The following is a 225,475-nucleotide window of genomic DNA, read 5'->3' on the forward strand; positions in this document are numbered from 1 at the left end:
CCCAGCCATGTTTGCCTTGTCCTGAGCCGCGATGAAATCACCGTGATGCGCAAGCATCTGTTGGACTGGAACATCCCTGTCGATGCCGAGTTCGACTGGCCCAACGGAGCCCGGTCGCTCTATGTACGAGACCCTGCAGGCAATTCGGTCGAATTCTCGGAAGGAAAGCTTTGGGAGTGATCGATCAGCGAAGCGGCTGCTTCTCGCCCCCGATCACACGGTAGATTTCGCTAGAGACAACGCCGACCTCGCCAAGCGCCGCCTGAAAAGCAGCCATATGAGGGGTCGCGAAATGGGCCTCAAGCGCGGCCTGATCCTGCCATTCCTCATAGACCCGAAAGCGGGTCGCCTGACCCAGGATTTGACTGAATTCATAGATCAGGCATCCGGGTTCTTTCAGGGTTTCCGCAACCATCACCTGCGCAGCGGCAATGGCTTTCTCGACCCCTGCATCTGAAACTTCGACCACTCCTGTCACGATCAGCATCATGCTCTCCTTAGATCGCCCCGCAAGTCAGAGGCTCAACTTATCCCGCATGAAGGCCAGCGCAACACTCAAGCCATCCGGAGCAATCCCGTGGCCGGTGCCCTTCATTATATGGGCATAAACCTCTTTGAACCCGGCCGCCTGAAGTGCCTCAGCTGCTTCTGGCAACGATTGCGGCGGTACAACGTCATCGGCATCGCCATGCACCAGCAGGATCGGCATGCGACTTACGGTTTCGTCTGGCAGCAAATCAGGTTCCAGCAAACGGCCCGAGAACGCTACGATCCCGGCCACTGGGTCCTCGCGGCGCGGGGCTACATGTAAGCTCATCATCGTGCCCTGGCTGAAACCGAACAGCACTACCTGCTCTGGCAGGACATCCTCATCCACCATCAGCGCATCAAGGAACGCGTTGAAATCCTCAACCGCCATTTCCATACCCCGTCGGGCTTCCTCCTCGGATGAGCCATCAATCCACGGGATCGGGAACCACTGGAAACCGTTGGGCATACCGATGATCTGTTCAGGCGCGTCCGGAGCTACAAACAACGTATCCGGGAGATGCTCGCCCAACGGATCAGCCAGCCCCAAAAGATCGGCCCCGTTTGCACCATAACCATGCACAAACACCACGACCGAGCGTGTGTCGCCTGAAACCGGCTCTTTCCTGAGCGCGTTCAAAACCCGTGTCATCTGATCCCTTCTCTGTCTTTTGCGACCCGGTAATAGGCCCACAGCACCCGCGCCGCAACCGATCGCCACGGCGACCATGCTTCAGCCATCTGGCGTAACTCTTTGTCTTTTGGTCGTTCTGGCAATTCATAGAGGATGCGTGCAGCTTCCTGTAAGGCCAGATCGCCCGGTGCAATCACATCGGCGCGACCCAGCGAAAACATCGCATAAATCTCGGCAGTCCAGACACCGATTCCCGGTACCTCGGTCAGAATTGCGACCACTTCGTCATCTGGCGCATCACGCAACGCTTTGTAATCGATCCGCGCCTCAGCCAAGGCGCGGGCATAGCGAATTTTCTGACGGCTGAGACCCACAGCGCGCAGATCATCATCAGTGGCCCACATAATCTTGCGCGGACCGGTCAGTTTTGCGTCCTGCAGCCTCTTCCAGATTGCGTTTGCCGAGGCCACGCTGACCTGCTGACTGACAATCGCGCTGAGCAATTGGGCGAACCCGTCAGGCTTGCGCCTGAGTGGCAGGGGTCCGGTTTGCTCCATCGCATAAGCCATCCGGGGGCAGGCCTCAGCCAACCACTCGGCCCCTTCGGTAACGCAGTCCGGTGTTTCGATGATGCGTCCGACGGACATGCGCTCTCCGATAAGTGATCCTTGTCCGCACGTTAGGCGGATGTGCCGCATATGCAACCCGCTTGTGCCAAGTCTCAATCGTAGATAACCATTCGCCCATGACAATGATCGCTGCCACCCCTGACGACAGTCAGGCCAAACGCAACGTCGCCGTTTTGGTGGCAGCACAGGCAATCCTGGGTGCACAGATGCCCATGATGTTCATCGTCGGCGGGCTGGCAGGCCAATCGCTGGCCAGCAACGCTTGCCTTGCGACGCTGCCGATTTCACTGATCGTTCTGGGTTCAATGCTGGCGGCCACGCCGATTTCAGCCATCATGCAACGCTGGGGACGCCGTGCCGGGTTTCTTGTGGGATCAACCGCAGGTGCCGCAGGGGGCGTTATCGGGGCTTACGGCCTTTATCTCGGCTCGTTCCCGATCTTCCTGATCGGCAGCTTCCTGACCGGCATATACATGAGCGCACATGGCTTTTATCGCTTTGCAGCAGCAGACACCGCCTCTGATGCATTTCGGCCCAAGGCGATCTCATACGTCATGGCCGGAGGGCTTGCGGCGGCGATCATCGGCCCTCAGATCGTCAAGCTGACCTCGCAGGCGTATGTGGTCCCGTTTTTGGGCACTTATCTGGCGGTGATCGCGATCAACGTAATCGGCTCAGCCCTGTTCTTCTTTCTCGACATCCCTACTCCGCCGAAACCGACCGAAGATGAACCCAAAGGTCGCACACGGCTGGAGTTGCTGAAAACCCCACGCATCGCAGTAGCGATCATCTGCGCAATGGTTTCCTATGCGCTGATGAACCTTGTAATGACGTCTACACCTTTGGCCGTCGTCGGGTGCGGATATACCGAAGGTGATGCCGCGGATATCGTCACCAGCCACGTACTGGCGATGTACATTCCCAGCTTCTTCACCGGCCACCTGATCGCGCGGTTTGGGGTCGAAAAGATCGTAGCTCTCGGTTTGGCAATCCTTGGCGGCGCAGGCATTGTCGCCTTGCAAGGTGTTGATCTAGGTAACTTTTTCGTCGCCCTGATCCTGCTTGGCATCGGATGGAACTTTGGCTTCATTGGAGCCACCAGCATGTTGGCAGACTCGCATGAAGTGCACGAACGCGGGCGAATGCAGGGCCTGAATGACTTGCTGGTGTTTGGCGGCGTGACCTTTGCTTCGCTTGCCTCTGGCGGATTGATGAACTGCTCGGGCGGTTCAGCGGTCGAGGGTTGGACGGCCGTAAACCTCGCCATGATCCCGCTGCTGACCCTTGCAGGTGGCGCGCTGCTGTGGCTGGTTCTGAGGCCTTCGGACCCACAAACCGTCTGACGTTACCAGCGCCCGGTCGCTGCGGTTTTCATCAGGGTAAACCGACGTCGGATTTCACCCTGAGCCAACGCACCTGCGGCCACCCGGTCCGGTCTGGCCAATGCAGTCCGCAACACCCATTCCGTCTGCCACCCCGCATAGAGCGCAGGCCGTGCTTGTGCCGAGACCTCGTTGCGGGCGGACCGCGCCCGCGCCAATCGGTCCAAAGCCTTCTGCGCCAGCGCCCGAACCCCGTCATGGGTTCCGTCCAGCAAAGGAATGCGCCCACGTGCCTCAAGCTCGGGAATTGCGCGCAGCCAATTCGCGACCCCCGCTGCATATCCGAAATCACGCAGAACAGTTTCATCCGCCGAACCCAGAGCCTGCGCCGACACCACCATTAATGTTCCAGCGCTATGGGAAATATAGGCGTCAAAATGCGCCTCATCCTCGAACGGATCAAGATAGATATCCCAACGCCTTACGGCCACATATTCATCCAGCAGCGCTGCCAGATGCGGAGAAATCACGCGCGACAATGGCGTAACAACCTCGTGCCGACGAACAGATGGACCTTCGGCAATCTCTTGCAAGGCATCGCGCCACCATTGCAGCCGCATCTCGGCGATCATGCTCTCTTGCGTCACCCATGGGGCACGGGCCACCTCGACGTTCAGCGCATAAATCGGGAACAAAACTGCCCGTGCCTCAACTGGTGCGGCCATGGCAGCCATAAAGCGATCGGGATCGGCCCGATGAACCAGCGCAGCACAAGCCTTGATGTCGTCGTCGAACTCCACCTTATTCGGCGGCCGCTGACTGCGGGGCGCAATCGCTCACCAGTTTCCACTGAATCGCATCCAGTAGCGCTTCGAACGAGGCATCAATTATGTTCGCACTCACCCCAACCGTAGACCAGCGCCGCCCTTGCCCGTCTTCGCTGTCAATGATCACGCGCGTGACCGCCTCAGTCCCGCCTTGCGTGATACGCACCTTGAAATCGACCAGCCGCATATCAGACAGTATCTGCGAATACTGCCCCAAATCCTTGGCCAGAGCTTTGGCGAGCGCGTTCACCGGACCGCGATCGCTACCGCTTTCATCCAGCGACTCACTTACCGACAGCTTCTTCTCGCCATCCACTTTCACAACAACAACCGCTTCGGACAAGCTGACCATCTTGTTGTATTTGTTTTTCCGGCGTTCAACGGTCACCTTATAGCGCTTGACCTCAAAGAATTCGGGCAATTGCCCCAACTCATCCCGCGCCAGCAGCTCAAAACTAGCCTGCGCGGTGTCGTAGGAATACCCCTCGGCCTCGCGCAGTTTTATCCGCTCAAGGATACGTCCCAACGCCGGATCGCCCGCTTCTACGGCCAATCCCGCATCGGTCAGACGTTTGCGCAGGTTCGATTGCCCAGCCTGGTTCGACATCGGAATGATGCGCGCATTTCCAACACTTGCCGGATTGATATGCTCATAGGTTGTCGGGTCCTTGAGGATCGCGCTGGCATGCAGCCCGGCCTTATGCGCAAATGCCGACGCGCCCACATAGGCGCTCTGCTTGCTGGGCACTCGGTTCAGGATATCATCCAGCATCCGGCTGATGCGCGTCAGCCCGGCCAGCGCCTCGGGCATCACTCCGATCTCATAGCACGAGGCATAGGGTTCTTTCAGCATCAGCGTTGGGATCAAAGCGGTCAGGTTGGCATTGCCACAGCGCTCTCCCAACCCATTCAACGTACCTTGAATCTGCCGCGCCCCCGCATCGACTGCAGCCAGCGAGCACGCCACTGCGTTCTCGGTGTCGTTATGCGTATGAATGCCCAGCCGATCCCCCGGCAGACCGGCCGCAATCACCTCGGATACGATCCGCCCGACCTCTGCCGGCAATGCTCCGCCATTGGTGTCACACAGAACCACCCACCTTGCCCCTGCATCGAGCGCAGCGCGGCAGACTTCAACCGCATATTCCGGGTTGTCCTTGTAGCCATCAAAGAAATGCTCGGCATCAAACAGAGCCTCCCGCCCCTGCGCCACGATATGCGCGACCGAGGCGCGAACGTTCTCGGTGTTTTCCTCCAGCGTGATACCAAGTGCGTGGGTCACGTGGTAATCGTGCGATTTCCCAACCAGACAAACGGCTGGTGTTCCCGCGTTCATTACAGCCGCCAGAACGTCATCATTCTCAGCCGACCTGCCCGAGCGTTTGGTCATTCCAAACGCCGTCATACAGGCCGACGTCTCAGGCGCGCTCTCAAAAAACGCACTGTCGGTCGGGTTCGCTCCGGGCCAACCCCCTTCGATGTAATCAATCCCCAGCGAATCCAACGCCTGCGCGATCTGCACCTTCTCGGCTGTCGAGAACTGCACACCCTGAGTTTGCTGCCCGTCGCGCAACGTGGTGTCGTAGAGGTAAAGGCGTTCCTTGGTCATTCGACCCCCTCCAGCTTGGCGGCGTCGAATCCGGCGCCGGGCACCAATTCCACACCATCCTTGCTCATCCGAACCTCAAGCCCGGCGGCGATATATGCCGCCTTTAGACGATCAACCTCAGAGAAATCCTTGCTCTGCATCGCAAACGCGCGCGCAGCGGCCAGCTTTTCTGCATGAGACGACAGATTAGCCGAAGCGGTCTCGGCCCAAGCGCCCATATCGTCCCCCAACAGTCCAACCAGCTGCGCACTTGCCAGCAAAGCCGAAGCATCACCATCTGCAGCCAAACGATGCAGTTCCGCGATGGCACCTGCCGTGTTCAGATCATCCGCAAGCGCATCGATGACCGCAGGTGCCGCGGTGGCGGCGGGCTCGATGCCCGCTGTCAACGCCCGCCACTTGCGCAATGTTGCCTCGGCTTCGCGCGCCTTCTTCTCGGTCCAGTCCATCGGCTTGCGATAATGGGTCTGCAGGAACACAAACCGGATCACTTCACCCGGCACACCCTGCTCAAGCAGATCATGAACGGTGAAGAAATTGCCCAGCGATTTGGACATTTTCTTGCCCTCGACCTGCAGCATCTCATTATGCATCCAGACACGCGCGAATTCGCCATGCGGGTGGGCACATTTGCTCTGAGCAATCTCGTTCTCGTGGTGCGGGAACATCAGATCGTTGCCGCCACCGTGAATATCAAAGCTCTCGCCCAGCAATTCATAGCTCATGGCCGAGCATTCGATATGCCACCCCGGACGCCCCCGGCCCCATGGGCTGTCCCAGCCGGGCAACTCATCGGTCGACGGCTTCCACAGCACAAAATCCATCGGGTTCTTCTTGTAAGGCGCGACCTCGACCCGCGCCCCGGCGATCATGTCATCAACCGACCGCCCCGACAGCGCACCATAGTGTTCCTTCCAGCTGTCCACCGCGAACAACACGTGACCCTCGGCAGCATAAGCGTGCCCCTTGGCCATCAGGTCTTCGATCATCGCAATCATCTGCGCGATATACTCTGTGGCGCGCGGCATCGCGTTGGGTTCCAACGCCCCCAGCGCGCCCATGTCGTGCAGATACCAGCCGATGGTTTCGTCCGAACGTTCCTGCACCAACTGTTCCAAAGACCCGTCAGCCCCAGCCTTCTTGCGCGACAATGCGGTGGCGTTGATCTTGTCATCCACGTCGGTGAAATTGCGCACATAGGTCACGTGATCAGCACCGTATACATGCCGCAACAAACGATAGAGCACGTCGAACACAACCACAGGCCGTGCGTTCCCCAGATGCGCCCGATCATAGACCGTCGGACCACAGACATACATCCGCACATTATCGGGATCGATCGGCGCGAAATCCTCTTTCGTCCGTGTCCTTGTGTTGTGCAGTTTGATCGTCGTCATCGGGTCGTGCTCCTGAAACAGCATATACGTCACGCGTTGGCGCGGGCTTAGCAACTTGTCTCAGAGATGAAAACGAAAGAAACCGGCCCGCTTGAGAAATCAGCAGGTAATGCAGCAGATAATGATGCAAGTTTTCCGGTTCATGTGCTTTGCCTAGCACGGGATTGATGCTGAGCCAAGCCTTGAGTTTCAACCTCCACAGAGGCAGTCTGCCCACCATGACCCGTGATTACGTCAATTCCCTATGCGCAGACCTGCCCGGTGCCGAACTTTCGGACCCTTGGGGTGGCGGCCACGACGCATGGAAAGTTGGCGGCAAGATGTTCGCCTGCGTCGGTTCGGTCGGGGATGGTGTATCGGTCAAGACACCCGACATTGAGACCGCGCAGATGTTGATCGACGCAGGGATTGGCACCAAGGCCCCGTATTTTCACCGCAGCTGGGTTCGCCTGCCGTGGGAAACCGCCGCCGACGAGATGCAACATCGCCTGATCACCTCATACGATATCGTCCGTGCATCGCTGACCAAGAAGATACAGGCGAGTTTGCCACCGCGAAGCTGATTGACAAAATTGCTGTGCTTTGCCCCATTCGGCGTCATAGCCGGTCGGGAGAATCCCTTGAAACTATCGCATCGCATTACGCATCTGACCGAGGGTGGATCAGACGGCTGGGAGGTGTTCATCCGCGCGCGTCGGATGATTGCCGAAGGCCATGCCGTTACCGAGTTGACGATCGGCGAGCATGACATTCGGACCGATCAGTCAGTATTGTCGGCCATGGAAAGTTCGGCCCGCAGCGGGCACACAGGATACGCGATGGTTCCGGGCACTGATCTGCTGCGTGATACTGTGGCCGCCCGTGTCCAAATGCGAACAGGTGTAGCGACCACACGCAACAACGTTATCATCACCCCTGGCGGTCAGGCCGCGTTGTTTGCGGCGCACACCGCGCTTTGCGATCCGGGCGATATCGCGCTCTACCTGGATCCGTATTATGCCACCTACCCCGGCACGATCCGTGGCGTTGGAGCGGTAGCCAAACGCATAGAAACACGCGCCGAAGATTTGTTCCAACCTCGCGCTTCCGATATCGATGGCGCGGCAGGCGGGGCGGTGTCGCTGCTGATAAACTCCCCAAACAATCCAACTGGTGTGGTCTATTCCGCCGAAACACTTTCTGCCATCGCCGAGGTTTGTCAGCGCCGCGATCTATGGCTGATTTCCGATGAAGTCTACGATACTCAGGTTTGGGAGGGTGAACACCTGTCACCGCGCGCCCTACCCGGCATGGCTGAGCGCACTCTGGTCGTGGGTTCAATGTCGAAATCTCATGCCATGACTGGCTCGCGTTGTGGGTGGATCGTTGCTCCGGAAGGCGTGATCGACCACCTGATCAACTTGGCAACACACACAACCTATGGTGTGCCCGGCTTTATACAGGATGCGGCCAACTATGCGCTGAGCGTGGGACAACCTCTCGAAGACAAAATTGCCGCGCCGTTTCGCCGCCGCCGCGCTCTGGCGATTGAAGTGCTGGCTGCGCAGCAGGTCGTCACCTTAATACCGGCGCAAGGCGCGATGTATCTGATGCTGGATATCCGGGCTACGGGTCTTAGCGGTGATGTGTTCGCAAATGCGCTGCTGGACACGCATGCCATCGCTGTGATGCCCGGTGAAAGCTTTGGTTCTGCCGCCGCAGGTCACATCCGCGTGGCCATGACAATCGATGACGAGAAATTCGTCACATCGCTACAGACCCTATGCGAATTTGCCGCTCAATTGGCAGAGGGATGACAATCGACCACCGAGTTTCAGAAGCGGAATGTGGTGCGCAAGTTGAACACATTTGCGTCGAGGCTTCGACCAGACTCCGGTATATCATCGAAGTTCTGCCGCAGCGCTTCGCCACTGATTACAAACCGTTCGCCAAGCGGATAGGCAACACCGATCCCGTAGACGGCTGCCGTATCACTGTCACCCGACGTACTGGCCCGCGCGGTTCCCAAGACAACATAGCCAAGGGCTGATCCAAAGTCGTAGCCGCCGCGCAACTTCAATCGCGACATACTATCAAGGCTTCCTTCGGATTGTCCCAGATCAAGATTCAGGCGGTTATATTCCAACTCACCGCCAAGTACGAAATTTCCAAAATCATAGTCGTATCCGATCAGCGGGCCAAAACTGCCCCCGCTTCCGCCTGCCCCTCCGGACCCATCAACATCTGCATAACCAAAGCTGAAACCAGCGTACGCGCCTGTCCAGTCTTCTGCCACAACCTGCCCAGCACCTGTTATCAGTGCTGCGGCGAGTGCGGCCAGTAATGACTTCATGCAGACCTCCAAACATCCGTTGCCGGTTTGGGCGCATCCCCGAGGCAGCGATCTGCTGATCAGCCAACCCCAGTATTTACTTAAACCTAAGATACAAATCCAAATAACTACGTGCAGATTAACAGATTCTTACCGCAATTGGAAAAAAACATTTAGTCACGAGGATTTGCGCCCAGTTCATTTTGACTGATGGCCCAATAAAATTAGTCCAAAGTCGCAAACAGAACAGATTGTCCAGAAGTGCATTGAAACAATGGGCGCATCAGACTGAGGAAGTTGATGCATAACGAAGCTTGGAAAATTCGACTGGTTAGCCGCACCATTGGTGCGGATCGCGGTCGTGCGGCACGAGGACGGCCAGCACTGGTCTAGGTACACTCACCCACAACGTACTTTTTTGACCGGACACACACATGAACGAACAAACCCGAAACTCATCCCGCAGCGGTGGCCGCGCCGCGCGTCGTGCCGCCCGTGCGTCAGCTCTTCCGGAACATCTTCGCCCGATTCGGCCTGGTATGGAGGGCGGAACCCTGAAGGTTCTGACCCAAGCACAGATCGAACGCATCCACGAGGCCGCTCTGACCGCACTGGAAACCATCGGCCTTGCTGATGCGCCACAAAGTGGGATCGACTATCTCGTGGCTGCGGGATGCACCTTGGGCGACGATGGCCGCATCCGCTTTCCGCGCGCATTGGTCGAGGACACAATCGCCAAGGCCAATCGCTCGATCACTCTGCACAGCCGGGACGGCAAATCGGATCTGGAGCTGTCGGGAACGCGTGTCCATTATGGCACCGCAGGCGCAGCGGTCAGCATGGTCGACGTGCATGGGCAGGAATATCGCGACTCGACCCTGCAGGACCTGCATGACGCGACTCGCATCTGTGAACAGCTTGAAAACATTCACTTTGTTCAACGCCCCATGGTGTGCCGAGATATCGCCGACAACCTTGAGATGGATCTGAACACGGTCTACGCCACCACCTCAGGCACGTTCAAACACATCGGTACGTCGTTCACAGAGCCCAGCCATGTGGCCCCCGCCATCGAAATGCTGCACATGATCGCGGGCGGAGAGGACAAGTGGCGCGAGCGGCCCTTCATGTCCAATTCCAACTGCTTCGTTGTGCCTCCGATGAAATTCGCCACCGAAAGCTGCGAGGTGATGGAAGAATGCATCAAGGCCGGAATGCCGGTTTTGTTGCTTTCTGCGGGCATGGCAGGAGCTACCGCACCCTCGACCGTTGCCGGAGCGATCACACAAGCCACCGCCGAATGTCTGGCGGGTTTGGTTTATGTAAACGCCGTAAAGCCCGGTGCACCCGCGATTTTTGGCACTTGGCCTTTTGGTCTGGACCTGCGCACCGGTGCCATGTCCATCGGATCGGGTGAACAAGCTCTGCTAACCGCGGGCTGCGCGCAAATGCACCAGTTCTACGATCTGCCCGGTGGTGCCGCAGCTGGTGCATCGGACGCGAAATTGCCCGACATGCAGGCCGGTTGGGAACAAATGTGTTCGAACGTCATGGCTGGGCTGTCAGGCCTGAACATGGTGTATGAAGCCGCAGGCATGCATGCCTCGTTGCTGGGGTTCTGCCACGAGAGCCTGATCCTGAGCGATGACCTGATCGGACAGGCACAGCGCTGTGTGCGCGGAATTGAGGTCACGGACGAGACGCTGGCACTGGACCAGATGGCCGAAGTCTGCATGGGTGGTCCTGGGCATTATCTTGGCACCGATGCGACGCTAGGCCGTATGCAGGCAGATTACGTCTATCCTACCTTTGGTGACCGATCATCTCCGAAGGAATGGGTTGAGCTTGGCAAACCGGACCTGATCGAAAAGGCAGTGAAGCGGAAGGAAGAAATCCTCGCCGTGCCATCCCCGGCCAGATTCGACCCGCTTCTGGACGCGGAAATTCGCGGCAAGTTCAACATTTACTTATCCGCGTAAGGCACTGAAAAATAAGCGGCCCGGAGCTTCCGGGCCGCCCGTATTCCTGCTTGATCAGCCGTTGGACGGCGGCAGCAGGCCCGCTTGTTCAGCGATGGTGATCTCATCCTGATCTAGCGCACCGTCGCCGTTTGCGTCCATCTGCGCAAAGCCTTCGGCATCAACGTCAGGCACGACGGCCTGAACTTCATCGATCGTCAGTACTCCGTCGCCGTTGGTATCGGCGGCGCTTTGGCCAACGGCCAATGTCGGCAGGCCAAGTGCGAAGGTTGAGATAAGGGCCATTATTTGCGGTTTCATGTTATGCCTCCTGATTGCGTTTTCTTGAGTGTTTGCGTCCGGACAAGCGCCAAAAAAAGGCCGTCTTGAAAGCGTGTCACCCGCTCAGATTGATATGACCGCATTCGAGCCAATCTCTGCGTGTTTGACTGAGTCGCATTTGCGGAGGCTTGCCGGGCGAAATGGCCAGGACAGGTTTCGGCAACTCTTGCCCGATCCAAACAGGATGATCCGGCAATGCCCTGCTCAAATCCACGACTCGGGGTTGAAAAAAGAGAGGGGGCCGAAGCCCCCTGTCAGTTTCGCCTTCCAGGCTCATTTCGTTGACCGCCCGGTGTTTTTTTGCCTGCGGCCTGGACTGCGCATGGGACGAGCGCACCCGTCCCGTGAGAGAGTGGGAGGGAGCAAATATTCCGCCCCACCCTGTTCCCGGCCGACACGGGCATGTCGGCCGAGTGAAACAAGGCATCGATGGTAAGTCTCAGCGCCTTGCTTCGTATTCGTCGGGGTCGGTACCTGTGGCAGCTATCCGACCCCTGCACCCCGGGTTGCCGGGGCGCTAAACTCAGCTACACCCGCTGGTCGCGCCGCAGGTGTTGCATTTCATGCAGGTGCCGTTGCGCACCAGCGTGTAGTTTCCGCATTCGCCGCATGGATCGCCCTCGTACCCTTGCATCTTGGCTTTGGTACGTGCGTCCATGCTGGTTGCGACGGCTGTTTCAGCCGGTGCTTCGAACGTAGCTGCGGTTTCCGCCATGCCCGTCACGTCGGCTTGACCACCATTGAAGACCATCAGATCCTGCGGTAGCCGCTTGCGCAGATACCCAGTCGAGCTGATTTGTTTCAGCACTTCCAGAGATTTGGTTGCCGCGCTTTCACTGATTTCCGATACGTTGGACAGACCATCCTCTTCGCCGCGACCCAGATCGTCGAAGGTTGCGCCTTCGGGTTTGACATGGGCCAGATCGGTGCGATCCAGATAGGACACAGCCAGTTCACGGAAGATGTAATCAAGGATCGACGTCGCGTTCTTGATCGAGTCGTTGCCCTGAACCATCCCCGCCGGTTCGAACTTGGTGAAGGTAAAGGCGTCGACGAATTCTTCCAGCGGCACCCCATATTGCAGGCCGACCGAGACTGCGATGGCAAAATTATTCATCATCGCCCGGAAGCCAGCGCCTTCCTTGTGCATATCGATGAAAATCTCGCCCAACTTACCGTCTTCGAACTCACCGGTGCGCAGATAGACCTTGTGGCCACCGACGATTGCCTTTTGGGTATAGCCCTTCCGGCGATGCGGCAGTTTCTCGCGATGGCTGCGGATCATTTCTTTGACCACAACCTTCTCGATTACCTTCTCGGCCAGAACGACAGCTTTCTCATGCGTCGAACCGCTTTCCAGCACTTCCGCCGCCTCGTCGTCATCCTCGACCAGCGCTGCTGCCAAAGGCTGCGACAATTTCGAGCCGTCACGGTACAGGGCATTGGCCTTCACACCCAGCGACCAGCTGAGTTCATAGGCCTTCTGGCAATCCTCGATGGTCGCGTCATTGGGCATGTTGATCGTTTTACTGATCGCGCCCGAGATAAAGCTCTGCGCTGCCGCCATCATAGTGATGTGGCTATCAACCCCAAGGAAACGCTTGCCTTTCTTGCCGCACGGGTTGGCGCAGTCGAAGATCGAATAGTGCTCTTCCTTCAGATGCGGCGCACCTTCCAGCGTCATGGTCCCGCAGACGTGGTCGTTTGCCGCGTCGATATCCGCCTTGGTAAAGCCCAGATGGCGCAGCAGATCGAAGGTCGGGTCATTCAGCTTGGTCGCCGGGATGCCCAGAACACCGGTGCAGAAGTCCTCGCCCAGCGTCCACTGGTTGAAGACGAACCGGATGTCGAACGCGCTTTCCAGTGCGGCATCTACTTTTGCCAACTCGTTCGGGCCAAAACCATGACCAGTCAGCGAGGTGTGATTGATCCCCGGCGCATTGCCGATGGTGCCGTGACCAACCGCATAACCCACAATCTCTTCGATCTGAGCCGAGGAATAGCCCAGTTTCTCAAGCGCCGAAGGCACCGAGCGGTTGATGATCTTGAAGTAACCGCCTCCCGCAAGCTTCTTGAACTTAACCAGCGCAAAATCCGGTTCGATCCCGGTCGTGTCGCAATCCATCACCAGACCGATGGTGCCGGTTGGTGCGATAACTGTGGCCTGCGCGTTGCGATAACCGTTCTTTTCGCCGAGGCTCAGCGCTTCATCCCAAGCTGACATGGCCAGATCGATCAGACGTTTGTCCGGGCAATTGTCGTGATCCAGAGGCACCGGCTTAACAGCCAGTTTTTCATAACCATCGGTCACTCCTTGCGACGCACGACGGTGGTTGCGGATGACGCGCAGCATGTGGTCTGCGTTGCGCTCATATCCTTTGAACGGGCCAAGCTCGCCTGCAATCTCTGCCGAGGTCGCATAAGCCACACCGGTCATGATCGCGGTCAGCGCGCCACAGATCGAACGCCCCTCATCCGAGTCGTAGCTGTAACCCATGTTCATCAACAGGCCGCCGATGTTGGCGTATCCCAGCCCCAAGGTGCGGAAGTCGTAAGAGAGTTTCGCAATTTCCTTAGACGGGAACTGCGCCATGGTCACCGAGATTTCCAGCGTCAGCGTCCACAGACGCGAGGCATGCATATAGTCTGCCGCCTGGAACTCACCATCCTTAAGGAAAGTCAGCAAGTTCATCGACGCCAGGTTACAGGCCGTATCATCGAGGAACATGTATTCCGAGCACGGGTTCGATCCGCGAATCTCGCCGTCTTCCGGGCATGTATGCCATTCGTTGACGGTGTCGTGGAACTGAATGCCCGGATCGGCACAGGCCCATGCGGCGTGGCCCACCTTTTCCCATAGATCACGCGCCTTGACGGTGCGGGCGACCTTGCCATCGGTCCGGTTGATAAGTTCCCAATCGGCATCCTTCTCAACAGCGGTCAGGAACGCGTTGGTCACACGGATCGAGTTGTTCGAGTTTTGACCCGAGACCGAGCTGTAGGCTTCCGAATCCCAGTCAGTATCGTAGGTTGGGAACTCGATGCTGTCGTGCCCCTGCCGCGCATAATCGAGAACGCGCTTGATGTAAGTCTCCGGGATGGCGACCTTTTTCGCCTCACGAACGGCCTTTTTCAGGCTGTCGTTCTTGTTCGGATCATAGGCGTCATCAGCAGCGCCGTCCCATGAGCGAATGGCCTCGAAAATGCCGTTCAGCATCTTCTCGTGCATCTTCGATCCGGCAACGATCGAGGCCACTTTCTGCTCTTCGATCACCTTCCATTCGATGAATTGCTCGATATCGGGGTGATCTGCATCGACGATTACCATCTTTGCTGCCCGACGGGTTGTCCCGCCTGATTTGATCGCGCCAGCGGCGCGGTCGCCGATCTTGAGAAAGCCCATCAGGCCCGAGGATTTGCCGCCACCCGACAGCGCCTCACCTTCTGCGCGCAAGTGGCTAAAGTTGGTCCCGGTACCCGAGCCGTATTTGAACAGGCGCGCCTCGCGCACCCACAGATCCATGATGCCGCCTTCGTTCACCAGATCATCATCGACGGACTGGATGAAACATGCATGCGGCTGCGGATGCTCATAGGCGGATTTCGATTTGGTCAGCTTGCCGGTTTTGTAGTCAACATAGTGGTGCCCCTGCGCCGGGCCATCGATCCCATATGCCCAGTGCAGACCGGTGTTGAACCACTGCGGCGAGTTCGGAGCTGCGCGCTGGGTCGCGAGCATATAGCGCATCTCGTCAAAATAGGCGCTCGCGTCCTCTTCAGTCGAGAAATAGCCGCCCTTCCAGCCCCAATAAGCCCACGCGCCGGCCAGACGATCAAAAACCTGTTTCGATGAGGTTTCGCCATCAAATTCAGCATCTTCCGCAGGAACCGATCGCCACAGGAATTCGGGAACGTCCTTTTCCTTAACCTTCTTCAGTTTGGAAGGAACACCGGCCTTGCGGAAGTACTTCTGTGCGATGACATCGCTAGCCACTTGGCTCCATTTTGCAGGCACTTCGATCTCGTCCAGACGGAACACGATTGTGCCATCCGGATTGCGAATCTCGGATGTTGCGGACACAAAATCCAGATCGCCATATGCATCCTGTCCCGGTTTGGTGAATTTTCTTTCAATCTTCATGTCCGCTGCCCCAGCTTCGATCTGTCCAAATTTCAAGTCCCGGCACTAAATCTTGATGCTGCGGGGTGCCGCCCGCACTACCGACGAATTTGAGACGCAAGGGACCGGACGCTGTCTAGAACAGCGCAGAACCGCGAATACGGTCTACGTCATAGTGGTATGCTTTCCGTCCCTCGCCCGATGCCTTTTCCGGTCATTGCCTACCAGATTTAGTGGCTCGTCTTTCGGCCCATACAATCTGACGTATATTCCCATAGTTGGTCAACGGGCTTTTTCGGTCATTTTTGGAATCTTTTAGCTTGACCTGTTTTGCTGAACCGGCGGAATTTCGCCGCATCGCGATTCCTCCACAGACATGTCCCGGACGACCAGCCCATTCCGCCTTGATGTGTCAGAGTGATTTCTCGTGTTTTCCGCCACAGTTAGAGGTCATTGATCAACCGATCCCGCGTTAAGGACATGTTCAGAGAATCATCGTCACGACATCGCAGCGCGTGCCATACTTAAAATCACACGACATTTCTGGATGGGAAATCTACTCTACATGCGTTTGATTTCATTGTTAACTATTGTGGTGCTAATCGTGTCCTGCACATCACAGGAAGCACCACCTGCATCTCGCAGCGCGCAATTCGACGGTTATCCGCAGAACCTTTTCAATTCCTTCAGGACCGACTGCGCGGGGCCGGGCGACAAGTATATCAAGACCACCGCAAGCATCTTTGAATGCCGCGAGACCTTGCCGCCCGAGGCAACGGCGTATTTGATTCTCAGCTTCAACGGTTATCCGCAGAACTTGCCGCAGATCGTAACGCGACTGAGCTCGACCAAGAATCAGGCCGGGTATCGCGTGGACGCAGAGTTGTACTTTCTGGTTCCGCAGAAAGATGGTTCAACTCTTAGAATACCTATTGAAAGCAAAGATTTGGACAGGGATTTTTCCAAACTCTACACCGACTATGGCGGAACGCCAGTGTAGAGGAAAAATGGTCGGGGCGGCAGGATTCGAACCTACGACCCCCTGTACCCAAAACAGGTGCGCTACCAGACTGCGCCACGCCCCGGACCGTGCGCCTTCCTAAACGTGCCGATCTGATTTGAAAAGCCCTAACAGGGCCAAATTGCAGGACCTTGCGAAAAAACTTCGTGGCGCATCTGCGATCCAGGCCGAATGGCGTAACGCTCGGCTAGGCCAGCGTTGATTTCCAAGACTGCATAAACCGAATCGCCGCCTTCGATTGGGCTCAGATCCCCCGGAATTGCACCTTCGTGCACACGCGTCACAGTGCCCGCGCGATCAACAAAGATCATATCAAGCGGAATCAGGGTATTCTTCATCCAGAACGCAACAGGTTGAGGGGGATCAAAAACAAACAACATACCAGATCTGTTGGGCATGCTTTCGCGAAACATCAATCCGCGCGATCGCTCTTTCGGTGTGATGGCCAGTTCAACGTCGAAGCGAACCTCTGCCAGATCATTTCGAAGCTCGACACGATCCGGACGGCATTCAGCCCGCGCGATCCCGCCAATCAAAAAACTCAGGAGCGCCAGTACGAAAGCCGTTCTCATCATTCAGAACCTAGTCGTTCAGGGCCGCTTCCCAGGCCAGAACCTGCGCGGCCATTCTTCCGCGCTTGCCATCAATGACCCGCATGGCCAGCGCTTCGCCCGGTTGCAGATCTGCCAACCCAGAACGACGTAGCACCTCGATATGCAGGAATACGTCTTCACTGCTGCCGAAAACATTGGCAAAGCCAAACCCTTTGCCCTTGTCGAACCATTTGACGCGCGCAGCCTCAAGCGGAGCGCTGCCGATCACGGTTGGATCAAGCTCGGCAAAATCGGCCAACATCATAGTTTCCGCGCGAACAGGCGGGTCAACACTGATCACTTCGACCGCTTGAACACCGCGATCAGTTTTGTGGGTCATGATCTCGATGCCGGCGCCATCCGCGACCGAGCTTTGCCCGAAGTTTCGCAGCACGTTGACGTGCAACAGAATGTCCGGGCCGCCTTCGTCAGACACAACAAATCCGTATCCCTTGGCGGGATCGAACCATTTTACGTGTCCACGGACGCGGTACATGCTGTTCAGATCTTCTGGCACTGTTTTCCCATTACGATAGGCAAGTCGTTAAGGGTTTCTTGTTTATGTTTTGGCTCGCAAATTCAAGCTGAAAAAAGCTATTGTCTGCAAACAGTTGCATTTCACGCAACGCGAACGTCATGGATTTAACCTCAGCACTTGCCAGTCGGAATCGACATTTTGTCGCTTCCACTGAAACCTGTCATGCAACCGGAAGGCACCATCGGCCCAGAACTCGACTTCGACAGGTGTTACACGGTATCCCCCCCAAAATTCAGGGCGAGGCGGGTTGGTACCCAACTTTGCGGTCACTTTAGCCACTTCGGCCATCAGGGATGCACGACTTTCCAGCGGTTGCGACTGGTGTGACGCCCAAGCACCCAAGCGGCTTTTGAGCGAGCGCGAGGCGTAGTATGCGTCCGCCTGCGGCCCATCTTCCTTGGTGATTGTACCACGAACACGGATTTGTCGCCGCAAAGATTTCCAATGCATCACAAAAGCCGCTTTGTGGGCGCTATCCAACTCCTGAGCCTTGGCGCTGTGATAGTTCGTATAGAAAACAAACGCGTCCTTCTCGATTTCCTTCAGCAGAACCATACGGGCATTCGGCAAACCTTCCGGGTCCACGGTTGCCAAAGCAATCGCATTAGGATCATTCGGTTCGGTCTTTTCTGCCTCGGCCAGCCACCGATCCGCGATTTCAAACGGATCAGCCCCGGCGAAGATGCCATTATGCTCGTTCATTTCCATCCCCAGGAAACAATTAACATGACCCTAAGGCGAGAACCCGCTGCGGGCAAGAGCGCATGGCCTTGAAGCAGGACAATCAATGGCATAAACCAACCGAACACAATGCGACGACAGGCGGAGAACCGAAGATGTCAAATCAGTTGATGGCCGGAAAACGCGGCCTCATCATGGGACTGGCCAATGACAAATCAATCGCATGGGGTATCGCCCGCGCCTTGTCCGACGCCGGGGCCGAGCTGGCCTTTTCCTATCAGGGGGACGCCCTGAAAAAACGCGTCGATCCATTGGCGGCGCAGTTGGGCAGCGAGATCGTTTTGCCCTGTGACGTCAGCGACGAAGAATCAATTAATGAACTCTTCAGCGCGCTGGAAAAGAAATGGGGTAAACTGGATTTCGTCGTCCACGCTATTGGCTTTTCTGACAAGAACGAATTGCGCGGGCGCTACGTCGACACATCGCGCGCGAACTTTAACCTGACGATGGATGTTTCGGTCTACTCTTTCACCGCCGTTATGCAGCGCGCGGAGAAAATGATGAACGAAGGCGGCAGTGCGATCACCCTCACCTATTACGGCGCTGAACAGGTCATGCCACACTACAATGTAATGGGTGTTGCAAAAGCCGCCCTTGAGGCATCCGTAAAGTATCTGGCCGAGGATTTGGGCAAAGACGGCATTCGCGTGAATTCGATCTCGGCAGGCCCGATCAAAACGCTCGCGGCCAGCGGCATCGGCGATTTCCGTTACATCATGAAGTGGAACGAGTATAACTCGCCCCTGCGCCGGAATGTGACCATCGATGATGTTGGTAAATCGGCCCTGTATCTGCTGTCTGATCTCAGCAGCGGAGTGACAGGTGAGAATCTGCACGTGGATTCAGGCTATCACATCGTCGGAATGAAGGCCGTCGACGCGCCGGACGTTGAAAAAGGATAACAGACCATGAGCGCCAAGGACCGCCTGCCACACGAAAAAGGCTTCCACATCAGCTGGGATCAGATTCATCGCGACTCGCGCGCTCTTGCGTGGCGTCTGGATGGGCAAGGACCAGATGACGGCGCTTGGCGTGCAGTCGTAGCAATTACACGTGGCGGCATGGCCCCCGCGATGATCGTCAGCCGCGAACTGGATATCCGTACGGTCGATACTGTCAGCGTGAAATCCTATCATCATCAAGCGCAGGGCGAAGCAGAAATTCTCAAAGCGCCCAATGCTGATCTGATGGGTGATGGCACCGGTATTCTGATCATCGACGATCTGGTCGATAGCGGCAAAACGCTGGAACTGGTGCGCGAGATGTTCCCCAAAGCGCATTTCGCGACCGTATACGCCAAGCCCAAGGGCCGTCCGATGGTAGACACCTTCATTACCGAGGTCAGTCAGGACACATGGATTTTCTTCCCATGGGACATGGCGCTGCAATATGTCGAACCCTATCGGGGCACCGATTAATCAAGCGTTTCAACTAAGCGCTGAAATCACGGACTCACCATGACAATGACCCGCACTGCCGCCACCTTTGCCCCTCCGGTGATGGAGGCACGCCGTTGGCTGGACGGGGTCGAGTTCGCAGTTGACCGTCCGTTGATCAATGTCAGTCAGGCGGCTCCGGTCGATCCGCCCCCGTTAGCGCTGCGGCAAGCAATGGCCGAATTCGCGGTCGAGCAGGACAGCGCGCATCTATACGGCCCGGTTCTGGGCAACGATGACCTGCGGTCCGAACTCGCGGCTCAGATCAGCGCACATTATGCGGCTGAGGTATCGGCGAATCAGATCGCAATCACCTCGGGTTGCAATCAGGCCTTTTCAGCCGTGATTTCGGCAATTACCGATCAGGGGGATGAGGTGATCCTTCCGACCCCTTGGTATTTCAATCACAAGATGTGGCTGGATATGGCTGGGGTAAAAACCGTTGATTTGCCCACAGACGATGATTTGCTTCCCGATCCGGAACGGGCCCGCGCCCTTATCACCGAAAAGACACGGGCGATTTCGTTGGTGACGCCGAATAATCCCGGTGGTGTCGAATATCCTGCGGACTTGGTGCGCCGCTTCTATGATCTTGCGAGGGAAACGGGGCTTCGTCTTTTGGTTGACGAAACCTATCGCGATTTCGACAGTCGATCAGGCGCGCCTCATGACCTGTTCCAGCAATCGGGTTGGGACGATACGTTTGTCCATCTCTACTCGTTCTCAAAAGCCTATCGCCTGACCGGTCACCGTGTCGGCGCGATTTCAACCAGCCCCGCCCTGTTGTCGGAGATCGAAAAATTTCTGGACACGGTCGCAATCTGCCCCGGCCAGATCGGCCAGTTTGCCGCGCTTTGGGGCATGCGGAACTTGACCCAATGGGTTGCGGGTGAACGAGATGAAATTCTCGACCGAAGAGCGGCCATCGCGGAAGGAATGCCACGCCTTGAAGACAAAGGCTGGCGTCTTTTGGGACTTGGCGCTTACTTTGCCTACCTCGAACATCCCTTTGGCATCGCTTCCGACGAATTGGCCCGACGGCTGGTACCCGAGGCAGGTATACTGCTTTTGCCGGGTACCATGTTCATGCCAGAGGGCGATTCCGCGGGAAAGCGGCAGGTTCGCGTAGCATTTGCCAACCTTGACCGCGCCGGTATCGCGCAATTGTTCGACCGATTGCACGGCTTGTCCTTCTAAGCTTGCCCCCCGGCTGCACGCATCGTATTCAGGGCCGCAACCGACTGGGCAGACATTTGCCGACAAAACCAAGAGGGCACCATGGCCGCAGGCATGAAAAACCTATCCAAAACCTTTGTCTGGATTCTCATGGGTCTTTTGATGCTGGGCCTTGCGGGCTTTGGCGCCACCAGCCTGACCGGAACCGTTCGTACGGTTGCGCAGGTCGGTGATGAAAGCGTTTCGGTCGACGCGTATTTTCGTGAGCTTCAGCGCGAGATCCGGGCCGTCGAAGCGCAAACCGGACAGGCAATGCAGATTTCGCAGGCACATGATCTTGGCCTTGATCAACTTGCCCTTTCGCGCCTGATCGCACTGGCCGCAATCGATAACGAGGTCGGACAGCTTGGCATTTCGATCGGTGACGAGAACCTGCAGGACGAGATTGTACAGATACCGGCGTTCCAAGGTGTAAACGGTACATTCGACCGCGAAGCCTATCGCTTTCAGCTGGAACAGGTCGGAATGACCGATTCCGAATTCGAATCGGATCTGCGCAAAGAATCTTCACGCACCATCGTTCAGGGCGCGGTCATGAGCGGTGTTGAAATGCCCCGTACGCTGACCGAGGCTTTGTCGAACTATGTGCTGGCCCGCCGCAGCTTTACCGTGGCGACGCTGTCTGCCGACCTTCTCGAAACGCCCGTGGCCCAACCCACAGACGCGCAGATTCAGACATATTACGATGAGAATACCGATCAGTTCACCCTGCCCCGCACCAAGCAACTGACCTACGCCATTCTGTCGCCCGACATGCTGCTCGATACGATCGAAGTGGACGAAGATTCTCTGCGCCGTCTATACGACCAACGCGCTGACGAATTTTTCCAACCCGAGCGCCGCTTGGTCGAGCGTCTGCCCTATCCCAGCGAAGAATCCGCAACCGAGGCGCTGGCACAACTTGAAGTTGGCGGGGCCGATTTCGAACAGTTGGTCCGCGAACGTCAGCTTGAGCTGAGCGATGTTGATCTGGGCGATGTCACCCGTGAAGATCTGGGCGATGCAGCCGACGCCGTGTTTGCCGCCGAGATCGATGATGTGGTCGGCCCGCTTCCCACGGTGTTCGGCCCTGCCCTGTTCCGGATCAATGGATCGCTGGCCGAGAACAATGTCAGTTTCGAAGACGCCGAACCCGAACTTCGTGCAGAACTCGCCGCCGACCGAGCGCGCCGTCAGATCGAAGCACAGGCCGAAGACATCAACGACCTGCTTGCAGGCGGCGCAACACTGGAAGAACTGGCCGGTGAGACCGAGATGGAACTGGGTCAGATCGACTGGACCCAGCAAAGCGACGATGGCGTTGCCGCGTATGACGGCTTCCGCTCAGTCGCTGAGGCTGTGCAAGAAGGTGATTTCCCAGAGGTCGCGTTCCTTGAAGATGGTTCGATCTTTGCGCTGCGCTTGAATGAAGTGCTGGAACCGCGCCCGGAACCTCTGGAAAGCGCCCGTGACCGTGTCGCCGAGGCATGGCTGCAGGTAGAAACTGCGAAAGCGCTGCAAAATCAGGGCAACACGGTTCTGACCCAGCTGGCAACAGATGGCGACTTTACCGCCACTGGCCTGCCCTTCCGCGTCGAAAATGCGCTGACACGTACCGCATTCCTCGAAGATGTTCCCGTGGACTTCATGACTCAGGTGTTTGAAATGGACCCTGGTGAGCTGCGTGTCATTCCCGGAAACGGTAACGCCCTGATCGTGCGTCTGGATGAAGAGCTACCTCCGGCGGAAACCGATGAGCAACGCCAGATGCAGGATGCACTGGCTGCGCAATTGAGCCAGGCGCTGGCGCAGAACATCTTTGACATCTATGTGCGCAATGCCCAGACACGCGCACGCCCTGTGCTGGATCAGCAAGCGCTGAACGCGGTACGGGCCAGTTACTAAAAGAGACAGAACATGGCCCTGACCCCGGATTTCGAGAGTTTCGCGCGCGCTTATGATGCGGGCGAAAATCAGGTCGTCTATACCCGCCTCGCCGCTGATCTCGATACGCCGGTTTCACTGATGCTGAAACTGACAGGCGCTCAGAAAGACGCCTTCATGCTCGAGTCGGTAACCGGGGGTGAAGTGCGTGGGCGCTATTCGATCATCGGAATGAAGCCCGATCTGATTTGGCGCTGTCAGGGCGAGACATCGGCCTTGAACCGATCAGCCCGCTTCGATGCCGAGGCGTTCGAGCCACAGGATGGCAACCCGATGGACAACTTGCGCGCCTTGTTGGCTGAAAGCCGCATCGCGCTTCCCGATGACCTGCCGCAGGCCGCCGCTGGCCTGTTTGGCTATCTGGGCTACGACATGGTCCGGTTGGTGGAATACCTGCCGAATGTGAACCCTGACCCGTTGGGCCTGCCCGATGCGATCATGCTGCGCCCCTCGGTCATTGCTGTGTTGGACGGCGTCAAAGGCGAGGTTACCGTGGTGTCGCCCGCATGGGCCAGCGAGGGCCAAAGCGCCAAAGCCGCCTATGCGCAGGCCGCCGAGCGTGTGATGGATGCCGTGCGTGATCTTGAGCGTGCCATGCCGGCCGAGACGCGCGATCTGGGTGACGCAATTGAAGTTGGGGCTCCTGTCTCTAACTTCACCAAATCGGGCTATATGGAAGCCGTTGAAAAGGCAAAGGAATATATCCGTGCGGGTGATATCTTTCAGGTCGTCCCGGCCCAACGCTGGACACAGGATTTTCCACAACCGCCATTTGCCCTCTACCGCTCGCTGCGGCGTACCAACCCATCGCCATTCATGTTCTATTTCAACTTCGGCGGCTTTCAGGTCGTAGGCGCAAGCCCAGAAATTCTGGTGCGTGTCTTCGGCAATGAGGTCACGATCCGCCCAATCGCGGGTACCCGCCCGCGTGGCGCGACGCCCGAAGAAGACAAGGCCAACGAAATCGACCTGCTGGCCGACAAGAAAGAACTGGCCGAGCACCTCATGTTGCTGGACCTGGGCCGCAATGACACCGGGCGTGTTTCTAAGATTGGAACCGTGCGTCCTACCGAAGAGTTCATCATCGAGCGCTACAGCCACGTGATGCACATCGTATCAAACGTGGTCGGTGAACTGGCCGAAGACAAGGACGCATTGGACGCGTTCTTTGCCGGGATGCCTGCAGGCACGGTATCAGGCGCGCCCAAAGTGCGCGCGATGGAGATCATCGACGAGTTGGAGCCTGAAAAGCGCGGCATCTACGGTGGCGGTGTCGGGTATTTCAGCGCAGGCGGCGACATGGATATGTGCATCGCGCTGCGGACGGCCATTGTGAAAGACCACAAACTGTATATCCAAGCTGGAGGCGGCGTTGTCTATGACAGCGACCCAGAAGCGGAATATATGGAGACCGTCCATAAATCGAACGCCATTCGCGGCGCGGCTGCGGATGCGGCGCGGTTTACAGGCAGCGGAAACAGCTAGTGGGGTGGCGGATGGTCGCTTCCGTCACCCGTCCGTCAGCGATCCGGCAACGCCCTGCTGGACTTCTTTCATCATCACGGCAGAAATTGGGGCCATCGCCACGCGGCTGCCGCGATCCTCAAGCCCCCACAGCAACAGAGCCGAGATCGTCTCGGGACGCAGACGACCCAGCATCACCACGGCACCTTCCTGTCCGGCGCGGAAGGCTGCCTGATCCAGAAAACGCCGCATGATCTTGGGGTCCTGTTTGGCACCATCGAAATCGCGGAACACTACGCTGGATGGAATGCCATTGCGCGCTGCAAGCTTTTGCGCAGTGTTTAGACCATTGTCCTGCGTCACCAGCCCGCGCCCGGTATCTCCGGCAATCGCCGCAACCTGATCAGCCAGCTTTCGGTTGCCCTGAATGCCGCTTCCGACACCTTCCAGAATGCCAACGGTTTGAGGCAATTGATCCAACCACACCGACAACGACACCTCAGCGTCCTGAGCACTGGCGGCTTCGTGCATGTCAACCAAGGCCAATACTTCAAATCCAGCCTCGCGATGACGGGCCATTTTTTCCGCTGCATTCGGGTCAGACGGGCTGACGGCAAAACTTAGCGGGTATGGGAAATCCTTCAACGCCTCGGCCCCAAAAGCCCCTTCATCATCGATCAGAATGATCGACATCAATGGCTTGGATTCTGGGTTTTCGAAGGTGGCAGCATGTGCTTCGATGGGCTTGGCCACCACTTCTGGAGTAATCACGGCTTGTTCGACGGGCGGGTCATCCCTCTCGGTTAGGGGCACGACACGCTTGCCGATCAACGAACCGGAACCTGTAACCCCCTCTCCGCCAATTTGCGGCAGGGTCAATACGCGCGGCTGACGTACAGGGCGGGTATCTTCTTCACCCTCAACCGCGATTGGATTTTCATCAGGTACGGGTTCCGCTTCCTCAGCCTCTGGCGCGGCATCCGGCACTTCGACGGTCTCAGGCTGCAGGGCTGCGACCTGAGGGACCTCCTTGGGCGTTTCTTCCGCAACCTGCGGTTCCGGGGCTTCCTCGGGCGCAGGCGCTGCTGGAGCGTCCGCGAGCGCTGCCGGTTCGGCTTCCTGTTGTGGCGAGGTCGGTTCGGCAAGTGGATTTGGCGGTGCCGCGGGCGCTTCGGTTTGAACGGTCACGTCAGAAGATGAGATCGCTGCAGGTGCCTCGGCTACGGTCGGTGCTCCACCCGCCTCAGGACGGGCACCGGGCTCAAGCTCGATACCTGCCAAGCCATCCAGCGAATCTGATGATAGATCCGGGGTTTCAGGGCCGGATGGTGGCAACTGAACCAGATCGGCATCGGCATTGCTTTCTTCAACTTTCGCAGCCTCCAGGGGCTGCGGAGTATCAGCCACTTCGGGCGCGGTTGCCGTCACATCTGGTTTACGTGACAAAGGAGTTGTCAGCGAAAGAACCGCGCCCAGTGCCAATACCGAGACCGCCCCGGCGATCACTCCACCGTAAAATCCGCTCATCGAAATCTCGCCTCTCGCGTTGTTTCGTGCCTCATCCACCCAGACGCCATCTTCCGCGGCGCTCACCCGCACGGTGTCAAGTTGGGTATGTCCTCTTGACGCTGCCGCACAAGCCTGAGCATGTATGTCCCGACATTATACCGCGCTCAGGGACTGCATCGCCAGCCCGAAATGCCCATAGGAAGATAAGTGCCCAAATGCTGCTGCTGATCGACAACTATGACTCGTTTACCTACAACCTCGTTCATTATCTGGGTGAGCTCGGGGCCGAGATGGTCGTGCGCCGGAATGACGCGCTGGATGTACAGGAAGCAATGGCGATGAACCCGGCTGGTATTCTGCTCAGCCCCGGCCCTTGTGATCCCGATCAGGCGGGCATCTGTCTGGCCCTGACCGAAGCCGCGGCCGAGACGCAAACACCGCTGATGGGGGTCTGTCTGGGGCATCAAACCATCGGTCAGGCATTTGGCGGCAAGGTTGTGCGCTGTCATGAGATCGTGCACGGGAAAATGGGCACGATGAAACACACCGGCAAAGGTGTATTCGCTGGCCTGCCCTCGCCCTTCGAGGCCACCCGGTATCATTCGCTTGTCGTAGAACGCGAAAGCCTGCCCGATTGCCTTGAGATCACGGCCGAGCTTGAGGATGGCACGATTATGGGTCTGCAGCACAAAGAACTGCCGATCCACGGCGTCCAGTTTCACCCGGAATCCATCGCGTCCGAGCATGGTCACGCCCTGCTCAAGAACTTCCTGAACGAAATGAAAGTCCCCGCATGAGCGACGCTCTGAAACCTCTGATCGGTGCTGCGGCCGATCGACCTTTGACCCGTGCCGAGGCTGAACAGGCCTTTGGCATCCTCTTTGATGGGGCCGCCACGCCCAGCCAGATCGGCGGGTTGCTGATGGCAATGCGCACGCGCGGCGAGACGGTCGAGGAATACGCCGCCGCCGCTGCCGTAATGCGCGCGAAATGCAATGCAGTGAAAGCTCCCGCTGGCGCGATGGACATCGTTGGCACGGGGGGCGACGGCAAAGGAACACTCAATATCTCGACAGCCACGGCTTTTGTGACGGCTGGCGCCGGTGTCACCGTTGCAAAACACGGTAATCGGAATCTGAGCTCGAAATCCGGCGCAGCAGATGCTCTTGGGCAGCTTGGTATTAACGTTATGGTTGGCCCGGAAGTTGTTGAAAAAGCGCTGAAAGAAGTCGGTATCGGTTTCATGATGGCCCCGATGCACCACCCGGCGATCGCCCATGTCATGCCCTCGCGGCAAGAACTGGGTACGCGCACGATTTTCAACATTCTGGGGCCCCTGACCAACCCCGCCGGAGTGAAGCGCCAACTGACCGGTGCGTTCAGCCGCGACCTGATCCGCCCGATGGCCGAAACTCTGGGTCTGCTTGGGGCTGAACATGCCTGGCTAGTCCACGGCTCAGACGGTACGGATGAGCTTACGATCACCGGGGTCAGCTGGGTCGCATCAGTTGAGGACGGCGTTGTCAAAGAGGTCGAGCTTCACCCCGAAGATGCAGGCCTTCCGGTGCATCCGTTCGAAGATATCATCGGCGGCACGCCCGAAGAGAACGCGGTCGCCTTCCGCGCCCTGCTGGATGGGGCACCTTCAGCCTACCGCGACGCGGTGTTGCTAAACTCGGCAGCGGCGCTGGTCGTTGCAGATGCGGCAAGCGATCTGCGCGAGGGCGTTGCGATGGCCACAGAAAGCATTGACAGCGGCAAGGCCCGTGAAAAGATCACCGCGCTGGCGCGCATTACACAGGAAGCCGCATGACCGAGACCGTTCTGGACAAAATCAAAGCGTACAAGCTGGAAGAGATCGCTGCGGATAAGGCGCATAAGCCTCTGGAAACACTAGAATCTGAGGCACGGAACGCACCCGAGGTACGCGGTTTTGCCGAAGCCCTGCATTCGGCTATGCGCAAGGGGTACGGATTGATCGCCGAGGTCAAAAAGGCCAGCCCGTCCAAAGGTCTGATCCGCGCTGATTTCGATCCGCCCGCGCTTGCCAAAGCTTATGAAGAGGGCGGCGCGGCTTGCCTGTCGGTTCTGACGGACACGCCTAGCTTTCAGGGCGACAAATCCTTTCTGACCGAAGCGCGCGCGGCCTGTTCGTTGCCAGCATTGCGGAAGGACTTCATGTACGACCCCTATCAGGTGGTCGAAGCGCGTGCATTGGGTGCGGATTGCATCCTGATCATCATGGCATCGGTCAGCGATGCACAGGCCGCCGAGCTTGAGCAAACCGCGTTTGACTGGGGCATGGATGTTCTGATCGAAGTGCACGACGCCGATGAACTTGCACGCGCATCGCAGTTGAAAAGCCCGCTTATCGGGATAAACAACCGCAATCTCAAGACGTTCGAGACGACCCTCGATACCACCCGCCACCTTTCAAAGCTGGTTCCAGCGGATCGCACGATCGTCTGCGAGAGCGGCCTGAGCACTCCGGCGGACCTCGCCGATATCGCCCGCTACGGTGCGCGCTGTTTCCTTATTGGTGAAAGCCTGATGCGTCAGGATGATGTAGCTTCGGCAACTCGAGCACTGCTCGCCAACCCGCTCATTCCCGGAGTGATGTGATGCCGCTGACCCATTTTGATGCCAAAGGTGAGGCCCATATGGTGGACGTGTCCGACAAGGCTGTCACCGACCGGGTTGCGGTTGCATCTGGATACATCAAGATGGCGAAGGAAACCTTTGATATCATTTCAGAAGGACGCGCTAAGAAAGGCGATGTTCTTGGTGTTGCCAGACTTGCGGGCATAATGGGCGCCAAGAAAACGCCTGACCTGATACCTCTGTGTCATCCGCTGCCCGTGACCAAAGTCGCCATTGAACTGAGCTTAGACCCGGACCTTCCCGGCGTTCAGATTGAAGCGACTGTAAAGACTTCCGGCCAGACCGGCGTAGAGATGGAAGCGCTGACAGCAGTCTCGACAGCCGCACTGACGGTTTATGATATGGCGAAGGCCGTGGACAAATCGATGGAGATCGGCGGCATTCGTGTTCTACTGAAAGACGGCGGAAAATCAGGGCGTTACGAGGCATCATGATCTCGGTTGAAGAAGCGCGGGCTCTGCTGTTCGATCTGGTCTCACCGCTGCCCGCAGAAACGGTTGCCCTTGCCGAGGCTGCCGGTCGTATCCTGGCAGAAAACGTTGCAGCAACGCGTGATCAGCCGCCCTTTGCTGCGTCATCGATGGATGGGTACGCCGTCAGGGCGGCCGAAGTCGAACTGCATGCAATGTTCAAAGTGGTTGGCGAAGCAGCGGCCGGACGTCGCTTTGCTGGAAGCGTCGGACCCGGCCAAGCTGTGCGGATATTCACTGGTGCGCCTATGCCGGATGGTGCAGATTTCGTCGTCATACAGGAAGATGTCGACCGACGCGGTGATCTGATCACCATAATCGACGCCCCCGGTGAAAAGACCAATATCCGCCCTGCGGGGATCGATTTCAGCATCGGTACGCAGATCACGGCCCCGCGCCAGCTCAGACCCGAAGATGTCGCATTAATGGCAGCGATGAACATCGCTTCGGTCCCTGTGACCCGCAAACCCGTGGTTGCACTAATCTCAACCGGTGACGAACTGGTGATGCCCGGAGAAACACCCGGCCCCGATCAGATCATCGCCTCAAATACCTTTGGTCTTAAGGCGTTACTGGAAGATGCTGGCGCACAAGTTCGTGTACTTCCTATCGCACAAGATACCTTAGCGTCATTAGAAACAGCTTTTGGCTTGGCACAGGGCGCTGACCTCGTGGTGACCATCGGAGGGGCGTCGGTTGGCGAGTACGACCTGGTTGCGGATGTCTCGGAAGGTCTTGGGCTGAAGCAATCGTTCTACAAGATTCGCATGCGACCGGGTAAACCACTGATGGCCGGGCGGCTTGGGGATGCTGCGATGGTCGGTCTACCCGGAAACCCGGTCAGTGCCATGGTGTGCGGTTACCTGTTCCTCATCCCAATGGTGCGCCGCATGTTGGGGATTGAACAGGCCCTACAGCCATTCCAACGCGCCCGCCTTTCTGCCCCGCTCGGAAAAAATGGCCCGCGTGAGCATTATATGCGGGCGGTGTTGGACAACGGCGGCATCCGCGCCTGTGATGATCAGGACAGCTCGCTGCTAAGTGTTTTGGCGCAAGCCAATGCACTATTGGTACGCCAACCCCACGATCCCGCGCGCGAGGCCGGGGATGAGGTCCTTTACCTGCCGATCCAGCAAATCCGTTGACACAAAACGTGAACATGCGTAGAACAAAAGAAAACGCATGAGCGACGAGGTATGAGCAATGCTGACCAAGAAGCAATTGGATTTGCTGGAATTCATCCACAAACGCGTGCAAGCGGACGGTGTTCCGCCCAGTTTTGATGAGATGAAGGCCGCGTTGGATCTACGGTCAAAATCCGGGATTCATCGACTGATCACCGCGCTTGAAGAACGTGGCTTTATCCGCCGCCTTGCCCATCGGGCTCGTGCCATCGAAATTGTCAAGCTGCCAGAAAGCCTTGGGGGAGAGCCCACGGCAGGTTTCAAACCGCGTGTGATTGAAGGCGATCGCCCTGAAGGTCCACGCCCCGCGAACTTTGAACCCGTCACAGTTGATGCGATGGAATTGCCTGTTATGGGCCGGATTGCTGCCGGTGTACCGATCGAAGCGATCAGCCATGTTTCGCACCGCGTTGCGGTACCGGGCTCGATGGTTTCGGGCCGTGGTGAACATTATGCGCTTGAGGTTCGTGGCGACTCGATGATCGACGCCGGTATCAACGATGGCGATGTCGTGGTGATCCGCGAAACAACGGCCGCTGACAACGGTGACATCGTGGTGGCATTGGTGGAAGATCAGGAAGCCACGCTGAAACGGTTTTTCCGCCGAGGTCAGGCCATTGCGCTGGAAGCGGCAAATCCGGCCTATGAGACCCGCGTGCTGCCAGAGGACAAGGTGAAAGTTCAGGGCCGCCTGGTAGGCTTGATCCGAAGCTACTGAGGCAGCTTGGGGGACCATAGGCGGCGGCCTGAGATACCAGAACTCGCGAACAAACGCCCCTTGGATAACGCAAGACTGCCTGTCTTCCGCAGAAATTCCGTATCGTAAACGCTGCATTCACCGGTCAAAGTCAACGACACCGGGGCGACAATGATCTGATCTTTCCTGCATTCCTGAAAGGCGCTCGCAGCCCGCTTGCCAGTCAAGTGGACAAGCTCTTTGTCTCCCAGAAGAAAACGTTGAATTCCCGCTGATGCCTCTGGCCATCGCAAAGCGGCCTTTGGTTGATCTGCCCCGTCCCCGTCATTTTCCAGCCACACCGACGCGACAAATCCGCTACCTTTCGGTTTGCTCAGCGCGCGCCCGTGTTCAGTCATCACTCCGACCAGCCCGCCGGTATCGGCGATCAGCACGTCTGGGCGGCTTCCCTGACCCCACAGCGCTATCGCTAATGCTGCCGGAGCGATGCCGAGCCACCGTGCGCGCCCTTGCCACAGCATTAGCCACAGAAGAGACAGAGCCAGAGCAGGCAATACGAAATAGTCTGGGCTTACTACGTACCCGCGCGCGCCCTCCAGTCCCGCGACCCAATTGGCAACGGTAAGGATCCATCTCAGCCCAAGACCCATTACGTGCAATGCAATCGCTTCAAGCCCAAAAGGTGCAAGAAGGGCGGCGACCACCGCACTTGGAACGACCAGCGTTCCCATGACGGGCACGGAGACGAGATTTGCCAACAACCCATAGTGCGAAATAGCGTTAAAATGCGCCGCCCCGATCGGAGCTGTCGCGATCCCCGCGATCGCCGAGGATGTCAACAAGGCCAGCACAGGCCGCAGCCACTTTGGGCCTGGCATTGGGCCATAGTCCCGCAATGCGCCGAACCCTGCGACCAAGGCGGTTGTAGCAGCAAAAGACATCTGAAATCCGGGGCTCAATAGAGTTTCCGGGCGCAAGGTAAGAACAATCAGCGCAGCCATGGCCACCGCCCGCAATGAAATCGCGCGCCGGTCCAGCAATACGGCCCCCAGCATAACGCAGACCATCACAAAGGCGCGCTCAGTCGCGACGTTCCCACCAGACAGAAGCAGGTAGATTGTCGACGCGAATAACGCACAGAGCGCGGCCACCTTGCGTACGGGCATGCGAAGCGCGAGGACAGGTACCATTGAGAACCCCATGCGGCACGCCACAAAAACGAAACCGGTCAGCAAACCCATGTGCAGGCCCGAAATCGCCAGAAGATGAGCCAGGTTGGACGCGCGCAACGCCTCTAACGAGGCCTGCCCCATCCCGCTGCGATCACCGGTAGTTACGGCGGCGGCAAAGCCCCCGACTTCGCCCGGCAGGATCGTGCGCACCCGATCCGAGATCTCCATGCGCCAGGCCGTGATACGCACTCCGTCCAAACCATCTTGCGCCGCAGCCGACGTCAGGACCGGAACCCGAGTGTATCCGACAGCGCCGAGTTGCTGGAACCAGGCGTGGCGGCGAAAATCAAAACCTCCGGGTTCAACTGGCCCTTGCGGCGGCGAAAGATGTGCTGTGGTCATAATCCGCTGACCCGGGGACAACGCAACTGACTCCCCGTGAATAGACAGCCGGATGCGCCGGGGTCTTTGATCAGCAGGAACGTCCCCGATCCGCACCTGATCCAATGTCACCCTCAGCGCATCCGACGCAGAGCGGTCCAGCGCTACGACCCTCCCCTCGACCGGGCCATAGTAACGCCATTGCAGGACCGGCTCCGCAACCATATGTGCCCGCGCCCCGGCCAGAGCGAACCCCATCGCGATCAGGGCTAAGCCAGTGGCCAGCGGTGACCACGCGGCCCCCATCCAACGGGTGGAGGCAAGCGCCAGCAAGGCAAGCGCCAGAACGCCGGCATAGAGCTCAACCTCGGGTTCGAACCTGAGGCTGAAATACCAACCAATCCCGACCGCCAGGCAGATTGGGGACCACGGAAACAAGTGTCCCCGCTGGGTCAGCAATGCGGTCTCGACCCGTGTCAGAACACGCATGGTTGCCCCCGTCCTTCGGGCTGGGTAGATAGTCGCCAAACTATGCCCGCTAAGGTTACCAAAAGGTTAATCCACACCATGTCCGATCAGGTCGTCACCCGTTTTGCCCCCTCTCCCACCGGATTTCTGCATATCGGTGGCGCCCGCACTGCTCTGTTCAACTGGCTTTATGCGCGGGGTCGCGGCGGCAAGTTCCTGTTGCGGATCGAGGATACCGATCGGGAACGTTCCACGCCGGAAGCAACAGCGGCCATACTGCAAGGCATGGACTGGCTAGGGCTTGATCATGACGGTGAGGTCGTCAGCCAATTCGAGGGTGCCCCTCGACATGCAGAGGTCGCGCATCAATTGCTGTCCGACGGCAAGGCATACAAGTGCTTTTCGACGCAGGAAGAAATCGCTGCATTCCGTGAACAGGCGCGGGCCGAGGGGCAGTCGACCCTGTTTCGCAGCCCATGGCGCGAGGCCGACCCGGCCACCCATCCGGACGCACCTTACGTGATCCGCATCAAGGCTCCGCAAGACGGTGCCACTGTGATCCGCGATCAGGTGCAGGGCGATGTCACCATTCGCAACGATCAGTTGGATGACATGATCCTGCTGCGTTCGGATGGGACTCCGGTCTATATGCTGGCCGTTGTGGTTGACGATCATGATATGGGCGTGACTCATGTGATCCGGGGCGACGATCACCTCAACAACGCCGCCCGTCAGATGATGATCTACGAGGCGATGGGTTGGGATGTACCAGTCTGGGCGCATATCCCTTTGATCCATGGACCCGATGGTAAAAAGCTCAGCAAACGTCACGGTGCGTTGGGGGCGCAAGAATATCAGGCCATGGGATATCCGGCATCCGGAATGCGCAACTATCTGGCTCGGCTGGGCTGGAGCCATGGGGATGATGAGTTCTTTACCGATGCCCAAGCTAAAGAGTGGTTCGATCTGGATGGCATCGGCAAAAGCCCGGCGCGATTTGATGTGAAGAAGCTTGAAAACCTTTGTGGACAACATATTGCCGTCGGGGAAGATGCCGCGCTGCAGCATGAAATTCAGGGATATCTGAAGTCAGCTGGTTTGCCGCCGCTTTCCGAAACACAATCAAGTGATTTGGTCCGTGCGATGTATTGCCTCAAGGACCGCGCACGCACGTTCCCGGAACTCATTGAAAAAGCTCATTTTGTGCTTACGTCGCGACCTATCCAGCCAGATGAAAAGGCCACAAAGGCGCTGGCATCTGTATCCGACGGTATACTGAAAGAATTGACGCCGCAGCTGCAAAATGCTAGCTGGTCCCGGAACGAACTGGAGGAGACCCTGAATTCGTTCGCAGAGGCGAATGGGGTTAAGTTCGGCAAATTGGCTGGTCCGCTGCGGGCGGCACTAGCGGGCCGGGCAGTTACACCTTCGGTATTTGACATGATGCTTGTGCTTGGGCGCGATGAAACCCTGGCGCGGCTTTCTGATGCAGCGAACCCGGCCTGATTTCACATAAGGGTAACGCTGCTCCGCTAAGAACGGACTGCGCGACGGATCGCAGTCGTTGCCTGCTTTGTCGGACAGCGATCCGGCATGCGCACGAATGAAGAAGGGACAAACATGACCGAGAGCAAAAAATCAGCCAAACTGACTGTCCACGGCGAAAGCTATGATCTGCCGGTGTTTTCTCCGACCGCTGGGCCCGATGTGATCGATATTCGCAAGCTCTATGGTCAGGCTGGCGTCTTTACTTATGATCCGGGTTTCACGTCCACCGCAAGCTGTGACAGCACCATTACATTCATCGACGGTGACAAGGGTGAGTTGCTGCATCGCGGTTATCCGATCGAACAGATCGCCTCGAAGTCGCATTTCCTCGAACTCAGCTATCTGCTGCTGTATGGCGAGCTGCCTTCGGCGAAGGATCTGGAGAACTTCGAGACCACAATCACCCGGCACACGATGCTGCACGAGCAGATGCAGTATTTCTATCGCGGCTTCCGCCGGGATGCGCATCCGATGGCCATCATGGTGGGTGTGGTTGGTGCCATGTCCGCGTTCTATCACGATTCGACCGACATCGCGGACCCGCGTCAGCGTGAAGTAGCTTCGCACCGTTTGATCGCAAAAATGCCGACCATCGCGGCCTGGGCCTACAAATACCATATCGGTCAGCCCTTCGTGTATCCGCGCAACGACCTGGACTATGCGTCAAACTTCTTGCGCATGTGTTTTGCCGTTCCTGCCGAAGATTACGAGGTGAACCCGATTCTGGCACGCGCCATGGATCGTATCTTCATGCTGCAGGCGGATCACGAACAGAACGCCTCGACTTCGACGGTGCGTCTGGCATCTTCTTCGGGTGCAAACCCGTTCGCCTGTATCGCGGCCGGTATCGCCTGTCTCTGGGGTCCGGCCCATGGTGGTGCGAACCAGGCTTGCCTTGAAATGCTGGAAGAGATCGGCAGCGTGGACCGCATCCCCGAGTTTATCGAGCGCGCCAAAGACAAAGATGACCCGTTCCGTCTGATGGGCTTTGGCCACCGCGTCTACAAGAACTTCGATCCACGCGCGAAAGTGATGAAGCAATCGGCAGACGAAGTACTTGACCTGCTGGGCGTGGAAAACAATCCCAAACTACAGGTCGCGAAGGCGCTGGAAAAACAGGCTCTGGAAGATCCGTATTTCATCGAGAAGAAACTGTTCCCGAATGTCGACTTCTATTCGGGCATCGTGATGGAAGCGATGGGCTTCCCGACCTCGATGTTCACGCCAATCTTCGCGTTGTCACGTACCGTTGGCTGGGTTAGCCAGTGGAAAGAAATGATTGCCGATCCACAGAATAAGATCGGACGCCCACGTCAGCTTTATCTGGGCGCGACCAACCGCGATTACGTGGACATCGAAAACCGCTGATCCACACACAATATCGATGTTAAGACCCCGGTTATCCGGGGTCTTTTTTTCCGTAGCGTTACCAAAATGAGACCGTTCGAAACCAATCGTAAATGACTGTTTCGATGCATCTTTCCGCACTGCCTCAGTCCGCCTAATGTTGCCGCGTCCGGCGAATAGTGTTTGGTTCTCATGCGTTTAATCCTATTGTTCATTATGTTGCTACTTGCGCAATCGGCATCCGCTCAAAGCGTGCTGGAACGTGCTTTTGAGAAGCAGCAGCAGGAAAACGCCGCCGGGTCGTTGGCAATCTTAGGGCTAGCAGGCATCCCGGACGATTCTGCCAGCGCAATCTCGCTGCAGTCAAATACAGACAATCGCGATTACGATTTCAAATCCGCCCAGCTGGGCGGCGGGTTTCGCCTTGCTGAGGGCGTGCCGATCTATCTTGAGGGGTATATAGGCTACGCGCGCTATGACCCCGTTCTGACCTTCAGCGGCACCGGAGATACCACGCGTATTCCGCTGAAATGGACCAGCCTCGCCCTGACCGGCGGTGTCGGCTATCAGTTCGACATCGGCGAGTATTGGAAAATGACCCCGATGGCCCATATCTCGGTCGGACGTACGCAATCCGACGCATCTGTCGGTGCGCAAGCCATCGCCAACCGCCTGGGGCTTGATCGAGACTTTCTCGAAAGCGGCGGCATCTGGGCTGGTGGCGCAGGCGGATCGATGACGGTCTCGTACGAGAAAGCTCTGTCCAACGACCGGGAACTCGAGGCAAGCCTGCGCTATACCCATATCGAATACTGGCCTATCGGAGACAACGAGGACTTGTTGGTTGAATCAACTGCCGCAAATGCAGTTCTGTGGTCACGCTACCGCTTTCCAACTGGAAAACGCATGTTCGGTCGCCCGGTCCGCTGGGTGGGCGATCTGTCCCTGTCCTATCTGATCGGGGATCAGTCACTTGTATTGGGCACCGACTGGCTGGCCCGCGTAGGTGGCGGGATCGAGGTTGATCTGTCCGACACATGGGTGCCTTGGGTATCAACGACCCGGTTTATGGTCCGTTATTACGGCAGCGATACGGTTAACGGATTCTCCGCCGGGATTGGCATCAGTTTCTGAACAAAGGTTTCAGAACAAAGCCAGCTGATCACCGGGCTGAGGTGGCGGCGCAAAAGCCGCACAGTTTAGTGGCGGCATATCAGTCGACAGCCCAAGACGTTTGACTGTGGCCTTGAACCGTTGCGCAATCATCTCGGCATAGGTCCCTTCGCCCCGCATGCGGTGGCCCCATCGGGGATCATACTCCCTACCCCCATGCATTTCGCGCAGCCGTGCCATCACCTTCTCAGCCCTGCCCGGCTGATGTTCGATCAGCCACTCGCGCCAGAGCGCGGATACTTCACGGGGAAGCCGCAGCATGATCCAGCTTGCAGCATCGGCGCCAGCCTGCTTTCCGGCCTCCAGCAGATTTTCCAGCTCATGATCGGTTAATCCGGGCACGATTGGAGACGTCATAACGCGCACAGGCACGCCAGCCTCGGTCAGGTTACGGATCATTCCGAGCCTGCGCTGTGGTGAAGGCGCCCGGGGTTCCATCCGTCGGGAAAGATCGCGGTCCAATGTGGTCAGCGAGATGCCAACCCGGACAAGGCCATTGCGGGCCATCGGTGCCAGAATATCAAGATCACGCTCGATCAGAGCCCCCTTGGTCACAATACCGACCGGATGCTGAAAATCTCTCAGCACCTTTAGACAGCTTCTTGTTATCTTGCGGTTTTTTTCGATCGGTTGATAAGGATCGGTGTTGGTGCCCAGTGCAATCGTGGCCACCTTGTAAGAACGTGCTGAGAGTTCGCGACGCAATAGCTCAGCCGCATTGGGTCGCGCAACAAGGCGGGTTTCGAAATCCAAACCCGGAGACAGCCCCAGATACGCATGCGTTGGCCGAGCAAAGCAATACACGCATCCATGCTCGCAGCCCCGATATGGGTTTATGGATCGGTTAAAAGGTAGGTCCGGCGACTTGTTATAGGTGATCAGATTGCGCGCCATTTCTTCCCGAACTTCGGTCCGCAACGGGGGCAGTTCCTCTGGCAAATCCCAGCCATCTTCGGTCAACTCGGTTGTAAACCTCTCGAATCGACCTGCTTCGTTTGAGGTTGCTCCGCGCCCAGGGCTTTTGATGGCAGCAGTCATTTGTTCGCCTTTTGTTCCTATCACTAGATGTAATTAAAACCAGTTTCACTGGCAAGATTCATGTTTCGATTCCCAAAAATCATCAGATGCTCGAAACCGACGACGCATTAGACTGCAGGTGAATTTACCGTGGCTAATGAAACCAATGCAGGATGATCTTGCAAAATTCGATGTCGCTGAGTGCGAATATTCGGCCTATAGGTCGGTCTCAGAACGACCTAGGTCGCAATCGTCACAGTAGACCTGCGACGAAATGGCCAAAACGGTGAAAATGCCACCACGGGCCGCAGGCCCGCACAGCTCAGGGAAATACCCATGTCTGATGAAGAAGACATCGTCCTGTCCGAACTGAATGACGACGAACTCGTCGAACAGATGTTCGATGACCTTTATGACGGCCTGAAGGAAGAGATCGAAGAAGGTGTGAACATCCTGCTCGAGCGCGGATGGCAACCCTATGACATCCTAACCAAAGCGCTGGTTGGCGGCATGACAATTGTCGGCCATGACTTCCGCGACGGCATCCTGTTCGTGCCTGAGGTGCTGCTGGCGGCCAACGCCATGAAAGGCGGTATGGCGATCCTGAAGCCTCTGCTGGCTGAAACTGGTGCTCCGCGCGTTGGCAAGATGGTGATCGGCACCGTAAAGGGCGACATCCATGACATCGGCAAGAACCTTGTTGCGATGATGATGGAAGGCGCCGGGTTCGAAGTTGTCGATATCGGCATCAACAACCCGGTCGAGAACTACCTCGAAGCGCTGGAAAACGAACAACCCGACATTCTGGGCATGTCCGCTCTGCTGACGACGACGATGCCTTATATGAAGGTCGTAATCGACACGTTGGTCGAACAAGGCCTGCGTGATGAGTACACCGTTCTGGTTGGCGGTGCTCCGCTGAACGAAGAGTTCGGCAAGGCGATCGGCGCTGACGGCTATTGCCGCGACGCAGCCGTGGCGGTGGAAATGGCAAAGGACTTTATGTCGCGCAAGCACAACCAACTAGCCGGCTAAGGCGCGAGATCATATCGTGAGACAGGCCGTCCTTTTTGGGGCGGCCTTTTTTGTCCGAACCTCGGGCACATATATTGCTAAAGACCAGCCAGAGAGATCAGATGACCGGCTCAAAGATCCCAGACGATGACAGCCTGACCCGTCAGGGCTATGTCGCACCGCACAGCACCGAGTCAATTCTTCTGATCGCATGCGGCGCACTGGCGCGCGAGATTTTGGACCTGAAAGAACGGAACGGCTGGGATCACATGGCGCTGACTTGCCTGCCCGCCATTTTGCATGTGCACCCGGAAAAGATTACACAGGCGGTCGAGGATGCGGTTGCCAAGCATCGGGGCTCATACGACCACATCTACGTTGTCTATGCCGATTGCGGAACCGGTGGCTTGTTACAGGCAGCGTGCAAGCGACTGGGGGTCGAGATGATCCAAGGGCCCCATTGCTATTCCTTCTTCGAGGGCAATCTGGCCTTTGCAGCGCATGGCGACGATGAAACCACCGCTTTTTATCTGACAGATTTCCTTGCGCGGCAGTTTGATGCGTTTGTCTGGAAACCGCTGGGTCTGGACCGTCATCCTGAATTGCGAGAGATGTATTTCGGCAATTACACCAAGCTCGTTTATCAGGCGCAAACCGATGATCCCGACTTGACCCGTCGCGCGCAGGAGTGCGCTGATCGGATGGGGCTGGAATTCGAACGTCGGCAAACCGGCTATGGCGATTTGGAAACCACGCTTACAGATTGGGCAGCGCGCAAATCCACCTAAAAGTCAGGCGCTGGCCAATGCCACTTCGCGAATACGTTCTATCATTGCGCGCAACCCGTTCGAACGTTGGGCAGACAAATGATCCTGCAACCCCAGTCGCGCGAGTTCTCCACCGGCATCAACACTGGGCACCTCGGCCACCGGCAAGCCGTTATACAGGCTACGCAGAACCGCAATCAGGCCCCGAACAATCAGGGCATCGCTGTCACCGTCAAAGCGGAATTGACCGCCCTCAATGGTTGGATGCAGCCAGACCTGACTGGCGCAACCATTCACCTTGGTCGCAGGGACTTTGAATGCATCATCCAAAGGCTCCATCGCTTTGCCCTGCTCGATCACATGGCGATAGCGGTCTTCCCAGTCCTCCAGGAACTCGAAATCCTCGACTATCTCTTCGAAGGCTGGCGTTGCCATATCGGGTCCGTCCTTGCGTTACGCATTCACAATTGTGAACTATGCTCAGCGCTACCGACTGTCCAGTCCCCAGCGTGGCTTTTCAAACGATCGAATTTGCGTTAACCCGATGCAGGTAAAGTTGCACAAAGTACTGGGTCCATGCACAAAACTCTGCCTGTTCTGATGATCTCCACAATGGCTCTGTCCGCTTGTGGCAACTGGAGCAACTCAAGCGCGAATCCATCGAACTGGTTTGGCAGCAGCACACCCAGCCCATCCGAAGTATCAGCCGATGACGCCAATGCATTGGTTCCCGAAAATGCCGACAAAAAAGGCCTGTTCGAGCGTCCGGACGCCGAGGATAACAGCGTTCCAATCGCCGTGATCAACGAATTGCGGATCGACCCAACCTCGACGGGCGCAATCATCTATGCGGCTGGCACAGCCATTCGACAGGGTGCGTTCAACGCACAGCTCGCGCGCGTAAGATCCGAAGAACTCAGCAAAAATGGCGTTATGGAGTTCACCTTCCGCGTGGATTACCCGGACTACGCCACTGCGCAGGGCACCGAACGGTCGCGGATGGTTTCAGAGGCCGTCAATGTAAGCCGAAAAGAACTGGAAGGTATTCGTTTAGTTCGGGTCAAAGGCCAGCAGAACGCGTTGGAATCCCGTCGCCGTTAAAGCGAGACAACCTGCACGGCCTGTCCCTTGGCGGCCAAAGCAATCTTGCCTTCGCAAAGCTTCAGCGCGTCCTCGCCAAAAACCTCGAACCGCCAACCAGACATGGCGGGAACTTCTCGTTCGCCTGCAGCGATCTGATCCAATTCCGCGCTGGAGGCGATCAATTTTGCGGCAACGCCTGCGCTTTCGGTCTTTGATTTCAAAAGAACGCGCAGCAAATCTGCAAGTGCAGGGTTGACCTTCAGCTTGTCGCGGCTGTTGTCAATTTTCGGCAATCGGTCTTGCGGGCAACCTACGCCCCGTTTTACCGCCTCCAGAATGCCTTCTGCGATCGCCCCTTTGCGCGCTTCGCGCAGCAACAAGCGCGATCCGCCCAGATCAGAGGGCGTCTTGGGCTTGGTCGAGGCCATCTCGATCAACGCATCGTCTTTGAACACACGGCTTCGTGGCACATTGTTCTCTTGCGCATAGGCCTCGCGGAACTGCGCCAGCTCTCGAACCACGGCCAGAAACTTGGCAGAGTTGGTCCGCGTTTTGACCCGCCGCCACGCCTCTTCCGGGCGAATGTCATATGTCTCGGGTCGGGTCAGTATGCGAAGCTCTTCTGCAACCCAGTGATCCCGACGTGACTTCTTAAGTTCTGCAGCCAGATGCTCATAGATTTTACGAAGATGGGTTACATCTGCCAATGCGTATGTTTTCTGCGCTTCCGTCAGAGGGCGCCGTGACCAGTCGGTGAAGCGAGAAGTTTTATCGACCCCTTCCTTGCAAATCTTCCGGACCAGAGTCTCATAGCCAACCTGTTCACCAAAACCGCAGACCATCGCAGCGACCTGAGTATCAAACAACGGAGTCGGAAAGACGCCCGCGTCGACCCAAAAAATTTCAAGATCCTGCCGCGCGGCGTGGAAAACCTTGACCACGCTTTCGTCGCTGAACAGCTGGTACAAAGGCTCCAGCGACATGCCGTCAGCCAATGGATCAACCAGAACGGCGCTGTCTTCATCTTCCGATGGCACTGCAAGCTGCACCAGACAGAGTTTCGAATAATAGGTCCGTTCGCGCAGAAATTCGGTATCTACAGTGACATAAGGATATTGTGCAGCAGCCGAGCAGAATGCGGCCAGCTCTTGCGTCGTCGTCAGGGTTTTCATGCGCGGTGCTGTTCTTGCTTTTGGTTATTGTGACTGCCCGTGCCGTCCTCGTCCCGAGCGATATGCGACCATAAGACGAATAACCTTTGCGTGTAAATCACCCCGCCGCGTTAGGGCAGAAGAACTGGGTCTTTGTTGCCCATACAATAACGGCGAAGCACGGCAGGGTAGAGTTTGTGCTCCCAGGTCAACACGCGGGCGGCGAGCTCCTCAGGCGTGTCCCCTACCCGTACACCCACGCGCGCCTGACCCAGAATCGGTCCGTCATCCAACGCGGCAGTAACTTCGTGAACGGTGCAGCCATGTTCGGCGTCGCCTGCTTCAATTGCGCGTGCATGGGTGTTCAAACCCTTGTACTTAGGCAAAAGCGATGGGTGGATGTTCAGCATCCGGCCCTGGAAACGCGATACAAATTCACCCGTCAATACACGCATGAAACCGGCCAGACAGACAACATCCGGCTGGGCTGCCATAAGCGGCTTAAGCAGTTCTGCTTCAAACGCAGCGCGATCTTTGCCAAAGGGCTTGTGGTCGACGGCTGCGGTCGGAATTCCGCGCTGTGCAGCTTTCTTCAGCCCTCCGGCATTTGCGTCGTTAGACAATACCATACATGGTCGGCCTGGATGATCGCCATTCATGCTGTCGACCAGCGACAGCATGTTCGATCCGCCCCCGGAGATCAGGATCGCGACGCGCTTGTGGCTCACAGCAGTTTGCCTGAATAGGCCACACCCGGCGCTGCGGTGACCGTTCCGATGCGCGCAACGGATTCGCCTGCCTCTGCAAGCAGTGTTGTAAGATCATCCGCCTGATCTGCAGCGCAGACAACAATCATGCCGATGCCGCAGTTGAAGGTCTTCAACATCTCGGACTCGGCGATGCCACCGGTCTCGGCCATCCATTTGAACACAGGCGGCAAGTCCCAAGCACTCAAATCAATCTCGGCCCCGAGCCCTTCGGGCAATACGCGCGGCAGATTTTCGGTGAGGCCGCCGCCGGTTATATGGGCAAGCGCGCGAACGCCGCCAGCCCGGATCGCCTGCAGCGCTGGTTTCACATACAGCCGCGTGGGGGTCAGCAAAGCCTCACCCAATGTTCCGCCACCGAAAGGCGACTCTTCCTCCCAGCCCAGCCCGGACATTTCAACCAGTTTGCGCACCAGCGAATAGCCGTTGGAATGCACCCCGTTCGAAGCCAGCCCCAGCAGGACATCACCCTGTTCAACGCCCTCGGGCAATGCGGCCCCGCGTTCCATGGCACCAACCGAGAAACCGGCCAGATCGAAATCGCCGTCAGGGTACATACCCGGCATTTCGGCGGTTTCACCACCAATCAGGGCGCAGCCAGATTGGACACACCCCTCGGCAATTCCTTCGATAATCCGCGCGGCAGTATCGGTGTCCAGCTTACCGGTGGCAAAATAATCCAGGAAAAACAGCGGCTCAGCACCTTGGCAGATCAGATCGTTGACGCACATCGCCACCAGATCGATTCCCACGCCATCGACAACGCCGGTATCAATTGCGATCCGCAGCTTGGTGCCCACACCATCGGTTGCGCCCACCAGAACCGGGTCTTGATAGCCAGCCGCTTTCAGGTCGAACAGAGCGCCAAATCCGCCTAGCCCGCTCATCACGCCCGAACGGTTGGTGCGCTTGGCCGCAGGCTTGATCCGATCGACCAGAGCGTTGCCTGCATCGATATCTACACCTGCGTCGGCATAGGTGATTCCGTTCTTGCCCGCTGTCATGGCCAATCCCTCATGAGTGCTTTGCGCGCGGGTTATTCGATTGTGGGCCATGTTGCAACGGTCAGGCTTGACGCGGGCTGCCATCGTGATAGGCAAAGCCCTCAGGCGGGCCTGTAGCTCAATTGGTTAGAGCAGAGCGCTCATAACGCTTTGGTTGGGGGTTCGAGTCCCTCCGGGCCTACCAAATCACCGTCCAATCACGATATCCGCGCTTAATCCGCCCAGCCTTTCGCTGCTGCCCAGTCGCAGAATACCACCATGTACGCGGGCGATATCGGCAACAATCGCAAGGCCCAAACCCACGCCGGTGCCCTGATTCTGGTTTCGCGCCGGATCAAGTCGCGTGAAGGGTTTGACGGCCTCGGTGCGTTGTTCGATCGGGATACCGGGGCCGTCATCTTCAACCCGAATGCGTAGTGACTTTGGCGTCATCGAAAGGCTGACCTCGGCGCGTGAACCATAGCGATTCGCGTTTCCAATCAGATTCTCTACTGCCCTGCGCATGGCCGATGGGCGCAGCATTGCCGTTCCACGCCCCTCGACCGAGATTAGTTCAACGTGCTGGCCCGCGCGCTGTGCATCGTCAACGATTTGGCTCAGCCAGTTTTCGGGTTCAATCTCTTCGGGTGCGCTCTCTGCAGCGCCACGCGAGAAGTCCAAGAATGCATCCAGCAGCGATTGCATCTCGTCCACGTCTTGCAACAACGGTGCGGCCTCGTCCTCGGGCAACATAGCTAATCCAAGTTTCAGACGCGTCAGAGGTGTGCGCAGATCGTGGCTGACCCCCGACAACATGAGCGTGCGCTGCTCAATCTGCCGCTCGATTCGGGCGCGCATGTCAACGAAGGCATTGCCCGCAGCGCGTACCTCGATTGCGCCACCGGGTGAATAAGGCACGACCCGCCCGCGACCAAAGGCCTGCGCCGCGTCCGCAAGGCGCGTGATCGGGCGCAACTGATTGCGCATGTAGAGAAACGAGATCGTTGTCATCAGAGCCGCAAAGAACACCATCGTCACAATCAGCTGATGCGGTGCAGTCGGCGACAGGCGTCGGCGATCAAACTCTAGCTCAAGCATGCCCAGATTGGTTGCCAGAAAAAGACTCACTTCCTGTCCATTTGGCAGAGCCACATACTGGGTTTCAGGCAACAAGCTGCGCATTTCCGCATCCACCTGCGGGGCAATGAAATCGTACCATCGACGCGGACTGTTTTTCGGCTCTTCATTCGGCGGCAGAAAACGGGCGGTCATGTTCAAGACCGACAAGTCCTGCCGCGCAGCTGCCAATGCCTGCTGCTGGGTTTCCGCACCCTCCATCACGTCCAGCACCAGTGTCACCTCGCGCGCCGCCGTGCGGGTCATCTGGGCGGTCACTTCTTCAAGATGTTTTTGCAAAAAGGCAATCGCCACCACCAAAAGCACGACAATGACCGGCAGTACCAGAATGAGTGCGGCACGCGCATATAGGCTGCGCGGCATATAGGGTTTGAGCCATTGGGTCGACATGCGCTAAACCTAGCGGGCTGCCCGGGCAAGAGGAAGAGGTCAGAATGCAAGCCCCCGACGATTTCAACCCTCCCCCAGGACAGGTTGTTGAGCTCACCCCGGTACTTAGGCGCATTCTTGCGCCCAATCCCTCGCCAATGACTTATCGTGGTACGAATACCTACCTTCTGGGCGATAAGGACATTGCTGTCATCGACCCTGGGCCATTGAGTGATGCGCATTTGCAAGCCATCGTTGATGCGCTGGAACCCGGGCAGCGGATCAGCCACATATTTGTTACGCACACCCATCTGGATCACTCGCCTTTGGCCGCCCCGCTCGCATCCCGCACCGGCGCTCCGATTCTGGCTTTTGGTGGTCCGCAAGCTGGACGCAGCGAAATCATGACCGAACTGGCCCAGAACGGGCTTGCCGGAGGTGGTGAGGGAATCGATGCCGATTTCCGCCCTGATATCGAGCTTGAAAACGGTGAACGCGTCGCGGCGGAAAGCTGGCGACTCGAAGTGATCCACACACCCGGCCATCTGGGTAACCATATCGCGCTGGCCTGGGGGGATGTCTGCTTTACGGCTGATCACGTCATGGGTTGGGCCAGTTCTCTGGTCTCGCCCCCGGACGGAGACCTGACGGATTTCATGGCAGCCTGTCGCCGCCTGCGTGCGCGCGAGTGGTCGGTTTTTCATCCGGGCCATGGTGCCCCTATCACGAATCCTGCCAAGCGCCTGGATTGGCTGATAGACCACCGATTGCAGCGGGAATCACAGATACTCGACGCCCTGGAAAATGGCCCAGAAACGGCCCAACAGCTTGCCCAGCGAATCTATATCGAAACCCCCGCCGCGCTGCTTCCCGCGGCCGAGCGTAATGTCTTCGCCCATCTGGTTGATCTGACCGGCAGATCCCGTGTAGCGCCCTTGGGGGATCTGTCAGTTGCGTCTCGTTTCAAGCGCATCGCGTGAATCGGAAAAAATTGACGGCCCGTGCGCTTCCCCTCTGGACGCCGAAAATACGGGTTGTTATACGCCCCTCAGTTCCGGCGTAGCTCAGCGGTAGAGCAGTTGACTGTTAATCAATTGGTCGTAGGTTCGATCCCTACCGCCGGAGCCAATTTTCCCCATTTAGATCATAGACTTAATGGAAAGCCTCGCATTTAGGGGAAGGAATGTAGGGCCGTGTTGCCAGTTTGTTGCCAAGAATCAGGTGGCAATGAAGTGACAACAGCTCCCAGCAAAACCACCATTCAGCCAGCAACCACCTGTTATTGCTTGATTTTCAGGCAGAGCAAATCGGTAGGTCAATTGATTCGAGATCAATCGATCATAGGATACCTCAAAGCTGATGTTTGCGGCACCTTTCGCGAACATCTGGAAACGAGGAAGCCGGTCGTTTACTTTCGCCCGAGCGGAGGGCTACTTTGCCGACAAAGCTGCTGTCAAAGTTTTCCGGCGGAACGTCCGCTTTGTGCACTTTGCGACCGAGGCAACAAATACGGCGGACGGAAAGCTGTTATTCCCTGGAGACGCCAAAGGTAATTGGCACGGGAGTGAAAGCGGACGTTTACGGGAAGATGACACTATGAAATGAAGGCGCCTGGCTGCCAAGGTCAAACCGGAATTTCGCCGCGACCTCGCCGATTGCTCTAGCCATTTTCCTACCGTTGACCTTATATTGGTCTGCCGTTGCCTTAGTGTTCATCCCGCCAATAGTGAGGAGTGACGACGGTTTTCCACAAAGCTCGACGTACTTGACAAAGCAGAAAGACTCTCCTTGAGACCTTATTTCTTAAAATGCAGCAGTGCCGCTTAGAGGTAAATCATTTGGGACAGGTCGCTCTTCCCCAATCGAGTTGGCAATCCATCAAAGGATCGATTGCCCAGTCGAATTCCAATCATTGAGAAACTTCTCGATGCCGATATCGGTCAATGGATGCATGATCAGTTTGCGAATAACGGACGGCGGGATCGTGGCGATGTCGGAACCGGCCAGTGCCACCTCTGTAATATGATTGGGGCTTCTGACGGATGCCGCAATGATTTCAGTTTCAATACTATAGTTGTCGTAAATGCTACGGATGTCACGGATCAGATTGACTCCGTCCAGATTGATGTCATCCAATCTGCCAATGAACGGAGATATATAGGTAGCGCCAGCCTTTGCTGCCAAGAGAGCCTGATTGGGTGAAAAGCACAGTGTGACGTTTGTTCTGATACCTTCACTTTTGAAATGAGCACAGGCCCTGAGGCCATCCAATGTCAGCGGCAGTTTGACAACGACGTTGTCTGCGATCGCCGCGAGGTGCACTCCCTCTGCGATCATTCCCGCAGCATCCAACGCTGCAACCTCTGCCGATACTGGCGTATCCGTCAGAGTGCAAATTTCTGCAATGACCTCTTTGAAATCGCGACCGGACTTGGCGATCAAGCTTGGATTGGTGGTCACGCCATCCAATAATCCGAAGCCCATCAGGTCTTTGATGTCGTTTACTTCTGCGGTGTCCACGAAGAATTTCATGAGGTTTCCTCATTGCGTAAGGGGTGACTTGGGTTGCACCTGAGGCTGCCTAGAGGCACTGCATCAAGGGTTGGCTGAAGCCAGTGCGCAGATTCAGAATGCGTTGCGCATCCCGAATTCAGTGTAGTTCTGGCTCAGTATAAGATCGGCTTTCCGGCTATCACGGATGACACGTTCAGCGTTTGGCAGATCGTTCGCTATTGCGCGTTGCAGCGCGGTTTGCGGGTCAAAGCCATGGCTGATCCAGCGGTTTTGCAGCCTGTTTTCAAGCTCTTCCAAAGTTGGGCTGATAAAAACCGTTGCGGCATAGACATCCGTCAGGTTTCTCCACGGGTCGCTGTCCATCAGAAGATAGTTACCCTCAACGACGACGACCGGAGTTGCCGGGTGAACCGCAATGGCGTTGGCAATAGCGAGGTCCATTGTGCGGTCGAATTTGGGATGAAAGGACTCGTGGCGCGTAAATTGAAGCTCTCTGATTGCAGCGCAAAACCCGACCCCGTCGAAAGTCTCTGGCGCGCCTTTTCTCGCCAGCAATCCACGCGTTTCCAGCACGCAGTTGTCCAAATGGTAACCATCCATTGGTACAAGTGTGGCTGACGGAACCGCCGAGCTCTGTTGCGTGTTCAGCGATTGCACAACGCCTTCCGCTAAGGTCGACTTTCCGGATGCAGGGGGGCCGGCGATTGCGATAATCGTCCGGACTCCAACTTGCCGCCGGGAGGAGATCAGGTCGCAAACGCGCTTTACGTCCTGCTCGATCACGCTGCGTCCTCTTTTGGGGGTTCCTTGGCACCGGTCATGAAGGCGACTGCATCGGACATCGTGTAATCCTTGGGATCAATTGTGCAGAGCCTTTTGCCCAACCGATGCACATGAATGCGGTCGGCAACCTCAAAAACATGAGGCATGTTGTGGCTGATCAGGATGATCGGAATACCACGCGCCCGCACGTCCTGGATCAGCTCAAGCACCTTGCGGCTTTCCTTAACCCCCAAAGCAGCGGTCGGTTCATCCATGATGATAAACTTGGTTGCAAAGGCAGCGGCACGAGCAACGGCAACACCTTGGCGTTGGCCACCAGAAAGAGTCTCAACCGCCTGATTGATCGACTGTACAGTCATCAGCCCAAGCTCGGTCAGTTTTTCTCGGGCAAACTTCTCCATCGCTGGACGGTCAAGCTTACGCATGTATTTGCCCATGAACCCCTGCTTGCGGATTTCGCGCCCCATGAACATGTTGTCCGCAATCGAAAGGGCAGGAGACATGGCGAGCTGCTGATAGACAATCTCAATCCCCATATTCCGCGCATCGATCGGAGAGGTGAAGTTAACCTTTTTGCCCTCGATCAGAATCTCGCCTTCATCCGGGATTGTGGCGCCGCAGATCGCCTTCACGATGGATGATTTGCCCGCGCCGTTATCTCCGATCACTGCCAGGATTTCCCCCTGGCGCAGTTCAAAGTCGGAATGGTCGATGGCGGTAACGTGGCCATAACGCTTTACGATCCCGCGGCCTTGGACGACTGGAGTTGAGTCTGACATTAGCCCGATACCTTTCTAATCCACTGGTCGACGGCAACCGCAGCGATAATGAGAAGTCCGATAAGTAAGAAGGTCCATTGTGCGTCTGCGCCCAGAAGCCTAAGCCCCAAAGTGAACACGCCAACAATCAGCGCACCAAACAGCGATCCCAGGATGGATCCCCGCCCGCCGAACAAAGAGATGCCCCCGATCACAACCGCGGTGATGCTTTCGATATTGGCCAATTGACCGGATGTAGGTGAAACCGACCCGATGCGTCCGATCAAAGCCCAGCCCGCAAAGGCACAGATCAAACCGGATAACATATAAACGGACATCAGCGTTCTGTGCACGTTCACACCGGATAGTTCAGCCGCCTCAGGGTCATCCCCCACTGCATAGACATGCCGGCCCCAGGCCGTGTGTTTGAGCGCGTAAGCCAACACGAAAATCAGAACGAGCATGAATATCACGCCGACCGTAAAGGTCGCGCCACCGATGCTGAATTTGGTACCAAAAAATTGCAGGAACGGGGCGTTGGCCTCGATATCCTGACTGCGAATTGTTTCGTTTGCGGAATACAGGAAGTTTGTCGCCAAAACGATCTGCCACATGCCGAGCGTGACAATAAAGGGCGGCAGCTTTACGCGACTGACCAGCCAGCCATTGAGAGCCCCGATCAGCGTACCCATTGCCAGCCCGCACATCACAGCAATGGGCACGGGGATACCGTAGCGGAAGGTGAACTGACCCATGATGACGGATGAAAACACCATGATCGCACCGACGCTCAAGTCGATGCCGGCGGTCAGAATGACAAGGCTTTGCGCTGCGGCCACGATGCCCACGATCTGAACTTGCTGCAAGATCAGCGTCATCGCAAAGGGGGAGAAGAACTTGGACCCCAGCAGCAGACCGAAAATTACGATGGCGCCGACCAGAACGATCAACGGCACAAAGGAAGGGTTGACATGGAGAAGATGCTGCAACTTCCCCAGAACACCACGCCGGTGATCTTCAAATTCCGCTACGGTTTCTGACGCGTTGGCGGCGGTTTCGAATTCCTGGGCGTTTTGGTTTGCTTCAGACATCTCTCCCCCTTTTCGTGGCTGGCATCGCGTCCACGAAATCAGTTTACAGGAAGTTTAGGTTTGCTGGTGAAAGGATTGATGAGGCGCTGCGGCGCGCCTCACCTTGTAGGGCTGCCTTTAGCCCCAGCAGAGATCCAAGCCTTCTGCGACAGACAGCGACTCGACCCCATCAACCGGCTGGTCGGTGATGAGCGCCACGCCCGTGTCATAGAAGTCTTTGCCGGGTGTGTTTTCCGGCTTCACGCCCTCTTCGGCCCATTTTTTCACGGCCTCAACCCCAAGCGAGGCCATCAACAGCGGGTATTGTTGGCTTGTCGCCCCGATCACACCGGCTTCGACGTTTTGAACGCCGGGGCACCCCCCGTCAACCGAAACGATCAGTACGTCGTTTTCACGCCCGATGGATTTCAGCGCCTCATATGCGCCCGCAGCAGCCGGTTCGTTGATCGTGTGAACAACGTTGATGGATGAATCCTTAGCCAGAAGATTTTCCATCGCGCGGCGCCCGCCTTCTTCATTACCGTCGGTCACGTCACTGCCAACCAGCCGCGCATCGGTTTCGTCTCCGATGACATTTGGGTCCGCCAAGTCCACGCCGAACCCGTCGAGGAAACCCTGATTGCGCAGAACGTCCACTGTCGGCTGACTGACGTTCAGATCCAGCGTCGCGATCTTGGCATCGGCCGCGGCGTCGCCCATTTTGGCCTTAGCCCATTGACCGATCAGCAGACCGGCCTTGTAGTTGTCCGTCGCGAATGTCGCATCCGCCGAGTCAATCGGGCTAAGCGGCGTATCCAGCGCAATGACCAGAACGCCTGCATCTCGCGCCTGTTTAACCGCAGGAACGATCGAGCTAGTGTCGGATGCCGTCAGCAGAATGCCTTTTGCGCCATCGAGAATACATGTCTCGATAGCCTGAACCTGAGTTTCATGGTCGCCATCGACCTTGCCGGCAAACGCCTTGAGCGTCATGCCCAGCTCTTCTGCCTTGGCGGTCGCACCTTCCTTCATCTTAACGAAAAAGGGGTTGGTGTCGGTCTTGGTAATCAGGCAGACGGTTTCACCAGCCGCTTGCGCGGATGCAGCGGCCAAAGTCAGCGCAGTCGCGGATGCGGCGAGCTTGAGTAGATTTCTCATGTTGTCCTCCCAGAAAATTGTTGTGGCCCCGCGCGGAATAGCGACAAGGCGGGCCTCCATCCTCCAATGAAGGTCCCGTTCAAGAAACCGTGATTCTAGCCTCTGTGTCAATAAATAAATAAAGTTTATTTATTAATTTGCCCACATATCTTTTCATAAGAAAACAAGGTGTTTATGTTTAAGGTTATGGAAAGAGAGGCGTTGAAAATACTAACCGGCGGGGTAAGCCAAAGCGGTGTTCGTGATCATAACGAACGCCTCATTCTGACGGTTTTACAACGGCATGGACCTGCTGCCGGGGCGGACGTCGCGCGGCTGACGGGCCTGTCACCCCAGACCGTGTCGATCATTCTGCGTAAGCTCGAAAAGGACGAGATTCTCAAACGTGGGACGCCGTTGAAGGGCAAAGTTGGGAAACCTTCGATCCCCATGGAGCTCAATCCCGAAGGCATTCTGTCGGTGGGAATGAAGATCGGTCGCCGCAGCGCCGATCTTCTTTTGATCGACTTCACCGGTAAGCCACGCCAACAGCTCTCGACGACTTATGACTACCCGCTACCCGAAGCAGTGTTCGGGTTTCTGGAGGTAGGATTGGAAGAGCTTCTGGCCAATGAACCCCAGAAACTTCGGGACCGTGTATGCGGGATTGGAATCGGAACACCGTTCGAGCTGTGGAAGTGGCACGACCTTTCTGGGCTTGCGGCTCGGAGATTCAGGTCCTGGAGAAACGTGAACTTCTTTTCCGAGGTGGCCAAGTTCAGCGAACTGCCGGTCTTTGTGGTCAATGATGCTACTGCCGCGTGTCACGCGGAGCACCTCTATGGCCGCGGGGCTGAGTATCGAGACTATTTTTATTTCTTCATAGGCTCAATGATTGGCGGAGGCGTTGCATTGAATGGCACCGTATTTGAGGGCAACCAAGGCAATGCCGGTGCCTTGGGTGCCATGCGAACGACGGGTCCTTTGGGTGAAAGCCAACAACTGATTGACACTGCATCGCTGTTCCTGCTCGAGGACAGGTTGATAGAAGCGGGTGTTGATCCGGGAATTTTGTGGAAAAAGCCGCAGGACTGGAGCAGCATTTCGCGCTATGTCGAACCATGGATCGGTACCACCGCGCAGGAACTGGCCAAAGCTGCGCTGTCTATTTGCGCGGTCATCGACTTTGAGGCAATTTTTATCGACGGCGCATTCCCATCTGAAATACGGGAGGAGTTGGTCTCACGGGTTCGTCGTTACCTAGTCAACCAAGATAAACGCGGTTTGATTCCTCCGGTTGTAGAAGCTGCGGCTGTTGGGGAAAACGCACGCGGGATTGGGGCGGCAAGCAGCCCGATTTTCCGCCAGTTTCTATTGAACACTAATGCTGGGCTTTCTGGGATGTAGTCGAAATTCATAGGGGGGCAGTCTTAATCAAGTAAGAACCGCTCCTACTCAATTTGGGGGCCTTAGAACGGCCGCTCTGACTCAACTGCAGGTAGCCATCCAATTGGGTAACAGTGCACTGCTTTAGGCCGCCTCGAAAGCGGCCGACGTCGGCTTTCTGCGCATTGATGTCATTGGAGCATCGCGCAGCATTGGTCGAAGCGGGCTCAAATAGGCCGTTGGCTACGCTATTAGGGAAGGTCCACACTGAGTCGCCTCCGAATTAGATGAGAGGCCGTGCACTTCACCCACAAAAAAACGTTTTTGCATCTGGACCTCCACTTTACCTGTTGATACACGCCCCTCAGTTCCGGCGTAGCTCAGCGGTAGAGCAGTTGACTGTTAATCAATTGGTCGTAGGTTCGATCCCTACCGCCGGAGCCATTCTTCCCAGACTGGCACTTATCCCATCAGCGCATCACTGAAATCCGAGCGCAACGTGCGCTTCAGGACCTTTCCAGTCGCATTCAGGGGCAAGGCGTCGACGAACACGACCTTGTCGGGCACCTGCCATTTGGCGATTTTGCCGTCGAAGAATGCCAACAAATCTTGCTCGGTCGGTTCTTCGCCCTCGGCCTTCACTGCTACTAAAAGCGGGCGTTCGTCCCATTTCGGATGCGGCACGCCCACAACGGCAGCCGTCGCTAGTTGAGGGTGTGCGACCGCGATATTCTCCAACTCGACAGAGCTGATCCATTCACCCCCCGATTTGATGATGTCCTTCGATCGGTCGCGGATGGTCATGTACCCATCCGGGTCCAGTGTGGCAACGTCGCCAGTCGTGAACCAGCCATCCTGCAACAAGGCCTCATCCTGCATGTGGAAGTAGCTGTCTAGCACCCAATGGCCGCGCACCATCAGATCGCCCTGCGTTTCACCGTCATGGGGAAGATCTCTGCCATCATCATCGACGATTTTTAGTTCAACCCCAAAGGGCGGGCGGCCTTGGTTTTCGCGCAGCTTGTGCTGTGCTTCCATGGGCATGTCCAGATGTTTGGCCATCGGATAATTCGTCGTGCCCAGCGGGCTCATTTCGCTCATGCCCCAGGCGTGGACGGTATCGACGCCATAAGTTTCGCGGAACGTTTCAATCATTGAGGGCGGGCATGCCGCACCACCGATTACAGTACGATTGAGGCTTTTCAACTTAGTCCCGCATGTCGCGGCATGGGCCAGCAGACCTTGCCAAATGGTCGGTACGCCCATCGCCAGCGTGACGCCATATGTGTCGATCAGATTGACCAATGCCTCGCCATGCAATCCCGGCCCCGGCATCACCATTCGCGAACCAGACATAGCGCTGGCATAGGGCGAGCCCCAAGCGTTGACGTGGAACATTGGCACCACCGGCATCACCACATCCATGGCGGAATAGCCGATTACGTCGCGCGTGTTCGACGCGAAGCTGTGCAGAACTGTAGAGCGGTGGGAATAGAGAACGCCTTTGGGGTTCCCAGTGGTACCCGAAGTATAACAGAGGCTGGAGGCAGTGTTTTCATCAAAGCTGGGCCACGCATAGTCTGTATCACCGGTTTCAATGAGCTCGTCATAAAAAACCAACCCCGGCACCTGAGACAGCGCATCCTCGTCCCGCGCACCCATCAGCACATAGTACTGCACCTCGGTCAGATGCTCTTGCAGCGCGGCGACTAATGGCAGGAAAGTCGCATCGAAGAACAGGACCCGGTCCTGCGCGTGGTTGATGATATAAGTTAGTTGTTCGGGAAACAGACGCGGGTTGATCGTGTGGCAGACAAAGCCCGCGCCGGACACTGCATAGTAGATCTCAAGGTGGCGGCGGTTATTCCAGGCCAGCGTGCCCACGCGATCCTGCGGTTGCAGCCCCAGTTTCTCTAACGCCGAAGCCATCCGTCGGGCGTTCTGCGCGATCCCGGACCAGTTGGTCTCGGTCACGGTTCCGTCGGTTTCGACCGAGATGATCTCGGTCTGCCCGTGATAACGTTCAGCATGTTCAATCAGCGACGAAATCAGCAAAGGCTGCGTCATCATCTGTCCCAGCATGGACATTCCTCCCATCGTCAGCGCTTGGCCGCGCCGTTATGTCTTGGCAACAACCCTGCCAAGAATTCAATTGTCTGACAATAAGAGAGTGCGGCAGGGTGCCGCGTCAACCGCGATGTCGCAATGCGTATCCAACCAGCGCCGAGGTCGAGCCATCTTTGCCATCGGCGCTGACCTCACCGTCCACGATCGGTCCCAGAGACGTTGCCAGTTCCTTGCCCAGCTCAACACCCCACTGATCGAACGAGTTGATTCCAAGCAGCACGCCTTCGACAAACACACGGTGTTCATAAAGCGCAATGATTTGACCCAGCACAAACGGAGTAAGCTGCGGATAGATCAGCGTGGTTGACGGGCGGTCGCCCGAAAACACACGATGGCGTGCCTGACGCTCCAACTCGTCGCCTGTAAGGCCCTTTTCGGCCATGCGTGCGCGTGCAACATCCAGCGACCGACCCCGCATTAGTGCTTCGGACTGGGCCAAGCAATTGGCCAATAGAAGGCGATGATGATGGGCCAGTTCCGGCTCATGCCCGTTTGCCGCCACCATGAATTCGCAGGGGATCACATCGGTGCCCTGATGGATCAACTGATAAAATGCATGCTGCCCATTTGTGCCGGGTTCGCCCCAGACAACCGGACCTGAAGGCATGGTCAGCGCGCTGCCATCCATCGCGACAGATTTACCGTTCGATTCCATCTCAAGCTGTTGGAAATAGGCAGGCAGGCGCAGCAGACGCTGATCATATGGCAGAACTGCGCGGCTGGCATGCCCAAGCACCTGACGATGCCAGACCCCCACAAGCGCCAGCATAACTGGCAGATTTTCTGCCCATTCGGCGGATTGAAAGTGCAGATCCATCGCCTGACCACCCCGTAGAAACGCGTCAAACGCGTTCGAGCCAACGGCGATCATTACCGGCAGTCCGACCGGCCCCCAGACCGAGTACCGCCCGCCGACCCAATCCGCGAAGCCAAACACCCGCGACTCGGGAATCCCGAAGGCCTGAGTCTTGTCAACAGCGCTGGAGACCGCTGCGAATTGCCGCGCCGGATCACCACCACCATCGACCATCCAAGCCCGCGCCGTGCGTGCATTGGTCATCGTCTCGATGGTCGTAAAGGTCTTCGAAGCGACAATCACCAGAGTCCGTGTCGGATCAAGCGGGCGCAGCGTATCCGCAATATGCGCACCATCCACGTTTGAGACATAATGCAGCCTTGGCCCGTCGTGATAAGGTGCCAAGGCATGCGTCGCCATCACCGGCCCAAGGTCCGAGCCGCCGATGCCAATGTTGACCACATCCGTAAAGCTGCCCCCTGCCCCTTTGATCGCCCCGCCACGCACTTCTTCGGCAAAGACGCGCATTCGCTGCAAAGTGCCCAGTACGTCCGGCATTACATCCTGACCATCGACCTCGACCGGGCCTCCGTCGAGATTGCGTAGCGCGGTATGCAATACAGCCCGGCCTTCGGTTTCGTTGATCTTTTCACCGGAGAACATCGCGGCCCGACGCTCTGCCAATTCGACTTGATCGCAAAGCTGGATCAGTGCCGCGCGGATATCTTCGTCGATTTGTGTCTTCGAATAGTCAAACAGCAGATCTCCGGTCGAAGCAGAGAAACCCTGCGCCCGGTTTGGATCGGCGTCAAACAGATCGAGTATCCGACGGCCCGTCTGTGTGGCTGCGAGTGAGTTCAATTGATCCAGCTGCATCGTGATTACTCCGCCCAATGTACGGTCATGCCGCTGAGCACGGCCGCGATCGGAGCTTCCTCGGGTGGCAGTGACATGGCACGATCCAGGGCATTCCGTTTAGTTTCTCCGAATATGACGAGATGCTTGGACAAAGCGCCGTCCAGAACCGGACCCGTCAGCGTGATACGCGCTTCGGGCTGCACATCGGTCCGCGCTACCGCCAGTGTCGGGGCGTTGTTGTTCAGAGCAGCAGACAAGCCCTGCATCCCCGGAAAGAGCGAGGCGGTGTGCATGTCCTCACCCATACCTAGCACCAGAACCGATAGCGGCAGATGCGGGTTAATCAGGCTTTCGATCTCGGGCAAAACCGCCTCAGGCTCATGTTCCGCAACATAGAGCGGCATGTATTGTGCAATGGATGCGCGACTGGTCAGCAACCGTTCCCGGATCAACCTCTCGTTCGAACGCTCGTGATCACCCGGCACGCATCTTTCATCGGTCGGCAGTATGTGCACACGATCCCATTCCAGATCAGCAGCGCACAATCCATCAAAGATCGGCCCCGGTGTGGTTCCGCCCGGAACGGCCAACGAGACAGTATCATGATGTAGCAATGCGGCCTCAAGATCTCCGGCCAATGCATTCGCGACATCAATCGCCAGCATGTCGCGATCGGCGTATTCTTTGATATTCATGGATTTATTCCTTGCCAGCGGCGGTGGTCTCGTTTCATCAGCAACTCGGCGTCGCCCGGGCCGGTGCTGCCGTTTTCATAGGGTTTGGGAACATCACCGCGCGCCTCCCAGCCCGCGATAATCGGATCGGTCCAGGCCCATGCGGCTTCTACTTCATCGCCGCGCATGAACAGGGTTTGGTTGCCGCGAATGACATCCATCACCAGCCGCTCATAAGCGTCGGGTGGGTCCTGGTTTTCAGGCCCTAGCGCTTCGGCAAAGCTCATGTCCAGCGGAACGTCAACCAGACGCATGCCTCCCTGCCCCGGCTCTTTGATTGTCACTTTCAAAGTGATGCCTTCATTGGGCTGCAACCGGATCGACAGAGCATTCGCATGACGCCCGGCCTCTTCGCCAAAAATCGAATGCGGAGCATCCTTGAACATCACATTGATGACCGAGGACCGCGCCACCAGCTCTTTGCCCGTGCGCAGATAGAACGGTGTGCCCGCCCAACGCCAATTGCTGATATGCGCGCGCAATGCGATGTAGCTTTCCGTCGTTGACCTTTGATTGCCGACAACTTCACGATACCCCCGGCCATCGGCACCGCCTGCAAACTGACCTCGTACGATATGGTGCGGCTCAACCGAATCCAACGCGCGTATGACCTTGAGTTTCTCATCGCGCACCGCGTCCGGATCAAATTTCGCGGGTGGTTCCATCGCGATCAGACACAAAAGCTGCATCAGATGGTTCTGCATCATGTCGCGCATGGCGCCGGCGCGCTCGTAATATTCTTCACGACCGTCAATGCCGACGGTCTCGGCCACAGTGATCTGAATGTGATCGACATACTGGCTGTTCCAAAGCGGTTCGAATAGCATGTTGCCGAACCGAACGGCCATCAGATTCTGAACGGTTTCCTTACCCAGATAATGATCGATCCGATAGATTTGCCCTTCGTCAAAATGCGCCGCCAGTGTCGCATTCAACGCGCGTGCACTTTCCAGATCGTGCCCAAAAGGCTTTTCGACGACGATACGGGTTTGCGGGGTGGCCAGATTGTGCGCCCTGATCTGTTCGGCCAGCGGGCCAAACAAACGGGGGCCTACCGAGAAATAGAAGGCCCTGATACGATCCGCATTCAGCATTTCGGCCAACTGGGCCCAACCATCTTCGGACAATGCGTCAAGCGGGACATACTCCACGCGCTGCAGAAAACCGTTCACAGCCTCCTGATCATTTGCCCGCTTCGGTGCGTGCTGGCGCAACGATTCGGCCACCATCTCGCGAAAGCCATCAACGGTCAGAGCGCCCCGCGCTGCGCCGATGATCCGGGTGGCCTCGGGCCACTGCCCGGCGCAGTAACGCCGAAACAGGGCCGGAACGATCTTGCGCTGTGCCAGATCGCCGGTTCCGCCGAATATGACCAGATCAAATGGGTCAACAGGTATGACACGAGAAACCATGGCTTTTCCTTACCTTGCCGCTTGGGGCATGTCCAATGTTAGCGCAACCAATCAGCAACTTTCTTCCCACATCAAAACTCTGTCAGCGAGGGGTAGATACTCTTAACTAAACCGGCACAAACGGTTAAGTCGGTTTGGCACAAGCACAGAACCGGATGCCGGAATGAAAGACAACGCCCTACAGGCTGCGAATATCGGGAAGTTTCAGAACAGTTTAGTGACCGCAGACGGGCAAACGCGCGCGTCCGTCGCGCTGACTCGTCCCGAAACCCTTTGGTTCAACACCGGAACGCTGTGCAACATCGAGTGCGTAAACTGCTATATCGCCAGCAGCCCAACCAACGATGCTCTGGTTTACATCACCGCCGACGAAGTCCGCGACTATCTGGATCAGATCGAACAGCGCCAATGGCCGATCCGCGAGATAGGCTTTACAGGTGGTGAGCCCTTCATGAACCCCGAGATGATCGAGATGACGCGCGTTGCGCTAGAGCGCGGGTACGAAGTTTTGATCCTGACCAATGCAATGCGGCCGATGATGCGCCGCAAAATGCGCGAGGGTTTACTGGAATTACAGCGCGACTACGCAGAAAAACTGACGCTGCGTGTCTCCGTCGACCACTACCGCCCCGATCTGCATGACGAAGAACGCGGCAAAGGCAGTTTTGCCAAAACTCTGACGGGGATGGAGTGGTTGCGGGATAACGGCTTTAGGATGGCAATTGCCGGGCGCACAGTCTGGGGGGATAGCGACGCTGAAAGCCGCGCGGGGTATGCAGCATTCTTTGCCAAGCACGGCTTTGACATTGATGCGCAAAATCCGGGCCAAACAGTTTTGTTTCCCGAGATGGACGAAACAGTTGAAGTTCCTGAAATTACAACCGCTTGCTGGGGCATCCTGGACAAATCCCCCGATGCGGTGATGTGCGCCAGCTCGCGTATGGTTGTCAAACGCAAAGGCGCCGAGCGCCCGGTAGTGCTGGCCTGTACGCTGCTGCCTTATTCACCGGAGTTTGAATTGGGCGAAACCCTTGAAGAGGCCGAGGCCGACGTGCATCTGAACCACCCGCACTGCGCCAAATTCTGTGTATTGGGCGGCGCGAGCTGCTCGGCCTGAGGGCTAATTTACCCGAAACTCACCCACCATGTTGCGCCATTCCCCAGGCGCGATCATTTTACGGTGCGTGAACCTGACCGAGTGCAGCGGACCTTCAATCTCTTTCTGCCAGAATTCTACGAATTCGAACAGCTTCGGATGGTCCGGAGCAAGGTCGTAATCCTGCCAAATAAACGTGTTCAGTACGTGAATATAGTCGGGCATGTGGTAGAAAAATTCCGCCGTGGTCAGCCCGTACCCCTTAAGCATGAGTTCAGTTTCACTTTGCGCCATGCAGACCTCCAATCTTGTTACAAGGTCTACTCAGAGTAACACGGAACTGTCCTAATACTTAGATAACAATATGTTACTCAGGTGTTACCGACCTAATTTGGCCGGGGAACGGTTGCTTGCTTGCACCTTATATGCCGGGTCTGATAAAGTGTATCCACAAGATATAGATCAAGAACAAGACACGGGCAGCCTACGTGAGCGATACGCCAGAAATCCCTGAAAACATGGACGAAACCCCGCCCGAGCGCCCCGTTTATGACGGCCCGACGGTATCCATCGAATCCGAAATGCGCACGTCCTATCTGGACTATGCGATGTCGGTCATTGTCAGCCGTGCGATCCCCGATCTGCGCGATGGGCTGAAACCGGTGCATCGGCGTATTCTCTACGCGATGCATGAGACCGGGAACACTCATGACAAGTCCTATCGCAAGTCGGCCCGTCCGGTTGGTGACGTGATGGGTAAGTACCACCCGCATGGTGATAGTGCGATCTATGACGCGCTGGTGCGGATGGCGCAGGATTTCTCGATGTCGCTGCCGCTGTTGGACGGTCAGGGCAACTTTGGCTCAATGGACGGCGATAACCCGGCGGCGATGCGTTACACCGAAGTACGGATGGACAAACCCGCCGCCGCGCTGCTGGCAGATATCGAAAAAGAGACGGTTGATTTTCAGGACAACTACGACGGCAAGGACAAGGAACCGACCGTCCTGCCCGCCCGTTTCCCAAACATGCTGGTCAATGGTGCTGGCGGTATCGCCGTGGGTATGGCCACGAACATCCCGCCGCATAATCTGGGTGAAGTGGTCGACGCCACGCTTGCGCTGATCGACGATCCGGATTTGACGTCCGAGCAACTGATCGAATACGTCCCCGGCCCCGATTTCCCGACCGGTGGCGTCATGCTGGGCCGGTCCGGTGCGCGCAAAGCCTATCTGGAGGGCCGTGGCAGCGTCATCATCCGGGCCAAGACCCGCGTAGAAGAGCTGCGCAAGGATCGGTACGCCATCGTTGTCGACGAGATCCCCTATCAGGTGAACAAAGCCTCGATGATCGAAAAGATCGCCGAAGCCGTGCGTGAAAAACGCATCGAAGGCGTCAGCCACGTACAGGACGAATCCGACCGCAATGGTGTGCGTGTCGTGGTCGAACTGAAACGCGATGCAACGCCCGAAGTGGTTCTGAATCAGCTCTACCGCTTCTCGCCGATGCAGACCTCATTTGGTTGCAACATGCTGGCGTTGAACGGTGGTCGACCCGAACAGCTGACCCTGCGCCGCTTCCTGACCTCGTTCATCGACTTCCGCGAAGATGTTGTTGCCCGCCGCACAGCCTATGACTTGCGCAAGGCGCGTGAGCGTAGTCACATCCTGTGTGGTCTGGCCGTGGCCGTTTCGAATGTTGACGAAGTGGTTGCCACGATCCGCTCGTCAGCAGACGCCGCTGAAGCGCGCGAGAAACTGATGACGCGCCGCTGGCCTGCATCCGAGATCGAAGGCTATCTACGCCTGATCGACGATCCGCTGTCCAAGATGAATGACGACGGCACCTATAACCTGACCGAGGTACAGGCCCGCGCCATTCTCGAACTGCGGCTGCAGCGTCTGACCCAACTGGGTGTCAAGGAAGTCACGGACGAACTGGAAGAACTGGCCGACAAGATCAAGGAATACTTGGATATTCTGTCTTCGCGTGAGCGCATCATGGGCATCATCGCCGATGAGCTACGCAGCGTGCGCGAGCAGTTCGCCGTCGACCGCCGCACCGAGATCGTTGACTGGTCCGGTGATATGGAAGACGAAGACTTGATCGAACGCGAAGATATGGTCGTGACTGTCACCTCAGGCGGCTACATCAAACGGACCCCGCTGGCCGATTTCCGGGCGCAAAAGCGTGGCGGCAAAGGCCTGTCGGGTATGCAGACCAAGGAAGAGGATGTTGTCACCAATCTCTTCGTGGCGAACACGCATACGCAACTGCTGTTCTTCACCACCGAAGGCATGGTCTACAAGCTCAAGACCTGGCGTCTGCCGCAATCCAGCCGGACCGGTAAGGGCAAGGCGATCATCAACATCCTGCCGATCCCGACCGGTGTCTCGATCGCGGCGATCATGCCCGTGGATGTGCCGGATGAAGAGTGGGAGAACCTGCAAATCGTCTTCGCCACCAGTGCAGGTGATGTCCGCCGCAATCGTCTGTCAGATTTCACGAACGTTCGCCGCAATGGCAAGATCGCAATGAAACTGCCCGAGGATGTGGAACTGGTAAACGCCCGCATCTGTTCAGAAGATGAAGACGTGATGCTGGTCACCAATTCGGGCCGTGCGATCCGCTTCCGGACCACTGATGTACGTGTCTTCAACTCACGCGAATCTACCGGTGTGCGCGGCATCAGGCTGAGCAATGGCGACCGTGTCGTCTCGATGTCCGTAGTTCGCCATTTCGAGGCCGACCCGGACGAGCGCGCCGCCTACCTCAAGATGCGCCGCGCAGTCGCGGGCATTGCGGATGACGGCGAAACGGACGAGGACGAAGCCGCGCCTGGCAGTATCACGCAGGAACGCTATGCCGAGATGTCGGCAGCCGAGAACCTGATCTTGACCATCACGTCGGGCGGCGCGGGCAAGCTGAGCTCCAGTCACGACTACCCTGTCCGCGGTCGCGGTGGCATGGGCGTTGCAGCCATGGACAAAGCCATGCGCGGCGGCGAACTGGTTGCCTCCTTCCCCGTAGAAATCGACGATCAGATCATGCTGGCTACCTCGAAGGGCCAATCGATCCGGGTGCCGGTCGAGGGCATCTCGTTCCGCTCCCGCAGCGCGGGTGGTGTGCGTGTATTCAACACCGGTAAAGGCGAAGAAGTCGTCAGTGTGGCCTGGATCGCCGACCAGGGTGACGAAGAAGCCGAGGAATAACAAAGCACTACAGAAGTGTAACAAAACGCCCGTATTGCGGGCGTTTTTGTTACTCAGGGTCACGTTCCTGCCAACGGCACGAGGGTGGGCTTGCCCCAGCAGACCCGGCACGCCTAGCATTTCGATATGTGGTCATTCGCCCATATCCGACCTGCCTACAGCCGTGCTGAGCGAATAAGTGACGGTGTTGTTCATGTGCTGGGTGTTTCTTCGGCGGTGATCGCAGCGCCTATGCTGATCATCATGACAGTCTTCTATCGGTCAGACCCGGCGGCGGTTTTGGGCGCCTCGATCTATGGAATAACTCTGGTTTTGATGCTGACGTTCTCGGCGCTCTACAACATGATAGAGCATGATGAGTGGGCAGAGTTTCTGCGCCGCCTTGATCACTCGGGTATCTACGTGAAGATCGCAGGAACTTATACGCCGTTCCTGCTGCTCTCGGCTTCGCAACCTCCGGGGCTTTTGCTGGGGCTGTGGTCTTCTGCGACGCTGGGCTCTGTTCTGAAGATGATCGACCCGAACCGCTTCCGCTGGTTTGGGCTGGCGCTGTATCTTCTGATGGGATGGGCCGCGGTTTGGGCCGGACAATCCATGTTGGCCGAACTCTCACCCCTTACCCTTACTTTGATGATCGCCGGAGGCCTCATCTATACCGCAGGCGTGGTATTCTACCTTCTGGACTGGCTGCCCTACCACAACACCATCTGGCACGTGTTTGTATTGGCAGGAAGCGGCCTTTTCTTCGCCGCTGTTGCCTTGCGTATCGAAATGCTACCGTCAGGGCCAATGTAACGCCGGAGCGCCACGAGCACGCCTCAAAGCCCGTACAACGCCCCGAACTTCTGCTCCAGATAAGCCAACAGCGGCTCCGGCCCTGGTTTCACCCCACTGGCGCGCTGAATGATTTCGCGGGGCGCGTACAGTCCTCCATGCTGCTGCACATGCTCTCGAAGCCAACCGGTCGCCCCGGAAGTATCGCCAGCTGCCAACTGCCCCTCAAGTCCGGGAATTGCCGCGCGCAGTGTTTGATACAGGCATCCCGCATAGACATTACCCAGCGAATAGGTCGGGAAATAGCCAAACAGGCCAACCGACCAGTGTACGTCCTGCAAGCATCCATTCGAGGGCTTGTCGACCGCATAACCAAAATCTGCTTTGAAGCGGTTGTTCCAGGCGGCTTCAAGGTCGCCGACCTGCAAGTCACCGGCCATCAGTGCGCGTTCCAAATCAAACCGCAGCATGATGTGCAGATTGTACTGCACCTCATCCGCCTCGGTCCGGATATAGCCGTTGTGGACGCGGTTGACGGTGGCATAGAACGCATCTGCATCGGCGATGCCAAAATCACCGAACGCCTCTTTCATCTGGTCAAACAGCCATCCGGTAAAGGCGCGCGAGCGGCCCAGCTGGTTTTCGTAAATCCGGCTTTGGCTTTCATGCACACCCATCGACACACCACGTCCCAGCGGGGTCAGCAGGTAATCGCGGTCGATGCCCTGCTCATAGGCGGCGTGTCCAACCTCGTGAATGGTCGAGTAAAAGCAGTTGAACGGATCGGTCTCGCTGGTGCGGGTGGTGATCCGAACGTCCAGCCCACTGCCCGAGCTGAACGGATGCACCGCTTTGTCGACGCGGCCATTGTTGAGGTCATAGCCGAATGTCGTGGCCAGTTTCTGCGTCAGGCGCATCTGGGTCAGTTCGTCAAAGCTGCCGGTCAGCGCGACAGGTTCCGGGCGATCCAGAACGGCGGCGCGAAGAGCCACCAGACGTGGGCGCATTTCGTCAAAGATCGCGGCGATCTGAGCGCCGGTTGTGTAGGGCTCGTAATCCTCGACCATCGCGTCATAAACGTCGCCACCCTGTGCCAGCGCTTCACCTTCTTGCCGTTTCAGCGAGACAACTTCTTCCAGCACCGGCAGGAAGGCTGAGACATCTTCGTCCGCTCGCGCCTGGGCCCATGTGCCCTGCGCGGCGGATGTCACGCGGGCAATCGCCGTCGCCAGATCGGCGGGCACCTTCACCGCGCGGTCATAGGCGCGGCGTATCTCACGCAGTTGTGCCTTGCCGACCTCATCTTGCGGTGCGGCCTGCTCCAACCATTCGGCAACGCGAGGGTCAGAGCGGCGAGCATGCAATACAGCCTCGATCGCTGCCATTTCCTCGGCCCGTTGCGGCGCGGCACCGCGCGGCATCACCGTTTCCTGGTCCCAGCCGAGCCTACCGGCAATCTGGCCCAGGGCCGAGGTTTCGCGCTGAAAGGCCATCAGGTCATTGTATGCTGTCATGGGATCATGCTCCGCGCACAGATGTTGCGATAGGGTAAGCTGTCAGGAAGCGGGCGCGCAGGATCAGTGTCCAGACGACCACGGCCATGAACTGGTGGAAAATGGCAATCTGCCAAGGTGCCGCATAGACGACTGTGATGATGCCCACGACCACTTGCAGTGACAAAGCCGCGAACATGGCGTTGAAGGCAAAGCGGGTCTGTGGGTGCGCGCTGCTGCCACCGCGCCGCCAGACTATGATGGCGAAAATAAACAGCAGATAGCCGACGCAACGGTGGATAAACTGCACCAGACCGGGACTTTCAAAGAAGTTACGCCACATCGGTTCCAGCATGGCCGCATCGGGCGGCAGCAACTGACCGCCAATCAGGGGCCAGTCAGTGTAGGACCTCCCCGCGTCGATCCCGGCCACCAGCGCACCGATGAGGATTTGCAGGAAGGTGAAGTGCAGCAGTCCGGTCGATATCGAGAAAAGCTTAGCCTCTTTCGCGCGGCGGGCCTGCATCAGGTCGCGTTCGTCACGGCCAAGTTCAAAGATGTACCAGGCAAGAAAGCCGAGGATCACGAAGGCCAAGCCAAGATGCGTTGCCAGACGATAGCTGGCAACGGCGGTCATGCCTTCACCCTGTGTGACGCCCGAGGCGACCATCCACCAGCCTACAGCACCCTGAACACCGCCAAGCAGGCCGGGGATCAGCAGCTTACTAGCCCATCCTGTCGGAATTTTGCGAGCCACAAGGAAACCGATAAATCCAACGGCCCAAACCAATCCAATCACGCGGCCCAACTGGCGATGGCCCCATTCCCACCAATAGATGGTTTTGAAATCATCCAGCTCCATCCATTGGTTCTGAATGCGCCACTGGTCAATCTGCTTGTATTTGTCGAATTCGGCTTGCCAGTCGGCGGCGTTCATCGGTGGGATCGCACCCGTAATAGGTCGCCATTCGGTGATCGATAGTCCACTGTCGGTCAGCCGCGTGAGCCCGCCCACGGCAATCATGATCACGACCAGCGCGAACAGGATCATCAGCCAAACCCGGATCGCGGCCCGCGCACCGCCACGCCCCCGGTCGATCATACCGGGTTGGACGGCCTGTTGTTTTTCGCTGTCCGAGACCTCTTCGAAGATGCTGCGCTTACCGCTCATGCTGTCCTCATGTCCTGATTTCGTCGCAAGCTATGGTTTGGCGGAAGATAGGTCCAGCCTCAGCTTTTGTCTTTCCAGCGGACCATCTGCCGCATGATCCCGTGAAGCATCTGTACATCGGCCCGTGTCATCCGCATCCGCGACCACAGATTGCGCAGGTTCACCTTCATTCCTTCGGCTTTTTCCGGCGGATAAAAGAACCCGGCCTGTTCCAGACGGTCCTCATAATGCTCGACCAACTTTTCAACCTCGATCCCGGTCGCCCAATCGCCCTTGCCCAGATCAGTTGCCTCATGCACGACATCCCCGGTCTGGCGCATCCATTCATAGGCGGTCAGCAGAACGCACTGCCCGAGGTTCAACGACGCATATTCCGGATTCACTGGCACCGAGATAATCGCATTGGCCTTGGCAATATCTTCGTTTTCAAGCCCTGCCCGTTCCGGGCCAAATAGAACAGCGACCTTTTCGCCCGCCGCCACTTTCTGCGATGCAAGCTGCATTGCGCGCTCCGGGCTATAGACAGGCTTGGTCAACCCACGTTGCCGCGCTGTGGTGGCGAAGACAAAGGTGGTGTCCTCCAGCGCGCCCGCCAGATCGTCAAATAACTGCGCCTCATCCAAAAGCCGCCCGGCCCCGCTGGACATCGCCACCGCCTTGGGGTTGGGCCAGCCGTCGCGCGGTGCCACGATCCGCATCCGATCCAGCCCAAAGTTCCACATCGCCCGCGCGGCAGCACCGATGTTCTCACCCATCTGAGGGCGCACCAGAACAAAAGACGGCTGTGATGTATCGCTGGGCATGGCTAACTCCGAAAAACTCCGCTTGCTCTAATGGCCGCATGGGTCGAGGGCAAGTCGGCCCGGCGTCTTCTGTTCGCAAAAGGGTACGTAGCCGGCATAAAAGTTTGCTTCCCCCGCGCAATCCGCTAAACCGCGCGAAAGATGACAAACCCGAAGGACGCGCCATGGACACCCCCGAGCAGCCGCAGATTTACCTGATCACGCCTCCGACCATCGCGCTGAGTACATTCCCTGATCAATTGGGCCACGTATTGGACGGGTCTGAAATTGCATGTATCCGCCTCGCCTTGGCTGGAAGCGACGAAGATACCATCGCGCGCGCCGCCGATGCTTGCCGCGAAGTTGCGCATGCGCGCGATGTGGCCATCGTGATTTCCAACCATGTATTGCTGGCGCAGCGGTTGGGTCTGGACGGGGTGCATCTGGATGACGGCGCGCGGTCTGTCAGGGCAGCCCGTAAGGAGCTGGGCGCGGATGCGATTGTCGGCAGTTTTTGCGGGTCTTCCAGCCATGACGGGATGACTGCTGGTGAAAGTGGCGCGGATTACGTGGCCTTTGGCCCGGTTGGTTCCGCCACGCTGGGCGATGGTACTCAGGCCGAAAAGGACCTGTTCCAATGGTGGTCCGAAATGATCGAGGTTCCCGTCGTGGCCGAGGGCGGCCTGACGTCCGATCTGATCCGAGACCTCACCCCCTGCACCGATTTCTTCGGCATCGGAGAGGAAATCTGGTCGCAAGATAACCCGTTGGAGGCGCTGAACTCTCTGATTGCCGCAATGCGCTGAGGGATACGAGCGTTAACCCTTGCACCCGCGTCGGGGCTGCGGCATGACACAAGGCATGAACAAGAAAAGCGAAATTTTGTGCATCGGCTCGGTCCTTTGGGACGTGATCGGACGCTCGGCCAGCGCCATGCGACAGGGCTCGGATGTACCCGGCCGCATTACTCGCCTGCCGGGTGGCGTCGCCATGAACATCGCCATGACGCTGGTGCGGTTCGGAATGACCCCGACTTTGCTGACCGCAATTGGCCGCGACGCTGAAGGGGATGAACTGGTCCGGTCCTGCGCGCGTTTAGGGATGGTCACCGATCACATCTATCGCTCGCAAGACCTGCCCACCGACCGTTACATGGCGGTCGAAGGGGCCAACGGGCTGATCGCCGCCATTGCCGATGCGCATTCGCTTGAAGCTGCCGGAGCCAAAATCCTGCGTCCCTTGATGCATGGTCCGCTGGGTTATGAAAATACACCATTCGAAGGGCCCATCGCGCTGGACGGTAACCTCACGCTGACCTTGCTTGAAGAGATCGCCCAAAGCCCCGCCTTTGCCAAAGCCGACCTGCGCGTCGCCCCGGCCTCGCCCGGCAAGGCAGAACGGCTGCTGCCCTTCCTCAAACACGCCCGTGCAACGCTCTATGTGAATCTCGAAGAGGCCGGACTGCTTTGCCAACGCGAGTTCACCGATTCCGAGAGCGCCGCCAAAGGCCTGCTGGACCGTGGCGCGTTGCGGGTTCTTGTGACCGATGGCGGCAACTCGGCCACCGTCGGGGATGCTGATGCTGTCTTGACCCAAACACCCCCGTCCGTTCTGGTCACCCGCGTGACCGGCGCGGGCGACACTTTCATGGCCGCCCATATCGCCGCCGAGGCGAATGGTGCCGACAGCGACGCGGCACTCAGCCGCGCGCTGCGCGCCGCTGCAACCTATGTTTCCGGAGAAACCCCACTGTGATCACCATTCACTATTCCGCAGAGGTCCGCGCCGCCAAGGATGCGGGCCAACCAATCGTGGCATTGGAAAGCACCATCATCACCCATGGCATGCCCTACCCCCAGAACATCGAGGTCGCGGCACAGGTTGAACAAGACATCCGCGATGCGGGCGCCGTTCCAGCAACGATTGCCGTTATTGACGGAGTTTTGCACGTCGGCCTCGAAGCCGACCAGCTGAGCGCACTGGGTCAAGCGCAAGGCGTCGCCAAACTGTCACGCGCTGACATGGCCGCCTGCCTCGCCACAGGCGGCACCGGGGCCACCACCGTCGCCGCAACAATGATCGCCGCACATTATGCAGGCATTGAGGTCTTCGCCACCGGAGGCATCGGTGGGGTGCATCAGGGGGCCGAAACCTCCTTCGACATCTCCGCTGACCTGCACGAGCTCGCGCAGACCCCGGTGACTGTGGTCGCGGCCGGGGCCAAAGCCATCCTCGACCTCGCCAAAACGCTTGAAGTTCTGGAAACGCTCGGCGTCCCCGTCATCGCCCACGGACAGGACGAGTTCCCGGCCTTCTGGTCCGCAAAATCACCCTTGGCAGCCCCGCTGCGCATGGATGATGCCGCTGACATAGCAAAAGCCCACGCTACACGGCGTGCGTTGGGGCTGCCGGGTGGTCAGTTGGTCGCTAACCCGATCCCGCAAGCCGACCAGATCCCGTCCGAGGAACTGGCCCCGATCATCGCGTCCGCACAGGCCGATGCAGAAACTCACCGGATCACTGGCAAAGGCGTCACACCTTATCTGCTACAGCGTATCTATGAACAGACCGAAGGCCGTTCGCTTACCGCCAACATCGCATTGGTACGCAACAACGCCCGACTGGCAGCGGTCATCGCGCGTGCGCTGACGGAATCAGCCCACTGACCCCAGCTATTGCACCAAGCGCCCGGACTGCTTACCTAATTCCGCAAACCACTCAGGACCGCAATGAACACTCCGTTTGACGAAGAACCCCACCGACGCCCCGGCCTGTTCTCCCGGCTACGCGCGTCCTTTCTGACTGGTATCGTCGTCATTGCTCCGGTGTGGCTGACCATCTGGTTAATCTGGTCTGTGGTTGGCTGGATCGACAGCGCCGTCCTGCCCCTGATCCCGCAACGGTTCCAACCCTCGGAATATGTCGGCATCAACCTGCGCGGCGTTGGCGTGGTCATATTCCTGCTGTTCACGATTATCGTCGGCTGGATCGCAAAGGGCATCCTGGGCCGTTCTCTGATCCATTTCGCCGAGAGTGTCGTCGACCGCATGCCCGTGGTCCGTTCGGTTTATTCCGGGATCAAGCAAATCTCGGAAACTGTGTTCGCCCAGACCGAGCGGTCTTTCGAAAAAGCCTGCCTGATCCAGTATCCGCGCCGGGGCATCTGGGCAATCGGCTTCGTCTCGACAACAGCGCGCGGTGAAGTGAGCGATCGCGCCGAAACCGGGGGCGAGTTGCTAAGCGTGTTTGTCCCGACAACCCCAAACCCCACATCCGGGTTCCTGTTGTTTTTCCCCGCAGAGGATGTGATCCTGCTGGATATGTCCATCGAGGATGCAGCCAAGCTGGTGATCTCAGCGGGTCTGGTTTACCCGAATGACAAAGACCCAACCCAGCCGCCTGAATAATCAACCAAACATTGCGGGCAAATCGACCGTGCTCCGCTGACCCAGATCGTCCTTATGCACGCTCAGAAACTGATCCGCCGCATCGCGCCCGGACTGTTTCAGCCGGTTCAGCACAACCGGGTTTGGCACGATCTTGGTGGCCGCTGAAAGGTCGTTCATCAAGGCGTCATCAGCGATCATATGCACCAGCACCCGGCTCATCTCACCAGCCTTCAGCTTGCCTTCGGCCAGAAGCCGTTGAACGAAATTGATCGCACGCAGCTCGCGAAACAACGATGAGTTAAAGCTGATCTCATTGATCCGGTTCTGAATCTGCTGCGGCGTTTTAGGCACCTCATCGCGTTCCAGCGGGTTGATGTTCACAATCACCACATCATCTGGCAAATCCCCACCGAACAACGGATAAAGCGCCGGGTTTCCGGTATAGCCGCCATCCCAATACGCTTCGGTCCGCTCGGATTTCGGGTCATAGATTTCAACCGCCTGAAACAGGTTCGGCAAGCAGGCCGAGGCCAGAATCGCATCGGTCGAAATCTCCTCGCCTGTGAACACGCGAATCTTGCCGCTGCGCACACAGGTGGCGCAGACAAACAGCGCGGGCCCTTCGTCTGCACAAATCTCATCAAAGTTGAACCGATCCACAACCGGGGTGAGCGGATTGCGATAAAACGGCCCATAGGCGTAAGGCGATACCAGCCGCGACCATGCTTCGGCCATCGAGAACGGAACGGAGTACTCCAACGCTTGTGCAACATGAGCAGGCTCAATGCCCCGCATCCAATGGGCAATTCGCATATCGCCGACGGCACCCATGCGTTTCCAAAGCCCATCCAGACACGCCCGCGCCCCTTCGCGCCCTGCATGCACCATCCCTGATTTGAACGCTGCCCCGTTCAAAGCGCCGGCCGAAGTCCCAGTGATCGCGGCAACCTCGATATCCTCTTCATCCAGCAATCGATCCAGTACACCCCAGGTAAACGCGCCATGCGCCCCACCGCCCTGCAATGCCAGATTGATCCGTTTCATGGTTCCGCCTCTTCATCTGGCCAGAAATACCTCGGGGGTATGGGGGCAGAGCCCCCATGGTCCCTCACAATGCCGTCCATCCCCCATCCACAGATATCGTCGTTCCTGTGATCTGTGCCGCTGCATCCGAGCACAAGAAGATCGTAGTTCCGCCCAGCTGCTCGACCGTGGCAAACTCCTTCGACGGCTGCCGCTCCAGCAGGATGTTCTTCACCACATCCTCGCGGCTCATATTGTACTCTTTCATCGTGTTGGGAATTTGCGCCTCAACCAATGGAGTCAGTACGTATCCCGGACAAATAGCATTGCAGGTAATCGGCTCCTGCGCAGTCTCCAGCGCCACGGTCTTGCTCATGCCGACGACACCATGCTTTGCCGCGATGTAAGCCGCCTTGTAGGGCGAGGCCGTCAGACCGTGAGCCGAGGCAATATTCACGATCCGCCCCCAGCCCGCCGCGCGCATCATCGGAAGCGCTGCCGCCATCGTATGAAAGACCGAATTCATGTTGATCGCGATGATCGCATCCCATTTGTCCGACGGAAACTGATCGATCGGAGCCACATGCTGAATGCCGGCGTTGTTCACCAGAATGTCACAAGCACCTGCCTGTTCGATCAGTGCACGGCATTCATCGCCCTTGGACATATCTGCCTTGATATAGCGCGCGTTGGTTCCCGTCTCTTTGCCAATCTCGGTGGCCAGCGCATGATCTTCATCACGGTCGGTGAACGAATTCAGCACCACATCCGCCCCGGCCTTCGCCAGCTCACGCGCGATGCCCAGCCCAATCCCCGAATTCGACCCCGTGACGACGGCTGTTTTGCCCGACAGACTCATGGCACTCTCCTTATGAGTTTTTGTTTCTCAAACACAGTGCCATGCTGCACCTGCAAAGAAAACGGGGAATGACCTGATCCGCGCACCCGCACGAGTTTTGCCAAAAAAAACGCCCGCACGAAGCGGGCGTTAAGTTATTGAGGCAGGTTTCATACAGGCAAGAAACCTATCGAGCAGTAGAACCTTTATAAGCAATTCCACGCCCTCGTCCAAGCTAAAAGTTTGATAATAAGAAAAATCATGGCTACGGTGAATCCCAAACAAAATAAGGCCAGAGCAGGATTGTTTCCAAAATGAGCCCCGATTATCTCCGCCCCCTTCGTCCCGCGATTGTGGGAATCACCTGTATTTTCGCCGCCTCAATGGCGTCAGCAGAATCGGCCCATGGCATAGCTATGTATGGTGACCCGGCCCTACCACCGGATTTTGTGTCGCTACCCTACGCAAATCCTGACGCGCCCAAGGGCGGCAAGGTCGTATTTGGCAATACCGGCGGCTATAACAGTCTGAACCCGTTTGTGCAAAAAGGCACCGCGCCGTGGCAGTTGCGATTTTGGACTCATGAAAGCCTGATGGGCCGCTCCTGGGACGAACCTTTCACTCTTTACGGGTTGTTAGCCGAATCAGTAGAGACGGATTCGGACCGAACCTGGGTCGAATTCACGCTGCGCGAAAATGCTGAATTCTCGGATGGATCGCCGGTCACTGTCGATGACGTGATCTGGTCGTATGAGACACTGGGCACCGAAGGCCACCTGCGATATCGCGGGCTGTGGGGCAAGATTGATAGCATTGAACAGACTGGACCGCGCAGCGTTCGGATCACCTTTAACGAACCGGATCGCGAACTGGCCCTGATCGCCGGAATGCGCCCGATCCTGCAAAAAGCGCAGTGGGAGGGAAAGTCGTTCGCTGACGCTCAACTACACGATATACCCATCGGTTCCGGACCATACGTAATCGATGACTATGAGGCTGGCCGCTATGTGAACCTGCGTCGCAATCCTGACTATTGGGGTGCCGACATCCCCTACCGCAAGGGCACGATGAATCTGGATGACATGCGGATTGAATTCTACGGAGACGGCACAGTCGCGTTTGAAGCGTTCAAAGCTGGCGAGCTTTCGGCCGTTCGTGAATTCAACGCGGATAAATGGAATACGCAGTACAACTTCCCAGCGGTTCAGCGCGGTGATGTTGTGAAGACGGAAATTCCCCATCAAAAACCATCAGGCATGACCGGCTTTGTCATGAACACACGCAAGGCCCCATTCGATGACTGGCGCGTACGCGAGGCACTAACGCTGGCCTTCAACTTCGAGTTCATCAACGACACCATTACAGGCGGGGCGCAGCCCAGGATCACCTCCTATTTCTCGGGTTCGGAATTGGGGATGCAACCCGGACCGGCCACTGGTCGTGTCGAGGAATTGCTTCAACCTTATGCCGCCGAGTTGGCACCGGGCACGCTGGATGGATATGAATTGCCTCAAAGCGATGGAACCGAACGCAACCGCCGAAATATCCGCAATGCGCTTAAACTGCTGGAAGAGGCCGGATGGACCATTCAGGACGGCCAGCTTCGCAACGCCAGCGGTGAGCCGTTTGTGATTGATCTGGTCATCAGCCAGGGCAGCCTGAATGTGGTGCAGGATGTCGGCGTGATCGCGGAAATCTACGCCCGCGCCCTCGAACGCCTGGGTATCCAGTTGACAGTCGAGAAAGTAGATGACGCGCAATATACTTCACGCATCGATGCGCAAGATTTTGACATGACCCCGTTCCGTCGTGCGCTGTCGCTCTCGCCAGGCAACGAACAACGCCTGTATTGGGGCAGCGAAAACGCCAACGCTCCTGGGACGCGGAATGTCATGGGTCTGACCTCGCCCGCCGTGGACGGGCTGATCGACGCGATGCTGGCCTCGGAAAGCCACGAGGATTTTGTTGCGGCAACGCGCGCGCTGGATCGTGTTCTGACAGCGGGTCGCTATGTTATTCCTATCTGGAGCTTTGATGTCGGCCGTATCGCCCATGTCAAAGAGCTGAAACAACCCGACACTCTGCCAATTTATGGCGATGGGCCAGAATATATGCCACAGGTCTGGTGGTTTCAGGATTGACGAGTCCCTTCTATTTCCATATTTCATGAATTATGGAAATAGAGATTCATGACAGGCTGAACGCACTCGCACATCCCAAGCGGCTGGATCTGTTCCGGCTGTTAATGCGTCGCTATCCAGATACCGTTGCTGCGGGTCAGATTGCCGAGGCTTTAGCGCTGAAACCCAATACTGCGTCAACCTACCTGAATGCATTGAAATCCGCCGGGCTGATCCAGCAGTCGCGCAGCGGGACATCATTGCAATATTCCGCCAACTTACCAGCGGTGCGCGGGCTGTTTGATGAGTTGCTGGGCGGTTGCTGTCAAAATCGTCCTGATCTGTGCATGCAACCCTCGGATGACCCCGTTATGGCGTCCCCTGGCCGCGTTATGAATGCGCTTTTCCTCTGCACCGGAAACTCGGCCCGTTCGATCATGGCTGAAGCCATCCTGAACAATGAAGGTAACGGCTTGTTTCGTGCTTATTCGGCAGGAACGGCACCATCGGACGGACCAAATTCAATCGTTTTGGAACTCTTGAAGCAAAAAGACTACGACACGACCTCACTCCGCTCAAAATCACTGGAAGAATTTGCCGCTGCTGATGCCCCAAAGATGGATTTTGTCTTTACCGTCTGCGACCACGCAGCGAACGAGGCCTGCCCCGCTTGGCCAGGACAACCGATAAGCGCGCATTGGGGTCTGCCCGATCCGGTCAAAGTTGAAGGAACCGACGCGCAAAAGCAGCTGGCATTCCAGCAGGCCTACGGATTGCTGCGCAACCGTATCACCGCCTTTGCCAGCCTCCCGTTCGAAACGCTCGACCGCATCTCACTACAACACAAGGTGGATGACATCGGTCGAATGGCCGAATAGTCCTCGATCAATCCAAGGATACCCCCATGAACATACTGGTTCTATGCACCGGCAACTCGGCTCGGTCGATTCTGCTAGAGTCGCTCTTCAATCACACCGGCGAAGGGCGTGTACGCGCCTATTCAGCAGGCTCCAACCCGACCGGGAAGGTGCATCCGCAATCCTTGACGCTGCTTGGTGCCGAAGGCCATGACGTCCGCGATGCCCGCTCTAAAAGCTGGGATGAGTTTGCAGCAGAAAATGCTCCGGAAATGGACATAGTGATCACGGTTTGCGGCTCAGCCGCCGAAGAGACATGTCCCGTCTGGCCCGGCGCCCCCGTACGCGCGCATTGGGGTGTCGAGGACCCGGCTGCCGCGTCTCAGTCAGACTGGGAAACCGCCTTTAGGACCGCATATGACATTCTTGGGCGCCGCGCCGAAGCACTTCTGGAGCTGCCCATTGAAACCATGGACAGCGTTGAACTCTCGGCACATCTCAAACGTATTGGAGCCCTGCTGTGAGCGCCCGCCAGTACTTTGCCGAATTCCTCGGAACCGCCTTCCTGCTGATCGGCGTCGTCGGATCAGGCATCATGGCGCAAACCTTGTCCGACGGGAACATCGCGCTGGCGTTGCTGGCCAATGCAATTGCGACCGGCTGCATCCTTTACGCTATCATCACTACGCTCGGCCCTGTCTCGGGCGCTCACTTCAACCCTGCAGTGACATTGGCCTTTGCGCTGCGCGGTGAACATCCCTGGCGTGCGGTCACCCCTTACATGCTTGTTCAGATTGCCGGAGGTATCGCGGGGGTCTGGGCCAGCCATTACATGTTTGACCTGCCGATTCTGCAAACTTCGGAAACGATGCATCGTACCGGGGCTCATCAGTGGTTTTCGGAAATTATCGCCACTTTGGGTTTGCTGTTTGTGATTTTCGGCGGAATTCGGCACAAGCCGGACACGGTACCAGCCCTTGTGGGCCTCTATATTACCGGCGCCTACTGGTATACGTCTTCCACAAGTTTTGCTAATCCGGCCGTTACAATCGCAAGGGGCTTTACGGATACCTTTGCGGGGATATACCCTGCGCACATTCCGATGTTCATAATTATGCAGTTAATTGCTGTATTTATCGGACACAAAATACTGAACTGGTTATTCGAACCAGCAGAATAACGGACCGGCCGCCACTCACTTTACAGCAGGTCCGTGGGCCCGTTGCGGTATCTCCGCAGCGGGTTTTTTGCATCTTATCTCCCGACTCCGGCTGCGACATTTTGTCATGTCTGCAGCAACGCACGGCGCTCCGTAGGCTGTCTTGGGGGAGAGCAATCCTGAAACACCAACTAAGGAAGGCTCGCAGATGCTAAACTGGGCTGATCTGACGCAAGACTGGGACGCGTCATATGCGCGTGCAAAACGTAGGTTTCCGAACCTGCGCGATAGGGATATGGCGCGCGTTGGCGAAGATCGCAAACAGTTCGAAGCTTACCTGGCCGAGCGTCACCACCTGACCGTAAACGAGGCGCGCGAAGAGCTTGAGGATTTCCTGTTCACCGAAGCATTGAACCGCGAAGCGGCTCAAGCCCTAAGCAAGTGACGTCACCCACAGGATCGTCGCATCCTCATCACTGACCGAAATGACGTTATGCCCCATGCTGCCGTCGTAATAAGCGCTGTCGCCGCGGCGCATTTCGACCGGCTCATAGAACTCGGTAAACAACCGCACCACTCCGGTCAGAACATACAGAAATTCCTCACCATCGTGACGCACCCAGCCGTCAAATTCTTCCATCGAGCGTGCACGTACACGGGCGCGATAGGGCAGCATCTGCTTTTTGGTCAGCGTTTCTGCCAGCAACTCATGTTCGTAGGTGGTGGTCGCATGGGCCGCACCCCCGCCCATCTTGGTCACTGCCATTCGACCGATCACCTGATCGCGTTGTGGCGGCGTAAAAAGCTGAGGCACCGAAATCTCCAATCCGGTCGCCAGCTTTTTCAAAGCATCATAGGTCGGAGACATCTGACCATTTTCGATCTTGCTGAGTGTCGACCGGGCCAGACCCGCCTGACTCGCCGCCTGTTCCAGCGTCCAGTTGCGGGCTTTACGCAGTTCGCGCACGCGCGCGCCCAGATCGACCGGCTCCAACTCGGTGTTGACACCATTGTCGCGGGCAATTCTGACGATAGATTTATGATCATTGGTGGCCATGGGTCTTTCTATAGGGCGAGCATGCCCTGCTTGCAACGCGCCTCGCACGGGGATAGCCAGTTCTCATGTTGTCGATCTTTGATCAGGGGCCGCCTACGCCCTGCCCGCGCCCATTCAATCTTGCCGCGCATGTGCTGCGCCATGCGAAAAGTTCAGCTGAGAAGACCGCACTTTCGGTGCTGGGATCGGATGGTGCAACAGACTGGACCTATGGCGATCTGCATTCGGCGATAATGGGCACCGGTTCAGGATTGCTGCAGAGCGGCCTTCGCGCCCAAGACATTGTTCTCATGCGATTGGGCAATACCGTCGATTTTCCGATCGCCTATCTGGGCGCAATCGCCGTGGGGCTGGTCCCCGTGCCCACCTCATCACAACTGACCGAGCAAGAGACCGCAAAGATCATCGACGATCTGAAACCCGCCGCCATTTTGCGAGATCCTCAGGTCGCCTGCGCGCCGCGCCCGGATCAGATCATGCTGCCTGAACTGGCCCGGATGCGATCACTTCCGCCTGCAAGTTTTGCCATGGGAGATCCCGAGCGGCTGGCCTACGTGGTCTACACTTCGGGCACTTCAGGCAAACCCCGTGCGGTTGCGCATGCACACCGCGCCATCTGGGCTCGGCAGATGATGGTCGACGGCTGGTATGGCCTGAAATCCTCGGACCGGCTGTGCCATGCGGGGGCATTCAATTGGACCTACACGCTGGGCACCGGCTTGATGGACCCTTGGGCCATTGGTGCAACGGCTCTGATCCCTGAACCCGGGACAGACATACGCGATCTGCCTGCCCTGTTGAAACAACATCGTGCCACCATCTTTGCAGCCGCACCGGGGGTCTTTCGGAAGATGATGCAAAGTGACACGCAGCCCGGCCTTCCCGATCTGCGCCACGGCCTTTGCGCCGGGGAAAAGCTGTCGCGACACCTGTATGAACAATGGGTCCAGTCCACCGGCACCGAGCTTTATGAGGCTTACGGCATGTCCGAATGCTCGACCTTCATCTCATCCAGCCCAAGCCACCCGGCACGCGGCACAGCGTTGGGGCAGCCGCAGCCCGGGCGTCGGATTGCCATCCTTGGGCCGGATGGCCCTGTGCCACAAGGTCAGGAAGGAACAATAGCCGTACATCGCGAAGATCCGGGCCTGATGCTAACCTATCTGAATGCCCCGGACGAGGCCGCTGCTCGGATGCAGGGGGATTGGTTCCTGACCGGTGATCAAGGCGCGATGGCCGTTGATGGGCAAATCACCTATCTGGGTCGAGATGACGACATGATGAATGCGGGCGGATATCGCGTTTCCCCGGTCGAAGTCGAAGCGGCCTTATCCACCCATCCCGAGATCACCCAGGTCGGGGCGGCTACGGTCGAGGTAAAACAGGACAGTTCGATCATCGTTGCCTTCTACACTGGCCCCGAAGAACTGGACGCGGCGGACCTGCACGCCTATGTGTCTGACAAGTTGGCGCGCTACAAACAGCCGCGTGCCTTTGTCCATCTGCCCGCCTTGCCCACCGGAGGCAACGGCAAACTTCTGCGCCGCGCCCTGCCGGCCTATTTCAAGGCGACGTCCGAATGACACACACTGTAAAGCTCGACATCATGTCCGATCCGATTTGCCCCTGGTGCTATATCGGCAAGACCCATCTGGACAAAGCGCTCGCCGAAGTGCCAGACCACCCCTTTATGATCGAGTGGCACCCCTTTCAGCTGAACCCCGATATGCCCGACGAGGGCATGGATCGGCGCGAATACCTTGAACGGAAGTTCGGCGGTAAGGACGGAGCAGTTCGCGCATACGCTCCCGTTGTCGAACATGCCGAAAACGCAGGTTTGAATATCGATTTCGAAGGCATGAAACGTACGCCCAACACGCTGGATGCCCACCGCCTGATCCACTGGGCGGGGATTGAGGGCAGGCAGGATGCCGTGGTCGATGCACTCTTTAATGCTTACTTCGTCGAGGCGCGTGATATTGGTGATCATGAGGTGTTGGCTGATGTCGCCGACAGCGTCGGCATGGACGCAGCGGTCGTACTGAAACTGCTGCAGTCAGACGCCGACCGAGAAGATATCCGTAACCGCGACAGCCATTCACGCGAAATGGGCGTAAATTCGGTTCCCACATATATCGTTGCAAACCAGCACGCCGTTCCGGGCGCGCAACCTCCTGAATTGTGGGCAAAAGTGATCGCTGAGATCATGTCTCAGATTGAGGCTTCCCCTGCAGAATAGCACATACCCCTGTGCATTTCTGATCTAGTCCAACCCGAAACGCCGTGATAGCGCATTCGGGAAGGAGTTCCCCATGGCCGACCGCATGTCCCGGGGCGAATTCATTGCGTTGATCGCGATGATGTTCGCCACGATAGCCTTTTCGATCGATTCAATGCTGCCAGCCCTGCCCGAGATCGGCGCAGAGCTCAGCCCCTACGATCTGAACAAAGCACAGTTGATCTTGACCTCTTTTGTGCTGGGCATGGGGATCGGCACATTCTTTACTGGGCCAATTTCCGATGCGGTCGGGCGCAAGCCGGTGATTTATGGCGGTGCTGCTCTCTATATACTGGCCTGCGCCGTTGCGTGGTCCAGCTCATCGCTTGAACTGGTGCTGGCTGCGCGCATCGCGCAGGGCCTCGGGGCGGCCGGGCCGCGCGTTGTGGCCATGGCAATCATTCGCGACTTGTTTTCAGGGCGCGAGATGGCGCGCATCATCTCGATCGCGATGATGATCTTTACTCTGGTCCCCGCCGTGGCACCGCTGCTAGGCGCAGGCGTTATTGCACTGGTCGGCTGGCGCGGCATCTTTGTGTCCTTCATCATATTCGCCACGATCATCGTGATCTGGATGGCCACGCGCCTGCCTGAATCTCTGGCGCCCGAAAACCGACGCCCCTTCCGCCTGCCCCTGATGATTGCGGCAGTGCATGAGATGTTCGCACACCCCACCGTACGCCTCTCGATCCTGGTGCAGACCCTTTGCATGGGGTTGCTGTTCACCATGCTAACGATGGTTCAGCCGGTTTTTGACGTCATCCATGATCGGGCAGACAGCTTTCCCTTCTGGTTCGCCTTCGTGGCGCTGATCTCGGGTTCGGCCAGCCTTTTGAACGCCGCCGTGGTCGTACGCGTCGGGATGCGCCGTATGGTGACCTGGGCCTTGGGCGCGCAGATTCTGATCACAAGCGCCGTCATCATCCTGAACATGACACCACTTTCACCGGGCGCATCCTTTGCTGTTTTTGTGGCGTGGCAGACCTCGATCTTCTTTATGGCCGGTGTAACCATGGGCAACCTCAACGCCATTGCCATGGAACCTATGGGTCACATCGCGGGAATGGCTGCCTCGGTCATTGGCTCGATCGCCACAATTCTGGCGGCTGCCATCGCGGCCCCTATTGGGCTGTTATTTGACGGGTCGATCACACCGCTGACGACCGGCGTGCTAACGATGTGCATCCTTGGCTTCGGCCTGATGCTACATATGGGCCGGATTGAAAACAGACTGCCCGCCTGATCTGTGCAGAGCCGCTGAAACACGTTAACCTTCCCGCAAATCGTGGGGGGGGGGGCGCCATGAGCGACTATTATGATCTGGGCACGTATTCCTGTGCCGTCACCACAGCATCACCCGAAGCACAGCTTTGGTTCGATCGCGGATTGGTCTGGACGTATGGCTATAACCACGACGAAGCGGTCACGTGCTTTCAGAAAGCTGCCAAGATTGACCCGGATTGCGCCATGGCCCATTGGGGCGTCGCCTATGCGGCAGGCCCAAACTATAACCTGCCTTGGGAATTGCGGGACGATCAGGGCCGGGCCAAATCACTGGCCATCGCCTATGATGCAACACTGAAGGCACTGTCGCTGCTCGACGGGTGCACAGCGGTTGAGCAAGCGTTGATCCGCGCCCTACCCGCCCGATACCCTCAGCGCGACCCCACCGAAAACATGCACCAATGGGACTATGACTATGCGGACGCCATGCGCGCCGCATTTGCCGAACAGCCTGATGATCTGGACCTGCGCACGATCCATGTTGAGGCGCTGATGAACCTCACCCCGTGGCAGATGTGGGACCTGAAAACGGGCCAACCGGCCGAGGGTGCCGCGACCCTTGAAGCGCAAGACGCTTTGGAGAGCGCTATGGTCAATGACCCGGCGTCGATGTCTCATCCCGGTCTACTTCACCTATATGTGCACCTGATGGAGATGTCGCCGACGCCAGAAAAGGCGCTGCAGGCCGGAGACATCCTGCGTACACTCGTACCCGATGCCGGTCACCTGGTGCATATGCCGACCCATATCGACGTGCTGTGCGGCCACTATCACAACGTTGCCTACTGGAACGAAAAGGCCACCGAGGCCGATCTGAAATATTATGAGCGTGAAGGCGCGTTCAACATTTATACCGGCTATCGTCAGCACAACTATCACTTCACCATCTATGGCGCTCTGTTTCTCGGTCAGATGGAACCAGCCCTGCGTGCCAATCAGGGCCTGTGGGATACCACCCCCGAAGATATGCTTCGGATCGAAAGCCCGCCGATGGCGGATTATTTTGAAAGCTACATGTCCATGGGCCCGCATATCCTGATCCGCTTTGGCCGCTGGGAAGAGGCCAAGGCACTGAATTTGCCAGACGACCCTGACCTCTATCGCACTTTGACAGCAACAACACATTATGCTCGCGCCATCGCCCATGCAGCCACTGATGAGGTGGCGCAGGCCGAGGCCGAAGAGCAGTTGTTCCTTGCCGCAAAAACCTGCGTGCCCGAGACCCGCCGCCTGCACAACAATCGGGTCATCGACCTTCTGGAGATCGCAGCGGAAATGCTGCGCGGAGAAATCGAGTATCGCAAAGGCAACTACGAGATTGCCTATGCACATCTACGCCGCTCGGTCGAATTGGATGACACGCTGCCCTATGACGAGCCATGGGGTTGGATGCAACCAACACGCCATGCGCTTGGTGCGTTGTTGTTCGAACAAGGGCATGTGAACGAGGCTGAGGCAGTCTATCGTGAAGATCTAGGCTTGGGTGGCACGCTCAGCCGCGCCTCGATCCACCCTGACAATGTCTGGAGTTTGAAGGGTTTGCATGATTGCCTGAAAGCACGCGGCGAGACAGTAGAAATCCGCCAAATCAAGCAACGCCTTGATCTTGCCTTGGCGCGCGCGGACCGCACCGTCGGCGCGTCGTGCTTCTGTGCCCAAGCCGCCATGAGGGCTGCGGAATGAAGCTATTCCTTTTGGTGGCAGGCCTGCTGCTTGCCAGTCCAGCGCTGGCACAGCGCCAGACCTTTCCACCTATCGACGAGGCAGGTCAAAATCCATCACTGGTCGCATTCCGAGCTGACTTGCTGGCGAAAATCGAGGCACGCGATACCGATGCAGTTGTCGCCGCCGCTTGTCCCGACATCTATCTCAGTCACGGCACAGCAGGTGGACCGGAAGAGTTTCGCACCAACTTGACTGTGCCTCCGGAAACGCTTGGTGAAGAATTTAAGGACGAGGCTGCGGAGCTACGTGATTTTTACTGGTCGCAATTGCAGCAAACGGTTTCCCAACCGGGATATTTTGACGATCAGGGTGAATTCTGGATGCCGCACTATTGGCGGATCATTCTTCCCGCTACAGTAGACCCTTTCACCGCCTTCTATGTTTCGGGTGAAAGCATCACACTACGTCAGGCACCGTCTCGTGGCGCGCCCATCCTTGCGCTGATCAGTCATGAAATCGTGATCGTCCCTGACTATCAACCTGATGAGGAATACCAGAAAATCAGACTGACCGATGGGACATCGGGCTACTTACTCAGCGATTTTCTGGCATCAATGGTCGGTTACCGCGCTGCGCTTGTAAGATCCGAAGCGGGTGACTGGCAGCTCTGCACTTTTGTGACAGGGGACTAGGCTTTCGCCTTTTTCTTCACAGCCACGACCTTTTCGGCCAGATCACGGGCGATGGCAAACGCACCTTTGATCTTGTCGCTGTCCTTCTTCCAGTCGCGCCGCACAACGATCTTGTTGTCCTTGACCTTGGCCAGCCCGCGTTGGTTCTGAATGAACTCGACCAACCCCTCGGGAGAGGCGAACTTATCATTGTGGAACTGTATCGTTGCGCCCTTTGGCCCGCCGTCCAGCTTGGCGATCCCGGCGCGTTTGCACATCGCCTTGATGCGCACGACCAGCATCAGGGTATTCACCTCTTTCGGCAGGCTGCCGAAGCGGTCGATCAACTCGGCAGCGAATCCTTCCAGTTCCACTTTCGTCGACAGTGACGACAGGCGGCGGTAGAGGCCCAGACGCACGTCCAGATCGGGCACATAATCCTCGGGGATCAGAACCGGGACACCCAGATTGATCTGCGGCGCCCATTGGTCATCGGCATCCGATAGCCCCTCCATCTCGCCGGCTTTGATCTTGGCAATCGCCTCTTCCAGCATCGATTGGTAGAGTTCGTAGCCCACATCACGCATCTGGCCGGACTGTTCCTCACCCAGCAGGTTGCCCGCACCACGAATGTCGAGGTCTTGCGATGCCAGTGTGAACCCGGCCCCGAGCGTATCCAGCGAGCCCAGAACCCGCAGCCGTTTCTCAGCCGTCGCCGTCAGGCGCTGGCGCGGTTTGGTGGTCAGATAGGCATAGGCGCGGGTTTTTGAGCGCCCCACCCGCCCCCGGATCTGATAGAGCTGCGCTAGGCCAAACATATCCGCCCGATGCACGACCATCGTGTTGGCAGTCGGGATATCCAACCCGCTTTCTACGATCGTCGTGGCCAGCAGAACGTCGTATTTACCGTCGTAGAACGCGTTCATCCGGTCATCAAGCTCACCCGCAGCCATCTGCCCGTGTGCGACCACGTAGGATAGTTCAGGCAACTGCTCTTTCAGGAATTCCTCGATCTCAGGCAGGTCAGAGATGCGCGGCACCACATAGAAGCTCTGCCCGCCACGATAATGCTCGCGCAGCAGCGCCTCACGGATCGTTACCGCGTCGAATTCGCTAACATAGGTGCGGATCGCAAGCCGGTCGATGGGGGGCGTGCCTATGATCGACAGATCACGCACGCCTGTCAGGGACAGCTGCAGAGTTCGTGGGATCGGTGTCGCTGTCAGGGTCAGGACGTGCACGTCCGAGCGCAGCTGTTTCAGCCGTTCCTTGTGGCCCACGCCGAAATGCTGTTCCTCGTCGATGATCAGCAGGCCTAGATTATTGAACCGTATCCCTTTCGCCAGCAACGCATGGGTGCCGATCACGATATCCACCGTGCCCCGCGCCAGCCCGTCTCGGGTTTGCTGCGCCTCTTTGGCCGAGACAAAGCGCGATAATTGCCGGACCTCCAGCGGGAAACCCCGGAAGCGTTCCTTGAAGGACGCCGCGTGTTGCCGTGCGAGCAACGTGGTCGGTGCCACAATGGCAACCTGTACGCCCGACATCGCGGCGACAAAGGCTGCGCGCATGGCGACCTCGGTCTTGCCAAAGCCTACATCGCCACAGATCAGACGATCCATCGGCGCGCCGGAATGCATGTCTTCCATCACCTCGGAAATCGCGCGCAACTGATCGTCGGTCTCCTGATATGGGAAACGCGCGCTGAACTCTTCCCATGCATGTGGCGGTGGGTCCATGACAGGAGCTTTCCGCAGGGCTCGTTCGGCGGCGATGCGGATCAGCTTGTCCGCCATTTCGCGGATGCGCTCTTTCAGCTTGGCCTTCTTTGCCTGCCAAGCGCCACCACCCAAGCGATCAAGCAGCCCTTCGTCATGGCCATATTTCGAAAGCAGTTCGATGTTTTCGACCGGCAAGTAGAGTTTGGACTGTTCAGCATATTCCAGCAGCAGGCATTCATGGGCGGCCCCCGCAGCCGTAACGACCTCCATCCCCTGATACCGCCCGATCCCGTGGTCAACATGCACCACCAGATCACCGGGCGACAGCGACTGCGTTTCAGTCAGGAAGTTCTCGGCCTTGCGGCGTTTCTTGGGTTGGCGGATCAGACGGTCGCCCAGAACGTCCTGTTCCGAGATCACGGTCAGATTGGGCGCTTCAAACCCGTGTTCCAATGCCCAAACCGCAAGATGCAGGCCGCGCTTTCCAACCCGGGTCCCGTCGGTCACCGGGATTGCCTCGGCCAGGCCTTCATCTTCGATTAAGCCGGTCAGTCGTTCACGAGCGCCTTCGGAGTAAGAGGCAATGAGGACCGGCCCCTTGTCCATCTTTTTGGTGATATGCGCCGCCAGAGCGCCAAACAGGCTGATGCTTTCCTGCTGACGTTCGGGTGCAAAGTTGCGCCCGATCCGTCCGCCTGCATCGATCACGCCCGGACCACTCGCCTGCGGCAGCGGGCTGAACTGCAAAACGCGACGATCGCCCACTGCATCTTCCCATGCAGCATCGTCCATATAGAGCAGACCGGGAGGCGTCGGTTTATAAACCGTATCCATGCGCGAGCGGTTTTCCAAAGCGAGCTTTCGCGTCTCATACTGATCCGCAATCGTATCCCAGCGCGCCAGCCGAGCAGGCGTGACCTGATCGTCAAGCGAGATTGAGGCCCCCGGAAGATAGTCGAACAGGGTTTCCAGTTTTTCATGGAAAAACGGCAACCAATGCTCGATCCCCTGATGCTTGCGACCTGCGCTGACAGCTTCGTATAAGGGATCATCCGTACCCGCCGCGCCGAATTCGATGCGATAGTTCTGACGGAATCGGGTGATGGCGGCTTCGTCCAGTATAACCTCGGACACCGGGGCAAGCTCGACCACCTCAAGTTTTTCAGTCGTTCGCTGCGAGACAGGATCAAACCGGCGTGCACCATCCAGAACATCCCCGAACAAGTCCAGCCGCACGGGACCGCTCTCACCGGGTGGGAAGATGTCGATGATACCGCCTCGGATAGCGTAGTCTCCGGGCTCCATCACCGTGGGGCTTTGGGTAAAGCCCATGCGCACCAGAAAGTTGCGTAGGGCATCTTCGTCGATGCGCTGATCTACGCGAGCGGTGAATGCGGCCTCTCGCAACACTGCACGCGCGGGTACCCGTTGGGTCGCGGCATTGAGCGTGGTAAGCAGCACGAACCGCTGCGGCATCTGATGCACCAAGGCAGCCAGTGTTGCCACGCGGGCAGCAGAAATGTCGGCATTGGGCGACACCCGATCATAGGGCAAGCAGTCCCATCCGGGGAATACAAATACGGGCATGTCCGGCGCAAAGAATGCCAACGCTGCCCGCATCGCCTCCATCCGTTTGTCATCGCGGGCGATATGGCAGACTGGACCGCCCGAGCGCGCGATCTCATTCAGCACAAGCTGTGCATCAAACCCCTCGGGGCCGCCGCCGACTGTTACGTGGTTCGGAGCCGTCATTACCTTGCCTTTCAGGGACTACTAACCCAGGACACCAATCGAAATGTTCTGATACATTCCCCAGAACGCAGTGATCAAGATCGAGAACATACCAATGATCTGAGTAAAGGTCCGACTGCGCGTCAGCGTTTTGGAAACGTTTTCTACGGTCGCTTCTTGAGTCTGCAATCGACGCGCTGCCGCAATACTGATCATCATGACAAAACACATCGGGAGCAGAAGCAGAAATACGGCCTGTGCGAATTCCACGTCGTAGAAGAATCCCAACGTTGCAAGGCCTGTCAAAACAAAACAGCAAATTGCCATCAATACCAGACCCGAGGTTTCGACGATATACAACACTCTGTTCGAGTTGATCCGCGCGACATCCAGAAGGTCTTGTTCTGATTGACCACCTACACGACGGGCGCGCATCACAAGATCATAGGGCACCCCCATCGTCCAGTGGCTGGCAGATGACCAAAGAACGGCCAGACCGATCCAGTACCACAGATTCGAAAAGCTCCGCATGTCGATGAGTTCGAAAATCGAAGAGTATATGTCCAAGCGTCTGCCCTTTGTTCAACGTCCGCAGGGACCGTCATCGCAGCGATGCGTCCATTGTTACCCTTGAGACCACCGGGAATTCATGCCACCCAATGCGCAATTGTTCAAGGAGAGTGCGCCATGAAACCGACCATCGCCCTATATCCCCGGACCCGTTTCCGCCGGGCCCGCCAATCCGAGGCGATCCGGGGTCTGGTGCGCGAGAACACCTTGACCGTGAATGACTTTATCTGGCCTGTTTTTGTGCGCGATGGTGAAAATATCGAAGAACCCGTCCCGTCGATGCCCGGGGTCGTGCGACGCTCGGTCGACCTGATCACCAAAGCCGCGGTGGAAGCGCAAGCCCTTGGTATTCCTGCAATATGTATTTTCCCATACACCGATCCGAGCCTGAAAACCGAAGATTGTGCCGAGGCCTGGAACCCCGACAACCTGTCCAACCGCGCCATTCGTGCAATTAAGACTGCTGCGCCCGAAATCGCGGTGATGACGGATGTGGCCCTGGACCCCTACAACATCAACGGCCATGACGGCTATGTGGTCGATGGCGAGATTGTGAATGACCAGACTGTTGAGGCGCTGGTGAAAATGACGCTGGCGCAGGCCGAAGCCGGAGCTGACATCATCGGCCCGTCCGACATGATGGATGGCCGTATCGGCGCCATGCGCAGCGCACTTGAGTCGGCGGGTCACCACAATGTCATGATCCTGAGTTATGCCGCCAAATATGCCAGCGCTTTCTACGGCCCTTTCCGCGACGCCGTTGGGGCATCAGGCGCGCTGACCGGTGACAAGAAGACCTATCAGATGGATCCTGCCAACTCGGACGAGGCCCTGCGTCTGATCGAGCGCGATCTGACCGAGGGTGCAGATATGGTCATGATCAAACCGGGGATGCCATACTTGGACATCTGCCGACGGGTCAAAGACAGCTTCGGTGCACCGACCTATGCCTATCAGGTGTCTGGCGAATACGCGATGATCCAAGCCGCTGCACAAAACGGTTGGATCGACGGCGAAAAGGTGATGCTGGAAAGCCTACTGGCCTTCAAGCGCGCAGGGTGTGACGGCATTCTGACCTATTTTGCACCCGAAGCCGCGCGCATCCTGCAGGGCTAACACTTCAGATTGTCGCAATTTTTCGCCGATTTGCTGCGTGCGCAGCACAGCTTTCCCGTGACAGGCCGGTGCAATCGGCGTATTCTTGCAGACAAGATCGGGAACACCCGACATATCAGGCACATACACAGAGACAGAGAAACATGAGCAGTTCAAACTCCCCCCGACTTAGCCGTCGCGGTTTTGCTTTTGGCATGGCCGGACTGACGCTGACCGCCTCCTGCGGCAACGGCGTTGGCAACTCCAACGCAGTCACACTCGACGCGCGCGTCGACGCGACGCTGAACGAGATGTACAGCAAGTATCCCAACACCGTTGAGATTGCCAACAAGGCCAACGGAATGTTGGTCATGCCACTGATTACAGATGCCGGATTTATCTTTGGTGGCGCCTATGGTCAGGGTGCACTGCGTATTCAGGGCGCGACGGTCGACTATTATTCCGCCATCTCCGGTACTGCGGGTCTGCAGATCGGCGCACAGCAATATGCGCATGTTCTGTTCTTTATGACCGAAGAGGCCTTGAACGATTTCCGCCGCTCCAGCGGTTGGACGGCCGGTGCAGATATCGGATACGTCGTCGACGCGACCGGAGAATCCTTGTCGACCGACACCACTCAGTTGCGCAAACCCGTGCTGGCCGCAGTCTTTGGACAGGCGGGTCTGAAGTTCGGCGCGACGGTCGAAGGCACCAAATATACGCGCATCATCCCCTAAGACCCAAGATACCACCCTCCCCCCTCTGACGAGCCCCGCTACATCTTGTGGCGGGGCTCCGAGTTTTCGCGGTTTTCCACAAATTCCAGTGGCATTCCTCTTTCGGTCGGGCGGAGGTTCCAGTAACCTTGGCGCAAATGACCGCATAGAATTCTCGGGGGACAAATGGGCCTGGTTTTTCGCTGGCTGGTGAGACTTACGACAGGCCTGATCCTGCTGGCAATCGCTGCTGTGGGGTTGGTCTACTTTCTGGCCAGCCAATCCCTGCCTGAATACAATCAAACCCTTGAAGTTGAAGGTATAACTGCCCCTGTCGAGATCGTTCGCGACACTGCAAATGTGCCGCATATACTGGGCCAGTCCGACCCGGACGTGTTCTTTGGTCTGGGCTATGCCCATGCACAAGACAGGCTGTGGCAGATGACCATTCTGCGTCGGACCGCACAGGGCCGCTTGTCCGAAGTGTTCGGCCAGCGCACGGTAGCCATCGACAAATTACTGCGTCGTTTCGATCTTTACGGGCTCGCTCATCGCTCAGTCGAGTTTCAGGACGACTATACCAAGGCCGCGCTTCGCGCTTATTCCGCAGGGATCAATGCTCGGCTTACCGAGATCAACGAACAGGCGCTTGGACGTGGCGCCCCCGAGATGTTCCTGTTCAACGCCCCCGTTCCCCCATGGCAGCCGGGCGACAGCGTAGCGATTATCAAGCTGATGAGCCTGCAGCTTTCCGGCCATCTTGCTGATGAAGTGTTGCGCGCACGCACATCGCTGATGCTGGATAATCCCGCACGGCTGGCCGACATTCTGCCCGACGTCCCCGGTCCCGGTATTGCCGCGCTGCCCGAGTATGCTGATCTGTTTCCAGACCTTCCGCGCTATGCCCAAGGCACCCCGATGCCCGACACGCCGCTGTCGCCTTTCCCGCAGCGCGGGCTGGCAGGTGCGTCAAACGCGTGGACCGCCGCGCCGTCCCGCTCGGCCAGCGGTGGCACGTTGCTGGCAAACGATCCGCATCTGGGCCTCACCGCCCCGGGTATCTGGTATCTGGCGCGGCTGGAACTGGCCAAAGGCGGCGTTATCGGTGCAACGATTCCAGGCGTACCGGCAATCTCAGCCGGACGGAGTGAGCGCCTGGGCTGGGGCCTTACCTCCTCCTATCTGGACGATCAGGACGTTCACATCGAACAACTGAACCCCGACAATCCCGAAGAATACCTTACCCCAGACGGCTACAAACGCTTTCAGACCCGCCCTTCGATTATCGAGATCAAAGATGCCGCCCCAATTACCCTGACCCTGCGCTGGACCGAGAATGGCCCGGTTCTGCCGGGCACGCATTATGATCTGGAAACCATCACACCACCGGGCCATGTCGCGTCTCTGTCGTGGAGCGCGCTAAGCCCCCGCGATACATCCATGAGCGCCTCTTTGGCGCTGATGAATGCCGATTCAGTTCGAGACGCCATCGACGCGGCCGAGGACTATATTGCCCCTTCGCAAAACTTGTCGCTTGTCGATAAAGACACGATCGGCATGAAACTGGTCGGCGCAATGCCCCGGCGCGATCTGAACAATCAAAGCCGAGGCCGCATTCCCACCCCCGGCTGGCTGGAACGGAACCGTTGGCAGGGCCGCCTGCCCTATTCAGACAATCCTGAATTCGTGGCCCCGGTCGGCGGAGTTCTGGGTAACACCAACAACAAGATTATCGACCGGCCCTTCCCGCGCCATGTGTCGTACGAGTGGGGCGACACCCAGCGGGTCAATCGCTGGGAACGCCTGATGCAATCGCGCGAGGTACATACGCGTGACAGTTTTATCGAAGCGCAGTTGGACACGGTTAGCTTTACAGCGCGATCACTGCTGCCCCTGATCGGCGCCGATCTCTGGTTTACCGGTGAATCCGCACCCGAAGGTACGCCCGAACGGCAGCGTCAGATCGCGCTGGATCTGTTGGCCAACTGGAACGGTGAGATGAACGAGCATCTGCCGGAACCCCTGATCTACGCCGCATGGTTGCGCGCGCTGCAAATCCGCCTGATCTCGGACGAACTTGGCCCGCTGGCTGCCGAATACAAGCATGTCGAGCCGCTGTTTATCGAGCGGGTGTATCGCGATATCGACGGTGCCTCGGTCTGGTGCGACGTTCTTCAGAGCGCGCCCGTTGAAAACTGCACCGACATGGCACGACTGGCCCTGGATGACGCGATCATTTGGATTTCCGAGCGCTATGGCCCCGCACTCGAATCTTTACGCTGGGGCGATGCGCATCAGGCCACCCAGGACCACCCTGCGCTGGGCCAGGTTCCGGTGCTGCGGTTTTTCGTCAACATCCGCCAATCCACCAGCGGCGGCGATAACACCCTGCTGCGCGGGCGCACGTCAGGCGAAGGACCAGACCCGTTCCAGAATGTGCATGGCGCAGGTTATCGTGGCGTCTACGATTTTGCGGACCCCGATAGTTCGGTTTTCATCACCGCAACTGGCCAGTCAGGCCATTTCCTATCCCGCTATTATGACGATCAGGCCCAACTATGGCGGCGCGGAGAATACATCCCCATGTCGCTGGATATCGGGCTTGCCCGTGCAGCGGCAGTTGGTGTGACCGTCCTGAACCCGCGCTGATCTGATCGGCAAATCCCCGCCCCTTTTTGAACCTCGCGTGGCGCACCCCTTCGTTATCGCCTAAACTCGTCTGGCCGTCGCATTGCACGAAGGGGGAAAATGCATGGGCAGCTTTCGAGACACCTTAAACAATCTCGCACGCGATTATGCCATCGCCTGGAGCTCGGGCGATCCCGACTTGGTCGCCAGTTTTTTCGCCCCCGAAGGTCAGATCAGCATTAATCGCGGTGAGCCCCTGCGCGGCCATGCCGAAATCGCTGAAATGGCCCGCGGGTTCTATGCAGAATTCCCCGATCTTGAGGTGCGTTGCGATATGATGCGTTGGGCCGGAGGGCATGCCATTTTTGTCTGGACCCTTGAAGGCCATCACGCCGAGACCGGCAACCGTGTCGTTACACGCGGCTGGGAAGAGTGGGAGCTTTCAAAGGACAACAAGGTGCTATCGTCGCTTGGGTGGTTCGATGCAGAGGATTACCAGCGCCAGATAGACGGTGCCTAGAACGCCGCGAAGCGGGACGCCTGCTTGTCAGTCCAGAGCACCGTGATCTCGAACCCCTCTTCGGTCTGATCTTCAGACCTGACCACATCCTGACGATAGAGCCACGCGCGTTTGTCACCATCGGCAAAGCCCAGTTTCAGGATAGTCTCATGCCGCGCGCCCTGCAGGATCGTGGCGATTTCAGACAGCAGCGGATCAACACCTTCGCCCGTTACGGCCGATATGGCAAAGATCGCCGGATCACGCTCGGCCCGGGCAAGCGCGGCTTCGCGGTCTTCCGGGCTCAGCAGATCGATCTTGTTCCAAACCTCCAACCGGGGGCGACTGTCCTCAACACCCAAAGAGTTCAGGATCGCCTCAACATCCCGTGCCTGTGCCTCGGTTTCTTCGTGGCTGATATCGCGGACATGCACGACCAGATCAGCCCCCAGAACCTCTTCCAGCGTGGCGCGGAAGGCCGCAACCAGTTCCGTGGGCAGGTTCGAGATGAAACCCACGGTATCGGACAGGATCACCTCGGGGCCATCCGGCAGCTCAACCCGTCGCATGGTTGGGTCCAACGTGGCGAACAGCATGTCTTTTGCCATCACCTCGGCCCCGGTTAGGCTGTTGAACAGCGTGGATTTCCCGGCGTTTGTATAGCCAACAAGTGCAACAATCGGGTATGGAACCTTCGCGCGTGCTGCGCGGTGTAAGGTGCGGGTCTTCACCACTTTTTGCAATTGGCGGCGCAGGCGGACCAGTTGTTCATCAATGGCACGCCGGTCGGCCTCGATCTGAGTTTCACCGGGACCACCCACAAACCCAAGGCCACCGCGTTGACGTTCCAGGTGGGTCCAGGCCCGAACCAGTCGCGTACGCTGATAGCTAAGCGCGGCCATCTCAACTTGCAGCACACCTTCACGGGTACGCGCACGGTCGCTGAATATTTCCAGAATCAAACCGGTCCGGTCGAGGATTTTGACCTTCCACGCTTTTTCCAGATTGCGCTGCTGAACCGGAGTCACTGGCCCGTCGATCAGAACCAGCTCGATCTCATTGTCGTGGAGGCGTTCGGCCAGTTCCTCGATCTTGCCGCTGCCGAACAGAAAACCAGCCTGCGCGCGCGGCAGGCGCACGATTTCAGACCCGACCACATCCAGATCGGGCAAAGCGGCAGCCAATGCCACCGCCTCTTCCAGCGCCGGTTCGGGGACGCGGCGCTGTTCATCTGATTTGATTTCGGGATGCAGCACCCAAGCCCGGGTGCGCGCCCTCTCATGTTCCATCAAGAGGCGTCTTCGCCCTCATAAAGGTTGATCGGCTGTGACGGCATGATGGTCGAAATCGCATGCTTGTACACCAACTGCGACTGTCCGTCGCGGCGCAGCAGCACGCAGAAGTTATCGAACCAGGTGATTACACCCTGCAATTTCACACCGTTGATCAGGAATATTGTGACCGGGACCTTTGCTTTCCGTACATTGTTCAGGAACGCGTCCTGCAGATTCTGTCTGTCCGAAGCCATATTTTGTTATCTCGCCATTGTTCTTGCTACGCGCTGCGGACCAACGCGCTCCCTCCGGCAGAGTATGGAGTGCCGCGCACAGATATTCCAGATGAAAAATCAGGCAGTAACACCAGGTGCCTGACGCAGGGTCAATCGCGCCACAGCGTTGGCGTAATCAGTGCCACGATCGCCAGAGTTTCCAACCGCCCGATCACCATCGCCGCGCAGACCGTCAACTTGGCCCCGCTGGAAAGATCAATCAGACGTATGGGCACATCCGTTGCCAATTCAATCAACGGCCCCGTGGTGCTGAGTGCAGCAACGCTGAGCAGCATGGCCTGTTCAAAACCTACGCCCATGACGGCCAGCAACAAATCGAACAAGGCCAACGTCAGGGCGAACATCATCAGGAAGATCCAGGCGATGAAGGCACCGTCGCTTTGAATGCGGCGGTTGCCGCCACCCTCTCCACTGACCGAAGAAGGATAGATCAGTCGGTCAATCTCGCGCTTGCCATTCAGATAGAGCGCAAAAACCCGCAACAGCTTTACCCCACCCGCAGTCGTCGCCACGCCTCCTCCGACCAGGGCTAGCCCCATCAGAATCAGGCCCGGTGTGCTCAAGCCCGACAATTGCTGCGCGTCGTTCCAGTTGGCGCTTTCAAATCCGGCCGTGGTCAGAAACGACATCGCCGTAAACATGAACCCCCAAAAAACGCCAAGTGCTTGCCGCACTTCGACGGCAATGTTCAGTTCGGCCGTTCCAGCCAAAAACCGGATGAACAGCAGCACAGCGACCGCCAGCACGATGAAGATGCCAATCCGAAATTCTGGGTCTTTGTCCAGCCGCGAATACCCTGAGGTCGCTGTATCGGTCGAAAAGGTCAGCCGCGACAGGGCAAAGAACAGGAACAGGAACAGGATCGCCTCGCCAGTGATTCCTGCGGTCGATCCTTCCAATCCACCGACAGGTGATATGCCGGAAGTCGCAATCACTGACATCGCGTGGCTCACGGCAGTAAGCCCTTGCTCACCTGCGATCAACAGCAGGATCCAGATCACAGCTGTCAAACCCGCATAGACGGGTGCCAATGTGCGCGACACGCGGATCAGATGGCCGCGTGGATCGGACTTCTCGCTCTGTGCCACGCCCGAGACGGGACGCCCCGGTTGCCCCCGGGCTGTGACTTCGAAACCGCCCAACGACAAGGGCGCCAGAATCGCGGCCGCCGAGATCCACATCAGCAATCCGCCCATCCAACCGACCAACGCGCGCCATAGGTGCAATGGCGCCGAAAGGCGTGCGGGATCGGGGAACAGATCAGCGCCGGTTGTGGTCAGCGCGCTGACCATATCGAAATAAGCGTTCAGGAAGCTGGTTGTCCCCAGCGCATCGTGAAACGGAATAGCAAGAAATATCGGCAGTACGGTAAAGGCGGCCAGCAGAACCGCCAATTGGCCAAGCGTTCCCCGCCGTGGTCGTCGGTTCGACATGGCCAGAGCTATGATCGACACCGCAAAAACACCCAGCAATCCGGAATAGAAGAATGACCGTGAGGTGGCGTGATCATCCAGCGCCAGCGCATAAACTGCGGGTATCCACATTGCCAGCGACACGATACCCCAGATCATCAGCAGCAGCGGCAATCGCCGCAATACTCCGATCCGTTGCTGTCCGCGTGCCTGCAACATCAGAAGAAATCGATTGAAACCTGCATCAGACGCTCAACCTCGGGCACATCTTTGGCCATTGCAAAGATCGCCACCACGTCTTTCTCGTCGATGCGCAGGCTGCCGGTCGGGCGCAGAACCTCGTCACCTTTGCGTACTGCGCCGACCAGAACGCCTTCTGGGAAATCGATGTCGCGCAGTTTTTGTCCAGCCATGGGCGAAGTTGATAGCACTTCGGCCTCGATTACCTCGGCCTCGGCATCTCCAATGGAATACACCTGACGCACGCGCCCGTGCCGAATGTGACGCAGGATCGAACTGACAGTGGTGGCGCGCGGGTTGATATATGCGTCAATCCCCAGCGGTCCCATCAAAGCGACCATGCTGGGGTCGTTGATCAGCGCGATGGCCAGTGGACAACCCTCTCCCTTGGCGCGTACCGCGGCCAGCATGTTGGTGCGATCGTCATCCGTGACCGCCAACATCGCGTCGGCGCGCTCAATCCCTGCTTCGCTCAGCAAAGATGAATCTAGACCGTCGCCGTTCAGAACAATCGTCCGCTCCAATGCCTCGGCAGCGATTTCGGCGCATTTGCGGTCACGCTCGATAATCTTGGCACGCACCCGGCTTTCGCGCTCTTCCAGTGTGCGGGCCACTTCCAATCCGACATTACCGCCACCGACGATCACCACACGATCTTGCTTACGCTGAGCCTTGCCGAACACCTCCATCGTACGTTCAACGTCCTTGACGCTGGTGAAGACGTAGCATTCGTCGCCTACAAACAGCTGATCCTCGGATTCCGGTGCAAACAGCGTCCCTTCGCGGCGCACACCAACCACAATCGAGCTGAGCGTGGAAAACAGGTCGGTCAATTGTCGCAGCGGTGTGTTGACGATTGGGCAGTCCTCCTCGACCCGAATGCCCAGCAGCTGCGCCTTTCCATCCATGAATATCTCGGTATCGAAAGCAGAAGGTGCCGAAAGACGGCGCATCGCTGCGGCGGCAACTTCGCGTTCCGGGCTGATCACTACATCAATGGGCAGATGATCGCGGCGGTAGAGATCGGAATGGATTGCTTCAAGATAGGATTTCGACCGCAAACGCGCGATCTTGCGCTGGATCGAAAAAACCGAATGCGCCATCTGGCAGGTGACCATATTCACCTCATCCGAATGTGTCGCGGCGATGATCATATCGGCATCCCGCGCCCCTGCCCGATCCAGCACATCCGGATAACTGGCGAAACCGGCGATCCCCTGCACGTCCAGCGTCTCGGTCGCGCGACGTACCAGATCGGGATTGTTGTCGACCACCGTCACATCGTTCAGTTCGCCCGAAAGGTGACGCGCAATCTGCCAGCCGACTTGACCGGCACCGCATATGATGACCTTCATGCTCTTGGCCTTTCTGCCTGAAATCTTTGAATGACAGATGCCCCCAAAGCGGTCAATTGAATTGTCATGCCTCCTAAGCTGCGCCAAAGTAAGCATATGAAAACCATTCTGCCTGCCCTGATTTGCCTGCTGACGCTGTCCGCTTGTGGTCCGCTTTCTTTGTATTATCGCGAAGGTGAGAGCGTCTCGCGGATGCAGACCGAGACCACGAACTGCCAGGTGCAGGCGCTCAAGGACGCCCCTGTCGCCAATCAGGTCCGGCAGAGCCCGCCAGTCTATTGGCCCGGGCGCACCTATTGCGATGGCCGAGGACGCTGCTATCGCAACCCCGGATGGTGGGAGCCTGGGCGGGTCTACACCGTCGACGTGAATCAGGGGCTGAGAAACAAGGTCGAGGCGCAGTGCATGGCCCAAAAGGGCTATCGCCCGGTCAGCCTTCCGCCTTGCAAACAAGGTGTCAAATCGCGGGTCACGCCCACGCGCACCACGACGCTCCCGCCGCTGAACAGCGCGTCCTGTTTCGTGAAATTCGACGACGGGTCATTTCAGATCATCACTCCGGGACAAGCCAGCTGATTTGCGACGCCGCGCCAGCAGCAGATGCGCTATGATCGCGATGCTATAGAACGCGGCGACGGCTACAAACATGCCAGCCTCATCGACGCCCAGCAATATCGCCAGCAATACCGGGGTTCCAAGCAGGTTTCCGGCATTGCCCATCTGCGCCATCGCACCATAACTCAGAGCTTGGGCTTCGGTGGTATCGTTTAACTCTGGCACAGCGGCGAAGCTGCCGCCCTGTACAAGCCCGAGCACGGCAAACAAGGCGATACATCCGAACGTAAGGGGCGCCCCCAGAAACAATGCGATGATCGTCGCGATCCCCAGCATAAAGCCCAGATTGACGACGCTGACGCAGGACAGGACGGTCAACAGCAAGGGCACCAGCAGCCATGACAGTATAATCCCTGCCAGGGGCATAAGTGCCGCAATCGATGCGCCCTGCCCTTCGGGTAAACGCCCCGGCAGGATCGCTAAAAGAGAAACAAATGTCAGCGTGTAAAAGAACCAGCCAATTGCCGGGGCCGAAATAAAGGGTGAGCGGTAGGTCCTGATATGCACATCAAGGAAGGCGGAGAGCCCCCACCCGGTACCCTCCGTCTGGCCTATGTCGGTTTTCAGATCGCTAAGCGAGATCAGCGCGGCGATCAGCAGCATCAGACCCCCGTGCATGGCAAAGTATGTGGGCAGTCCGAAACGATCGACGATGGGCAGCCCAACCCAAGCGTTTAATGCGAATGCAACGCCAAAGAATGTACTCCACAGCACCATGGAATTATACCGCGCCCGACCGGATGTGATCTGAGCAATCAGCGTCGGTGCCGCCACCACAATCGCAAGATGGGACAGCCCCTCGATCACCCGGCTGAGCAGCATCAGTTGAAAAACCGGCAAGCTTGCTTGCAGCAAAGATAACGCGCCGCCGAGCACAAGCCCTGATAGCAATAGACGATTTGGCCCAATACGCGCTGTGATCGCTCCGGATATCGCGCCCAAAGCAGCCCCCATTAGACTGATAATGGACAGCAACCAGCCGATCACGGCAGCATTGTCCGGGTACAACAGCCCCACATCAGAAAATGGTACGGCAATCTTTGCAAATTGGGTTGCCGCACCGAGGCCAGCAAACCAGATCAGCATGACCTGCAAAAATGTGCGAAAAGAGTCACTCATGCAGCCGGTCTATCGCGCCTAACCTGTCAGCGGAACGCATAAATTATGCGGTGACTTCGCGCCGCCCGCTGACCAGACGGACCGGAGTGCCATCACCCAGATACAACCGCTCCCACACGATTTGCCCGGCGCTGATCCTGATTTGATCATGCACAGCCTCGGAAGTCAGAAACGCTTTGGGTGAAGGCGAATGCAAATCCCACCAGCCATCTTTCTGCAGTTCTGCTTCGGCTTGTCGGATCTCATCCGTTGCAAATTGCCAAAGCGACACGCCCAGCAAGGCGCGCTGTGAGGTCTTCCAATCCCGCGCCCGGCTGCCCGAATAAGCAAGGCAGGTATGGCTGGCCTCTTCGACAAGGTGCAAGCACTCTGCCGAATGAACGACCAGACGTTTCAGCGCAGAATCCTGCACTCGAACCGGCCCCAACGCTGCAAAAACGGACTGTTGAATATGCGGCGATGGCGTTTGACCCCCGTTTTCCCACCGGGAAATCGTGGTTTGGTCGACTTCAATCAGATCTGCGAGGGCGGATTGCTTAAGTCCAACCGACCGCCGCAACCGCTTCAACCGTTTACCAAAGGCGGGAAAACCGATGGAAACGGCTGCGGTCTTTTTATTCGGCGCAGCAATCACTCGGCTGGTTCGGGCTCGTCAATTTGAGCCACCCGCGCACCGGATTTGTTCGAGGTCACGACGCCCAGCGACTTGAGCTTGCGGTGCAAGGCGCTGCGCTCCATGCCGACAAAACTGGCCGTGCGGCTTATGTTGCCACCAAACCGATTGATCTGGGTCAGCAAATATTCACGCTCGAACGCTTCGCGCGCCTCACGCAGCGGCAGCGTCGCCAGTGCGCCAGACAGTACCACGCGCCCGGACTCGTCGGATTTCTCTTCTTCGTTGGGCAACTCGCGGGCCTCGATCGGGCCAGTGCTGTCGCCTAGGATCAGCACCCGCTCGATCAGGTTCTTCAGCTGACGCACATTGCCCGGCCATGTCATCGTTTGTAGCAAAGCAATAGCCTCATCCGACAGCTCGCGCATCGGCAGACCCTGTGTATCGTTGCACATCTCGATGAAGTGTTGCGCCAGAACCGGGATGTCCTCTCGCCGTTCCTCCAGCGAGGGAACCGCAATCGGCACCACATTCAGCCGGTGATACAGTTCTTCGCGGAACCGTTCGGCGGCGATCTCTTCTTCCAGATCGCGGTTGGTCGAGGAGATGACCCGCAGATCAACCCGCACCTTGTCAGAGCCACCAACACGCTGGAATTGCTGATCAACCAACACGCGAAGAATCTTGGACTGCGTCCCCAGCGGCATGTCAGCGACTTCGTCGAAGTAGACAACGCCGCCATGCGCCTCTTCCAGCAGGCCTGACTCGATTCCGCGCTCAGACGATTCTCGTCCGAAAAGAACCTCTTCAACCCTCTCAGGTTCAATCCCCGCACAATTGACCGTCACAAATGGGGCATTCGCCCGGTTGGAATGGGCATGGATATAGCGCGCGGCAATTTCCTTGCCCGACCCAGCCGGCCCGCTGAGCATAACCCGGCCATTCGACTTTGTTACCTTGTCCAACTGCCCCTGCATCGCTCGGAACGACGCAGAATTGCCAATCATGTCTGAACAGCTGACTTCCTGCCGTTTCAGCGAGGCATTCTCGCGACGCAGGCGCGAGGTTTCCATCGCGCGACGGATCACAACCATCAACTGGTCAATATTAAAGGGCTTTTCGATAAAGTCGTATGCCCCCTGTTTGATCGCGGCCACCGCAATTTCGATATTACCGTGGCCCGAAATGATCACCACCGGCACATCCGGGTTGTCCCGTTTTACAGCTTTCAGGATATCGATCCCGTCCATACGGCTGTCTTTCAGCCAGATATCCAGGATTAACAATCCCGGAGGTTCAGCATTGATCGACGACATGCACTCGTCCGAGTTTGCCGCCAACCGGGTGGAATAGCCTTCGTCCTCCAGAATGTCGGACACCAATTCGCGAATATCGCGTTCGTCATCTACGATCAGAATGTCGCTCATCTTTGGCCTGCTTTCAGTTTGTTTGTTTTAATCGCCTGTTTTTCCGGCGCATTTGTCGGGCCGCCTGAGGCCCCGGGTAGACGAATGACAGCCATTGCGCCGAAATGGTCCTGTCCGTCGAATGTGGGCGCGTCTTCCAATGTCAGCGCTCCGCCATGTTCTTCGATGATCTTCTTTACGATGGGCAGGCCAAGGCCTGTGCCTTCGTCACGCGTAGTCACATAAGGTTCGAACAGCCGTGCCCTGTCCTCGGGCAGACCGATGCCATTGTCCGCAATGGTGATCTGCGTTCCTGCATCGTCAGTGGAGACTACGACTTTGATCTGAGGTTTCAGATTGTCCGGTGCGCCTTTTTCTTTCAGCGTTTCAATAGCCTCGCCCGCGTTCTTGATCAGGTTCGTCAACGCTTGGCTCAACATGGTCGAATCCACATCCGCCAAAATGGGCTGTTCAGGTAAATCCGCATCGATCTGAACATCAGGCTGACCCGCCTGCTGCAACAGAACCGCCTCACGCACTAGCGTCACGATATTCTCTTCGCGCCGTTCCGGTTCAGGCATGCGTGCGAATTTCGAGAACTCATCAACTATCCGCCGCAGATCATTGGTCTGCCGCACGATCACGTCGGTCATCGATTCCAGGCTATCGCAATCGTCCTCATCCAGCTTGCGCGAGAATTTGCGTTTGATTCGCTCGGCGCTCAGTTGGATCGGTGTCAGCGGATTCTTGATCTCATGCGCAATGCGACGGGCCACATCACCCCACGCCGCCATGCGCTGCGCGCTTACCAGATCGGTCACGTCATCAAAGGCCACAACGTAGCCTTCCAGCCTTCCATCCTCGCCACGCCGCGTCGCCATGCGTACCAGTAAGTTCTCCAACCGGCCTTTACGGGTTACCTTGATCTCCCCCTGAACCGCCTCTTGCCCGCTGTCTTTAAGGGCTTCGAACAAAGGCAAAAATTCGGGAACAGCGATGCCGATAGCCAGGTTCTGCTCTCCACCAGACCAGCCCAGAAGACGTTCGGCGGACCGATTCACGAAGGTCACACAGCCCTCTGAATCAACGCCAACGACACCGGATGTCACCGAGCTTAGAACTGAATCAAATAGCCGCCTTCGACGTTCGATATGGCGCGTGTTTTCCAACAGCGTGTCGCGCTGCCCCTTCAACTGACGAGTCATCTGGTTGAAGTAGCGGCCCAGCATCGCGATTTCGTCATCGCTGGCCTCTTCGATGACCTGAACACTCAGATCACCAGCACCAACGCGCTGCGCCGCCGTTGTCAGCCGTCCAACAGGGCGAGAAAGACGTTCGGCGAACCACATGCCCAGCGACATCGCGGCCAGAATCAGGATCACAGCAAAGCCGAGATAAAGAAGGCCGAATTCGAACAGGACCCTGCCCCGCTCGCTTTCCAATTGGCTGTAGAACTGTGCTGTCTCTTTGGTTTCATCAAGCAGGGTCAGAAGCTGCCCATCAACCTCGCGACTGACATAAAGATACCGGTCAAGATAGGCATGCAAAGGAACAAGCGCGCGGAATTCGCTGTTCTCCCAATCGGCAATGATGGCCACGCCCTGATCATTGGCCTCGATCATCTCTTCGGGAGTTGGTGCCTCGTAGTCGAACAGGTAGGACCGATCACCGCGCGACCGGATTTCGGCGCTGCCATCGATCACATAGGCCTCGCGCAAACCGCGTTGTATCTGGGCCTGACCCTGGGCCAGAACCTCTCGCAATTCGGCGTCTGAGACAAAATAATCCAACGATCGCGCGTTATCGAGGAAACGCGCCAGAACAACCGCATCCTGCGTCAGGCCCTCGCGGTGTTCCTGTTCGTAAGCTTCGGCTGCAGTTAGTGACGACCCAACCACCTGCCGCACACGGTCCGAGAACCAACCTTCAAGGCCGATATTCACCGTCAGCCCGGCGAAAATCGCCACGGTGACCGTCGGCACCAAAGCCAACAGCGTGAAAGCGCCGATCAGGCGCAGGTGAAGACGGGAGCCCGCAGATTTCGCGCGACGTGCGGCGATCAGACTGAACAATTGGCCCAACACCAGCGCAGCTACGACCAGCACGTAGACCAGATCAGCCAACAAAATCAGCCGCAGTGTCGGTGCCGCCGCGCCAAGATCAAAAGGGCCAATGACGAGATAGGTTGCAAGCGCCAGAACCGGGCCCAGCATAACCAATCCCAAGGTACTGAAATTGCGCATCCTCCGGGACTTGCGCCACCGGTTGATCGATAGGATCGGCCCGTTCTGTGCCCGGGTTGCCACCGTCTGCCCTCATTCTGATGTGCCGCTTGCGCGGCTTACCGCCATATATCGTGGTCGTTCCCGGGGTCGAACCCGAATGCCACTGTTTGTGTGGCGATATTACATCAGTTTGCGACGGCGTGTCACCTGAATATCGAGGTCAGTAATCTTTTTCCGCAGCGTATTCCGGTTAATCCCCAGGAGATCAGCACATTTTGCCTGATTTCCACCAGTCGCATCCAGCGCAATTTCGATCAACGGTGCCTCGACCTCGCGTAGAATACGTTGATAGAGGCCGGGAGGCGGCAGGATGTTTCCGTGCAGATCAAAATACCGGCGCAGGTGACGACCAACAGAAGATGACAGCTTCTCACGCTCGCCATCACCCAGAACTGGTTCGGCCTCGGGCTGGCTACCCAGCACCATCTCAACTTCGGTGCGCGAGATTTCATCAGAACGGCTGGTTAGACCAATACGCCGGATCGCATTTTCAAGCTGTCGGACATTGCCGGGCCAGGAATACCGGCGCACCAACTCGACCGCTTCGGGGCTGAGGCGACGCTGCGCGCCGCTTTCCCGCTCCTCCCGCGCCAGAAAGTGATCGGTCAGCAAGGTGATATCATCAACCCGTTCGCGCAACGCAGGCACGTGGATCGTCGCACCGCAGAGACGGTAATAGAGATCTTGCCGCACGCGACCGTTTTCCATCGCGTCGGTCAGATCTGATTGACTTGTGGCCATGAAACGCGGCACGTGATCGCCCGGCGTGTCCATCATGCGCACGATACGGGCCTGGATCTCATCATCAATATCGGCAATTTCATCGATCAGCAGCGTACCACCACGTACGCGCGCCATAACCCGTGCCGGGCCTTCCAAATCGCTCAGATCGGCAGCTGTCACGGTGACAAAGGGCAGTGTCCTTCGGTCAGAGAAATCGTGAATAGCGCGTGCTATCAGAGATTTACCCGTCCCACTTTCACCAGAAATCATCACAGACAGATCCGTGTTCATCACCCGAGCGACCAGACGATAAAGCGCCTGCATCACCGGGGTGCGCCCGACAAGCGGCAGTTCATCAGGTCGGTCTTCGCTGGCCATCACCGGCTCAGCCTGTACCCGCTGCTTTTGATCCAGCGCCCTCGCGGTGCGCTTCATCAGATCGGGCAAATCGAAAGGCTTTGGCAGATAATCGTAAGCTTCCGCCTCAGCCGCCTGAATGGCTGTCATGATGGTGTTCTGGGCCGAGATCACGATGACCGGCAAACCAGGACGGTCCTGCGCGATCTTTGGCAGCATCTCCAACCCGTTTCCATCCGGCATTACCACATCCGAGATCACAACGTCGCCCTTGCCTTCGGCTACCCAGCGCATCAGCGTGGTCAGCGAAGATGTCGCGTGAACCTTGCACCCCGCCCGCGTCAGGGCCTGTGTCAGAACCGTGCGGATCGTGCGGTCGTCATCGGCAACCAGAACTGTGCCATCCATCAGATGCTCTCCTTTTCATACGCGTCGTTCGGTGCACGCCGCAGGGACAGTCGAAAACTAGTGCGTCCGGGCACAGATTCAGCCGAAATCCAGCCGTCGTGGTCGGAAACGATCTTGCTGACCAGCGCCAGCCCAAGCCCGGTGCCGTTCTCCTTGCCTGACACGAAGGGGTCGAAAATATCACTGCGAATATTTTCCGGCAGGCCCGGCCCATCATCAATAATCTCGATCTGCAGAGGCAGCGAATGACCCGAACCGTCGCTGCGCCGCAGTCGGAATGAATGCTCAAAATAGGTACGCAGCCGGATTGTACCGTTGCCATCAGCAGCTTCCGAAGCGTTTTTGAGCAAGTTCAGAACCACCTGCAGGAACTGATCCGGGTCCCCATAGGCCAAGGGCAGCGAGGGGTCGTAATCCTCGATAATCGTCATATGCGCGCCAAAACCCAACAGCGCTGACCTGCGCGCGCGATCCAGTACATCGTGGATATTGACCGGTTTGAAATCGGGTTGAGACAGGTTGCCGAACTGTTCTACCTGCTCCAACAACTTCACGATGCGGCGGCTTTCCTCAACGATAAGGTCAGTGAGCTCAAGATCTTGCTGCGAAATATTCATGCTGAGCAATTGCGCCGCACCGGTGATCCCTGCCAAAGGGTTCTTGATCTCATGCGCCAGCATCTCGGCCATACCAATCGCAGACTGCGCTGCCGATTTCACAGTGTTGCCACGGGTCATCCGACCGGCCAGTTCGCGTGGCGAGATGATCATGATCATTGAACCGGGATGCCCCATCAGCGGCGCGATTTGCAGCGCACATTGCAGCGGCGCGCGATTGCCCGACCCAACGTCCACATCGTTCACGAACAGCGGTGTACCTTGTTGACGCGCGCGCAGAAACGCCTCTTCCAACGGCGCGTCAACCGCGAGTTGATCCCAGACCGGGTGTCCAATCACTGCCTTGCGGGAGGCGTTCAGAAACCCCTCACCCGAGGAGTTGACGTCCGATATCCGATCTTCGGCATCGATAATGAACGCCGGAACCGGAAGCGAGGTCCAGATGCTCTGGTCCGAGGTCATGCTGCTGCCTCCGCCGTGCCACGCAGCGCATCTGCCAAAAGCCGTAACACCTCATTGGTGTCGCGGGATGTCAGGACAGCCCGCCGCAAAGTGGCGGGTGTTCCGGCCTCATCCATGTACCAACCGAGATGTTTGCGTGCGACGCGCAGGCCCAGATCGGTACCGTAGAACTCCAGCATCGCCAGATAATGGCCACGCACCATCTCGATCAGTTCAGTGCCCGTGGGAATGGTTGGAGAAGCAGCGCCATAGAGATCATGGCAAATCTGCGCCAGCAGCCAGGGCTTGCCCTGCGCCCCCCGACCTATCATGACGCCATCGGCCCCGGATTGATTCAGCGCGATTTGCGCGGCCTCGGTATCGACGATGTCACCGTTTGCGATGACAGGGATCGAGACGGCTTGTTTCACCGCCCGGATCGCCCGCCAATCTGCCCTGCCTTTATAGAATTGACAGCGCGTACGCCCATGGATGGTGACCATCCGGATGCCTGCGTCCTGCGCACGCCGCGCCACATCCGGCGCGTTCAGCAGATTGTCATCCCAGCCTAGCCGCGTTTTCAGCGTAACAGGCACATCAACTGCACCCACAACGGCCTCGATCAGCGTCAGTGCATGGTCCGGAGTTTTCAACAAAGCCGAACCGGAATAGCCGTTGGTTACCTTCTTTGCTGGGCAACCCATATTGATATCGATCACGCGCGCGCCCCGGTCAGCGACTTGCCGGGCGGCCTCGGCCATCCAATGCGCCTCGCGTCCGGCCAATTGCACTGCGGTGTTTTCCACATCCGCCGACAGCTCGGCCCGTTCACGTACGCCTGGTTTGGCCTGCACCATCTCTTGGCTGGCGACCATTTCGCTGACAACCATGCCCGCGCCGAAGCGCATCACAAGGTCCCTAAAAGGCCGGTCGGTGATTCCGGCCATTGGCGCCAACAGCACCGGAGGGGTCAGATCCTTTTCAGCAAGACGCAGGGCCAATGTGCTTAATCCTTGAGCAGTTGCGCATTTGATATCGAAATTGCGGCATATGAACAATAAAACGGGAGCATTCAAGCCCGCAAAATCATCATATGCTTATTTTTTAAGCAAATTGACGCGGGTGATTGCCTCTGCATTCACCGACCCCTAAACAATGCCCCAATCAGGAGACCTTTCAGATGACCACAGCCGCCATCATCGTCGCCGCCGGGCGCGGCCAGCGCGCCGGAGGCGGAGTGCCCAAACAGTGGCGTGCCTTGGCTGGGCGGCGCGTGGCCGATTGGACGATTGATCGCTTCGAAGGGTTGGTTGATCACGTCGTTTTGGTGCTGGCCGAAGAGGACACAGCCGTTTGGGAAGAATTCAGCGCGACAAACCTGATCCTTGCATCCGGCGGTGCAGACCGCGCCGGATCAGTGCGCAACGGGTTGCAGGCTTTGGAAGCGTACAGCGTTGAAAAGGTTTTGATTCACGATGTTGCCCGCCCCTGCGTCAGCGCTCGGATAATCGGCGATGTTCTTAAAGCACTCGACACGCATGCGGCAGCTGCTCCAGGCTTGGCCGTCACGGATGCGCTCTGGACAGGCGACGGTTCGACGGTGACAGGAACGCAGGATCGATCCGGCCTTTACGCTGCGCAGACACCGCAGGGATTTCATTACGGCACAATCACCGCCGCCCATTCAGCCCATCCCGGAGGTGCGGCGGATGATGTAGAAGTCGCGCGCGCTGCAGGAGTCGAAGTCGCGATTATTCCGGGCGATGCGGATAACCTGAAAATCACACAGCCCGAGGATTTCGCCCGGGCCGAACGTACAATGGGTATGAATATGGATGTAAGGCTGGGCAACGGCTACGACGTGCACCGCTTTGGTGACGGAGATCACGTGATCCTCTGCGGTGTGAAGGTGCCGCACAATCGTGGGCTCCAAGGTCACTCCGATGCAGATGTGGGGATGCACGCGGTCACCGACGCGATCTATGGCGCCCTGGCGCGGGGTGATATCGGACAGCATTTTCCGCCCTCCGATCCGCAGTGGAAAGGTGCAGCGAGTGAAATTTTCCTGCGTCACGCAGTCGAATTGGCTGGGCAGTTGGGCTATGAGATCTCGAATGTCGACTGCACACTGGTCTGCGAATTTCCCAAGATCGGCCCTCATGCCGATACCATGCGTGCCGAAATGGCACTGATCATGGGCTTGCGCACCGATCAGGTCTCGGTCAAGGCCACCACATCCGAACGGCTGGGCTTTACCGGTCGCAGCGAAGGCATTGCCTCGCTCGCAACTGCCTGTCTGGTGAAGTCATGACAGCGGCTCGTCTAATCGGAACCGTCTGCGGCGTCGGTTACCTCCGCCCTGCCCCCGGCACCTGGGGATCGCTGGCTGCTTTGCCGCTGGCATGGGTTCTGCATACGCTGGGTGGCTTCCCCTTGCTGGTCATCTCAACACTCGCGGTTTTCTTCGGGGGCCTGTGGGCTACGCAAGTGATGACAGCTGGACAAGATGACCACGACCCGTCCGAAATTGTCATTGATGAAGTCGCGGGCCAATTCATCGCGATATGGGCGATTTCCTACCCGTCTTGGGCGCATGGGATCGACATCACAGCGCTCTGGCCCGGCTGGATCGCGGGTTTTCTCTTGTTCCGCCTCTTCGACATTACCAAACCCGGTCCCATTGGCTGGGCCGACCGGCGTGGAGATCCGATGGGTGTCATGCTGGATGATGTGATCGCTGGCGTCTTTGCGGCCATCGGTGTGGTCGTCCTCGCCGGTATCTCACATGGAGTCATGGGTCAATGATCGTTGTCGACCTGCTGGATCGCGCCAAGGCGCAGGGCATGATGATCGCCACTGCTGAAAGCTGTACCGGCGGTATGGTCGCCGCTGCACTGACTGACATCCCTGGCAGCTCTGCCGTGGTTGAGCGCGGCTTTGTCACCTACACCAACACCGCAAAGCAAGAGATGCTGGGCGTGCGCGCCGATACGCTTGAGACATATGGAGCAGTTTCAGAAGAAGTCGCCCAGGAAATGGCCAATGGCGCCCTGCAGAATTCGCGGGCACAGTTGGCGGTCTCGATCACCGGCATCGCGGGCGCCGGCGGGTCCGAACATAAACCCGAAGGCCGCGTTTGCTTTGGCCTCGCTGCACAGGGTCAACCGACCCGAACCGAGACCGTGGAATTCGGAGCCCAGGGACGGGATAACGTACGTCGCGCTGCGCGGGACCACGCTTTGACCCTTTTGAGCGACGCTCTTGCTGATCTGGCTCAGAACTAAGAAAACCTGCACCCTTCATCGCTTCAATTCGAATACTGGGCGCTGAATACAGTTACTGCGCGGCAGCCTACGCATTTGTGACGGCAATGGTGGTTGCGCTTCTTACCTCGCCTCGCATACACGTCGATACCGAGATTGAAGGCACGGTCTTGCCGATTGCGGAAAGCGAGCCTGAGAAATGAGCAGTCAAGCCCACCTTGGCTGCTCTGCCCGCAAGGGCATCAAGCGGACCTCTTGGGGGTCCGCTTTTCTTTTAGCGTGCCCTCTCGACTCTGGGCCGGGGGTCAGGCTATCAGCCTGCGACACCCTTTCAGCCCAGAGGTTTGCGCCATGATCCCCAGTTCCTTCCCCGACAGCACCGAAATCGCCCGCCTGACCGCACGGATGCTGCTGGAGATCAAAGCCGTACACTTTAATTCCCGCGAACCTTTCACGCTGGCCAGCGGTCTACCAAGCCCGACCTATATCGATTGCCGCAAGCTGATCTCGTACCCGCGCATCCGCTCGACCCTGATGGACTTCCTGACGGTTACCGTGATGCGCGACGCGGGGTTCGAAGCGTTTGACAATATCGCCGGTGGCGAGACAGCAGGTATTCCCTTCGCTGCAATGGTGGCCGAGCGCATGGCACTGCCAATGACCTACGTGCGGAAGAAACCCAAAGGCTACGGCCGGAACGCCCGCATCGAAGGCGCGATGAGCGAGGGTGAGCGGGTACTGCTGGTTGAAGACCTGACCACCGATGGAGGCTCAAAACTGTCCTTTGTCGACGCGATCCGCGAAACCGGTGCGACCTGTGGGCATACGGCTGTGATCTTCTATTATGGTATTTTCCCCGAAACCGAGAAAACGCTGGGCGATCACGGCGTAAAATTGCACTCGCTTTGTACTTGGTGGGATGTTTTGGCGGAAGCCAAAGCGCAAAAGGCCTTTGACGAAGAGACGCTTGATGGCGTCGAGGCCTTCCTGAACGACCCGCGCGGTTGGCAGGACGCACATAAAAGCTGACGTTGCGCAAACTGTTTTCAGAATGGAAACACTGACCGCTGCGTCGATCGCTTCATCCACAAGATGTTGACGCAACCCTGCCTCATCCTTCAATATGATGGGGCAGAGAGATATGCACAGCATATCCCCAGAAAACATACAATTTGCGCCGACTCACAGGGCCGCGCTATGGCCTCTGTCCAGGGGACAAAGAGAACAGCAATGAACGAGATCAGCAGTATCGAGCAGGCCGCCGCACAGATTCAGAACCCAGAAACAATGCCGCACTCCATCGAGGCCGAGCAGCAGCTTCTGGGTGCTATTCTGACGAATAACGATCTGTATGATCGGGTCGCATCGATTATTGGGGCCGAGCATTTCTATGATCCGGTTCATGCGCGCATCTACGAAGTCGCGTCGACCCGTATCGCTAAAAATGCGCTGGCTTCACCCGTCACGCTGAAGTCTTTCATGGCCGAGGATGAGGGCCTGAAGGAACTGGGTGGTCCGGCCTATCTGGTCAAGCTTGCCGGTGCATCGATCAGTGCCTTTGCGGTGCATGACTACGCCCAAATGATCTATGACCTCGCCATTCGGCGCGAGCTGATCCGGCTGGGCCGGGACATTTCAGACAAGGCTGCGAGGGTCGATGTCAGCAGCGAGCCCAAAGAACAAATCGTCGAGGCCGAGCAACAGCTTTATCAGTTATCCGAGCAGGGCCAGACCGAACAGGGTTTTCAATCCTTCCTCAAGGCGGTCACAGAAGCCGTCAACGTCACCAACGAGGCGTACCAACGCGGTGGCGGCATGGCGGGGATTTCCACCGGTCTGGCCGATCTCGACAAGCAATTGGGTGGCCTGCACCCGTCCGACCTGATCATTTTGGCCGGGCGTCCGTCGATGGGTAAGACATCGCTGGCAACAAACGTCGCATTTAACGTGGCCAAGGCCTACAAGCGCGGCACCAAGCCGGACGGCTCTGAAGGTGCGATCGACGGCGGTGTGGTTGGGTTCTTTTCACTCGAAATGAGCGCCGAGCAACTTGCGGGCCGGGTTCTGGCCGAGGCTTCTGAGATCTCCAGTCACAAAATCCGCCAGGGCGACATGACCGAGTCCGAGTTCCGCCGCTTCGTGGACGCCGCGAAAGAACTGGAAGCCTGCCCGCTGTTCATTGATGACACCCCCGCCCTGCCAATCTCGCAACTCGCTGCCCGTGCACGGCGGCTGAAGCGGACGCACGGGCTGGATTTGCTGGTGATCGACTACCTTCAGCTCTGCCGCGGAATGGCCGACAACCGCGTCAACGAAATCGCCGAGATTTCGATGGGCATGAAAGCCATCGCCAAGGAACTCAACATCCCGGTCATCGCATTGTCACAGCTCAGCCGACAGGTAGAAAGCCGTGACGACAAACGCCCGCAGCTGTCTGACCTGCGGGAATCGGGCTCGATCGAACAGGATGCCGACGTTGTGATGTTCGTGTTCCGCGAGGAATACTACAAGGAACGCGAAAAACCCGGCGATCACGAGTTGGAAAAGATGGAAGAGTGGAAACAGGCCATGGAGCGCCTGCATGGCAAGGCCGAGGTCATCGTCGGCAAGCAGCGCCACGGCCCCATCGGCACGGTAGAGCTGTCGTTCGAAGCTCAGTTCACCCGATTTGGCAATCTGGTCAAACCCTGGCAACAGGATAGCCAAATCGAGGGTTATTGATTCCTTGACCTGCCCGGTCCGATGTGTACGGATCGGGCCATGCAAGCTTGTCTCAATCCCCTACCCCGGCGCGTGATTCTGGCGCGTCATTTCGGGCATCGCCGCAAACGCTTTGCGGGATAGACCGGGGGCATTTTTGCCCCTGCAATCTTCCCAATATAAGCGAGAGAGACATGACTGAGTTCACAGAGATCCCCGTTATTCGTCTGGGTGCACGCCCTGATGAGGAAATCGCGGCCGAGTTTCGTTCGGCCTACGGCACGACTGGTTTCGGCTATATCGAAGATCACGGAATAGACCCGCAGCTGATGCGCGATGTGTTCGAAGCCTCAAAACAGTTTCACGCGCTACCGCTGGATCAAAAGCTGGCAATCGCAGTCGACCACACGCATCGCGGATACATCGCCATCAACACATCGACAGATGTGAACTCAACACTGGCCGATGTAAAAAAACCCAACCAATCCGCCAGCTTCATGATGATGCGCGAGGATGCTGGCGTTGATCCCGATATCTACCTCTCGGGTCCAAACCGATGGCCTGATCTACCGGATTTTCGCGACACCCTGGAAACCTACGTTAAGGCTATGTCGGCCCTTGGACGCAGATTGATGCATATCGCGCTGATCGCTTGCGAGGCGCAGGATTTCTCGGTCCTTTCCGCGTTTGATGAGCCTACATTCTGGCTGCGTCTGCTTCACTATCCTCCGCAAGCAAAGACCAGCCCCGATGATCTATTCGGCTCGGCCCCGCACACTGATTTCGGATGCCTTACGCTGCTTGCTCAAGATCAGGTGGGCGGCTTGCAGGTCAAAACACCGTCAGGGCATTGGGTTGACGTTCCGTCCCGTCCCGACGCCTTTGTCGTCAATGTCGGGGATATGCTGCACCGGATGTCAAACGGTCGTCTGCTTTCGACGCCGCATCGGGTCATCAACCGTTCGGGCCGTGAACGATATAGCGTTCCGTTCTTCTTTGATCCTCATGTCAGCACAATCATCGAACCCCTACCCGGGACCGGCCAACCTCAGTTTAGCCCCTTATTATTTGCGGATTTCCTGCGTTCCGAGCTGGAAGCGGCCTATGAGGCGCATAAACCCGCCAAGAATTAAGGTGCTCCCCCTTGACCTGAGCCAATCCTATGTGATGAACGGCGTTTATGAGTACCGCACATCTGACGATAAATCTGCACGCGCTCGCCCAGAACTGGCAGGCGCTTGACGCAAAGACCCAGGTTGAGACCGGCGCAGTGGTTAAAGCTGACGCTTACGGGTTAGGTGCCGGTCCAGTCGCCTCTGCGCTGGCTGAGGAAGGCGTTGCAAAATTCTTCGTCGCCGTTGCCGAGGAAGGCGTGGCCGTGCGTGAGGCTGTGGGCCCCGGCCCGCTGGTTGCGGTGTTTTCCGGACATATGGAGGGTGACACGGATCTGCTGCGCCAGCATGATCTGACGCCGTTGATCAACTCGCCCGAACAATTCAAGCGTCATCGTCAGGCCCTGCCCGATCATGGCTTTGGTATCCAGCTCGACAGCGGTATGAATCGCCTTGGGCTCGAGCCTGCGGACTGGGCCGAACTGCGGCACGAAGCTCTTGCCCTGGACCCGCTGGTCGTGATGTCGCATTTGGCCTGCGGGGATGAGCCTGAACACCCTATGAACCGCCAACAGTTGAACACGTTCAAACAGATGACCGATGGCGTCGATGCGCCTCGCTCGCTTGCGGCGACGGGTGGTACTCTGATGGGGCCGGAATTCCACTTTGACTTTTGCCGCCCAGGGATTGGCCTGTACGGCGGGATGCCCTTTGCCGGGGCCAAGCCGGTCGTCACCGTCGATATGCCGGTGATTCAAGTGCGCGACGTCGCCGTGGGCGAGACCGTCGGCTACGGCAACAGCTGGAGCGCGCGCCGCCCGTCGAAGATTGCGACCGTTGCGGCCGGTTATGCCGATGGGCTGCATCGCGCCATTGGGGGCGGCATCGATACATTCGCTGGTGATCAGCCCTGCCCGGTGGTAGGACGTATCTCGATGGACCTGATCACCGTGGATGTGACTGACTTGCCGTATAAACCTGATCGCCTGCGTATCCTGAACGGGCACCAAACCGTCGATGATCTGGCCGAAGCCGCTGGCACCATCGGCTATGAAATTCTGACCTCGCTCGGCAGTCGCTTTTCGCGGGGCTACGTGGAATGAATCCCGTTTCATTGCTGGGTGAGCTGGGGCGTTCTATCCTGACCATGCTCGCCGCGTTTGGCCGCGTCGCGCTGTTCGCGCTCGATGCGGTTTCGCACATTTTTCGACCACCGTTTTATCCGCGCGAGTTCGGCATCGCCCTGCTGAATATCGGCTGGTTGTCCCTGCCCGTGGTCGGCCTGACCGCCATCTTCACCGGCGGCGCGTTGGCGCTGCAGATCTACGCAGGCGGCGCGCGTTTCAACGCCGAAGCCGTTGTGCCCCAGATCGTCGCCATAGGCATGGTGCGAGAGCTTGGCCCGGTGCTGGTCGGCCTGATGATCGCCGCCCGCGTGACGTCTTCGATCGCCGCCGAGATTGCGACGATGAAAGTGACCGAGCAGATCGACGCTCTGGTCACATTGTCCACCCATCCGATGAAATACCTCACCGCCCCACGCGTGCTGGCCGCCCTGATCACGGTTCCAGCGCTGGTCGGGGTTGGAGATATCATCGGCATCGCAGGCGGCTACACCGTGGCCACGCAAAATCTGGGCTTCAACCCGGCGGCCTATCTGAAAAACACCGTCGATTTCCTTGAGACACGCGACATCGTCTCGTCACTGGTCAAAGGGGCCGCCTTCGGCGTGATCGCCGCCATAATGGGCTGCTATTACGGCATGTCCTCGGGCCGCGGCGCGCAGGGCGTGGGCCGTGCTACCAAAGGCTCGGTCGAGGCCGCAGCCGTGCTGATCCTCGCCGCCAATTTCGTACTCACAGGGGTGTTCTTCTCGCTATGATCCGGATGGAGAACGTACATAAGGCCTTTGACGACAACCACGTCCTGCAAGGCATGAACCTTGAGATCCCCAAGGGCACCTCGATGGTTATCATCGGTGGTTCGGGTACCGGCAAATCCGTGGCGCTGAAATGTATCCTCGGCCTGATCAAGCCTGACAGCGGCATGATCTATGTCGACGGCAAAGACGCCGCCAAAGGCGACCGCGATGCGTTTCTGGCCCGCTTTGGAATGCTGTTTCAGGGCGCGGCGCTGTTCGACTCGCTGCCCGTCTGGCAAAACGTCGCCTTCCGCCTGCTGCGCGGCTCGCTGAAACGCCCAGTCGATGAGGCGCGCGAGATCGCCATCGAGAAACTGCGCCGTGTGGGCCTGAAATCCAACGTCGCTGACCGGTTCCCGGCGGAGTTGTCAGGCGGCATGCAAAAACGCGTCGGCCTCGCCCGCGCCATCGCCGCCGAACCCGAGATCATTTTCTTCGACGAGCCCACCACCGGCCTCGACCCCATCATGTCCGGCGTCATCAACGACCTGATCCGAGAAATCGTGACCGAGATGGGCGCCACCGCAATGACCATCACCCACGACATGAGCTCCGTCCGCGCCATCGCCGACAACGTGGCCATGCTGCACGGAGGCGTGATTCAGTGGACCGGACCGGTCGGTCAGATGGACGCCTCGGGCGATCCCTATGTGGAGCAGTTCATCAGCGGCAGTGCTGAGGGGCCGATTGAGGCGGTGCGCTAGTCTTTCTCACTCACTAGCCAGTTTTTCGCGCTTGCGACAACCTCATCTGGAAGCAATTCGGCTTTTCGAGATTCGAGATTTAACAAGACGCATTTGAACACTGTTGAGAATACAGTTTTTCTGTCGGCAGAGCGCAGCAATCTGTGTCGGAAGGTGACCGAATTCCCGCCTATCTCGAGTACCTCACTCTCCATCTGAATAGCCTCCCCCGCTCGAAGTTCGGCGAGGAAACTACTCTCCGCATGTACCACTGCAAATGATAGCTTCCGTCCCGAACGCATATCGTCTGCGTTCAATCCCATCTCCGATTGGATAGCAAACACCGAATCTGAGCAAGCCGCAAAGTACCGCGAGACATTCATATGCCCCAGAAAATCGCAATCCGAAGGATCAACAATTGACTTGAAAGCCACAAAAGCTGGCATCTGAGGTCTCCCCACTGACAAAAACGAGTTTGAATTCTTGAATTAAGCTAACACATAACTGAAACGCGTCGCCCGATAGGCGGCGGAACACCTAAAAAGTACATATGACCCTCCGCCTCGCCACCCTCTCCCTCCTGATCCTCTACCCCATCGCGTGGTTCGCCCCGCTGATGCGCGCGGGCCTCCTGCCGATCTTCGGCCTCAGCGAGATCAGCGTCATCACCGGTCTCCAGTCCTTGTGGAAATTCGACATCTTCCTCGCGCTGATCGTCACCATCTTCGCCCTGTTCGCGCCTTACATCAAAACCATCGGCACCGCACTGATCCAATGGGACCTGCTGGACCCACGCGTCCAGCCCGCGCTCAACATCCTCGGCAAGCTGGCGATGGCCGATATCTTCCTCATCGCGCTTTACATCACACTGGCCAAGGGCATCTCCTACGCCACCATCGAAACCGCCTGGGGTCTCTACCTGTTCACGGGGTGCATTCTGGCTTCACTTGCATTGGGCCATATTACAGAGATGACATTTGGATCACGAAAACCTCAGACCTAATTGATTGAAAACAGATTTCTGAGTATCATCTTTATATTTCGAGCAGTCAGTTTTGTAGTTTTCGGGTCCGTAGCGGATCACTTCGCGTCTGTTTAACCTTCCGCTTCGGCCCGGTTTTTGTACCGGTTGAAGAAGGAGAACGACGATCATGGCCGCCCTCCACACAATAACATTGCAATTTCAGAATACCTTATTAAGGCTCACTTTTTTCCTGATCTGCGCCGCAGCATTGTTCGCGGTGACGACCACCATTTTATCCGCGTTTGGCATCCTCCCCTGGCTCTCGTTGCAGGCCGGTCTCAGCAACGGTGCAACAATTGACGCAGGTATCTATATCCAGATCGGATTAACCGCCCTGATCCTGATGCTGGTCTTCTATCTGCCATCGAACGCCCGCATGATGGCGCTTGAAAACACCCATCGTAAGTTCACAATGAATATGCAGGACGTGGCCGGGGCCTATCAGGTCGCCCATGCCGCCGACCGCAGCGGAGCCTTTGCGCTGGCCTCCGAATTCGACGCGGTGAAAGAGCGTATGGCCTTCCTGCGCGATCACCCCGATTTGCAGGGGCTCGAACCGCAGGTGCTGGAACTGGCTGCTCAGATGAGCCAGATCAGCCAAGAACTGGCCGAGACCTATGGGGACACAAAGGTCGAACGCGCCCGTGCCTTCCTGCGGCAACGTCAGGAAGAGGTCGAGCAATTCCAGCAGCGCATCGAGGAAGCCCAAATCATCCAGCACGAGCTGCGCCAATGGACCCGAGACATCGAGATCGAGGAATCCATCGCCAAATCGCAACTCGCGCGCCTCAGGGATGAGCTGTTCGATCTGCTTCCGGAACTGTCGGCGCAATTGCAATCCCCCACGGACGATCAAACACCAGGCAGCGTGGTTGCGATGACCCCGCCGCGTGCTGCGGAATAGGCGCGTCTAGCGCCCGCAGCGGACGATGGCCCGAAGGGCCTGAGGACGTGGCGCGCCACCGGCGGTGAGGAAAGCCCGCAAGGGCTTGAAGAACCGCCCTTCCTCGGGCACCAAGGGCGACATGGCAAAGACACAATCCTTCACCTGCTCCGCCTGCGGTGCCTCACATACACGATGGTCAGGCCGCTGCGACGGCTGCGGCGAGTGGAACACCATCGTTCAGGAAGCCCCGCTCTCGGCTGGACCAGCCAAGAAATCCCTCGGCGGCAAACGCGGCCAGTCAATCGCGCTCACCGACCTCTCGACCGAAGAAACACCCCCGCCCCGCACCCTCTGCGGTGTTGAAGAATTGGACCGTGTCCTCGGCGGCGGCCTTGTCCCTGCATCGGCGCTGCTGGTGGGCGGTGACCCCGGCATTGGCAAATCGACCCTCTTACTGCAAGCTGCAGCACGTTTTGCCCGCAAAGGTGTCAAAACCATCTACGTCTCGGGCGAGGAGGCCAGCGCACAGGTTAGGATGCGCGCGCGCCGGTTAGGTCTGGAAGAGTCGCCGGTGCAATTGGCCGCTGAAACCAACCTTCGGGACATCCTCACGACGCTAGAGGCAGAAAAACCCGGCCTCGCCATCATCGACTCGATCCAGACGATGTGGGCCGACAATGTCGACAGCGCGCCGGGCTCGGTGTCGCAGGTGCGCGCCGCAGCGCACGAGCTGACGACATTTGCAAAACGCCACGGCGTATCGATCATCATGGTTGGCCACGTCACCAAAGAAGGCCAGATCGCTGGCCCCCGTGTAGTCGAACATATGGTCGACACCGTGCTTTACTTCGAAGGCGAACGCGGGCACCAGTTCCGCATCCTGCGCGCCGTTAAGAACCGCTTTGGCCCAGCGGATGAGATCGGCGTCTTCGAAATGACCGGCAAAGGGCTGGCGCAAGTCACCAACCCTTCGGCCCTGTTCCTATCGGAACGCGGTAAGCCCAGCCCAGGTTCCGCCGTATTCGCAGGTATCGAAGGCACCCGCCCCGTGCTGGTCGAATTGCAAGCACTGGTGGCGCCGTCCCCCCATTCCCAGCCCCGCCGCACGGTTGTGGGATGGGATAGCGGGCGGCTCGCCATGATCCTTGCAGTACTCGAAGCCCGCTGCGGCATCCCCTTTGCCGGGCTCGATGTCTACCTGAACGTCGCCGGAGGGCTGAAAGTCAGCGAACCTGCTGCCGACCTCGCCGTTGCTGCTGCACTGCTCAGCGCTCGTGAAGACACCGCCCTGCCTGCCGATACGGTCGTTTTCGGAGAAATCTCGCTATCCGGGGCACTTAGACCAGCCCCGCAGACCGAAAACAGGTTGAAAGAAGCGCAAAAACTTGGTTTCACAGCGGCAATTGCTCCGGCAGGTGGCAAAACTGGCACTGTGGCAGGTCTGACACTCACCCGACCCTCTGATTTGGTGGGGTTTGTTGGCGAAACCTTCGGAGCAGGGTAAAGTCGCGCCTTGAGGGGCAGAAAACGAACAGGCGAGGGCCATGGAAGGTTTTACAATAATTGACGGGGTTGTGGCCCTGATCATCGTGCTGTCGGGCTTGCTGGCCTATTCGCGCGGTTTCATCCGCGAGGTTTTGGCCATCGCAGGCTGGGTCGCCGCGGCAGTTCTAGCATTCATCTTCGCACCGCAGGCCGTACCACTGGTCAAAGAGGTCCCGGTGGTTGGAGAATTCCTGCGTGATAGCTGCGAGCTTTCGGTCATTACGGGCTTTGCCGCCGTCTTCGCCATTGCGCTGATCGTGGTCAGCATCTTCACACCGCTCTTTTCGTCTTTGGTGCAGCGTTCCGCGCTTGGCGGGCTGGATCAGGCGCTTGGCTTCTTCTTCGGCATCGCCCGCGGCATCCTGTTGGTTGCCATCGCGTTCTTTGTCTACGACACGGTGATGACCGGCCAGTCTTATACCATGGTTGATGAAAGCCGCTCTGCCAAAGTGTTCGAACAGTTCAGCGGACAGATCGAAGAACAAAATCCCGAGGCGGCGTTGGGTTGGGTTACCGCCCAGTACGAAGAGCTGGTCGCAAGCTGCACCGCCGACAACGCCTCTGAGGGTTAATCAAACCAAATTCCAAAGAAAAGCCCGGTTTCAGCCGGGCTTTTTTGCGTTTGGTTCGGAAAAATCAGATAAACCCTTCGCCACCACAAATATTGCAACGGATGGTCTTCAGGCCAAAGCATCCGTCACATCGGCTTGAGATCGGCTTGCCATACTGGTCTCGGCTCTTGATCACTTCACCGGTTCCCTTGCAGATCTCGCAGGGTGCGCGCCCTGCCCCACGACATCGGTGGCAACGCCGCTTGACAGGTTTGTCCTTCGGTGTGTTTTGCTTGTGTTGCCACATGGCGTCTGCTCCACCAGGTATTGCCGGACTGCATGCAAAAAACCTTCGTAATGATATGACAGCATAGGTCTGTACATTTGTCATCCTAAACCCGCGGCGTGTACAATTCGCACCTGCGTCAAATCGCGAATGTGATCCTTTGATGACACACGCATCGTTTGGCATTATGTGGTGGCCATACCGACATGGAATCGGAGCTGCCGACCTTGCTGTATCTGTTTTCTTATGCGCTAGCCGCTTTCGTGCTTGTGCCTCAGTCCCGTGCAAACGGACCAAAACACACCATTCAGATACCCGTGCGCACCCGATCCGACCTGAACGCCATCCTAAGCAAGTCATAGAAATTGGAGCCCGTGTATGTGTGGGATTTTGGGGATCGCAAGCCGGACACATGATGTCTTTGCGGAAATCTATGACGGCTTGCTGATGCTTCAGCACCGAGGTCAGGACGCCTCGGGGATCGTCACCTACAACGGCGAGTTCTTCCGTGAGAAGAAAGCAAATGGTCTCGTCAAAGACGTGTTCAATGCCAGTGACGCCGAAACCCTGTTGGGAAAGGTCGGCATGGGCCATGTCCGCTATCCAACCGCTGGCTCGCTCAGCGCGGCCGAGGCGCAACCATTTTTTGTGAACGCGCCTTATGGCATCTATCTGGTTCACAACGGCAACATCACCAATACCGAAGAACAACGCGAAAAGGTAACTGCCAAATACAGCCGCCACCTGCGCACCACCTCGGATTCCGAGGTTCTACTGAACGTGCTGGCCGACAAGGTCGCTGATGCGATCAAGGTCAATGGTAATGCTGATCCGATCCGCAACCTGTTTGCCGGTGTCAAAATGACGATGGAGCGGGTTCAGGGGGCGTATTCGGTGATCTGCCTCGTCGCGGGCGTCGGGATGCTGGCCTTCCGCGATCCTTACGGCATCCGACCTTTGTCTGTTGCCAAGCGTGCTGCAACTGGTGACGGCGATGATTATGCCTTTGCTTCCGAAGATGTGGCATTCGGCATCAACGGTTTTGACAAGCTGCGCGACCTAGGTCCCGGCGAGGCGATCCTTATCGACCTCGACGGCAATATGCACGAGTTCCAGGCCGTTGAAGGTAAACTGACACCCTGCATCTTCGAGTATGTCTATCTGGCCCGACCAGATTCGCTGCTGGATGGGGTATCGGTTTACAAAACCCAGATGCGCATGGGGCAGACGCTGGCCAAGCAAATTCAGGACTCGGGACTTGAGATCGACCGGATCATCCCTGTGCCAGATAGCGCCCGCCCTGTCGCGCTTGAGGCCGCAAAGATCACAGGCATTCCCTATCGCGAGGGGCTTGTTAAGAACCGTTATGTTGGCCGCACCTTCATCATGCCGGGCCAGGAAGAACGGCAGAAATCCGTGCGTCGCAAACTGAACGCGGTGCCTTTGGAGTTTGACGGTCATAACGTACTGCTGATCGACGATTCGATCGTGCGCGGCAATACAATCAAAAAGATCGTCCAGATGTGCCGTGAGGCCGGCGCCAAAAAGGTCTACATCGCCAGCGCCTCGCCACCGGTGAAATACCCCAATGTCTATGGCATCGATATGCCCACACGACACGAGCTTGTCGCGAATGGCAAAGAGATCGAGGAGATTCGCGAAGAACTGGGTGCGGATGCGCTGTTCTACCAACATCTCGACGATCTGATCTGGGCTGCCAAGGAAGGCAACCCCGAGATCGAAGCTTTTGACTGTTCCTGCTTTGACGGCAACTACGTCACCGGCGTCGACGAGGAATATCTGGGCAGTCTGGAAAACAGCAGTCGGGTCAGCAAAAAGCGTGAGGATATGCAGGTGGTCGGCAGTTCGTGGAACGCGGCGAAACTTGCCTCGGGGTGATCGGGCGAATCGCTTTGTCCTGAGGCGTCGGCCAAGAGACTTGCGCTAGCGGCCATAGGTCAGAATCCGCCGACAACCTATTGCTGAACAGGCTGCATTTGCAAAGGGTTCGGTATGCGGCATTCGAACCGCTCCGAACCGAGTGCTGCCGGCCTTTTGGTCCGGCAAAGCCCGTGTTACCCGAATGCCGAAAACCACTCACAAAACGGGGTCCGGGCGCGCAGCTCGGCCACAGATCATGGCAAACGCAACGGTGAAAAGCGCCGCCACACAGGCGGGGGCGCTCAAGAAGAACGCGGTCTCGGTATTGGGCATTTTTGGGCCCAAGGCGGACCTGCAAGCCCTGGTCCGCATGTCGTCGGGGCGCATTAAGAAAGTGAAACCCGGCAGTCGTGTCGGCCCGGGTAAGGTCGTCGCCATTGATGAAAATGGTGTTGTGCTGCGACAAAGCGGCCAGAACCGAAGGATCGACATCCCCGGCAGCTGATCCTGACTTGACGCCCTGCGCGTGCAGGTTCAAACCCCCCTCATGACCGATCAGACCAAAATCGCCCTTATCACCGGGGCTTCTCGCGGGTTGGGCGCGGCGCTGGCCGAAGCGCTGGCCCCCGACTATCACATCGTCGCTGTCGCTCGCACTCAGGGCGGGCTGGAAGAGCTGGATGACCGCATCCAGGCGAAGGGTGGCTCGGCCACTCTGGCCCCCATGGACATCACCGATCCCAATGCGATGGCGACCCTGTGCCGGGGCATTCACGATCGCTGGGGCAAGATCGATTTGTGGTTGCATACTGCAATCCATACCTCAGCCCTGACGCCAGTGCATTTCGTTGATCCGAAGGAATGGAACAAGGCAGTCAGCATCAATGCAAACGCCACCTCGGTTCTGATCCCGTATGTCTCGCCTTTGTTGGGCGAAACTGGCCATGCCGTGTTCTTCGATGACCCGAAGGCAGGCGAGAAGTTCTATGGCATCTACGGCGCCACCAAAGCGGCACAGATGGCGCTGGCTCGCAGTTGGGCGACCGAGACCGCACGGACGGGACCGCGCGTATCGATTGTTGAGCCTGCACCGATGCCGACCGCTGTCCGTGCACGTTTCCATCCCGGTGAGGATCGGGATGTATTAACCAGCACTGCGGATGAGGCGGCGCGGATTATAGCACTGTTGTGAGAATGGCCCTGACGGGCCACGCCTCCGGCGGAGGTATTTCTGGCCAGATGAAGCGCGCGGACTAACCGATATGGACGCCGTTTCGCCCGGCGAGGTCGACGAAGAATTGCCAGGCGACGCGGCCCGAGCGTGCCCCCCGTGTGGCTTGCCACTCGATGGCTTCGGCGCGCAGAGTTTCGGGATCAACCTTGACGCCATGAGCGGCGCAGTAGCGATCGATCATCGCTAGATATTCGTCCTGATCGCAGGGGTGGAACCCCAGCCACAGGCCGAAACGGTCAGAGAGTGAGACCTTCTCCTCGACCGCCTCGGACGGATTAATGGCGCTGGAGCGTTCGTTTTCGATCATGTCGCGCGGCATCAGGTGGCGGCGGTTTGATGTGGCGTAGAACACAACGTTTTCCGGGCGACCTTCGATACCGCCGTCCAGCACGGCCTTGAGCGATTTGTAATGCTGATCATCGTGGCTGAACGACAAATCATCGCAAAACAGGATGAACCTGTGCGGCGCGGCACGCAGGTGGTTCAGCAAACGCGCGACCGAGCCCATATCCTCGCGCTGCAATTCGACCAGTTTCAGGTCAGGATGCTCATCCTGCAACGTACCGTGCACCGCTTTGACGAGGCTGGATTTCCCCATTCCGCGCGCGCCCCACAAGAGCGCGTTATTAGCCTTGTAACCCGCAGCAAAGCGGCGCGTGTTGTCCAGCAACGTATCGCGGGAGCGGTTGATCCCCACCAATAGATCAAGGTCGACCCGATTGACCTGTGTGACGGGTTCCAGCCGGTCAGGCTCGACATGCCAGACGAAAGCCGGGGCCGCATTGAAATCAGGTGTCGCCAGCGGCGCGGGCGCCATGCGTTCCAACGCGTCCGCAATGCGATTCAGGGCTTGGTCGTCCATCGGCTCCTCCGGGATGTTCTGGCGGAGTTCAACCATGTTCCGATCAACACAACAAGAGTAGCAATTGAAAAAGGCGCGCCTACCTTGGGCGCGCCTTTAAAGCTATTGGAATAGGTTACTTGTTCTCTTCGTAATCCTGCATCACGTCTGCGTCGGCTTCGGCCTCTTCATCGTCGTAGTATCCATCGGCGCGCAACTGTTCTTCGCGCTTCTTCTCGACACGGGCGACCAGGAATATTGAAATTTCATAGAGCCCGTAAACCACGACAAAGAGGATGATCTGGGTGATCACGTCCGGCGGTGTGACAATCGCAGCCAACACCAGAATGCCTACCACCGCATATTTACGCACTGCCCCCAGACCTTCGGCACTGACAAGTCCGGCCTTACCCATCAGTGTCAGCAATACGGGCAATTGAAAGCACAGGCCAAAGGCAACGATGAACTTGATGGTCAGGTTGAGATATTCCTGCGCCGAACCCTGAAACACCACGCTCAAAGGTGCGGTTGCGCCTTCTGCTACAGCTTCCCCTTCCGCTCCAAACTGCTGGAAACCGAGGAAGAAGTCATAGGCCAGTGGCGTGACCACATAAAAAGCGAAGCTTGCGCCCAGCAGGAACATGAAGGGAGAGGCCAGCATGAACGGCAGAAACGCGTTCTTTTCCGATTTATACAGGCCCGGCGCCACGAACCTCCACATCTGCATCCCGATATAGGGAAAGGCCAGAATGAACCCGCCCAGCAGCGAAACCTTGATCGCTACAAAGAACCCTTCCTGCGGCGAGATGAAGATCAGCCCGCAATCCTGTCCACGCTCGGTCAGCACCTCACATAGCGGTTGCGTGAGGAAATTGAACAGTGGCGTGGCCACGGTGAAACAGATGATCATACCGATCAGAAACGCCACAACGCAGTGGATCAGCCGCGTACGTAGCTCGGCCAGGTGCTCGATCAGGGGTGCCGAGCTGTCCTCGATCTCGTCGGTCTTGGTCATGTCTTGCTTTCGGTTTTCAGCGCTGCTTCGGCCTCTTCCGCCTTGGCCAGCGCATCCGCGGCTTCCTTGGCCTTGCGTTCAGCGGCAGCGCGCGCCGTTGTGGCTTGGATCTTCTTGGCTTGCTCTGCTCGCTCGGTGGCCAGCTTGCCGGTCTCGCTGTCAGGGTCGAACTTGGTTGGGTCGATGGATTTGGCCACGTCGCGCGCGGCTTCGTTGATCCCGTCCATCGCTGTACTAACCGGGTTGGTCGCCGCGTTCAGGCCCTTCTTGATCTCATTGACGCCTGCTTCGTCCGCAGCCTCGTTCATTGCAGTGCTGAATTCGCGCGCCATGCCGCGCGCCTTTCCGACGAACCGTCCGACATTGCGGAACAGCACAGGCAGGTCCTTTGGCCCCACCACGATCAACGCGACGATGCCGATGACCAGAAGCTCGGTCCAGCCCAGATCAAACATCTAGGCTCAGACCTTGTCTTTGTCAGTCTCAGGCGTGACGTCTTTGGCCAGCTCGGACGCGTCTTGTTCTAGCTCTTCCGAACCTTCCTTGATGCCTTTTTTGAACGAGGTAATGCCTTTACCCACTTCACCCATCAGCGAACTGATCTTGCCGCGTCCAAACAGGACGAGAACCACAACAGCAATCAGCAGGATACCCGGAAGGCCAATATTGTTGAGCATGACTTGTCTCCTTCTACGTCGGCGCAGCGCGCCGTGAATATGTCTGGCCCCGTGTCTACGCCCGTACGGGCATCAGCAAAAGTGCGACAGATCAAATCCGCGCGCAAAATTGAACGGATCATGCGTTTTTTGCGGACTCGCATTTCTCAACTGACAGGTTTATGTCAGTTGATATCACCTAGAAGGACGATATCGAAACCTGGTCTACGGAGAACCACATGACCCATGTCGCAGAAATCGTCACCTTTACCCTTGCCGACGGCACAAAGCCCGAACAGTTCATCAGGCTAAGCCAAGCCTCCGAAGCCTTCGTCCGCGCGGCTCCCGGCTTTACCCACCGCCAGCTAAGTCATGGCGAAGATGGCCGCTGGACCGACTATGTCGTCTGGACCGATATGAAATCCGCAAAGGATGCCGCTGCTGCATTCATGCAACAGGATTTTGCACCCGCTCTGATGGCGGCAATCAACCCCGACAGCGCCCAGATGCGTCACGAGACCGTGCTATGGAACATGACCGCCTAAGGGCGGCTCAGACGGCGTGTCATGCGCCGCACTGACCGCCTGTTCGACATCATACAGATCCTGCGCGATGGTAACTTGCACCGCGCGCAGGACATCGCGGACCGACTTGAGGTGTCGGTCCGTACGATCTATCGCGATATGGACACGTTGGTGGCCTCGGGCGTTCCTGTAGAAGGCGAACGCGGCGTAGGTTACATGGTGCGTGAACAGATCACGCTGCCCCCGCTAAACCTGACACCCGCCGAGCTTGAGGCTCTGAACCTCGGCATGGCGATCGTTGCCGAGGCCGCCGATCCCGATCTTAAATCCGCCGCGGACTCTCTGGCCGAGAAAATCGACGCCGTCTTGCCCACGCAGGTCATTGCCGAGGCCGACAGCTGGAAATTCGCGGTCTATCCCTTCGCTGATGTCGTACGCGGAATGGCACATATGGCCCCGATCCGCGCCGCGATCAAATCGCGCCAGAAATTGCAGCTCAGCTACCGTCGCATTGACGGCGCGCTGACCGAACGCACCATCCGACCGCTGCATATGGAATACTGGGGCCGTGTCTGGACACTGACCGCCTGGTGCGAGCTGCGCGACGACTTCCGCGTCTTCCGCATCGACCTGATAGAAAACGTCACGCCTCTACCGGAACTCTTTACCGACGAACCGGGTAAAAGGCTCAGCGACTACGATCCCAATGCGTGATCCGTCCTTCATCTGGCCCCAAATACCTCCGCCGGAGGCATGGCCCGGAACGGGCCATTTCGGTCACTTCAGGTAAGGCTCGGGATCAACCGACTCGAACCCTTTGCGCACTTCGAAGTGCACATATGCATTGTCGCCTCCGCGCAGCGAGGCGATCTTTTGTCCCCGTCGCACCCGATCACCTTTCTTGATGGTGATATTGTCGACATTGGCATAAACAGTCAGCAAGTCATTGTTGTGTTTCACAACGATGATCGGAACCTGATCCGCATCCGCGGTGATCGCGGCGACCGTGCCTGCCTCGGCCGCACTGACCGACGTGCCTGGCGCTGCGGCGATATCTATCCCCTCATTCTTACCCTTCTTGTAGGTCCGAATGATGGTGCCGCTCACCGGGCTTGCCAGCGCCGAGCTTCCCGAATTGGTCGGGGCCTCGGCTGTAATATCCGGCGCAGGCGTTGCCGCGGCAACTTTCTCATCCGGCAATGGCTGCGTCGCGCTCGGCGGCGTAGGAGTTGGTGAGCCTTCGCCCGGTTGGGTTACCGCAGTTGCCGTGGCGGCCGGCGCCGCTGCCCGAGGTGCCGGTTGATTCTTGACCGGGATCAACAGGTACTGGTCTTCGCGCACCATAAAGTCTGGTCCCAAACCGTTCCATTCTGCCAGAGACTCCACAGGCACCTGATAGAGCCGCGAAATTGTATAGGCTGTCTCACCCCGCTTGACCTTGTGCCGGATCGGCTCAGGCCCCGTAGCAACCGGTGCCGGAGCCGCAGCAGGTTGCGCGGGCTCCAATGTCGATGTCTGTACAGATCCTGTGTCCGGTGCCTCGTCAATCGCGGTTCCGGCAATGGTCGCAATATCAACATTGCTCGTCCCACCGACCGAGCGCGGCAAGGCCAGAACTTCACCGTCACGCAGGCTGTCATTTGGCTGCAATCCGTTAAACCGCGCCAATTCGGCCACCGGCATGCCGATCCGGGTGGCGACATCGCCAACTGTATCCCCACGGCGGGCTACCGCGACCTGATAGTTCGGATAGGTGATCACGCCACGCGCATCCGGCGTCGGGCGGTTGGCGGTCGCTGCAAGGGCGGCATCTGCAGTGGAGAACCCGCCGACATTGCCGCGCAGGTCATAGTCATATGGCCCTTCACACCCGGCCAAAATTGCCAGCGCGGCAACACCTGTCGCATAGCGGCGCATTGCTGATTTGGAAACTGCTCTCATTTTACTGTCCTCAACACCTGCCCCTGTTCTCCGGGGTTCTGGCGCCTCTAATATACCTTTACGCTCCGTCTTTTCCCAGCCCCTCAAGCAAGGGCACAAAACGGACCGGCAACAATTCGTCATAGTCCAGACCGGTTTCAGTGCGCGTGACCCGGATTAGGGTCTGCACCGCGTCCGACTGGCCCACGGGTAACACCATGATACCGCCGATTTTCAACTGCGCCAAGAGCGGCCCCGGAGGATCTTCGGCGGCCGCGGTCACAATGATACGGTCGAACGGGGCCTGCTCGGACAGTCCAAATGATCCATCCGACAGCATCGCGGTCACATTCGTCAACCCCAGCTCACGGAACAGTTCTCCCGTTTCGCGCACCAGCCTCTTGTGCCGCTCAACCGTGTAGACCCGGCGCGCCAGCTTGGACAGGATCGCCGCCTGATAGCCCGAGCCGGTGCCGACCTCTAGAACCGTATCACGCGGACGCACCTGCAGCGCCTGCGTCATCAGCCCCACAACCGAAGGCTGGCTGATGGTCTGTCCACAGGCAATAGGCAGTGGAGTGTCCTCATAGGCCCGGTCCGCGAACAGGCCTTTGACAAACCGCCCCCGGTCAACCTGCTCCATCGCTGCCAGTACACGTGCATCCGTCACCCCGCGCGAGCGCAGGGCAAACAGGAACTGCATTATGGTTTCTGCGCTTGGTTCAGTCATTCGATGACCTTTAGCGCCTCGAGCGTGTCATATGCTGTCAGATCAGCGCGCATCGGAGTGACCGAGATATATCCTTCCAGATTGACCGCCGCATCCGTGCCCGGAGCAGTCGGGTTATGTTGATACCCGCCCTTAATCCAAAGGAACCGGCGACCCGAGGGCGAGCTGTGCGGCTCGACAGAGAAATGTGTATCGCGCCGGTACCCCTGCGGGGCCACGCGCGTACCCAGCACCTCATCTGCGGGAACCGGAGGGAAATTCACATTATAGAACAGACGATAGTCGCCCTGCTGCTCGGGTGTCGCATCAAGAATGCGGCGCACCAGATTGGCCCCAAATTTGGCAGCCGCCTCAAACGGATCGTCCAGCCCCAGATTGCGCGGCCCGAAATACTGAGACAAGGCAATCGCGGGCACACCTTGCAACGCCGCCTCCATCGCGCCGCCGATTGTACCCGAATACAGCGTGTTTTCAGCCGAGTTGTTGCCCCGGTTCACCCCTGACAACACCAGATCGGGCGGGGCGTCCTTCATAACGTCGTGCAAACCGGCCAACACGCAATCCGCCGGAGACCCTTCGGCGGCATAGCGACGCTCACCCAGTTTGGCGACCATCATTGGGTGGGTATAGCTAATGCAATGGCCCACGCCTGACTGTTCAAAGGCAGGCGCGACGACCCAGACCTCGCCATCGGGACCGGCCAGTTCAGCCGCGATCGCTTCAAGCACAATCAGTCCCGGCGCATTGATGCCGTCATCATTGGTCAGAAGAATTCGCATGCCCGGTCCACCCCTCGTTTTGCCCTTGATAGACCCGCCTCAGCGCTGCGACAAGCAATGCACATGCGCAATCTGAGGCTTTCACGCACCACTTGGATGAAAATGCAGGATTTGAGCGTCAGGCCGGGAACACAAAACACCGGTCGCGGCGAATGGTCAGCCACATGACACGGCCCTCTTTGGGCACAAAGACGTTCGGGACCGTCGCCTTCAGGATCGAGCCATCATAGTCCATGCGAAACTCGACAAGGCTTTCATTTCCCAAAAACCGAGCACGCTCAACCACGCCTCGGGCGGCAATGCCGTCTGTCGGCGTCGGCGCAGGCCCTTTGCCATTGCGGTCGAAGTCCAGCTTGACGTGCTGGGGTCGAAACACGATTTCAACATCGGTCGCGTCCGGCACACCGGGCGCAAGAAAACGACCAAACGGAGTATGCGCCAACGCACCATTAACTTGAGCCTTCAACACATTGATATCACTAAAAAACGAAACTGCTGCCTTGTCTGCAGGCCGGGTATAGACATTGTATGGCGCCCCCTGCTGCACAATCTTGCCGCGCCGCATCAGCGCGATTTCATCAGCCATTCGCATCGCCTCGTCCGGCTCATGCGTGACCAACAGAACAGCAGCGTCCTCTTCTTTGAGGACTGCGAGCGTTTCGTCCCGAATGCCGTCGCGCAGACGGTTATCGAGGCCCGAGAACGGCTCATCCATCAGCATGATCCGCGGGCGTGGGGCCAACGCACGCGCCAGAGCAACCCGCTGCTGCTCACCCCCAGATAACTGATGCGGAAATCCATCGATGAACCGCATCAGATCGACCTTGGTCAGCAGTTCCTCGACCCGCGCGCGTTTCTGCTCTTTGCTGCCTTTCAGGCCGAACGCGACGTTATCCGCTACGCTGAGATGTGGAAACAGCGCAAAATCCTGAAACATCAGCCCAATCTCGCGCCGTTCGGGCGGTACGCGGAAAACCGTGTCACAGATCAGCTTGCCATCGACGTAAATCTCGCCCGAGGTCTGCATTTCGACCCCCGCGATCATCCGCAATGTGGTCGACTTTCCGCAGCCCGAAGGCCCCAGCAGGCAAGTCACCTGCCCCGCGTGTACGGTCAACGATACATCATCCACGACCGTCCGCCCGCCAAAGCGCGCAATCAGATTGCGGATTTCCAATCGAGGAGGAGTTGTCGTCACTGTCACCGATGGACCCCATTGCCTTTCCCGATCAAATCCATCGGGCTTAGGCGGGGATAACAACCCCGCCCATCAGGCGCAAGGGATCAGCAGCACCCGGTCGAGGCAGCTTCGCCCTGTACAACAAACGGGCTATCCCCGCCGCAGCCTTCGAAAATCCCGTAATGGGTCGAAAAATCGCCGATGAACTCAAAATGCCGTGCAAAACGGGTGTCTTGCAACATCATCCACGTGTTGCCACAGACCGGGAATACTTTGCCGGCCTCGATCGTATGGTGGTCATCCAGTACAAATTCATACGGCGCATGCGGCACTGTGCCCCTGTAGATCACAGCCTGACCGTAATCCTCGCACGCAGGCTCCAACTCCGGCAGCTTGAAAAGACGGTAGGTGGCCGAGATAAAGCTCAGCGGTGCGACCCGTTCTTCAAGAATTGGGTTTTCGATCGTCAAAGGACGATGCGTCACCCGACGGGGATCGCCAAATCCGGCAGCACGCGACATCGACAGAAAATCGTTCCAATAGAGCGCACCCGACAGGCATTCGCCATACAGGATCTCATCCTCGGCCATCGCCTTGGGCACCCGGCGGTCGGCATAGACGTCCGAGAAATACATCTCGCCACCCTCTTTCAGCAGCCGATGCGCACCGCGCAGCACAGCAGCCTTGTCGGTCGCCAGATTGATCACGCAGTTTGAGACGATGATATCGAACGATCCCGGTTCGAGGTCCAGCTCATCCAGCTTTTCGATATAGCCGTGGTGAAACTCGACATTGCTGGCCGAATGTCCGAATGCCTTCGCGTGATGGTCCTGATGCGCTCGCGCCACGTCGAGCTGCTCAGGCGTCATGTCAACGCCGACAACACGGCCCTTTTCACCGACCATCGCGGATAAAGCATACACATCGCGCCCCGCACCACAGCCCAGATCCAGGATACGCATTCCCTCCAGATCCAACGGAGCAATCAGCCCGCATCCATAGTAACGTGTCAGCACATCATCATGAATTTGCGACAGAATTTTCTTGAAGTGATCCGGCATATCATCCGGAGTACAGCAGGCATTTGTTTGCAAATCCGCGCTGCCTTGCAACACCTCACCATAGTAGTTCTGCACAGCCTCGTGCTTCATCGGGGCAATCCTTTTGTCACTGGTCTTTTGCAGCTAGTGCAGCAATCCACACCACGCAATCCACCAGCGCCCGATCTGACGAAACCGTGACAGGGCTCAGGCGAGCAGGTCGAAATCCACGCCTGCGTGCACGCGGCCGTTCACTTGAATCTCTAACCGATGCGGCCCAGGAACCAACTTGAATGTTGTTGCATTGCCCTTCAGCTTGTGCCGCTTTCTAAGTGTCAACTGACCACCTTTAAGCTCGGCCTGTTTCAACTTGTGAACCTTGGGTGAGATCTTTCCGCCAGGTCGTTGGAAATGAACGATATAGTCGACCAAGACTGGCTGATCTTCTGCGCCGCTTAGGCGGATTTCAAACTCCAGCGCTTCACCAATCCGGGCCGGACCGTTTACCTGAATCTCAACCGCAATATCTGCATCGGGATCGTATCCAAGCACCTTCATCGCCTTGGGATGCCCAGATTTCACAAGGCCTCGTAATGCATGAGATGTCATCCAGTTCAGTTCATCCTTGTCCTGCCGCCCTGCCTTGCCCCAATCCCGCAGACGTTCCAGCACCAGATCGGGGTCTTTCTTGGTGATATCATTCAGATGATTGGCGACCGAGCGCGTCACATAGCGCGTCCGATCCCCGTGCAACCGGTCCAATAACGGCAATGGGTCTGACATTGCCAAGCCAACGGCCTGCCCCCACGGTAAACGCGGCCGCGTGCCCTCGCTGACCAGACGACGCACGTGATAGCTGGGATGGGTGCACCAGCCCTGCATCCGCGCCATGACCAGTTCGGAGTGGTGATTGAGGAACGGGCGGATCGCCCATTCCATCGAAAATCTCTGGGTCAGCTCTTCGAATACATCCAGCGCCAAAGCGGGATGATCCAGGCCGATCGTACAAACCCAATCACCCAAGGGCGCAAAGATGAAGTCTCCGAAGTCATCATCACTTTTGGCGGGGTCCAGCGGAGGCGGCAGCGCCCGCAGAATGACCGGTGCCACTGCCGGCAAATCGCCGGGCACCGATTCTTGCAGACACTCTGCAATCCACGCCATACGCTCTTTCAGTTCAAGCTCGGGCAAACGCGACATCACTTTCGCCGCGAATGCTTCTTCCTTGAAATCGGAATCAACCTTGGCGAACAAGCCCGCAAGAAAGCTTACCTTTTCCGCGTTGAACAACTGATCTTTCAGAGAAAAGTTCTGTGCCATACCTACATCGTCAGATTGGTGCCACCACCGTCCAGCAAAATGTTCTGCCCGACAATGAACCCGGCGTGTTGCGAGCATAGAAACGCGCAGGTCGCCCCAAACTCTTCCCTCGTGCCATAGCGTCTCGCTGGGATGGTTGCAGCGCGTTCAGCCCGTGCCTCGGCCATCGAAATACCTTTCTGCTCTGACACCCCGCCATCCAGCGCGTTCGCGCGGTCGGTGGCGTGGATACCTGGCAGCAGATTATTAATCGTCACGCCATGTGGCGCCACCTGGCGCGATGTGCCCGCAACATAGCCGGTTAATCCAGTTCGCGCCGCATTCGACAGGCCCAGCACCGCAATCGGCGCGCGTACCGACTGCGAGGTGATATTCACCACGCGACCCCAGCCCTTATCCATCATGCCCGGCAGCAGAGCCTTCATGAAAGCTATGGGTGTCAGCATATTGGCATCCAGCGCTTTGATGAAATCATCACGCTCCCAGTCTGACCACATGCCGGGCGGAGGGCCACCCGCGTTTGTGACAAGGATATCAGCACCCTGCGCGGCACTTATCACCTCGGCCTGACCCTCTGGTGTGGTAACATCACAAGCCACTGTCTGCACGGCAACGCCATATGATGATCGCAAACGCGTGGCTTCGGCCTCCAACGTTTCAGCTCCGCGTGCGTTCATCACAAGATCGACGCCGGCTTCGGCCAACGCCTCGGCACAGCCCAATCCCAAGCCTTTGCTGCTGGCACAAACCAGCGCGCGTTTTCCGCGAATTCCCAAGTCCATTCTGACCCTCCCTATCTTCGGCACACATCTAACATCGGCCCGGCAAAGAAGGCCAGAATGGGATCTTGCGGATTAATAAAAGAACTCTTCACGCACGATCTTGCCATCGGCGACGTGATAAACACCGACCTCACGCATATCAAAGCTTTCACCGGTTTCTTTCACCTTGCCCTGCACTTCAAAGATCACGGCAAAGCGGTCGTCACCATGCGGGTACGGGCCACTGACGGACGCGCCCGATACTTCATGAGCGCCTTCCCACCATTCGTGCTTGCCACGAATGGCTTCTAATCCGTGCGTCTCGCGCCCCATGCCCGCAAAATCCTGTCCCTCAACAGAAACAGCATCCGAGGCATAAAGCTTCTCGAGGTTCTCCTTGGCCCGGTTCTCGCGGCATCCAGCAACCAGTTCGTCTGCGATTTCTTTCAAATTCATTGGTCCACTCCATATTTTGTTCACTATATGTTCTTATTGCCACAGCCACATGATTCGAACCACCCCCTTTGTCTTGCCTCAGTTGGATTCCCCGCCTATACGCGCGCTTATGCTTGATACTTCGAACCAACCCACCCTGCCGCCCGAGATCGCTCGTCGCCGGACATTCGCTATCATCTCGCACCCGGATGCGGGCAAGACGACGCTGACGGAAAAGTTTCTGCTGTACGGCGGCGCGATCCAGATGGCTGGACAGGTACGGGCCAAGGGTGAGGCACGGCGGACGCGGTCGGACTTCATGCAGATGGAGAAAGATCGCGGTATCTCGGTCTCAGCCTCGGCCATGTCATTCGACTACGGGAACTTCCGGTTCAATCTTGTGGACACACCCGGCCACTCGGATTTCTCCGAAGACACCTATCGCACCCTGACAGCCGTAGACGCCGCCGTCATGGTCATTGACGGTGCGAAAGGTGTGGAAAGCCAGACGCAGAAACTGTTCGAGGTCTGCCGCCTGCGCGATTTGCCGATCCTGACATTCTGTAACAAGATGGACCGCGAAAGCCGCGACACGTTCGAGATCATCGACGAAATTCAAGAGATGTTGGCGATCGACGTCACGCCCGCCGCGTGGCCGATAGGCGTAGGTCGCGATTTCATCGGCTGTTACGACATGCTGCGCGACCGACTGGAACTGATGGACCGCGCCGACCGCAACAAGGTGGCCGAGAGCATTCAGATCGACGGGCTGGACGACCCCAAACTGGCCGAGCACGTGCCTGCCGAACTGCTGGATAAGCTGCTGGAAGAGGTTGAGATGGCGCGCGAATTGCTGCCCAAGCTCGACCCGCAGGCGGTGTTGGAAGGCCACATGACGCCGATCTGGTTTGGTTCGGCCATCAACTCATTTGGCGTCAAGGAACTGATGGAAGGCATCGGTGCCTATGGCCCGCAGCCGCAGGTTCAGTCGGCTGAGCCCCGTCAGATCGCGCCCGATGAAAAGAAGGTCGCCGGTTTCGTGTTCAAGGTGCAGGCCAATATGGATCCCAAACACCGCGACCGGGTGGCGTTTGTCCGCATGGCCTCGGGCCATTTCAAACGTGGCATGAAGCTAACGCATGTGCGATCGAAGAAACCGATGGCAATATCGAACCCCGTGCTGTTCCTCGCCTCTGACCGGGAACTGGCCGAGGAAGCCTGGGCCGGAGACATCATCGGCATTCCCAACCACGGTCAGCTGCGCATCGGCGACACGCTGACCGAAGGTGAGGCGATCCGGGTGACCGGCATCCCGTCCTTCGCGCCGGAACTGCTGCAAACCGTGCGTGCAGGCGATCCGATGAAAGCCAAACATCTGGAAAAAGCGCTGATGCAGTTTGCCGAGGAAGGTGCCGCGAAGGTATTCAAACCTTCGATTGGGTCGGGCTTCATCGTCGGAGTCGTCGGTGCGCTGCAATTCGAGGTGCTCGCCAGCCGGATTGAGATGGAATACGGCCTGCCTGTGCGGTTTGAGGCGTCTCAGTTCACCTCGGCCCGTTGGGTCAGTGGCAACAAGGTTGAGATCGACAAATTCGTCAACGCCAACAAGCAGCATATTGCCCATGATCACGATGGAGATATCGTCTATCTAACGCGGCTGCAGTGGGACATCGACCGGGTCGTCCGCGATTATCCCGAGCTGAGCCTGACCGCGACGAAGGAAATGATGACCTGACGGACTCTGCGGGCAATCCAGAAGTGACCACATGGGGGATTGTGTCCACGATCCGCGCCCCGCGTGAGGATATTTTGCGCTTTGCCGCCCACCACCTCGATATCGGCGCGGACCGGATTCACATCTTTCTAGACGAGCCGGTCCAGGGGGACATCTCAGCCCTGCGCGAGCATCCCCGGATCCGGGTGCGTACCTGCGATGCGGCGTTCTGGAAGCGTCGCAGGCGTGAGAGGCCGGACAAACATCAGGTTCGCCAATCCTCGAATGCGAATTTGATCTACAACAGGACTGATCTGGACTGGGTCGCACATATCGATGTCGATGAGTTTCTGTGGCCGATGTCCCCGATCCCCGACCTGCTGCGCGACATTCCCGATGACATCCCCGCCGTCCGCGTCCGCCCGATTGAGGCGCTGGCGGTTGGCCAGGACCTCTACAAAGCGTTCATTCCCGAAGGTCAGAATCGACAAGCGCTGGTCGAAGCGCTCTATCCCAATTTCGGCACTTACGTTCTGGCCGGTTTCATGAGCCACATTCAGGGCAAACTGTTCGTACGCGGCGGTTTGAAAAAACTGAGCGACCGTATCCACAACCTCTATCAGCACGGTGAGTTTCTGCCAGTCAGAACCGAGCTTCCTCAGATCGATCTGTGTCATCGCCACGCCCCGGATTGGGAGCATTGGCTGGCGCATTATCGTTTCCGCCTCGAACGCGGCTCGTACCAGGCCAGCCCGGATCGCCCGCGAAAGATCGGTGCGCTAGACAGGTACGAATTGATCACCCTTCTGGAAACCGAATACGGGCTCGATGGCCTGCGGGAATTTTACGATGAAATCAGCGCTGCTGACCCGGAAGTGCTGGAACGGCTTGAGGATAACGACATGATCCGTCACCGGCCGCTTGATCTGGACCAAAAAGTCGCGAAACACTTTCCCGGAACCATCTGAATTGTTGCGGAAATCCTTGTTACCGGCAGATTTGCCACGGATTAAACCGACTTCATTTGACCCTGCCCCACGTTTTTGTTATGCCCGCGCCACAGCCGAAACGCGCATGGGGCGCATGGCCATCCGGGCCCGGCATTTTCAGACGCGCGGGCCAGGTCTAGTGTCCGCTTGAACCGGACATACATGACAAAGTTTAACGAACTGAACCTGAACCCGAAGGTCCTCAAGGCAATTGAGGAAGCCGGATACGAAACTCCGACCCCGATCCAAGAAGGCGCAATTCCAGCCGCGCTGGAAGGGCGCGATGTTCTGGGGATCGCCCAAACCGGCACCGGCAAAACCGCCAGCTTCACCCTACCGATGATCACATTGCTGGCCCGTGGGCGCGCCCGCGCACGCATGCCACGCTCGCTGGTCTTGTGCCCGACGCGGGAACTGGCAGCGCAGGTGGCCGAGAATTTCGATACCTACGCCAAGCACCTCAAGCTGACCAAAGCACTGTTGATCGGTGGCGTTTCCTTCAAGGAACAGGATGCTCTGATTGACCGCGGTGTTGACGTGCTGATTGCCACTCCGGGCCGTCTGCTGGATCATTTCGAACGCGGGAAGCTGCTTCTGACAGGCGTTCAGATCATGGTGGTGGACGAAGCTGATCGGATGCTCGACATGGGCTTCATTCCTGATATCGAGCGCATCTTCTCGCTGACGCCATTCACCCGCCAGACGCTGTTCTTCTCGGCCACCATGGCGCCCGAGATCGAACGGATCACCGATACTTTCCTGTCGGCCCCCACCCGGGTCGAAGTTGCGCGTCAGGCCACCGCTTCGGAAACTATCGAACAAGGCGTGGTGATGTTCAAAGGTGGTCGCCGGGATCGAGAGGCCAGCCAGAAACGCAAGACCCTGCGCGCATTGATCGATGCCGAGGGCGACAAATGCACCAACGCGATCATCTTCTGCAACCGCAAGACCGATGTAGATATCTGCGCCAAGTCGCTGAAGAAATACGGCTATAATGCCGCCGCGATCCATGGCGATCTGGATCAGTCGCAGCGGATGAAAACACTGGACGGATTCCGCGATGGATCACTGCGGCTGCTGGTGGCTTCGGACGTTGCTGCGCGGGGTCTGGATATCCCCTCGGTCAGCCACGTGTTCAACTTCGATGTTCCCGGCCATGCCGAGGATTATGTCCACCGCATCGGTCGTACCGGTCGCGCCGGGCGCGAAGGCAAGGCAATCACGATCTGCTCGGGCCGCGATGAAAAGGCGCTGGCCGCGATCGAGAGCCTGATCCAGAAGGACATTCCGCGCATCGACAATCCGGTCAAGGCCGATGAGCCCAAGCCCGAGGCGCCAAAGCCAGAGAAGAAGGCCAAAGCGTCGGACAACAAAAAGAGCGAGAGCCGCAAAGAGCGAGAGCCCAAAACCCGTGGTCGTGGGCGTCGCGACGATGGCGGGCCAGCAGTTGTAGGCATGGGGGATCACCTCCCCAGCTTTATCGCTCTCAGCTTTGATGAGCGTCGCGCTGGCTAGATTGTCAGCACAAGCGCCAATATCGACAAGCCAAGCAACGTCATCCCGGCGATCTCGCGACGGGTGATGGTTTCACGGAAAAACAGCAGCGATGCGATCAGGCTGAGGATCAGTTCGATCTGACCCAAGGCCTTTACATAGGCTGCGTTCTGCAACGTGAAGGCGAAGAACCAGCAAAACGAACCACAGAGGCTGGTCAGGCCGACAAAAACACCGGTCCGGCGAGTCTCCCACACCGCGCGCAGCTCGGCCCTGTCTCGCCAAAGCAGCCACAGCCACATACTGAGAAATTGGAACGTTACCACGACGGCCAGCGTCACAAGTGCTCGGAACCACGCATCGATGTCGCCCAATTGCAAAGAGGCACCGCGATAGCTGACCGAGGAGAATGCGAATAACACGCCTGACCCCAGTCCAAGACGCGAGGCTTTGTTTGTCAGATGTTGCCACCAAGCGCCGCTGCCTCCGGGCGTTTTTGACAACAACAGGACGGCCAGCAACCCAAGCAGTATTGCCCCCAGCGCCCCGGTAGAGACCTGATCGCCGAGGACAAGGAACCCCACAATAGCGGTTTGAATCACCTCAGTTTTCTTAAACGTAATCCCTACCGCAAAGTTGCGCTGCTTGAACAATGCCACAACGCAGATCGTGGCCAATATCTGTGTGGTCCCGCCGATGACAGCAAATATCCAGAACTTCGCCGTCAGCGCTGGCAGTTCGTACCCTGTCGCGCCCAAAGCAATGAAAAGCCCCAGCAAGGCCAATGGCATGGAATAGGCGAATCGTGCAAATGTCGCCCCGGCGGCCGAAAGCTTCACGCTGCTCAGGGATTTCTGCAGCATAAACCGCACCGTCTGGAACGATGCGGCCGCGATGGTGACGGGAATCCATAAACTCATGGCTTCCCTTCTGTCGTTAAATCAAGGCTTTGGCCAGAGCGGATGCGCCACCGGATCCTTGGCGCGCCAGAAATACTCTCGGAATATCTGCCCGTACGAACGGTAGACATAAGCCTCGTTACAGGCCAAGTATCTTTCCTTGCCCGTGCGGTAGAGTGCCGGCAATCGGTACCAAGGTGCTGATGGGTTCATATGATGAACGACGTGCAAGTTATTGTTCAAAAACAGAAATGCAAGGATGCCACGGTCTTCTACGATCACTGTGCGCGCGCGCGATTTCTCATGCGCGCGGTGTTCCAGGAATGTGCGGATCTTGACCAAACCCAACCCGATATATGCTGAAAGGGCGAAGGCCCAGATCGGCATTTGCGAAAGCGCGACGATCCAAAGAGTCGCGACAACGCCGGGCATGTGCAGCGCCCATGCCAACAAAATCGCCCGATCTCCGCGAAGTGCACCACGCAGTTCATCTCGCAAGAACGCAACCTGCCCAATTGCAGGCCCCAGAACCATCCGCCCCAGCAGAGTGTTGTTCACTTGATACATCCGCCTCTGCCAACCGGACAGAGACGCCCAGACCTGTGGGTCAAGATAGTTGGTCTCAGGGTCATCGTAGGGATCGGTCAGGTTCGCATCACAGTGATGCGCCAGATGCAGGTCCCGAAACCGATTGTAAGGAATGAACAAGGTCAGCGGCAGCGCCATCAGTGCCTCATTCAGCCATTTCTGGCGAAAGGGGTGCCCGTGCAGCGCCTCATGCGTCAGCGAGGAATGCAGAGCGGCTACCAGCCCCATGAAGGGGATCGCCAGCCACAATGATATGCCTGCCAGCCAGAAAATCGCACCAAGCCAAGCGGAATAACAAGCGATAATCAGGGCAAATGTCGCCCATTCGGGCGATTTGGGTGTGACCGGCTCAGCCATTGCGGCCCCACGTGATTCCGGCCCAGATACGCTCGTAAATTACATACATGGTCAAGCCAATGGCTGTATTGACCAAAGCAACCATCCCTCCAAGTGCTGCTGAACCCGTGGCGATCAAACCAACCAGCGTCATCATCGCCAGCCCCATCGCATTCCACACCAGCGCCTTCACGACCGACCTGCGTCGCGTTTCCATTCCAGACCCCATTCTTATTTTTGAAACACCAGCGTTACAGACAGAGCCAAGGGTCGTGAATTCTGAATATGATTAACAATTCTCACCAAAGGTGATATTAATCACCACATGATTGATAAAATCGACAAACGGGATCGTGCCCTGCATTTTCGCCAGCGCCTGGCCCGAGCGATGCAAGAGCGCAATGTCAGCCAAAGCGCCCTGGCACGCAGCATCGGGGTTGACCGATCTACCGTTTCGCAATTGCTGACCGGGGCGGGGGCACGCCTTCCGAATGCTCATGTCGTCGGCAGCTGCGCCTCGGCGCTTGGGGTTTCCGCCGATTGGCTTCTTGGGCTTTCCAACCGACCCGAAAGCGCGGCAGAACTATTGGCCAGTTCCCTCACCCTAACCGAGGCCGCCCGGGCATTGGTTGATGAGCGCATTTTTGAATGGCATCAAGAGGCCGCCGGCTACAAGATACGCTACGTTCCGGCTACCCTGCCCGACATGCTCAAGACCCGCGCCGTGCTTGAATGGGAATACGCTCCGCATCTCGGCCGTACTGCAGATCAAGCCATTGGCGCCTCGGCAGACCGGCTGGCATGGATGCGCAGCGCCCAGTCCGATTATGAGATTGCCATGCCGTTGTACGAGCTTCACAGCTTTGCCTATGCCACCGGTTACTACGAGGGACTACCGCTTCAGGTCCGGTTGGATCAGATCGATCACCTGCTGTCGGTGTGCGAGCAGCTTTATCCACGTCTGCGCATCTATCTATTTGATGCAAAACGTCTTTACTCTGCCCCCGTCACGATATTCGGCCCACTTCTTTGCGTGTTCTATGCCGGAAGCCACTACATGGCTTTCCGAGACCGCGACCGGATTGAGGTCTTTACGCTCCATTTCGACCGGCTGGTTCGAGAGGCGGATATGACCGCGCGTGATTTCCCGGACCATCTGCAGCAATTGCGCTCAGAAATCTCTCAGACATGACCTGGGCTGAAAGCTGTAGTATAGTCACTTGGCGCGAAACTACAGACATTCCGATCTGAGATGGAGGATGACGGGAATGGACGCACTCAAAACCGCTGAATACGCACGTGCCCTTTATACGGCCCATGGCGATCGGGCCGAAGCCGAAGCTGCGCAGAAAATGCGCGAATGTGAAGCCGCCGGAAATCAGCAGGAGGCGCAGGACTGGCAAGCCGTCCGCAGCGCCATCCGCCAGATTCGGGGGCCAAATCAGGGCTGATTCACAGTTTCGGGTCAGGATTGACCGTATGGCCATCCACCGCGATTACCTGACCCGACACCAGCCTCGCTGCATCTGAAGCCAGGAATACAGCCATGTTCGCAATGTCCTGCGCCTCTACAAAGCGGCCCATGGACGTGCCCGAGGCATAGCCGTCGTAAACCTGATCCCGGGTCATGCCCTTGGCATCGGCCTCGCGCTGCAACACGCCCTCCATTCGTGGACCTTCGACCGAACCCGGGCAGATCACATTGCAGCGGATTCCGTGCGGCCCAAGTTCCATCGCCAGCGTTTTGCCTAATCCCACCATGCCCCACTTGGCCGCCGCGTACGGCGCGCGGTTGGGGTATCCGTACTGGCCTGCAGTCGATGAAGTGATCAAGATCGCGCCGCTGCGTTGCTGTTTCATCAGAGGTGCAGCGTATTTAGAGCACAAAAATGACCCCTCTAGATTGATGGAAAGGCATGACCTCCAATCCGTCAGGGAAACGTCCTCAACCGCTGCGGTGGGGCCCGCTATCCCCGCATTCGCACAGAGCACATCAAGCCCGTCCCATTCGGTCTCAAGGTCGGTAAACGCAGCCGCGACAGCATCCTCATCCGACACATCAAGCTGGCTTTGCTTCCAATGCGCCGGGCAATCCGCCAACGCATCCGCATCAACATCCGCAACCCAGACCTGAGCCCCGGCAGCATCAAACGCTTCAGCCATGGCCCTGCCGACGCCAGAGGCGCCTGCGGTAATCAAGACCCGGCTGCTCATGCGGGCTTGCGGATCGCCGCGCCCGCGCCTTCGGGATAAGGCAACACGGCCTGCGCCTCGGCAACCCGTGCCATCGCGGCCTCGATCTCGGGTGAAGGTGGGCTGGGGCGTCGGGTCTCAAGGCTGACATGCAGAAGAAAGCTTTCGCCTGTGGCCAGCAGCGTTTCACCCTCGTACATGCTGTGGAAGACATGCAGCTTCTTGCCCTGCCCTAACAGCATCTGCGTACGGCATTCGATCCGCGACCCCGCATGGGTCTCCTGCATGTAACGGATGTGATTTTCGGCAGTGAAATAGCTGCCGCCTGTCGCGATATACTCCATATCGCAGCCAATGATTTCCATGAAACGATCCGTGGCCGCTGCAAAGGCCTCCAGATATTTAGCTTCATTCATGTGGCCATTGTAGTCGGTCCAATCCAGCGGAACGGCGCGCGACAGCGTGAGGATCGGCTGGCTCAGATCCGCCTCGTCCAGCGTCGGCAGCGCTCCTGGCTTCAAGGCCGCATCATGCTGGTTCAATACCGCCCCTGCACCATAGTTCTGGGCCTTCAGCGCCCGCATCATACCAACGAGGTTATTGTCCCGGATACGCTCCAACTCGCGGATCGAGTGCTTGCCAGACTGCGCATCCGACTGATCCGCGATCAAGTCGACCAACTCATCGGTGAACTCAGGCACGTCCATGAGCTTAGTCCAGGGCCATTTCAGCGCCGGGCCGAACTGAGCCATGAAATGCCGCATCCCGGCCTCTCCACCGGCCACGCGATAGGTTTCGAACAGTCCCATCTGGGCCCAACGGATGCCAAAACCCATGCGGATGGATTCATCGATCTCTTCGGTCGTTGCGATGCCGTCTTTCACCAGCCAAAGCGCCTCGCGCCACACCGCCTCGAGGAACCGGTCAGCAATATGCGCGTCGATTTCCTTCTTGATGTGCAGCGGGAAGAACCCCACCGAGGTCAAAAGATCTTTGGCCCGCGCGACCAAGTCAGGTGAATTCTTGTCGGTCGGAACCAGTTCGATCAGTGGCAACAGGTAGACCGGGTTGAACGGGTGGGTCACCACGATCTGCTCGGGTCGCAACGCGCCTTCCTGCAACTCCGAGGGCTTGAACCCGCTGGTCGAGGACCCGATGATTGCATCTGGATCACAAGCCCCCTGCAAGCTCTTGTAAACCTTCAGCTTCAGATCGAGCCTTTCCGGTACGCTCTCCTGAATCCAGATCGCACCCTGAACCGCCTCACCGAGATCGTCATGAAAGCTCAGCGTCCCTTCGGGCGGCAGAGGTACATCGCTCAACCCCGGCAAAGAACGACGCGCGTTATCTAACACCTCACCGATCTTCCTCTCGGCTTCAGGGTCGGGATCGTATACCCGAACATCCCATCCGTTCAGCAGGAACCGGGCAGCCCACCCGCCACCAATCACTCCGCCTCCGATGATTGCTGCTGTTTTTGCTTGCTGTTCTTTGCCCACGATCCGCCTCTTCATCTGGCCAAAAATATCTCGGGGGTTTGGGGGCTGGCCCCCAATCCGCGACTACTTCGCAACCGGAGCCCGCTTGGTAAGCCCCAGCTTCTCACGTACTTCCTGCGGCCCGATCACCCGCGCGCCCATGTTTTCGATGATGCTGCCAGCACGCTCGACCAACTGCCAGTTTTCGGCCAGAACACCCTTTTCCAGCCACAGGTTGTCCTCCAGCCCGACGCGCACATTGCCGCCCGCCAGAACCGAGGCCGCGACATACGCCATCTCATTGCGCCCCAGCGAAAACGCGCTGAACGTCCAGTCCTCCGGCACATTGTTCACCATCGCCATAAAGGTGTTGAGATCATCCGGAGCCCCCCACGGCACCCCCATACATAGCTGGACCAGAGCGTTCGGTTCCAGAACACCCTCTTTCACCAGCTGCTTGGCGAACCACAGATGGCCGGTGTCGAAGGCCTCGATCTCGGGCTTCACACCCAGATCGGTCATCATCTGCCCCATCGCCCGCAGGGCGCCGGGCGTATTGGTCATCACATAGTCGGCCTCGGCAAAGTTCATCGTGCCACAATCCAGAGTACAGATTTCAGGCAAGCACTCCGCTACATGTGCAACACGTTCAGTGGCACCAACCAGATCTGTTCCAACCTCAGCCAGCGGCAGAGGGTTCTCGACACCTCCAAACACCATATCTCCGCCCATGCCCGCCGTCAGGTTCAGAACCGCGTCTACTTCGGCATCGCGAATGCGGTCCGTGACTTCACGGTACAGCGCCAGATCGCGTGAAGGCGCACCGGTCTCGGGGTCGCGCACATGGCAGTGCACCACGGCCGCACCGGCTTTCGCTGCAGCAATTGCACTATCGGCAATCTGCTTCGGCGAACGCGGCACATGTGGGCTGCGATCCTGTGTCCCGCCCGAGCCGGTGACGGCACAGGTGATAAAGACTTCGCGGTTCATTTCCAAAGGCATGGCGTTATCCCCAGCTTATACCCGGTTTTACCGTGGGTTTTCCCCAGGCTTCTCCCCGGATTCCGATTTGCGTCAACGCCAACTCTGACGCAGCCTTGAGGGAACCACTTAGCAAAATGCGAATCAGACTTGATGAAATCCGCAAAAAACATACTGCAGCCCGAACATCGCGCCCTGAAAACGGCGGTGCTGGTGCTGGACGAATGCAACACACTCAGCTTCGCGGCCGCCGTCGATCCGATGCGTGCTGCCAACCGACTAGCGGATCGGCCCGCTTTTGATTGGGACTACGTCACGGCAACCGCAGAACCCGCATTGCTGACCAGCGCTCTGAATGTGCAGGGCATTCCCCTGGCCCGGTTGCAGGGCTGCGATCTGTTGATCGTAGTTGCCGGATTCCAATTGGCCCGTCATGCGACGCCCAGCCTGCTCGCCGGGCTCCGCAGGATCGCGGCCACCGGTGCAACAATCGCCGGGATAGATGGCGGCCCCTGGTTACTGGCTGAGGCTGGATTGCTCGACGGTCACGCGGCGACGACCCATTGGGAGGATTTGGAGAACTTCGCTGCGCGCTTTCCCAATGTCGATGTGCGCCCTGACCGATTTACCGTCTCCGATACACGCCTAACCTCTGGCGGCGCCGTCCCGGCGATCGATATGATGCTCCATATTATTGCTGCACGTCATGGCGCGGGCTTTGCCGCCCGCGTGTCCGGGCTATTCCTCTATGAAGGTGCGTCTCAGCCCTCAAAACCACAAAGCCGCACCGGTGCGCCGCACCGTCACACCGCGCTCACAGCCAAAGCCAACTCATTGATGGAATCCTCACTGGACGACCCGCTGTCCCTTGCGCACATCGCCGATAGACTCGGCACTAGTACGCGCACCCTGCAGCAGCAGTTCCGCCTGCGCCTGAATACAACTCCACAGGATCACTACCTGCAACTCAGACTGGCCGAGGCCCGCCGTCTGGTTACCGATACCGACCTGCCGCTGATGGACGTGGCTCTGGCCACCGGCTTCGCCTCGCAATCCAGCTTCGCCCGCGCTTTCCGAACCGCCCACGGCCTCACGGCTCGCGACCTCAGGCAAGACCGTACGCAACCCACCCATCACTGACACGATCCAGCTTCATCTGGCCTAAAATACCTCGGGGGAGTCGCCAAAGGCGACGGGGGCAGAGCCCCCATCCCTTCAATATGGCATCGGAAACGCCCGATGCGCCGCACTGATCTCGGCCATCACTTCGGACGACAGCTTCAAATCCTTACCCGCCAGAATATGTTCTAGCTGCGCCACAGTCGTCGCGCCGAAAATGGTCGATCCCATAAACGGCCGGCTGCAACACCACGCCAAGGACATGTGCACGGGGTCCAACCCGTGTCGCTGCGCGATTTCTAGATAAGCAGCCACGGCATCATACACGCGATCCGTTTTGCGTCCGCCCATATTCGGCACTAGCGCCATGCGCGACCCTTCTGGAATAGCCCCGCCTTGATATTTCCCGGTCAGGAAACCCGCAGCCAAAGGCGAAAAGGACAGCAACCCGACATCTTCCAGAAGACACAATTCAGCCAGGTCGGTATCGAATAACCGGCAGAGCAAAGAATACTCGTTCTGGATCGACGCGACCCGAGGTCCACTAACCTCATCCGACGCCCGCAACCACTGAGCGGTACCCCAAGCGCTTTCATTCGACAGACCAAAGGCACGGATATTGCCCTTGTCCACCTGCGCCTGCAGAGCGATCAGGCTTTCGCGCATCTCGTCCATAATCTCGTCACGGTTGTGACCCAAGGGCGCATAGTCCCAGTTCTGTCGGAACATGTAGCTGCCACGATTTGGCCAGTGGAACTGATAGAGATCTATGCAATCAGTCTGTAGACGACGCAGTGAACCCTCTATCGCCTCAGGTATGGTCTCTTTCGAGATTGGGGCGCCATTGCGCGCATGCACGAACCCTTCACCGGAGTGTTTCGTGGCCAGCACATAGTCCCCTCGACGCGAACGATTGGCGGCATTCCAATTGCCAATTATTTCCTCGGTCCGCCCGACCGTCTCTGCCGAGATCGGGTTCACCGGATACATCTCAGCCGCGTCGACAAAGTTGATCCCACCCGCAAGCGCCATGTCCATCTGGCGGTGCGCCTCAGTTTCCGAGGTCTGAGTACCAAAGGTCATTGTCCCAAGACATAAATCCGACACCATGATCCCGGTGCGGCCCAAAGGCTTCATATCCATTTGAAATCTCCTAAAATATATTTGTGGCCGATCAAGCCTCGGCCTTTTTCTCCCATCGTCCGGATTCCTCGGACCAATACTGTGCCGAACACCCCGCCCCGGTCAGAGCCTTCCACTGCCCGCGCGCATGTTGAACCGCCTCCGGATCATTCCCGTCGAACAGAATGCAGACACGCTCCATGGTCGAAACTTCCTCCGCCTCAACCGTTGCCCCATCGACAGCCATTACACAGGTCGCGCCATTTGCTGCCCCTTGGCCGGTCGTCAGCAGAACGGGCTGTGACGCGTCGTGCGGGCCACCTTCGCGGCCATGCGGCAGGAACCCGTCCTCAGGTCCCAGCCACAACTTCTCATCCAGCCAGTCCATCCGCGCAGGGTCGATTCCCCGCACGGCAATCCGCCACCCGGCCTGTCGTGCCTTGTCGAGCAGCACAGGCAATGTGTGCTCTAACGGCTGGCGGGTCAGGTGGTAGAAATAGACGGCACCCATGCGCTTACTCGAAATTGTCCTGCACGAACCGGCTTAGCGCGCGGACGCCCCAGCCCGTGGCCCCTTTCGGCGCATAAGAGGTCTCGGAAGAGACAGAGGCCACACCTGCGATATCCAAGTGAATCCACGGCGTCTCTTCCTTGACGAAACGCTGCAGGAACTGCGCTGCGGTGATCGAACCTGCGGGCCGCCCGCCCACGTTCTTCATATCCGCAATGCGCGATTTAAGTTGTTTGTCGTAGCCTTCACCCAAGGGCAGCCGCCATGCGCCCTCGTCCTCGGCCTTGGCCGACTTCAGGAAGGCGTCGCAGAAGGTGTCATTGTTTGAAAACACACCGGCATTCTCATGCCCAAGACCAATGATGACCGCGCCCGTCAGTGTGGCCAGATCGATCATGCCCACCGGCTGGAACCGATCCTGCGCGTACCACATGACGTCACACAGAACCAAACGACCCTCGGCATCGGTGTTGATGATCTCGACAGTGTCGCCTTTCATCGAAGTGACCACATCGCCCGGGCGAGAGGCATTGCCCGAGGGCATGTTTTCGACCAACCCGACCAGCCCCACGACATTGGCTTTGGCGTTGCGCTTGGCCAACGCTCGCATGGTTCCGGCAACAACACCCGCGCCGCCCATGTCCATGGTCATGTCTTCCATGCCTCCGGCCGGCTTAAGCGAGATACCGCCGGTATCGAACACGACGCCCTTGCCGACCAAGGCCAGCGGCGCGTCATCCTTGTCGCCGCCGTCCCATTGCATCACCACAACTTTCGAGGGGCTGACCGAGCCCTGCCCGACGCTCAGCAGCGTACGCATGCCCAGTTCGGCCAGCTTGTCCTCTTCCAGAACCTCGACCTTCAGGCCCAGCGATTCCATCTCGACCAACCTGTCCGCGAACTCAGTTGTCGTCAGCACATTCGCGGGTTCATTTGTCAGGTCTCGTGTCATGCGCACACCGTCTGCGACGGCATAGAGCGGCGCAAAGTCAGCTTCGGCCTCCTCCGGCTTTGAGTGACCGATGGTGATTTCACCCGCCGGGTCTGAGTCCTTGGATTTGTGGACATCGAAATCGTAGGCCCTCAGTACCATGCCCAAGGCTACCTCTTCGATACGCGCGTGATTGGCGGCCATGACCAGCACGGGTTTGCCCGCTGCAGCTTTCGCCAGATTGGCCCCGGCCTTGCGTGCCTCGTCCGCGTCGGGACGGCGCGGCAACACCAGAATATCCAGCGCCTCGGCCACCATTCCGGCAGGCCAGGCCAGCGAAATAACATTACCCGATTTGACCTTGCTGAACCGCTCGCTTTCGACCAGCCGCGCAACCGCGCCTTTGGTCAGGCGATTGGCTCGACGCGCGGCGGGGCTCATCTTGCCATCGGCGGGAATGAGTATGGCCACGCGCCCTTCGGTTTGCGCTATCGCATCAAGGTCAAAGGGGGTGAATCGGACGGGCACAAGACTGCTCATATCATTCTCCTAAAAAATGCGTTGCCCAAGACCTAGCCCGCGCAGCCACCGTTGACCAGATAGCAGTTTTCCCCGCCGGGCAATTGCATTATGGTCGCGCGAAAATAACGGCAGGCTCGGGGGAGAGAACGTGACACCAATCGGCAGTTACAGGCCGTCGCGCATGATTCCATGCCCGATTGTGATTCTTGGATGCCGGGGTTTGACGGGGATGCCCAAGTGATCCTCGACCGCTATTTTGCCCGCCGCTTTATTCAAAGCTTTCTTGTAATCGGCGGTATTTTTCTGACCTTGATGATCCTGATCGATCTGATCGAACAGGTGCGGCGGTTCGATGGTGTTGACCTATCCTTTGGCCAGTTGCTGCAACTGACGTTGCTGAACGCACCGGCCGCGATCAGCGAGATGTTGCCCCTGCTGATGATCCTGGCCACCATCGCGCTGTTTGTCGGCCTCGCCCGCAGCTCCGAACTGGTGGTGACCCGCGCAATCGGGAGATCCGGTATCCGAGCCCTGCTGGCGCCCGTGTTGCTTGCGCTGACCATCGGCGCACTTGCTGTTACTATGCTGAATCCCATCGCGGCCGCGACGTCGGAAGAGTTCCAACGCTTGTCTGATGGTTATCGCAACCAGGGTGGTTCAGCCCTGTCCATCAGCCGCGAGGGGTTGTGGTTGCGCCAGAGCTCTGCCAACGGTCAGTCGGTGATTCACGCAACCGGCACTGTCAATGGCGACCGGTTTGCCCTGCAGAACGTGACCATCACAACGTTCTCATCCGACGGCAAGCCGAACCAGCAAATCTCGGCCCAGCAAGCTGATCTGGAGGATGGATTCTGGACCTTGCATCAGGCCAAAATCTGGCCCATTCAGGACGACCTCAATCCCGAAGCAAATGCCACCAGCCATGAGATCCTGAACCTCCCCACAACGCTGACCAGAGACCGGATTCTGGACACTCTTGGGCAAAAGGATTCGGTTTCGGTCTATGATCTGCCCCAGTTGATTCGTGATCTGGGCGAAGCGGGATTTTCAACCAAGCAATATGAGGTCTGGCTGCAGGTACAACTTGCGCGACCCCTGTTTCTGGTTTCGATGGTTCTGATCGGGGCCGCCTTCACAATGCGCCATGTCCGGTTCGGCGGCACCGGCATCGCCGTGCTGACCGCCGTATTGCTGGGGTTCGGTATCTACTTCATCCGGAATTTCGCCCAAATCCTTGGCGAAAACGGGCAATTACCTATTCTGGTCTCGGCTTGGGCCCCACCCTTTGCGGGCATTCTACTGTCTCTGGGCCTGTTGCTCCATGCGGAGGATGGCTGATGCGCTCCGTCCTGTCTTTGTTGCTGTCGAGCGCACTGATCCTCTCGCTGCCTGCAGCAGTTGCCGCACAGTCCGAACCAGAAGGTGCCGCCAGCGAGGCTGACGCGACTGAACAGAATCAACCCGCCCTACTGGTGGCCGATGAGATATTCATTACCCCGGATCGCAAACTGGTCGCAGAGGGGAATGTCGAGGCCTTCCAAGGCGACGTCAAACTGACAGCGCAAAGCGTCACCTATGATCGCGAAACCGGCGAGCTGACCCTGACCGGCCCAATCCGGATCGATCAAGGCGGGAACAGCACATTGCTGGCCGATTCCGCGCAGTTGGACAGCGGGATACAGAATGGACTTCTGATGGGCGCGCGCATGGTCTTTGACCAGCAAGTGCAGATCGCCTCAGTCCAGGCCACCCGTGCGGCAGGTCGCTATACGCAATTCAGCAAGGTCGCTGCAACCTCTTGTCATGTCTGCGCGAATGGCAGACCCCCGATCTGGCAAATTCGCGCCCGGAAAGTGACCCATGACCAGCTTGAACGGCAGCTCTATTTCGAAGGCGCACAGTTCCGAATACTCGATGTCCCGGTCTTCTACTTTCCCACGCTACGCCTACCCGACCCGACACTTGAGCGGGCGACCGGCTTTCTCGTGCCGTCGATCCGCACCACTTCGCAACTGGGCACTGGAGTTCAGGTGCCGTATTTCTTCAAGATCGGAGATCACAAGGACCTGACTCTGACGCCCTATCTGTCGTCCAAGACCCGCACACTTGGGTTTCGTTACCGGCAGGCATTCAAACGCGGGCGCATTCGGCTGCGAGGCTCTTATACACGCGACGACCTGCAGCCCGGTCAAGACCGGGGGTATTTCTTCGCCGATGGCCGGTTCGGTCTTGGAAATGACTACCGGCTGACATTCGATATCAAAACAACTTCGGATGACTCGTATCTGGCAGATTACGGCTTGCCCGATTTTGACCGCCTGCGTAGCGAAATTGCACTTGAGCGGATCAAGCGTGATACGGCATTCAGAACCAGCTTCATCCACTACAAGTCCCTTCGGGATAGCGAAAATCAGGATGAAATCCCATCGCGTGTCTTCGACATCAACTATCGAAAGCGGTTCTTCCCCAGCACCTTAGGGGGTGAAGTTGAACTAAGCCTCGATGGTCACACCCACACGCGAACCAGTGACGAAGATATTATTGGTCGCGACGTCGCCAGGGCAACATTCGATGCGGAATGGCTGCGCAACTGGACCTTTGCGACCGGATTACGTGCAGAGGCATTGGTGGGCGCGTCAGTGGATACGTTCAATATCCGCAATGACAGCGAGTTTCCGAACAATGTAACCCGCTCGACCCCGCGCGCAGCTTTTACCCTGCGCTACCCCATGCTGCGCCGCGAGCAGTCCGGTGCAACACAAATCCTTGAGCCAATCGCGCAAATTGGTTGGACGCATGTTTCGAACAATGACGTTCCCAACGATGAAAGTACCTTTCAGGAACTCGATCAGGGCAATCTTTTGTCCCTTTCGCGCTTTCCGGCCCCCGACCGCCGCGAAGACGGTGCAACCGCCGTTGTGGGCCTGAACTGGTCTCGGTACAATGCTGACGGCTGGCGGGCGCTGGCGACAATCGGACAGGTCTTCCGGTCCGATGCGGATCCGGATTTCACGCTCACATCGGGGCTGCAGGGTACCAAGTCCGACATTCTGCTTGCCGGGCAATTGAATAACGGCAAGGGGCTGACATTGGCCGCGCGTGGGCTTTTAAACAGCGATTTCAGTTTTACCAAAGCTGAAATTCGTGCAGGCTGGTCTAATGGAGATACGGCAATCTCCGGCGGGTACATCTGGCTCGAACCTGATCCTGCTGAAGCAAATAATGATGAAATCTCGGAACTACGGGTCGGTGGCCGCTACCGCGTAGACCAAAATTGGCTAACCCTTGCCAGCGCACGCTATGATTTCAGCGAATCCGAACCACTCCGCCTTGGGTTCGGCGTGACCTACGAAAATGAGTGTGTGCAGGTAAATGTGAACGTCAACAGACGCTTTACCTCCACATCAAGTATTGAGCCTTCGACAGAATTCGGCTTTACCGTTGCCCTGACAGGGTATTCCGTCGAAGGCGATGGACAGAAGTTTAAGAGAAGATGCAGTTGATCTCAGGTTTCACAAAATCTCTCCGCTCTGGCTGCCGTAGATCGGTGCTGCCGGTGCTGGCTGCCGCGCTTGTTGCAATGGCCACACCACAGGTCCAGGCTCAAAGCCTGTTCTCGCCTGCAATCCGGGTCAATCAGGACATCGTCACCTGGTATGAACTTCAACAACGTCAGCAGTTTCTCGAACTGCTCGGCGTTCCGGGCAGTTCCGAGCGTGAAGTCCGCGAAGCCCTGATTGAGGATCGTCTGCGCAAACAGGCGATGCGCGATGCCGGCATCGAAGCCGCGCCCGAAGATATCCAGACCGGGATTGATGAATTCGCCTCGCGCGGCAACCTCAGCAGCGAAGAGTTTCTGCAGCTGCTCAACGATGCGGGCGTATCAAAGGAAACCGTCAGGGATTTTGTTGCCGATCAACTGTCCTGGCGCGACTTTGTCAGTACCCGCTTTCTGTCGCAGGCTCGTCCCTCGGAAGATGAGATCAACCGTGCACTGGGTCAGGGTGGCGGCGGCGGCCTGCAGATTCTGTTGTCCGAGATTATCATTCCGGTAACACCGCAGACCCTGGCGCAGGCTGAAGCCCTGGCCGATGAAATCTCACAACTTCCCGATCAAGACAGCTTTTCTTCGGCTGCTACGCAATACTCTGCCGCTGCCACACGCGAGAATGGCGGGCGACTGGATTGGCTGTCGCTCAACAACCTGCCTCCGGCCCTGCAACCCGTCATTCTGGGCTTGAAAAACGGTGAGATCACCGACCCACTGTCGCTCCCGAACGCCGTTGCTCTGTTCCAGATGCGCGGTATCCGCGAAGTTGCCGCTGGTGCCCCAACCTATTCCGAGATCGACTACGCGATCTACTACCTTCCCGGTGGCCGCAGCGCCGAAACGCTTGCGAAAGCCGAAAAGCTCAAGGAAGAGATCGACACCTGCGATGACCTCTACGGCATCGCCAAAGATCAATCGCCCGACGTGCTGGAACGCCTTACCCAAAGCCCCTCGGCGATTCCACGCGACGTAGCGCTTGAGCTGGCCAAGCTTGATCCAAATGAGGCATCGGCCACGCTGACGCGCAACAACGGGCAGACGCTGATGTTCCTGATGCTGTGCAATCGCACCCGCAACCTGGGCGAAGACACCACCCGTGTGGACGTGGCAAACGCACTGACCCAGCAGCGGTTGCAGGCCCTTGCAAACAGCCTGCTGGAACAGCTGAGGGCCGACGCTGTCATCATCGAACAATGATCGCCCCAATCGCGCTAAGCTGTGGTGAGCCCGCCGGGATCGGACCCGAAATCGCAGCCAAAGCTTGGGCAGCCCTGCGCGATACCTGTCCGTTCTTCTACATCGGCGACGCATCACATTTGCCCGATAGAACACCCATTACCCGGATCGCCGACCCGTCTGAGGCGACACCGGCCAGCGCCTCGGCTCTGCCGGTGCTGCATTTCGACTTTCCTGCCCCGAACACGCCCGGCCACCCCGATCCAGCAAACGCACTTTCGGTCATCGATTCTATTGAAAAGGGTGTTGAGCTGGTGAGTTCCGGCGCAGCCTCTGCACTGTGTACCGCGCCGATCCACAAAAAGGCGCTGATCGACGGTGCGGGCTTTGCCTTCCCCGGCCATACCGAATTTCTTGCTGCTTTGGCAGGCCGGTCGCGCGTGGTAATGATGCTTGCCAGCGAACAGCTCCGCGTGGTTCCGGCCACCATCCACATCCCGCTCTCCCAGGTCCCAAGCGCACTCACCCCAGAAGTGCTGCGTGAAACCATCGAGATCACCGCCCAAGGCCTGCGCACCCAATTCGGTATCCACCATCCTCGCATCGCCATCGCGGGGCTGAACCCCCACGCTGGCGAAGGCGGGAAAATGGGTACGGAAGAGCTTGACTGGATCGCGCCACTGATCGCAGACCTCAATCCAGTCGATTGCACCGTGACCGGACCCCACCCGGCAGACACCATGTTCCACGCCGCGGCGCGCGTGCGATATGATGCCGCGATTGCGATGTATCACGACCAGGCCCTGATCCCGATCAAGACACTGGATTTCGACAGCGGTGTGAACGTAACCTTGGGCCTGCCCTTCGTCCGGACCTCGCCGGATCACGGCACTGCTCTGGACATCGCGGGCCAAAGCCGCGCGACCGCCACCAGCCTGATCGAGGCCCTAAAACTCGCCCAACGAATGGGCCACTCCCGCTAATGCTTCATCTGGCCCCAAATACCTCCGCCGGAGGCAAAAAATCTCTGGCGCTCCCCCTCCATTCCGAACAACGCTAGAGACATGAGCGCCATCGACTCCCTCCCCCCGCTGCGCGAGGTTATCGCAACTCACCAGCTTTCGGCCCGCAAGTCGCTGGGCCAGAACTTCCTGCTCGACCTCAACTTGACCGCCAAGATCGCGCGGCAGGCGGGTGATCTGACTCAATGCGATGTCCTTGAAATCGGCCCAGGCCCCGGAGGTCTGACTCGCGGGCTTCTGTCCGAAGGCGCGCGCAAGGTCGTGGCCGTGGAAAAGGACACCCGCTGCATCGCCGCCCTGAACGACATCGCCGCCGCCTATCCGGGCCAGCTGGAAGTGATCAACGGCGACGCGCTGGAAATCGAGCCGCTGGCCCATCTGACGCCTCCGATCCGGGTGGCTGCCAACCTGCCCTACAATGTCGGGACCGAGCTTCTGGTCCGCTGGCTCACCCCGCTCGAATGGCCGCCCTTCTGGCAGAGCCTGACCCTTATGTTTCAACGTGAAGTGGCCGAGCGGATCGTGGCCCAACCCGGCAACAAGGCCTATGGCCGCCTCGCCATCCTTGCCCAATGGCGGGCCGAAGCGCGCATTGCGATGTCCCTGCCACCCGGAGCCTTCACTCCACCGCCCAAGGTCTCAAGCGCCGTGGTTCACCTGACTGCCCTGCCCGAACCCCGCTATCCCGCTGACGCCGCAACCCTGTCGCGCGTGGTTGCCACAGCCTTCAATCAGCGCCGCAAAATGCTGCGGGCCTCACTGAAAGGGGCAGCGCCAGATATCGAGGACCGCCTGATCGCAGCCGGAATCAAACCCACCGACCGGGCCGAGCAGATCCCGCTCGAAGCCTTCTGCGCGCTCGCGCGCGAAATTCGCAAACCCTGAACGAAAAAACCCCAGGCCTTTGCCCGGGGTTTTCATTCAATTCATGATCGAAAAGCCCTTATTCAGCTGCCTCGGGTGCGTCGCCCTTGTCAGCGGGTGCATCCCCAGCCGCAGGGGTGGCAGCCTTTGGCTTCCGGGTGCGCGGGCGGCGCGGCTTTTCCTTACGCTCGGTCGCTTCGGGTTGCTCGGCATCCTTGCTTTCCGGCGTCTCGACCAGCCCTGTATCGGGCGCAGCCGCCTCATTCCCGAAATCCACAACGTCCGGCTGCGGAGCCTCGGCCGGATCGGCCTGACGGGCTGCTTCGCGTTCCTGACGCTCGGCGCGTTCACGATCACGCTCGGCCTGTCGTTCGCGGTTCTGACGCTCTTGCTCTTCGCGGCGCGCTTCGATCTCGCGCTGCGCTTCGCTTAGCATGCGCAGATAGTGCTCGGCGTGTTGCTGAAAGTTCTCAGCTGCCACGCGGTCATTCGACAGCTGAGCGTCGCGTGCCAATTGGTTGTATTTGTCAATGATCTGCTGCGGTGTGCCACGCACCTTGCCTTCGGGGCCCGAGCTGTCAAAAACTCGGTTTACGACGTTTCCGCCAGAAGGACGATTGCGGTTGTTCTTGGCCCGCGAGCGGGATTTGGAAGATCTCATCTTACTTTACGTCAGCCTTATCAATTCACTGTCGATCAACCCGTATCTAACGCTGCTCAGTGGCTTGTGCCGTTACGCGCTATCGACTTTTTGGGCTTGGCGTCAGGGGTGCGCTGAAACAGCGTCAACCTCGCCGACTAATCCTGAGTAAACATGTCCTGAGCGTTCAGACAAGGGGATTCTCGAAAATGTCGCAGCTTTTTTACATCAATCGGCATTTTTCGGCCTCAGTTTCGCTTAGAAGGCGGCATTCTGGCCCCCACAACACGATCACGCCTGTCCAGATCGGGGATCACCTTTACGCCGGTCAAACCAGCGGCATCAAAAAGGGCAGAAACATAAGCGCCCTGTGTCGGGCCAATTTCAACCAGGATACGCCCGCCGGGCATCAGATAATCCGGGGCCGACGCCGCAATACGGCGATAGGCATCCAGACCGTCGCCCTCATCCGTCAGCGCCATGCGCGGCTCATGCTCGCGCACTTCAGGGGAAAGCGCGTGCATCTCGTCCGCTGAAATATAGGGCGGATTCGAAACAATCAGATCGAACTGACCTTCAATGTTTTCGAACCAGTCAGATTGCCGAATCTCGACGCGCGCCTGCACCTGATGCTGTACTGCATTGGCGCTGGCCTGCAGACAGGCAGCTTCGCTGAGGTCGGCGCCGACGCCCGAGGCACTCGCCCGCTCGGCCAGCAAGGTGATCAGGATACAGCCCGAGCCCACACCCAAATCGAGTACATGATCAAACGGCTCGCTCAGCGCCGCCTCGATCAATGCTTCGGTCTCCGGGCGCGGGTCCAGCACATCGCGACTGACCCGAAACCGCCGACCATAGAATTCACGCTCGCCCAGCAGATGCGATACCGGCACTCGGATGGCCCTTAGCGAGACCAATTGATCGTAGCGTTCCGCGATATCCACCGGCAGCTCTTCGGGCGCGATCAGCGTCACCCGACTGGCCTCGATCCGCGCCGCATGCGCCAGCAGCACCCGCGCATCCCGCGCTGGATCAGGCACACCGGCTGCGCGCAAACGTGCGGTTGCAGCGACCATGGCCTGCGCGGCTGTCAGCGCCGAAATCATTGCGCCATTTCGGCCAGAAGCCGAGCCTGATCATCTGCGGTCAGCGCGTCGATCACCTCATCCAGATCGCCCTGCATCACCTGATCCAGCTTATAAAGCGTCAGGTTAATGCGGTGATCCGTCATGCGGCCTTGCGGGAAGTTATACGTCCTAATCCGTTCCGACCGGTCACCTGAACCGACCTGACTGGCGCGATCCGCCGAGCGTTCGCTGTCGATCCGCTGCCGTTCAAGATCATAAAGGCGCGTTTTCAGCACCTGCATCGCTATCTCACGGTTTCGGTGCTGGGATTTCTCGGAACTGGTCACCACGATACCGCTGGGCAAGTGAGTAATCCGCACAGCCGAATCCGTCGTGTTCACGTGCTGCCCCCCCGCGCCCGAGCTGCGCATCGTGTCAATACGGATGTCATTGGCATCGATCTGAATGTCCACATCCTCGGCCTCTGGCAAAACCGCCACCGTCGCCGCCGAGGTATGAATGCGCCCACCGCTTTCGGTTTCGGGCACGCGCTGCACGCGATGCACGCCGGATTCGTACTTCATCCGCGCAAAGACATTGTCGCCCTTGATATGTGCCACCACCTCTTTGATCCCACCAAGATCAGACGCTTGTTCCTCGATGATCTCGAACTGCCAGCCCCGCGCTTCGGCATAGCGTTGATACATGCGCAGCAAGTCTCCGGCAAACAGCGCGGCCTCATCCCCGCCGGTGCCGGGGCGTATTTCCAGCATTGCCGGGCGCGCATCAGCCGCGTCTTTGGGCAACAGCGCCAGCTGCAAGGCATGCTCCGCCTCGGGGATACGCGCCTGCAGTTCTGGAATTTCCTCTTCGGCCAGCTCTTTCATGTCCGGGTCGGACAGCATTGCCTCGGCCTCGGCCAGATCAGAAACCAGCTGACGCCACGCCATGATCTGATCGACCACCGGCTTGAGGTCGGAATATTCCTTTGCCAAAGCTGCAATATCCCCGCCCGAGGCACCATCCGCCATGGCCGCTTCGAGGTATTGGAATCGCTGAGTTATCTGTTCAAGGCGTTCTTCGGGGATCATCCGCGCGGTGTCTATCATCCAGAGGCTTTGGTCAAGGCCCTGCCTTGTGCTAGGCTTGGGCCATGAAGCGACTGATCTTAGCCCTGACACTCATTGCGACGCCCGGAATGGCCGATGTTGTTGGCCCCGGAGGCAAAGTGCAAGACTGCTATTGCACCGACAAATCCGGCACCCGCATCGAGTTGGGAGAGATGATATGCCTGCAGGTCGACGGCCGCATGTTCATGGCTCAATGCCAGATGTCGCTGAACGTGCCCATGTGGCGCGAGGTGCAAGAGGGCTGTTTGTCGTCAGGGTTGCAGCAAAGCAAGCCATTGGGTGACCCGGTCCCGATTGACGCCGAAATCTTTCCGGCCAAATCTTAATCTTGCATAGATACGCAGCGTATCGCCGTCTTGTTGCACGGTGGTGTAGTCGGGAAACCCGAACACCTTGGTACGGGTGATATAGGTGATCATGCCCTCTTCCAGCGATCCGGCCAACACACTGGTGCGTGGTGTTGCGCGCGCAATTTTATCGAGACGCGCCAGCCCATCAGGACCGGTTTCGACGACCCGAACGACACCACCCTTCAGGTCTCGTTCCGCGTCTTCAGGGGCCACATGCCAGCGCACAGGATCTGAAGGCGCAAGTCTGATATAGGCACCCATTGCAAGGCCCACCGCAATCAAAAGCCACAGCACCATTTTCATCTGCCCATTCATTCCCGCTATGCCCTGCTTACTCGGTCAGAGGATGGCGTCGCACCCCTATCGTGACGTCACTCCGGGCAGAATGCACAGCATCTCGAACAGTAGATTGGCTGCGGTCAGTGCCGTATTGCCCGACGGATCATAGGGTGGAGATACTTCGACCAGATCGCAGCCCACCACATTCATGCCTGCCAGCGCATGGATCAACTGCAGCGCCTGCGGAGTGGTCAGACCTGCGATCTCGGGCGTGCCTGTTCCGGGTGCATAGGCCGGATCGAGGCTGTCGATATCGTAGGTGATATAGACCGGCTGATCGTCAACAGTTTTACGGACCAAAGAGCCGATTTCGGTCAGGTTCTGTTGCCACAGCTCCCACGCCGGGTACTGACGAAACCCCCAACCCTGTGCCTCGGTAAAGTCGCTGGCGGCGTAACCCGAGCCTCGAATGCCGATCTGAAAGGTCTTGTCAGGGACAATCAGCCCTTCCTCATAGGCGCGGCGGAAGACAGTGCCGTGGGTTTCCTTTTCACCGAACATCTCATCATTCACGTCGGCATGGGCGTCCACGTGCAACAGTGCCACAGGCCCGTGCTTGGCTGCCATCGCCCGCAGGATCGGCAAAGTGATCGAGTGATCCCCACCCATCGCCACTGGGACAACACCTTGCGCCAAAATGCCGTCATAGCTTTCCTTGATGATCTTAAGACTATCGGCGAGCGAGAAAGTGTTGATCGCCAGATCGCCGATATCTGCGATCTGCAGATGGTCGAAGGGCGCCGCGCCATTGGACATGTTATAGGGCCGGATCATCGCACTTTCACTGCGAATCTGCTTGGGTCCGAACCGTGTGCCCGACCGCCACGAAGTGCCGATATCCATCGGAACCCCCAGGATCGCCACATCCAGCCCGTCCAGCGACGACGCCTGTGGCAACCGCATAAACGTGTTCGGCCCCGAAAACCGTGCCAGATCATTGCCGCCAATCGGTTGGTTGTATTGGGTCATGTGATGTCTCCGATCCGGTGCCTCACCAAGCAGATACCGGGATTATGCCTAACCAAAGGTTAAGGCTTCACCAGCTTGTTCCACCCCAAAAGGCAAATGATCTGTGTTGCCACATGCGCCCCCGCAATCGCCGTCGCACCAGAGGTGTCATAGGGCGGAGAAACCTCGACCACGTCGCCACCTTTGAGGTTGATCCCGGCAATGTCGCGCAGGATGATTTGCGCCTGAATCGAACTCAGCCCGCCCCAGACTGGCGTGCCAGTACCGGGCGCAAAAGCAGGGTCCAGACCGTCGATGTCGAAGCTAAGGTACACGGGGCTGTCGCCCAGAATACCCCTGATCTTCTGCGCCACGGCGGCTGGGCCGGATTCGTAAACCTCGCGCGCGTCGATGATGTTGACGCCCAACGTGTCTTCGTTTGTAGTGCGAATGCCCACCTGAACCGAGCGTTTCGGATCAACCAACCCCGATTTCACTGCCTTGTAGAACATCGTCCCGTGATCCACGCGGGACATGTCGTCATCGGCCCAGGTGTCCGTATGCGCATCGAATTGCAGCAGTGACATTGGCCCATATTTCTCGGCATAGGCCTTAAGGATCGGGAAGCTGATATAGTGGTCCCCTCCCAGCGTGACCGAAGCCACATCCGCCGCCAAAATGGTACGGATATGATCGGTCAGCGTGTCGGGAAAGGCCGGGATATTGGCATAGTCATAGGCCATATCTCCATAATCCACGATCGCCAACTCGCTGAGCGCGTCAAAGGGCCAGCCATAGGGTGCATCCGGGGATTGCAACGCGCTCGCCTCACGGATCGCGCGCGGCCCCAGACGGGTTCCGGGGCGATTTGTCACCGCCTGATCGAAAGGCACGCCGGTTACAGCAATATCCGCACCCGTCAGGTCTTTGGTATAAAGCCGCCGCAGGAATGAGGTCGCGCCGCCAAAGGTGTTTTCATAGGACAGCCCCTTAAGATCGGGGTTGGTGAATGCCTCATCCACCTGGTTCTTTGCATCTTCCAGTGCCATATCTTTTCCCTGTCAGCCCAACGGCTGTGCCTTTTCGACGATCCGTGCGAAGAAGGACGCTCCGATCGGCGCGACGTCGTCATTGAAGTTGTATTTCGGATGGTGCAGCCCCGCGCCATCTCCTTGTCCCATGAACAGGTAAGCACCGGGTCGGGCCTGCAGCATGTAGGAAAAATCCTCTGCCCCCATCTCACGCCCAGCATCATCTTTCACGCGTTCCGCGCCGGATACATCCCGCGCCACTTCAGCCGCGAATGCCGCCTTGTCGGCGTCGTTGATAGTGGCGGGATAACCCTCCTGATAGTCCAGTTTGGCCTCGACACCGAACGAGGCCGCCTGCCCCGCCACGATCTGCGCCATTCTCTCTTTGACCATCCTTTGTACGGCCGGATCAAAGGTGCGAACGGTGCCGTTCAGATAAGCGGTATCAGGTATCACGTTATTCACTGTTCCGGTGTGTATCTGCGTCACCGACACCACCAGATCGTCCAGCGCATAGTGGTTGCGGCTGACGATAGTTTGGATCGCCTGCGCCATCCCGCAAGCCGCCATCACCGGGTCGCGCGTCTCATGCGGCATGGCCCCATGGCCGCCCACGCCCTGAATATTGATCTCGAAAGTATCTACTGCGGCCATCAGCGGCCCCGGCGTAGTCTCGAACAGCCCCTCGGGCCGGCCCGGAGTGTTATGGATGCCGTAAACCTGAGAGATATTGAACCGATCCATGATGCCTTCTTCAACCATCACGCCCGCGCCGCCTCCCTCTTCCTCGGCAGGCTGAAAGATCAGCGCAACGCGGCCCGCGAAATTCCGCGTTTCGGCCAGATAGCGCGCAGCACCCAGCAGCATGGTTGTGTGCCCGTCATGACCGCAGGCATGCATCTTACCGGGGTTCTTCGAGGCGTAGTCCACGCCCGTTTCCTCGGTAATCGGCAATGCATCCATGTCAGCGCGCAGACCAATAGTCGGTCCCTCGCCCTGCCCGTTGATGATCGCGACCATGCCGGTTTTGGCGATTCCCTCATGCAGTTCATCCACCCCAAACTCGCGCAGACGCTCGGCCACAAAGGCGGCGGTCTCATAGCATTCGAATTCCAATTCGGGGATGGTGTGAAGGTACTGGCGCCACTTGGCCATATCAGCGGCGTAATCGGCAATTCGGTTGACGACGGGCATCTGGGGTGGACTCCTGATCCTGACTGCGGGATGGATGCATCTGACACCGGAACGAAAGGGTTCGCAATGGCCGAAAATCCTCTGATCCACGACACGGACGCGGGTATCGAGCGTTTGCTGGAAATCATGCGTCGTCTGCGCGACCCTCAATCCGGCTGCCCGTGGGATATCGAGCAAGATTTCTCCACAATCGCCCCCTACACGATCGAAGAAGCCTATGAAGTCGCCGATGCCATCGAACGCGAGGCTTATGACGAATTGAAGGGAGAGCTGGGCGACCTGCTGTTCCAATCCGTCTTCCACGCGCAAATGGCTGAAGAGGCTGGGCATTTTACCTTTCAGGACGTGGTGCGCACCATGTCGGACAAGATGGTTACCCGTCACCCACATGTCTTCGGTGATGAGTCCCGAGACAAGTCGGCGGATCAACAGACAAAGGACTGGGAAACCATCAAAGCCGCCGAACGCGCGGGCAAAGAACAAAAAGGTGCACTAGACGGTGTCGCCGCGAACCTGCCCGCCTTGCTACGCGCACATAAGCTGCAGAAACGTGCCGCGCGCGTAGGGTTCGACTGGCCTGACGCCAGCCATGTGCTCGCCAAGATCACCGAGGAAGCCGCTGAGCTGGAAGAGGCGCGCGACAGCATGGATGCCGACGCGCTCGAGGATGAATTTGGCGATCTGCTGTTCGTGATTGTCAACCTCGGCCGCCACTTAGGCATCGAACCCGAGGCCGCCCTGCGCCGCACAAACGCCAAGTTTACTCGTCGTTTTGAGAAGGTCGAAGCCCGGCTGGCCGAACGCGGAAAAACGCCCTCCCAAAGTGATCTGGCCGAAATGGACGCGCTGTGGGACCAGGTGAAAATCGAGGAACACCGCGCCAACGGCAAACTCCCGCCGGTGGATGCCGCACGCGAGGCCTGAAACCGCTGGACAAGCCCCGCGACACTTGCGAGTGTCCGCCCTTCACGGCCCCGGAGACCACAATGCCCCGCAAGATCATAATCGACACCGATCCCGGACAGGACGACGCCGTCGCCATTCTTCTGGCGCTTGCCAGCCCCGAAGAGATCGAGGTTCTGGGTATCACCGCCGTCGCTGGAAACGTGCCTTTGGAGCTGACCGCCAAAAACGCCCGCATCGTGTGCGAGTTGGCGGGGCACACCGAAATCCCCGTCTACGCCGGATGCGATCGCCCCCTGAAACGCCCGCTCGTCACCGCCGAGCATGTGCATGGTAAAACAGGGCTCGACGGCCCTGTTTTGCCAGATCCTGAAATGACTTTGGCCGAAGGTCACGCGGTCGATTTTATCATCGATACCCTACGCGCACATGAGTCCGGCACGGTGACGCTCTGCCCTCTGGGGCCGCTGACGAACATCGCCACAGCGTTCCAGAAAGCGCCCGACATCATCAACCGGGTGCAGGAAATCGTGCTGATGGGCGGTGCGTATTTTGAGGTTGGAAACATCACACCAGCAGCTGAATTCAACATTTATGTCGACCCGGAAGCCGCTGATATTGTGTTTAAATCCGGCATTCATGTCGTCGTAATGCCATTGGATGTCACCCACGACGCGCTGGTCACGCCCCATCGCAACGATGCATTCCGGGCATTGGACAGCAAGGTTGGTCATGCGGTCGCAGAAATGACCGATTTCTTCGAACGTTTCGACAAGGAAAAATACGGATCGGAGGGCGCACCGCTGCACGACCCCTGCGTCACCGCCTATCTGATCCGACCCGAGTTGTTCTCGGGCCGCCACATCAATGTTGAGATCGAAACCCAATCAGAATTGACGTTGGGCATGACAGTGGCCGACTGGTGGCGGGTCACTGATCGCGCACCAAACGCCATGTTCATGGGTGACGTGGATGCCCAAGGTTTCTTCGACCTGCTCACAGAAAGACTTGCCCGCCTATGACCGCCGCACTCCGCCTTGCCCGCCCCGACGATCTGGACCGACTGATGGCGCTGGTCGCAGCGTTTCACTCGGAATCCGGCATCGCGCAGGATGACGAGAAACGTCGCAACGCGCTGGCCCCTCTGCTGGATGGAATACCCCATGGGTGCATATATCTGATCGGTCCGGGCCGCGCGCCGCTGGGCTATGTCATCCTCACCTTCGGCTGGTCGGTCGAGTTTGGTGGCATGGATGCCTTTGTAGATGAGATTTACATCCGCCCCGCCGTCCGCGGACGCGGTATCGCCACCGAAGTGCTGCATGATCTCCCCAAGGCGCTGGCCGAGGCCGGTCTGACCGCCCTGCATCTTGAGGTCGACCGGACCAACGAAACCGCGCAGAAACTATATCTGCGGTCAGGTTTTAAACCGCGCGATCGCTACATGCTGATGAGCAAATCGCTTTAGCGCGATTCCCCCCGGAAGATTACCGCCGGATTTGCCATTTCCTGCACCGGATCATCCTGCGAAACCTGCATCCCTGTGATCGGATAGGTCCCAGGCTCTGAACATGCGGCCAGCATCCCCGCGCAAAGCATTGAAATTACGAGAAAGACCTTTGAAGCAGACATATCGTCCCCCTTTCTGCAATGCTTGCAGACTATCGGGAGTCACAGCGCCGCAATAGGAACAAGTTCACACATAACGACATTTATGTTTGTTTAGCTTAACGATCAGCGGCAGTTCTTATTGAACGTCTGCTCCATGGTCTTGAACTGCCGGGGCACGCGTTTGGGTTTGGGCAGCGCATTCAACTGTTCAGTTATGTTCTCACCGGTGTACCAGGACTCGAACAATAATTCTTTGATGTCATCGTCCAAAACCGTGCTAGCGACGTTATAGGTGCACAGGCATTCCTCCATCGTGACCTGCCCGCTGGGATCGCCTTCCACCATTTTCTGGCACACTGCCTGAGGCGGACGATCAGCCCCTGCAAGCTGAGGCAGGATCAATAGCGCCCCAGCGCCAACGATGCGTTTGAATGTTGTCATAAATCGCCCTCTCCCATGTTGGCCTTCGATGCCCAGCTTAGACGGATCGGTAATGACTCAAAGAAAAAAATGGCCCCGGCGTTCTACCGGGGCCTGATCTGGTTTTACCAAGTACGCCAAACTCAGCGCTTCAGGATCGACGCGCCGGCGTATTCTGCGACCTCACCCAGCGATTCCTCGATGCGGATCAGCTGGTTGTATTTGGCCAACCGGTCCGACCGCGCCAACGAGCCGGTTTTGATCTGCCCGCAGTTGGTCGCCACAGCCAAATCGGCAATGGTGGCATCTTCGGTCTCGCCCGAGCGATGCGACATCACGTTGGTATACCGTGCACGGTGGGCCATATCGACGGCGCGCAGAGTTTCGGTCAGTGATCCAATCTGGTTCACCTTGACCAGCATCGAGTTGGCACAGCCACGATCGATCCCCTCTGCCAGACGCTCTGGGTTGGTTACGAACAGGTCGTCGCCGACCAGTTGTACTTCGTTGCCGATGGCATCAGTCAGCGCTTTCCAGCCATCCCAATCGTCCTCGGACATACCGTCTTCGATCGAGATAATTGGGTAATCTTTGACCAATGTCGCCAGATACTCAGCGTTTTCCTCTGAGGTCAGCGAGATGTTTTCACCCGACAGAACATATTTTCCGTCGCGGTAGTATTCGGTGGCGGCGCAGTCCAGCGCCAGATGGATCTCTTCGCCGGGTTTGTAGCCCGCTTTTTCGACCGCCTGCAGGATGAAATCCAGTGCCTCACGGGTCGAAGCGATGTTAGGGGCAAAACCACCTTCGTCCCCCACTCCGGTGGCCAGTCCGGCAGCCGACAGTTCGCGCTTGAGCGTATGGAACACCTCCGACCCCATGCGCACGGCTTCGCGGATATTCGCGGCCGAGGTCGGCATGATCATGAATTCCTGAATGTCGATCGGATTATCGGCGTGCTCACCCCCGTTGATGATGTTCATCATCGGAACCGGAAGAACGCGCGCCGAAGTACCGCCAACATAGCGATACAGAGGCTGCGTGGTGAAATCCGCCGCCGCCTTGGCCGTCGCCAGCGAGACACCCAGGATAGCGTTCGCGCCCAGACGGCCCTTGTTCTCGGTCCCGTCGAGATCAATCATCGCCTGATCGATGGCCACCTGCTCGGTCGCGTCAAAGCCCACCAGTTCTTCGGCGATCTCACCGTTAACGGCAGCAACCGCTTCCAGCACGCCCTTGCCCATGTAACGAGATTTGTCACCATCGCGCTTTTCCACCGCCTCGTAGGCGCCGGTCGACGCCCCTGAAGGCACAGCGGCGCGGCCCATGGTGCCGTCTTCCAGAATCACGTCCACTTCGACCGTCGGGTTGCCCCGGCTGTCCAGTATTTCGCGTGCGTGGATGTCGATGATCGTGCTCATGATACGGGTCCCAATGATGCCAACGGTTGCATGCCTCATACCAGCACGCGGCGAAAAGTAAACCGTTTCCGTTATCGCTAACACTTATATTTTTCAGCCTTTAGGGCTAACAGTTTGCTGTTTGCGCCAACAGGTCGCGGGCGCTTAGGCCACTGCCAATGCCCGCGCCAGCTGGCGTTCTCGAATGAAAGTATACAGACCTGATCCGATAATCAGACCGGCACCAGCCAACGTCATGCTGTCGGGGCGTTCGCCAAACATCAGCATTCCGGCCGTGATCGAGAACACCAACCGGGTATACCGAAATGGCGTCAGCGCTGAAGCTTCGCCAATCCGCATCGCGGTTACGATGCCGTAATAGCCCAATACGCCGAACCCGATGGCACCCAGATAAGGCCCGATCTGCGCAGCTTGCAGCGGCACAACGGGCTGTGCTGTGAACACCATAAGGGCCGCACCAGCCAGCGCCACTCCGATATAGGCCTGCAATGCGACGACCGACGAGGCCACACGAACATCCAACCTGCGTGTGATCAGATCGCGCGCGGCAATTGCAACGACCGATACCAAAACAAACAATGATTCCGGCTGGAATCCCTCGAACCCGGGGCGGATGATCATCAAGACGCCGACAAAGCCGATCCCGATGGCGCTCCAACGGCGCCAACCGACCTGCTCACCCAGAAACAGTGCTGCCCCCATCGTGACGAATAGTGGCATCGCCTGAAAAACCGCCGCCACAGTCGACAGATCAACAAGTGACAGCGCGGTCACGAAGCTGAGTGCACCAAAGGCTTCGGTCCCGGCACGGATCAGCGGCAAAGGTTGCCACGCGACCGGGTCGAAGATGCGTTTGCGTGTTGCCATAGACATAAGCGTAAACACAGCCCCGCAGATCAGACCCAATGCGATCATGATCTGCCCGGTCGACACACTGACCGAGAGATGCTTGATGAACATGTCCTCAAGCGCGAAGGCCGCCATCGAGCCGATGATCAGCAAAATGCCGTTTACGTTGTTCATGCGCGTTTCCATTGGAACAGGCCGCTGACAGGCGGACCTTTCCGGCAGCAAAACCGCAACCTTTGCGACGTCGCAAGCAGTATTACGACATGTTCGATGAAATCGCGTTCACCGACCGATCGATTTTCGTGATGTGTCAGTCTTTTTCCAACGGTACGCCGTACAATTCAAGGCGATGGCCTTTCAGCCTGTAGCCAAGCTTGGCCGCAATCTTTTCTTGCAGCGCTTCTATCTCAGGGTCGACAAACTCGATCACCTCGCCTGACTGCATGTCGATCAGGTGGTCGTGGTGATCACGCTCTGCATCTTCGTATCGCGCGCGCCCGTCGCCGAACTCCAGCCGCTCAAGTATCCCGGCCTCTTCGAACAACTTCACGGTACGATAGACTGTCGCGATCGAAATTCCCGCATCTTCGGCTGAAGCACGGGCATAAAGCTCTTCTACATCCGGGTGATCTTCGCTTTGCTGCAAGACCTGTGCAATGGTCCGCCGCTGGCCGGTCATGCGCAGGCCCTTGGCTTCGCAACGGGCGATAATCGTGTCGGACATGGTGACCCCCGGGACTGTTCGGTGTTCTGTCTTAATATGTCTACGCGCCCTGCGCCACAGACGATTTTGCGGTCAGGCGATGCGCCGCAGATCGGCCCAGACCGGCAAATGATCCGAGGCGATATGCGCGGGCCGCGCATCATGCACCCCGTGCAGTGCAGCCTCAAGCCCCTGACCCACCGCGATTCTGTCCAGCGCCCCCAATGGCTGCGCGGCCGGGAAGCTTGGAACCGGAGGAAGAAACCGCATGTCCGGGGCCAAATGATCAAGAACCGGCTGGCGTGACCATTCGTTGAAATCCCCGGCCCAGACGGTGGGCATGTGTTCCAGATCAGAATCACATCGACGGATATGACTGATCTGTTGGCGTCGCGACGCCGGCAAAAGCCCAAGATGCATCCCCATCACCCGCAAAGGCCCGATCTGCGTATCAAACTCGACCCGCACGGCGCCGCGGGGCTCCAGACCCGGCAAATCATGATGACCTGCCTGACGCACCTGAATGGCGTCCCCACGCCAGATCACCGCGTTGCCATGCCAACCAAGACTACCGGCACCGCCCAGGTCCACGATCTGCCACCCGGCCTCATCCAACATGAAATGTGGCAAAGCGGCAGGACGGGGCGGCAATCGCTTGTCCGCCTCCTGCAGAACAACGATATCGGCCTGCATGCTTTCGATGACCTGCAATATCCGCTGCGGCTGCCGCCGGAAATCGAGTCCCACGCATTTCTGAATGTTGTAACTGGCAAGGCGCAAGGTCGAGCGGTAGGTCATCGGCACACTTAAACTGATTTAACCCAAGATCGCCAACTGGTCGGACAAGTGCAAGCCGAACCCAGCGCTGAATGGCAACGCGCCGCTTGCTCCGCTAACATTTGTGCAAAACGGCCTTGAGCCCGCGCAGCCCCTCGGCCACCTTCACGATCATGTTCATAAGGTTTGTCCATCCGATCAAGATAGAAGATATGGACGCGCGTCAGGGGTTCTTCTGCGCGGCCTACCACCTGCGCGACACTGCCGCGCTGGATAAATACACATTCGATCGAATTGAGGCGCTGCTGGCTTGGTTCCGGGAAAACCTTGAAATCCCCTATCGTTTCAACAGGACAAAATCTAAAGGCGCCTTTCAGCGCAATACCAAAGGCCTCAGCTGGTTCAAACCCGAAGCCAACCAGGTTTTGGGCAAGTCGTATGAGATGGTCGCACTGCTCAAAGAAAACGGATATCAGATCGATACTCTGCGATCAGACCGGATCGGCTACATTGTCTATGAAGATGCGTGTCAGGTGATCGCCGAGCCCTTTGCAGACACGCCCCGATAGCCTCGAAACCTGAAACTTCAAAAGTTTCAGGCTCAGTTTCTTCATAAGAAACCGTCTCTTTGTTACGTACCGCAGAATGTCGCGTGTACGACCTCGTTCTTCGCCGGAGGGCGCATCAGGTCAGCTGATTCTGGTTGATCCTCATACGGCCGTGACAGCACTTCATTCAGTCGATTGAACGGTGCGCAATCGCCCTGCACCGCAGCCTGAATCATCTGCTCCACCCGATGATTGCGTGGAATGAAGGCCGGATTGGCCGCAGCCATCACGTCCGAAGGCGCATCCTCACGCGCCAAGCGTTCCTGCCACCCCTTTGCCCATTCGTCAAAAGCCGCCGGGTCGGCAAACTGGTCTCGCGCGCGGTCGCTGCCCAGCGCGCGGAACGTGTTTGTGAAATCCGCCTGATTCTGCGCCATCCGCGTCAACAGATCCGAGATCATTTCAAGATCCCCCTCCTCTGCCCGAACCAATCCGATCTTGGCCCTGAAACGTTCCAGCCAATGTGCCTGCATCGACGCAGGCATGGCATGGACAATTTCGGTGGCCTCTTCGACAGCTGCGTCCTTGTCCTCAAACTGCTGAATTAGGGCCGTTGCCAGCTGCGCCAGATTCCAAACCGCAATCTCAGGCTGGTTCGAGTAGGCATACCGCCCCATCCGGTCGATCGAGCTATAGACTGTATTCGGGTGATAGCTGTCCATGAACGCACATGGGCCATAGTCGATCGTCTCACCGGCGATCGAGCTGTTGTCAGTATTCATGACCCCGTGAATGAAACCCACGCTCATCCATCGGGCGATCAACCCGGCCTGCGCATCCCGAACCGCGCGCAACAAACCCATAGCCCCGTCCGCCTCAGGATAGTGGCGCTGAATGGCATATTCAGTTAGCCGTTGCAGGCTCTCTAACTGCCCTCGCGCTGCAAACACCTGAAACGTGCCCACCCGCAAATGGCTCTGCGCCACACGTGTCAGTACCGCCCCGGGCATCGGACCCTCGCGCAGCACGATCTCTCCGGTTTCAACCGCTGCCAAGGCGCGCGTGGTGGGAATGCCCAGCGCATGCATCGCCTCGGAAACCACATATTCGCGCAAAACCGGCCCCAGCCAGGCACGTCCATCTCCCTGGCGCGAGAAAGGTGTCTGCCCTGAGCCCTTCAATTGAATATCCCGCCGAATCCCGTCGGTTCCGACCGTCTCACCTAACAAAACCGCGCGCCCATCTCCTAGTTGAGGGTTATAGGTGCCAAACTGATGCCCGGAATATAACTGCGCCAGCGGCTCGGCCCCTTCGGGCACAGTATTGCCCGCAAAAGCCTGCGCCATCTCTTCTACGTCGCCCGGCGCAATCCGCAACAGTCGCGCCAGATCACTGTTGAAGGCAACAAGCTTCGGTGCACGCACAGGCACAGGCCCCTGCCGCGCAAAGAAGGTGTCCGGCAGGCGAACATAGCTGTTGTCAAACGGGATCGTCAAAGTCATGCGGCAAACATATGCTCTGCATACACAATTGCCATAGCAGATCGTGCGCGTGCGTGCATAATCCCACAAACAGACCCGAGGCTACCATGACCGCGCAAGACATCATCCAACACCTGAACCTGCAGCAGCACCCCGAAGGCGGCTGGTTCAAAGAGACCTGGCGCGCCGACAATCCCGGACGTGCCACCGGCACTTGCATCTACTTCCTACTGGCAGAGGGTGAGCGCAGCCACTGGCACAAGGTAGATGCGACCGAGATCTGGCTCTACCATTTCGGCGCTCCGCTGATCCTCTCGCTCAGCGCCTCCGATACAGGCCCTGCCAAAGACCACACCCTCACACCTGATCTGACCCAAGGCGCACCGCAGCTTATTGTACCCAAGGGCCATTGGCAGGCGGCGCGCAGCAGTGGAGACTACACGTTGGTCAGTTGCACTGTTTCACCGGGATTTGAATTTGACGGGTTTGAACTCGCGCCACCCGGCTTTGATATTCCAGGAGTGTAATTCCATGGACCACCGCGCCCTGATCGCCGCGATCCCGCCCGAGACCAAGGACAGGCTGCAACAGCGGTCAGACATGGCAGGTCTCAGACATCTAGCGATCTATTTCGGCGCTTTGACAGCAACCAGCACCGGTATCATCCTACAGGTTCCCCTCTGGCCGCTACTGCTCCTGCCGCAAGGCCTATTGCTGGTTTTCCTCTTTACGCTCAGCCACGAGTGCACCCACAAGACGCCGTTCAAAACCCCTTGGATCAACGAAGCGGTTGGGCACCTTGTCTCAATTCCTATCTGCCTGCCGTTCACATGGTTTCGCTACTTTCACCTTGCCCATCACAAATGGACAAACCACCCGACCAAAGACCCGGAACTTGGCGGCAAACCCCGCCCCGAAAACTGGCGCAGCCTTGCGATCTATCTCAGCGGTTGGCCATATTGGACAGGTATGGCCCGTGTGTTGACCGACAACGCGCGCGGCAGGATTGGCGCCGCTTACCTGCCAACCCGCCAGCACCACGCCATACGAACCGAAGCCCGAATATTGTCCACACTATATGCCCTGGCCGCACTCAGCCTGTTCTTCAGCCCCTTGTTGTTCTGGCTCTGGCTTCTGCCCGCCCTTATCGGCCAGCCTTTCCTGCGCCTATACCTGCTCGCCGAACACGGCCTCTGCCCGCCGGTGGCAAACATGCTCGAAAACTCCCGTACCACCTTTACCAATCGAATGATCCGATTTCTGGCCTGGAACATGCCCTACCACGCGGAGCACCACGCCTTTCCAAACGTGCCTTTCCACCACCTTCCAGCCTTCCACCGCTGGACCCAAGCACACCTGCAATCCACCTCGGACGGCTACACCGAATTCACCCTGGATTACGCCCGCGCCCTAAATCGCTAGATCCGCCTCTTCATCTGGCCAAAAATACCTCGGGGGAGTCGCGCAGCGACGGGGGCAGAGCCCCCTACCCGCTCACCGCGACACCCCTCGCCGGAGACGACACGACACCGCCCCCGACCAGCGCACTTACCCCGGTGGTACCCGGGCAAGAGGTCGGCAACCCCCGCGCCACACGCACGGCAAGGTAGGCAAAGGCCTGCGCTTCCAGCATGTCTCCGTCCAGCCCAACCGCCTCAACCGGCTCGACCGGGCAATCCAGCGACACGCGCAGCATTTCCATCAGCACTGGGTTGTGACGTCCGCCACCGGTAACCAGCATGCGCACAGGCGGCTTGGGACAATGCTCCATCCCCTGCAGCACACCCGCAGCGCTCATCCCGGTCAACGTGGCCACCGCATCCGCATCGCTCAGCTCGGTCACCAGACCGATCATTTCCGAGAAATCATTCCGGTCCAGCGATTTGGGCGGCATTCGGTTGAAATAGGGCTCGGCCAGAAACAGCTCCAGTGCGCCGGTCTCGACCGTACCCTCTCGGGCCAGCGCGCCGTCCCGATCCATCGGCATCCCCAACCGCGCCTGCATCAGATCGTCAACCGGCGCGTTGGCAGGTCCGGTGTCGAAAGCCAGCAACGCCCCTGGCGCTTCAGGCCCGTCAAAAGACGGGTCAACATAGGTCAGATTCCCAACACCGCCCAGATTGAGGAAGCACAGCGGCTCTTCCGCCCCGATCCATTTGGCGCAGGCGAAATGAAAGAACGGGGCCAGAGGCGCACCCTCTCCGCCCAGCGCCACATCATCGCTGCGAAAATCCCAGACCACCGGCAGCCCCAAAGCCTGCGACAGACCCAGCCCGTCACCCACCTGCAACGTGCCACGCCCACGCGGCTCATGTGCCAATGTCTGACCGTGGAAGCCGATCAGGTCGACCTCTTCGAACTCTGAAAGAACCTCGGCATGTGCCCGGGTCACCAATTCAGCCGAAATATCAACCTTTGGTCCATGCCAAAGCCCCAGCGCCGCGCGCAGTGTGGCACGCTCTTCTTCGGTATAAGCGCGATACCCGCTGGGACCAAAGCCGAATATCTGCTGCCCATCGGTTTCAACGACCGCAGCGTCCACACCGTCCAGCGATGTGCCCGACATGGCCCCCAACGCTCTGATCGCCCCCGATTTGCTGATGACCCTGCCCACGCCGACCTCGTATTGCGTCTCTCCACCCGTTTCGCCGGGTTCTGAGCACAACCTGCACGGTAATGCAAAGCCAAGGCAAGACACATCATGCGCGAGCTTCATTTTTCTTGGAAAAGGTGCCTTCTCCTTGCCCCTGCCCGCGCCTGTACCGTGCCCCGCTACAGTGTACCGAAAGGCATGAGACCGCGAATGTAGGCAACAGGGCGTTCTCAAAACGCAGCGCAGTTCCGAGTGCTCATGAAAGAGCTGTACAAAGTCCATTACCACATGTTCGCAGATCGCTACAGCAGGTGCCAAGCTATCCCAAGAATGCCCGTCGCCGGTTTCAGTGTTCCACTTGATCTGAAGCACCTACGATCATTCCATATAGCTCAGCTTCGTCAGATTTGCATTGAAACAAAGCGACTGAATAATGGCAGGTACTTTGGGATGTTCAGTGCAATAAAAGCGCAGGCTCAAAACCCCGGATATTCGCAAATGTTGCGCCAATGCTTATAGATGAGATACTAATATGCAGCAAAGCACAGACAACAAATCGAGGACGGGTGAGTAGGTTCATACCGCTTAGTAAAAAGCGGCAGTGAATTGGCCTGAACAGGGTTTATGCCAAACATATACGGTGCATTTCGGACGGACACGACTCTGACCACGAACCAGGCCCAATTCGGCGGCGTTGGAACGACATTTCAGATCTCCGCGTACAATACGATCGAAATTACTGATGGTGTTGACCCCAACACCATCGAGGGAGACGGTGTAAACAACGAATTCCCAGACGACCCCACGCAAACCTATCTGGGGAATGCAATTGCCTGGGACTACAATTACATAGTCACGGATGGCACCAATACCTACACGATTGGCGTTTTCGACTATGATTCCAGCGGCAACGGCGCGTTTGGCGGCGGAGCCGAGCAAGGATTCTTCATCGGCTTTTTGGGGGATGTCCCCCCGCTCAACACAACACTGACGATCACGGCGCTGGGTGACGGTGCCTTCGCCAGTCCAGTCGTTAATCTGCCCGTTGACGACTTTGTTCCCTGTTTCACCAGTGGCACGAATATTCGGGTAAGGGGTGGTCATAAGGCGGTCGAGGATCTGAAAGCCAGCGATGAGATCGAAGTGTTTGATCCCACAGGTGATGGGCCCGGATTTGCCACCCTGCTGCGGGTGTTTCGCCGTACGATATCTGCCCCGGAACTGGCCGCAAACCCCAAACTGCGCCCGGTTCGTATCAGCGCCGGAGCGTTAGGTCTGGGCTTGCCTCAGCGTGATCTTGTGGTGTCCCGGCAGCACCGGATGCTGGTGTCTTCGAAGATTGTCGAGCGGATGTTCAGGACTTCCGAAGTTCTGGTACCCGCCGTCAATCTGACTTCGCTGCCCGGTATTTTCATCGATCAGGATGCCCAGAGCGTCGAGTATTTTCACCTTCTTTTTGGACAGCACGAGGTAGTCTATGCCGAAGGCGCACCATCGGAAAGCCTGTTTACCGGACCGGAAGTGCTCAAGGCCATCAGTCCAGAAGCACGAACAGAAATCCTGAGCATATTCCCCGAGATAGCAGAACTGGAATTTGCCCCCAAGCCCGCCTGCCCGATCCCATCCGGGAAGCTGCAAAAGCAACTGATTGAACGCCACATCAAGAATGAAAAGCCGCTTCTGTCCAGACACACTGCACGCTAGAACCAGAGGTTATCCGGCAGGACTTGGTACGCTTCAAAGACTGACGCGATATTCTGTGTTTCGTTATGCGTTGTTTCTTCGCGTTTCCCTCATAAAGCTCATCCGCAAGATTCTTTCAGTGCGGACTGCACTTGCTCGCCAATGACTGGACATTCCGCGAGACTTAGGGAATTAGAAAGCCAGTCGCATGAATGTACCTTCCGTCGTGCGACCAAGCGGGTCTGGTTTTGAAATTACTGACCTATGACTTACACCAGCCCTTGCAGAGAGGGCCAGAACACAAGGCCTGTTGAGCGTCATGACCTACCACCCCAAATCGGATTTCATCGCCACGATGATCGAGCGCGGCTTTCTCGCCGACTGCACCGATTATCAGGGCCTTGACGACGCGCTGATCTCTGGGGTGCAGACGGCTTATATCGGCTATGACGCCACGGCGCAGTCTTTACACGTGGGTCACCTGATGAACATCATGGTGCTGCGCTGGCTGCAAAAGACTGGGCACAAACCGATCACCCTGATGGGCGGCGGCACCACCAAGGTGGGCGATCCCTCGTTCCGCTCGGATGAACGCCCCCTGCTGGGCCCTGAACAGATCGACGCCAATATCGCAGGCATGAAACAGGTGTTCTCGAAATACCTGTCTTACGATGTCAGCGAGACCGGCGCGTTGATGCTGAACAATGCCGAATGGCTGGATAGCCTGAACTACCTCGATTTCCTGCGCGATATTGGGCGGCATTTCTCGGTCAACCGGATGCTCAGCTTTGAATCGGTGAAATCGCGGTTGGATCGTGAACAGTCGCTGAGCTTTCTCGAATTCAACTACATGATCCTGCAGGCTTATGACTTCCTCGAACTGAATCGCCGATATAACTGCGTTCTGCAGATGGGCGGCTCGGACCAGTGGGGCAACATCGTCAACGGCATCGACCTAACCCGCCGGGTGCTGGATCACGAGATCTATGGCCTCACGACCCCCCTGTTGACCACCAGCGATGGCCGCAAGATGGGCAAATCACAGGGCGGTGCGGTTTGGTTGAACGGCGACATGCTGAGCGCCTATGAGTTCTGGCAGTTCTGGCGCAACACGACCGACGCCGATGTGGGCCGGTTCCTGAAAATCTTCACCGAGCTTCCGGTGGACGAATGCGACCGCATGGCCGCGCTGCAAGGGTCCGAGATCAACGAGGCCAAAATTCGCCTCGCCAACGAAGTCACAACTCTGCTGCACGGTGCAGAAGCCGCTGCAACCGCCGAGGCGACCGCGCGCGAGGTGTTCGAAAAGGGCGGCGTTGGCGGAGACCTCCCGACCCTGACCCTCAGCGCATCAGAGCTGGGTGACGGCATGTCCATCGTGCAGTTGATCGTCAAATCCGGCCTCGCCAAATCCGGCAAAGAGGCCAAGCGCCTGATCGCCGAAAACGGCGCCAAACTGGACGATGCCCCGCTGACAGATGCGGGCTTGATGATCGACGCAGGCGCGTTGTCATCGCCGATCAAGCTGAGCGCGGGCAAGAAGCGTCACGCTCTGGTTCAATTGGGCTGATCCAAATTGGGCGGTCGCCGCCGGGTGGCCGTCCATTGAAGTAGAAGTGGCAGATTAATTAGGTCGAGACGTAGTGGTCAGCTTTTGGTTTTAGAACCGATCAAGAACCACGTTTTCACAGCACCCAATCCCTTTATCTCCACCACGCCTCGGGGTTCGAAGTCGTAGTCCGCTTCAAGCTCCTCTTTTGCGGCACCCGTTACCTGGATCCTCCCCGGTTCACCGTGGCTCTCCATCCGGCTGGCGGTGTTCACCGTTTCCCCCCAAACATCATAGAACAACTTCTGGTTTCCAATGACACCGGCGACAGCAGGCCCTGCGTGAAGTCCGATTCTTACTTGAAGCCCATCCGGAAAATCAGGTGACATTTCCGCAACCGACCGCTGCACGTCCAGTGCCATCTCGGCGACGCGATGCACCGGGTCGCCGACCGGAGACGGCATGCCTGCCGCGACCATATAGGCATCACCAATTGTCTTGATCTTTTCCAATCCGTGTTTGTCGGCCAGTTCGTCAAATAGGCGAAAGATCTTGTTCAGAAACCCGACTACATCTTCCGGTGGCAGTTTCGATGCACGGGGCGTGAAATCCACGATATCAGCGAAAAGTATTGCAACCTTGGGCAAACTGTCAGCGATAGTCCGGTCTGGCTCAAGCTTCAATCTTACCGCAATGTCTTCCGGCAGCAGATTGTAAAGCAACTTTTCCGACCGGTCGTATTCGGCTTCCAGTTCGGCTCGCTGGGTCTCTACCTGTTCATATAGATCACCCAGACGCGCACTTGTTGCATTCACGTCGTTTGCCAATTTGCCAAGCTCGTCGCGATTGGGGACATTAACTCGCGCCGCGAAATCTCCTTCGGCGACAACGCTGAGTGTTTGACCAATTCGGCGCATTGGCCAGATCAGCGAGGAAGAGATCGCGTAGCCAAGAAAAAGGGCTGCCCCCATTGCAATTGTTGCCGCCGCCACAACCATTTTGCGCGTCGACTGGTAAACTTCGGCGTTCCTATTTGCCCGGTCGTGCATCTCTGCTTCGGCGGCCTGCACAAGATTATACGCATCGCTTTGCAGTGAACGAACTTGGCGAAAAATCTGATCCAATCCCAATTCGGCGAGATTCTGCATGTCTCCGTCTCTTCGAAACCGCACCATGGCGGCGGCCTTGGTTTTGATGTCGCCCAAATCTGCGCGGATTTCATCAATGGTTCGGGACTCTTTGCTGCCCGCCTGCAGGAATCGACGTATCCCTTGCGCGATGTGATGCTGCAGGTTCTCGATCTGACCGATGAAATTGCCGGTTGAAAATGCAAAAATTTCGTCCGAGTCGTCCCCGGGCGTCTGATCGATGACCAAGGACAAGTTCATCAGGTTCAGCTCGCTCAGCGCCAAATGGATTTCGTTGAAATATGCAATCCTCTCCTGATCATGGATCATCGCATCGACACGCCTGTTCGATTGCTGCAAGGCCGACACCGCAAAAAGAGCCAATCCCAAAAGCAACAAGGTGATACCCAAAAACGCCATCAGCAGTTTTACCCGCACAGACAGGGCAGCTTTTGCCACGCTCCTTACGATCAGATTTGGTTGCTGAGAGTTCCTAATGCCCCGCTCCCACATGGATTAAGCCCGTCTCGAATGGTGCCGATACATTAATCAGACTACAGTCTGCGGGTGGACTAGTCACTTTTGGCCGCAATTCTTTGGCCCGATCGTCTGCCTCGCTGCCATTGTGTGATGCCAACACACCCCCCCACAAAGATGCGTTTGAGATGCTTTAGTGAACCTCCTTCGAGTTGCCGTTTATTTGACGAAACCCCAACGTCGCATTTCGCAACAGTCTTTCGCATTCCTGCATGTGCACCCCACCCTTTCCGTTCCACTCTGAACCGGAAGGAGGCACCATATGACCAGAACTGCCACAGCCACACGTACCGGAGGGCGCTCAGCCCGGCGCGCCATGCGCACCGCTCCAAACTTCGAGATGTTGCCGGGCCTGACCCGCGGCATTCCGTTATGCGAGGTTATGGACGGCGCACAGGTAGAACGCATCGATGCGGCCTCGATGGAAATTCTGGAAAACGTAGGCGTTCAGTTCCGTGACCCCATCGCGCTGGAAGACTGGAAGAAGGCTGGTGCCAAGGTCGAAGGTGAGCTCGTCTATCTGGATCGCGGTCTGGTGCGTGAGCTGATCGCGACCATTCCGTCAGATTTCACCTACCACGCGCGCGATCCGAAAAAGAACGTGCGGCTGGGCGGTAGACACTCGATCTTCGTGCCGATGACCGGAGCGCCCTTCCTGCGCGATCTGGAAGATGTGCGCCGCAACCCGACGCTGGACGATCTGGCGATGTTCCACAAGCTCAGCCATATGTTGCCCGCGCTGCATTCCTCGGCCCATCACATCGTGGAGCCCTATGATCACCCGATCAGTCAGCGGCATCTGCGGATTACCTATTCGTCAATGAAGCACTCTGACAAAACCTTCATGGGCATGACCACCAGCCCCAAGAATGCCGAAGATGTCATGGAGATGTGCGCCATCCTGTTCGGCGAGGATTTCCTTGAAGATCACCCGGTCACCACTGGCAATTGCAACGGCAATTCGCCGCTGGTCTGGGATGAAACCATGTTGGGCGCGATGCGCGCCTTCTGTCGCCGAAAGCAGCCGGTGTTGTGCTCGCCCTTCGTTCTGGGCGGGGCCAATACGCCTGCCAGCGTTCCGGCGACCGTGGCGCAACTGAATGCCGAGGCGCTCAGCGCGCTGGCCTATACGCAGGTGATCCGCAAGGGCGCGCCCGCGATCTACGGGCACTACCTGTCGACCGTCTCGATGAAATCCGGCGCACCGATGGCAGGCACGCCCGAGATCAGTCTGATGAACTTCATGATTGGACAGATGGCCCGGTATTACGAAGTGCCTTGGCGTACCTCAAACACTCTGGGCGGAGCCAAGACGTTCGACGCGCAGGCAGGCTATGAATCCGCAACCACTCTGCAGGCCGTGATCCATTCCGGCGCCAACTACATCTGGCATTCGGCGGGCTGGAACGAGGCCGGGATGCACTGCTCGACCGCCAAGTTCATCGTTGACGCAGAACAATGCGCCATGGCCTATCGCATGGCCGAGGGCCCGAAATGGGGCGATTTCGATCAGGCCGTTTCGGCAGTCGGTGATATCGGTCCGGGCGGGCATTACCTTGGGCATCCGCATACGCAGGACAATTTCCAGAGCGCATTCTTCATGCCGGATATGTTCGACAACAACTCGATCGAACAATGGCAGGCTGAGGGTTGTGTTGAAATCACCGAACGCGCCCTGAAACACGCCCGCAAGCTGCTGGCCGAGTATCAGGAACCAACGCTCGATATCGCCAAGAACGAAGAGCTGCTGGATTACATCGCCCGGCGCGAGCGTGAAATACCGGCTGCGGATGAGCTGAACCAGTCCTACTAAATCCCGGGGAGGTACACGAATGAGGTTCGCTGAAAAAACCGCACTCGTCACTGGGGCGTCGGGCGGGATCGGGGCCGCCATCGTCAGCCAGCTGCGGGCCGAAGGCGCGCGTGTGGCTGTTGCTGACCGCGATGTGGGCAGCCTTGAATCCGAGGCGCATCTGCCCGGCGATCTGCGCGATCCCGACTATTGCGACGGGCTGGCCTTGGCCGCGCATCAGGCGCTGGATGGTCTTGATATCGTGATCAACAATGCAGGCGTGATCACCCGCGGCCCGGTGACTGAAACATCCGATGAGGATTGGGCCCTGTCCGTCGGAGTGAATGTCGAGGCCCCTTTCCGTATCTGCCGCGCTGCGATTCCAATCATGGCGGCGGCGGGTGGCGGTGCTATTGTGAACACTGCCTCGTGCTGGGGCCTTCGACCTGGCCCGGATCATGCGGTGTACTGCATGACCAAAGCGGCCATTGCCAGCCTCACCCAATGCATGGGGCACGATCACGCCCATCAGGGCATCCGCATCAACGCCGTCTGCCCGAACGAGGTGAACACACCGATGCTGCGTTCGGGCTTTGCCAAACGTGGGTTCGATCCTGATACGGCGATTGCCGAGCTTGGGAAGTCGGTGCCTTTAGGGCGTATCGCCGAACCCGAAGATATAGCCGAAGTGATCCTTTTTCTCGCCTCGAATTCGGCGCGCTACATGTGTGGTGCTCTGGTCGAAGTGAATGGGGGCAAGCCGGTACAATGAAAAGATTTGCAGGAAAAACAGCGCTCGTGACCGGTGGCCGCAGTGGCATCGGACAAGCCATCGCCCGGCGGCTGCGCGAAGAAGGGGCTAATGTCTACACTGCGCAGCGCGGTAAGGATGATGAGTTCCCCTCTATCCCGGCGGATTTTGCAAACCCGGAAAGCCCGGTGCAGATCATCAAGCAGGTTGTGGACAGCGCGGGCCAGCTGGACGTACTGATCAACAACGCAGGCATGATGCAGGAGACCTCCGTCAACGACATGCCGCTTGAAGATTGGCAACGCAACCTCATGGTCAACCTGACCGCCCCGTTCCTGCTGATCCAGGCTGCACTGCCACATCTGCGCAAAACCAAGGGCAGCATCGTCAATATCGGCTCGGTCGAGGGGTTGGGCAGCAACCCCGGCCACGCCGCCTACTGCGCCTCTAAGGCCGGGCTGCATGGGCTGACCCGCGCGGTTGCCGTGGATCACGGAGCAGAAGGCATTCGCTGCAATGCGGTGGCACCGGGCTGGATCGACACAGACCTCAACATCGATTTCATCGAGAGCATGAACAACCCCGGCGCATTCCGCCGGGATATCGCCCGCATTCATCCCGTAGGCCGCACCGGCGACCCGAAAGAAGTCGCCGCACTGGTCGCGTTCTTGGCAGCCGAGGAAGCGGGTTTTGTCACCGGTCAAATTTACACGATCGATGGCGGACGGATGGCAAAGCTCAGCCTGCCCTGACCAGCCTGCAAGCTATTCCGCCCCTGATCGCCACTCTTTCCAGCGCAGATACGCATTGGCCCCAACCGATGCGAAGGGCTCGGGTGGTAAACGCGGTGGCATCGGTTGCGCCAGAAAATGATCTGCAATCTGGGAGTCTTTCCCCTGCACAAGCTCTGCCACGCCCATTCCCTGCAATGTTCCTCGCGCTATACCCAATCCGTTTTGACAGCAGGCGGCATATACACCCTGCTCGATCTCACCGAACGCGGCCGAGCCATTGCGGCTGAGGCACAGCATCCCAGCCCAACGGTGCTGCATCTGTACATTCGGCAAGTTGGGAAATCGCTCCTGAAACTTACGATCGTGCACCGCGCCTGCCCGTTTCAAATGGCTGTCGCCGCTGTGGATTTCAGGATGAAAGCTTGAACAGGTCCGGATCAGAATGCGATCCCCATAACTGCCCGAAACCCGCCGGACCGAAGTGCCCATCGGATCCGCTGGCGTTACTGACCAGCGTGGCTGTCCGCCCAGCGTGGCGAACTGATCTGGCGTCAGTGGTTCCGTTATCGACGCGTAGAGGCAGATGTGCATCAGACGCCGCTGGTAAAATCCAAAGCTTTCCAGATGACCATTCGTTGCCATCACGATCCGCCCCGTCGAAACCCGCGCCTGTTCGGTCTCGACCACCCAGCCACCGCCTTGTTTGCGAAACCCGGTCACGGCAGAGTTTTCATAAACACCGATCCGCCCAGCCAGATGCGTTGAGAGAGCCCGCACATAGGCTGCAGGCTGGATCATCACCGTCCCGGGCGCAAACAGACCAGATGTGTAATGCGGGCTGCCTGTCAGCGCCTGCATCTGCTGTGCATCATAAAGCTCGTGGGGCTCTCCCAATCGCGCCAGATGCACTGCGTAGTCTGCGTTGTGCCGATCACCCGCTGCGGTCGCAGCAGCGTTGATCTTGCCGCACGGGTCGAACATCTCCGGCGACAGGTCGCACTCAGCGGCTACCCGGGTCGCAAAGGAAATCGCCTGGCGATTCAGCGCGATTGTGGCCCGATCTGCCTCCAGCCCATCGCTGGCGTAATTGTCCGAGGCCAAGTCATGCGGCAGATCGATCATGAACCCTGAGTTGCGCCCGGCAGAGCCTTCCGCAAAGCGCCCAGCCTCAAGCACCACAACCTTCAGCGTCGGATCAAGCTGATGCAGCCTCAGCGCTGCGGACAGCCCGGCAAAACCACCGCCGATGATGGTCACATCTGCGGTCTGGTCTTGCTCAAGCCGAGGCAGGTCTTGCTGCAGAGGCAGGATGGCATTCCATCCTGCCACGCCGGTTTGCCGGGGCAAACGTTTGGCGGTGTAGATCGTCAATCTACCGCCTCATCTTCGTCATCGGCCAGATCAATCCAGATGGTTTTCAGCTGGGTATACTGATCATGGGCGTGAATCGAGTTGTCCCGGCCACCAAACCCGGACTGCTTGTAGCCACCAAAGGGTGTGGTGATATCCCCTTCACCAAAGCTGTTGATCGTGACGGTACCCGCCCGGATCGCCCGCGCGCCTCGGATGGCGCGTTTGGCGTTGGCTGTGAAGATCGAAGCACACAGGCCATATTCAGTGTCGTTGGCAATGCTGATCGCCTCGTCAAAGCCAGAGACTTCGATCACCGACAGAACCGGGCCAAAGATTTCCTCGCGCGCCAGCGTGGCATCGTTTCCGGGCACTTCGACCACCGTGGCCTCGATGAATCCATTCTCGGCCTTTCCGCCAATCAGCACGTTTTCGGCCTTGTCCAGATATCCGCAAACCTTGGAATAATGCCCTTCACTAACAAGCGCGCCCATACGAGTTTCCGGGTCCAGCGGTTCGCCGACATTCCATTGCTTCGCATGATGCGCGATCCGTTCCAACAACTCTGCCTTCACGTCCTTATGCACAATCAACCGCGACGAGGCCGAGCAATTCTCGCCCATGTTCCAGAACGCACCATTGACGACATGCGCCGCCACGCGGTCCAGATTTTCCGCATCCTCCATCACGATGGCCGGGTTCTTGCCGCCCATCTCAAGCACCACCTCCTTGGCATTGCTTTCAGCGGAATAGTTCAGGAACTTCTTGCCCGTCACGGTCGAGCCAGTGAAGGACACCATGTCGATATCCATATGCCGCCCGATGGGTTCGCCCACCTCGGCGCCACCACCTGGTACCACGTTCAGCACACCGCGCGGCAACCCGGCCTCAGACGCCAGCTCCGCCACCTTTAAAGCGGTCAGAGAAGTCTCGGCCGCCGGCTTCAGCACCACTGAACACCCCGCCGCCAGCGCCGGCCCGATCTTCCACGCCAGCATCAGCAAGGGGAAGTTCCACGGCAGGACCAGCCCAACCACGCCAATGGGCTCACGCACGACCATGGCGATGTGGTCATCACTGGCCGGGCTGACCTGATCATAGATCTTGTCGATCGCCTCGGCATGCCATTTCAGGCAGTGGATCGTCTCGGGAACATCAACAGTTTCGCAATCAAAGATCGTCTTGCCGCTGTCGATGCTCTCCATCACCGCCAGTTCCCGCGCGTTGCGGGTAAGCAGCTTGCACAAGCGGATCAGAATGTCCTTGCGATCCGAGGGGTGCATCTTTGACCAACGCCCGTCGTCAAAGGCTTCTCGCGCCTTTTCGACCGCAAAATCCACTTCCTCCGATCCACAGGCAGCAATGCTGGTCAGCACAGCCCCGGTGGCTGGATTGATAGTCTCGAACACCTGCCCTGAGGTCGCCGGGCGGTAGCCGCCATCGATGAAAGCGCCCGTCGGCAGATCCAGATGCGCAGCGATGGATTCGTATTCGTCTTTCGTCAACAAGCCCATGCCTTAACCCTCCGCCAAAATATCTGCGATTTTGCGTTTCAGAACGCGCGTCACCTGTTCCAGCGCGCGTTTGTCATCTTTGTTCAAACCTTTCAGAGGCGGCCTCACCACGCCTGCATCGATCCCGTTCATGGTGACGCCATGCTTGATCGTCTGGATGAATTTGCCGCCCTGCTCCAGCACCCGCATCAGCGGCATCAGCGCGCTCATGATGCGACGGCCCTTGGCAAAGTTGCCCTCGATCACACAAGCCTGATACAGCGCCACGTGTTCGGCAGGCAGAAAGTTCGACCCACCACAGACCCAGAACGGCGCTCCCCAGGCGAAGAACTCCAGCGCCTGATCATCCATGCCACAACCAAGTTGGATATGCGGGTAGTCCCGCGCCAGCAGATGCACCCGGTTGATATCGCCCGAACTTTCCTTGATGCCACAGAAATTCCGGCTGCGGCCTACGCGGTCCAGGAACTCTTCCCCCATCATCGTGCCGGTCCGGTGCGGATAGTTGTACAGCATCACCGGCAGGTCAGCCGCCTTGTCGATTGCCAGCGCATTCAGCGCATTCTCGCGGTCGGTGGGCACCGAATACGGCGGGCTGGCCAACAAGATCGCATCTGCGCCTAGGTCTCGCGCACCTGAGGCTAAAGCGACGGAATCCCCGGTCAGCATCGCCCCCGTTCCCACAACCAGAGGCACACGCCCCTTTAGTTGTTCATGCGTAAAGCGCGCCAGTTCCAGCCGCTCATCGACGGTCTGCGCATAGTTTTCGCCGGTGGACCCGCCCGAGATCAGCCCGTGCACACCATTCTCGATCAGGTACTCGATCACCTCGGCCAACGCGTCCCAGTTCACGCCACCATCCGCCGCGTAGGGTGTCACCACCGGCGTATAAATACCCTCAAATCTGAAGATCGGAGTCATGTGTCCCTCATGCAGAAGTCTTGCCGGGGACCTGCCCCAGCGGAAAATCCAACCCCTCGGGCATCACGAACAGCTCGATCTGATCGCGTGACAGGGTCCAGTGGTCGTCGGCCAGCTGCGCAGCAGCCGCCTCATCGCCCGTCTCGATGGCGGCGATGATGGCGTCATGCTGGTCGCTCGCCTCTGAAAGGTTCTCAGCCATTCGTGCGGTCTGCGGGCGATAAAATGTCATCCCGATCCGCGCGTGATCGATCAGCAACCGGTTGAACGATGGGGATAAATAGACGTTCCCCGCCATCTCTCCGGTCACCTCGTGAAACCGGGTATTGGCCAGCGTCCGCTCCTCAGCCGAGCCTGTACGCAAGGCTTGCCCAAACGTCTCTTGCGCCTCTTTCAACTGATCGATCTGATCGTGCGTCGCATTCGCTGCGGCCAGACGCAGCACCGCGCCATAGACCATCGGCGCAACCAGAAAGAAATCGCGTAGCGTGGTATGAGACATCTCTGACACCCGCGCCCCGCGATGGGTGCGCAGGTCCAGATACCCCTCACCGGCCAACTGCCGGAACACTTCGCGCAAAGGCGTGCGCGACAAGCCAAAGGCGTGCGACAGCTGCGCCTCGTCCAAATCTTCTCCGGGACGCAAACGCAGGGTCAGAACCGACATCTTCAGATGCTCAGCCAACGCCTTTTTTGGTGATTTCCCTTCGTCCCTCATCCGATCCCCTTCATCACGATCCCGCGAATCGATAGCTTGCCCTCTGGTATCGTATAAAAATACATGTTGTATACAGTTAGTTTTCGTGCAGCATGCAGAAAACTGTCAGAACGCCCTGATTCCGGTCCTATCGATGAGCCAAACACAGCACTACGCCTTCATACTGGTTGAGGAATTCTCGCATCTCGCCTTCTCCTGCGCGGTCGAGCCATTGCGGATCGCAAATTTGCTGGCCGAGGAAGATCTTTATCGATGGTCCTTCCTGTCCGAACACGCTGAGCATGCTGTCTGTTCAAACGGATCGGTCACTTTGGTGCATGGCGGATTGGGATCTATCCCAAAATGTGACCAACTGTTTGTTCTGTCAGGAATAAACATGCGCAATCACGTCTCGCGCCCGCTGCTCGCAACCCTGCGCCGAGAGAGGGCACGGGGCACCAATATCAGCGCCTTGTGTTCCGGTGCATGGCTGCTGGCCGAGGCCGGATTTTTGGATGGGATGCAGGCGGCGATCCATTGGGAATACCATGATGCTTTCATGGAGGCCTTCCCCGAGATAAACCTTGTTCGCAGCGTCTTTGTCGCCGACGAAAAACACATGACCGCCTCGGGCGGCACCGCGACCGCCGATCTGATGCTGCACCTGATCGAACGCGACCACGGTCACGATCTATCAGTCGCAGTGGCCGATCAGATGGTCTATAACGCCGTGCGCAACGCCACCGCCGATCAGCGCGTCTCGCTGCAATCGCGCAACGGGATGCGGAACGCGCATCTGGCTAAGGCAATCCACATCATGACCGACAATATCCAAAGCCCGTTGTCCCCCTCGGTCATCGCCAGCAACATCGGCATCTCAACCCGGCAACTGGAGCGCCTGTTTGGGAAATTCCTGAACACCTCGCCTAAGAAATACTTCATGGAATTGCGGCTGGACCGCGCCCGCAATCTGCTGTTGCAGACCGAATCTTCGGTGACCGAGGTCGCCTTTGCCTGCGGTTTCGAAAGCGCCGGCCATTTCTCGCGTGTGTACCGGGCTGCGTTTGGCGTCACGCCGATGCAGCAGCGCAGCAGGCTTGATTGATCAAAGCTGTGACTGGACAGGAGGCCATGGTTGGGATTATCTGAACAAGTGTTCAGATCAGGAAGGAACCCGCCATGCAACTCTCAACCACAGCTGCGGTGATCACCGGCGGAGCCTCCGGCCTGGGTGAAGCCACAGCCCGTCACTTTGCCGAGAACGGCGCGCAGGTCACAATCCTTGACCGCGACGCCGAGCGTGGCCCGCAAGTCGCGGCTGAAATCGGCGGACATTTCGCGCAAACCGATGTGACGGATGAGGCCTCGGTCGCAGCAGCGATTGCACATGCGATGGACAAGATGGGTCGCATCACCGCCGCAGTGAACTGCGCCGGAATCGCGATTGGAGCTAAGACTGTGGGCAAAGACGGCCCCCACCCTCTGGAGGCGTTCCAGCGTACCATCGACATCAATCTGGTCGGCTCCTTCAACGTCTCACGTCTTGCTGCCGCAGAGATGGCAAAGAATGATCCTGAACCGGATGGCGCACGCGGCGTGATTATCAACACGGCCTCCATCGCCGCCTTTGACGGGCAAAAAGGTCAGGCGGCCTATGCAGCCTCGAAAGGCGGCGTGGTCGGCATGACGCTACCCATGGCGCGCGATCTGGCCTCGACTGGTATCCGTGTGATGGCCATCGCACCGGGCATCTTCATGACCCCGATGCTGGCTGGTCTGCCCGAAGAGGTGCAGCAACAGCTTGCGGCGGACGTCCCCAACCCTGCTCGCCTCGGCGACCCGCGCGAATACGGTCGTCTGGCCGGGTTCATCGTCGAGATGGGCTACCTGAACGGAGAGGTCATCCGCATCGACGGTGCCCTGCGGATGCGCTAAGACGGGTTTCATGACCGAGCGGCAGAAAATGGCGGCAGGCGAGTGGTATTGCTGCCTCGACCCCGAACTGGAAGTGCTTCGTATGAAAGCACGCCGCGCGGTCCATGCCCACAACACCTGCCCGCCCGATGACCGAGGGGCTATAGCTCCCGAATTGGCGGCGCTCTTTGCGGGGATCGGGCAAGATTGCTATTTTGAGGCTCCGTTCCACTGCGCTTATGGAATGAACCTGTCGCTGGGCGACCGGGTGTATCTGAATGCGGGCTGTGTCATTCTCGACACCGCGCCTGTTCGCATCGGCAGTGACTCGATGCTCGGCCCCACGGTGCAGATCTATTGCGCCCAACACGCCAAAGACCCAGTCCTGCGCGCACAGGGTCTGGAAATCGACCACCCGGTGACAATCGGCGAAAACGTCTGGATCGGCGGTGGCGCGATCATCATGCCCGGCGTCACGATCGGAGACCGCGCCATCGTCGGTGCAGGCAGCGTCGTCACGAAGGACGTCCCCGCCCGAGCAACTGTTGTCGGTAACCCCGCCCGCCCCATTTGAGCACGCGCAAACCGGTGCATAGGTTTGTACAACTCAGACAATCTAGTCGATTGAGGTTGTACAACTCGGACTCAACCGGCTTCGGCCTTCTCTTCAAGCATCAGCCACTCTTCCTCAGCCGCTGACAGTTTTTCCTGCCGTTCGACCAGGGCATCGGTTGCCTTCTGGAACTTGATCGGTTCGCGTGTGAACAGCTCAGGATCAGACATCAGTTCTTCGAGCTTGGCGATCTCGGCTTCAAGGCGCGCGATCTCTGCTGGTAGCTTCTCAAGTCGGTGTTTCTCCGAAAATGAAAGCCCCGCCTTCTGCTTCGCCTCTTGCTTTACTTTAGGCTTTGAAGGCCTTGCTTTTTCTTCCTTTTTCGCATCCACATCACCTCGCTGAGCGATGTAATCGGACCAACCACCAGCATAGACGGTCGCGCGCCCGTTGCCCTCCATGGCGATGGTTGTGGTCGCAACCCGATCCAGAAAATCCCGATCGTGGCTAACGAGCAGCACCGTGCCATCATAGTCGTCCAGCAATTCCTGCAGCAGATCCAGCGTTTCAACATCCAGATCGTTGGTCGGTTCGTCCAGCACCAGCAGGTTCGATGTTTTCGCCATCAGTTTCGCCAACAGCAACCGGGCTTTTTCCCCTCCGGACAATGACTTAACAGCCGCTCTTGCCTGCGCATCATCAAACAGAAACTCTTTGAGATAGCCCACTACATGCTTGGGTTGGCCGCCCACCATCACCTGATCGGCCTTGCCCGAGACCCGCATCTCGGGATCGCCGGTCAAGCTGTCCCACAGGCTCATTTCCGGGTCCAGCTGTGCCCTCGCCTGATCGAACACGGCGATCTCAAGGTTAGTACCCAGCACCACCGAACCCTCGTCCGGTTCGACCTGACCCAGCAGCATTTTCAGCAACGTCGTTTTGCCCACACCGTTGGGGCCGACGAAAGCCACACGGTCACCGCGCTGAACCAGAAGATCGAAATTGCGCACGATCTGCTGAGAGTCAAATGCCTTTGAAACGCCGTTGGCCTCGATGACCTTGCGGCCTGATTTCGGACCGGATTCCAACGTCATGGCAGCCGATCCCTGACGTTTGATCTGCGCTGCACGCTCGGCGCGCAAGGCTTGTAGCGCCCGAACACGACCCTGATTGCGCTTGCGGCGGGCGCTGATACCCTCGACGGCCCATCGCGCCTCGGACTTGATCAAGCGGTTCAGCTTGTGGCGCTGCTGATCCTCCTCTTCCCAGACCTTATCCCTCCAGCTTTCAAAGGCCGCAAAGCCCTGTTCCTGCCGCCGCACAACTCCGCGATCGATCCACAGTGTCGCACGGGTCAACGCACGCAGGAATGCGCGATCATGCGAGATCAGAACATAGGCTGCACGGGTCGAGCCCAACTCACGCTCCAACCACGCTATCGCCTCGATATCCAGGTGGTTCGTCGGTTCGTCCAGCAACATCAGGTCCGGCGCTTCGGCCATCAGCTTGGCCAAGGCGGCGCGTCGCTTTTCCCCACCCGAAGCGGTTTCGACCGCACGCTCAGGGTCGAATTTCAGCCCTTCGCCCGCGCGTTCGACCTTATACAGCTCGCCCGGTTCCAACCCGCTTGAGGCATAGTCTCCAAGCGTCGCGAATCCCTGCATTCCGGGATCCTGCTCCATGTAACCCACTGATTTACCCGGAGGGATGACGATTTCACCCTGATCGGCCTCGACCAGCCCGGCCATAACTTTCATCAAGGTGGATTTGCCAGACCCGTTCCGCCCGACCAGCGCGACGCGATCACCGGGTTGAACCACAAGGTCCAGATCGGAAAACACCGGATCGCCCCCGAACGTCAGAGAGATACCGGACATCTGCAATAAAGGAATTCTCGCCATACCCGCCAGCTAAACCGGCCAAAGCAAGGCGTCAACGCCCCAACTTCACCTTTTCCCAGATACTCAAATCACCCAGCCACCGCGCGCAGCAACCGTTTACGGGCTGGGGGAATTGCTCCGATTTCAAGGCCGGTGAACACATGCAGGGTATTCATGTGCCTGTCCACCACCGCATGATCGCTGACCCACCCCCCCATCATCAGATAGGTGCGCAACAAGGGCGGCATCCTCAGCATCGCCTGTTTTACATCGGGGCGTCGGCGCAAACGCGCCGCAAAGCGAAACACATCCGGCGCCTTGACTCGTGGCAACCAACGCCTTGGTGCCAGATGCCGGTGTTTGAGCATCGCAAAAGCGTCAAGATATTCGGCTGTTTCGGTTCCAGCGAATGACGAACAACCAAACAGCATTTCGATCCCGTTCTGATCGACATACGCCGTCATTGCGCCCCATGCGACACGCAAGATATCCGGATCATTGTAGTCCGGGTGGATACAGAACCGGCCCATCTCAACCATCGGTCCGGTAAAATCGCGTAGCGCCGACAGGTCATAGAACTGTGCCGAGTAGCTGAGTCCGATTTCAAAGCCGCCCTGCATCGTCAGCATACGGAAACAGCACACCAACGCCCCACCGGCCTGCAGATCTTCGACCAAAACATGGGCGCAGCGTTCGTCAAAAGCATCACAATCCTGACCATCAGTAGCAAAGGTCAGCATCCTCAGCGTCTGCGCCGCCGCCACGTCTTGCTCGGTTTGCGCCAAGCGGGCGCGATATCGGCCCTTGTCCAACAAAACCGCCATGGTCGCATCCTCCTGCGGTTGCTGACCGGTCACATCTGTCTGGTCCTTACTACAGAATGTGTGACTGTCCTGTGACCACTGCAAGAGAATTGGTCGCTTTAGTTGTTTGCGCCAGGAATATTTGCCGGGTTGAAGTTGCCGATGTTACCCAGAAGCTGACGCAGGAAGCCTTTGTCTTCCACGTTGGAATCGGTCACGCGACGATCCAGCACGATGACATAGCCGTCTTCCAGGCCGAACCGCTCGATATTGCGAACGACACCGCGCTGATCAAAGCTGATCGCGACCAGTTCACGTGAAACGACCTCGGGTCGTTTGGGCCCATAATGACGGACGCGCGAGGCGACATAGTAATAGCCCGAATCCCGCACCACGCCCGCCGAGCTGGGCGCGCCGATGGTTTCTTCAACACTATCGCGGGTATCGACGCCGACCTTGATTTTGGCCAGATCCTCTGGCGGAGGTACGTAGCCGTGATTCTTGAAGATTGGTGAACATGCGCCCGCGACCGCCAGACAGGCCGCAAAGACAAGCGTTTTCGACGCTGGTTTCAACCTGTTCAAACCCTTCAACATGCACATCCTCTTGCCATGGCCCCTTGCGGACCCTATCCGATTACAGAAACCAAGGCTCCGGTTCAACACAGGAAAACCTCACGAATGAGCAACCAGACATCTTTACGCGTCGCAGACCTGCCGCAAAACGCTCCGACCCCGTTTGAGTTGCGCCCGACCGGCGACGCGCTGGAGGCCATAAAACAAGAGCTCGGCCTGCTTGGCCTCCGCAAGCTCAGCTTTGTCGGCGAATTGCGCGCGCAGGGCAAACGGGATTGGACGCTTTCTGGCAAGCTGGGCGCAACGGTGATCCAACCTTGTGTCGTGACGTTGGAACCAGTGACCACACGCATCGACAACCCGGTGAGTCGCGTCTTTGTGGCCGATTGGAGCGATCCGGAAGAGCCCGAGTTCGAAATCCCCGAGGATGACGAGACCGAACCGCTTGGGCCCGAGATCGATCCTGCGCTGATCATGGTTGAAGCGCTGTCGCTGGCCCTGCCCCAATACCCACGGAAGGATGGAGTCGAGCTGGGCCAGATAGACTATACCGAACCGGGCAAACAGGCCCTCACGGATGAGGATGTAAAACCCTTCGCTGGTTTGGCCGGGCTGCGGGATGCGATGAAAAAAGACGAGTGACAGGCGAGGGATTTCCTGTCATAGCAGGCCGTCAGAAAAACCGCTTGAACATGACGAGAATCGCAGTATTTTCGCGCGCTCATTGGAATTTGGGTTGGACATTGCGGGGCAAGCCCCTTAAACGCGCGTCAAACCACGAGAAAACAAAGTACGTAACCCGGCTGACAGCGATTCTGTCAGCCCATATCAGACAAAGGTTGAGACCATGGCCGTCCAACAGAACAAAGTTTCCAAGTCGCGTCGCAACAACCGCCGCGCACACGACGCTCTGGTTGCTGCAAACCCGAACGAATGCCCGAACTGCGGCGAGCTGAAGCGCCCACACCACGTTTGCGCATCTTGCGGCCACTATGACGATCGTGAAGTCGTCGCTCAGGCCGACGAAATCGACCTGGACGAAGACGCGGCCTAAGCCTGATTGGACGCAGGCCAAGGCATGACGGATCAGCCCACGCAGACCGGACGGATCATCATCTCGGTTGACGCTATGGGCGGAGATTCGGGCCCTGCCGTCGTTGTGGCGGGCATTGCGAAATCTGCGGACAAGAACCCGAAGATCGGGTTCATCCTGCACGGTCAGGAACAGGAACTACGCAAGCTGGTTGCCAAACGGCGTGTCCTTGATGGGCGCGTCGTTTTTCGTGATTGCCCGGACGTGGTCACGATGGAAGACAAACCAAGCCAGGTTGTCCGCAGCGGCAAGAGCACATCGATGTGGTCCGCTCTGGAAGCGGTGCGTGCAGGTGAAGCGCACGGCGCGGTGTCCTGCGGCAATACGGGCGCGCTGATGGCCATGTCCATGTTGCGGCTGCGCAAGCTGCCCGGCGTGAACCGCCCTGCCATCGCGATCCTGTGGCCCTCGCGCAATCCGCATGGGTTCAACGTGATGCTGGACGTCGGCGCAGATGTGCGCGCTGATGCCAAGGACCTTTTGCAATACGCGCTGATGGGGGCTTCATACGCGCGCAACGGTATGGCGCTCAGCCGCCCTCGGATCGGGTTGCTGAATGTCGGCACCGAAGAACACAAGGGCCGCGCCGAACTGAAAGAAGCCCACGCGATGATCTCGGACTTTGCCGATCAGGCGAATTTCGAGTTCGTGGGCTTTGTCGAGGGCAGCGATATCCCCGGCGACAAAGCTGACGTGATCGTGACTGACGGCTTCACTGGAAATGTCGCCATTAAAACTGGTGAAGGCACCGCGAACCTTATCGGTGATTTGCTGCGTGAGGCGTTCAAATACTCGCCCCTATCCCGGCTGGCCTCGATCCTGGCAATCACCTCGTTGAATCGTCTGAAAAAGCGGATAGACCCGCGCCGCGTCAATGGAGGCGTGTTCCTCGGGCTTAATGGAACCGTGGTGAAATCCCATGGCGGAGCGGACGCAACCGGCGTTTCCGCAGCGGTCAAACTGGCTTTCACATTGGCTGAATCCGGTTTCTCCGAAAAATTGGCGGCACGGGTTGCATCAACAGCCGCACTTGCACAAGATGCGGCCCATTCCGTGTCTCAATCGGAATAATAACAAAAAAGGCAGTACCCCAGCATGGCAGGCCGCTCAGTTGTTGTAGGTGTCGGGCATTATTTGCCAGAGCGCGTTGTACCGAACTCTGAGTTCGAGAAAACGCTGGATACGACGGACGAATGGATTCGCACCCGGTCCGGGATCGAGCGGCGACATTTCGCGGCCGAGGACGAAACCACTTCCGATCTGGCCACCAAAGCGGCCGAAGCCGCACTGGCTGATGCCGGACTGACGGCGGATGATATCGACGCGATTGTGCTGGCAACTTCCACAGCTGATTTGACCTTTCCTTCGGCGGCAACCATGGTTCAGGCCCGGTTGGGCATGACCAAAGGTTTTGCCTTCGATGTACAGGCGGTCTGCGCTGGGTTTGTCTTTGCGCTCAGCAACGCCAACGCCCTGATCCTGTCCGGTCAGGCCAAGCGCGTACTGGTGATCGGCGCCGAGACCTTTTCGCGAATCATGGACTGGACCGACCGGTCGACCTGCGTGCTATTTGGCGATGGCGCGGGCGCATTGGTTCTGGAAGAGCAAGAGGGCCAGGGCACTTCGGACGATCGCGGCATTCTGGCGACCGACCTGAACTCGGACGGACGCTACAAAGACCTGCTCTATGTTGATGGCGGAGTTTCGACCCAATCCACCGGCCACTTGCGGATGCAGGGCAATCAGGTCTTCCGTCATGCGGTCGAAAAACTGGCCCGAACCGCAGAAGTCGCGCTGGAGCGTGCAGGTCTGTCCAGCGACGATGTTGACTGGATCGTGCCGCATCAGGCCAATATCCGCATTATTCAGGGCACCGCCAAGAAGATGGGCCTGCCGATGGATAACGTTGTGGTCACCGTTCAGGACCATGGCAACACATCGGCAGCCTCCATCCCTCTGGCCCTGTCGGTGGGCAAGCAAAACGGCCAGATCAAAACCGGCGATCTGATCGTTACAGAGGCGATTGGTGGCGGTCTGGCCTGGGGTGCGGTCGCACTGCGTTGGTGACCGGCACAATCCGGCTTACAGAGCCTCCTGCAATTCATTGATATTGACAGCGAATTTTGCATAGCCATATGCTCAGACATCAACAGGGGAAAAAGCATGGGCGACAAAACACTGACCCGAATGGATCTGAGCGAGGCCGTCTTTCGTGAGGTTGGCCTGTCACGCAATGAAAGCGCACAGCTGGTCGAAAGCGTTCTGAACCACATGTCTGACGCGCTGGTGCGTGGCGAACAGGTTAAGATTTCGTCATTCGGCACCTTCAGCGTTCGGGACAAAACTGCCCGTATCGGTCGCAACCCTAAAACCGGTGAAGAGGTTCCGATCCAGCCGCGTCGTGTGCTGACATTCCGTCCGTCGCACCTGATGAAGGATCGCGTCGCCGCAGGGAACCGCAAGTAAGTTCAGGACATCCAGGTTATGAGTAAGTCCCCCGATGCCTTTCGCACCATAAGTGAAGTTGCGGACTGGCTCGGAGTTCAGGCTCATGTGCTGCGTTTCTGGGAAAGCCGGTTTACCCAAGTCAAACCCGTCAAACGCGCCGGTGGGCGGCGATATTATCGCCCCAATGATATGCGTCTGCTGGGCGGTATCAAGAAACTGCTACACGAGGACGGGATTACCATCAAAGGTGTTCAGCGTATCCTTCGGGAACAGGGCGTTGCGCATGTTGCATCGCTGTCACCTAGCCTGGACGAAAACGCGCCCGCACCCAGCATCGACGATACTGTGGTTCCGTTCGCTTCAGCGCCGGAACCATCCGCAAACCAGATCGACATGGATTTGGGCGAACCCGCCCATTCCCCTGCCCCAGAGGCTCCGAAACCCGTCGCAACCCCCGAACCCAAACCGATACCGGCTGAGCTGGATGTAGCGCCGCTGATGGGTGGTATTGCCTCGCTGGCATGGAATCGTGACGAGTATGACGATGAGCTGTTGCACCAGATTGCACCCATCGCCAAGGACCTGCGCAGGTGGCTGGATCGCGTCGAACACCACACGGCGGGATAGCAAAAAAGGCGATGATTTCCTCTTGCCCCCGCCGGGAAAGTCTTTATGAACACCTCAACGTCGGGCTATGGCGCAGCCTGGTAGCGCGTCCGTCTGGGGGACGGAAGGTCGCAGGTTCGAGTCCTGCTAGCCCGACCAAATCACACCGACGTTTATGGCACATAGGCCAGATCCCGCTCTGGCAGCAGAGGGGATCGAGATGACAGGTGTTTGCCCAAATCAACAGCTTGAGGCGATGATTGCACGCGGTGAGATCGCCGCAAGCCCAGACATCATCCCTGCACAGGTGCAGCCGGCAAGCCTTGATCTACGTTTGGGAACAGTGGCTTACCGGGTGCGCGCGTCCTTTCTGGCGGGCGAAGGGCGTTCTGTCGCAGACCGGCTGGCCGAGTTTGAGATGCACCGCATCGACATCACTGAAGGCGCTGTTCTGGAAAAGGGCTGTGTCTATCTGGTGCCGCTGATGGAATCGCTCGCCCTGCCCGATGACATCAGTGCGGTGGCCAATGCCAAAAGCTCGACCGGGCGGCTCGACTTGCTCACGCGCACGATCACTGATGGCGGAACTGAGTTTGATCGGGTTCCCGCAGGCTACACAGGTCCGCTTTATGCCGAGATCTGCCCGCGATCGTTCTCGGTTCTGGTGCGCCCCGGAATGCGTCTGAATCAGATCCGTTTCCGCAAAGGTCAGGCGGTACTCAGCGACGCCGAGCTGACCGCGTTGCATGGTCAAACGCCGTTGGTTGATGGGCCAGCCGTCATTCAGGACGGGTTGGGGTTTTCGGTCGATCTGCAACTGCCCGATACCGATCTGGTCGGCTATCGTGCCAAGCCCCATACCGGGGTGATCGATCTGGATCGGATCGGCGAATACGACCCGCAGGAATACTGGGAAGAGGTGCATACCAAGGATGGTCGCATCATCCTCGACCCCGGCGCGTTCTACATTCTCGTCAGCCGCGAAGCGGTGCATATCCCGCCTATGTATGCTGCTGAAATGGCCCCATATCTCGCTATGGTCGGCGAGTTCCGGGTACATTACGCCGGATTCTTTGACCCGGGCTTTGGACATGCCGAAGCAGGCGGTGCCGGATCACGCGGGGTGCTGGAAGTGCGCTGCCACGAAGCGCCATTTGTGTTGGAACACGGACAAGTCGTCGGGCGCCTGGTTTATGAGAAGATGGCCGAAATGCCGACACAGCTATATGGTGCAGGGATTGCCTCGAACTATCAGGGTCAAGGCCTGAAACTGTCCAAGCATTTCAAAGCTGTGGGCTGAGTTTCAGAACTTCATGAACCGACGCATCTGACGCGACACCTGCCGCATCTGCTTTGCGCTTTGATTTTGGCGCTTGGTCGCATCGCGCATCTGGCGATCCGCCTCGGGGCCATTCTCAACATCAGACTGACCCGGTTTGCGGCCCACCTTGCTGGCCATATCAATACCCTTGTCCACACCGTGGTTCACCAGGCGACGCATCACCCGGCGCACGATCATATCGATGATCCGATTGGCATTCATTGGCTCAACTCCGTTATGTGCACCCTAGGATAGGTGCGATCTGCGGCAATAAAAGGGCCGTCCGATCACTCTTCTTCGAACAGCTCGGTTTGATCTTCGTCCTCGTCATCACCCTTTCCTTCGCCCAGCGGCACAGCACCAGGGGGTGGGCGATTCTCCAACAGTCCGGCTGCGCGCAACTCCTTCAGGCCCGGCAGGTCACGGGCGTTTTCCAGCCCGAAATGATCCAGAAACTCAGGCGTTACGACGAATGTCACCGGACGGCCCGGTGTCATGCGGCGGCGGCCCAGCCGGATCCATTCCATTTCGAGCAACTGGTCGATAGTTCCGCGCGAAACGGACACGCCCCGGATTTCCTCGATCTCCGCACGCGTGCAGGGCTGGTGATAAGCCACGATCGCCAGCGTTTCGATGGCCGCCCGGCTAAGCTTGCGGGTCTCAACCGTTTCCTTCTGCATCAGGAAGCCAAGATCGGGGGCTGTGCGGATCGCCCAAGCCTCACCAACGCGCACCACACGCACCCCGCGCCCTTCGTATCGTTTCTGAAGCGATTCAACAGCTTGCGCGGCATTGCTGCCATGGGGCATCCGCGCTTCAAGATCACCAATCGTCACTGGCTCGGCGCTGGCAAACAGCACGGCCTCGACCATACGTTCCTGTTCCGCCAAGGGCGGCGCTTCGAACAGTGTGCCTGTCTCTTCGTTGGCGTCAGTCACGTGTCTCAGTCCTCTTACGCAGATGGATCGGCGCAAAGGTCTCGCTTTGCTTGATCTCCATATGTCCTTCTTTCACCAGCTCCAGCGAGGCTGCGAAGGTTGCAGCCGTGGCCGAGCGTCGCCGCACCGGATCAGCATCCCAGCCTTCGGGCAGGTAGGTCTCCATATCCGTCCACGCACCGGCAAAGCCTATCAGGGGTCGCATCCGCTCAAGCGCTTGTTCCATGGTGAAAACGGCGTCGCGGTCCATGACGAAGGGTCGGAACTCGTCGCGCGTGCGGATACGCGCGTAGCCCTGCATCAGGTCCAGTAGCGTCGCGGAATAGGTCACGGTGCGGATACGCGTAACATCCTCACCCTGCCCACGTTTGAAAAAATCACGGCCCAATTGATCACGCGCCATCAGGCGCGCAGCGGCATCGCGCATGGCCTGCAGACGCTCCAATTGGAATGCGAGGTGCGCGGCCAGTTCCTCACCCGAGGGGCCTTCATCATCCGGGTCCGGGGGCAGCAGCAAGCGGGATTTGAGGAAAGCTAGCCAAGCGGCCATCACCAGATAGTCGGCGGCCAGTTCGATCCGCAACTGCCGCGCTTTTTCGACAAAGGTCAGATACTGTTGCGCCAACGCCAGAACCGAGATTTTGCGCAAGTCCACTTTTTGCGTACGCGAAAGTGTCAAAAGCACATCGAGCGGACCCTCAAACCCATCGACGTCCACAATCAAAGCCTCGGCGGCCAGCCGATCGGCAACCGAGACCGGGTCTTCGCTGAAAAGGTTATCCTGCATATACCTGCCCGCCCATTAGGGCAGATAGTTCCGCCTCGGCGGCTTGGATGTCAAGTTCCTGTGGCGGTTGTCTCCGGGCCAGCGCCCAATCTGCGCGGGCTTGTGCCGCATCCGACATCTCACCAGCGGCTTCGAGCACCTGCGCGCGTTCTTCAAAGGCCCCGTTGCAGTGCAAAGCAACATCGCATCCAGCGTCCAGTGCCTGTCGGGCCAAGTCGGCGGGCGCGCCGTTCAGGGCTTTCATCGTGATATCGTCGGTCATAATCAGACCGTCGAAACCGATGCGCTCCCTAATCAAAGTCATCATTCCAGCAGAAATCGTTGCGGGCCGTGGATCGATCTGGTCATAAACCAAATGCGCCGTCATCCCCATCGGCAAGTCGTTCAGCGCGCGGAATGGTGCAAAATCTGCCGCTTCCAGTGCACTTAGAGAAAGATCCACATGCGGCAACTCGTGATGACTGTCGAGCGTCGACAGACCGTGGCCGGGCATGTGCTTTACTACCGGCAACACTCCGCCATCAAAGTGTCCGTTGGCAACGGCTCGACCAATCGCGGAAACCTTTTCGGGATCAGACCCATAGCAGCGGTTCTTCAGGAACGCATGAGTACCCTCGCGGGCCAGATCGACCATCGGCGCACAATTGCTGTCGATGCCCAATCCCAGCAGTTCATGCGCGATCAGACGATAGCGCAGATACATCGCGCGCTCGGCCTGATCTCCGGCATGCGCGACATGATCCAAAGGGGGCAACCATTCACGGGCTAAAGGTGCGCGCAGACGTTGTACGCGGCCCCCCTCCTGATCGACTGTGATTAGGCAATTTCGGCCAACCGCCTCGCGGAAGTCCTCGCACAAGGCGCGGGTCTGGTCAGCGGATTCGATGTTGCGGGCAAACAGAATGAACCCGAACGGGTTCATCTCTTTGAACAAAGCTTTTTCATCCGGCGTCAGGCGCAGCCCTTCGGCATCGGTGATAACCGCGCCAAATCTCACCGGACGGCGACCGGGATACAGTCTGCACCCTGCGCGACTAGGGCCGCGCAAAACTGGCGCGAGTCGCTCAGATCATCAAACCCCATGACACGCAGGCGATAGAAGGTTCGCCCTCCGCTTGAGGTCTTCTGTATAACACGCTGTTTTCCATCCATATATTCTCCAAATCGGCCATTCAAACGAGCCCATTCGGCCTGCGCCACATCGGCGCTTTCGTATGCCCCAAGCTGAGCAAGTCGCGTGCCTTTGGTCAATGTATCGGGATCAACATCCAGACCAACAGCAGCCTTTACTGCAGCATTGATCGCAGCTTCCGTAGCGCTGTTGGACGAAATAGAACTTGGCGTAGCGCGGGCTGGACGCACATGCGGACGCAGCGACCGGCGCACACCAGGCAGTGCAGCAATCTTAGGGTCGGGCTGTTGCGCGGCGTAATCAGCCGGATCAATCGCGGGCTCTTCTTCGGGCGTGACCAGGGAAGCCAATTGCACGCCCTGATCAGGCGTCTGTTCGGGCAGAGGTTCGGCGGCGAGCCCTTCGGCCAGAGCGTTCACGATCGCCTGATCAGTGGCGGGTTCCTCAATCACTTGCACTGCATTTGTGGCCTCAAGCGCGGTCATGGGCGTGTCTTCATCAGTCAGAGACACGGGGCGCGGCGCAAGGATCAGACGATCTGCCGGCGGTGCAGCAGTCCCGACAGCGGCAACTGCATTCACCGCTAGGCCCTGATGATCAGCAGGCGTCCCGCCGGGATTTTCGGGCTGCACGCGCATGGGTCCTTCGGCGGCGCGCACGACCGGTACCCCGCTGACGTCGCGCATGATCAGTTGGTAGCCCCAAACGCCGACTCCGGCGACCAGCGCCAAAGACGCAACCGCCCCAAGCAAGTTGACAATGCGGCCCAGCCCAGCGCCTGCGCGCGGGGCGTCATCATAGCTATAGCTTTCATCAGGATAATCATACGCATCTTCAGGATGCGATTGATTCGAGTAATGCATCTGCTCGGGGCTATGCTGCCCCGAGTAATCGTAACGTGCCATTTCCGCCTCACCGCCCGATTGCGCCGCAAATAGTGGCGCGCGGGTCATTTCTTGTCTGCCTCAGACCGGCGGTTCGGGCGATATTTGTTATCGCATCTCCTGCGCCGGGGTAACGCCAAGAATACCCAAGCCCGCTGAAATCACAACAGAAACAGCCCGGGCCAGTGCGATTTTCGATTGGCTTGTGGCAACATCGCCATCCTGAATGAAACGCAACTGGGTTTCGTCATTGCCCTTGTTCCACAGCGCGTGGAAATCTCCTGCCAATTCATAGAGATAGAAGGCAACCCGGTGCGGTTCATTTGTGCGAGCGGCGATTTCAACCAGACGTGGCCATTCTGCCAGCTTCTTGGCAACGGTCAGCTCAGAGGCGTGGTCGATCTTGCCCAGATCTGCCCCTGATAGCGTAGCATCATCGGCAGAAATCCCGGCCTCAGCGGCGCGGCGCAGCACACTCATGACGCGGGCATGGGCGTATTGGACGTAGAACACCGGGTTTTCGCGGCTTTGTTCCAACACCTTGTCGAAATCGAAATCCAGCGGTGCGTCGTTCTTGCGGGTCAGCATCACGAAACGGGTTACATCAGGCCCGACCTGATCGACTACATCGCGCAACGTGACAAAGTTCCCTGCCCGCTTGGACATCTTGAATGGCTCGCCATTCTTCCACAGCTTCACCAATTGGGTAAGCTTGATATCCAGCGGCACCTTACCATCGGAAAGGGCCGAAACGGCCGCCTTCATCCGTTTGACATAGCCGCCATGGTCCGCACCGAACACATCGATTAGCGCGTCAAACCCACGGCTCACCTTGTCATAATGATAAGCGATATCCGGGGCGAAATAGGTCCAGCTGCCGTCCGATTTCTTGACCGGGCGGTCGACGTCATCCCCGTGTTCGGTCGACTTGAACAAGGTCTGCTCGCGCGGTTCCCAATCCTCGGGTTTCTTACCCTTGGGCGGCTCAAGAACGCCTTCGTAGATCAGGCCCTTGTCGGTTAGCGACTGAAGCGCAGCCTCGATCCGCCCTGTGCCGTAGAGCGACTTCTCTGAGAAGAACACATCCATCTCAACACCCAGCGCCTTCAGGTCGGCGCGGATCAGGTCCATCATAGCGTCGGTTGAGAATTCGCGCAGCTCTTCCAGCCATACGCTTTCTGGCTTGTCGATCAGGCTGTCGCCGTATTTCTCTTTCAGCGCCTGACCGATCGGGATCAGGTAATCGCCGGGATAGAGACCTTCTGCGATCTCAGGGCTCAGCCCGTTAGCCTCGCGATACCGTTCATATGCCGACCGCGCCAGCACATCCACCTGCGCGCCGCCATCGTTGATGTAGTATTCGCGGGTCACCTCATGGCCCGAATAGGCCAGCAAGCTTGCCAGCGCATCACCGAACACAGCCCCCCGCGTGTGGCCCACATGCAGCGGGCCGGTCGGGTTGGCCGAGACATATTCCACGTTCACCTTCTGACCATGCCCCATGGTCGAACGGCCATAATCGGTGCCCTTTTCCAGCACCGCAGCCAGCACGCCCTGCCAAACCGAAGACGCTAGCCGCAGGTTTAGAAAGCCCGGGCCCGCCACCTCGGCGCTGGTGATCCGGTCGTCTGCAGACAGCTTGCCCGCAAGCACATCCGCAATGTCCCGCGGCTTCATCTTCGCCGGTTTCGCCAGTACCATCGCCGCATTGGTCGCCATATCGCCATGCGCCGCATCGCGCGGAGGCTCAACCGCCACGTTGTCAAAGCTCAGCCCCTCAGGCAGCGCGCCTTCGGACTGCATCTGCGCCAGCGCGTCCAGTACCAGGCCGCGGATCTCGGAAAACAGGTTCATTTCGGATGTCCTTTTGCTTGCCGCGGGGTTTACCACGCAAAGCGCCAAGGTCAATGGACGCCTAAATTTTGCGCTTGGATTAACCGCTATCAGGGCTAAGGTCGGGGAAAACCGTGACCGGAGCCCCTGAATGCGCCTTACCCTGCACTTCGCCCTGTTGCTGACCACCGCCCTGCCCACATGGGCCGAGATGCCCTCACCTCAAGGCCACGTACTGCTGACGCTCGGTGGCGCCGTCACCGAAACCAACCTGCCCGCGCGCGGCGAGAATGACGGCGGATTGTTGGGTTTTCTCGAAGTCACCCATACCGGTGCAGCAGGCTTTGACGCGGCTATGCTGGACGGGTTGGAACAGATCGAAATCACCATCCCCTACGGCCCGCCAGAGAACCAGCGCGACTATACCTTCGCTGGCCCGCTGTTGTCTGACGTAATGACGATGGCAGGTGCCAGGGGCAAATCCGCCCTGCCCATGGCTATGGATGGCTATCAGGCTGAAATCCCATGGGAAAGCATCGAGACACATCAACCCATCGTGGCCACCCACGCGGATGGCGTGCCGATGGGCATTGGTAGTTACGGCCCCACGATGATCGTTTTCCCGCCCACGAATGATGCTGAACTGGCTCAAACACAAGCCAGCCAACAGGTCTGGGCCATCGCCTATATTGCGATCGAGTGATCTCCGGTAAGCCGGGCATGGTCTTGCAGCGCAAACCTGTCGGTCATGCCCGCGACATAATCCGAGACGATGCGGGCCAGCGCGGTCTCATCCTTTGCCGTCTCGATATCGACATGCCAGTGCCCGGGCATCTGTTTCGGGTCGGACAGGTAAATCGGAAACAGTTCCTCAACCACCTTGCTGACACTGGCGCGCACTTCCATCACGCTCGGTGCGCGATACATGCGCGAAAACAGGAAGGCGCGGATCTGTTTGAGATTCGCCCAAAGATCATCCGAGAATTGAATGACCGGATAACCCAGATGGCGGATATCCTCGACCGACTGCGCCCCCGAGGCCGCTATCAACGCGCGTGAGGTGTCGATAACATCCGAAACCATGACGCCAAATACCCGTCTGAGCGCCTCGTGCCGACGGCGATAAGGGTCAAGACCCGGAAATTTGGCATCCACTTCGGCGAAACAGGCATCAATTATGGGAAGCTGCTGAATGTCTTCATCTCTGAACAATCCCGCCCGCAATCCGTCAAACAGATCGTGGTTGTTGTAGGCAATGTCGTCTGACAACGCCGCGACCTGCGCCTCGGCGCTCGCATGGGTGTGAAGTTCGAGGTCAAAGCCCCGATTACACTCGGCCAATGCCCAAGGCAATGCACCAGTGACCGGCCCGTTGTGCTTGGCTATCCCTTCCAGACATTCCCAGGTCAGGTTGCACCCATCGAACTCGGCGTAGTGACGCTCAAGTTTGGTTACGATCCGAATGGCCTGCGCGTTGTGATCGAAGCCACCATATGGCTCCATCAACGCATGCAGAGCGTCCTCGCCCGTGTGACCAAACGGTGTATGCCCGAGGTCATGCGCCAACGCGACCGCTTCGGTCAATTCGCCGTTCAGGCCTAAGGCCCCGGCAATCGTTCGGGCCACCTGAGCCACTTCTATGGAATGCGTCAGGCGGGTTCGATAACTGTCACCCTCATGCTCAACAAACACTTGGGTTTTGTGTTTGAGGCGCCTAAACGCGCTGGCATGAATTATCCTGTCACGGTCGCGCTGAAAGCATGACCGAAAACTGCTTTCCTCCTCAGGTACAAGCCGCCCCCTTGCGCGGCCTGGGTCCGAGGCAAAACCCGCTCTGTCCAAAGGTCTTGTCCTTGTCGCCTGTCGTCAGGTTCCATATATTGTACGATGCTAAGGAAATAAACCTTTGGAGACCGGCATGAATCTGCCCCCAACAGTCACAGAACGCGCCTTTGAACGCCTGGCCGAAATCGGTGCCGCAGATCAGGGCCAGGCCCTGCGTGTCGCTGTGGAGGGTGGCGGATGTTCCGGATTTCAATATGAGATCGCCCTGGATGTGCCGAAAGAGGACGATTTGGTGCTAGAGGGCAAAGGCCAAAAGGTCATCGTCGACTCGATCTCTCTGCCGTTTCTGGAGAACGCGGTAATTGATTTCACACAGGAACTCATCGGCGCGCGCTTCGTGATTGAGAACCCCAACGCCACGTCTTCCTGCGGCTGCGGCACATCGTTCTCGATGTAGCTCCGGTGGGGGCTTTGCCCCCACACCCCCAAGGTATTTTTAGCCAGATGAAGAGGGATCCGCTCTCTGACAGTCAAAGTCAGAGAACTTCACCTGGCGCGGTCATCGGCGCCTCCGCCTGTACCGCAAACTCAGTTTTGACGAATATGGTTAAGAATCCGTTTCTTCATCTGGCCCAAAATACCTCGGAGCGCGAGGCAGAGCCTCGCTAACTTGTACGGCAACTTGCCGTTGCGTGTATTCTGCGCGATAGGTTGCCAATGGCACCGGAGGATCACGCATGAAAATCGCCACATTCAACATCAACGGTATCAAGGCACGCGCCGAGGCGTTACCTCGCTGGTTGGATGAGGCGCAGCCCGATGTCGTGTTGCTGCAGGAAATCAAATCAATCGATGAGAATTTCCCCCGCGAGATTTTCGAGGAGCGCGGATATAACGTTGAAACCCATGGGCAAAAGAGCTTCAACGGCGTTGCAATCCTTTCGAAATTGCCGCTTGAGGATGTCTCCCGTGGGTTGCCCGGTGATGAAAGTGATGAGCAGGCGCGCTGGATCGAAGCCACTGTCATAGGAAAGAGAGCACTGCGCATCTGCGGATTGTATCTGCCAAATGGCAATCCGGTGCCGGGGCCGAAATATGACTACAAGCTTGAGTGGATGGAGCGCCTCTATGATCGTGCCCGCGATTTGATGGCATCAGAGGAACCCGCGTTGATGGCAGGGGATTACAATATTATCCCGCAGGCCGAAGATGCCAAGCGCCCCGACGCCTGGCGCGAGGATGCGCTTTTTCGACCCGAAAGTCGCGCTGCATTCCGCAAGGTATTGAATCTGGGCTTCACTGAAGCCTTTCGCGCGCGAACGCAAGGCCCCGGTCATTACTCATTCTGGGATTATCAAGCCGGCGCGTGGAACAGAAACGACGGGATTCGCATCGATCACGTTCTTCTGACGCCGCAAGCTGCAGATTTGATGCGTGATTGCAGGATCGATGCCGAAGTGAGGGGGCACGAAAAACCTTCGGACCATGTGCCGGTCTGGGTTGATCTCGACCTGTGAACGCTTACGCGGTCGCGTCGTAGCTATAGATCCACTCGTAGCGCCGTGCCAAGCGTGGACCAACCGCCATTAAGGCGGCCTGCGCGGCCAGCCTCATTGGCCCACGAAGGTGGAAATTACGCGCATTTGCGCCTGCGGCGCTAACCACTTGCCTGGCACGCGGTCGTCGAGTGGCTTCATAGGTAGCCAATGCGCGGGCGACGCCTGAGTTGTCCTGGAACGCGCGTATCAGGACCCAGGCATCTTCCAGTGCTAGGCAAGCTCCTTGGGCCATAAAAGGCAACGTCGGGTGCGCCGCATCCCCAAGCAAGGCCAATCGCCCATTCTGCCAGATTTGCGCCACGGGGCGCAGAAACAGCGCCCAAAGGTGAACCTCGTCAATCTTTGACAATATGTCACCAATCGGTCCGCCAAAATCGGCGAACCGGGTTCGCAGGTCGTCGGGATCACCCTGACGTCGCCAGCCTTCCTCTTGCCAGTCGGAACGCTCTTCTATGGCCACGATGTTCACGAGGCGTTGATCGCGCAGCGGGTAGGTTACAACGTGCCGACCTGGCCCCATCGTCAAGGACGCGCATGGCAATTCTTCTCGCTGGGTCCAGGGGATCGTTGCTCGCCAGGCAACCTGGTGGGTGAACACCGGGACCTCGGGGCCATTCAAGATCGGACGGATAGTGCTGCGCCCACCGTCTGCAGCGATCGCGCATTCCGCACGCAGCCTTTCGCCGCTTTCCAGAACGATCTCGGCTTCGCTTGGGTGTTTATGAACCGTGGCGACAGGTGCATCCAGCCGAATATCCACCCCAGAGCGCAAGGCGGCTTTGTGTAACAGGTCCAGCAGATCTGCCCGGTGATAATAGTAAGTCGACCCAGCGGCAGGGACCGGGACCCGACTGATCACGCGCCCATTACGGTAATCGCGCAGAACGGTCCCACCCGAGATTTGTCCAGCCTCCGGCACCTTACCAGCAACGCCTAGCGCACGCAGTACCGCCATCCCGTTCGCACTGATTTGCAATCCAGCACCAACTTCGGTCAGTTCTGGGGCCTGCTCCAGAACCGTCACCTGAGCACCCTGACTTCGCAGTGCGAGTGCCGCCGCCATGCCCCCAATGCCGCCGCCAATGACGCAGAAATTCAGACCATTGATATTCATGGGCCTGCCATAACGCAAAAACGCCGAGGCGACAGGCCCCGGCGCAGTTGTTTTGTTGCAATTTCCCAGCGATCAATCGTCGCGGTGGACCTTTTCGCGGCGCTCGTGACGCTCTTGCGCCTCAAGCGTCATAGTCGCGATAGGACGCGCATCCAGGCGCTTGAGCGAGATCGGATCACCGGTCTTCTCGCAATATCCATACTCGCCTTCTTCGATCCGGCGCAGGGCCGAGTCGATTTTTGCCACCAGCTTACGCTGACGATCCCGAGTGCGCAGTTCCAGCGCACGGTCGGTCTCTTCGCTTGCGCGGTCAGCGACATCGGGAATGTTTCGGGTGTTGTCCTGCAGACCTTCGATCGTATCACGGCTGCCTGCGAGTAGTTCTGTCTTCCAATCCATCAGCTTGCGGCGAAAATACTCAAGCTGGCGATCATTCATGAAAGGTTCATCTTCAGCCGGACGGTAATCTTCCGGCAGAAAAACTTCCTGCTTCATATTTGCTCCCTCGGTATGGCCTGAAACGTCGGTTGCGATTGTATTACCTGACATTCGGCACCCCCTTCTGCGGAGCGTTTATCCGACGGGGCAGAGATTGTCACTACACAAACGTATGCCTCGCCGCCGCGTCACTCCGACTGCTCTAATATTGAGACTTGTAACAACAAAACCTTGTTTTTCTGTGGTTCTCGCAAGGCGTTTTTCAGGCAGCTTCAACCCCTGCGATACCCCGCCCCGAACGAATCGCCCAAAACAGATTGGACTTACAGCCCATTCCATCCTTTCGCGACGCTGCGGCCCGGCTTGTAAATCACCTTGCCTCTCTGTAACCCGAGCAGAGCAAACCCAGCCCGCATTCCGCGGAAACCACATGAGGGGTCCCATGACCGCACGTTTTCAAGGCACCGCAGAATATGTTGCCACCGACGATCTGAACATTGCCGTGAACGCTGCCGTCACGCTGGAACGCCCCTTGTTGGTCAAGGGCGAGCCCGGAACTGGCAAGACCGAGCTGGCGAAACAGGTCGCAGGCGCGCTGGGGCTGACGATGATTGAGTGGAACGTGAAATCCACAACGCGCGCGCAGCAGGGACTGTATGAATACGATGCGGTCAGCCGTCTACGTGACAGTCAGCTAGGTGATGAGCGCGTGCATGATGTCTCGAACTATATTCGCAAGGGCAAGCTGTGGCAGGCATTCGATGCGGATGAAAAGGTTGTGCTACTGATCGACGAGATCGACAAAGCTGATATCGAATTTCCCAACGATCTATTGCAAGAACTCGATAAGATGGAGTTCCACGTCTACGAGACCGGCGAGACGATCCGGGCCAAGAACCGCCCTATCGTCATAATCACGTCGAACAACGAAAAGGAACTACCTGACGCATTCTTGCGCCGCTGCTTCTTTCACTACATCCGCTTTCCAGACGAAGCCACGATGCGCCGTATCGTCGAAGTCCATCACCCCGGCATCAAAGATGCGCTGCTGACCACCGCGCTGACCCAGTTCTACGAAATCCGCGAAACGCAGGGTTTGAAGAAAAAGCCCTCGACCTCGGAAGTGCTGGACTGGCTGAAACTGCTCTTGGCTGAGGACTTGAGCGCTGAGGACCTTAAACGCGACGGTGTGAATGCACTGCCCAAGCTACATGGTGCGCTTCTAAAAAATGAGCAGGACGTACATCTGTTTGAACGGCTGGCCTTTATGGCGCGCAGCAAGCGGTGATCACAGCTTGTCATCGGTACGGTCGGGTGTCAGCATTACATCAACGAAAGACCCCGCGCCAATCGGGCCTCCAGAGCAGGAAATAGTAAAATGTCTAACGCCGTCACAATTCGCCCCTTGCGACCAGAAGACCGGGATCAATGGGCCGAAATGTGGCGTGACTACCTGGCATTTTATGAAACCGAAGTGCCGGATTCGACTTTCCAAAGCACCTTTGCGCGGCTCTTAGGTGATGATCCGAATGACTTTTCCTGTTTTGTCGCGGATTTGGATGGGCAACTGCTTGGACTGACCCACTACCTGTTTCATCGCCACGCCTGGAAGGAAGAAAGTGTCTGCTATCTGCAGGATCTCTATGCCCGCCCAGAAGCGCGAGGCACCGGAGTTGGGCGCGCCCTGATTGAGGCCGTCTATGAAGAAGCGGACAGGCAGAAAGCCCCCTCAGTCTATTGGCTGACGCAGGAAAACAACCATACCGCACGCAAACTCTATGACCGCATCGGCAAGTTGTCGCCGTTTCTGAAGTATCAGCGACCATGAGGCTTTTGGGCGCAACTCTCCTTCTGGCGGCGCTGTCTGCCTGCACCACGGTCGACCGGATCGAGACGCCGACCCGTACCCAGGTGATTGAAGCTTCGCTGCCGCCGTCTAAATCCTTCGGCGCTGCTCGTCCAAGCCCGCCTGCCCGTTCAAACAAGAACATCGCCGCAGATTTCCTATCGCTGCATTTCGCACTTGAGAGCGGCGCAGAGTTGCCCGTTTTCACCCGGTTTGATGGACCCATCACGGTGCGTCTGACTGGGACACCGCCACCAACGATGCAGACCGACCTGAGCCGGCTACTGACCCGGTTGCAACGTGAGGCGAAGATCGACATCCGGCAGATTCCAGAGGGTCAGGCGAACATCACGATCGAGGCTGTAAGCCAGAAACAGATCCGCCGCATCCTGCCGCAGGCCGCCTGTTTCGTCGTTCCCAACTCTTCAAGTCTGGAAGAATACCGCCGTGACAGGCGCAAAAGCAAAAGCAACTGGACCGAACTGCGAAAACGTGAACGGATCGGGATATTCATCCCCTACGATGCCAGCCCACAGGAAATTCGGGACTGCCTGCATGAAGAATTGGCTCAGGCACTTGGACCTCTGAACGACCTCTATCGCCTAACCGATTCAGTATTCAACGACGACAATTTCCACACGGTTCTGACCGGATTCGACATGTTGATCCTGCGCGCAGCCTATGCGCCTGAGTTGCAAAATGGCATGACACGCGAACAGGTGGCAGCGGTTCTGCCCGGCGTACTCAGCCGGCTGAACCCCAGAGGGGATCGGGTTGCGCCACAACAGGTTACTGAGACACCTCGGGCCTGGATTAACGCAGTTCAACGCGCTTTGGGGGCTGGCGCTGGTACGGCCAAACGCGTCAACGCTGCGAACGAGGCAGCGCGAATTGGTCAACAGCAAGGCTGGACCGACCACCGCCGCGCCTATCCGCATTATCTGCTAGGGCGCATGGGGCAATTCGACGACCCCGAGGCGGCGCAGCAGCAATATGAAATTGCCCTGAAATACCTGAACGCCACCCCGGGAACAGAAATTCAGCGCGCTCATATCACGGCACAAACCGCAGCCTTTGCTTTGGCACAGGGTCAGGGCACCGAGGCCCTGCCCGAATTGAACAAAGCAATCAATGTCATGACCAAGGCCGAGAACGCCGCCCTTCTGGCCACTCTGCTGCTGCTCAAATCCGAGGCACTGCGGCAGTCCGGTCAACTAGATCAGGCACGTCGCGTTCGGCTGGACAGTATCGGATGGGCACGTTACGGCTTCGGCTCGGATTTGGTGGTGCGCTCGGTCACACAAGACATCGCGCAGTCAGCCGCCACAAGCACGGGTGGATAACGTCACATGATAGTGGTTCTGGGCATGGCTATTCTGGGCGCGATTCTGGGCGCGTTGACAGCACACAAACGTAACGGAAGCGGTGCTGATATGGCTCAATACGCTGCAGGTTACGGCATTGCCTTTGCGTTGGTCGGGCTGGTGATTTCACTGGTCATTGTCCGCCTGGTATAGAACGATGTTCCTGCCCTTCTTCGAAAACCTCCGAAACGCTGGCATTCCCGTATCTCTGCGCGAATACCTGACGTTTCTGGAAGGGATGAAAAAGGGCTTGGCGACATACGATGTCGAGGCGTTTTACTATCTCGCCCGCGTTTCGATGGTGAAAGACGAGCGCAACATCGACAAGTTCGACCGTGCCTTTGCCGCCAGTTTCGAAGGGTTGGGTGAAATCAGTTTCGATCAAGTACTCGAGGCGGTCGATATTCCTGCCGAGTGGCTTGCAAAGATGGCCGAAAAGCACCTGTCGGATGAAGAAAAAGCCGAGATCGAGGCGCTTGGTGGCTTTGAGAAGCTGATGGAGACGCTACGCGAGCGCCTCAAGGACCAACAGGGTCGCCATCAGGGCGGTAACAAGTGGATCGGCACCGCGGGCACCTCACCTTTCGGCGCCTATGGCTACAACCCCGAAGGCGTGCGCATCGGCCAGAAAGAAAGCCGCCATCAGCGTGCCGTAAAGGTCTGGGACAAGCGCGAATTCAAGAACTTAGATGACACTGTTGAACTAGGCACCCGGAACATCAAGGTTGCCTTGAAACGCCTGCGCCGCTGGGCGCGTGAAGGTGCAGCGGAAGAGCTTGATCTGGATGGAACGATCAGGGCTACGGCTGAACACGGATATCTGGATGTCAAAACCCGACCCGAACGACACAACGCCGTCAAAGTGCTTTTGTTTCTGGACGTGGGCGGATCGATGGACCCGCATATCAAGGTCGTCGAAGAACTGTTCTCAGCGGCCCGAACCGAATTCAAACATCTGGAATACTACTACTTCCACAATTGCCTCTATGAAGGCGTCTGGCGCGACAATCGCCGCCGCTGGGATCAGCAAACTCCGACGCACGAGGTCTTGCGCACATACGGGCCGGACTACAAATGCATCTTTGTCGGCGATGCCTCGATGAGTCCCTACGAGATCGCTTATCCCGGCGGTGCAAATGAGCATTGGAATCAGGAATCTGGCCAAGTCTGGCTGGGCCGTGCACGCGAACAGTGGACATCGAACCTGTGGATCAATCCAGTGCCAGAGAAGTATTGGGAATATACCCATTCGATCGGCATGATCCGTGAGATATTCGAAGATCGCATGGTACCCATGACGCTGGCGGGTTTGGAACAAGGTATGCGGGAACTGACGCGCTAGTCACCGTCGGAGTCCTGGTTGACTCAGAAACCGGAAACAATAGGCCTAGTTTTCAGAAATATTCGCGTCAAAAGCACCACCAAAGAAACAATCTCGGCAAAATTCCCTGCCTCTCTCGAATTCGTGATATACGACAAAGGGATTGAAGCTGGGGGGCTGAGATGACCATTTCAAAACTACGAAATATCCTGACATCTGTTTTGACCATTACAGCGTTCACAATTGCATCGGGTGCGACCGCGACATTGGTACTTTCCCCTGACGCCGCTTATGCCAAGAATGATAATGGCAATGGAAAGGGCCGCGGCGGCGGCAAAGGTAATTCTGGAAAAAGCGACGACGGCAACAAAAGTGGCGAAAAGGGAAAATCCGGCAAAGCTAAGGGTTCCAAAAGCGCGGGTAAAGATGCCGGCAAGGCCAAGTCCAAAACGCACCGCGTGGAAAAGGCTTTCGGGTTCAACAAGAAGCAAAAGGCAAAACACCACCGGTCAGCCAAAACCTCTGCTAAAGCTAAGGGACGGAACGGCAAGGTACAAAAGACCACACTGGCGGGCTTTGGAAGAGAGTTTAAACGCGATGTCGAGCAACTATTTGGCAAGCGTTCGCCGGTAAAAACCAAGTCAAGCGCGAACCGGGTAAAGAAATCGTACCGCAAGGCCTCGGTTGCTCCTGTTGAGTATTCCCCGCGACCTGTTGCTCGCACAGATTATAAATCCAAGCACTATGACAATAAGAAGCCCAGCAAGCGTCGCTATCGCGACCCGCTTGTTGCAGCGATCACCGATCCCGATGGCGCGGACAAGCTGCGTAACCTGAATGCGTCTAAGGCAGCAGCCCCGGCGTTCCGCAATGCTTCACCCAACAGCAATGTCGGCAAGATCGCGACCTATCAGGCGGCGGCGGAAACCTATTACGACCTGCGCGGTGACCTCTATGAGGCGCGCCGTGAACTGCGTGATCTGAACGAAGACTACGATGGCCGCAGCAGCGAAGACATCGCCGATGATATCGCCGCGCTTGATCCTGCGGACCCGAACTACGATGACAAGCTGAGTGCGCTTGAGGATGAACTGCGCGATGCAGAAACCTATGAGGAGGCGCGCGACGATCTGCGCGCTGATCTGAGGGATCTGAAATACGAAACCCGCGACGCGTTGCAAGATGCGGAGGCTGCCTTTTATGACGCTTCGAAAGGGCGTACATTGACCAAGGCGACGCTGGGCGAGTTCCACGGCAATCTCGATCTGCCACAGCCAAACTACCGGCACAAGGACTGGGCAACGGTCCAGCCGGTGCCTTACGGTCCTGACGGCTACCGCTATTCGGACGAAAAGAAGATCTATGATGAAACCGACTATCGACTGCGCTACGACAAGCCATATTCCGATCGCAAGAAGGACCGCTATCGCTATTACCGCGACCCGCTTGTTGCAGCGATCACCGATCCCTATGGCTCGGACAAGCTGCGTAACCTGAATGCGTCTAAGGCAGCGGCCCCGGCGTTCCGCAATGCTTCACCCAACAGCAATGTCGGCAAAATCGCGACCTACCAGGCGGCGGCGGAAACCTATTACGACTTACGCGGTGACCTCTATGAGGCGCGCCGTGAACTGCGTGATCTGAACGAAGACTACGATGGCCGCAGCAGCGAAGACATCGCCGATGATATCGCCGCACTTGATCCTGCGGACCCGGACTATGATGACAAGCTGAGTGCGCTTGAGGATGAGCTGCGCGATGCTGAAACCTACGAGGAGGCGCGCGACGCTCTGCGCGCGGATGTGAGGGACCTGAGAGTTGATGCTCTGGTCGCAGAAAAGGAAGCTGAACGCGCATTTTTTGAGGCTTCGAAGGGCGAGGTCTTAACCAAGCAGTCCCTTGCCGAGTTTCATTCGAACCTGCACCTGCCCTCGCCAGGCAGGTAAGGCTGGATTGAGCCGCATAACTGATCGGACGTGAAGGGCGAGTTACCGCTTGCCTCCTCGGGGTGGGCCGCCCATATCTAACTCATGCTTCGCTTAACACCCATCCTGCTGGCCATAGCCTATGCCGTTGTGATGTACCGGATATCCGTCTGGCGCACGCATCGTGAGTTGGATGCGAAGTCCACCGAACTGGCCGATCCTGCGCTAAAACGCATGACGGACCGGCTGGCTGCAGCCTTGGAGATTGATCGGGTCCCAGTCTACATCTACGAGATCGATCCGGTGAACGGGCTGGCAGCGCCGGATGGGCGTATTTTCATCACTCGCGGTTTTTATCGCAAATTTGGCAACGGCGAAGTATCAGCGGAAGAAATGGCAAGCGTAATCGCGCATGAATTGGGCCATGTCGCCCTTGGCCACGCCCGGCGGCGGATGATTGATTTCTCGGGTCAAAACGCCCTGCGTGCTGCGCTGATGATGCTATTGAACCGCTTCATCCCGTTCATTGGAGCCTGGATTGCAAATATGCTGACTCATTTGCTGGCCTCCCGCCTGTCGCGGAGTGATGAATATGAGGCGGATGAATATGCGGCTGCGCTTTTGACAAAAGCCGGGATCGGGATTGGTCCACAGAAGTCTTTGTTCCACAAGCTTGAGGATCTGACACAGCAGCGCGCGGGCGTTGTGCCCGCTTGGTTGATGAGTCATCCAAAGACGGATGAGCGGATCGCAGCTCTGGAAGTACTTGAACAAAAGTGGGGCGTGGGAGTTTAGGATAGGAGCGAGGGGCCCGCCCCTCGCGCTCCCCGAGATATTTTTGGCCAGATGAATGGGATCCCGAATTAAGTACTCAGGGCTTTGCCAAGGCGCGGCAGTCGGGCTTTTTTCATTAAGCTGCGCAAGGTCCATTGAGCACCGGATAGCCGGTTGGCTTCAGCAAGGACCGCTTTGGAAACATGTGTCATGCCTTCGGGGTCGGACAGCCAGAGTTCATGCAGCAGCCCGTCCGGATCGCGCCGCTCAAGCCCTTCGTCGGCCAACATATTCTTGGGAAAGTCCTTGGCATTGACGGTGACAATGACATCTGCCGAGCTTGTGACCGCCGTTGCGAGAACGTGGATGTCGGCGGCATCCGGTAACCATAGGCGCTGTTCAACACCGAGGTTGGCGGGTTGCTCGGCATTTGGCCATTGGGCCTGAACCAGCGCGATTTCGGCGCGCGCCTGCGCCTCGCCCTCGGGGCCGAGTTTGCGGGTGGCACGGGCCCATTCTTCGAGGATACGTGCAGACCAGACGGGCGTGAAATAACCAAGCCTCGCAGCGCCCAACAGCATCTCTCGCATCACCGTGGGATAGATGACGCAGGTATCAAGAACCGCCTTCACAGACGGTAAAACACGGCTTTGAGGTAGCCGCTTTCTGCCAGCTGCGGCAGTTGTGGATGGTCCGGCCCGGCAAAGCCAGTTCGGATCAGTTGGGCCTGTCGTCCTGCCCGTCCGATCCCACGGGATGAGGCATCGCGGAAGCGGCCCAGATCAGCGGCATGAGAACAGGAGCAGAGGCCAAGATACCCGCCCGGTTTGACCAGCGGAGCCGCCAGACGTGCGGTACGCTCATAGGCGCGCAGGCCTGCGTCCAATGCTTGTTTCGAGGGCGCGAAGGCCGGTGGATCACAGATGACGACGTCGAACAACGCGCCCTCTTCGCCGAGTTTGGTCAGTATATCAAAGGCGTCGCCTTGTCGGGTCTGGAAACGGGCAGAAAATCCTGAGACTTCTGCGCCCTTCGCCGCCAGTTCGAGCGCCGCTGCCGAGCCGTCAACGGACAATGCCTGTGCTGCGCCGCCCGCCAGCATGGCCAGACCAAAGCCTCCGACGTGGCTGAATACATCCAGCACCTGCGCCTCGGGGTGAACCAACTTGGCGGCAAAGGCGTGGTTGGGGCGTTGGTCATAGAACAGGCCAGTTTTCTGTCCCCCGGTCAGGTCGGCCATGTAGGTTGCGCCATTCATTGGCACCGGCAGAGGCTTATCGGGCGCGGTGCCGCGCAAGGTCAGATTGGTGTCGTCCAACCCCTCGAGCACACGCGTGCGCCCCGAGGCGTTCTTCAGCACTGTGTCGACCCCGGTCACCTTGACTAGCGCGTCGGTCAGAGATTCAAGATGTGCCTCAGCCCAGACTGCGTTGGGTTGGATCACGCAGGCGTCTCCGAACCGGTCGATGATCACCCCGGGAAACCCATCCGCCTCGGCATGGATCAGGCGATAGTAAGGCGCATCGAACAGTCGCTCGCGCATCTCAAGCGCGCGGCGCAGACGGGTTTCAAACCAGTCCGCATCCAACTGCGCGCCGATATCGCGATCCAATACCCGGCACATGATCTTCGAGACCGGATTCACTGCGACCAGAGCGATTGGCGCGCGCTTCTCGTCTTCCAGCACAGCCAAGGACCCCGGCCCGATCTTGCGAGTCCGGCGGTCGGTGACGATGTCATTGGCGTAGACCCAGGGAAACCCGTGGCGCAGGCCACGCGCATTGGCCTTGGGTTTCAAACGGATACGGGGGCGATCAGCTGTGGTTGTCATGGCGCCCTCATAATCGTGAATGCGCGTGGGTGAAAGCCCCGTTAACGGTTGCGCTTGCGCCAGCCGCCACGACGCTTGGGGGCATGGGCCGCCTGCAAACCCTCGGTCAGGACCTGCGTCATCGGATGATCAGCAGCCTGTTCCGAATAGACTGCGTGCAGGTTGGTCAGAGCCTGATTTTGGTCAAGCTCTCCAGGCAGGCTCAGCGCCCAATCCAGAAAGATGCTGCGACACTCGGGCAAGGTGATGCCTTCAATGCGATACGCCTCGCGGATCAGGCCTTTGTGGTCATTCGGATCATCACTGCGTGCCATCTTCAACCCCTCCGACAACTGCGCCAATCAACGAGGCCGCAGTGCTGTAATTGTCTTGCAACGCGGATTGCAGCTGTTCGACCTGATCGAACCCGGTCGCCCGACACAGAAAGGCCGTACCGCCTTCACCGATCTTGTCGGCCTCGATCACCTTTCCCGACAGCAGACGCGCCGCACATTGCACCGACCAGCATAAATCGTAACAACCCTTCAGGGTTTGCGCCTGCGCGACATCCAGCAGCCCGACAGCGACCGCCCCGTCCAGACCCGAGTGTACATCGCGCTGGGGCAATCCGGCCAGCAATGCGCCCGTCTCTGCCATCAGTTCGATATCCATCATGCGACCCGGCCCATTCTTTGCGTCCCAAACGCCCGCTGGTGCTTTGGCTGCGGCCAGTCTTTCGCGCATCTCGGCGACTTCTTTCAGCACCTTCTGGTGGTCGCGCGTTTGCGATAGGAATTCAGCGCGGAAGCTTTCGATATCCTCGGCCAGACCGGCGTCGCCTGCGACCACATGGGCGCGGGTCAAAGCAAGGTGTTCCCACACCCAGGCCTCATTCTGCTGATAGTTGGTGAAGCTGACCCAGCTTGTAGCCACCGGCCCCTGATTGCCCGACGGGCGCAGACGCATGTCGACCTCATAAAGCCGTCCCTGCGACATTGGCGCGCTGAGCGCCGTGATCAGTGCCTGGGTGAACCGAGCATAATACGTCCGCGTCGCCAGCGGGCGAGGACCGTCGGACATATCCTGATCCTGCGGGTCATAAATGACTATCATGTCCAGATCGGATTGCGAGTTGATCCGACCCGCCCCAAGCGAGCCCATGCCCAGAACCGCAGCGCCGCGCCCTGGCGCCGGTCCATGCTTTTGGAAAAACTGATCGACAACGCAGGGCAAAACCGCCGCAATCACGGCCTGCGCCAGTTCGGCATATTGCTGCCCGGCCTGCGCCCCATCGATCAACCCGCGCAGATGGTGAACGCCGATGCGGAAATGCCATTCCTTGCACCAGCGACGTGCGAAATCGAGCTGTGTTTCATAGTCGCTTTCATCCGACAACGCCTGTGTAAGATCAGCTTGCAAGGCCGACTGTCCGGGCCAGTCGCTGAAAAAGCTGCCACCAATCACCGCATCAAAAACCGAGGCGTTGCGCGACAGATGGGTGGCGAGCGCATGTGACGTCCCAACGATATCGACCAGCAGATCAATCAGATGCGGGTTCGCTTCGAACAGGGAAAACAGCTGCACTCCAGCGGGTAATCCTGCCAAAAACCCATCCAGCGCCAGCAATGCTTCGTCGGGTTTCGCAGTTTTCGCCAATCGCGCTAAAAGTTCCGGTCTGAGCCGCTCGAATATCCGTGCACCACGCTGCGATCGAAGCGCCGGATAAGTCGGCCAGCGGGCCAGCACACCCTTGTCAAACTCAACCTCCTGAAGCGGCACGGGTGCCGCGCCTGGTCCAGGGGCGAAGAACCCTTCGGTCAGTTCGTGCACTTCGGTCAGGCGGCGGGTCAGTTCGGCGGTCAATTCGGCGCTGCTGATCCCCATCAGGCACGCGACCCGTTCGAAACCGTCCTCTGAATTTGGCACCTTATGGGTCTGTGCGTCGTGCACCATCTGGATGCGATGCTCGACCTCGCGGTGGGCGCGGTAGTGGTCAGTCAGTTTCTCTGCGACGTCTTCGGGCACCCAGCCCTTCGACGCCAACGCCGCCAGACCGGGAACGGTACCCCGGACGCGAAGGTCGGGATCACGTCCGCCCGCGATCAATTGACGGGTCTGAGTAAAAAACTCGATCTCTCGAATACCGCCCTGCCCCAGCTTCATATCGTGGCCGGGAATCGAGAGACTTCCGCCCGTTCCCTTGTTCTCGCGTATACGAAGTCGCATGTCATGAGCGTCTTGAATGGCGGCAAAATCCAGATGCCGCCGCCAGACGAACGGGCGCAATGCATCGAGGAATCTCAGACCTGCCGCGATGTCCCCGGCGCAGGGGCGTGCCTTGATATAGGCCGCGCGTTCCCACGTGCGCCCAAGGCTTTCATAGTAGCGCTCAGCCGCTTCCATCGCCAGACACACAGGCGTCACCGCCGGGTCGGGGCGCAATCGCAGATCGGTGCGGAACACATAGCCATCCGCCGTCTTGTCGCTGAGCGTGGCACAGAAATTCCGCGTGGCGCGCACCATGCCCTGTCGCGCTTCGTAGAAATCATCGGGATCAAAGCGGGTTTCGTCGAACAGCACGATCAGATCGATATCTGAGCTATAATTCAGCTCATACGCGCCCATTTTGCCCATCGCCAGAATGACCATACCAGCTGCGGTTTCGACATCATCTTCGGTCATACCCGGCAGCTTGCCGCGCCGGATCAGCGCAGCAATTTCGGCCTTCGCTGCCACATCTGCGGCCAAAGCGCCAAAGTCGGTCAGCGCGGCAGTTACCTTTTCCAACGGCCACGCACCTGCCAGATCGGCCAGCGCCGTCAGCAAGGCCATGCGCCTCTTCGCTTGCCGCAAACCGGGTTTCAACTGATCCGGCGGCAGCGCGCGCGCTGCGCCCATCACATCCGCCAATGCCTGGTCCGGTTGCTGCAACGCGTGCGGCAACCAGTCCCTTTCTTGGTCAATCAAACCTTTCAGGTAGGGGCTAGAGCCCGCAGTTCCCGCGATCAACTCCCCCTGCTCGGCAGTCAAATCGGGCAGCGCCGCGCGGGTTTCGTCACCCAGATCGGTATGAAAAGCGCGCGGCAAGCGGTTGATAACAAGAGGCTGGCTCATGACCGTTCCAGTGGCGTGTCCTGGCTGAAACTGTTGATCCAGACGTCGTGACGCCGCTCCCACAGGGATGAGATCAGCATCGCCTCCCATTCCTGTGCTTCGGGACGCAGATAATCTGCCCTGTATGAGAGCAAAACCACATCCGCCGATAAGACGCGCAACCTGGTATCGCTGAGTTCATATTGCGCCATCGTAGGCGCATCGGCGAACTGGCCAACATGATCGTCGCGATTGGCAAAACCCGTTGGATACACGCCCAGAAAATCGGGGCTCAACAGTGCCCGGTCCGCCTGTGCATTGCCTTCAACCAGCGCAGTCCATACCTGTTTTTCCAGCGAGAGGATCTGATCGAGTGACGGTGGGCTGGTGTTTTCAATATCTTCCATTTGCCTATGACTTGTGACGGCCGAAAATCAGATGCGGCCAGCGCACATGATCGGACAGAGTTGGCTTAGCCCTGTCCGATTGAACAGCAGAAAGGGCCGAATGTCCAAATCGTTATAGCCACTGATCCACTGGCGGCAAATCGAAAGTGAACGGATTTTCAATCCCCTGCCCGGCCAAATCCCACTCATCATAGTGCTCGTCTTCACGAAGCTGCAAAAACACCGCCTCAAGCTGATCGTTCAAACTCACCAACTCGTCCCAGGCGTCACCCATATGAGCCTGGAACATCGCCAGTTGTTGGAACAAGCCATCTGGCAAAGGGCCAAATTCCACACTCCCCAGATCGCGAGCTGGGAAATACATATCCTCTTCAAACTCAAAAAAGCGCGACATTCCGTCGTTAAAGTCAATTTGGCCATCGAACGAGACCGCAGCAAATACTTCATAAAGACCGGTCTCATTCATTTCGAGCTCGAACGACACCTCAAAACTCAGCGCAAAATCAGAAATTCCGTTTTGATGAAGCTTGCCTGCGATCTCGACGACCTCGTAATAGCCGTATGACGCCAGAACCAGATCGCCATTTGCATCGAACCCATGCACATCGAACATCTCCCCCAGTTCGCTGGCTATAGACAGATGCTGAAACTGTGCTGCCTGACTAATGTGAACGCCCTCAAATCCAAAGGCGGACCGGGCCTCATAAGAAACAGGTATGTCCGTTCCATGCATGCTTATGGTTTCAAGCGCGACTTGCTGTGTATGGTACAGCTCGGAAATGAGCGTGGCGCTTCCGCGTGTCGCGATCTCGTAGTTCACCATCGAAAGACTGAACTCAACCTCGTGAGACCCAGCGCCCTGATACGCGCTGACCGTGCTGTCGATCACCCCGTCCCAAAACCCGCGCAGTTCGATATCCGGCAGATCTTCTTTCCCTTCGAGATCATGGGGATCGAGGTTCAAAAAAGGCAAATCGACTTGATCAATCGAACTAGATACGCCGCCTTGCGAAGCTAGGCCTGGTTCGGTCGACAAGATGAAACTCTCCTCTGACCCGAACGGCCAATGAGTTGTGTTCACAACATTCATTTCAGCGACCTCCATTGATTGCTCCTCGGAAAACTATGTATTCAGCCATTGCGCAAACCCTATGGAAGGGTTTGATTATTAAGCGTTCTTAATAAAACGTTTAACCGATGGGCTGCGTCGCTCGGCCTGAATTACTGAGACGTAAATCCGCTGTAGTTGAATACTCTATACTGCAGTAGATCAGAGGAAGCGGGATAATTGCGAATGGACCTGAATTGGCGTGTAAAATATGGGCTCAAATGCATTTCCTTAGTTTGAAAATCTCATGAGCCCAATGGTTTTCAAGAAGGCCTTGAACAGCTATTTACGCGGTCTGCTATTTTCTGGGACATAAAAGTGGCAAATGCCCAATGCCTCATGAAGCCAATCAAACAAATAGTTTTGGGCGCTGGTAAGAATGGCTTAGCCAAGCCATGAATTGTTTTCATTGAATATCTGGCCAGGGTGAGCGCCCTCCTGTAGGCCAATCAGAACGTGCATATAGCCATCCTCCAAGCCAATACGAAAAGCACAGCGATAGATCTCCGGTTTCAAAAATAAAACTGGCATTGCCTATGCCTAGACAATGCCAGCGCAGGCAGCTGGGAGGAAAGATTGAACTGCCTAATATTTCTGACCTTCGTCGTGAAACCCGCTTCTTACAGATGCACGAAGAGATCACTGCCCTCTACTGATACATCGAAGCGTCTCGTTTTAATGGACGAATCCACAAGAAACTCACCGCTGCGAATGTCGAATTCCCAACCGTGCCAGGCGCAACGGACGATTTCACCGGCGCGATCATAGACAAATTCGGTTGAGTCCGTTTGGCGGGTCGTACCGCAGACCGGGCCTTCGCAGAGGGCCGCACCTTTGTGAGGACAGATGTTGAGCAAAGCGTGATAACCGTCGTCGAGTTTGAAAACGCCGATGGGCATGTTCGAAACTGTGACGATCTTTGCCGCGTCGCTGGGGACTTCATCAGTTTTGCAGGCGAAATACTTGTTTGCCATGGTCGATGTCTCCTTCTTTATTCGGCGGCATGCGCCATCGGGCGTGGCAGACGGGTATATACGTCCAACGCATTGAGTCCGAAGATCTTCTCGCGCCATGCGGGCGGGACATGCAGCTTGTTGACGTCGTCGTAGTCCCAATGCGGATAGTCCGACGCGAACATCAGGGTGTTCTCTCCATCCATCGCCTCAAGCGTGGCCCACAGGTGCTGGATATTCGCGGGCTGCTCCAACGGCTGGGTCGACATGCGGATGTTCGACTTGAAGTACTCGGTCGGCAGACGCTTGAGCCACGGCGTTTCCTTTCGCAGCGCCTTGTAGTTCGCATCTAGACGCCAAAGAACCGAGGGCACCCAGGCGACGCCACATTCGATTATTACCACTTTCAAGCCCGGCCATTTCTCAAACACGCCGTGGGCGATCAGGCTGGCCATGTGGGTCATGGCCGTCTGCGGCAGTATCGCGTGGGTTTCCCAGAAGAAGGTCGAAGGCCCGGCCCCGATGGGGGTCGAGTTGATGCCGCCCTGTCCGCCGAGATGCATAGCGAATGGCAAGCCCATTTCGGCGCAAGCCTCATAGATCGGGTGATAGAACGGGTCGCCATAAGGGCGCGCGGCACCGTGGCTCACCAAAACTTGAACGACACGGGGGTGGCCGCCAACCCGGCGGATTTCAGCGGCGGCCAGATGCGGGTCCTGCGGTGCCACCACGATCGAGCCCCAGAACCGCTCGTCCTTGGGCAGCCAGTAGTCGATCATGTAGTCGTTATAGGCTTTGCACAGCGCATTGGCGTAATAAGGGTTGGCCAGCGTTGAGGCTTCGATCGGTTCGTCGCCGGTCAGGATCGCAACGTCGATATTGTATTTATCGAGGTGCTTTTCCTTCATTATCAAGTAGTTGTCGTCTTCCTCAACCGGGTTCACGTCATGGCGGGCAAATCCTTCGGGGTGGAACCAGGGACGATGGCCATGTGGGAATGCACCACGTGGGCCGGTGCGTTCACCCCGGACGAACATGTCCTTGAAAAGACCTTCCATGTAGGGTTCCAGAACCGTGGCGCTGCACCAATAGTTGTGGCAGTCGCAATCGACGATGAACATGAACTTCTCCTGTTGCTGGCGCCAAAAGGGCGGGCTTACATCTTGTTCAACGATGCTTGATATCTGCGAAACTTTGGCAAATAAATACAATTGAAACGCACCTATCGATCGGGATTACCGATTAAATGAATCGCCAGCTTTTAGTGACCTACATGGATGTTCTGGAAACGCGGAACTTCAACCGCACCGCCGAACGTCTGAATGTGACCCAATCCACGGTCAGCGCTCGCATCCGTCAGTTGGAGCAGGAGCTGGACACACGCCTGTTCGAACGGGGGCGCGGCGGGGCTGAACCCACGGCCGCCGGGCGCCGCTTTGAGACCCATTGCCGGTCACTGCTGGCTGCTTGGAGTCTGGCACGACGCGATGTTGAGGCGGGTGGCAGCGGCAACAGGCAACGCTTGCGTATATCAGTTCAGTTCAGTTTGGCCCGATCCGTGCTGATAGACTGGACTAAGGCAGTCAGGGAAAGAAACCCGTATCTGGACCTGTATCTCGAGGCGAATTTCTCACAACAGATACAGCGGGATGTTCTGACCGGCGAGACCGATATCGGTATTGTTTTTGTCCCGCAGCGGGCGCCTGACATGTTTGTCAGCGAATTGGGCAGCGAAAGCTATGTAATGCTGTCCACCGATTGTGACCGGATCGAGGACGTTCCATGGACGCGCTACATTCAGGTAGCCTACACATCATATTTTGACCGCCAGCATGACGAGGCGTTTTTGGATCAGCCGCAAAGCTCGACCCTGGTGGGCAGCAATGATCTGGCTTTGGATTTCCTAAAAGCCAGCGGCGGAACGGCATATTTCCCCGGATTTGCCGCACCGGGTCTGTGTGCCGAGTATCCAACATTGCAACAGGTTACTGACGCACCGGTGATCCCACAGCCCATCTATTCCATCGTGCACGTTCGAAAACGCCATGACCCGCTGGTGGCGCAAGCTGTCACCCTGTTCAAAGAACTAATCCAACACAGATCAATCGCTTTAACCGATTGATACCGCAATTCTGCACCGTTTTTCAGTCCCCTCGCACCATTATCCTCGCGCGAACCCTATTCTGGAGGTTTCCGCAAGATGCTCGTTGCGACGGACAGTCCGTTTTCCCTGAGTTCAGCCAACAACCAACCCTGCTACGCAGGTGGGCCTGCCACTTTGACCTGCAAAGCGGTGATCGATGAAACGCATGACAGCAAGACCTTCGTCTTTGAAGACACGCAAAGCCGCAGCTTCGACTTCAAACCAGGCCAATACGTGACCTTCTGTTTCGAGATCGAGGGCAAGCAGCATGTACGCGCCTATTCGATCTCGTCCACGCCGACCCGGCCCCACAACATTCAGGTCACCGTCAAGCGCGTGCCCGGTGGGATTGTGTCCAACTATCTGAACGATCAGATGGTCCCCGGAACAGAGATCGAGATTGCAGATATCACCGGTGGCTTCAACTGGGTGGATATCCCCAGCGATAAGCCATTGTTCCTGTCCGGTGGCTCGGGTGTCACCCCGGTCATGTCGATGCTGCAATACGTCACCGACGTGACCTTGCCGAAAGACATCGTT

Annotated in this window: 222 protein-coding genes, 5 tRNA genes and 2 pseudogenes (2 of these 229 only partly in view); 116 read left to right on the plus strand and 113 right to left on the minus strand. The window is 58.0% G+C overall.

Features of this window, described 5'->3' with window-relative positions; all coding sequences use genetic code 11:
- On the plus strand, positions 1-180 hold the final stretch of the coding sequence (locus ACR0BT_RS02860) for a VOC family protein (RefSeq protein WP_170562618.1). It extends 246 nt beyond the left edge of the window; only the last 180 of its 426 coding nucleotides appear in the window; the start codon falls outside the window, past its left edge; its stop codon occupies positions 178-180.
- Between the two features lie 4 nt (positions 181-184).
- Here ACR0BT_RS02860 and ACR0BT_RS02865 read toward each other — a convergent pair whose 3' ends face one another.
- Genes ACR0BT_RS02865 through ACR0BT_RS02875 form a run of 3 tightly spaced genes read right to left on the minus strand, consistent with a single transcriptional unit; the run spans position 185 to position 1,809 of the window.
- The gene (locus ACR0BT_RS02865; protein WP_170562615.1) at positions 185-487 is read right to left on the minus strand and encodes a putative quinol monooxygenase; all 303 of its coding nucleotides are present in this window, start codon (positions 485-487) and stop codon (positions 185-187) included.
- A gap of 27 nt (positions 488-514) precedes the next feature.
- On the minus strand, positions 515-1,180 hold the full coding sequence (locus ACR0BT_RS02870) for an alpha/beta fold hydrolase (RefSeq protein WP_170392997.1): 666 nt from the start codon (positions 1,178-1,180) through the stop codon (positions 515-517).
- On the minus strand, positions 1,177-1,809 hold the full coding sequence (locus tag ACR0BT_RS02875; protein ID WP_170392996.1) for a DNA-3-methyladenine glycosylase family protein: 633 nt from the start codon (positions 1,807-1,809) through the stop codon (positions 1,177-1,179). The genes ACR0BT_RS02870 and ACR0BT_RS02875 overlap by 4 nt, the downstream gene beginning before the upstream one ends.
- Positions 1,810-1,907: 98 nt before the next feature.
- Between ACR0BT_RS02875 and ACR0BT_RS02880 the strand changes: the two genes are divergently transcribed.
- The gene (locus ACR0BT_RS02880) at positions 1,908-3,134 is read left to right on the plus strand and encodes an MFS transporter (protein WP_223118012.1); all 1,227 of its coding nucleotides are present in this window, start codon (positions 1,908-1,910) and stop codon (positions 3,132-3,134) included.
- A gap of 2 nt (positions 3,135-3,136) precedes the next feature.
- On the opposite strand, the gene ACR0BT_RS02885 is transcribed toward ACR0BT_RS02880, so the two are convergent.
- From ACR0BT_RS02885 to cysS, 3 genes are read right to left on the minus strand one after another with little or no spacing between them, the layout of a single operon-like run.
- Positions 3,137-3,913, minus strand: coding sequence for a squalene/phytoene synthase family protein (locus tag ACR0BT_RS02885; protein ID WP_170610813.1), 777 nt, complete (start codon positions 3,911-3,913; stop codon positions 3,137-3,139).
- Position 3,914: 1 nt separating this feature from the next.
- The gene (gene cimA / locus ACR0BT_RS02890; RefSeq protein ID WP_480762491.1) at positions 3,915-5,549 is read right to left on the minus strand and encodes a citramalate synthase; all 1,635 of its coding nucleotides are present in this window, start codon (positions 5,547-5,549) and stop codon (positions 3,915-3,917) included.
- Positions 5,546-6,946, minus strand: a complete 1,401-nt coding sequence (gene cysS, locus ACR0BT_RS02895; RefSeq protein ID WP_480762492.1) for a cysteine--tRNA ligase — start codon at positions 6,944-6,946, stop codon at positions 5,546-5,548. The genes cimA and cysS overlap by 4 nt, the downstream gene beginning before the upstream one ends.
- A 218-nt stretch (positions 6,947-7,164) precedes the next feature.
- Between cysS and ACR0BT_RS02900 the strand changes: the two genes are divergently transcribed.
- Together ACR0BT_RS02900 and ACR0BT_RS02905 are read left to right on the plus strand one after the other, a co-directional pair.
- Positions 7,165-7,509, plus strand: coding sequence for an MmcQ/YjbR family DNA-binding protein (locus ACR0BT_RS02900; RefSeq protein WP_480762493.1), 345 nt, complete (start codon positions 7,165-7,167; stop codon positions 7,507-7,509).
- Positions 7,510-7,566: 57 nt separating this feature from the next.
- Positions 7,567-8,742, plus strand: coding sequence for a pyridoxal phosphate-dependent aminotransferase (locus ACR0BT_RS02905; protein WP_480762494.1), 1,176 nt, complete (start codon positions 7,567-7,569; stop codon positions 8,740-8,742).
- Between the two features lie 17 nt (positions 8,743-8,759).
- On the opposite strand, the gene ACR0BT_RS02910 is transcribed toward ACR0BT_RS02905, so the two are convergent.
- The gene (locus tag ACR0BT_RS02910) at positions 8,760-9,278 is read right to left on the minus strand and encodes an outer membrane beta-barrel protein (protein ID WP_170510161.1); all 519 of its coding nucleotides are present in this window, start codon (positions 9,276-9,278) and stop codon (positions 8,760-8,762) included.
- A 413-nt stretch (positions 9,279-9,691) separates the two neighbouring features.
- On the opposite strand from ACR0BT_RS02910, the gene ACR0BT_RS02915 reads away from it, so the two are divergent.
- The gene (locus tag ACR0BT_RS02915) at positions 9,692-11,236 is read left to right on the plus strand and encodes a trimethylamine methyltransferase family protein (RefSeq protein WP_480762495.1); all 1,545 of its coding nucleotides are present in this window, start codon (positions 9,692-9,694) and stop codon (positions 11,234-11,236) included.
- Positions 11,237-11,290: 54 nt separating this feature from the next.
- Here the strand turns inward: ACR0BT_RS02915 and ACR0BT_RS02920 are convergent, their stop codons facing one another.
- Positions 11,291-11,536 carry a CREC-EF hand family protein gene (locus tag ACR0BT_RS02920; RefSeq protein ID WP_170509731.1) on the minus strand — a complete coding sequence of 82 codons (246 nt, stop codon included), beginning with the start codon at positions 11,534-11,536 and terminating at the stop codon, positions 11,291-11,293.
- Positions 11,537-12,080: 544 nt separating this feature from the next.
- Positions 12,081-15,698 carry a vitamin B12-dependent ribonucleotide reductase gene (locus ACR0BT_RS02925; RefSeq protein WP_480762496.1) on the minus strand — a complete coding sequence of 1,206 codons (3,618 nt, stop codon included), beginning with the start codon at positions 15,696-15,698 and terminating at the stop codon, positions 12,081-12,083.
- 544 nt (positions 15,699-16,242) lie between these two features.
- On the opposite strand from ACR0BT_RS02925, the gene ACR0BT_RS02930 reads away from it, so the two are divergent.
- Positions 16,243-16,677, plus strand: a complete 435-nt coding sequence (locus ACR0BT_RS02930) for a hypothetical protein (RefSeq protein ID WP_480762497.1) — start codon at positions 16,243-16,245, stop codon at positions 16,675-16,677.
- Positions 16,678-16,685: 8 nt separating this feature from the next.
- Here the strand turns inward: ACR0BT_RS02930 and ACR0BT_RS02935 are convergent.
- The 4 genes from ACR0BT_RS02935 to pdxH form a co-directional block, all read right to left on the minus strand.
- Positions 16,686-16,762 (minus strand) — tRNA-Pro (locus ACR0BT_RS02935).
- A 43-nt stretch (positions 16,763-16,805) separates the two neighbouring features.
- Entirely contained in the window at positions 16,806-17,273 is a 468-nt protein-coding gene (locus ACR0BT_RS02940) for a DUF192 domain-containing protein (RefSeq protein WP_170392984.1), read from the minus strand.
- Positions 17,274-17,280: 7 nt separating this feature from the next.
- Positions 17,281-17,808 (minus strand): cold-shock protein, encoded by a 528-nt coding sequence (locus ACR0BT_RS02945; protein WP_170392983.1) that lies wholly within the window; start codon positions 17,806-17,808, stop codon positions 17,281-17,283.
- Positions 17,809-17,925: 117 nt separating this feature from the next.
- Positions 17,926-18,531, minus strand: coding sequence for a pyridoxamine 5'-phosphate oxidase (gene pdxH / locus ACR0BT_RS02950; RefSeq protein WP_170405948.1), 606 nt, complete (start codon positions 18,529-18,531; stop codon positions 17,926-17,928).
- A gap of 134 nt (positions 18,532-18,665) precedes the next feature.
- Between pdxH and fabI the strand changes: the two genes are divergently transcribed.
- The 5 genes from fabI to trpE all read left to right on the plus strand — a co-directional run bounded on the left by fabI (position 18,666) and on the right by trpE (position 24,650).
- Positions 18,666-19,472 carry an enoyl-ACP reductase FabI gene (gene fabI / locus ACR0BT_RS02955; RefSeq protein WP_170405951.1) on the plus strand — a complete coding sequence of 269 codons (807 nt, stop codon included), beginning with the start codon at positions 18,666-18,668 and terminating at the stop codon, positions 19,470-19,472.
- A gap of 6 nt (positions 19,473-19,478) precedes the next feature.
- Positions 19,479-19,988, plus strand: a complete 510-nt coding sequence (gene gpt / locus ACR0BT_RS02960; RefSeq protein WP_170392980.1) for a xanthine phosphoribosyltransferase — start codon at positions 19,479-19,481, stop codon at positions 19,986-19,988.
- Between the two features lie 39 nt (positions 19,989-20,027).
- Positions 20,028-21,203 carry an aminotransferase gene (locus ACR0BT_RS02965; protein ID WP_480762498.1) on the plus strand — a complete coding sequence of 392 codons (1,176 nt, stop codon included), beginning with the start codon at positions 20,028-20,030 and terminating at the stop codon, positions 21,201-21,203.
- An 81-nt stretch (positions 21,204-21,284) separates the two neighbouring features.
- On the plus strand, positions 21,285-23,126 hold the full coding sequence (locus ACR0BT_RS02970) for a SurA N-terminal domain-containing protein (protein WP_170646150.1): 1,842 nt from the start codon (positions 21,285-21,287) through the stop codon (positions 23,124-23,126).
- Between the two features lie 12 nt (positions 23,127-23,138).
- Positions 23,139-24,650, plus strand: coding sequence for an anthranilate synthase component I (gene trpE / locus ACR0BT_RS02975; protein ID WP_480762499.1), 1,512 nt, complete (start codon positions 23,139-23,141; stop codon positions 24,648-24,650).
- 24 nt (positions 24,651-24,674) lie between these two features.
- Here the strand turns inward: trpE and ACR0BT_RS02980 are convergent, their stop codons facing one another.
- On the minus strand, positions 24,675-26,156 hold the full coding sequence (locus ACR0BT_RS02980; protein WP_480762500.1) for a divergent polysaccharide deacetylase family protein: 1,482 nt from the start codon (positions 26,154-26,156) through the stop codon (positions 24,675-24,677).
- A 197-nt stretch (positions 26,157-26,353) separates the two neighbouring features.
- On the opposite strand from ACR0BT_RS02980, the gene ACR0BT_RS02985 reads away from it, so the two are divergent.
- From ACR0BT_RS02985 to lexA, 6 genes are read left to right on the plus strand one after another with little or no spacing between them, the layout of a single operon-like run.
- Positions 26,354-26,935, plus strand: a complete 582-nt coding sequence (locus tag ACR0BT_RS02985; protein WP_170392975.1) for an anthranilate synthase component II — start codon at positions 26,354-26,356, stop codon at positions 26,933-26,935.
- Entirely contained in the window at positions 26,932-27,951 is a 1,020-nt protein-coding gene (trpD, locus tag ACR0BT_RS02990; RefSeq protein ID WP_170465332.1) for an anthranilate phosphoribosyltransferase, read from the plus strand. The genes ACR0BT_RS02985 and trpD overlap by 4 nt, the downstream gene beginning before the upstream one ends.
- Positions 27,948-28,760 carry an indole-3-glycerol phosphate synthase TrpC gene (gene trpC / locus ACR0BT_RS02995; protein ID WP_170405970.1) on the plus strand — a complete coding sequence of 271 codons (813 nt, stop codon included), beginning with the start codon at positions 27,948-27,950 and terminating at the stop codon, positions 28,758-28,760. Before trpD ends, trpC begins: the two co-directional genes overlap by 4 nt.
- Positions 28,760-29,233 carry a cyclic pyranopterin monophosphate synthase MoaC gene (gene moaC / locus ACR0BT_RS03000; protein ID WP_170405973.1) on the plus strand — a complete coding sequence of 158 codons (474 nt, stop codon included), beginning with the start codon at positions 28,760-28,762 and terminating at the stop codon, positions 29,231-29,233. Before trpC ends, moaC begins: the two co-directional genes overlap by 1 nt.
- Positions 29,230-30,414, plus strand: coding sequence for a molybdopterin molybdotransferase MoeA (locus ACR0BT_RS03005; protein ID WP_480762501.1), 1,185 nt, complete (start codon positions 29,230-29,232; stop codon positions 30,412-30,414). The genes moaC and ACR0BT_RS03005 overlap by 4 nt, the downstream gene beginning before the upstream one ends.
- Positions 30,415-30,472: 58 nt before the next feature.
- Positions 30,473-31,171 carry a transcriptional repressor LexA gene (gene lexA / locus ACR0BT_RS03010; RefSeq protein ID WP_170392970.1) on the plus strand — a complete coding sequence of 233 codons (699 nt, stop codon included), beginning with the start codon at positions 30,473-30,475 and terminating at the stop codon, positions 31,169-31,171.
- Here lexA and ACR0BT_RS03015 read toward each other — a convergent pair.
- Positions 31,165-33,192, minus strand: a complete 2,028-nt coding sequence (locus ACR0BT_RS03015; RefSeq protein WP_480762502.1) for a ComEC/Rec2 family competence protein — start codon at positions 33,190-33,192, stop codon at positions 31,165-31,167. The two genes, lexA and ACR0BT_RS03015, sit on opposite strands and share 7 nt — an antisense overlap.
- Before the next feature lie 78 nt (positions 33,193-33,270).
- Between ACR0BT_RS03015 and gltX the strand changes: the two genes are divergently transcribed.
- The 3 genes from gltX to ACR0BT_RS03030 all read left to right on the plus strand — a co-directional run bounded on the left by gltX (position 33,271) and on the right by ACR0BT_RS03030 (position 37,200).
- Positions 33,271-34,677, plus strand: coding sequence for a glutamate--tRNA ligase (gene gltX, locus ACR0BT_RS03020; RefSeq protein ID WP_480762503.1), 1,407 nt, complete (start codon positions 33,271-33,273; stop codon positions 34,675-34,677).
- 114 nt (positions 34,678-34,791) lie between these two features.
- A complete protein-coding gene (gene gltA / locus ACR0BT_RS03025; RefSeq protein ID WP_170392967.1) occupies positions 34,792-36,087 on the plus strand; it encodes a citrate synthase in 1,296 nt (431 codons plus the stop codon).
- A 171-nt stretch (positions 36,088-36,258) separates the two neighbouring features.
- Positions 36,259-37,200: an autotransporter outer membrane beta-barrel domain-containing protein gene (locus ACR0BT_RS03030; protein ID WP_480569854.1), complete on the plus strand. Its 942-nt coding sequence runs from the start codon at positions 36,259-36,261 to the stop codon at positions 37,198-37,200.
- Between the two features lie 9 nt (positions 37,201-37,209).
- Here ACR0BT_RS03030 and ACR0BT_RS03035 read toward each other — a convergent pair whose 3' ends face one another.
- Positions 37,210-38,277, minus strand: a complete 1,068-nt coding sequence (locus tag ACR0BT_RS03035) for a PA0069 family radical SAM protein (protein WP_480762504.1) — start codon at positions 38,275-38,277, stop codon at positions 37,210-37,212.
- A 315-nt stretch (positions 38,278-38,592) separates the two neighbouring features.
- Between ACR0BT_RS03035 and ACR0BT_RS03040 the strand changes: the two genes are divergently transcribed.
- Positions 38,593-39,291 (plus strand): corrinoid protein, encoded by a 699-nt coding sequence (locus tag ACR0BT_RS03040; protein WP_170392964.1) that lies wholly within the window; start codon positions 38,593-38,595, stop codon positions 39,289-39,291.
- Positions 39,292-39,392: 101 nt separating this feature from the next.
- Entirely contained in the window at positions 39,393-40,058 is a 666-nt protein-coding gene (locus ACR0BT_RS03045) for a DUF1638 domain-containing protein (protein WP_480762505.1), read from the plus strand.
- 3 nt (positions 40,059-40,061) lie between these two features.
- Here the strand turns inward: ACR0BT_RS03045 and ACR0BT_RS03050 are convergent, their stop codons facing one another.
- Positions 40,062-40,472 carry a SufE family protein gene (locus ACR0BT_RS03050; protein WP_170392962.1) on the minus strand — a complete coding sequence of 137 codons (411 nt, stop codon included), beginning with the start codon at positions 40,470-40,472 and terminating at the stop codon, positions 40,062-40,064.
- 177 nt (positions 40,473-40,649) lie between these two features.
- Here ACR0BT_RS03050 and ACR0BT_RS03055 point away from each other — a divergent pair, with 177 nt between their 5' ends.
- On the plus strand, positions 40,650-41,138 hold the full coding sequence (locus ACR0BT_RS03055) for a hypothetical protein (RefSeq protein WP_480762506.1): 489 nt from the start codon (positions 40,650-40,652) through the stop codon (positions 41,136-41,138).
- On the opposite strand, the gene rnd is transcribed toward ACR0BT_RS03055, so the two are convergent.
- From rnd to purM, 3 genes are all read right to left on the minus strand, one after another.
- Positions 41,135-42,292 carry a ribonuclease D gene (gene rnd / locus ACR0BT_RS03060; protein ID WP_170392960.1) on the minus strand — a complete coding sequence of 386 codons (1,158 nt, stop codon included), beginning with the start codon at positions 42,290-42,292 and terminating at the stop codon, positions 41,135-41,137. The genes ACR0BT_RS03055 and rnd overlap by 4 nt on opposite strands.
- 110 nt (positions 42,293-42,402) lie before the next feature.
- Positions 42,403-42,999 (minus strand): phosphoribosylglycinamide formyltransferase, encoded by a 597-nt coding sequence (gene purN, locus ACR0BT_RS03065; protein ID WP_480762507.1) that lies wholly within the window; start codon positions 42,997-42,999, stop codon positions 42,403-42,405.
- Positions 42,996-44,042 carry a phosphoribosylformylglycinamidine cyclo-ligase gene (gene purM, locus ACR0BT_RS03070; protein ID WP_170422444.1) on the minus strand — a complete coding sequence of 349 codons (1,047 nt, stop codon included), beginning with the start codon at positions 44,040-44,042 and terminating at the stop codon, positions 42,996-42,998. Before purM ends, purN begins: the two co-directional genes overlap by 4 nt.
- Before the next feature lie 107 nt (positions 44,043-44,149).
- Here purM and ACR0BT_RS03075 point away from each other — a divergent pair.
- A tRNA-Ile gene (locus ACR0BT_RS03075) sits at positions 44,150-44,226 on the plus strand.
- Between the two features lie 2 nt (positions 44,227-44,228).
- On the opposite strand, the gene ACR0BT_RS03080 is transcribed toward ACR0BT_RS03075, so the two are convergent.
- On the minus strand, positions 44,229-45,548 hold the full coding sequence (locus tag ACR0BT_RS03080) for an ATP-binding protein (RefSeq protein WP_170636160.1): 1,320 nt from the start codon (positions 45,546-45,548) through the stop codon (positions 44,229-44,231).
- 44 nt (positions 45,549-45,592) lie between these two features.
- Between ACR0BT_RS03080 and ACR0BT_RS03085 the strand changes: the two genes are divergently transcribed.
- Positions 45,593-46,507, plus strand: coding sequence for an MBL fold metallo-hydrolase (locus ACR0BT_RS03085; RefSeq protein WP_480762508.1), 915 nt, complete (start codon positions 45,593-45,595; stop codon positions 46,505-46,507).
- Positions 46,508-46,580: 73 nt separating this feature from the next.
- Positions 46,581-46,655, plus strand: a tRNA-Asn gene (locus ACR0BT_RS03090).
- A 750-nt stretch (positions 46,656-47,405) separates the two neighbouring features.
- Here the strand turns inward: ACR0BT_RS03090 and fsa are convergent.
- The 5 genes from fsa to ACR0BT_RS03115 all read right to left on the minus strand — a co-directional run bounded on the left by fsa (position 47,406) and on the right by ACR0BT_RS03115 (position 51,810).
- Positions 47,406-48,059: a fructose-6-phosphate aldolase gene (fsa, locus tag ACR0BT_RS03095; RefSeq protein WP_480762509.1), complete on the minus strand. Its 654-nt coding sequence runs from the start codon at positions 48,057-48,059 to the stop codon at positions 47,406-47,408.
- A 93-nt stretch (positions 48,060-48,152) separates the two neighbouring features.
- Positions 48,153-48,824 carry a nucleoside/nucleotide kinase family protein gene (locus ACR0BT_RS03100; protein ID WP_480762510.1) on the minus strand — a complete coding sequence of 224 codons (672 nt, stop codon included), beginning with the start codon at positions 48,822-48,824 and terminating at the stop codon, positions 48,153-48,155.
- Entirely contained in the window at positions 48,821-49,603 is a 783-nt protein-coding gene (locus tag ACR0BT_RS03105) for an ATP-binding cassette domain-containing protein (protein ID WP_170402609.1), read from the minus strand. The genes ACR0BT_RS03100 and ACR0BT_RS03105 overlap by 4 nt, the downstream gene beginning before the upstream one ends.
- Positions 49,603-50,673, minus strand: coding sequence for an ABC transporter permease (locus ACR0BT_RS03110; RefSeq protein WP_170392953.1), 1,071 nt, complete (start codon positions 50,671-50,673; stop codon positions 49,603-49,605). Before ACR0BT_RS03110 ends, ACR0BT_RS03105 begins: the two co-directional genes overlap by 1 nt.
- A 117-nt stretch (positions 50,674-50,790) precedes the next feature.
- Positions 50,791-51,810, minus strand: a complete 1,020-nt coding sequence (locus tag ACR0BT_RS03115) for a sugar ABC transporter substrate-binding protein (RefSeq protein WP_170392952.1) — start codon at positions 51,808-51,810, stop codon at positions 50,791-50,793.
- Between the two features lie 186 nt (positions 51,811-51,996).
- Here ACR0BT_RS03115 and ACR0BT_RS03120 point away from each other — a divergent pair.
- The 3 genes and pseudogenes from ACR0BT_RS03120 to ACR0BT_RS03130 form a co-directional block, all read left to right on the plus strand.
- Positions 51,997-52,182 (plus strand): annotated as a pseudogene (locus ACR0BT_RS03120) (winged helix-turn-helix domain-containing protein); the annotation flags it as partial.
- Positions 52,183-52,239: 57 nt separating this feature from the next.
- Positions 52,240-53,196 (plus strand): ROK family protein, encoded by a 957-nt coding sequence (locus tag ACR0BT_RS03125; RefSeq protein ID WP_480762684.1) that lies wholly within the window; start codon positions 52,240-52,242, stop codon positions 53,194-53,196.
- Positions 53,197-53,544: 348 nt separating this feature from the next.
- Positions 53,545-53,619 (plus strand) — tRNA-Asn (locus tag ACR0BT_RS03130).
- 18 nt (positions 53,620-53,637) lie between these two features.
- On the opposite strand, the gene ACR0BT_RS03135 is transcribed toward ACR0BT_RS03130, so the two are convergent.
- The 4 genes from ACR0BT_RS03135 to zwf form a co-directional block, all read right to left on the minus strand.
- Positions 53,638-55,257 (minus strand): long-chain-fatty-acid--CoA ligase, encoded by a 1,620-nt coding sequence (locus tag ACR0BT_RS03135; protein WP_480762511.1) that lies wholly within the window; start codon positions 55,255-55,257, stop codon positions 53,638-53,640.
- Between the two features lie 106 nt (positions 55,258-55,363).
- Entirely contained in the window at positions 55,364-56,974 is a 1,611-nt protein-coding gene (gene pgi / locus ACR0BT_RS03140; protein ID WP_170406019.1) for a glucose-6-phosphate isomerase, read from the minus strand.
- A 5-nt stretch (positions 56,975-56,979) separates the two neighbouring features.
- Complete coding sequence (pgl, locus tag ACR0BT_RS03145) at positions 56,980-57,651, minus strand: 6-phosphogluconolactonase (protein ID WP_170396937.1); 672 nt, start codon at positions 57,649-57,651, stop codon at positions 56,980-56,982.
- Complete coding sequence (zwf, locus tag ACR0BT_RS03150; RefSeq protein WP_170732317.1) at positions 57,648-59,102, minus strand: glucose-6-phosphate dehydrogenase; 1,455 nt, start codon at positions 59,100-59,102, stop codon at positions 57,648-57,650. The genes pgl and zwf overlap by 4 nt, the downstream gene beginning before the upstream one ends.
- A 163-nt stretch (positions 59,103-59,265) precedes the next feature.
- Here zwf and ACR0BT_RS03155 point away from each other — a divergent pair, with 163 nt between their 5' ends.
- A complete protein-coding gene (locus ACR0BT_RS03155; RefSeq protein ID WP_480762512.1) occupies positions 59,266-60,219 on the plus strand; it encodes a radical SAM protein in 954 nt (317 codons plus the stop codon).
- A gap of 3 nt (positions 60,220-60,222) precedes the next feature.
- On the opposite strand, the gene ACR0BT_RS03160 is transcribed toward ACR0BT_RS03155, so the two are convergent.
- Positions 60,223-60,492, minus strand: a complete 270-nt coding sequence (locus ACR0BT_RS03160; RefSeq protein ID WP_039535770.1) for an usg protein — start codon at positions 60,490-60,492, stop codon at positions 60,223-60,225.
- Positions 60,493-60,686: 194 nt separating this feature from the next.
- On the opposite strand from ACR0BT_RS03160, the gene gyrA reads away from it, so the two are divergent.
- On the plus strand, positions 60,687-63,410 hold the full coding sequence (gene gyrA / locus ACR0BT_RS03165) for a DNA gyrase subunit A (protein WP_480762513.1): 2,724 nt from the start codon (positions 60,687-60,689) through the stop codon (positions 63,408-63,410).
- Positions 63,411-63,536: 126 nt separating this feature from the next.
- Positions 63,537-64,205 (plus strand): PAQR family membrane homeostasis protein TrhA, encoded by a 669-nt coding sequence (gene trhA / locus ACR0BT_RS03170; RefSeq protein WP_480762514.1) that lies wholly within the window; start codon positions 63,537-63,539, stop codon positions 64,203-64,205.
- Positions 64,206-64,228: 23 nt separating this feature from the next.
- Here the strand turns inward: trhA and ACR0BT_RS03175 are convergent, their stop codons facing one another.
- The 3 genes from ACR0BT_RS03175 to ACR0BT_RS03185 are packed head-to-tail and all read right to left on the minus strand — an operon-like array spanning position 64,229 to position 67,651.
- Positions 64,229-65,698: a carboxypeptidase M32 gene (locus tag ACR0BT_RS03175; RefSeq protein WP_480762515.1), complete on the minus strand. Its 1,470-nt coding sequence runs from the start codon at positions 65,696-65,698 to the stop codon at positions 64,229-64,231.
- Positions 65,699-65,702: 4 nt separating this feature from the next.
- Positions 65,703-66,848, minus strand: coding sequence for a heme A synthase (gene ctaA, locus ACR0BT_RS03180; RefSeq protein ID WP_480762516.1), 1,146 nt, complete (start codon positions 66,846-66,848; stop codon positions 65,703-65,705).
- A 59-nt stretch (positions 66,849-66,907) separates the two neighbouring features.
- Entirely contained in the window at positions 66,908-67,651 is a 744-nt protein-coding gene (locus tag ACR0BT_RS03185; RefSeq protein ID WP_170396917.1) for an RNA methyltransferase, read from the minus strand.
- 164 nt (positions 67,652-67,815) lie between these two features.
- Here ACR0BT_RS03185 and ACR0BT_RS03190 point away from each other — a divergent pair, with 164 nt between their 5' ends.
- The 4 genes from ACR0BT_RS03190 to ACR0BT_RS03205 all read left to right on the plus strand — a co-directional run bounded on the left by ACR0BT_RS03190 (position 67,816) and on the right by ACR0BT_RS03205 (position 71,037).
- Entirely contained in the window at positions 67,816-68,436 is a 621-nt protein-coding gene (locus ACR0BT_RS03190; RefSeq protein WP_170626905.1) for a thiamine phosphate synthase, read from the plus strand.
- Positions 68,437-68,491: 55 nt separating this feature from the next.
- Positions 68,492-69,385: a PfkB family carbohydrate kinase gene (locus ACR0BT_RS03195; protein WP_480762517.1), complete on the plus strand. Its 894-nt coding sequence runs from the start codon at positions 68,492-68,494 to the stop codon at positions 69,383-69,385.
- Positions 69,382-70,296 (plus strand): pseudouridine-5'-phosphate glycosidase, encoded by a 915-nt coding sequence (locus ACR0BT_RS03200; RefSeq protein WP_170595474.1) that lies wholly within the window; start codon positions 69,382-69,384, stop codon positions 70,294-70,296. The genes ACR0BT_RS03195 and ACR0BT_RS03200 overlap by 4 nt, the downstream gene beginning before the upstream one ends.
- 63 nt (positions 70,297-70,359) lie before the next feature.
- Positions 70,360-71,037 carry a DUF502 domain-containing protein gene (locus ACR0BT_RS03205; protein ID WP_170396909.1) on the plus strand — a complete coding sequence of 226 codons (678 nt, stop codon included), beginning with the start codon at positions 70,360-70,362 and terminating at the stop codon, positions 71,035-71,037.
- Here ACR0BT_RS03205 and ACR0BT_RS03210 read toward each other — a convergent pair whose 3' ends face one another.
- Both ACR0BT_RS03210 and ACR0BT_RS03215 read right to left on the minus strand, forming a co-directional pair.
- Positions 71,038-72,063 (minus strand): patatin-like phospholipase family protein, encoded by a 1,026-nt coding sequence (locus ACR0BT_RS03210; protein WP_170421876.1) that lies wholly within the window; start codon positions 72,061-72,063, stop codon positions 71,038-71,040.
- 64 nt (positions 72,064-72,127) lie between these two features.
- Positions 72,128-72,901, minus strand: a complete 774-nt coding sequence (locus ACR0BT_RS03215; protein ID WP_170421879.1) for a 3-hydroxybutyrate dehydrogenase — start codon at positions 72,899-72,901, stop codon at positions 72,128-72,130.
- Positions 72,902-73,194: 293 nt separating this feature from the next.
- On the opposite strand from ACR0BT_RS03215, the gene ACR0BT_RS03220 reads away from it, so the two are divergent.
- From ACR0BT_RS03220 to ACR0BT_RS03240, 5 genes are all read left to right on the plus strand, one after another.
- The gene (locus tag ACR0BT_RS03220; protein WP_480762518.1) at positions 73,195-75,021 is read left to right on the plus strand and encodes an extracellular solute-binding protein; all 1,827 of its coding nucleotides are present in this window, start codon (positions 73,195-73,197) and stop codon (positions 75,019-75,021) included.
- Positions 75,022-75,053: 32 nt separating this feature from the next.
- On the plus strand, positions 75,054-75,878 hold the full coding sequence (locus ACR0BT_RS03225; protein ID WP_480762519.1) for an arsenate reductase/protein-tyrosine-phosphatase family protein: 825 nt from the start codon (positions 75,054-75,056) through the stop codon (positions 75,876-75,878).
- 26 nt (positions 75,879-75,904) lie between these two features.
- Complete coding sequence (locus ACR0BT_RS03230) at positions 75,905-76,381, plus strand: arsenate reductase ArsC (protein ID WP_170396900.1); 477 nt, start codon at positions 75,905-75,907, stop codon at positions 76,379-76,381.
- The gene (locus tag ACR0BT_RS03235; RefSeq protein WP_170509637.1) at positions 76,378-77,037 is read left to right on the plus strand and encodes an MIP/aquaporin family protein; all 660 of its coding nucleotides are present in this window, start codon (positions 76,378-76,380) and stop codon (positions 77,035-77,037) included. The genes ACR0BT_RS03230 and ACR0BT_RS03235 overlap by 4 nt, the downstream gene beginning before the upstream one ends.
- Positions 77,038-77,224: 187 nt before the next feature.
- Entirely contained in the window at positions 77,225-77,461 is a 237-nt protein-coding gene (locus ACR0BT_RS03240; protein WP_170396893.1) for a hypothetical protein, read from the plus strand.
- Here the strand turns inward: ACR0BT_RS03240 and ACR0BT_RS03245 are convergent.
- On the minus strand, positions 77,450-78,073 hold the full coding sequence (locus ACR0BT_RS03245) for an XRE family transcriptional regulator (protein WP_170396891.1): 624 nt from the start codon (positions 78,071-78,073) through the stop codon (positions 77,450-77,452). The two genes, ACR0BT_RS03240 and ACR0BT_RS03245, sit on opposite strands and share 12 nt — an antisense overlap.
- Positions 78,074-78,138: 65 nt before the next feature.
- On the opposite strand from ACR0BT_RS03245, the gene ACR0BT_RS03250 reads away from it, so the two are divergent.
- The 5 genes from ACR0BT_RS03250 (at position 78,139) to ACR0BT_RS03270 (ending at position 83,992) form a co-directional block, all read left to right on the plus strand.
- Positions 78,139-79,656 carry a class I adenylate-forming enzyme family protein gene (locus tag ACR0BT_RS03250; RefSeq protein WP_480762520.1) on the plus strand — a complete coding sequence of 506 codons (1,518 nt, stop codon included), beginning with the start codon at positions 78,139-78,141 and terminating at the stop codon, positions 79,654-79,656.
- Positions 79,653-80,312, plus strand: a complete 660-nt coding sequence (locus tag ACR0BT_RS03255) for a DsbA family oxidoreductase (RefSeq protein WP_480762521.1) — start codon at positions 79,653-79,655, stop codon at positions 80,310-80,312. The genes ACR0BT_RS03250 and ACR0BT_RS03255 overlap by 4 nt, the downstream gene beginning before the upstream one ends.
- Before the next feature lie 73 nt (positions 80,313-80,385).
- A complete protein-coding gene (locus ACR0BT_RS03260; RefSeq protein ID WP_170406074.1) occupies positions 80,386-81,594 on the plus strand; it encodes a multidrug effflux MFS transporter in 1,209 nt (402 codons plus the stop codon).
- 59 nt (positions 81,595-81,653) lie between these two features.
- Positions 81,654-83,318 (plus strand): hypothetical protein, encoded by a 1,665-nt coding sequence (locus tag ACR0BT_RS03265; protein ID WP_480762522.1) that lies wholly within the window; start codon positions 81,654-81,656, stop codon positions 83,316-83,318.
- Positions 83,315-83,992 (plus strand): SH3 domain-containing protein, encoded by a 678-nt coding sequence (locus ACR0BT_RS03270; protein ID WP_170636176.1) that lies wholly within the window; start codon positions 83,315-83,317, stop codon positions 83,990-83,992. The genes ACR0BT_RS03265 and ACR0BT_RS03270 overlap by 4 nt, the downstream gene beginning before the upstream one ends.
- Here ACR0BT_RS03270 and mfd read toward each other — a convergent pair.
- The gene (gene mfd, locus ACR0BT_RS03275) at positions 83,989-87,444 is read right to left on the minus strand and encodes a transcription-repair coupling factor (protein ID WP_480762523.1); all 3,456 of its coding nucleotides are present in this window, start codon (positions 87,442-87,444) and stop codon (positions 83,989-83,991) included. The two genes, ACR0BT_RS03270 and mfd, sit on opposite strands and share 4 nt — an antisense overlap.
- Before the next feature lie 21 nt (positions 87,445-87,465).
- Positions 87,466-87,990, minus strand: coding sequence for a component of SufBCD complex (locus tag ACR0BT_RS03280; RefSeq protein ID WP_170396878.1), 525 nt, complete (start codon positions 87,988-87,990; stop codon positions 87,466-87,468).
- Positions 87,991-88,110: 120 nt separating this feature from the next.
- Between ACR0BT_RS03280 and hemB the strand changes: the two genes are divergently transcribed.
- From hemB to ACR0BT_RS03300, 4 genes are all read left to right on the plus strand, one after another.
- Positions 88,111-89,109, plus strand: coding sequence for a porphobilinogen synthase (hemB, locus tag ACR0BT_RS03285; RefSeq protein ID WP_170626883.1), 999 nt, complete (start codon positions 88,111-88,113; stop codon positions 89,107-89,109).
- A 143-nt stretch (positions 89,110-89,252) separates the two neighbouring features.
- On the plus strand, positions 89,253-89,825 hold the full coding sequence (locus ACR0BT_RS03290) for a YSC84-related protein (protein WP_170509617.1): 573 nt from the start codon (positions 89,253-89,255) through the stop codon (positions 89,823-89,825).
- A 165-nt stretch (positions 89,826-89,990) separates the two neighbouring features.
- Positions 89,991-92,453: a penicillin acylase family protein gene (locus tag ACR0BT_RS03295; protein ID WP_480762524.1), complete on the plus strand. Its 2,463-nt coding sequence runs from the start codon at positions 89,991-89,993 to the stop codon at positions 92,451-92,453.
- Positions 92,454-92,556: 103 nt separating this feature from the next.
- On the plus strand, positions 92,557-92,952 hold the full coding sequence (locus ACR0BT_RS03300; RefSeq protein ID WP_480762525.1) for an SgcJ/EcaC family oxidoreductase: 396 nt from the start codon (positions 92,557-92,559) through the stop codon (positions 92,950-92,952).
- Here ACR0BT_RS03300 and hflX read toward each other — a convergent pair.
- From hflX to trkA, 4 genes are all read right to left on the minus strand, one after another.
- On the minus strand, positions 92,949-94,220 hold the full coding sequence (hflX, locus tag ACR0BT_RS03305; protein ID WP_170396869.1) for a GTPase HflX: 1,272 nt from the start codon (positions 94,218-94,220) through the stop codon (positions 92,949-92,951). The two genes, ACR0BT_RS03300 and hflX, sit on opposite strands and share 4 nt — an antisense overlap.
- Positions 94,220-94,459, minus strand: coding sequence for an RNA chaperone Hfq (gene hfq / locus ACR0BT_RS03310; RefSeq protein ID WP_005982826.1), 240 nt, complete (start codon positions 94,457-94,459; stop codon positions 94,220-94,222). Before hfq ends, hflX begins: the two co-directional genes overlap by 1 nt.
- 131 nt (positions 94,460-94,590) lie before the next feature.
- A complete protein-coding gene (locus tag ACR0BT_RS03315; RefSeq protein WP_170396867.1) occupies positions 94,591-96,132 on the minus strand; it encodes a TrkH family potassium uptake protein in 1,542 nt (513 codons plus the stop codon).
- Complete coding sequence (gene trkA, locus ACR0BT_RS03320) at positions 96,132-97,508, minus strand: Trk system potassium transporter TrkA (protein ID WP_170396865.1); 1,377 nt, start codon at positions 97,506-97,508, stop codon at positions 96,132-96,134. The genes ACR0BT_RS03315 and trkA overlap by 1 nt, the downstream gene beginning before the upstream one ends.
- 96 nt (positions 97,509-97,604) lie before the next feature.
- Here trkA and ACR0BT_RS03325 point away from each other — a divergent pair, with 96 nt between their 5' ends.
- The gene (locus tag ACR0BT_RS03325) at positions 97,605-98,084 is read left to right on the plus strand and encodes a hypothetical protein (RefSeq protein WP_170396863.1); all 480 of its coding nucleotides are present in this window, start codon (positions 97,605-97,607) and stop codon (positions 98,082-98,084) included.
- Here the strand turns inward: ACR0BT_RS03325 and ACR0BT_RS03330 are convergent.
- The 8 genes and pseudogenes from ACR0BT_RS03330 to dusB form a co-directional block, all read right to left on the minus strand.
- On the minus strand, positions 98,049-99,242 hold the full coding sequence (locus ACR0BT_RS03330) for an MFS transporter (protein ID WP_480762526.1): 1,194 nt from the start codon (positions 99,240-99,242) through the stop codon (positions 98,049-98,051). The genes ACR0BT_RS03325 and ACR0BT_RS03330 overlap by 36 nt on opposite strands.
- 43 nt (positions 99,243-99,285) lie before the next feature.
- Positions 99,286-99,654 carry a hypothetical protein gene (locus tag ACR0BT_RS03335; protein WP_480762694.1) on the minus strand — a complete coding sequence of 123 codons (369 nt, stop codon included), beginning with the start codon at positions 99,652-99,654 and terminating at the stop codon, positions 99,286-99,288.
- Between the two features lie 48 nt (positions 99,655-99,702).
- Positions 99,703-99,876, minus strand: a pseudogene (locus ACR0BT_RS03340) (helix-turn-helix domain-containing protein); the annotation flags it as partial.
- Complete coding sequence (gene ntrX / locus ACR0BT_RS03345) at positions 99,873-101,282, minus strand: nitrogen assimilation response regulator NtrX (protein ID WP_170396856.1); 1,410 nt, start codon at positions 101,280-101,282, stop codon at positions 99,873-99,875. The gene ntrX and the pseudogene ACR0BT_RS03340, both read right to left, overlap by 4 nt.
- Positions 101,279-103,504 carry a sensor histidine kinase NtrY-like gene (locus ACR0BT_RS03350; RefSeq protein ID WP_480453723.1) on the minus strand — a complete coding sequence of 742 codons (2,226 nt, stop codon included), beginning with the start codon at positions 103,502-103,504 and terminating at the stop codon, positions 101,279-101,281. Before ACR0BT_RS03350 ends, ntrX begins: the two co-directional genes overlap by 4 nt.
- A gap of 162 nt (positions 103,505-103,666) precedes the next feature.
- Positions 103,667-105,034, minus strand: coding sequence for a response regulator (locus tag ACR0BT_RS03355; RefSeq protein WP_480762527.1), 1,368 nt, complete (start codon positions 105,032-105,034; stop codon positions 103,667-103,669).
- Positions 105,034-106,113, minus strand: coding sequence for a two-component system sensor histidine kinase NtrB (locus ACR0BT_RS03360; RefSeq protein WP_170396849.1), 1,080 nt, complete (start codon positions 106,111-106,113; stop codon positions 105,034-105,036). The genes ACR0BT_RS03355 and ACR0BT_RS03360 overlap by 1 nt, the downstream gene beginning before the upstream one ends.
- Positions 106,110-107,039 carry a tRNA dihydrouridine synthase DusB gene (dusB, locus tag ACR0BT_RS03365; RefSeq protein WP_480762685.1) on the minus strand — a complete coding sequence of 310 codons (930 nt, stop codon included), beginning with the start codon at positions 107,037-107,039 and terminating at the stop codon, positions 106,110-106,112. The genes ACR0BT_RS03360 and dusB overlap by 4 nt, the downstream gene beginning before the upstream one ends.
- A gap of 233 nt (positions 107,040-107,272) precedes the next feature.
- Here dusB and ACR0BT_RS03370 point away from each other — a divergent pair, with 233 nt between their 5' ends.
- From ACR0BT_RS03370 to ACR0BT_RS03410, 9 genes are all read left to right on the plus strand, one after another.
- Positions 107,273-108,403 carry a bifunctional 2-C-methyl-D-erythritol 4-phosphate cytidylyltransferase/2-C-methyl-D-erythritol 2,4-cyclodiphosphate synthase gene (locus ACR0BT_RS03370; RefSeq protein WP_480762528.1) on the plus strand — a complete coding sequence of 377 codons (1,131 nt, stop codon included), beginning with the start codon at positions 107,273-107,275 and terminating at the stop codon, positions 108,401-108,403.
- On the plus strand, positions 108,400-108,897 hold the full coding sequence (locus tag ACR0BT_RS03375) for a phosphatidylglycerophosphatase A family protein (protein ID WP_170406118.1): 498 nt from the start codon (positions 108,400-108,402) through the stop codon (positions 108,895-108,897). The genes ACR0BT_RS03370 and ACR0BT_RS03375 overlap by 4 nt, the downstream gene beginning before the upstream one ends.
- The gene (locus ACR0BT_RS03380) at positions 108,894-109,376 is read left to right on the plus strand and encodes a CinA family protein (RefSeq protein WP_480762529.1); all 483 of its coding nucleotides are present in this window, start codon (positions 108,894-108,896) and stop codon (positions 109,374-109,376) included. The genes ACR0BT_RS03375 and ACR0BT_RS03380 overlap by 4 nt, the downstream gene beginning before the upstream one ends.
- Positions 109,377-109,706: 330 nt before the next feature.
- On the plus strand, positions 109,707-110,384 hold the full coding sequence (locus ACR0BT_RS03385) for an orotate phosphoribosyltransferase (protein WP_170406124.1): 678 nt from the start codon (positions 109,707-109,709) through the stop codon (positions 110,382-110,384).
- Positions 110,385-110,585: 201 nt separating this feature from the next.
- Positions 110,586-112,076, plus strand: coding sequence for a replicative DNA helicase (locus tag ACR0BT_RS03390; RefSeq protein WP_170421945.1), 1,491 nt, complete (start codon positions 110,586-110,588; stop codon positions 112,074-112,076).
- 173 nt (positions 112,077-112,249) lie between these two features.
- Positions 112,250-113,188, plus strand: a complete 939-nt coding sequence (locus ACR0BT_RS03395) for an isopenicillin N synthase family oxygenase (protein WP_170510010.1) — start codon at positions 112,250-112,252, stop codon at positions 113,186-113,188.
- Between the two features lie 47 nt (positions 113,189-113,235).
- Positions 113,236-114,270, plus strand: coding sequence for an alanine racemase (gene alr, locus ACR0BT_RS03400; RefSeq protein ID WP_170800638.1), 1,035 nt, complete (start codon positions 113,236-113,238; stop codon positions 114,268-114,270).
- Complete coding sequence (locus ACR0BT_RS03405; RefSeq protein WP_480613397.1) at positions 114,267-115,049, plus strand: MlaE family ABC transporter permease; 783 nt, start codon at positions 114,267-114,269, stop codon at positions 115,047-115,049. The genes alr and ACR0BT_RS03405 overlap by 4 nt, the downstream gene beginning before the upstream one ends.
- Positions 115,046-115,792: an ABC transporter ATP-binding protein gene (locus tag ACR0BT_RS03410; RefSeq protein WP_480762530.1), complete on the plus strand. Its 747-nt coding sequence runs from the start codon at positions 115,046-115,048 to the stop codon at positions 115,790-115,792. The genes ACR0BT_RS03405 and ACR0BT_RS03410 overlap by 4 nt, the downstream gene beginning before the upstream one ends.
- Here ACR0BT_RS03410 and ACR0BT_RS03415 read toward each other — a convergent pair.
- On the minus strand, positions 115,789-116,217 hold the full coding sequence (locus tag ACR0BT_RS03415; protein ID WP_480762531.1) for an acyl-CoA thioesterase: 429 nt from the start codon (positions 116,215-116,217) through the stop codon (positions 115,789-115,791). The two genes, ACR0BT_RS03410 and ACR0BT_RS03415, sit on opposite strands and share 4 nt — an antisense overlap.
- A gap of 104 nt (positions 116,218-116,321) precedes the next feature.
- Between ACR0BT_RS03415 and ACR0BT_RS03420 the strand changes: the two genes are divergently transcribed.
- The 8 genes from ACR0BT_RS03420 to ACR0BT_RS03455 all read left to right on the plus strand — a co-directional run bounded on the left by ACR0BT_RS03420 (position 116,322) and on the right by ACR0BT_RS03455 (position 123,136).
- Complete coding sequence (locus tag ACR0BT_RS03420; RefSeq protein WP_480762532.1) at positions 116,322-116,774, plus strand: paraquat-inducible protein A; 453 nt, start codon at positions 116,322-116,324, stop codon at positions 116,772-116,774.
- A 148-nt stretch (positions 116,775-116,922) separates the two neighbouring features.
- Complete coding sequence (locus ACR0BT_RS03425) at positions 116,923-117,699, plus strand: DNA repair protein (RefSeq protein WP_170465292.1); 777 nt, start codon at positions 116,923-116,925, stop codon at positions 117,697-117,699.
- Between the two features lie 121 nt (positions 117,700-117,820).
- Positions 117,821-119,185 (plus strand): DNA repair protein RadA, encoded by a 1,365-nt coding sequence (radA, locus tag ACR0BT_RS03430; RefSeq protein WP_170406458.1) that lies wholly within the window; start codon positions 117,821-117,823, stop codon positions 119,183-119,185.
- 40 nt (positions 119,186-119,225) lie between these two features.
- Positions 119,226-119,798 carry a CvpA family protein gene (locus ACR0BT_RS03435; protein WP_480762533.1) on the plus strand — a complete coding sequence of 191 codons (573 nt, stop codon included), beginning with the start codon at positions 119,226-119,228 and terminating at the stop codon, positions 119,796-119,798.
- A gap of 471 nt (positions 119,799-120,269) precedes the next feature.
- Complete coding sequence (locus tag ACR0BT_RS03440) at positions 120,270-120,425, plus strand: hypothetical protein (RefSeq protein ID WP_170421970.1); 156 nt, start codon at positions 120,270-120,272, stop codon at positions 120,423-120,425.
- Positions 120,426-120,441: 16 nt separating this feature from the next.
- A complete protein-coding gene (purF, locus tag ACR0BT_RS03445; protein ID WP_170396815.1) occupies positions 120,442-121,962 on the plus strand; it encodes an amidophosphoribosyltransferase in 1,521 nt (506 codons plus the stop codon).
- Between the two features lie 238 nt (positions 121,963-122,200).
- Positions 122,201-122,449 carry a hypothetical protein gene (locus ACR0BT_RS03450; RefSeq protein ID WP_170396813.1) on the plus strand — a complete coding sequence of 83 codons (249 nt, stop codon included), beginning with the start codon at positions 122,201-122,203 and terminating at the stop codon, positions 122,447-122,449.
- A 42-nt stretch (positions 122,450-122,491) separates the two neighbouring features.
- The gene (locus ACR0BT_RS03455; RefSeq protein WP_170396811.1) at positions 122,492-123,136 is read left to right on the plus strand and encodes an SDR family NAD(P)-dependent oxidoreductase; all 645 of its coding nucleotides are present in this window, start codon (positions 122,492-122,494) and stop codon (positions 123,134-123,136) included.
- A 61-nt stretch (positions 123,137-123,197) separates the two neighbouring features.
- On the opposite strand, the gene ACR0BT_RS03460 is transcribed toward ACR0BT_RS03455, so the two are convergent.
- The 4 genes from ACR0BT_RS03460 to ACR0BT_RS03475 all read right to left on the minus strand — a co-directional run bounded on the left by ACR0BT_RS03460 (position 123,198) and on the right by ACR0BT_RS03475 (position 125,711).
- Positions 123,198-124,040 (minus strand): ATP-binding protein, encoded by an 843-nt coding sequence (locus tag ACR0BT_RS03460; RefSeq protein ID WP_170396985.1) that lies wholly within the window; start codon positions 124,038-124,040, stop codon positions 123,198-123,200.
- A 115-nt stretch (positions 124,041-124,155) separates the two neighbouring features.
- Entirely contained in the window at positions 124,156-125,034 is an 879-nt protein-coding gene (tatC, locus tag ACR0BT_RS03465) for a twin-arginine translocase subunit TatC (RefSeq protein WP_170396809.1), read from the minus strand.
- Positions 125,031-125,489 (minus strand): Sec-independent protein translocase protein TatB, encoded by a 459-nt coding sequence (gene tatB, locus ACR0BT_RS03470; RefSeq protein ID WP_170396807.1) that lies wholly within the window; start codon positions 125,487-125,489, stop codon positions 125,031-125,033. Before tatB ends, tatC begins: the two co-directional genes overlap by 4 nt.
- 6 nt (positions 125,490-125,495) lie before the next feature.
- Positions 125,496-125,711: a twin-arginine translocase TatA/TatE family subunit gene (locus ACR0BT_RS03475; protein WP_010440381.1), complete on the minus strand. Its 216-nt coding sequence runs from the start codon at positions 125,709-125,711 to the stop codon at positions 125,496-125,498.
- A gap of 218 nt (positions 125,712-125,929) precedes the next feature.
- Here ACR0BT_RS03475 and ACR0BT_RS03480 point away from each other — a divergent pair, with 218 nt between their 5' ends.
- Positions 125,930-126,235 (plus strand): hypothetical protein, encoded by a 306-nt coding sequence (locus ACR0BT_RS03480; protein ID WP_170636189.1) that lies wholly within the window; start codon positions 125,930-125,932, stop codon positions 126,233-126,235.
- A gap of 21 nt (positions 126,236-126,256) precedes the next feature.
- Entirely contained in the window at positions 126,257-126,928 is a 672-nt protein-coding gene (locus ACR0BT_RS03485; protein WP_223117959.1) for a helix-turn-helix transcriptional regulator, read from the plus strand.
- A 63-nt stretch (positions 126,929-126,991) separates the two neighbouring features.
- Here ACR0BT_RS03485 and ACR0BT_RS03490 read toward each other — a convergent pair whose 3' ends face one another.
- The 8 genes from ACR0BT_RS03490 to ACR0BT_RS03525 all read right to left on the minus strand — a co-directional run bounded on the left by ACR0BT_RS03490 (position 126,992) and on the right by ACR0BT_RS03525 (position 134,400).
- Positions 126,992-128,155, minus strand: a complete 1,164-nt coding sequence (locus tag ACR0BT_RS03490) for a peptidoglycan DD-metalloendopeptidase family protein (protein ID WP_480762534.1) — start codon at positions 128,153-128,155, stop codon at positions 126,992-126,994.
- 58 nt (positions 128,156-128,213) lie between these two features.
- On the minus strand, positions 128,214-128,864 hold the full coding sequence (locus ACR0BT_RS03495) for a protein-L-isoaspartate(D-aspartate) O-methyltransferase (protein ID WP_170396799.1): 651 nt from the start codon (positions 128,862-128,864) through the stop codon (positions 128,214-128,216).
- Positions 128,861-129,643, minus strand: a complete 783-nt coding sequence (surE, locus tag ACR0BT_RS03500; protein ID WP_170396797.1) for a 5'/3'-nucleotidase SurE — start codon at positions 129,641-129,643, stop codon at positions 128,861-128,863. The genes ACR0BT_RS03495 and surE overlap by 4 nt, the downstream gene beginning before the upstream one ends.
- Before the next feature lie 118 nt (positions 129,644-129,761).
- Positions 129,762-130,847 (minus strand): ABC transporter ATP-binding protein, encoded by a 1,086-nt coding sequence (locus ACR0BT_RS03505; protein ID WP_170396795.1) that lies wholly within the window; start codon positions 130,845-130,847, stop codon positions 129,762-129,764.
- Between the two features lie 80 nt (positions 130,848-130,927).
- Positions 130,928-131,974, minus strand: coding sequence for a methyltransferase domain-containing protein (locus ACR0BT_RS03510; RefSeq protein WP_480762535.1), 1,047 nt, complete (start codon positions 131,972-131,974; stop codon positions 130,928-130,930).
- 96 nt (positions 131,975-132,070) lie between these two features.
- Entirely contained in the window at positions 132,071-133,183 is a 1,113-nt protein-coding gene (locus tag ACR0BT_RS03515; RefSeq protein ID WP_480762536.1) for a DNA alkylation repair protein, read from the minus strand.
- Between the two features lie 2 nt (positions 133,184-133,185).
- Positions 133,186-133,965, minus strand: a complete 780-nt coding sequence (locus ACR0BT_RS03520) for an SDR family oxidoreductase (protein WP_170396789.1) — start codon at positions 133,963-133,965, stop codon at positions 133,186-133,188.
- A 72-nt stretch (positions 133,966-134,037) separates the two neighbouring features.
- Positions 134,038-134,400 (minus strand): SnoaL-like domain-containing protein, encoded by a 363-nt coding sequence (locus ACR0BT_RS03525; protein ID WP_170396787.1) that lies wholly within the window; start codon positions 134,398-134,400, stop codon positions 134,038-134,040.
- A gap of 109 nt (positions 134,401-134,509) precedes the next feature.
- Here ACR0BT_RS03525 and ACR0BT_RS03530 point away from each other — a divergent pair, with 109 nt between their 5' ends.
- From ACR0BT_RS03530 to ACR0BT_RS03540, 3 genes are all read left to right on the plus strand, one after another.
- The gene (locus ACR0BT_RS03530; RefSeq protein WP_480705732.1) at positions 134,510-136,114 is read left to right on the plus strand and encodes a peptide chain release factor 3; all 1,605 of its coding nucleotides are present in this window, start codon (positions 134,510-134,512) and stop codon (positions 136,112-136,114) included.
- Between the two features lie 23 nt (positions 136,115-136,137).
- Positions 136,138-137,061 (plus strand): glycosyltransferase family 2 protein, encoded by a 924-nt coding sequence (locus ACR0BT_RS03535; RefSeq protein WP_480762537.1) that lies wholly within the window; start codon positions 136,138-136,140, stop codon positions 137,059-137,061.
- A gap of 183 nt (positions 137,062-137,244) precedes the next feature.
- Positions 137,245-138,597: a DEAD/DEAH box helicase gene (locus ACR0BT_RS03540; RefSeq protein ID WP_170396782.1), complete on the plus strand. Its 1,353-nt coding sequence runs from the start codon at positions 137,245-137,247 to the stop codon at positions 138,595-138,597.
- Here ACR0BT_RS03540 and ACR0BT_RS03545 read toward each other — a convergent pair.
- Genes ACR0BT_RS03545 through ACR0BT_RS03555 form a run of 3 tightly spaced genes read right to left on the minus strand, consistent with a single transcriptional unit; the run spans position 138,594 to position 140,616 of the window.
- On the minus strand, positions 138,594-139,496 hold the full coding sequence (locus tag ACR0BT_RS03545) for an EamA family transporter (RefSeq protein WP_480762538.1): 903 nt from the start codon (positions 139,494-139,496) through the stop codon (positions 138,594-138,596). The genes ACR0BT_RS03540 and ACR0BT_RS03545 overlap by 4 nt on opposite strands.
- Positions 139,497-139,517: 21 nt before the next feature.
- Positions 139,518-140,420: a fatty acid desaturase gene (locus tag ACR0BT_RS03550; RefSeq protein WP_480762539.1), complete on the minus strand. Its 903-nt coding sequence runs from the start codon at positions 140,418-140,420 to the stop codon at positions 139,518-139,520.
- Positions 140,413-140,616 carry a DUF2061 domain-containing protein gene (locus ACR0BT_RS03555; protein WP_170396775.1) on the minus strand — a complete coding sequence of 68 codons (204 nt, stop codon included), beginning with the start codon at positions 140,614-140,616 and terminating at the stop codon, positions 140,413-140,415. The genes ACR0BT_RS03550 and ACR0BT_RS03555 overlap by 8 nt, the downstream gene beginning before the upstream one ends.
- Positions 140,617-140,724: 108 nt before the next feature.
- Between ACR0BT_RS03555 and ACR0BT_RS03560 the strand changes: the two genes are divergently transcribed.
- A complete protein-coding gene (locus ACR0BT_RS03560) occupies positions 140,725-141,591 on the plus strand; it encodes a helix-turn-helix domain-containing protein (RefSeq protein ID WP_170396773.1) in 867 nt (288 codons plus the stop codon).
- Positions 141,592-141,667: 76 nt separating this feature from the next.
- Positions 141,668-141,850 carry a hypothetical protein gene (locus tag ACR0BT_RS03565; protein WP_170396771.1) on the plus strand — a complete coding sequence of 61 codons (183 nt, stop codon included), beginning with the start codon at positions 141,668-141,670 and terminating at the stop codon, positions 141,848-141,850.
- A 1-nt stretch (position 141,851) separates the two neighbouring features.
- Here ACR0BT_RS03565 and ACR0BT_RS03570 read toward each other — a convergent pair whose 3' ends face one another.
- From ACR0BT_RS03570 to bcoG, 3 genes are all read right to left on the minus strand, one after another.
- A complete protein-coding gene (locus ACR0BT_RS03570) occupies positions 141,852-142,613 on the minus strand; it encodes an SDR family oxidoreductase (RefSeq protein ID WP_170396769.1) in 762 nt (253 codons plus the stop codon).
- Complete coding sequence (locus tag ACR0BT_RS03575) at positions 142,610-144,091, minus strand: carnitine 3-dehydrogenase (RefSeq protein WP_480762540.1); 1,482 nt, start codon at positions 144,089-144,091, stop codon at positions 142,610-142,612. The genes ACR0BT_RS03570 and ACR0BT_RS03575 overlap by 4 nt, the downstream gene beginning before the upstream one ends.
- Before the next feature lie 63 nt (positions 144,092-144,154).
- A complete protein-coding gene (bcoG, locus tag ACR0BT_RS03580; RefSeq protein ID WP_480762541.1) occupies positions 144,155-145,072 on the minus strand; it encodes a 3-dehydrocarnitine:acetyl-CoA trimethylamine transferase BcoG in 918 nt (305 codons plus the stop codon).
- 132 nt (positions 145,073-145,204) lie between these two features.
- Between bcoG and ACR0BT_RS03585 the strand changes: the two genes are divergently transcribed.
- A complete protein-coding gene (locus ACR0BT_RS03585; protein ID WP_170396763.1) occupies positions 145,205-146,191 on the plus strand; it encodes a GlxA family transcriptional regulator in 987 nt (328 codons plus the stop codon).
- 75 nt (positions 146,192-146,266) lie between these two features.
- Here ACR0BT_RS03585 and ACR0BT_RS03590 read toward each other — a convergent pair whose 3' ends face one another.
- The 3 genes from ACR0BT_RS03590 to ACR0BT_RS03600 are packed head-to-tail and all read right to left on the minus strand — an operon-like array spanning position 146,267 to position 149,274.
- Positions 146,267-147,313, minus strand: a complete 1,047-nt coding sequence (locus tag ACR0BT_RS03590) for an aldo/keto reductase (protein ID WP_170636199.1) — start codon at positions 147,311-147,313, stop codon at positions 146,267-146,269.
- Between the two features lie 31 nt (positions 147,314-147,344).
- Complete coding sequence (locus ACR0BT_RS03595; RefSeq protein WP_480762542.1) at positions 147,345-147,803, minus strand: DNA polymerase III subunit chi; 459 nt, start codon at positions 147,801-147,803, stop codon at positions 147,345-147,347.
- A 4-nt stretch (positions 147,804-147,807) separates the two neighbouring features.
- A complete protein-coding gene (locus ACR0BT_RS03600) occupies positions 147,808-149,274 on the minus strand; it encodes a leucyl aminopeptidase (protein ID WP_480762543.1) in 1,467 nt (488 codons plus the stop codon).
- 219 nt (positions 149,275-149,493) lie between these two features.
- On the opposite strand from ACR0BT_RS03600, the gene lptG reads away from it, so the two are divergent.
- The 5 genes from lptG to rsmA all read left to right on the plus strand — a co-directional run bounded on the left by lptG (position 149,494) and on the right by rsmA (position 155,889).
- Positions 149,494-150,594 (plus strand): LPS export ABC transporter permease LptG, encoded by a 1,101-nt coding sequence (gene lptG, locus ACR0BT_RS03605; RefSeq protein WP_480561838.1) that lies wholly within the window; start codon positions 149,494-149,496, stop codon positions 150,592-150,594.
- On the plus strand, positions 150,594-152,759 hold the full coding sequence (locus ACR0BT_RS03610; RefSeq protein WP_170406233.1) for an LPS assembly protein LptD: 2,166 nt from the start codon (positions 150,594-150,596) through the stop codon (positions 152,757-152,759). Before lptG ends, ACR0BT_RS03610 begins: the two co-directional genes overlap by 1 nt.
- Entirely contained in the window at positions 152,750-154,003 is a 1,254-nt protein-coding gene (locus ACR0BT_RS03615) for a peptidylprolyl isomerase (RefSeq protein ID WP_480762544.1), read from the plus strand. The genes ACR0BT_RS03610 and ACR0BT_RS03615 overlap by 10 nt, the downstream gene beginning before the upstream one ends.
- Positions 154,000-154,965 (plus strand): 4-hydroxythreonine-4-phosphate dehydrogenase PdxA, encoded by a 966-nt coding sequence (gene pdxA / locus ACR0BT_RS03620; protein WP_480762545.1) that lies wholly within the window; start codon positions 154,000-154,002, stop codon positions 154,963-154,965. Before ACR0BT_RS03615 ends, pdxA begins: the two co-directional genes overlap by 4 nt.
- A gap of 81 nt (positions 154,966-155,046) precedes the next feature.
- Positions 155,047-155,889 (plus strand): 16S rRNA (adenine(1518)-N(6)/adenine(1519)-N(6))-dimethyltransferase RsmA, encoded by an 843-nt coding sequence (rsmA, locus tag ACR0BT_RS03625; RefSeq protein WP_480762546.1) that lies wholly within the window; start codon positions 155,047-155,049, stop codon positions 155,887-155,889.
- Between the two features lie 58 nt (positions 155,890-155,947).
- Here the strand turns inward: rsmA and ACR0BT_RS03630 are convergent, their stop codons facing one another.
- From ACR0BT_RS03630 to prfA, 3 genes are all read right to left on the minus strand, one after another.
- Positions 155,948-156,529 (minus strand): DUF4167 domain-containing protein, encoded by a 582-nt coding sequence (locus ACR0BT_RS03630; protein WP_170626829.1) that lies wholly within the window; start codon positions 156,527-156,529, stop codon positions 155,948-155,950.
- Positions 156,530-156,756: 227 nt separating this feature from the next.
- A complete protein-coding gene (prmC, locus tag ACR0BT_RS03635; protein WP_480762547.1) occupies positions 156,757-157,614 on the minus strand; it encodes a peptide chain release factor N(5)-glutamine methyltransferase in 858 nt (285 codons plus the stop codon).
- Positions 157,611-158,666 carry a peptide chain release factor 1 gene (gene prfA / locus ACR0BT_RS03640; RefSeq protein WP_170396981.1) on the minus strand — a complete coding sequence of 352 codons (1,056 nt, stop codon included), beginning with the start codon at positions 158,664-158,666 and terminating at the stop codon, positions 157,611-157,613. The genes prmC and prfA overlap by 4 nt, the downstream gene beginning before the upstream one ends.
- Positions 158,667-158,728: 62 nt before the next feature.
- Between prfA and ACR0BT_RS03645 the strand changes: the two genes are divergently transcribed.
- Positions 158,729-159,031, plus strand: a complete 303-nt coding sequence (locus tag ACR0BT_RS03645) for a hypothetical protein (protein ID WP_170509520.1) — start codon at positions 158,729-158,731, stop codon at positions 159,029-159,031.
- Here the strand turns inward: ACR0BT_RS03645 and ACR0BT_RS03650 are convergent.
- From ACR0BT_RS03650 to ACR0BT_RS03665, 4 genes are read right to left on the minus strand one after another with little or no spacing between them, the layout of a single operon-like run.
- Positions 158,957-159,370 (minus strand): DUF1499 domain-containing protein, encoded by a 414-nt coding sequence (locus ACR0BT_RS03650; RefSeq protein ID WP_480438606.1) that lies wholly within the window; start codon positions 159,368-159,370, stop codon positions 158,957-158,959. The genes ACR0BT_RS03645 and ACR0BT_RS03650 overlap by 75 nt on opposite strands.
- 45 nt (positions 159,371-159,415) lie before the next feature.
- A complete protein-coding gene (speB, locus tag ACR0BT_RS03655) occupies positions 159,416-160,363 on the minus strand; it encodes an agmatinase (protein ID WP_480762548.1) in 948 nt (315 codons plus the stop codon).
- 59 nt (positions 160,364-160,422) lie between these two features.
- Entirely contained in the window at positions 160,423-161,391 is a 969-nt protein-coding gene (gene speB, locus ACR0BT_RS03660; protein ID WP_480762549.1) for an agmatinase, read from the minus strand.
- 12 nt (positions 161,392-161,403) lie between these two features.
- Positions 161,404-162,567, minus strand: a complete 1,164-nt coding sequence (locus ACR0BT_RS03665) for a M20 aminoacylase family protein (protein WP_480762550.1) — start codon at positions 162,565-162,567, stop codon at positions 161,404-161,406.
- A 66-nt stretch (positions 162,568-162,633) separates the two neighbouring features.
- Between ACR0BT_RS03665 and mazG the strand changes: the two genes are divergently transcribed.
- From mazG to ACR0BT_RS03680, 3 genes are all read left to right on the plus strand, one after another.
- Positions 162,634-163,491 carry a nucleoside triphosphate pyrophosphohydrolase gene (gene mazG, locus ACR0BT_RS03670; protein ID WP_480762551.1) on the plus strand — a complete coding sequence of 286 codons (858 nt, stop codon included), beginning with the start codon at positions 162,634-162,636 and terminating at the stop codon, positions 163,489-163,491.
- A 62-nt stretch (positions 163,492-163,553) separates the two neighbouring features.
- Positions 163,554-164,492, plus strand: a complete 939-nt coding sequence (locus tag ACR0BT_RS03675) for a nucleoside hydrolase (protein WP_480762552.1) — start codon at positions 163,554-163,556, stop codon at positions 164,490-164,492.
- Entirely contained in the window at positions 164,489-164,938 is a 450-nt protein-coding gene (locus ACR0BT_RS03680; protein ID WP_170422057.1) for a GNAT family N-acetyltransferase, read from the plus strand. The genes ACR0BT_RS03675 and ACR0BT_RS03680 overlap by 4 nt, the downstream gene beginning before the upstream one ends.
- On the opposite strand, the gene ACR0BT_RS03685 is transcribed toward ACR0BT_RS03680, so the two are convergent.
- From ACR0BT_RS03685 to ACR0BT_RS03710, 6 genes are all read right to left on the minus strand, one after another.
- Positions 164,935-165,102 carry a hypothetical protein gene (locus tag ACR0BT_RS03685; RefSeq protein ID WP_170396730.1) on the minus strand — a complete coding sequence of 56 codons (168 nt, stop codon included), beginning with the start codon at positions 165,100-165,102 and terminating at the stop codon, positions 164,935-164,937. The two genes, ACR0BT_RS03680 and ACR0BT_RS03685, sit on opposite strands and share 4 nt — an antisense overlap.
- A 102-nt stretch (positions 165,103-165,204) precedes the next feature.
- A complete protein-coding gene (locus ACR0BT_RS03690; RefSeq protein WP_170396729.1) occupies positions 165,205-165,522 on the minus strand; it encodes a hypothetical protein in 318 nt (105 codons plus the stop codon).
- A 122-nt stretch (positions 165,523-165,644) separates the two neighbouring features.
- Complete coding sequence (gene eno, locus ACR0BT_RS03695) at positions 165,645-166,922, minus strand: phosphopyruvate hydratase (protein ID WP_480762553.1); 1,278 nt, start codon at positions 166,920-166,922, stop codon at positions 165,645-165,647.
- Between the two features lie 144 nt (positions 166,923-167,066).
- Positions 167,067-167,945: a DMT family transporter gene (locus ACR0BT_RS03700; RefSeq protein ID WP_170422062.1), complete on the minus strand. Its 879-nt coding sequence runs from the start codon at positions 167,943-167,945 to the stop codon at positions 167,067-167,069.
- 136 nt (positions 167,946-168,081) lie between these two features.
- Positions 168,082-168,495 (minus strand): Fur family transcriptional regulator, encoded by a 414-nt coding sequence (locus ACR0BT_RS03705; RefSeq protein ID WP_170396723.1) that lies wholly within the window; start codon positions 168,493-168,495, stop codon positions 168,082-168,084.
- Positions 168,496-168,567: 72 nt separating this feature from the next.
- Positions 168,568-169,272, minus strand: a complete 705-nt coding sequence (locus ACR0BT_RS03710) for an endonuclease/exonuclease/phosphatase family protein (protein ID WP_170396721.1) — start codon at positions 169,270-169,272, stop codon at positions 168,568-168,570.
- A 116-nt stretch (positions 169,273-169,388) separates the two neighbouring features.
- Between ACR0BT_RS03710 and ACR0BT_RS03715 the strand changes: the two genes are divergently transcribed.
- Entirely contained in the window at positions 169,389-169,820 is a 432-nt protein-coding gene (locus ACR0BT_RS03715) for a hypothetical protein (protein ID WP_480762554.1), read from the plus strand.
- Between the two features lie 62 nt (positions 169,821-169,882).
- Here the strand turns inward: ACR0BT_RS03715 and ACR0BT_RS03720 are convergent, their stop codons facing one another.
- Positions 169,883-171,301, minus strand: a complete 1,419-nt coding sequence (locus ACR0BT_RS03720) for a protein adenylyltransferase SelO (protein WP_480762555.1) — start codon at positions 171,299-171,301, stop codon at positions 169,883-169,885.
- A gap of 86 nt (positions 171,302-171,387) precedes the next feature.
- On the opposite strand from ACR0BT_RS03720, the gene ACR0BT_RS03725 reads away from it, so the two are divergent.
- Together ACR0BT_RS03725 and ACR0BT_RS03730 are read left to right on the plus strand one after the other, a co-directional pair.
- Positions 171,388-171,807, plus strand: a complete 420-nt coding sequence (locus ACR0BT_RS03725) for a cupin domain-containing protein (protein WP_480762556.1) — start codon at positions 171,388-171,390, stop codon at positions 171,805-171,807.
- A 4-nt stretch (positions 171,808-171,811) separates the two neighbouring features.
- Positions 171,812-172,702, plus strand: a complete 891-nt coding sequence (locus ACR0BT_RS03730; protein ID WP_170422071.1) for a fatty acid desaturase — start codon at positions 171,812-171,814, stop codon at positions 172,700-172,702.
- Positions 172,703-172,766: 64 nt separating this feature from the next.
- Here ACR0BT_RS03730 and ACR0BT_RS03735 read toward each other — a convergent pair whose 3' ends face one another.
- Complete coding sequence (locus ACR0BT_RS03735; RefSeq protein ID WP_480762686.1) at positions 172,767-173,846, minus strand: anhydro-N-acetylmuramic acid kinase; 1,080 nt, start codon at positions 173,844-173,846, stop codon at positions 172,767-172,769.
- 651 nt (positions 173,847-174,497) lie between these two features.
- Here ACR0BT_RS03735 and ACR0BT_RS03740 point away from each other — a divergent pair.
- Positions 174,498-175,577, plus strand: coding sequence for a Hint domain-containing protein (locus ACR0BT_RS03740; RefSeq protein ID WP_170396711.1), 1,080 nt, complete (start codon positions 174,498-174,500; stop codon positions 175,575-175,577).
- 298 nt (positions 175,578-175,875) lie between these two features.
- On the plus strand, positions 175,876-177,126 hold the full coding sequence (tyrS, locus tag ACR0BT_RS03745) for a tyrosine--tRNA ligase (RefSeq protein WP_480762687.1): 1,251 nt from the start codon (positions 175,876-175,878) through the stop codon (positions 177,124-177,126).
- A gap of 77 nt (positions 177,127-177,203) precedes the next feature.
- Here the strand turns inward: tyrS and ACR0BT_RS03750 are convergent, their stop codons facing one another.
- Complete coding sequence (locus tag ACR0BT_RS03750; protein ID WP_480762557.1) at positions 177,204-178,691, minus strand: adenylate/guanylate cyclase domain-containing protein; 1,488 nt, start codon at positions 178,689-178,691, stop codon at positions 177,204-177,206.
- Between the two features lie 340 nt (positions 178,692-179,031).
- Between ACR0BT_RS03750 and ACR0BT_RS03755 the strand changes: the two genes are divergently transcribed.
- Genes ACR0BT_RS03755 through ACR0BT_RS03765 form a run of 3 tightly spaced genes read left to right on the plus strand, consistent with a single transcriptional unit; the run spans position 179,032 to position 182,064 of the window.
- Complete coding sequence (locus ACR0BT_RS03755) at positions 179,032-180,582, plus strand: trimethylamine methyltransferase family protein (protein WP_480762558.1); 1,551 nt, start codon at positions 179,032-179,034, stop codon at positions 180,580-180,582.
- 19 nt (positions 180,583-180,601) lie between these two features.
- Positions 180,602-181,333 (plus strand): SDR family NAD(P)-dependent oxidoreductase, encoded by a 732-nt coding sequence (locus tag ACR0BT_RS03760; protein WP_480759308.1) that lies wholly within the window; start codon positions 180,602-180,604, stop codon positions 181,331-181,333.
- Positions 181,330-182,064, plus strand: a complete 735-nt coding sequence (locus ACR0BT_RS03765) for an SDR family NAD(P)-dependent oxidoreductase (protein ID WP_480762559.1) — start codon at positions 181,330-181,332, stop codon at positions 182,062-182,064. The genes ACR0BT_RS03760 and ACR0BT_RS03765 overlap by 4 nt, the downstream gene beginning before the upstream one ends.
- Positions 182,065-182,076: 12 nt before the next feature.
- Here ACR0BT_RS03765 and ACR0BT_RS03770 read toward each other — a convergent pair whose 3' ends face one another.
- The 4 genes from ACR0BT_RS03770 to ACR0BT_RS03785 are packed head-to-tail and all read right to left on the minus strand — an operon-like array spanning position 182,077 to position 186,549.
- Positions 182,077-183,417, minus strand: a complete 1,341-nt coding sequence (locus tag ACR0BT_RS03770) for an NAD(P)/FAD-dependent oxidoreductase (RefSeq protein ID WP_480762560.1) — start codon at positions 183,415-183,417, stop codon at positions 182,077-182,079.
- The gene (locus ACR0BT_RS03775; RefSeq protein WP_480762561.1) at positions 183,414-184,910 is read right to left on the minus strand and encodes an aldehyde dehydrogenase; all 1,497 of its coding nucleotides are present in this window, start codon (positions 184,908-184,910) and stop codon (positions 183,414-183,416) included. The genes ACR0BT_RS03770 and ACR0BT_RS03775 overlap by 4 nt, the downstream gene beginning before the upstream one ends.
- Positions 184,911-184,913: 3 nt before the next feature.
- Positions 184,914-185,831, minus strand: coding sequence for a dihydrodipicolinate synthase family protein (locus ACR0BT_RS03780; RefSeq protein WP_170406326.1), 918 nt, complete (start codon positions 185,829-185,831; stop codon positions 184,914-184,916).
- Positions 185,832-185,838: 7 nt separating this feature from the next.
- Positions 185,839-186,549, minus strand: a complete 711-nt coding sequence (locus tag ACR0BT_RS03785; RefSeq protein ID WP_480762562.1) for a GntR family transcriptional regulator — start codon at positions 186,547-186,549, stop codon at positions 185,839-185,841.
- A 133-nt stretch (positions 186,550-186,682) separates the two neighbouring features.
- On the opposite strand from ACR0BT_RS03785, the gene ACR0BT_RS03790 reads away from it, so the two are divergent.
- The 3 genes from ACR0BT_RS03790 to ACR0BT_RS03800 all read left to right on the plus strand — a co-directional run bounded on the left by ACR0BT_RS03790 (position 186,683) and on the right by ACR0BT_RS03800 (position 189,016).
- Entirely contained in the window at positions 186,683-187,633 is a 951-nt protein-coding gene (locus ACR0BT_RS03790; RefSeq protein WP_170567036.1) for a GlxA family transcriptional regulator, read from the plus strand.
- 74 nt (positions 187,634-187,707) lie between these two features.
- Positions 187,708-188,463, plus strand: a complete 756-nt coding sequence (locus ACR0BT_RS03795) for an SDR family NAD(P)-dependent oxidoreductase (RefSeq protein ID WP_170509423.1) — start codon at positions 187,708-187,710, stop codon at positions 188,461-188,463.
- Between the two features lie 10 nt (positions 188,464-188,473).
- Positions 188,474-189,016 (plus strand): sugar O-acetyltransferase, encoded by a 543-nt coding sequence (locus ACR0BT_RS03800; RefSeq protein ID WP_170567034.1) that lies wholly within the window; start codon positions 188,474-188,476, stop codon positions 189,014-189,016.
- Positions 189,017-189,087: 71 nt separating this feature from the next.
- On the opposite strand, the gene ACR0BT_RS03805 is transcribed toward ACR0BT_RS03800, so the two are convergent.
- From ACR0BT_RS03805 to ACR0BT_RS03815, 3 genes are all read right to left on the minus strand, one after another.
- Positions 189,088-190,896: an ABC-F family ATP-binding cassette domain-containing protein gene (locus ACR0BT_RS03805; protein WP_480762563.1), complete on the minus strand. Its 1,809-nt coding sequence runs from the start codon at positions 190,894-190,896 to the stop codon at positions 189,088-189,090.
- A 68-nt stretch (positions 190,897-190,964) separates the two neighbouring features.
- Positions 190,965-191,699, minus strand: a complete 735-nt coding sequence (locus ACR0BT_RS03810) for a GNAT family N-acyltransferase (protein WP_170406340.1) — start codon at positions 191,697-191,699, stop codon at positions 190,965-190,967.
- A 98-nt stretch (positions 191,700-191,797) separates the two neighbouring features.
- Positions 191,798-192,274, minus strand: coding sequence for an outer membrane protein assembly factor BamE (locus ACR0BT_RS03815; protein WP_170396685.1), 477 nt, complete (start codon positions 192,272-192,274; stop codon positions 191,798-191,800).
- Positions 192,275-192,358: 84 nt separating this feature from the next.
- On the opposite strand from ACR0BT_RS03815, the gene ACR0BT_RS03820 reads away from it, so the two are divergent.
- The 8 genes from ACR0BT_RS03820 to ACR0BT_RS03855 all read left to right on the plus strand — a co-directional run bounded on the left by ACR0BT_RS03820 (position 192,359) and on the right by ACR0BT_RS03855 (position 197,700).
- Positions 192,359-192,895 carry a YceD family protein gene (locus tag ACR0BT_RS03820; protein ID WP_480762564.1) on the plus strand — a complete coding sequence of 179 codons (537 nt, stop codon included), beginning with the start codon at positions 192,359-192,361 and terminating at the stop codon, positions 192,893-192,895.
- A 205-nt stretch (positions 192,896-193,100) separates the two neighbouring features.
- Positions 193,101-193,307 carry a 50S ribosomal protein L32 gene (gene rpmF / locus ACR0BT_RS03825; RefSeq protein ID WP_008756996.1) on the plus strand — a complete coding sequence of 69 codons (207 nt, stop codon included), beginning with the start codon at positions 193,101-193,103 and terminating at the stop codon, positions 193,305-193,307.
- A 24-nt stretch (positions 193,308-193,331) separates the two neighbouring features.
- On the plus strand, positions 193,332-194,417 hold the full coding sequence (gene plsX, locus ACR0BT_RS03830) for a phosphate acyltransferase PlsX (protein ID WP_170626811.1): 1,086 nt from the start codon (positions 193,332-193,334) through the stop codon (positions 194,415-194,417).
- Between the two features lie 24 nt (positions 194,418-194,441).
- Positions 194,442-195,413, plus strand: coding sequence for a beta-ketoacyl-ACP synthase III (locus ACR0BT_RS03835; RefSeq protein ID WP_170406350.1), 972 nt, complete (start codon positions 194,442-194,444; stop codon positions 195,411-195,413).
- A 96-nt stretch (positions 195,414-195,509) separates the two neighbouring features.
- A complete protein-coding gene (gene ihfA / locus ACR0BT_RS03840; RefSeq protein WP_008755922.1) occupies positions 195,510-195,812 on the plus strand; it encodes an integration host factor subunit alpha in 303 nt (100 codons plus the stop codon).
- Between the two features lie 18 nt (positions 195,813-195,830).
- Positions 195,831-196,421: a MerR family transcriptional regulator gene (locus ACR0BT_RS03845; protein WP_480762565.1), complete on the plus strand. Its 591-nt coding sequence runs from the start codon at positions 195,831-195,833 to the stop codon at positions 196,419-196,421.
- 61 nt (positions 196,422-196,482) lie between these two features.
- Positions 196,483-196,559 (plus strand) — tRNA-Pro (locus tag ACR0BT_RS03850).
- Positions 196,560-196,620: 61 nt separating this feature from the next.
- Positions 196,621-197,700 carry a 2'-deoxycytidine 5'-triphosphate deaminase gene (locus tag ACR0BT_RS03855; protein WP_170396675.1) on the plus strand — a complete coding sequence of 360 codons (1,080 nt, stop codon included), beginning with the start codon at positions 196,621-196,623 and terminating at the stop codon, positions 197,698-197,700.
- A gap of 3 nt (positions 197,701-197,703) precedes the next feature.
- On the opposite strand, the gene ACR0BT_RS03860 is transcribed toward ACR0BT_RS03855, so the two are convergent.
- The 6 genes from ACR0BT_RS03860 to argS form a co-directional block, all read right to left on the minus strand.
- A complete protein-coding gene (locus tag ACR0BT_RS03860) occupies positions 197,704-197,943 on the minus strand; it encodes a hypothetical protein (RefSeq protein WP_170396673.1) in 240 nt (79 codons plus the stop codon).
- 65 nt (positions 197,944-198,008) lie between these two features.
- The gene (scpB, locus tag ACR0BT_RS03865) at positions 198,009-198,659 is read right to left on the minus strand and encodes an SMC-Scp complex subunit ScpB (protein WP_170422113.1); all 651 of its coding nucleotides are present in this window, start codon (positions 198,657-198,659) and stop codon (positions 198,009-198,011) included.
- Positions 198,652-199,446 (minus strand): segregation and condensation protein A, encoded by a 795-nt coding sequence (locus ACR0BT_RS03870; protein WP_170509855.1) that lies wholly within the window; start codon positions 199,444-199,446, stop codon positions 198,652-198,654. Before ACR0BT_RS03870 ends, scpB begins: the two co-directional genes overlap by 8 nt.
- Complete coding sequence (gene nagZ / locus ACR0BT_RS03875) at positions 199,436-200,443, minus strand: beta-N-acetylhexosaminidase (protein WP_480762566.1); 1,008 nt, start codon at positions 200,441-200,443, stop codon at positions 199,436-199,438. The genes ACR0BT_RS03870 and nagZ overlap by 11 nt, the downstream gene beginning before the upstream one ends.
- Positions 200,440-201,531 (minus strand): SPOR domain-containing protein, encoded by a 1,092-nt coding sequence (locus ACR0BT_RS03880; RefSeq protein WP_480762567.1) that lies wholly within the window; start codon positions 201,529-201,531, stop codon positions 200,440-200,442. The genes nagZ and ACR0BT_RS03880 overlap by 4 nt, the downstream gene beginning before the upstream one ends.
- Positions 201,532-201,570: 39 nt before the next feature.
- Positions 201,571-203,316, minus strand: coding sequence for an arginine--tRNA ligase (gene argS, locus ACR0BT_RS03885; RefSeq protein ID WP_170636221.1), 1,746 nt, complete (start codon positions 203,314-203,316; stop codon positions 201,571-201,573).
- 130 nt (positions 203,317-203,446) lie between these two features.
- Here argS and ACR0BT_RS03890 point away from each other — a divergent pair, with 130 nt between their 5' ends.
- The gene (locus tag ACR0BT_RS03890) at positions 203,447-203,998 is read left to right on the plus strand and encodes a putative pterin-binding protein (RefSeq protein ID WP_480762568.1); all 552 of its coding nucleotides are present in this window, start codon (positions 203,447-203,449) and stop codon (positions 203,996-203,998) included.
- Here ACR0BT_RS03890 and ACR0BT_RS03895 read toward each other — a convergent pair.
- Positions 203,980-205,137: a deoxyguanosinetriphosphate triphosphohydrolase gene (locus tag ACR0BT_RS03895; RefSeq protein ID WP_480762569.1), complete on the minus strand. Its 1,158-nt coding sequence runs from the start codon at positions 205,135-205,137 to the stop codon at positions 203,980-203,982. The genes ACR0BT_RS03890 and ACR0BT_RS03895 overlap by 19 nt on opposite strands.
- 76 nt (positions 205,138-205,213) lie before the next feature.
- On the opposite strand from ACR0BT_RS03895, the gene ACR0BT_RS03900 reads away from it, so the two are divergent.
- Positions 205,214-205,537, plus strand: a complete 324-nt coding sequence (locus ACR0BT_RS03900) for a HesB/IscA family protein (RefSeq protein ID WP_170396659.1) — start codon at positions 205,214-205,216, stop codon at positions 205,535-205,537.
- A gap of 280 nt (positions 205,538-205,817) precedes the next feature.
- Positions 205,818-206,597, plus strand: a complete 780-nt coding sequence (xth, locus tag ACR0BT_RS03905; protein ID WP_480762570.1) for an exodeoxyribonuclease III — start codon at positions 205,818-205,820, stop codon at positions 206,595-206,597.
- Between the two features lie 4 nt (positions 206,598-206,601).
- Here xth and ACR0BT_RS03910 read toward each other — a convergent pair whose 3' ends face one another.
- Positions 206,602-207,753, minus strand: a complete 1,152-nt coding sequence (locus ACR0BT_RS03910) for an FAD-dependent monooxygenase (protein ID WP_480762571.1) — start codon at positions 207,751-207,753, stop codon at positions 206,602-206,604.
- 72 nt (positions 207,754-207,825) lie between these two features.
- Entirely contained in the window at positions 207,826-208,248 is a 423-nt protein-coding gene (dksA, locus tag ACR0BT_RS03915) for an RNA polymerase-binding protein DksA (protein ID WP_074736317.1), read from the minus strand.
- A 385-nt stretch (positions 208,249-208,633) separates the two neighbouring features.
- Here dksA and ACR0BT_RS03920 point away from each other — a divergent pair, with 385 nt between their 5' ends.
- The 7 genes from ACR0BT_RS03920 to ACR0BT_RS03950 all read left to right on the plus strand — a co-directional run bounded on the left by ACR0BT_RS03920 (position 208,634) and on the right by ACR0BT_RS03950 (position 215,442).
- Positions 208,634-209,479, plus strand: a complete 846-nt coding sequence (locus ACR0BT_RS03920; protein ID WP_170406386.1) for an AAA family ATPase — start codon at positions 208,634-208,636, stop codon at positions 209,477-209,479.
- A gap of 90 nt (positions 209,480-209,569) precedes the next feature.
- Positions 209,570-210,019, plus strand: a complete 450-nt coding sequence (locus tag ACR0BT_RS03925) for a GNAT family N-acetyltransferase (protein WP_170646295.1) — start codon at positions 209,570-209,572, stop codon at positions 210,017-210,019.
- Complete coding sequence (locus ACR0BT_RS03930) at positions 210,016-211,380, plus strand: DUF2927 domain-containing protein (protein ID WP_170406392.1); 1,365 nt, start codon at positions 210,016-210,018, stop codon at positions 211,378-211,380. The genes ACR0BT_RS03925 and ACR0BT_RS03930 overlap by 4 nt, the downstream gene beginning before the upstream one ends.
- Positions 211,381-211,386: 6 nt before the next feature.
- The gene (locus ACR0BT_RS03935; protein ID WP_480762572.1) at positions 211,387-211,554 is read left to right on the plus strand and encodes a hypothetical protein; all 168 of its coding nucleotides are present in this window, start codon (positions 211,387-211,389) and stop codon (positions 211,552-211,554) included.
- 4 nt (positions 211,555-211,558) lie between these two features.
- Positions 211,559-212,743, plus strand: coding sequence for a vWA domain-containing protein (locus ACR0BT_RS03940; RefSeq protein ID WP_170611080.1), 1,185 nt, complete (start codon positions 211,559-211,561; stop codon positions 212,741-212,743).
- 161 nt (positions 212,744-212,904) lie between these two features.
- Positions 212,905-214,668 carry a hypothetical protein gene (locus tag ACR0BT_RS03945; protein ID WP_480762573.1) on the plus strand — a complete coding sequence of 588 codons (1,764 nt, stop codon included), beginning with the start codon at positions 212,905-212,907 and terminating at the stop codon, positions 214,666-214,668.
- Positions 214,669-214,752: 84 nt separating this feature from the next.
- On the plus strand, positions 214,753-215,442 hold the full coding sequence (locus ACR0BT_RS03950) for a M48 family metallopeptidase (RefSeq protein WP_170396642.1): 690 nt from the start codon (positions 214,753-214,755) through the stop codon (positions 215,440-215,442).
- A gap of 68 nt (positions 215,443-215,510) precedes the next feature.
- On the opposite strand, the gene ACR0BT_RS03955 is transcribed toward ACR0BT_RS03950, so the two are convergent.
- The 8 genes from ACR0BT_RS03955 to ACR0BT_RS03990 form a co-directional block, all read right to left on the minus strand.
- The gene (locus tag ACR0BT_RS03955; RefSeq protein WP_480762574.1) at positions 215,511-216,053 is read right to left on the minus strand and encodes an RSP_2648 family PIN domain-containing protein; all 543 of its coding nucleotides are present in this window, start codon (positions 216,051-216,053) and stop codon (positions 215,511-215,513) included.
- Positions 216,050-217,252 carry an RSP_2647 family RNA methyltransferase gene (locus tag ACR0BT_RS03960; RefSeq protein WP_480762575.1) on the minus strand — a complete coding sequence of 401 codons (1,203 nt, stop codon included), beginning with the start codon at positions 217,250-217,252 and terminating at the stop codon, positions 216,050-216,052. The genes ACR0BT_RS03955 and ACR0BT_RS03960 overlap by 4 nt, the downstream gene beginning before the upstream one ends.
- A 41-nt stretch (positions 217,253-217,293) precedes the next feature.
- Entirely contained in the window at positions 217,294-217,566 is a 273-nt protein-coding gene (locus ACR0BT_RS03965; RefSeq protein WP_170513003.1) for a hypothetical protein, read from the minus strand.
- The gene (locus tag ACR0BT_RS03970; RefSeq protein WP_480762576.1) at positions 217,553-220,345 is read right to left on the minus strand and encodes a [protein-PII] uridylyltransferase family protein; all 2,793 of its coding nucleotides are present in this window, start codon (positions 220,343-220,345) and stop codon (positions 217,553-217,555) included. Before ACR0BT_RS03970 ends, ACR0BT_RS03965 begins: the two co-directional genes overlap by 14 nt.
- Entirely contained in the window at positions 220,342-220,731 is a 390-nt protein-coding gene (locus ACR0BT_RS03975) for a nuclear transport factor 2 family protein (RefSeq protein WP_170396632.1), read from the minus strand. The genes ACR0BT_RS03970 and ACR0BT_RS03975 overlap by 4 nt, the downstream gene beginning before the upstream one ends.
- Before the next feature lie 112 nt (positions 220,732-220,843).
- Positions 220,844-221,836 (minus strand): hypothetical protein, encoded by a 993-nt coding sequence (locus ACR0BT_RS03980; protein ID WP_170817892.1) that lies wholly within the window; start codon positions 221,834-221,836, stop codon positions 220,844-220,846.
- A gap of 623 nt (positions 221,837-222,459) precedes the next feature.
- Entirely contained in the window at positions 222,460-222,813 is a 354-nt protein-coding gene (locus ACR0BT_RS03985) for a Rieske (2Fe-2S) protein (RefSeq protein ID WP_170396629.1), read from the minus strand.
- Between the two features lie 17 nt (positions 222,814-222,830).
- Positions 222,831-223,913: an amidohydrolase family protein gene (locus ACR0BT_RS03990; protein ID WP_170396627.1), complete on the minus strand. Its 1,083-nt coding sequence runs from the start codon at positions 223,911-223,913 to the stop codon at positions 222,831-222,833.
- A gap of 125 nt (positions 223,914-224,038) precedes the next feature.
- On the opposite strand from ACR0BT_RS03990, the gene ACR0BT_RS03995 reads away from it, so the two are divergent.
- Both ACR0BT_RS03995 and ACR0BT_RS04000 read left to right on the plus strand, forming a co-directional pair.
- Positions 224,039-224,914, plus strand: coding sequence for a LysR family transcriptional regulator (locus ACR0BT_RS03995; protein WP_170396625.1), 876 nt, complete (start codon positions 224,039-224,041; stop codon positions 224,912-224,914).
- 78 nt (positions 224,915-224,992) lie between these two features.
- Positions 224,993-225,475 carry the start of an FAD-binding oxidoreductase gene (locus ACR0BT_RS04000; RefSeq protein WP_480762577.1) on the plus strand. The gene runs 576 nt beyond the window's last position, so only the first 483 of its 1,059 coding nucleotides appear in the window; the start codon lies at positions 224,993-224,995; the stop codon falls past the right edge of the window.

The organism is Ruegeria sp. CJ6 (assembly GCF_056536665.1).

Excerpts from the sequence above, each read along its gene's own strand:
- ACR0BT_RS02865 (WP_170562615.1), bottom strand. The coding sequence starts at position 487 with ATGCTGATCGTGACAGGAGTGGTCGAAGTTTCAGATGCAGGGGTCGAG.
- ACR0BT_RS02870 (WP_170392997.1), bottom strand. The coding sequence starts at position 1,180 with ATGACACGGGTTTTGAACGCGCTCAGGAAAGAGCCGGTTTCAGGCGAC.
- ACR0BT_RS02875 (WP_170392996.1), bottom strand. The coding sequence starts at position 1,809 with ATGTCCGTCGGACGCATCATCGAAACACCGGACTGCGTTACCGAAGGG.
- ACR0BT_RS02880 (WP_223118012.1), top strand. The coding sequence starts at position 1,908 with ATGACAATGATCGCTGCCACCCCTGACGACAGTCAGGCCAAACGCAAC.
- cimA (WP_480762491.1), bottom strand. The coding sequence starts at position 5,549 with ATGACCAAGGAACGCCTTTACCTCTACGACACCACGTTGCGCGACGGG.
- cysS (WP_480762492.1), bottom strand. The coding sequence starts at position 6,946 with ATGACGACGATCAAACTGCACAACACAAGGACACGGACGAAAGAGGAT.
- ACR0BT_RS02900 (WP_480762493.1), top strand. The coding sequence starts at position 7,165 with ATGACCCGTGATTACGTCAATTCCCTATGCGCAGACCTGCCCGGTGCC.
- ACR0BT_RS02910 (WP_170510161.1), bottom strand. The coding sequence starts at position 9,278 with ATGAAGTCATTACTGGCCGCACTCGCCGCAGCACTGATAACAGGTGCT.
- ACR0BT_RS02915 (WP_480762495.1), top strand. The coding sequence starts at position 9,692 with ATGAACGAACAAACCCGAAACTCATCCCGCAGCGGTGGCCGCGCCGCG.
- ACR0BT_RS02920 (WP_170509731.1), bottom strand. The coding sequence starts at position 11,536 with ATGAAACCGCAAATAATGGCCCTTATCTCAACCTTCGCACTTGGCCTG.
- ACR0BT_RS02925 (WP_480762496.1), bottom strand. The coding sequence starts at position 15,698 with ATGAAGATTGAAAGAAAATTCACCAAACCGGGACAGGATGCATATGGC.
- ACR0BT_RS02930 (WP_480762497.1), top strand. The coding sequence starts at position 16,243 with ATGCGTTTGATTTCATTGTTAACTATTGTGGTGCTAATCGTGTCCTGC.
- ACR0BT_RS02940 (WP_170392984.1), bottom strand. The coding sequence starts at position 17,273 with ATGATGAGAACGGCTTTCGTACTGGCGCTCCTGAGTTTTTTGATTGGC.
- pdxH (WP_170405948.1), bottom strand. The coding sequence starts at position 18,531 with ATGAACGAGCATAATGGCATCTTCGCCGGGGCTGATCCGTTTGAAATC.
- fabI (WP_170405951.1), top strand. The coding sequence starts at position 18,666 with ATGTCAAATCAGTTGATGGCCGGAAAACGCGGCCTCATCATGGGACTG.
- gpt (WP_170392980.1), top strand. The coding sequence starts at position 19,479 with ATGAGCGCCAAGGACCGCCTGCCACACGAAAAAGGCTTCCACATCAGC.
- ACR0BT_RS02965 (WP_480762498.1), top strand. The coding sequence starts at position 20,028 with ATGACAATGACCCGCACTGCCGCCACCTTTGCCCCTCCGGTGATGGAG.
- ACR0BT_RS02970 (WP_170646150.1), top strand. The coding sequence starts at position 21,285 with ATGGCCGCAGGCATGAAAAACCTATCCAAAACCTTTGTCTGGATTCTC.
- trpE (WP_480762499.1), top strand. The coding sequence starts at position 23,139 with ATGGCCCTGACCCCGGATTTCGAGAGTTTCGCGCGCGCTTATGATGCG.
- ACR0BT_RS02980 (WP_480762500.1), bottom strand. The coding sequence starts at position 26,156 with ATGAGCGGATTTTACGGTGGAGTGATCGCCGGGGCGGTCTCGGTATTG.
- ACR0BT_RS02985 (WP_170392975.1), top strand. The coding sequence starts at position 26,354 with ATGCTGCTGCTGATCGACAACTATGACTCGTTTACCTACAACCTCGTT.
- trpD (WP_170465332.1), top strand. The coding sequence starts at position 26,932 with ATGAGCGACGCTCTGAAACCTCTGATCGGTGCTGCGGCCGATCGACCT.
- trpC (WP_170405970.1), top strand. The coding sequence starts at position 27,948 with ATGACCGAGACCGTTCTGGACAAAATCAAAGCGTACAAGCTGGAAGAG.
- moaC (WP_170405973.1), top strand. The coding sequence starts at position 28,760 with ATGCCGCTGACCCATTTTGATGCCAAAGGTGAGGCCCATATGGTGGAC.
- ACR0BT_RS03005 (WP_480762501.1), top strand. The coding sequence starts at position 29,230 with ATGATCTCGGTTGAAGAAGCGCGGGCTCTGCTGTTCGATCTGGTCTCA.
- lexA (WP_170392970.1), top strand. The coding sequence starts at position 30,473 with ATGCTGACCAAGAAGCAATTGGATTTGCTGGAATTCATCCACAAACGC.
- ACR0BT_RS03015 (WP_480762502.1), bottom strand. The coding sequence starts at position 33,192 with ATGCGTGTTCTGACACGGGTCGAGACCGCATTGCTGACCCAGCGGGGA.
- gltX (WP_480762503.1), top strand. The coding sequence starts at position 33,271 with ATGTCCGATCAGGTCGTCACCCGTTTTGCCCCCTCTCCCACCGGATTT.
- gltA (WP_170392967.1), top strand. The coding sequence starts at position 34,792 with ATGACCGAGAGCAAAAAATCAGCCAAACTGACTGTCCACGGCGAAAGC.
- ACR0BT_RS03030 (WP_480569854.1), top strand. The coding sequence starts at position 36,259 with ATGCGTTTAATCCTATTGTTCATTATGTTGCTACTTGCGCAATCGGCA.
- ACR0BT_RS03035 (WP_480762504.1), bottom strand. The coding sequence starts at position 38,277 with ATGACTGCTGCCATCAAAAGCCCTGGGCGCGGAGCAACCTCAAACGAA.
- ACR0BT_RS03040 (WP_170392964.1), top strand. The coding sequence starts at position 38,593 with ATGTCTGATGAAGAAGACATCGTCCTGTCCGAACTGAATGACGACGAA.
- ACR0BT_RS03045 (WP_480762505.1), top strand. The coding sequence starts at position 39,393 with ATGACCGGCTCAAAGATCCCAGACGATGACAGCCTGACCCGTCAGGGC.
- ACR0BT_RS03050 (WP_170392962.1), bottom strand. The coding sequence starts at position 40,472 with ATGGCAACGCCAGCCTTCGAAGAGATAGTCGAGGATTTCGAGTTCCTG.
- ACR0BT_RS03055 (WP_480762506.1), top strand. The coding sequence starts at position 40,650 with ATGGCTCTGTCCGCTTGTGGCAACTGGAGCAACTCAAGCGCGAATCCA.
- rnd (WP_170392960.1), bottom strand. The coding sequence starts at position 42,292 with ATGAAAACCCTGACGACGACGCAAGAGCTGGCCGCATTCTGCTCGGCT.
- purM (WP_170422444.1), bottom strand. The coding sequence starts at position 44,042 with ATGACAGCGGGCAAGAACGGAATCACCTATGCCGACGCAGGTGTAGAT.
- ACR0BT_RS03080 (WP_170636160.1), bottom strand. The coding sequence starts at position 45,548 with ATGTCGACCCAATGGCTCAAACCCTATATGCCGCGCAGCCTATATGCG.
- ACR0BT_RS03085 (WP_480762508.1), top strand. The coding sequence starts at position 45,593 with ATGCAAGCCCCCGACGATTTCAACCCTCCCCCAGGACAGGTTGTTGAG.
- fsa (WP_480762509.1), bottom strand. The coding sequence starts at position 48,059 with ATGAAATTCTTCGTGGACACCGCAGAAGTAAACGACATCAAAGACCTG.
- ACR0BT_RS03105 (WP_170402609.1), bottom strand. The coding sequence starts at position 49,603 with ATGTCAGACTCAACTCCAGTCGTCCAAGGCCGCGGGATCGTAAAGCGT.
- ACR0BT_RS03110 (WP_170392953.1), bottom strand. The coding sequence starts at position 50,673 with ATGTCTGAAGCAAACCAAAACGCCCAGGAATTCGAAACCGCCGCCAAC.
- ACR0BT_RS03115 (WP_170392952.1), bottom strand. The coding sequence starts at position 51,810 with ATGAGAAATCTACTCAAGCTCGCCGCATCCGCGACTGCGCTGACTTTG.
- ACR0BT_RS03125 (WP_480762684.1), top strand. The coding sequence starts at position 52,240 with ATGGAGCTCAATCCCGAAGGCATTCTGTCGGTGGGAATGAAGATCGGT.
- ACR0BT_RS03135 (WP_480762511.1), bottom strand. The coding sequence starts at position 55,257 with ATGCTGGGACAGATGATGACGCAGCCTTTGCTGATTTCGTCGCTGATT.
- pgi (WP_170406019.1), bottom strand. The coding sequence starts at position 56,974 with ATGCAGCTGGATCAATTGAACTCACTCGCAGCCACACAGACGGGCCGT.
- pgl (WP_170396937.1), bottom strand. The coding sequence starts at position 57,651 with ATGAATATCAAAGAATACGCCGATCGCGACATGCTGGCGATTGATGTC.
- zwf (WP_170732317.1), bottom strand. The coding sequence starts at position 59,102 with ATGGTTTCTCGTGTCATACCTGTTGACCCATTTGATCTGGTCATATTC.
- ACR0BT_RS03155 (WP_480762512.1), top strand. The coding sequence starts at position 59,266 with ATGAAAGACAACGCCCTACAGGCTGCGAATATCGGGAAGTTTCAGAAC.
- ACR0BT_RS03160 (WP_039535770.1), bottom strand. The coding sequence starts at position 60,492 with ATGGCGCAAAGTGAAACTGAACTCATGCTTAAGGGGTACGGGCTGACC.
- trhA (WP_480762514.1), top strand. The coding sequence starts at position 63,537 with ATGTGGTCATTCGCCCATATCCGACCTGCCTACAGCCGTGCTGAGCGA.
- ACR0BT_RS03175 (WP_480762515.1), bottom strand. The coding sequence starts at position 65,698 with ATGACAGCATACAATGACCTGATGGCCTTTCAGCGCGAAACCTCGGCC.
- ctaA (WP_480762516.1), bottom strand. The coding sequence starts at position 66,848 with ATGAGCGGTAAGCGCAGCATCTTCGAAGAGGTCTCGGACAGCGAAAAA.
- ACR0BT_RS03185 (WP_170396917.1), bottom strand. The coding sequence starts at position 67,651 with ATGCCCAGCGATACATCACAGCCGTCTTTTGTTCTGGTGCGCCCTCAG.
- ACR0BT_RS03190 (WP_170626905.1), top strand. The coding sequence starts at position 67,816 with ATGGACACCCCCGAGCAGCCGCAGATTTACCTGATCACGCCTCCGACC.
- ACR0BT_RS03195 (WP_480762517.1), top strand. The coding sequence starts at position 68,492 with ATGAACAAGAAAAGCGAAATTTTGTGCATCGGCTCGGTCCTTTGGGAC.
- ACR0BT_RS03205 (WP_170396909.1), top strand. The coding sequence starts at position 70,360 with ATGAACACTCCGTTTGACGAAGAACCCCACCGACGCCCCGGCCTGTTC.
- ACR0BT_RS03210 (WP_170421876.1), bottom strand. The coding sequence starts at position 72,063 with ATGAAACGGATCAATCTGGCATTGCAGGGCGGTGGGGCGCATGGCGCG.
- ACR0BT_RS03215 (WP_170421879.1), bottom strand. The coding sequence starts at position 72,901 with ATGAGTCTGTCGGGCAAAACAGCCGTCGTCACGGGGTCGAATTCGGGG.
- ACR0BT_RS03220 (WP_480762518.1), top strand. The coding sequence starts at position 73,195 with ATGAGCCCCGATTATCTCCGCCCCCTTCGTCCCGCGATTGTGGGAATC.
- ACR0BT_RS03225 (WP_480762519.1), top strand. The coding sequence starts at position 75,054 with ATGGAAATAGAGATTCATGACAGGCTGAACGCACTCGCACATCCCAAG.
- ACR0BT_RS03230 (WP_170396900.1), top strand. The coding sequence starts at position 75,905 with ATGAACATACTGGTTCTATGCACCGGCAACTCGGCTCGGTCGATTCTG.
- ACR0BT_RS03240 (WP_170396893.1), top strand. The coding sequence starts at position 77,225 with ATGCTAAACTGGGCTGATCTGACGCAAGACTGGGACGCGTCATATGCG.
- ACR0BT_RS03245 (WP_170396891.1), bottom strand. The coding sequence starts at position 78,073 with ATGGCCACCAATGATCATAAATCTATCGTCAGAATTGCCCGCGACAAT.
- ACR0BT_RS03250 (WP_480762520.1), top strand. The coding sequence starts at position 78,139 with ATGTTGTCGATCTTTGATCAGGGGCCGCCTACGCCCTGCCCGCGCCCA.
- ACR0BT_RS03255 (WP_480762521.1), top strand. The coding sequence starts at position 79,653 with ATGACACACACTGTAAAGCTCGACATCATGTCCGATCCGATTTGCCCC.
- ACR0BT_RS03260 (WP_170406074.1), top strand. The coding sequence starts at position 80,386 with ATGGCCGACCGCATGTCCCGGGGCGAATTCATTGCGTTGATCGCGATG.
- ACR0BT_RS03265 (WP_480762522.1), top strand. The coding sequence starts at position 81,654 with ATGAGCGACTATTATGATCTGGGCACGTATTCCTGTGCCGTCACCACA.
- ACR0BT_RS03270 (WP_170636176.1), top strand. The coding sequence starts at position 83,315 with ATGAAGCTATTCCTTTTGGTGGCAGGCCTGCTGCTTGCCAGTCCAGCG.
- mfd (WP_480762523.1), bottom strand. The coding sequence starts at position 87,444 with ATGACGGCTCCGAACCACGTAACAGTCGGCGGCGGCCCCGAGGGGTTT.
- hemB (WP_170626883.1), top strand. The coding sequence starts at position 88,111 with ATGAAACCGACCATCGCCCTATATCCCCGGACCCGTTTCCGCCGGGCC.
- ACR0BT_RS03290 (WP_170509617.1), top strand. The coding sequence starts at position 89,253 with ATGAGCAGTTCAAACTCCCCCCGACTTAGCCGTCGCGGTTTTGCTTTT.
- ACR0BT_RS03295 (WP_480762524.1), top strand. The coding sequence starts at position 89,991 with ATGGGCCTGGTTTTTCGCTGGCTGGTGAGACTTACGACAGGCCTGATC.
- ACR0BT_RS03300 (WP_480762525.1), top strand. The coding sequence starts at position 92,557 with ATGGGCAGCTTTCGAGACACCTTAAACAATCTCGCACGCGATTATGCC.
- hflX (WP_170396869.1), bottom strand. The coding sequence starts at position 94,220 with ATGGAACATGAGAGGGCGCGCACCCGGGCTTGGGTGCTGCATCCCGAA.
- hfq (WP_005982826.1), bottom strand. The coding sequence starts at position 94,459 with ATGGCTTCGGACAGACAGAATCTGCAGGACGCGTTCCTGAACAATGTA.
- ACR0BT_RS03315 (WP_170396867.1), bottom strand. The coding sequence starts at position 96,132 with ATGTTGCAGGCACGCGGACAGCAACGGATCGGAGTATTGCGGCGATTG.
- trkA (WP_170396865.1), bottom strand. The coding sequence starts at position 97,508 with ATGAAGGTCATCATATGCGGTGCCGGTCAAGTCGGCTGGCAGATTGCG.
- ACR0BT_RS03325 (WP_170396863.1), top strand. The coding sequence starts at position 97,605 with ATGAAAACCATTCTGCCTGCCCTGATTTGCCTGCTGACGCTGTCCGCT.
- ACR0BT_RS03330 (WP_480762526.1), bottom strand. The coding sequence starts at position 99,242 with ATGAGTGACTCTTTTCGCACATTTTTGCAGGTCATGCTGATCTGGTTT.
- ntrX (WP_170396856.1), bottom strand. The coding sequence starts at position 101,282 with ATGAGCGACATTCTGATCGTAGATGACGAACGCGATATTCGCGAATTG.
- ACR0BT_RS03350 (WP_480453723.1), bottom strand. The coding sequence starts at position 103,504 with ATGCGCAATTTCAGTACCTTGGGATTGGTTATGCTGGGCCCGGTTCTG.
- ACR0BT_RS03355 (WP_480762527.1), bottom strand. The coding sequence starts at position 105,034 with ATGGATGGCACAGTTCTGGTTGCCGATGACGACCGCACGATCCGCACG.
- ACR0BT_RS03360 (WP_170396849.1), bottom strand. The coding sequence starts at position 106,113 with ATGACCTCGGACCAGAGCATCTGGACCTCGCTTCCGGTTCCGGCGTTC.
- dusB (WP_480762685.1), bottom strand. The coding sequence starts at position 107,039 with ATGGCCGGAATCACCGACCGGCCTTTTAGGGACCTTGTGATGCGCTTC.
- ACR0BT_RS03370 (WP_480762528.1), top strand. The coding sequence starts at position 107,273 with ATGACCACAGCCGCCATCATCGTCGCCGCCGGGCGCGGCCAGCGCGCC.
- ACR0BT_RS03375 (WP_170406118.1), top strand. The coding sequence starts at position 108,400 with ATGACAGCGGCTCGTCTAATCGGAACCGTCTGCGGCGTCGGTTACCTC.
- ACR0BT_RS03380 (WP_480762529.1), top strand. The coding sequence starts at position 108,894 with ATGATCGTTGTCGACCTGCTGGATCGCGCCAAGGCGCAGGGCATGATG.
- ACR0BT_RS03385 (WP_170406124.1), top strand. The coding sequence starts at position 109,707 with ATGATCCCCAGTTCCTTCCCCGACAGCACCGAAATCGCCCGCCTGACC.
- ACR0BT_RS03390 (WP_170421945.1), top strand. The coding sequence starts at position 110,586 with ATGAACGAGATCAGCAGTATCGAGCAGGCCGCCGCACAGATTCAGAAC.
- ACR0BT_RS03395 (WP_170510010.1), top strand. The coding sequence starts at position 112,250 with ATGACTGAGTTCACAGAGATCCCCGTTATTCGTCTGGGTGCACGCCCT.
- alr (WP_170800638.1), top strand. The coding sequence starts at position 113,236 with ATGAGTACCGCACATCTGACGATAAATCTGCACGCGCTCGCCCAGAAC.
- ACR0BT_RS03405 (WP_480613397.1), top strand. The coding sequence starts at position 114,267 with ATGAATCCCGTTTCATTGCTGGGTGAGCTGGGGCGTTCTATCCTGACC.
- ACR0BT_RS03410 (WP_480762530.1), top strand. The coding sequence starts at position 115,046 with ATGATCCGGATGGAGAACGTACATAAGGCCTTTGACGACAACCACGTC.
- ACR0BT_RS03415 (WP_480762531.1), bottom strand. The coding sequence starts at position 116,217 with ATGCCAGCTTTTGTGGCTTTCAAGTCAATTGTTGATCCTTCGGATTGC.
- ACR0BT_RS03420 (WP_480762532.1), top strand. The coding sequence starts at position 116,322 with ATGACCCTCCGCCTCGCCACCCTCTCCCTCCTGATCCTCTACCCCATC.
- ACR0BT_RS03425 (WP_170465292.1), top strand. The coding sequence starts at position 116,923 with ATGGCCGCCCTCCACACAATAACATTGCAATTTCAGAATACCTTATTA.
- radA (WP_170406458.1), top strand. The coding sequence starts at position 117,821 with ATGGCAAAGACACAATCCTTCACCTGCTCCGCCTGCGGTGCCTCACAT.
- ACR0BT_RS03435 (WP_480762533.1), top strand. The coding sequence starts at position 119,226 with ATGGAAGGTTTTACAATAATTGACGGGGTTGTGGCCCTGATCATCGTG.
- ACR0BT_RS03440 (WP_170421970.1), top strand. The coding sequence starts at position 120,270 with ATGGAATCGGAGCTGCCGACCTTGCTGTATCTGTTTTCTTATGCGCTA.
- purF (WP_170396815.1), top strand. The coding sequence starts at position 120,442 with ATGTGTGGGATTTTGGGGATCGCAAGCCGGACACATGATGTCTTTGCG.
- ACR0BT_RS03450 (WP_170396813.1), top strand. The coding sequence starts at position 122,201 with ATGGCAAACGCAACGGTGAAAAGCGCCGCCACACAGGCGGGGGCGCTC.
- ACR0BT_RS03455 (WP_170396811.1), top strand. The coding sequence starts at position 122,492 with ATGACCGATCAGACCAAAATCGCCCTTATCACCGGGGCTTCTCGCGGG.
- ACR0BT_RS03460 (WP_170396985.1), bottom strand. The coding sequence starts at position 124,040 with ATGGACGACCAAGCCCTGAATCGCATTGCGGACGCGTTGGAACGCATG.
- tatC (WP_170396809.1), bottom strand. The coding sequence starts at position 125,034 with ATGACCAAGACCGACGAGATCGAGGACAGCTCGGCACCCCTGATCGAG.
- tatB (WP_170396807.1), bottom strand. The coding sequence starts at position 125,489 with ATGTTTGATCTGGGCTGGACCGAGCTTCTGGTCATCGGCATCGTCGCG.
- ACR0BT_RS03475 (WP_010440381.1), bottom strand. The coding sequence starts at position 125,711 with ATGCTCAACAATATTGGCCTTCCGGGTATCCTGCTGATTGCTGTTGTG.
- ACR0BT_RS03480 (WP_170636189.1), top strand. The coding sequence starts at position 125,930 with ATGACCCATGTCGCAGAAATCGTCACCTTTACCCTTGCCGACGGCACA.
- ACR0BT_RS03485 (WP_223117959.1), top strand. The coding sequence starts at position 126,257 with ATGCGCCGCACTGACCGCCTGTTCGACATCATACAGATCCTGCGCGAT.
- ACR0BT_RS03490 (WP_480762534.1), bottom strand. The coding sequence starts at position 128,155 with ATGAGAGCAGTTTCCAAATCAGCAATGCGCCGCTATGCGACAGGTGTT.
- ACR0BT_RS03495 (WP_170396799.1), bottom strand. The coding sequence starts at position 128,864 with ATGACTGAACCAAGCGCAGAAACCATAATGCAGTTCCTGTTTGCCCTG.
- surE (WP_170396797.1), bottom strand. The coding sequence starts at position 129,643 with ATGCGAATTCTTCTGACCAATGATGACGGCATCAATGCGCCGGGACTG.
- ACR0BT_RS03510 (WP_480762535.1), bottom strand. The coding sequence starts at position 131,974 with ATGAAGCACGAGGCTGTGCAGAACTACTATGGTGAGGTGTTGCAAGGC.
- ACR0BT_RS03515 (WP_480762536.1), bottom strand. The coding sequence starts at position 133,183 with ATGGCACAGAACTTTTCTCTGAAAGATCAGTTGTTCAACGCGGAAAAG.
- ACR0BT_RS03520 (WP_170396789.1), bottom strand. The coding sequence starts at position 133,965 with ATGGACTTGGGAATTCGCGGAAAACGCGCGCTGGTTTGTGCCAGCAGC.
- ACR0BT_RS03525 (WP_170396787.1), bottom strand. The coding sequence starts at position 134,400 with ATGAATTTGAAAGAAATCGCAGACGAACTGGTTGCTGGATGCCGCGAG.
- ACR0BT_RS03530 (WP_480705732.1), top strand. The coding sequence starts at position 134,510 with ATGCTTGATACTTCGAACCAACCCACCCTGCCGCCCGAGATCGCTCGT.
- ACR0BT_RS03540 (WP_170396782.1), top strand. The coding sequence starts at position 137,245 with ATGACAAAGTTTAACGAACTGAACCTGAACCCGAAGGTCCTCAAGGCA.
- ACR0BT_RS03545 (WP_480762538.1), bottom strand. The coding sequence starts at position 139,496 with ATGAGTTTATGGATTCCCGTCACCATCGCGGCCGCATCGTTCCAGACG.
- ACR0BT_RS03550 (WP_480762539.1), bottom strand. The coding sequence starts at position 140,420 with ATGGCTGAGCCGGTCACACCCAAATCGCCCGAATGGGCGACATTTGCC.
- ACR0BT_RS03555 (WP_170396775.1), bottom strand. The coding sequence starts at position 140,616 with ATGGAAACGCGACGCAGGTCGGTCGTGAAGGCGCTGGTGTGGAATGCG.
- ACR0BT_RS03560 (WP_170396773.1), top strand. The coding sequence starts at position 140,725 with ATGATTGATAAAATCGACAAACGGGATCGTGCCCTGCATTTTCGCCAG.
- ACR0BT_RS03565 (WP_170396771.1), top strand. The coding sequence starts at position 141,668 with ATGGACGCACTCAAAACCGCTGAATACGCACGTGCCCTTTATACGGCC.
- ACR0BT_RS03570 (WP_170396769.1), bottom strand. The coding sequence starts at position 142,613 with ATGAGCAGCCGGGTCTTGATTACCGCAGGCGCCTCTGGCGTCGGCAGG.
- bcoG (WP_480762541.1), bottom strand. The coding sequence starts at position 145,072 with ATGCCTTTGGAAATGAACCGCGAAGTCTTTATCACCTGTGCCGTCACC.
- ACR0BT_RS03585 (WP_170396763.1), top strand. The coding sequence starts at position 145,205 with ATGAAATCCGCAAAAAACATACTGCAGCCCGAACATCGCGCCCTGAAA.
- ACR0BT_RS03590 (WP_170636199.1), bottom strand. The coding sequence starts at position 147,313 with ATGGATATGAAGCCTTTGGGCCGCACCGGGATCATGGTGTCGGATTTA.
- ACR0BT_RS03595 (WP_480762542.1), bottom strand. The coding sequence starts at position 147,803 with ATGGGTGCCGTCTATTTCTACCACCTGACCCGCCAGCCGTTAGAGCAC.
- ACR0BT_RS03600 (WP_480762543.1), bottom strand. The coding sequence starts at position 149,274 with ATGAGCAGTCTTGTGCCCGTCCGATTCACCCCCTTTGACCTTGATGCG.
- ACR0BT_RS03610 (WP_170406233.1), top strand. The coding sequence starts at position 150,594 with ATGCGCTCCGTCCTGTCTTTGTTGCTGTCGAGCGCACTGATCCTCTCG.
- ACR0BT_RS03615 (WP_480762544.1), top strand. The coding sequence starts at position 152,750 with ATGCAGTTGATCTCAGGTTTCACAAAATCTCTCCGCTCTGGCTGCCGT.
- pdxA (WP_480762545.1), top strand. The coding sequence starts at position 154,000 with ATGATCGCCCCAATCGCGCTAAGCTGTGGTGAGCCCGCCGGGATCGGA.
- rsmA (WP_480762546.1), top strand. The coding sequence starts at position 155,047 with ATGAGCGCCATCGACTCCCTCCCCCCGCTGCGCGAGGTTATCGCAACT.
- ACR0BT_RS03630 (WP_170626829.1), bottom strand. The coding sequence starts at position 156,529 with ATGAGATCTTCCAAATCCCGCTCGCGGGCCAAGAACAACCGCAATCGT.
- prmC (WP_480762547.1), bottom strand. The coding sequence starts at position 157,614 with ATGATTTCGGCGCTGACAGCCGCGCAGGCCATGGTCGCTGCAACCGCA.
- prfA (WP_170396981.1), bottom strand. The coding sequence starts at position 158,666 with ATGATCCCCGAAGAACGCCTTGAACAGATAACTCAGCGATTCCAATAC.
- ACR0BT_RS03645 (WP_170509520.1), top strand. The coding sequence starts at position 158,729 with ATGAAGCGACTGATCTTAGCCCTGACACTCATTGCGACGCCCGGAATG.
- ACR0BT_RS03650 (WP_480438606.1), bottom strand. The coding sequence starts at position 159,370 with ATGAATGGGCAGATGAAAATGGTGCTGTGGCTTTTGATTGCGGTGGGC.
- speB (WP_480762548.1), bottom strand. The coding sequence starts at position 160,363 with ATGACCCAATACAACCAACCGATTGGCGGCAATGATCTGGCACGGTTT.
- speB (WP_480762549.1), bottom strand. The coding sequence starts at position 161,391 with ATGGCACTGGAAGATGCAAAGAACCAGGTGGATGAGGCATTCACCAAC.
- ACR0BT_RS03665 (WP_480762550.1), bottom strand. The coding sequence starts at position 162,567 with ATGCCCGTCGTCAACCGAATTGCCGATTACGCCGCTGATATGGCCAAG.
- mazG (WP_480762551.1), top strand. The coding sequence starts at position 162,634 with ATGGCCGAAAATCCTCTGATCCACGACACGGACGCGGGTATCGAGCGT.
- ACR0BT_RS03675 (WP_480762552.1), top strand. The coding sequence starts at position 163,554 with ATGCCCCGCAAGATCATAATCGACACCGATCCCGGACAGGACGACGCC.
- ACR0BT_RS03680 (WP_170422057.1), top strand. The coding sequence starts at position 164,489 with ATGACCGCCGCACTCCGCCTTGCCCGCCCCGACGATCTGGACCGACTG.
- ACR0BT_RS03685 (WP_170396730.1), bottom strand. The coding sequence starts at position 165,102 with ATGTCTGCTTCAAAGGTCTTTCTCGTAATTTCAATGCTTTGCGCGGGG.
- ACR0BT_RS03690 (WP_170396729.1), bottom strand. The coding sequence starts at position 165,522 with ATGACAACATTCAAACGCATCGTTGGCGCTGGGGCGCTATTGATCCTG.
- eno (WP_480762553.1), bottom strand. The coding sequence starts at position 166,922 with ATGAGCACGATCATCGACATCCACGCACGCGAAATACTGGACAGCCGG.
- ACR0BT_RS03700 (WP_170422062.1), bottom strand. The coding sequence starts at position 167,945 with ATGAACAACGTAAACGGCATTTTGCTGATCATCGGCTCGATGGCGGCC.
- ACR0BT_RS03705 (WP_170396723.1), bottom strand. The coding sequence starts at position 168,495 with ATGTCCGACACGATTATCGCCCGTTGCGAAGCCAAGGGCCTGCGCATG.
- ACR0BT_RS03710 (WP_170396721.1), bottom strand. The coding sequence starts at position 169,272 with ATGACCTACCGCTCGACCTTGCGCCTTGCCAGTTACAACATTCAGAAA.
- ACR0BT_RS03720 (WP_480762555.1), bottom strand. The coding sequence starts at position 171,301 with ATGACTTTGACGATCCCGTTTGACAACAGCTATGTTCGCCTGCCGGAC.
- ACR0BT_RS03725 (WP_480762556.1), top strand. The coding sequence starts at position 171,388 with ATGACCGCGCAAGACATCATCCAACACCTGAACCTGCAGCAGCACCCC.
- ACR0BT_RS03730 (WP_170422071.1), top strand. The coding sequence starts at position 171,812 with ATGGACCACCGCGCCCTGATCGCCGCGATCCCGCCCGAGACCAAGGAC.
- ACR0BT_RS03735 (WP_480762686.1), bottom strand. The coding sequence starts at position 173,846 with ATGTCGGGCACATCGCTGGACGGTGTGGACGCTGCGGTCGTTGAAACC.
- ACR0BT_RS03740 (WP_170396711.1), top strand. The coding sequence starts at position 174,498 with ATGCCAAACATATACGGTGCATTTCGGACGGACACGACTCTGACCACG.
- tyrS (WP_480762687.1), top strand. The coding sequence starts at position 175,876 with ATGACCTACCACCCCAAATCGGATTTCATCGCCACGATGATCGAGCGC.
- ACR0BT_RS03755 (WP_480762558.1), top strand. The coding sequence starts at position 179,032 with ATGACCAGAACTGCCACAGCCACACGTACCGGAGGGCGCTCAGCCCGG.
- ACR0BT_RS03760 (WP_480759308.1), top strand. The coding sequence starts at position 180,602 with ATGAGGTTCGCTGAAAAAACCGCACTCGTCACTGGGGCGTCGGGCGGG.
- ACR0BT_RS03765 (WP_480762559.1), top strand. The coding sequence starts at position 181,330 with ATGAAAAGATTTGCAGGAAAAACAGCGCTCGTGACCGGTGGCCGCAGT.
- ACR0BT_RS03775 (WP_480762561.1), bottom strand. The coding sequence starts at position 184,910 with ATGGGCTTGTTGACGAAAGACGAATACGAATCCATCGCTGCGCATCTG.
- ACR0BT_RS03780 (WP_170406326.1), bottom strand. The coding sequence starts at position 185,831 with ATGACTCCGATCTTCAGATTTGAGGGTATTTATACGCCGGTGGTGACA.
- ACR0BT_RS03785 (WP_480762562.1), bottom strand. The coding sequence starts at position 186,549 with ATGAGGGACGAAGGGAAATCACCAAAAAAGGCGTTGGCTGAGCATCTG.
- ACR0BT_RS03790 (WP_170567036.1), top strand. The coding sequence starts at position 186,683 with ATGAGCCAAACACAGCACTACGCCTTCATACTGGTTGAGGAATTCTCG.
- ACR0BT_RS03795 (WP_170509423.1), top strand. The coding sequence starts at position 187,708 with ATGCAACTCTCAACCACAGCTGCGGTGATCACCGGCGGAGCCTCCGGC.
- ACR0BT_RS03800 (WP_170567034.1), top strand. The coding sequence starts at position 188,474 with ATGACCGAGCGGCAGAAAATGGCGGCAGGCGAGTGGTATTGCTGCCTC.
- ACR0BT_RS03805 (WP_480762563.1), bottom strand. The coding sequence starts at position 190,896 with ATGGCGAGAATTCCTTTATTGCAGATGTCCGGTATCTCTCTGACGTTC.
- ACR0BT_RS03810 (WP_170406340.1), bottom strand. The coding sequence starts at position 191,699 with ATGGCGGTTTTGTTGGACAAGGGCCGATATCGCGCCCGCTTGGCGCAA.
- ACR0BT_RS03815 (WP_170396685.1), bottom strand. The coding sequence starts at position 192,274 with ATGTTGAAGGGTTTGAACAGGTTGAAACCAGCGTCGAAAACGCTTGTC.
- ACR0BT_RS03820 (WP_480762564.1), top strand. The coding sequence starts at position 192,359 with ATGAGCAACCAGACATCTTTACGCGTCGCAGACCTGCCGCAAAACGCT.
- rpmF (WP_008756996.1), top strand. The coding sequence starts at position 193,101 with ATGGCCGTCCAACAGAACAAAGTTTCCAAGTCGCGTCGCAACAACCGC.
- plsX (WP_170626811.1), top strand. The coding sequence starts at position 193,332 with ATGACGGATCAGCCCACGCAGACCGGACGGATCATCATCTCGGTTGAC.
- ACR0BT_RS03835 (WP_170406350.1), top strand. The coding sequence starts at position 194,442 with ATGGCAGGCCGCTCAGTTGTTGTAGGTGTCGGGCATTATTTGCCAGAG.
- ihfA (WP_008755922.1), top strand. The coding sequence starts at position 195,510 with ATGGGCGACAAAACACTGACCCGAATGGATCTGAGCGAGGCCGTCTTT.
- ACR0BT_RS03845 (WP_480762565.1), top strand. The coding sequence starts at position 195,831 with ATGAGTAAGTCCCCCGATGCCTTTCGCACCATAAGTGAAGTTGCGGAC.
- ACR0BT_RS03855 (WP_170396675.1), top strand. The coding sequence starts at position 196,621 with ATGACAGGTGTTTGCCCAAATCAACAGCTTGAGGCGATGATTGCACGC.
- ACR0BT_RS03860 (WP_170396673.1), bottom strand. The coding sequence starts at position 197,943 with ATGAATGCCAATCGGATCATCGATATGATCGTGCGCCGGGTGATGCGT.
- ACR0BT_RS03870 (WP_170509855.1), bottom strand. The coding sequence starts at position 199,446 with ATGCAGGATAACCTTTTCAGCGAAGACCCGGTCTCGGTTGCCGATCGG.
- ACR0BT_RS03880 (WP_480762567.1), bottom strand. The coding sequence starts at position 201,531 with ATGACCCGCGCGCCACTATTTGCGGCGCAATCGGGCGGTGAGGCGGAA.
- argS (WP_170636221.1), bottom strand. The coding sequence starts at position 203,316 with ATGAACCTGTTTTCCGAGATCCGCGGCCTGGTACTGGACGCGCTGGCG.
- ACR0BT_RS03890 (WP_480762568.1), top strand. The coding sequence starts at position 203,447 with ATGCGCCTTACCCTGCACTTCGCCCTGTTGCTGACCACCGCCCTGCCC.
- ACR0BT_RS03900 (WP_170396659.1), top strand. The coding sequence starts at position 205,214 with ATGAATCTGCCCCCAACAGTCACAGAACGCGCCTTTGAACGCCTGGCC.
- xth (WP_480762570.1), top strand. The coding sequence starts at position 205,818 with ATGAAAATCGCCACATTCAACATCAACGGTATCAAGGCACGCGCCGAG.
- ACR0BT_RS03910 (WP_480762571.1), bottom strand. The coding sequence starts at position 207,753 with ATGAATATCAATGGTCTGAATTTCTGCGTCATTGGCGGCGGCATTGGG.
- dksA (WP_074736317.1), bottom strand. The coding sequence starts at position 208,248 with ATGAAGCAGGAAGTTTTTCTGCCGGAAGATTACCGTCCGGCTGAAGAT.
- ACR0BT_RS03920 (WP_170406386.1), top strand. The coding sequence starts at position 208,634 with ATGACCGCACGTTTTCAAGGCACCGCAGAATATGTTGCCACCGACGAT.
- ACR0BT_RS03925 (WP_170646295.1), top strand. The coding sequence starts at position 209,570 with ATGTCTAACGCCGTCACAATTCGCCCCTTGCGACCAGAAGACCGGGAT.
- ACR0BT_RS03930 (WP_170406392.1), top strand. The coding sequence starts at position 210,016 with ATGAGGCTTTTGGGCGCAACTCTCCTTCTGGCGGCGCTGTCTGCCTGC.
- ACR0BT_RS03935 (WP_480762572.1), top strand. The coding sequence starts at position 211,387 with ATGATAGTGGTTCTGGGCATGGCTATTCTGGGCGCGATTCTGGGCGCG.
- ACR0BT_RS03940 (WP_170611080.1), top strand. The coding sequence starts at position 211,559 with ATGTTCCTGCCCTTCTTCGAAAACCTCCGAAACGCTGGCATTCCCGTA.
- ACR0BT_RS03945 (WP_480762573.1), top strand. The coding sequence starts at position 212,905 with ATGACCATTTCAAAACTACGAAATATCCTGACATCTGTTTTGACCATT.
- ACR0BT_RS03950 (WP_170396642.1), top strand. The coding sequence starts at position 214,753 with ATGCTTCGCTTAACACCCATCCTGCTGGCCATAGCCTATGCCGTTGTG.
- ACR0BT_RS03960 (WP_480762575.1), bottom strand. The coding sequence starts at position 217,252 with ATGACAACCACAGCTGATCGCCCCCGTATCCGTTTGAAACCCAAGGCC.
- ACR0BT_RS03965 (WP_170513003.1), bottom strand. The coding sequence starts at position 217,566 with ATGGCACGCAGTGATGATCCGAATGACCACAAAGGCCTGATCCGCGAG.
- ACR0BT_RS03970 (WP_480762576.1), bottom strand. The coding sequence starts at position 220,345 with ATGAGCCAGCCTCTTGTTATCAACCGCTTGCCGCGCGCTTTTCATACC.
- ACR0BT_RS03975 (WP_170396632.1), bottom strand. The coding sequence starts at position 220,731 with ATGGAAGATATTGAAAACACCAGCCCACCGTCACTCGATCAGATCCTC.
- ACR0BT_RS03980 (WP_170817892.1), bottom strand. The coding sequence starts at position 221,836 with ATGGAGGTCGCTGAAATGAATGTTGTGAACACAACTCATTGGCCGTTC.
- ACR0BT_RS03985 (WP_170396629.1), bottom strand. The coding sequence starts at position 222,813 with ATGGCAAACAAGTATTTCGCCTGCAAAACTGATGAAGTCCCCAGCGAC.
- ACR0BT_RS03990 (WP_170396627.1), bottom strand. The coding sequence starts at position 223,913 with ATGTTCATCGTCGATTGCGACTGCCACAACTATTGGTGCAGCGCCACG.
- ACR0BT_RS03995 (WP_170396625.1), top strand. The coding sequence starts at position 224,039 with ATGAATCGCCAGCTTTTAGTGACCTACATGGATGTTCTGGAAACGCGG.